This is a genomic window from Pseudomonas sp. GW821-FHT11G12 (assembly GCF_058808055.1).
The window spans coordinates 1-230686 of the sequence record NZ_JBXARH010000004.1 but is presented as its reverse complement, the minus strand read 5'-3'; the positions used below and the strand labels follow the sequence as shown (position 1 = coordinate 230686).

General features: G+C 59.9%; 196 protein-coding genes, 2 tRNA genes and 1 pseudogene. 95 read left to right on the top strand and 104 right to left on the bottom strand.

All coding sequences use genetic code 11. The features are described from left to right. Positions 1-33 precede the first annotated feature (33 nt). Positions 34-951 carry a LysR family transcriptional regulator gene (locus tag AC1RR7_RS15205; protein ID WP_493157901.1) on the bottom strand — a complete coding sequence of 306 codons (918 nt, stop codon included), beginning with the start codon at positions 949-951 and terminating at the stop codon, positions 34-36. A gap of 157 nt (positions 952-1108) precedes the next feature. Here AC1RR7_RS15205 and AC1RR7_RS15200 point away from each other — a divergent pair, with 157 nt between their 5' ends. Together AC1RR7_RS15200 and AC1RR7_RS15195 are read left to right on the top strand one after the other, a co-directional pair. Further along, on the top strand, positions 1109-2140 hold the full coding sequence (locus AC1RR7_RS15200) for an alcohol dehydrogenase catalytic domain-containing protein (RefSeq protein WP_493157900.1): 1032 nt from the start codon (positions 1109-1111) through the stop codon (positions 2138-2140). A 495-nt stretch (positions 2141-2635) separates the two neighbouring features. Then, on the top strand, positions 2636-3322 hold the full coding sequence (locus tag AC1RR7_RS15195) for a hypothetical protein (RefSeq protein ID WP_493157899.1): 687 nt from the start codon (positions 2636-2638) through the stop codon (positions 3320-3322). Positions 3323-3506: 184 nt separating this feature from the next. Here AC1RR7_RS15195 and AC1RR7_RS15190 read toward each other — a convergent pair whose 3' ends face one another. The 3 genes from AC1RR7_RS15190 to AC1RR7_RS15180 form a co-directional block, all read right to left on the bottom strand. Beyond that, entirely contained in the window at positions 3507-5291 is a 1785-nt protein-coding gene (locus tag AC1RR7_RS15190; protein ID WP_493157898.1) for a hypothetical protein, read from the bottom strand. Positions 5292-5622: 331 nt separating this feature from the next. After that, a complete protein-coding gene (locus AC1RR7_RS15185) occupies positions 5623-6186 on the bottom strand; it encodes a restriction endonuclease (protein WP_493157897.1) in 564 nt (187 codons plus the stop codon). Between the two features lie 327 nt (positions 6187-6513). Further along, complete coding sequence (locus tag AC1RR7_RS15180; RefSeq protein WP_493157896.1) at positions 6514-7362, bottom strand: DUF2726 domain-containing protein; 849 nt, start codon at positions 7360-7362, stop codon at positions 6514-6516. 575 nt (positions 7363-7937) lie between these two features. Here AC1RR7_RS15180 and AC1RR7_RS15175 point away from each other — a divergent pair. Beyond that, positions 7938-8300 (top strand): DUF6124 family protein, encoded by a 363-nt coding sequence (locus AC1RR7_RS15175; RefSeq protein ID WP_096820603.1) that lies wholly within the window; start codon positions 7938-7940, stop codon positions 8298-8300. A gap of 232 nt (positions 8301-8532) precedes the next feature. Further along, complete coding sequence (locus AC1RR7_RS15170) at positions 8533-8868, top strand: hypothetical protein (RefSeq protein WP_219737343.1); 336 nt, start codon at positions 8533-8535, stop codon at positions 8866-8868. An 80-nt stretch (positions 8869-8948) separates the two neighbouring features. Here AC1RR7_RS15170 and AC1RR7_RS15165 read toward each other — a convergent pair whose 3' ends face one another. Continuing rightward, entirely contained in the window at positions 8949-9929 is a 981-nt protein-coding gene (locus AC1RR7_RS15165; protein WP_493157992.1) for a GlxA family transcriptional regulator, read from the bottom strand. A gap of 106 nt (positions 9930-10035) precedes the next feature. Here AC1RR7_RS15165 and AC1RR7_RS15160 point away from each other — a divergent pair, with 106 nt between their 5' ends. The 9 genes from AC1RR7_RS15160 (at position 10036) to AC1RR7_RS15120 (ending at position 37492) form a co-directional block, all read left to right on the top strand. Beyond that, entirely contained in the window at positions 10036-10830 is a 795-nt protein-coding gene (locus tag AC1RR7_RS15160; RefSeq protein ID WP_493157895.1) for an SDR family NAD(P)-dependent oxidoreductase, read from the top strand. Positions 10831-11096: 266 nt separating this feature from the next. Beyond that, a complete protein-coding gene (locus AC1RR7_RS15155; protein ID WP_273535883.1) occupies positions 11097-12041 on the top strand; it encodes a lysophospholipid acyltransferase family protein in 945 nt (314 codons plus the stop codon). Positions 12042-12314: 273 nt separating this feature from the next. Further along, positions 12315-12926, top strand: coding sequence for a hypothetical protein (locus tag AC1RR7_RS15150; protein WP_273535881.1), 612 nt, complete (start codon positions 12315-12317; stop codon positions 12924-12926). Positions 12927-13503: 577 nt separating this feature from the next. Beyond that, on the top strand, positions 13504-22512 hold the full coding sequence (locus tag AC1RR7_RS15145; protein WP_493157894.1) for a non-ribosomal peptide synthetase: 9009 nt from the start codon (positions 13504-13506) through the stop codon (positions 22510-22512). Continuing rightward, the gene (locus AC1RR7_RS15140) at positions 22509-26621 is read left to right on the top strand and encodes a non-ribosomal peptide synthetase (protein WP_493157893.1); all 4113 of its coding nucleotides are present in this window, start codon (positions 22509-22511) and stop codon (positions 26619-26621) included. Before AC1RR7_RS15145 ends, AC1RR7_RS15140 begins: the two co-directional genes overlap by 4 nt. After that, positions 26618-35716 carry a hybrid non-ribosomal peptide synthetase/type I polyketide synthase gene (locus AC1RR7_RS15135; RefSeq protein WP_493157892.1) on the top strand — a complete coding sequence of 3033 codons (9099 nt, stop codon included), beginning with the start codon at positions 26618-26620 and terminating at the stop codon, positions 35714-35716. The genes AC1RR7_RS15140 and AC1RR7_RS15135 overlap by 4 nt, the downstream gene beginning before the upstream one ends. Before the next feature lie 14 nt (positions 35717-35730). Next, positions 35731-36399, top strand: a complete 669-nt coding sequence (locus AC1RR7_RS15130) for a hypothetical protein (protein ID WP_493157891.1) — start codon at positions 35731-35733, stop codon at positions 36397-36399. Further along, positions 36392-36607, top strand: coding sequence for an MbtH family protein (locus tag AC1RR7_RS15125; RefSeq protein WP_096820614.1), 216 nt, complete (start codon positions 36392-36394; stop codon positions 36605-36607). Before AC1RR7_RS15130 ends, AC1RR7_RS15125 begins: the two co-directional genes overlap by 8 nt. Positions 36608-36622: 15 nt before the next feature. Then, complete coding sequence (locus AC1RR7_RS15120) at positions 36623-37492, top strand: TauD/TfdA dioxygenase family protein (protein ID WP_102622148.1); 870 nt, start codon at positions 36623-36625, stop codon at positions 37490-37492. 43 nt (positions 37493-37535) lie between these two features. On the opposite strand, the gene AC1RR7_RS15115 is transcribed toward AC1RR7_RS15120, so the two are convergent. The 3 genes from AC1RR7_RS15115 to AC1RR7_RS15105 are packed head-to-tail and all read right to left on the bottom strand — an operon-like array spanning position 37536 to position 39788. Continuing rightward, positions 37536-38225, bottom strand: coding sequence for a hypothetical protein (locus AC1RR7_RS15115; RefSeq protein WP_493157890.1), 690 nt, complete (start codon positions 38223-38225; stop codon positions 37536-37538). Beyond that, on the bottom strand, positions 38194-39234 hold the full coding sequence (locus AC1RR7_RS15110; protein ID WP_493157889.1) for a GSCFA domain-containing protein: 1041 nt from the start codon (positions 39232-39234) through the stop codon (positions 38194-38196). Before AC1RR7_RS15110 ends, AC1RR7_RS15115 begins: the two co-directional genes overlap by 32 nt. Before the next feature lie 38 nt (positions 39235-39272). Further along, complete coding sequence (locus AC1RR7_RS15105; protein WP_493157888.1) at positions 39273-39788, bottom strand: GNAT family N-acetyltransferase; 516 nt, start codon at positions 39786-39788, stop codon at positions 39273-39275. Positions 39789-40225: 437 nt separating this feature from the next. Here AC1RR7_RS15105 and AC1RR7_RS15100 point away from each other — a divergent pair, with 437 nt between their 5' ends. Further along, positions 40226-40489 carry a hypothetical protein gene (locus tag AC1RR7_RS15100; RefSeq protein WP_493157887.1) on the top strand — a complete coding sequence of 88 codons (264 nt, stop codon included), beginning with the start codon at positions 40226-40228 and terminating at the stop codon, positions 40487-40489. Positions 40490-40602: 113 nt separating this feature from the next. On the opposite strand, the gene AC1RR7_RS15095 is transcribed toward AC1RR7_RS15100, so the two are convergent. The 9 genes from AC1RR7_RS15095 to AC1RR7_RS15055 form a co-directional block, all read right to left on the bottom strand. Further along, positions 40603-41652, bottom strand: a complete 1050-nt coding sequence (locus AC1RR7_RS15095) for an NAD(P)-dependent alcohol dehydrogenase (protein WP_493157886.1) — start codon at positions 41650-41652, stop codon at positions 40603-40605. 127 nt (positions 41653-41779) lie between these two features. Then, positions 41780-44335 carry a fimbria/pilus outer membrane usher protein gene (locus AC1RR7_RS15090; RefSeq protein ID WP_096820621.1) on the bottom strand — a complete coding sequence of 852 codons (2556 nt, stop codon included), beginning with the start codon at positions 44333-44335 and terminating at the stop codon, positions 41780-41782. Between the two features lie 89 nt (positions 44336-44424). After that, entirely contained in the window at positions 44425-45171 is a 747-nt protein-coding gene (locus tag AC1RR7_RS15085; RefSeq protein ID WP_493157991.1) for a fimbrial biogenesis chaperone, read from the bottom strand. A 72-nt stretch (positions 45172-45243) separates the two neighbouring features. Then, positions 45244-45834 (bottom strand): fimbrial protein, encoded by a 591-nt coding sequence (locus AC1RR7_RS15080; RefSeq protein WP_096820622.1) that lies wholly within the window; start codon positions 45832-45834, stop codon positions 45244-45246. 134 nt (positions 45835-45968) lie between these two features. Continuing rightward, positions 45969-46616, bottom strand: a complete 648-nt coding sequence (locus AC1RR7_RS15075; protein ID WP_493157885.1) for a response regulator — start codon at positions 46614-46616, stop codon at positions 45969-45971. Between the two features lie 43 nt (positions 46617-46659). Next, entirely contained in the window at positions 46660-49878 is a 3219-nt protein-coding gene (locus AC1RR7_RS15070; protein ID WP_493157884.1) for a hybrid sensor histidine kinase/response regulator, read from the bottom strand. An 85-nt stretch (positions 49879-49963) separates the two neighbouring features. Next, positions 49964-51151: a response regulator cyclic di-GMP phosphodiesterase PvrR gene (pvrR, locus tag AC1RR7_RS15065; RefSeq protein WP_493157883.1), complete on the bottom strand. Its 1188-nt coding sequence runs from the start codon at positions 51149-51151 to the stop codon at positions 49964-49966. Next, positions 51138-53957, bottom strand: coding sequence for an ATP-binding protein (locus AC1RR7_RS15060; RefSeq protein ID WP_493066256.1), 2820 nt, complete (start codon positions 53955-53957; stop codon positions 51138-51140). Before AC1RR7_RS15060 ends, pvrR begins: the two co-directional genes overlap by 14 nt. A gap of 54 nt (positions 53958-54011) precedes the next feature. Continuing rightward, positions 54012-54968 carry a fimbrial protein gene (locus AC1RR7_RS15055; protein ID WP_493157882.1) on the bottom strand — a complete coding sequence of 319 codons (957 nt, stop codon included), beginning with the start codon at positions 54966-54968 and terminating at the stop codon, positions 54012-54014. A gap of 242 nt (positions 54969-55210) precedes the next feature. Here AC1RR7_RS15055 and AC1RR7_RS15050 point away from each other — a divergent pair, with 242 nt between their 5' ends. Together AC1RR7_RS15050 and AC1RR7_RS15045 are read left to right on the top strand one after the other, a co-directional pair. Further along, positions 55211-56266, top strand: a complete 1056-nt coding sequence (locus AC1RR7_RS15050) for an alpha/beta hydrolase (protein WP_493157881.1) — start codon at positions 55211-55213, stop codon at positions 56264-56266. A 17-nt stretch (positions 56267-56283) separates the two neighbouring features. Then, positions 56284-57435 (top strand): (R)-mandelonitrile lyase, encoded by a 1152-nt coding sequence (locus tag AC1RR7_RS15045; RefSeq protein ID WP_493157880.1) that lies wholly within the window; start codon positions 56284-56286, stop codon positions 57433-57435. Between the two features lie 6 nt (positions 57436-57441). Here AC1RR7_RS15045 and AC1RR7_RS15040 read toward each other — a convergent pair whose 3' ends face one another. After that, positions 57442-58335 (bottom strand): LysR family transcriptional regulator, encoded by an 894-nt coding sequence (locus AC1RR7_RS15040; RefSeq protein ID WP_273538315.1) that lies wholly within the window; start codon positions 58333-58335, stop codon positions 57442-57444. A gap of 215 nt (positions 58336-58550) precedes the next feature. Here AC1RR7_RS15040 and AC1RR7_RS15035 point away from each other — a divergent pair, with 215 nt between their 5' ends. Beyond that, positions 58551-60476, top strand: coding sequence for a potassium transporter Kup (locus AC1RR7_RS15035; RefSeq protein ID WP_371858328.1), 1926 nt, complete (start codon positions 58551-58553; stop codon positions 60474-60476). Positions 60477-60490: 14 nt separating this feature from the next. Here the strand turns inward: AC1RR7_RS15035 and AC1RR7_RS15030 are convergent, their stop codons facing one another. The 18 genes from AC1RR7_RS15030 to AC1RR7_RS14945 form a co-directional block, all read right to left on the bottom strand. Further along, positions 60491-61840: an ATP-binding protein gene (locus AC1RR7_RS15030; RefSeq protein ID WP_493157879.1), complete on the bottom strand. Its 1350-nt coding sequence runs from the start codon at positions 61838-61840 to the stop codon at positions 60491-60493. Then, complete coding sequence (locus tag AC1RR7_RS15025) at positions 61816-62481, bottom strand: response regulator (protein WP_096820631.1); 666 nt, start codon at positions 62479-62481, stop codon at positions 61816-61818. The genes AC1RR7_RS15030 and AC1RR7_RS15025 overlap by 25 nt, the downstream gene beginning before the upstream one ends. An 84-nt stretch (positions 62482-62565) precedes the next feature. Next, positions 62566-63003, bottom strand: coding sequence for a hypothetical protein (locus tag AC1RR7_RS15020; RefSeq protein WP_493157878.1), 438 nt, complete (start codon positions 63001-63003; stop codon positions 62566-62568). A gap of 28 nt (positions 63004-63031) precedes the next feature. Continuing rightward, entirely contained in the window at positions 63032-63796 is a 765-nt protein-coding gene (locus tag AC1RR7_RS15015) for a COG4705 family protein (protein ID WP_096820633.1), read from the bottom strand. A 100-nt stretch (positions 63797-63896) separates the two neighbouring features. Beyond that, the gene (locus AC1RR7_RS15010; RefSeq protein ID WP_493157877.1) at positions 63897-64547 is read right to left on the bottom strand and encodes a 4'-phosphopantetheinyl transferase family protein; all 651 of its coding nucleotides are present in this window, start codon (positions 64545-64547) and stop codon (positions 63897-63899) included. Next, positions 64544-70690 carry an amino acid adenylation domain-containing protein gene (locus AC1RR7_RS15005; RefSeq protein WP_493157876.1) on the bottom strand — a complete coding sequence of 2049 codons (6147 nt, stop codon included), beginning with the start codon at positions 70688-70690 and terminating at the stop codon, positions 64544-64546. The genes AC1RR7_RS15010 and AC1RR7_RS15005 overlap by 4 nt, the downstream gene beginning before the upstream one ends. After that, complete coding sequence (locus AC1RR7_RS15000) at positions 70687-71886, bottom strand: ATP-grasp domain-containing protein (protein ID WP_273541345.1); 1200 nt, start codon at positions 71884-71886, stop codon at positions 70687-70689. The genes AC1RR7_RS15005 and AC1RR7_RS15000 overlap by 4 nt, the downstream gene beginning before the upstream one ends. Positions 71887-71975: 89 nt before the next feature. Then, complete coding sequence (locus tag AC1RR7_RS14995) at positions 71976-72959, bottom strand: cysteine peptidase family C39 domain-containing protein (protein WP_493157875.1); 984 nt, start codon at positions 72957-72959, stop codon at positions 71976-71978. Further along, on the bottom strand, positions 72956-74356 hold the full coding sequence (locus tag AC1RR7_RS14990) for an MATE family efflux transporter (RefSeq protein ID WP_493066204.1): 1401 nt from the start codon (positions 74354-74356) through the stop codon (positions 72956-72958). The genes AC1RR7_RS14995 and AC1RR7_RS14990 overlap by 4 nt, the downstream gene beginning before the upstream one ends. After that, on the bottom strand, positions 74340-75245 hold the full coding sequence (locus AC1RR7_RS14985; RefSeq protein WP_493157874.1) for a class-II aminoacyl-tRNA synthetase family protein: 906 nt from the start codon (positions 75243-75245) through the stop codon (positions 74340-74342). Before AC1RR7_RS14985 ends, AC1RR7_RS14990 begins: the two co-directional genes overlap by 17 nt. 5 nt (positions 75246-75250) lie before the next feature. Next, on the bottom strand, positions 75251-75508 hold the full coding sequence (locus tag AC1RR7_RS14980) for a phosphopantetheine-binding protein (RefSeq protein ID WP_096820639.1): 258 nt from the start codon (positions 75506-75508) through the stop codon (positions 75251-75253). Next, the gene (locus AC1RR7_RS14975) at positions 75496-77247 is read right to left on the bottom strand and encodes a carbamoyltransferase family protein (protein ID WP_493157873.1); all 1752 of its coding nucleotides are present in this window, start codon (positions 77245-77247) and stop codon (positions 75496-75498) included. Before AC1RR7_RS14975 ends, AC1RR7_RS14980 begins: the two co-directional genes overlap by 13 nt. Continuing rightward, complete coding sequence (locus AC1RR7_RS14970) at positions 77244-78422, bottom strand: beta-ketoacyl synthase N-terminal-like domain-containing protein (protein ID WP_493066206.1); 1179 nt, start codon at positions 78420-78422, stop codon at positions 77244-77246. The genes AC1RR7_RS14975 and AC1RR7_RS14970 overlap by 4 nt, the downstream gene beginning before the upstream one ends. Continuing rightward, the gene (locus AC1RR7_RS14965) at positions 78419-79153 is read right to left on the bottom strand and encodes a hypothetical protein (protein ID WP_493157872.1); all 735 of its coding nucleotides are present in this window, start codon (positions 79151-79153) and stop codon (positions 78419-78421) included. The genes AC1RR7_RS14970 and AC1RR7_RS14965 overlap by 4 nt, the downstream gene beginning before the upstream one ends. After that, positions 79146-80009, bottom strand: a complete 864-nt coding sequence (locus AC1RR7_RS14960; protein ID WP_493157871.1) for a hypothetical protein — start codon at positions 80007-80009, stop codon at positions 79146-79148. Before AC1RR7_RS14960 ends, AC1RR7_RS14965 begins: the two co-directional genes overlap by 8 nt. Positions 80010-80148: 139 nt before the next feature. Further along, on the bottom strand, positions 80149-80382 hold the full coding sequence (locus AC1RR7_RS14955; protein WP_096820644.1) for an acyl carrier protein: 234 nt from the start codon (positions 80380-80382) through the stop codon (positions 80149-80151). Between the two features lie 52 nt (positions 80383-80434). Further along, entirely contained in the window at positions 80435-81211 is a 777-nt protein-coding gene (locus AC1RR7_RS14950) for a hypothetical protein (RefSeq protein WP_096820645.1), read from the bottom strand. Positions 81212-81264: 53 nt separating this feature from the next. Further along, positions 81265-81948: an SDR family oxidoreductase gene (locus AC1RR7_RS14945; RefSeq protein WP_273538080.1), complete on the bottom strand. Its 684-nt coding sequence runs from the start codon at positions 81946-81948 to the stop codon at positions 81265-81267. 721 nt (positions 81949-82669) lie between these two features. On the opposite strand from AC1RR7_RS14945, the gene AC1RR7_RS14940 reads away from it, so the two are divergent. Together AC1RR7_RS14940 and AC1RR7_RS14935 are read left to right on the top strand one after the other, a co-directional pair. After that, entirely contained in the window at positions 82670-83776 is a 1107-nt protein-coding gene (locus AC1RR7_RS14940; RefSeq protein WP_493157870.1) for an alkene reductase, read from the top strand. Positions 83777-83956: 180 nt separating this feature from the next. Further along, positions 83957-84844, top strand: a complete 888-nt coding sequence (locus AC1RR7_RS14935) for a LysR family transcriptional regulator (RefSeq protein WP_493157990.1) — start codon at positions 83957-83959, stop codon at positions 84842-84844. A gap of 3 nt (positions 84845-84847) precedes the next feature. Here AC1RR7_RS14935 and AC1RR7_RS14930 read toward each other — a convergent pair whose 3' ends face one another. Together AC1RR7_RS14930 and AC1RR7_RS14925 are read right to left on the bottom strand one after the other, a co-directional pair. Then, positions 84848-86068 (bottom strand): MFS transporter, encoded by a 1221-nt coding sequence (locus AC1RR7_RS14930; RefSeq protein WP_493157869.1) that lies wholly within the window; start codon positions 86066-86068, stop codon positions 84848-84850. Positions 86069-86191: 123 nt separating this feature from the next. Further along, positions 86192-88159, bottom strand: a complete 1968-nt coding sequence (locus AC1RR7_RS14925) for an alkyl/aryl-sulfatase (protein WP_493157868.1) — start codon at positions 88157-88159, stop codon at positions 86192-86194. A 103-nt stretch (positions 88160-88262) separates the two neighbouring features. Between AC1RR7_RS14925 and AC1RR7_RS14920 the strand changes: the two genes are divergently transcribed. The 3 genes from AC1RR7_RS14920 (at position 88263) to AC1RR7_RS14910 (ending at position 92015) form a co-directional block, all read left to right on the top strand. After that, positions 88263-89174: a LysR family transcriptional regulator gene (locus tag AC1RR7_RS14920; RefSeq protein ID WP_493157867.1), complete on the top strand. Its 912-nt coding sequence runs from the start codon at positions 88263-88265 to the stop codon at positions 89172-89174. A gap of 104 nt (positions 89175-89278) precedes the next feature. Next, the gene (locus tag AC1RR7_RS14915) at positions 89279-91483 is read left to right on the top strand and encodes an OsmC domain/YcaO domain-containing protein (protein ID WP_493066212.1); all 2205 of its coding nucleotides are present in this window, start codon (positions 89279-89281) and stop codon (positions 91481-91483) included. Positions 91484-91559: 76 nt separating this feature from the next. Then, positions 91560-92015 carry a VOC family protein gene (locus AC1RR7_RS14910; protein ID WP_102622418.1) on the top strand — a complete coding sequence of 152 codons (456 nt, stop codon included), beginning with the start codon at positions 91560-91562 and terminating at the stop codon, positions 92013-92015. Positions 92016-92127: 112 nt separating this feature from the next. Here AC1RR7_RS14910 and AC1RR7_RS14905 read toward each other — a convergent pair whose 3' ends face one another. After that, entirely contained in the window at positions 92128-92592 is a 465-nt protein-coding gene (locus AC1RR7_RS14905; protein ID WP_102622419.1) for a hypothetical protein, read from the bottom strand. Continuing rightward, on the bottom strand, positions 92592-93275 hold the full coding sequence (locus AC1RR7_RS14900) for a hypothetical protein (protein ID WP_493157866.1): 684 nt from the start codon (positions 93273-93275) through the stop codon (positions 92592-92594). Before AC1RR7_RS14900 ends, AC1RR7_RS14905 begins: the two co-directional genes overlap by 1 nt. A 226-nt stretch (positions 93276-93501) precedes the next feature. On the opposite strand from AC1RR7_RS14900, the gene msrA reads away from it, so the two are divergent. The 5 genes from msrA to AC1RR7_RS14875 all read left to right on the top strand — a co-directional run bounded on the left by msrA (position 93502) and on the right by AC1RR7_RS14875 (position 97412). After that, positions 93502-94008, top strand: coding sequence for a peptide-methionine (S)-S-oxide reductase MsrA (msrA, locus tag AC1RR7_RS14895; protein ID WP_273538091.1), 507 nt, complete (start codon positions 93502-93504; stop codon positions 94006-94008). A 154-nt stretch (positions 94009-94162) separates the two neighbouring features. Further along, positions 94163-94681 carry a MarR family winged helix-turn-helix transcriptional regulator gene (locus AC1RR7_RS14890; protein ID WP_493157865.1) on the top strand — a complete coding sequence of 173 codons (519 nt, stop codon included), beginning with the start codon at positions 94163-94165 and terminating at the stop codon, positions 94679-94681. After that, positions 94681-95883, top strand: a complete 1203-nt coding sequence (locus tag AC1RR7_RS14885; RefSeq protein ID WP_493157989.1) for an FAD-dependent monooxygenase — start codon at positions 94681-94683, stop codon at positions 95881-95883. Before AC1RR7_RS14890 ends, AC1RR7_RS14885 begins: the two co-directional genes overlap by 1 nt. Positions 95884-96047: 164 nt before the next feature. Then, positions 96048-96527 (top strand): hypothetical protein, encoded by a 480-nt coding sequence (locus AC1RR7_RS14880; RefSeq protein ID WP_493157864.1) that lies wholly within the window; start codon positions 96048-96050, stop codon positions 96525-96527. A 243-nt stretch (positions 96528-96770) separates the two neighbouring features. Then, positions 96771-97412 (top strand): LysE family translocator, encoded by a 642-nt coding sequence (locus AC1RR7_RS14875; protein WP_102622425.1) that lies wholly within the window; start codon positions 96771-96773, stop codon positions 97410-97412. 22 nt (positions 97413-97434) lie between these two features. Here the strand turns inward: AC1RR7_RS14875 and AC1RR7_RS14870 are convergent, their stop codons facing one another. Together AC1RR7_RS14870 and AC1RR7_RS14865 are read right to left on the bottom strand one after the other, a co-directional pair. Further along, a complete protein-coding gene (locus tag AC1RR7_RS14870) occupies positions 97435-98343 on the bottom strand; it encodes an alpha/beta fold hydrolase (protein WP_102622426.1) in 909 nt (302 codons plus the stop codon). A 58-nt stretch (positions 98344-98401) separates the two neighbouring features. Beyond that, a complete protein-coding gene (locus AC1RR7_RS14865; protein ID WP_493157863.1) occupies positions 98402-98965 on the bottom strand; it encodes a P-loop NTPase family protein in 564 nt (187 codons plus the stop codon). Between the two features lie 164 nt (positions 98966-99129). On the opposite strand from AC1RR7_RS14865, the gene AC1RR7_RS14860 reads away from it, so the two are divergent. Both AC1RR7_RS14860 and AC1RR7_RS14855 read left to right on the top strand, forming a co-directional pair. Continuing rightward, positions 99130-100257 carry a saccharopine dehydrogenase NADP-binding domain-containing protein gene (locus AC1RR7_RS14860; RefSeq protein ID WP_493157862.1) on the top strand — a complete coding sequence of 376 codons (1128 nt, stop codon included), beginning with the start codon at positions 99130-99132 and terminating at the stop codon, positions 100255-100257. A 2-nt stretch (positions 100258-100259) separates the two neighbouring features. Further along, complete coding sequence (locus tag AC1RR7_RS14855; RefSeq protein ID WP_102622429.1) at positions 100260-100751, top strand: DUF2269 family protein; 492 nt, start codon at positions 100260-100262, stop codon at positions 100749-100751. On the opposite strand, the gene AC1RR7_RS14850 is transcribed toward AC1RR7_RS14855, so the two are convergent. Together AC1RR7_RS14850 and AC1RR7_RS14845 are read right to left on the bottom strand one after the other, a co-directional pair. Next, entirely contained in the window at positions 100734-101198 is a 465-nt protein-coding gene (locus AC1RR7_RS14850; protein WP_102622430.1) for a thiol-disulfide oxidoreductase DCC family protein, read from the bottom strand. The genes AC1RR7_RS14855 and AC1RR7_RS14850 overlap by 18 nt on opposite strands. Positions 101199-101239: 41 nt before the next feature. Continuing rightward, positions 101240-102229, bottom strand: a complete 990-nt coding sequence (locus tag AC1RR7_RS14845) for a zinc-dependent alcohol dehydrogenase family protein (protein ID WP_493157861.1) — start codon at positions 102227-102229, stop codon at positions 101240-101242. Between the two features lie 165 nt (positions 102230-102394). Here AC1RR7_RS14845 and AC1RR7_RS14840 point away from each other — a divergent pair, with 165 nt between their 5' ends. Continuing rightward, positions 102395-103285, top strand: a complete 891-nt coding sequence (locus AC1RR7_RS14840) for a LysR family transcriptional regulator (RefSeq protein WP_493157860.1) — start codon at positions 102395-102397, stop codon at positions 103283-103285. 38 nt (positions 103286-103323) lie between these two features. Here AC1RR7_RS14840 and AC1RR7_RS14835 read toward each other — a convergent pair whose 3' ends face one another. Together AC1RR7_RS14835 and AC1RR7_RS14830 are read right to left on the bottom strand one after the other, a co-directional pair. Beyond that, positions 103324-103812, bottom strand: coding sequence for a hypothetical protein (locus tag AC1RR7_RS14835; protein WP_493157859.1), 489 nt, complete (start codon positions 103810-103812; stop codon positions 103324-103326). Further along, positions 103779-104303 (bottom strand): hypothetical protein, encoded by a 525-nt coding sequence (locus AC1RR7_RS14830; protein WP_493157858.1) that lies wholly within the window; start codon positions 104301-104303, stop codon positions 103779-103781. Before AC1RR7_RS14830 ends, AC1RR7_RS14835 begins: the two co-directional genes overlap by 34 nt. A gap of 90 nt (positions 104304-104393) precedes the next feature. Here AC1RR7_RS14830 and AC1RR7_RS14825 point away from each other — a divergent pair, with 90 nt between their 5' ends. Beyond that, positions 104394-104771 carry a Ypar14, super integron cassette gene (locus AC1RR7_RS14825; protein WP_493157857.1) on the top strand — a complete coding sequence of 126 codons (378 nt, stop codon included), beginning with the start codon at positions 104394-104396 and terminating at the stop codon, positions 104769-104771. Between the two features lie 34 nt (positions 104772-104805). On the opposite strand, the gene AC1RR7_RS14820 is transcribed toward AC1RR7_RS14825, so the two are convergent. From AC1RR7_RS14820 to AC1RR7_RS14800, 5 genes are all read right to left on the bottom strand, one after another. Next, a complete protein-coding gene (locus tag AC1RR7_RS14820; RefSeq protein ID WP_493157856.1) occupies positions 104806-105351 on the bottom strand; it encodes a GNAT family N-acetyltransferase in 546 nt (181 codons plus the stop codon). Positions 105352-105469: 118 nt separating this feature from the next. After that, positions 105470-105760: a hypothetical protein gene (locus AC1RR7_RS14815; protein WP_192560580.1), complete on the bottom strand. Its 291-nt coding sequence runs from the start codon at positions 105758-105760 to the stop codon at positions 105470-105472. Between the two features lie 40 nt (positions 105761-105800). Next, positions 105801-106637, bottom strand: a complete 837-nt coding sequence (locus AC1RR7_RS14810) for a suppressor of fused domain protein (RefSeq protein ID WP_493157855.1) — start codon at positions 106635-106637, stop codon at positions 105801-105803. Next, the gene (locus AC1RR7_RS14805; RefSeq protein ID WP_493157854.1) at positions 106634-107527 is read right to left on the bottom strand and encodes a hypothetical protein; all 894 of its coding nucleotides are present in this window, start codon (positions 107525-107527) and stop codon (positions 106634-106636) included. The genes AC1RR7_RS14810 and AC1RR7_RS14805 overlap by 4 nt, the downstream gene beginning before the upstream one ends. Positions 107528-107618: 91 nt before the next feature. Beyond that, a complete protein-coding gene (locus AC1RR7_RS14800) occupies positions 107619-108521 on the bottom strand; it encodes a LysR family transcriptional regulator (protein WP_493157853.1) in 903 nt (300 codons plus the stop codon). Positions 108522-108645: 124 nt separating this feature from the next. Between AC1RR7_RS14800 and AC1RR7_RS14795 the strand changes: the two genes are divergently transcribed. The 3 genes from AC1RR7_RS14795 to AC1RR7_RS14785 all read left to right on the top strand — a co-directional run bounded on the left by AC1RR7_RS14795 (position 108646) and on the right by AC1RR7_RS14785 (position 110945). Then, positions 108646-110076, top strand: coding sequence for an aldehyde dehydrogenase family protein (locus AC1RR7_RS14795; RefSeq protein WP_493157852.1), 1431 nt, complete (start codon positions 108646-108648; stop codon positions 110074-110076). Between the two features lie 91 nt (positions 110077-110167). Further along, positions 110168-110521: a DUF7660 family protein gene (locus AC1RR7_RS14790; RefSeq protein WP_192560584.1), complete on the top strand. Its 354-nt coding sequence runs from the start codon at positions 110168-110170 to the stop codon at positions 110519-110521. Between the two features lie 37 nt (positions 110522-110558). After that, the gene (locus AC1RR7_RS14785; RefSeq protein ID WP_493157851.1) at positions 110559-110945 is read left to right on the top strand and encodes a hypothetical protein; all 387 of its coding nucleotides are present in this window, start codon (positions 110559-110561) and stop codon (positions 110943-110945) included. Positions 110946-111020: 75 nt separating this feature from the next. Here AC1RR7_RS14785 and AC1RR7_RS14780 read toward each other — a convergent pair whose 3' ends face one another. Then, positions 111021-112583 (bottom strand): sensor domain-containing diguanylate cyclase, encoded by a 1563-nt coding sequence (locus AC1RR7_RS14780; protein WP_102622440.1) that lies wholly within the window; start codon positions 112581-112583, stop codon positions 111021-111023. Between the two features lie 225 nt (positions 112584-112808). On the opposite strand from AC1RR7_RS14780, the gene ycaC reads away from it, so the two are divergent. Next, positions 112809-113441: an isochorismate family cysteine hydrolase YcaC gene (ycaC, locus tag AC1RR7_RS14775; RefSeq protein ID WP_085708478.1), complete on the top strand. Its 633-nt coding sequence runs from the start codon at positions 112809-112811 to the stop codon at positions 113439-113441. Positions 113442-113521: 80 nt separating this feature from the next. Here ycaC and AC1RR7_RS14770 read toward each other — a convergent pair whose 3' ends face one another. Together AC1RR7_RS14770 and AC1RR7_RS14765 are read right to left on the bottom strand one after the other, a co-directional pair. Next, a complete protein-coding gene (locus AC1RR7_RS14770) occupies positions 113522-114259 on the bottom strand; it encodes a Fic family protein (RefSeq protein ID WP_273538356.1) in 738 nt (245 codons plus the stop codon). Beyond that, positions 114256-114519, bottom strand: coding sequence for a hypothetical protein (locus tag AC1RR7_RS14765; protein ID WP_273538357.1), 264 nt, complete (start codon positions 114517-114519; stop codon positions 114256-114258). The genes AC1RR7_RS14770 and AC1RR7_RS14765 overlap by 4 nt, the downstream gene beginning before the upstream one ends. Positions 114520-114660: 141 nt before the next feature. On the opposite strand from AC1RR7_RS14765, the gene AC1RR7_RS14760 reads away from it, so the two are divergent. After that, positions 114661-114735 (top strand) — tRNA-Lys (locus AC1RR7_RS14760). Between the two features lie 25 nt (positions 114736-114760). Continuing rightward, entirely contained in the window at positions 114761-117070 is a 2310-nt protein-coding gene (locus AC1RR7_RS14755) for a hypothetical protein (RefSeq protein WP_493157850.1), read from the top strand. A gap of 52 nt (positions 117071-117122) precedes the next feature. Here AC1RR7_RS14755 and AC1RR7_RS14750 read toward each other — a convergent pair whose 3' ends face one another. The 5 genes from AC1RR7_RS14750 to AC1RR7_RS14730 form a co-directional block, all read right to left on the bottom strand. Continuing rightward, positions 117123-118385: an NAD(P)/FAD-dependent oxidoreductase gene (locus AC1RR7_RS14750; protein WP_493157849.1), complete on the bottom strand. Its 1263-nt coding sequence runs from the start codon at positions 118383-118385 to the stop codon at positions 117123-117125. A 4-nt stretch (positions 118386-118389) separates the two neighbouring features. Further along, a complete protein-coding gene (locus AC1RR7_RS14745; protein ID WP_493157848.1) occupies positions 118390-119967 on the bottom strand; it encodes an aldehyde dehydrogenase (NADP(+)) in 1578 nt (525 codons plus the stop codon). A 68-nt stretch (positions 119968-120035) separates the two neighbouring features. After that, the gene (locus AC1RR7_RS14740) at positions 120036-120983 is read right to left on the bottom strand and encodes a dihydrodipicolinate synthase family protein (protein WP_493157847.1); all 948 of its coding nucleotides are present in this window, start codon (positions 120981-120983) and stop codon (positions 120036-120038) included. Between the two features lie 55 nt (positions 120984-121038). Further along, the gene (locus AC1RR7_RS14735) at positions 121039-121965 is read right to left on the bottom strand and encodes a 4-hydroxyproline epimerase (RefSeq protein ID WP_493157846.1); all 927 of its coding nucleotides are present in this window, start codon (positions 121963-121965) and stop codon (positions 121039-121041) included. A gap of 22 nt (positions 121966-121987) precedes the next feature. Further along, positions 121988-123619 carry an APC family permease gene (locus tag AC1RR7_RS14730; RefSeq protein WP_493157845.1) on the bottom strand — a complete coding sequence of 544 codons (1632 nt, stop codon included), beginning with the start codon at positions 123617-123619 and terminating at the stop codon, positions 121988-121990. A gap of 224 nt (positions 123620-123843) precedes the next feature. Here AC1RR7_RS14730 and AC1RR7_RS14725 point away from each other — a divergent pair, with 224 nt between their 5' ends. From AC1RR7_RS14725 to AC1RR7_RS14715, 3 genes are all read left to right on the top strand, one after another. Then, on the top strand, positions 123844-124614 hold the full coding sequence (locus AC1RR7_RS14725) for an AraC family transcriptional regulator (protein ID WP_096820681.1): 771 nt from the start codon (positions 123844-123846) through the stop codon (positions 124612-124614). A gap of 64 nt (positions 124615-124678) precedes the next feature. Then, a complete protein-coding gene (locus AC1RR7_RS14720; protein WP_493157844.1) occupies positions 124679-124951 on the top strand; it encodes a hypothetical protein in 273 nt (90 codons plus the stop codon). 46 nt (positions 124952-124997) lie between these two features. Beyond that, positions 124998-125624 (top strand): DUF3885 domain-containing protein, encoded by a 627-nt coding sequence (locus AC1RR7_RS14715; protein WP_493157843.1) that lies wholly within the window; start codon positions 124998-125000, stop codon positions 125622-125624. A 73-nt stretch (positions 125625-125697) separates the two neighbouring features. On the opposite strand, the gene AC1RR7_RS14710 is transcribed toward AC1RR7_RS14715, so the two are convergent. Further along, positions 125698-126018: a hypothetical protein gene (locus AC1RR7_RS14710; RefSeq protein ID WP_102622474.1), complete on the bottom strand. Its 321-nt coding sequence runs from the start codon at positions 126016-126018 to the stop codon at positions 125698-125700. 144 nt (positions 126019-126162) lie between these two features. Here AC1RR7_RS14710 and AC1RR7_RS14705 point away from each other — a divergent pair, with 144 nt between their 5' ends. Next, positions 126163-128289, top strand: coding sequence for a TonB-dependent receptor family protein (locus tag AC1RR7_RS14705; RefSeq protein WP_493157842.1), 2127 nt, complete (start codon positions 126163-126165; stop codon positions 128287-128289). Between the two features lie 42 nt (positions 128290-128331). After that, on the top strand, positions 128332-128859 hold the full coding sequence (locus tag AC1RR7_RS14700; protein WP_273539236.1) for a hypothetical protein: 528 nt from the start codon (positions 128332-128334) through the stop codon (positions 128857-128859). 40 nt (positions 128860-128899) lie between these two features. On the opposite strand, the gene AC1RR7_RS14695 is transcribed toward AC1RR7_RS14700, so the two are convergent. The 12 genes from AC1RR7_RS14695 to AC1RR7_RS14640 form a co-directional block, all read right to left on the bottom strand. Continuing rightward, complete coding sequence (locus tag AC1RR7_RS14695; protein WP_096820686.1) at positions 128900-129655, bottom strand: ABC transporter ATP-binding protein; 756 nt, start codon at positions 129653-129655, stop codon at positions 128900-128902. Continuing rightward, entirely contained in the window at positions 129649-130710 is a 1062-nt protein-coding gene (locus AC1RR7_RS14690) for a FecCD family ABC transporter permease (RefSeq protein WP_096820687.1), read from the bottom strand. Before AC1RR7_RS14690 ends, AC1RR7_RS14695 begins: the two co-directional genes overlap by 7 nt. Beyond that, the gene (locus AC1RR7_RS14685; protein ID WP_273539237.1) at positions 130707-131894 is read right to left on the bottom strand and encodes an ABC transporter substrate-binding protein; all 1188 of its coding nucleotides are present in this window, start codon (positions 131892-131894) and stop codon (positions 130707-130709) included. The genes AC1RR7_RS14690 and AC1RR7_RS14685 overlap by 4 nt, the downstream gene beginning before the upstream one ends. Positions 131895-131958: 64 nt before the next feature. Then, a complete protein-coding gene (locus AC1RR7_RS14680) occupies positions 131959-134376 on the bottom strand; it encodes a TonB-dependent siderophore receptor (protein WP_493157841.1) in 2418 nt (805 codons plus the stop codon). 93 nt (positions 134377-134469) lie between these two features. After that, positions 134470-135447 (bottom strand): FecR domain-containing protein, encoded by a 978-nt coding sequence (locus tag AC1RR7_RS14675; protein ID WP_102622457.1) that lies wholly within the window; start codon positions 135445-135447, stop codon positions 134470-134472. After that, on the bottom strand, positions 135448-135963 hold the full coding sequence (locus tag AC1RR7_RS14670) for a sigma-70 family RNA polymerase sigma factor (protein WP_096820691.1): 516 nt from the start codon (positions 135961-135963) through the stop codon (positions 135448-135450). 84 nt (positions 135964-136047) lie between these two features. Further along, positions 136048-137232: an aminotransferase class V-fold PLP-dependent enzyme gene (locus AC1RR7_RS14665; protein WP_493157840.1), complete on the bottom strand. Its 1185-nt coding sequence runs from the start codon at positions 137230-137232 to the stop codon at positions 136048-136050. Positions 137233-137246: 14 nt separating this feature from the next. Continuing rightward, positions 137247-138491, bottom strand: coding sequence for an MFS transporter (locus AC1RR7_RS14660; RefSeq protein ID WP_493157839.1), 1245 nt, complete (start codon positions 138489-138491; stop codon positions 137247-137249). A 13-nt stretch (positions 138492-138504) separates the two neighbouring features. Beyond that, positions 138505-140358 (bottom strand): IucA/IucC family protein, encoded by a 1854-nt coding sequence (locus tag AC1RR7_RS14655; RefSeq protein ID WP_493157838.1) that lies wholly within the window; start codon positions 140356-140358, stop codon positions 138505-138507. 45 nt (positions 140359-140403) lie between these two features. Continuing rightward, positions 140404-141552 carry an NAD/NADP octopine/nopaline dehydrogenase family protein gene (locus tag AC1RR7_RS14650; protein ID WP_493157837.1) on the bottom strand — a complete coding sequence of 383 codons (1149 nt, stop codon included), beginning with the start codon at positions 141550-141552 and terminating at the stop codon, positions 140404-140406. Positions 141553-141580: 28 nt separating this feature from the next. Continuing rightward, positions 141581-142624, bottom strand: a complete 1044-nt coding sequence (locus AC1RR7_RS14645) for a PLP-dependent cysteine synthase family protein (RefSeq protein ID WP_096820696.1) — start codon at positions 142622-142624, stop codon at positions 141581-141583. A gap of 14 nt (positions 142625-142638) precedes the next feature. After that, complete coding sequence (locus AC1RR7_RS14640; protein WP_102622462.1) at positions 142639-144033, bottom strand: Y4yA family PLP-dependent enzyme; 1395 nt, start codon at positions 144031-144033, stop codon at positions 142639-142641. Between the two features lie 609 nt (positions 144034-144642). On the opposite strand from AC1RR7_RS14640, the gene AC1RR7_RS14635 reads away from it, so the two are divergent. From AC1RR7_RS14635 to AC1RR7_RS14515, 25 genes are all read left to right on the top strand, one after another. After that, positions 144643-145530 carry an HpcH/HpaI aldolase/citrate lyase family protein gene (locus tag AC1RR7_RS14635; protein ID WP_096820698.1) on the top strand — a complete coding sequence of 296 codons (888 nt, stop codon included), beginning with the start codon at positions 144643-144645 and terminating at the stop codon, positions 145528-145530. Between the two features lie 15 nt (positions 145531-145545). Continuing rightward, entirely contained in the window at positions 145546-145947 is a 402-nt protein-coding gene (locus AC1RR7_RS14630) for a ParB N-terminal domain-containing protein (RefSeq protein WP_085708451.1), read from the top strand. A 160-nt stretch (positions 145948-146107) separates the two neighbouring features. Then, positions 146108-148312 carry a TonB-dependent receptor gene (locus tag AC1RR7_RS14625; protein WP_493157836.1) on the top strand — a complete coding sequence of 735 codons (2205 nt, stop codon included), beginning with the start codon at positions 146108-146110 and terminating at the stop codon, positions 148310-148312. A 77-nt stretch (positions 148313-148389) separates the two neighbouring features. Further along, positions 148390-148767, top strand: a complete 378-nt coding sequence (locus AC1RR7_RS14620; protein WP_273536969.1) for a fe2+ zn2+ uptake regulation protein — start codon at positions 148390-148392, stop codon at positions 148765-148767. Between the two features lie 202 nt (positions 148768-148969). After that, positions 148970-149926 (top strand): AraC family transcriptional regulator, encoded by a 957-nt coding sequence (locus tag AC1RR7_RS14615; protein WP_493073762.1) that lies wholly within the window; start codon positions 148970-148972, stop codon positions 149924-149926. 141 nt (positions 149927-150067) lie between these two features. Beyond that, on the top strand, positions 150068-151426 hold the full coding sequence (benA, locus tag AC1RR7_RS14610; RefSeq protein ID WP_273536966.1) for a benzoate 1,2-dioxygenase large subunit: 1359 nt from the start codon (positions 150068-150070) through the stop codon (positions 151424-151426). Then, positions 151423-151911 carry a benzoate 1,2-dioxygenase small subunit gene (benB, locus tag AC1RR7_RS14605; RefSeq protein ID WP_493157835.1) on the top strand — a complete coding sequence of 163 codons (489 nt, stop codon included), beginning with the start codon at positions 151423-151425 and terminating at the stop codon, positions 151909-151911. Before benA ends, benB begins: the two co-directional genes overlap by 4 nt. Before the next feature lie 46 nt (positions 151912-151957). After that, on the top strand, positions 151958-152965 hold the full coding sequence (gene benC, locus AC1RR7_RS14600; RefSeq protein WP_493157834.1) for a benzoate 1,2-dioxygenase electron transfer component BenC: 1008 nt from the start codon (positions 151958-151960) through the stop codon (positions 152963-152965). Between the two features lie 27 nt (positions 152966-152992). Next, a complete protein-coding gene (locus AC1RR7_RS14595; protein WP_493157833.1) occupies positions 152993-153754 on the top strand; it encodes a 1,6-dihydroxycyclohexa-2,4-diene-1-carboxylate dehydrogenase in 762 nt (253 codons plus the stop codon). Between the two features lie 22 nt (positions 153755-153776). Beyond that, positions 153777-154898, top strand: a complete 1122-nt coding sequence (locus AC1RR7_RS14590; RefSeq protein WP_493066249.1) for a muconate cycloisomerase family protein — start codon at positions 153777-153779, stop codon at positions 154896-154898. Between the two features lie 18 nt (positions 154899-154916). Next, positions 154917-155207 carry a muconolactone Delta-isomerase gene (gene catC, locus AC1RR7_RS14585; RefSeq protein WP_102622470.1) on the top strand — a complete coding sequence of 97 codons (291 nt, stop codon included), beginning with the start codon at positions 154917-154919 and terminating at the stop codon, positions 155205-155207. Positions 155208-155248: 41 nt separating this feature from the next. Further along, positions 155249-156163 carry a catechol 1,2-dioxygenase gene (gene catA / locus AC1RR7_RS14580; protein ID WP_493157832.1) on the top strand — a complete coding sequence of 305 codons (915 nt, stop codon included), beginning with the start codon at positions 155249-155251 and terminating at the stop codon, positions 156161-156163. A gap of 321 nt (positions 156164-156484) precedes the next feature. Next, the gene (locus AC1RR7_RS14575; protein ID WP_007918282.1) at positions 156485-157000 is read left to right on the top strand and encodes an Hcp family type VI secretion system effector; all 516 of its coding nucleotides are present in this window, start codon (positions 156485-156487) and stop codon (positions 156998-157000) included. A gap of 127 nt (positions 157001-157127) precedes the next feature. After that, positions 157128-160034 (top strand): type VI secretion system Vgr family protein, encoded by a 2907-nt coding sequence (locus tag AC1RR7_RS14570; RefSeq protein ID WP_493157831.1) that lies wholly within the window; start codon positions 157128-157130, stop codon positions 160032-160034. Then, entirely contained in the window at positions 160031-164737 is a 4707-nt protein-coding gene (locus AC1RR7_RS14565) for an RHS repeat-associated core domain-containing protein (protein ID WP_096821614.1), read from the top strand. The genes AC1RR7_RS14570 and AC1RR7_RS14565 overlap by 4 nt, the downstream gene beginning before the upstream one ends. A gap of 16 nt (positions 164738-164753) precedes the next feature. Then, entirely contained in the window at positions 164754-165368 is a 615-nt protein-coding gene (locus tag AC1RR7_RS14560; RefSeq protein ID WP_096821615.1) for an Imm43 family immunity protein, read from the top strand. A 187-nt stretch (positions 165369-165555) separates the two neighbouring features. Then, positions 165556-166002: a hypothetical protein gene (locus tag AC1RR7_RS14555; RefSeq protein ID WP_493157830.1), complete on the top strand. Its 447-nt coding sequence runs from the start codon at positions 165556-165558 to the stop codon at positions 166000-166002. Between the two features lie 23 nt (positions 166003-166025). Further along, positions 166026-166511, top strand: a complete 486-nt coding sequence (locus AC1RR7_RS14550) for a DUF4265 domain-containing protein (RefSeq protein WP_208491909.1) — start codon at positions 166026-166028, stop codon at positions 166509-166511. A 52-nt stretch (positions 166512-166563) separates the two neighbouring features. Continuing rightward, positions 166564-166905, top strand: a complete 342-nt coding sequence (locus tag AC1RR7_RS14545; protein WP_255261940.1) for an immunity protein Imm33 domain-containing protein — start codon at positions 166564-166566, stop codon at positions 166903-166905. A gap of 21 nt (positions 166906-166926) precedes the next feature. Next, a complete protein-coding gene (locus AC1RR7_RS14540; protein ID WP_096821618.1) occupies positions 166927-167190 on the top strand; it encodes a PAAR domain-containing protein in 264 nt (87 codons plus the stop codon). A 118-nt stretch (positions 167191-167308) separates the two neighbouring features. Next, positions 167309-167704 (top strand): hypothetical protein, encoded by a 396-nt coding sequence (locus tag AC1RR7_RS14535; protein ID WP_192560619.1) that lies wholly within the window; start codon positions 167309-167311, stop codon positions 167702-167704. A 249-nt stretch (positions 167705-167953) separates the two neighbouring features. Next, positions 167954-169006: an isopenicillin N synthase family dioxygenase gene (locus tag AC1RR7_RS14530; RefSeq protein ID WP_493157829.1), complete on the top strand. Its 1053-nt coding sequence runs from the start codon at positions 167954-167956 to the stop codon at positions 169004-169006. Positions 169007-169033: 27 nt separating this feature from the next. Then, positions 169034-169843 (top strand): MetQ/NlpA family ABC transporter substrate-binding protein, encoded by an 810-nt coding sequence (locus AC1RR7_RS14525; protein ID WP_493157828.1) that lies wholly within the window; start codon positions 169034-169036, stop codon positions 169841-169843. After that, positions 169840-170640 (top strand): methionine ABC transporter ATP-binding protein, encoded by an 801-nt coding sequence (locus tag AC1RR7_RS14520; RefSeq protein ID WP_493157827.1) that lies wholly within the window; start codon positions 169840-169842, stop codon positions 170638-170640. Before AC1RR7_RS14525 ends, AC1RR7_RS14520 begins: the two co-directional genes overlap by 4 nt. Beyond that, positions 170637-171308 carry a methionine ABC transporter permease gene (locus AC1RR7_RS14515; protein WP_493157826.1) on the top strand — a complete coding sequence of 224 codons (672 nt, stop codon included), beginning with the start codon at positions 170637-170639 and terminating at the stop codon, positions 171306-171308. The genes AC1RR7_RS14520 and AC1RR7_RS14515 overlap by 4 nt, the downstream gene beginning before the upstream one ends. Positions 171309-171323: 15 nt before the next feature. Here AC1RR7_RS14515 and AC1RR7_RS14510 read toward each other — a convergent pair whose 3' ends face one another. Both AC1RR7_RS14510 and AC1RR7_RS14505 read right to left on the bottom strand, forming a co-directional pair. Continuing rightward, complete coding sequence (locus AC1RR7_RS14510) at positions 171324-171737, bottom strand: cupin domain-containing protein (protein WP_096821624.1); 414 nt, start codon at positions 171735-171737, stop codon at positions 171324-171326. 43 nt (positions 171738-171780) lie between these two features. After that, a complete protein-coding gene (locus AC1RR7_RS14505) occupies positions 171781-172533 on the bottom strand; it encodes an SDR family oxidoreductase (protein ID WP_102622739.1) in 753 nt (250 codons plus the stop codon). A 244-nt stretch (positions 172534-172777) separates the two neighbouring features. On the opposite strand from AC1RR7_RS14505, the gene AC1RR7_RS14500 reads away from it, so the two are divergent. The 7 genes from AC1RR7_RS14500 (at position 172778) to AC1RR7_RS14470 (ending at position 183109) form a co-directional block, all read left to right on the top strand. Next, complete coding sequence (locus AC1RR7_RS14500) at positions 172778-174346, top strand: winged helix-turn-helix domain-containing tetratricopeptide repeat protein (RefSeq protein ID WP_493157825.1); 1569 nt, start codon at positions 172778-172780, stop codon at positions 174344-174346. Positions 174347-174589: 243 nt separating this feature from the next. Next, entirely contained in the window at positions 174590-176146 is a 1557-nt protein-coding gene (locus tag AC1RR7_RS14495) for a sugar ABC transporter ATP-binding protein (RefSeq protein ID WP_493157824.1), read from the top strand. After that, positions 176139-177164, top strand: a complete 1026-nt coding sequence (locus tag AC1RR7_RS14490) for an ABC transporter permease (protein WP_493157823.1) — start codon at positions 176139-176141, stop codon at positions 177162-177164. The genes AC1RR7_RS14495 and AC1RR7_RS14490 overlap by 8 nt, the downstream gene beginning before the upstream one ends. 31 nt (positions 177165-177195) lie before the next feature. Beyond that, entirely contained in the window at positions 177196-178251 is a 1056-nt protein-coding gene (locus tag AC1RR7_RS14485; RefSeq protein ID WP_493157822.1) for a substrate-binding domain-containing protein, read from the top strand. A 9-nt stretch (positions 178252-178260) separates the two neighbouring features. Continuing rightward, positions 178261-178926: a sulfite oxidase-like oxidoreductase gene (locus tag AC1RR7_RS14480; RefSeq protein WP_493157821.1), complete on the top strand. Its 666-nt coding sequence runs from the start codon at positions 178261-178263 to the stop codon at positions 178924-178926. A 389-nt stretch (positions 178927-179315) separates the two neighbouring features. After that, complete coding sequence (locus tag AC1RR7_RS14475) at positions 179316-181703, top strand: TonB-dependent receptor (RefSeq protein WP_273538617.1); 2388 nt, start codon at positions 179316-179318, stop codon at positions 181701-181703. A gap of 41 nt (positions 181704-181744) precedes the next feature. Then, entirely contained in the window at positions 181745-183109 is a 1365-nt protein-coding gene (locus AC1RR7_RS14470) for an APC family permease (RefSeq protein ID WP_493157820.1), read from the top strand. On the opposite strand, the gene AC1RR7_RS14465 is transcribed toward AC1RR7_RS14470, so the two are convergent. Beyond that, a complete protein-coding gene (locus AC1RR7_RS14465; protein WP_493064632.1) occupies positions 183106-183567 on the bottom strand; it encodes a DUF3574 domain-containing protein in 462 nt (153 codons plus the stop codon). The two genes, AC1RR7_RS14470 and AC1RR7_RS14465, sit on opposite strands and share 4 nt — an antisense overlap. A gap of 390 nt (positions 183568-183957) precedes the next feature. Here AC1RR7_RS14465 and AC1RR7_RS14460 point away from each other — a divergent pair, with 390 nt between their 5' ends. Beyond that, the gene (locus AC1RR7_RS14460) at positions 183958-184467 is read left to right on the top strand and encodes a hypothetical protein (protein ID WP_244142466.1); all 510 of its coding nucleotides are present in this window, start codon (positions 183958-183960) and stop codon (positions 184465-184467) included. An 81-nt stretch (positions 184468-184548) separates the two neighbouring features. Here AC1RR7_RS14460 and AC1RR7_RS14455 read toward each other — a convergent pair whose 3' ends face one another. From AC1RR7_RS14455 to AC1RR7_RS14445, 3 genes are all read right to left on the bottom strand, one after another. Then, positions 184549-185139, bottom strand: coding sequence for a helix-turn-helix domain-containing protein (locus tag AC1RR7_RS14455; protein WP_173861382.1), 591 nt, complete (start codon positions 185137-185139; stop codon positions 184549-184551). A gap of 53 nt (positions 185140-185192) precedes the next feature. After that, complete coding sequence (locus AC1RR7_RS14450; protein WP_170929559.1) at positions 185193-185354, bottom strand: hypothetical protein; 162 nt, start codon at positions 185352-185354, stop codon at positions 185193-185195. 105 nt (positions 185355-185459) lie between these two features. Next, positions 185460-186371 carry a cupin domain-containing protein gene (locus tag AC1RR7_RS14445; RefSeq protein ID WP_493157819.1) on the bottom strand — a complete coding sequence of 304 codons (912 nt, stop codon included), beginning with the start codon at positions 186369-186371 and terminating at the stop codon, positions 185460-185462. Between the two features lie 104 nt (positions 186372-186475). Here AC1RR7_RS14445 and AC1RR7_RS14440 point away from each other — a divergent pair, with 104 nt between their 5' ends. The 5 genes from AC1RR7_RS14440 to AC1RR7_RS14420 all read left to right on the top strand — a co-directional run bounded on the left by AC1RR7_RS14440 (position 186476) and on the right by AC1RR7_RS14420 (position 190922). Further along, positions 186476-187021, top strand: coding sequence for a carboxymuconolactone decarboxylase family protein (locus AC1RR7_RS14440; protein ID WP_096821635.1), 546 nt, complete (start codon positions 186476-186478; stop codon positions 187019-187021). Positions 187022-187083: 62 nt separating this feature from the next. Next, positions 187084-188154: an acyl-CoA dehydrogenase family protein gene (locus AC1RR7_RS14435; protein WP_493157818.1), complete on the top strand. Its 1071-nt coding sequence runs from the start codon at positions 187084-187086 to the stop codon at positions 188152-188154. Beyond that, entirely contained in the window at positions 188151-188993 is an 843-nt protein-coding gene (locus AC1RR7_RS14430; protein WP_493064635.1) for an ABC transporter ATP-binding protein, read from the top strand. Before AC1RR7_RS14435 ends, AC1RR7_RS14430 begins: the two co-directional genes overlap by 4 nt. Next, a complete protein-coding gene (locus AC1RR7_RS14425) occupies positions 188959-190158 on the top strand; it encodes an ABC transporter substrate-binding protein (RefSeq protein ID WP_493157817.1) in 1200 nt (399 codons plus the stop codon). Before AC1RR7_RS14430 ends, AC1RR7_RS14425 begins: the two co-directional genes overlap by 35 nt. Next, entirely contained in the window at positions 190158-190922 is a 765-nt protein-coding gene (locus AC1RR7_RS14420; protein WP_102621680.1) for an ABC transporter permease, read from the top strand. The genes AC1RR7_RS14425 and AC1RR7_RS14420 overlap by 1 nt, the downstream gene beginning before the upstream one ends. 30 nt (positions 190923-190952) lie before the next feature. Here the strand turns inward: AC1RR7_RS14420 and AC1RR7_RS14415 are convergent, their stop codons facing one another. The 3 genes from AC1RR7_RS14415 to AC1RR7_RS14405 all read right to left on the bottom strand — a co-directional run bounded on the left by AC1RR7_RS14415 (position 190953) and on the right by AC1RR7_RS14405 (position 193879). Continuing rightward, positions 190953-192395 carry a hypothetical protein gene (locus tag AC1RR7_RS14415; protein WP_493157816.1) on the bottom strand — a complete coding sequence of 481 codons (1443 nt, stop codon included), beginning with the start codon at positions 192393-192395 and terminating at the stop codon, positions 190953-190955. A gap of 131 nt (positions 192396-192526) precedes the next feature. Beyond that, positions 192527-193558 (bottom strand): NADPH-dependent aldehyde reductase Ahr, encoded by a 1032-nt coding sequence (ahr, locus tag AC1RR7_RS14410; RefSeq protein ID WP_493157815.1) that lies wholly within the window; start codon positions 193556-193558, stop codon positions 192527-192529. Between the two features lie 87 nt (positions 193559-193645). Next, positions 193646-193879, bottom strand: coding sequence for a hypothetical protein (locus AC1RR7_RS14405; RefSeq protein WP_096821642.1), 234 nt, complete (start codon positions 193877-193879; stop codon positions 193646-193648). A gap of 164 nt (positions 193880-194043) precedes the next feature. Here AC1RR7_RS14405 and AC1RR7_RS14400 point away from each other — a divergent pair, with 164 nt between their 5' ends. From AC1RR7_RS14400 to AC1RR7_RS14390, 3 genes are all read left to right on the top strand, one after another. Then, complete coding sequence (locus AC1RR7_RS14400) at positions 194044-194688, top strand: ATPase (RefSeq protein ID WP_192560642.1); 645 nt, start codon at positions 194044-194046, stop codon at positions 194686-194688. Between the two features lie 86 nt (positions 194689-194774). Further along, a complete protein-coding gene (locus AC1RR7_RS14395; RefSeq protein WP_096821644.1) occupies positions 194775-195116 on the top strand; it encodes a hypothetical protein in 342 nt (113 codons plus the stop codon). A gap of 154 nt (positions 195117-195270) precedes the next feature. Continuing rightward, a complete protein-coding gene (locus tag AC1RR7_RS14390) occupies positions 195271-195663 on the top strand; it encodes a DUF1801 domain-containing protein (protein ID WP_273540332.1) in 393 nt (130 codons plus the stop codon). Between the two features lie 50 nt (positions 195664-195713). Here the strand turns inward: AC1RR7_RS14390 and AC1RR7_RS14385 are convergent. The 5 genes from AC1RR7_RS14385 to AC1RR7_RS14365 all read right to left on the bottom strand — a co-directional run bounded on the left by AC1RR7_RS14385 (position 195714) and on the right by AC1RR7_RS14365 (position 199017). Then, positions 195714-195788: transfer RNA gene (locus AC1RR7_RS14385), tRNA-Gln, on the bottom strand. A 201-nt stretch (positions 195789-195989) separates the two neighbouring features. Beyond that, complete coding sequence (locus AC1RR7_RS14380) at positions 195990-197453, bottom strand: GDL motif peptide-associated radical SAM/SPASM maturase (protein WP_493157814.1); 1464 nt, start codon at positions 197451-197453, stop codon at positions 195990-195992. Between the two features lie 103 nt (positions 197454-197556). Beyond that, positions 197557-198126, bottom strand: coding sequence for a DUF1842 domain-containing protein (locus AC1RR7_RS14375; RefSeq protein ID WP_096821647.1), 570 nt, complete (start codon positions 198124-198126; stop codon positions 197557-197559). Between the two features lie 41 nt (positions 198127-198167). Further along, positions 198168-198797, bottom strand: a complete 630-nt coding sequence (locus tag AC1RR7_RS14370; protein WP_096821648.1) for a DUF1842 domain-containing protein — start codon at positions 198795-198797, stop codon at positions 198168-198170. Between the two features lie 34 nt (positions 198798-198831). Further along, on the bottom strand, positions 198832-199017 hold the full coding sequence (locus AC1RR7_RS14365) for a DUF1843 domain-containing protein (RefSeq protein ID WP_085708738.1): 186 nt from the start codon (positions 199015-199017) through the stop codon (positions 198832-198834). 549 nt (positions 199018-199566) lie between these two features. On the opposite strand from AC1RR7_RS14365, the gene AC1RR7_RS14360 reads away from it, so the two are divergent. Further along, positions 199567-200484, top strand: a complete 918-nt coding sequence (locus AC1RR7_RS14360) for a LysR substrate-binding domain-containing protein (protein ID WP_493157813.1) — start codon at positions 199567-199569, stop codon at positions 200482-200484. 37 nt (positions 200485-200521) lie between these two features. On the opposite strand, the gene leuD is transcribed toward AC1RR7_RS14360, so the two are convergent. The 6 genes and pseudogenes from leuD to AC1RR7_RS14330 form a co-directional block, all read right to left on the bottom strand. After that, entirely contained in the window at positions 200522-201130 is a 609-nt protein-coding gene (gene leuD, locus AC1RR7_RS14355; protein WP_493157812.1) for a 3-isopropylmalate dehydratase small subunit, read from the bottom strand. Between the two features lie 3 nt (positions 201131-201133). Beyond that, positions 201134-202555 carry a 3-isopropylmalate dehydratase large subunit gene (leuC, locus tag AC1RR7_RS14350; RefSeq protein ID WP_493157811.1) on the bottom strand — a complete coding sequence of 474 codons (1422 nt, stop codon included), beginning with the start codon at positions 202553-202555 and terminating at the stop codon, positions 201134-201136. Between the two features lie 149 nt (positions 202556-202704). Next, positions 202705-203217 carry a GNAT family N-acetyltransferase gene (locus tag AC1RR7_RS14345; protein WP_493157988.1) on the bottom strand — a complete coding sequence of 171 codons (513 nt, stop codon included), beginning with the start codon at positions 203215-203217 and terminating at the stop codon, positions 202705-202707. Continuing rightward, positions 203215-203772, bottom strand: a pseudogene (locus tag AC1RR7_RS14340) (HD domain-containing protein); the annotation flags it as partial. The gene AC1RR7_RS14345 and the pseudogene AC1RR7_RS14340, both read right to left, overlap by 3 nt. Before the next feature lie 85 nt (positions 203773-203857). Next, positions 203858-204415, bottom strand: coding sequence for a helix-turn-helix domain-containing protein (locus tag AC1RR7_RS14335; RefSeq protein WP_493157810.1), 558 nt, complete (start codon positions 204413-204415; stop codon positions 203858-203860). A 78-nt stretch (positions 204416-204493) separates the two neighbouring features. Next, positions 204494-204898 (bottom strand): RidA family protein, encoded by a 405-nt coding sequence (locus tag AC1RR7_RS14330; protein ID WP_493157808.1) that lies wholly within the window; start codon positions 204896-204898, stop codon positions 204494-204496. Positions 204899-205032: 134 nt separating this feature from the next. On the opposite strand from AC1RR7_RS14330, the gene AC1RR7_RS14325 reads away from it, so the two are divergent. Further along, positions 205033-205974, top strand: a complete 942-nt coding sequence (locus tag AC1RR7_RS14325) for a LysR family transcriptional regulator (protein WP_192560651.1) — start codon at positions 205033-205035, stop codon at positions 205972-205974. On the opposite strand, the gene AC1RR7_RS14320 is transcribed toward AC1RR7_RS14325, so the two are convergent. Next, the gene (locus tag AC1RR7_RS14320; RefSeq protein WP_096821656.1) at positions 205937-206797 is read right to left on the bottom strand and encodes a LysR substrate-binding domain-containing protein; all 861 of its coding nucleotides are present in this window, start codon (positions 206795-206797) and stop codon (positions 205937-205939) included. The genes AC1RR7_RS14325 and AC1RR7_RS14320 overlap by 38 nt on opposite strands. A gap of 137 nt (positions 206798-206934) precedes the next feature. Here AC1RR7_RS14320 and AC1RR7_RS14315 point away from each other — a divergent pair, with 137 nt between their 5' ends. The 4 genes from AC1RR7_RS14315 to AC1RR7_RS14300 are packed head-to-tail and all read left to right on the top strand — an operon-like array spanning position 206935 to position 211171. Beyond that, positions 206935-207987: an agmatine deiminase family protein gene (locus tag AC1RR7_RS14315; RefSeq protein ID WP_493157806.1), complete on the top strand. Its 1053-nt coding sequence runs from the start codon at positions 206935-206937 to the stop codon at positions 207985-207987. 3 nt (positions 207988-207990) lie between these two features. After that, on the top strand, positions 207991-208899 hold the full coding sequence (aguB, locus tag AC1RR7_RS14310) for an N-carbamoylputrescine amidase (RefSeq protein ID WP_096821658.1): 909 nt from the start codon (positions 207991-207993) through the stop codon (positions 208897-208899). Between the two features lies 1 nt (position 208900). Then, on the top strand, positions 208901-210004 hold the full coding sequence (locus AC1RR7_RS14305) for an extracellular solute-binding protein (protein ID WP_102621663.1): 1104 nt from the start codon (positions 208901-208903) through the stop codon (positions 210002-210004). Positions 210005-210052: 48 nt separating this feature from the next. After that, complete coding sequence (locus AC1RR7_RS14300; protein ID WP_096821660.1) at positions 210053-211171, top strand: agmatine deiminase family protein; 1119 nt, start codon at positions 210053-210055, stop codon at positions 211169-211171. Between the two features lie 9 nt (positions 211172-211180). On the opposite strand, the gene AC1RR7_RS14295 is transcribed toward AC1RR7_RS14300, so the two are convergent. The 6 genes from AC1RR7_RS14295 to AC1RR7_RS14270 all read right to left on the bottom strand — a co-directional run bounded on the left by AC1RR7_RS14295 (position 211181) and on the right by AC1RR7_RS14270 (position 217109). Continuing rightward, positions 211181-211843 carry a glutathione S-transferase family protein gene (locus AC1RR7_RS14295; protein ID WP_493157803.1) on the bottom strand — a complete coding sequence of 221 codons (663 nt, stop codon included), beginning with the start codon at positions 211841-211843 and terminating at the stop codon, positions 211181-211183. A gap of 32 nt (positions 211844-211875) precedes the next feature. Beyond that, positions 211876-212283, bottom strand: coding sequence for a RidA family protein (locus tag AC1RR7_RS14290; RefSeq protein WP_493157801.1), 408 nt, complete (start codon positions 212281-212283; stop codon positions 211876-211878). A gap of 53 nt (positions 212284-212336) precedes the next feature. After that, entirely contained in the window at positions 212337-213107 is a 771-nt protein-coding gene (locus AC1RR7_RS14285) for an HNH endonuclease (RefSeq protein WP_493157799.1), read from the bottom strand. Beyond that, positions 213104-215530, bottom strand: coding sequence for an AAA family ATPase (locus AC1RR7_RS14280; protein WP_493157797.1), 2427 nt, complete (start codon positions 215528-215530; stop codon positions 213104-213106). The genes AC1RR7_RS14285 and AC1RR7_RS14280 overlap by 4 nt, the downstream gene beginning before the upstream one ends. 177 nt (positions 215531-215707) lie before the next feature. Next, positions 215708-216202 carry a PaaI family thioesterase gene (locus AC1RR7_RS14275; protein ID WP_493157795.1) on the bottom strand — a complete coding sequence of 165 codons (495 nt, stop codon included), beginning with the start codon at positions 216200-216202 and terminating at the stop codon, positions 215708-215710. Between the two features lie 70 nt (positions 216203-216272). Continuing rightward, positions 216273-217109 (bottom strand): SDR family oxidoreductase, encoded by an 837-nt coding sequence (locus tag AC1RR7_RS14270; protein ID WP_273536491.1) that lies wholly within the window; start codon positions 217107-217109, stop codon positions 216273-216275. 112 nt (positions 217110-217221) lie between these two features. Between AC1RR7_RS14270 and AC1RR7_RS14265 the strand changes: the two genes are divergently transcribed. Then, entirely contained in the window at positions 217222-218127 is a 906-nt protein-coding gene (locus AC1RR7_RS14265) for a LysR family transcriptional regulator (protein ID WP_493157792.1), read from the top strand. Between the two features lie 39 nt (positions 218128-218166). Here the strand turns inward: AC1RR7_RS14265 and AC1RR7_RS14260 are convergent, their stop codons facing one another. Beyond that, positions 218167-218436: a FecR/PupR family sigma factor regulator gene (locus AC1RR7_RS14260; RefSeq protein WP_102621657.1), complete on the bottom strand. Its 270-nt coding sequence runs from the start codon at positions 218434-218436 to the stop codon at positions 218167-218169. A gap of 214 nt (positions 218437-218650) precedes the next feature. Here AC1RR7_RS14260 and AC1RR7_RS14255 point away from each other — a divergent pair, with 214 nt between their 5' ends. Beyond that, positions 218651-220561: a tyrosine-protein phosphatase gene (locus tag AC1RR7_RS14255; protein ID WP_493157790.1), complete on the top strand. Its 1911-nt coding sequence runs from the start codon at positions 218651-218653 to the stop codon at positions 220559-220561. 30 nt (positions 220562-220591) lie between these two features. On the opposite strand, the gene AC1RR7_RS14250 is transcribed toward AC1RR7_RS14255, so the two are convergent. Then, positions 220592-221566 (bottom strand): helix-turn-helix transcriptional regulator, encoded by a 975-nt coding sequence (locus AC1RR7_RS14250; protein ID WP_102621655.1) that lies wholly within the window; start codon positions 221564-221566, stop codon positions 220592-220594. An 82-nt stretch (positions 221567-221648) separates the two neighbouring features. Next, the gene (locus tag AC1RR7_RS14245) at positions 221649-222554 is read right to left on the bottom strand and encodes a LysR family transcriptional regulator (RefSeq protein WP_102621654.1); all 906 of its coding nucleotides are present in this window, start codon (positions 222552-222554) and stop codon (positions 221649-221651) included. 105 nt (positions 222555-222659) lie between these two features. Here AC1RR7_RS14245 and AC1RR7_RS14240 point away from each other — a divergent pair, with 105 nt between their 5' ends. From AC1RR7_RS14240 to AC1RR7_RS14230, 3 genes are read left to right on the top strand one after another with little or no spacing between them, the layout of a single operon-like run. Next, positions 222660-224387: an amidohydrolase gene (locus AC1RR7_RS14240; protein ID WP_493090547.1), complete on the top strand. Its 1728-nt coding sequence runs from the start codon at positions 222660-222662 to the stop codon at positions 224385-224387. A gap of 40 nt (positions 224388-224427) precedes the next feature. Beyond that, complete coding sequence (locus tag AC1RR7_RS14235; protein WP_493157789.1) at positions 224428-225501, top strand: C45 family autoproteolytic acyltransferase/hydrolase; 1074 nt, start codon at positions 224428-224430, stop codon at positions 225499-225501. Between the two features lie 48 nt (positions 225502-225549). Further along, positions 225550-226896, top strand: a complete 1347-nt coding sequence (locus AC1RR7_RS14230; protein WP_493064656.1) for an MFS transporter — start codon at positions 225550-225552, stop codon at positions 226894-226896. Between the two features lie 45 nt (positions 226897-226941). Here the strand turns inward: AC1RR7_RS14230 and AC1RR7_RS14225 are convergent, their stop codons facing one another. Both AC1RR7_RS14225 and AC1RR7_RS14220 read right to left on the bottom strand, forming a co-directional pair. Continuing rightward, positions 226942-228618 carry an MFS transporter gene (locus AC1RR7_RS14225; RefSeq protein WP_102621650.1) on the bottom strand — a complete coding sequence of 559 codons (1677 nt, stop codon included), beginning with the start codon at positions 228616-228618 and terminating at the stop codon, positions 226942-226944. Positions 228619-229138: 520 nt separating this feature from the next. Further along, positions 229139-229834 carry a transposase gene (locus tag AC1RR7_RS14220; protein ID WP_493157787.1) on the bottom strand — a complete coding sequence of 232 codons (696 nt, stop codon included), beginning with the start codon at positions 229832-229834 and terminating at the stop codon, positions 229139-229141. 428 nt (positions 229835-230262) lie between these two features. Between AC1RR7_RS14220 and AC1RR7_RS14215 the strand changes: the two genes are divergently transcribed. Next, on the top strand, positions 230263-230535 hold the full coding sequence (locus AC1RR7_RS14215; protein ID WP_493157785.1) for a hypothetical protein: 273 nt from the start codon (positions 230263-230265) through the stop codon (positions 230533-230535). Positions 230536-230686: the final 151 nt, after the last annotated feature.

Sequence of the window (230686 nt, the reverse complement as noted above, 5' to 3'; positions counted from 1 at the left end):
AACCGGCCCGCCACCTCTTAGCCGCAAGGTCGTCTAATTGCCGGACCGCGTTTCAGTCAGCATATTGATCAACGCTCTCAGGCCGGATGGTACATGGCGATTCGCCGAGTAATAGAGGCACAGCCCCGGACTCGCGGGACACCACTCTTCCAGAACTCGTTTGAGTCGGCCGTCCTTGAGCGCATTGGCTGCAAGATGGTCGGGCACGAAGGCGATGCCTATTCCATCGATTGCTGCCTCCACCATCAGCGGTTGATCAGTCAACGTGAGAGGGCCGGGAGCGTTGATCCTTTCGACAGCGCCATGGCGCTCAAACTCCCATCGGTAGATTGCACCACTTTCAAACCGGAAGCGGATGCAATGATGGTCATGCAGATCTTGCGGCACCATTGGATATCCGCGTTGCTCGAAATACTCGGGCGACGCCACTGCCGCAAAGCGGACCTCTCCCATGACTGGGATGGCCACCATATCTTTGGGTACGGCTTCCGCTAATCGGATACCCGCATCAAAACCATCGGCAACGATATCGCTCAGCTTGCCATCACTGAATATGTCGAGATGGACGCGAGGATACTCGCGCAAAAAACGCGCAAGCACTGGCCACAGTACCAACCGGATGGCGCCCTCACTGGCATTGATTCGCACCGTGCCGCTGGGAGCGTGGTCATTGCCCTCCAGCTCCCGAACGGCTTCTTCGACCGAGGCCATTGCCGGTCTTAGTTTTATGGCCAGGCGCTCTCCCGCCTCGGTCAAGGAGACGCTTCGAGTCGTCCGGTTGAAAAGGCGGACGTTCAACCGTTGTTCGAGAGCCTTGATCGAGTGACTGATCGCCGAGGGCGTCATGTCGAGATCGATTGCGGCGCTGCGGAAACTTCGGTGGGCTGCGACCGCCAAGAATGCGGCAAAGGCCGACAGGTCATTGCCCTTGGATTGGTGAATTACTTTCATCATGGAATCAAATATTGACCAGATTGTTGCGACAGTCAATGAGCCATAGACTCGAATGAAGCTGCAGCGTCGCGGGTCCAAAATGACCGGTGTCGCTCTGAGAGCATCTCGTCCGCAGCCCTGACAGTAATGACCACCTGATCGAAAGGAACATGCGATGAAGATGAAGGCAGTTGTGATGACCGGGGCGAACAAGCCTTGGGAGGTTCATGAGGTTCCCATGCCCAAGGCAGAGCCAGGGTTGGTCTTGGTGAAAGTTCACGCCTCCGGCATGTGCTACACGGACGTGTGGGCAACTCAGGGGGCTGGCGGTGACATTTATCCCCAGACCCCGGGTCACGAAGTGGTCGGCGAAATCGTCGAAGTCGGTGCGGGCGTCCACACCCGCAAGGTTGGAGATCGAGTCGGCACCACCTGGGTACAGTCCTCGTGCGGTCGATGCCCGTACTGCCGCCAGAACCGCCCGTTGACCGGCCAGACGGCCATGAACTGCGTTTCGCCCAGAACGACCGGCTTCGCGTCGCAGGGCGGGCACGCAGAGTACATCGCAATTTCTGCGGAAGGCACCGTACTGTTGCCCGATGGACTGTCCTATACGGACGCCGCGCCCATGATGTGCGCGGGGTATACCACCTGGAGCGGCCTGCGAGACGCGGAGCCGAAACCGGGTGACAGGGTCGCGGTGCTGGGTATCGGCGGGTTGGGCCACGTCGCCTTGCAGTTCTCAAAGGCGTGCGGATTCGAGACCATTGCGATCACGCATTCCCCAGACAAGCACAAGCTTGCGACCGACTTGGGTGCCGATCACGTCGTCACCAATGCCGAGGAGCTCTTGGCAGTCGGTGGCGCCGACGTGCTGCTGATCACCACCAACGACTTCGAAAGCGCCGAAAAAGCGCTCGCGGGAGTCAATCCTGACGGTCGCATCGTCCTTTGCGGGCTCGACTTCAGCAAGCCGTTCTCGATTCCGTCCGACGGCAAGCCATTCCATATGATGCGCCAACGGGTGGTTGGCTCCACGCATGGCGGACAGCACTACCTCGCCGAAATTCTCGACCTGGCCGCGAAGGTTAAGGTCAAGCCGATTGTCGAAACCTTCTCGCTTGACCAAGCAACGGAGGCTTATGAACGCCTGTCCTCCGGGAAGATGCGATTCCGTGGTGTGTTCCTGCCTCACGGCGGAAATTGATACCCAGAGCGGTTCCGGCGACCGCGTGGTCGCCGGAACCGGAAATAAATCAGTCCCCATTTTCCACTTTTTCCAGGGATGACACGCTTGAACTGGCTAAGCGTTGGGGCAGGGCGGCGGAGGTTGAAGTGCATCTGTTGCCGGAAACGGCGCATGGGGTGATTCATTTTTCGCAGGGGTTGGCGGGGAGGGTGCTTGGGTATAGTCGGGAGTGGGTTGCGGGGCGGGTTGAATCCACAGCCACAAGCGGACATTCACGGGCGCGAGCGCTTATTCCAAAGCCAATCATGGACACACTCGCTACGAGTTTGTAACCTTCATGGAGGTGATATCGCTTTTTCTCCTTGCCCCCACATGTATCGATTTCTAGCACGGGAATCACGTGGCTCAAGGGGTTACGCAAGAACAAGGAAGATTTTGTGACACCAGCGGCGTTATTTTTTTCGCCTTCTGTGTCGTCTATTTATAGTTAAGTGCTTTGAGGATGTCCCTCGCATGGCAAGAGTAGTGACAAAAGATGACTGCTTGGCAGAGATAAAAAGATTCTTTAAATACTATATGGCCTACTGTCAAAGCCCAGATCCGGACGCCGTCAGAGAGGTCCTTGCATCAACTTACAGCATCAATGACAAAGTAAGGAAAGCTGGATATCCAAGCTTTTTTGATAGCGACGAGTTCCTGGCTATTAAAGCCATCCGCAATTACGCAATTCACCAAGCTGAAATATATAACAGCGCTAAAGCCTTGCCGCTGATATCCGAGGTTCCTGTAAAGGCTGATCTTTGCATTCTCTGTTTAATACCTGAGGATGTAATTGAGGCGATTTGTGAAAATACTAACCCTGAAGGGAGGGTTGCCATTAAAAAATCATGTGTTTATTACAAAAACCATGTTGATATATATCCATGTATTTTCAATTTTGGAGTTCAGCTTTTCCTATATACCGAGAGAAATAACTTGGATGTTAGCACTGGCGAGTACTTGGATTTCAAAAAATCTATCGAATTTGAGAGGAGGCATAACTATCCACACCATGTGAAAGGTGGTTTTAGATTGCCTCATGGCGGTGATATTAATGAGTTTATTGAGAGCGGACTTCACTCTATAGAAAAAAGAAATGAGTTACAGGGCTTGTTATATTCAGAGAAAGAAGGGATGTTCACTTTCAAGGGCGTCATTTGAGTTTTAATCGCCTCTGATTTTCTATACGTTCACTGGCCTCCTTTGTCCGTTAGCTACGCTCCGCGAAGAGCAGCAATGGGTCGATTACTGCCCGTCGCATAGATGGAAATCGACCCGAAGCAATTGTCAACACTCCGCCCGCGGCTTAGTGGATGAGAGCATTAGTGGCCTGACTCTGCGTAACTTATTCGCTATCTAGGACAGTGCCTCGAAAGACGTTCGCCCAATGATATTTTAAGTAGGACAGTCGATTATTGTTTCCGTTGACATATGAGGTGATTGAACCTTCGACTACAGAATATATCTCATTTAGATCCTGGGTTATGGTTTTCAACCGACTTACCACTACAGTTCCGTCATATTGAATGGTAATTAACCCATTCTCGAATAGAGCGTCACAGGTCACGCATTGCAGCATCGCAATATTATCTATATCTGCTCGCTCTTCGTGGGTGCATTTCGCGCGAGGCTTAACATGTGCAGCAATAAGCATTATTGAGGGTAGGGACTTTCGACATATACCACACACCCCAATCGAATCGTCTCCCCCGGAAATATCTTGACATTGAAGTATCAGATACTCCCTGAGCATGGTTTGCTCCAGACGAACCTTGTTTAGTAGATTTGTCCGCACATCAAAAGAATCAAGCTCGATCATTAACTCAGCAATTTTTCGTTTAATGTGAGCAATTCTTTCTATTCGCGCATCTTTGACTAGACTTGAATTCGAGTGCGCATCAAAAATATCGTCCAACGGTTTGTAGAAGTCATTCCTTCTTCCTCCACCCTCTTTGTAATAAAGGGTGGGGTAGCTGTAAATAAACGGTTTATAAGCTATTGAGACTTTGTCTTTTAACTCTCGACCAAGCTTCATAGAGTCTAACGGGGCGCCGTTTTGTCTGATGACATTGAGAACAAGAAGTTGGTTTTTTATTATGTCGCTGGGTTCATATGACTTAAGCATTGGAGATAGCTTAGCTCCAGGTGACCTAAAGCCAGGGGATGATTCTTCCAGTAGCCCGGTCGCAAGACAAAAATCGTCGATGGCAGTATCCGACTGGTCAAGCAACTCTAGGTAGATATTTTGACGATCATCTGCATTTCGGCGGAAAATATGCTTCAAAGCTCGTTTGATGGAAGGTATCACCCTCTCCGTTTTTAGGGGCTGTTGATAGCAAAAAAATATGGGTTTTAGAATACTACTTATTCGCTCGTCTCGCGAGGTGAGCGCATAAAATTTACCACCACCAATCGTAAGGAAGTCATGCTCGGTCGACAGTAAGTCGACAACATACTCTCGTTTAATTGCACTCGTAATTTGATCTAAAAACGGAGGTGCCGAAGAATTCCATGACGTGTCAATTAGCATATCTATTGAGAAAAAACCGCCAAAATGCGTCGCAATCTTGCCCGCATATTGAATTATCTCTTTGGTCGCAGATGCGGCGTCATGATCATTTCCGAAAATTATGTGGCAACCATTGAATTCAAAAAAATAAAAGTCGGTTGAGATTCCAAATGACTTTGCTAGCTGAACTGCTATCGGAAGAAATACTTTATCGTCAATGACATTGCTCTTGACGAGTAGATCTTGGATTCGTTTGGCAAATACTGGTTTTTCAGCAGTTTTTATTTCACTTATCAATTTTTCTAATAACGTTCTAAGCTCAATGAGATCAGCTTTGCTTTCTAGTGTGATGGGGTCCCCAGCAGCCAGTCCTCGTTCAAGGCGGCGAAGCTCTGCAGGAAAATCTTTCTCAACAAAAAGAGAGATGATTTGACGTGCTCTCTCGCGGCTCACTTCTCGATTGAGTTCGGGTAATTTACCTAACGCTTCAAGAGTCAGTTTTCTACGAGAGGGCTCCTGAGTAAAATGTTTCTTCAGAATAATCCTGGTTGTTTCCGAAACCTTTTTTCGATACACGCGATCAATCAACGCAGTCACAATCTCCTGATACGGCTTGCTCATACATAGAGTCCTTATTTAGTGACCGGGCACTGCCATGGTCGGATTGCTGTGAGTCTAACAGGCCATTTGCTTGATATCTGCTAGCAGTCGCCTGCAGATATTTGGTCGCTTAAGATGTGTTGCCCAGCACTCGAACACTACCGTCGCCGATATATGGGCCGAGTTTTAGTGAAGGCCTGATGAAGAGCGCCTTTTTCTAGTGCTAGCGCTTCACACTCGATCATGATTTCCGAGCCTGACCTAGGAGCGCTCCGCTTGTACTACCAAGGAATGCGGCTTTGGGCCGATTCCTGTTTGTCACGACTGACCGAAATCGGCACGTTGTTGCCTCCTAATGAGCCGGGAATTCACCCAATTGCAGCCCCGCAAAAAGGAATCGTTCAAGAAACTCACCATGATCCTCAGATACGACAGACCTTTGATTGCCGTCAATTAGCCAGCCAGAAACAAGCGGAAGATTTGCCCACGGCGGTGGCTCAACGAGTTCAGCACCCATCGATTTGGTGAAATACGTACACCGACCATCCACGACCTTCACCGTGGCAATCTTGTGCACTACTGCATACTTCAGAGCGCCGGACTGAAAACCGGACGTAGAGAACAGGGCGCATTTCTGAGCGCCCACCGAACGCATCTTGCCGTAAAGCGCTTGGAGCGTCTCCCGCTTCACTGAGTTCTTGTAGTGTTTGCACTCTACAAGAACCAAGAATTCCATCCCTAGGAACTCGAATCGAGCGGATACGTCGATTTCGTATTCGCCATCGACACCTTGGATTACTTCCCGATGCTCCGACCTATATTCGAGAAGCGAGTGACCCATCGCATTGAGCATGGAGCGTACATGACGTTCAAACTCGATAGGGGAAAGCGTTAGTTGAGGGTATCTGTCGTCCATTGACATCCGCTCCAGCGGTTTGCAGGAACAAAAAAGCTTAGAGCTTTCCCCCAGCATCGGCCAGAGGCAGTTTTTGGCCGATTACTGCCTGCTGGGAACGGCTTAAGCGACTCAATATAACCGGTGAGCAACGATGGTAGGCGCCACGAACAGGTGTCAATAGTAGGGAAGTCAACTCTGCCCCCGTTTACTACGATCCGCGCCACCTCTACACGCAGTTTATCTGCGTATGGGATGGGGCACTTCGGCTTTTATGCTTGTTGCTTATAGCTTATAGCTTATAGCTTATAGCTTATAGCTTATAGCTTATAGCTTATAGCTTATAGCTTATAGCTGGCGCATTACTTCACGCACCAGCTTCTCAAACTCTTCGACCGACGAGGCCTTGGCGTTCAGGGGCCGGATGCGAATGAGCTTGGTGTTTGCTGCTCGGAAAATAGAGTCCTTTAGCTGATCATTGGCCTGGGCCTGAGCCTCATCATGGAAGCTACTATCCAGCTCAATGAAGTATCTCGGCTCATACTCACTGCCCACATCAAACACCACACTATCGATGATGGCCCGGAAGAAATATGACCTAGCCTTTTCGGACAACTGATCTTTGATGGCTTGGTAATCCAATACACAACTTAAGGCGACGTTGGGGTAGGGGTGATAGGTCGGAAAAACCCGACGCACCGCCTCATAGAAGTGTTCCTCTTGCTTAGACTTGAACAGGCGAATGGTTTTGGCCTTGCCGGCCACCACTTCTGTTGCGCGGATTGTCAGGTTCTCACGCAGGCTAGCGGCAACCGTTTCTGGATTTGTTTGCAAAAAAGACTGAATGATTTGCTTGGCCAAGGGGCGGTGTTGATACGACTGGGCGTAGTTGAGTAGGGCAGAGTGCTTGGTTTCCTGCATTAGCATCAAACGCTCATCCACAAAACGATCCACAAAGGCTTGGCTAAAGCCGTGCTGACCTAGTTCGATAATCAAGTTAGTGAACTCAAACTGCTTTGCTCGCGCAGCAGGTGGCAATGGTTCTGCGAAGGTAAAAAATTCAGCCTCAAAGAACGTAGTGACCTGGGACAAAAAGGGGTCTTGCGTCCTCGCCTTCTTGTTCTTGTAGATGATTTTACCTATCGCCTCCCAGTCTTTTTGGGCCAGCAATGCGTACAGCTGCTCTCTATCTTCCATGCCCGCGCTCCGCAGCTAATCCTGATCGTGCGCCTAAGATAGGACCGAAGTGGCTTGGTGACAAACTCCACGTCGGGTTGAGTCGTGGCAAGTCGCTTGGATCAGTGCGTAGCAAATGGGGATAGGTCTATTTTCTCCTAGTTAGACGTCCGCTTCTGGCCGAAAGCAGCCGGTCAAAACAGAGAGTGACGTCCGCTCTCGATCTACCCGTTTAACTACCCCAAAAATCCCCGTTTAAAAGACACCATCCGTTACGCCCTCAAGGCTACACAACCTTGCGTCATTGCCTACGACTACGCCAGAATCCGCCGGCTTGTGCGTCCAGGGTGCGGGTCTTATCGTTCCATGGTCACTGAAAAACAGTGATCGGGTTTGGTAGCCCGGTTCCCCATATGACGCATAACGTCACCTAGCGCGGATGCTCTTTCGGCATCCGTCTTATGGTGGCCATGCGCAGGGCGTCCTCGGGCGCGCCGGATTTTCCATATGGGCCGGTCTACCAACCTTCGTATGGCCACCACCCCTCGTTTGGTAGCGAGAGTGATGGCTCCTTAAGTCCCATATGGAGTTTCACCATGATCAAACCAACACCCAACCCACCAGAAACCGACCCGGTTTCCCCCTACCAATTCCCCGATTCCCGAACCCTCAACGAAGCCGCCGAACGCGCCCTCGATCACTACCTCACCCCGCAACAACGCATCATGGGCAGTCACCACAAACACGATCCCATGTTCCTGGCCAACCCCGCCTACAACAGCGAATCCCTCCTGGCCAACGCCAGTGAATCCCTCGGCTCCGTCACCGAAATGCTCAACAACTTCGCTGCCATCCTGGAACCCGCCCACCGCAAAACCGCGCTGGGCATTGCGCAGGTGGTCATGGTTGCGGGGCTGGCGGTGAATCAGGCGCTGGATCATGTCGAGGTGAAGACCTGATCGGCTGATTGCTGTCGCTCAATAGCCGGAAAGAAAATGGCCGAGGTTGTCAGGTGTAGCTGACGACCTCGGCCATATTTTTATTTTTTTCAGCACATCTCAAAACAAAGGCAACAAAACAAAGATGCCTCTCTGACCGCTCTCTGCCCGATGATAGAATCCTGTTTTTGAAAAGGGAGTTTCATCTGTGGTGGCTGGAAAAAAGAATTGCCCCTATTGCGCAGAAGTCATCATGGCTGACGCCATTTTATGCAAGCACTGCCAATCCAACCTTGGGCAGAAAGTACGGATTGCGCCGGAAGCGGCACCACGGTCAGAAGGAAGAGTGCGCCTCCCCAGCAAACTTCTCGTTGGAATCATGACTGCCGTCACCTTGTACTGGGTTTTTGGTGTTTATCTCAGAGACAAGCCGCAAAACAACGAAGAAGCCCAAGTCCAGGATGCCATCGACCGATGCCGCCAGGAGGTAGAGAGCTACTCCGGCCCTGCACTCGGAAAAAGCGTAATCGCAGATGCCTGTCAGAAGCTGGAACACGAACTGCGCAAGAGTTTTAGCCACGCACCCTAGAACAAACCGATTACGAAGCCCGCCGTTGAGCGGGCTTTTTTGTTCTTGGGATCAGACCGGCATCCAGTTCGACAGCCTTGTCAGTCAGCGAGCTCTGAACTTTCCACCCGCTTGGTCACCACTTGGCGAGCATCCCGCCGTACCGCCTGCGGAGGCACGCCGAACCCCCGAATGAACGCTTCACGCATATGGCGCCGATCACGAAAACCGGATTCGCTGGCGACCACATCGAGGGAATGTCGGCTTTGTTCGATCATCAATCGAGCGGCCTCCAGTCGAAGGCCTTCGATGGCTTTGGCGGGGGATTGGCCGGTTTCTGCGCTGAATATGCGGGTGAATTGGCGAGGGCTCAGGTGCGCCACGCCGGCCAGTTCCTCGACACTGAGCGGTCGGCTCAAATGCTGTCGTGCATAGTTCAGCGCGCTTTGGATGCGGTCGGACTTGGGGGCGAGGTCGAGCATTTCCGAATGCTGCGACTGGCCGCCGGACCGGTGCTGATGCATCACCAGTTTGTGCGCCACCGAGCGGGCGACATCGGCGCCCAGATCCTTCTCCACCATGCCGACGGCGAGGTCGAGGCCGGCGGTCATGCCTGCCGAGGTCCAGAAGGGGCCGTCGACGATATAGATGCGGTCAACGTCGACGCTGATTTCGGGGTGACGCTTCTGCAACGCCTGCGCGTAGGCCCAGTGGGTCGTGGCGCGGCGTCCGGTCAACAGGCCGGCTTCGGCGAGGATGAAGCCGCCGGTGCAGATGCCAACCGTGCGCCGCGCCTGATTGCCGGCCTGACGCACGAAATCGAGCACCGCAGAGGCCGTATCGGTTTTTACCGGATCGTTGACCCCGACAACGATCCAGGTATCGGCCAGTCCGGGCGCCTCAAGCGGGCGGGTTTCCATGGCCAGCCCCAGCGAGGAGCGCACCATGCCGCCGTCTGGCGAGAAGTTCTCGACGCTGTAGAAGGGCTCTTCGGTGATCTGATTGGCAAACTCGAAAACGGCTTGAGTCGCCAGGGAGAGCACCTGAAAACCGTCGGTGAGCAAGTAGCCGATGCGGTGCATGGTGATTTCTCGGATGTCTTGAATCACTACCATATACGTCATTTGAGATGTGGCCAAGCCGTCGCATCCTGTTCTCCAGTACTTCCCACAACCCTGGAGACTCGACATGACTCAATCCCGCCTCGGTACTGCCCTGATCACCGGTGCGTCGTCCGGCATCGGTGCCATTTACGCTGAACGCCTGGCCCGTCGTGGCCATGACCTGATTCTGGTCGCGCGAAATCGCGATCGCCTGAATGTTTTGGCTGAGCGCCTGAGTGAAGAAACCGGCCGTCAGGTTGAAGTCCTGGCGGCCGATCTTTCCGACAGGACCGATCTGGCACGGGTCGAAGATCGTCTCAAAACGGACGCCAACATTTCTCTGCTGGTGAACAATGCCGGGGTTGGCGCGACTCATCCCTTGCTGGAGTCGGACGTCGACAAGCTCGAAGACTTGCTCACGCTCAACGTGAACGTGCTGATGCGACTGACTTACGCGGCGGTCCCGGGTTTCGTTGCCCGTGGCGGCGGCACGCTGATCAACATCGCCTCGATCGTGGCCATCGCCCCGGAGGTGTTGAATGGTGTTTACGGCGGCTCCAAGGCTTTCGTCCTGGCGTTCAGCCAATCCTTGCGTCACGAACTGGCGGACAAGCATGTCCGGGTTCAGGTGGTGCTGCCCGGCGCAACGGCCACCGAATTCTGGAGTGTGGCCGGAACACCGCTGGAGCACCTGCCGGAAGCGATTGTGATGCGGGCGGACGATATGGTGGACGCTTCGCTGTCCGGCCTCGACCAAGGCGAGTTCGTCACCATTCCGGCGCTTCCTGAAATCGCCGACTGGAATGCCTACGAGGCGGCGCGCCAGAAGCTGATGCCTGATCTGTCGCGCAGTGAGCCGGCTGCACGCTATCGCGACTGATGGTGTATGCAGGTATCGATGTAGGAAACGTCAGATATTTATTTTGCACGTTTCCTGCGTTTTGATTGCATCTCCAGCCCCAGTAGCCTCTCCCGAGATCATTTGTGCCGTATCGGACGCATCGTAATCGATGCAATTCGGCACAGTTGTCAGCATACTGCTGCCCGAATTTGCTCTACTTCAGGAGCAAAAAAGAGGCTACGGCCACGAATAACCCGGCGCCAAAGGATACTCGGTGCCCAGCCATGCAAAAAAAGGAAACCGTAATGTCGGACCGCTGTGACCGGAAAAATAACCTGAACACCTCCCCGAAACGCCGGGACAAGCTTAATCAGCGTTGGGTTCGGATAGCGTTGGCGATGGCAACCGCATCAATAATTAGCGTACTCGCGATACTGCTGATTGAGTATGTTACAGGGCAGGTCATTCCCTGGAAGTACTACATAGTCACCAGCATTGTGCTCGCAGGGATAATGATTGCGCGGAACCTGGCCGCCAAGGAACTGGTTTTTACTCAAGATTGGCAAATGCTGTCGATGGTTGCCAACAGCAAAGCCCTGATGCTCATCTCTGTGGCTTTGACTGTCGTGCCTCTAGCCCTCTCGGCTTCACAGGCTATTAACAAACAATATTTGTTCCCTTTCGACCTTTACTTGTATTGGGTGAGCGGGCTGTCTTTTTTTGCATTTATCCTGGTGTACAAGGTAACGGCGCCAACAGTCTTCAAGTATGCCTCGTATCGTGATCTTATCGACCGTGAAGGCAGCGTGCGTGTATTGCGTGATTCACTTGCCGAGTTACAACAATTAGTAATTGCACGCAAAGCACCGTTTTCTCCCGCGCGCGAAGTGCTGGTGCCCGAGTCAGATGTTTATGCCATCCGTACGCTAAATACCCAAAATGTGGAGGATCCGGAACACATCTACTTCCTGCTGCGTGAGTACACAAAGTCCTTGAAAGGCTTCTACAGGTTCGTCCTGAATATTCTACTGATTGCTCCCATTTTTTTCGTTCTGACGATGACACTTTCCAAGATGTTTGCAGTGGGTACTCAGGCCGACCAGACGGCGGAATGTTATGACGGCTGGATAAAAGCGACCTACTGGAACTTGTTGAAGACGAATCCGCACATCATCACACCGGAGATGTTTGAGCTCACCCAACAATGCTTGCGTATCCGGGCTACAAACGGGGCGAATGCTGCACACTGACAAAGGGAATCATACGCGCCGCCTCAAAGCCTCGCTAAATCCGTTCCTTTTGGCAGGAATTGGGGCGCTCGTATGAGTTTGTTATCACAAGACATCAGAGGAAGAAATGGAAAACGCGATGTCTTTTATCTGCCAGTGAGCATGGATAAGTTGCCTGCCAGCAAGCCACAATCGGCTTGAAACTTTCAAGCTTCAGCGCAATCCGCCGACAACGATTTACCTTTTGGATTCGGCTGGTGACTCCCGTCGTCAGCGCTCGATGGATTACGCCCGATGCTCAAATACTTACTGCCACTTGCGATGGTCCTGGCCGTGGCCGGCTGTACCAACCATTCACAACGCGACTACACCGATCAGGTTCAGTCCAGTACCACGCCGGTTGCCCACTCTTTCCAGGAAGCCATTCGCCTGGCACCGTCAACGCCATTGCCGATCAATCGTGGATTGTTTCCGGACCGTTGGGAGATCGGAGCAACGGATCCACGCATTGTCCTGGGTGCGCAGCAAGGCAATTATCGACTGTTCAACTTTCGCTTGATCAAGGGGCAGCACTACGTCATCAACATCAACTCGATGTGCAACAACATGTGCATGGGGCTGGCGAAGAGTGCCCTGAAACCTAAAGCTGTGGTGCTCGACGCCCAAGGCAATCTCGTGGCTGATGATCTGGTCGGCCCCAATGCGCTGGCCATTGAATGGGCCGGCGTTGCGCCCGCAGATGGCAGCTATTTCCTGCTGGTCGCCGCAGATAACCGGGCGCCGGGAGAGCAGGTTGCAACCATCAATGCGCCAGTAGCCGGGTATTCGGGGGTGACGTTGCCGTTAGGTATGGCAAGTGCGCCATTCGGCAAGGTTATTGTCTACGTCGAGTTCCCCCGGTCCTGAGCGTCATCCTCCAGATACTCAGCGGCATGGATCAGCCGGATATGGTCTCGGTGTCGTAGGAAACATCGGATATCTATTTCGCATGTTTCCTACATTTTGTTTGCCTCTCCAGCAAAAAACGTGGTTATTATCCGGCGGCGCTTCGGGTCACAAACCCGGCGCCAGAAGATTGCCGTGCGTCTACAGACCCGGCAGTCGCAGCCGATCGGGACCACCCTGGCGCTGTCACCCACCGCGCAGGTTGTTCCTCGTCGTTGACCCTCAAATGGAAGTCGAGGTTTCAATTGATCACGCGGTTTGCAATCGACGATGCATTGGACAGGGCGACGGACGTCGTCAACGATTCTGTCATCTCCCCAGCTGCCTGCGCGGACCGCGCCGCGGTGTTCTTCGCCAGCCTTTCTCCCCCCGGTTTCCTGTGTGTGCCTGCGTGTGACGCGAGTCTGCACGCGCGCGCCGCGCCATCTTCCTGAATTCGAATGACCGAACCGGTACTTGCTGCCGGGGCCTGACTGGCGGGGCGCGTGCTGTCTCTGCCTGATCACAAAAATAATGCAGTCATGGACGGTAGCTTCCGATGCTCGACAACACTTCCTTGCGTGGGACGAATCCCGCGCAGCCCGACGTTTCATCCTCGATTCCGTTCGACACTGATCTGTGCGTGCACGGTCTGTTTGAAGCGCAGGTGCTGCGCAACCCCGAGGCCATTGCCGTACGCTGGCAGGAAGAGGCGCTCAGTTACCGCGATCTCAACACCCGCGCCAATCGCCTGGCCCATCACCTGTGCAGCCTCGGAGTCGGGCCGGATGTGCGGGTCGGGCTTTGTCTTGAGCGCTCGCTGGAGATGCTGGTGGGCGTGCTCGCGGTGCTCAAGGCCGGTGGCGCCTATGTGCCGCTGGATCCGGCGTATCCGACGGCGCGGCTGGCGCACATGCTGGCCGACAGCGCGCCGCCGGTGGTGCTGACCCAGAGCCAGGCGCGGCATGTCTTGTTGGCCGCGCTTGAACAATCGGCCACTGCACCGACGGTGCTCGACCTGGGCGATTCAACACATTGGGCTTCACAGTCACCTGACAATCCCGATCCCTACGCGACAGGCCTGACACCCCGGCACTTGGCCTACGTGATCTACACCTCGGGGTCGACCGGAACCCCGAAAGGCGTGATGGTCGAGCATCGCGGGCTGATCGCCGTGAGCGCTGCCTGGGCGCAACTTTATGCCTTGGGCGAGCCGGTCAATCACCTGCAAATGGCCGGTTTTTCCTTCGACGTGTTCAGCGCCGACCTGATTCGTGCGCTGGGGTTTGGCGGCACACTGGTGCTGTGCCCTCGGGACACCCTGATGGACCCGCCGGCCCTGTATCGCCTGATGCGGGAAGCGCAGATCGGTTTTGCCGACTTCGTGCCGGCGCTGCTCAATCCGCTGCTGGCGTGGGTCGAAGAGACCGGCCAGGACTTGTCATTCCTGCGCACCGTGGTCTGCGGCTCCGACATCTGGACTGCCCACAGCGCCCGGCAATTGCGCAGGCTGTGCGGTGAGCGGGTGCAGATCGTCCAGGCCTATGGCGTGACCGAAGCGAGCATCGACAGCACCTGTTTCGAGTTCACCGACGCCAGTCAGGTCGACACTGTGCTGCCCATCGGCCGGGCACTGCCCAATACCCGGATTTACCTGCTCGACGAACAAGGCTTGCCCGTTACCGAGGGTGTCGCGGGCGAGTTGCACATCGGTGGCGTCGGCGTGGCGCGGGGTTATCTGAACCTGCCGCAACTCACTGCCGAGCGTTTCATCGACAACCCGTTCGTGGCGGGCGAACGCCTGTACCGAACCGGGGATCTGGCGCGTTACCGCACGGACGGCCAACTGGAGTTCCTCGGCCGCAACGACTCCCAGGCCAAGTTGCGCGGCCTGCGCCTGGAGCTGGGAGAAATCGAAACCCGGCTGGCGGACATTGCGGGCGTGCGTGAAAGCGTGGTGCTGCTGCGTCAGGACGGCCTCGGTGAACCTCGACTGGTCGCTTATTACTGCGAAAAACCGGGCACAACGCTGAGCCCGCGCTCCCTGCGTGAACAGCTGCAAATCAGCCTGCCGGATTACATGGTGCCGACGGCATACGTGCGCCTGCATGCGCTGCCGCTGACCGCCAACGGCAAGGTTGATCGCCCCGGTTTGCCTGCGCCAGACGTCGAGGCATTCGATCAACAGAAATACCAGGCGCCACAAGGCTCTTTGGAAACAGCGCTCGCTGCGATCTGGGCCGAGGTGCTCGGCGTTGAGCGAGTGGGGCGTGAAGATCAGTTCTTTGCCCTCGGCGGTCACTCGCTGCTGGTGATGCGCGTGCTGGCGCAGATTCGTCATACGCTGGGGCTGGAAGTCGCGCCTTCGACGTTGTTTGCCGCACCCGTGCTGGCAGCGTTCGCCGAACGGCTGCAAGCCAGTCAGGCTGCGGCTCGTCCAGCCATTGCGGCCCTTTCACGGTCGGGCGCGCAAACGTTGTCGTCTGCTCAGCAGCGCCTGTGGTTTCTGGCACAAATGGAGGGTGGCAACGCGGCGTATCACATGCCGCTGAACCTGCGTTTGCGTGGTTCACTGGACGTGGCGGCACTCGAACGCAGCTTCAATCAACTGGTGGCACGCCATGACGCGCTGCGCACCACCTTCATCGCCGTTGAAGGGGAAGGGCGGCAGCAGGTTTCACCGCCCGCGCACAGCATTCGACTGACCGTAACCGATCTGCAAGGTCCCGATGCTCAGGAGCGTCTCACCCGGTTGATCGACGAGGAGGGCGCCAGACCATTCGACCTGAGCCGCGGACCGCTGATGCGCGTAAGCCTGGTTCGACTGGCAGCGGATGACCATGTGTTGCTGCTGACCCAGCACCACATCATCTCCGATGGCTGGTCGATGGGTGTGCTCACCCGGGAACTGGGGCAACTGTACGAAGCGGCGTTGCAGGATCGCGACGATCCGCTGCCGACATTGCCCGTGCAGTACGTGGATTACGCGGTGTGGCAGAAGCAATGGTTGACCGGCGAAGTGCTGGAACAGCAAAACCGCTATTGGCGCGAAACCCTGACCGGCGCGCCGGTGTTGCTGGAGTTGCCGGCGGATCACAAGCGTCCGCCCGTGCAGGATTATCTTGGTGGTTTTGTGCCGCTGGTCTTCGACGAAGCGTTGACCGCACGCCTGAAAGCCCTGGGCATGCAGCAAGGCACCACGCTGTTCATGAACTTGCTGGCCGGTTTTTCGCTGCTGCTGTCGCGCCTGTCGGGGCAGAGCGATGTGGTGATCGGCGTGCCGTCGGCCAACCGTCCGCAACAGGAGTTGGAGGGGGTGATCGGCTTCTTCGTCAACACCCTGGCCCTGCGCATGACCCGGTCTGGCACACCATCGGTGGCGCAATGGCTGCAACAGGCGCGGCGGGTCGCGCTGGGCGCTCAGGAGCATCAGGATTTGCCGTTCGAGCAAGTGGTGGAGTTGCTCAATCCGCCGCGCAGTCTGGCCCACAGTCCGCTGTTCCAGGTGCTGTTTGCCTGGGAGCAGGATCAGGATTCCGATCTGCTGCTGACCGGGCTTGAAGTCACGCCGGTCGAGAGCAGTCATCACGTGGCCAAGTTCGATCTGCAACTGGCGCTCCATGAGCGAGACGGACAGATTGTCGGCGGTCTGGAATACGCCTCTGGCCTGTTTGAACGCGGCACTGTCGAGCAGTTTGGCGAGTACCTGCGCCGGGTACTGACGCAGATGGTCGAGGACAGCGAGCAGTCGCTGGCGAGGATCAAGCTGTTGAGCGCCGAGCAACTCCAGCAGATTGTTCATGACTGGAACCGCACTGCACGCGATACGTCGTCACTGCCCGATTGCGTGGCGCGATTCGAGACCCAGGCCCGGCAACGTCCCGAAGCCGTGGCGCTGCTCGCCGAGCGCGAGCAACTGAGCTACCGCGAGTTGAATCGGGCGGCCAACCAACTTGCGCATTACCTGATCGAACAAGGTGTCGGCCCCGAGCATTGCGTCGGTTTGTGTCTGGAACGCTCGCCGCAAATGGTCATCGGCCTGTTGGCGATCCTCAAGGCCGGCGCGGCGTACGTGCCATTCGACCCGGCCTACCCGAGCGAGCGTCTGGCGTTCATGTTCAGCGACGCCGCGCCGACCTTGCTGTTGACGCAATCGAGCCTGATGGCCGGGCTGCCGGCCAACGAGACGAAGATCTGCTGCCTGGACACTGACGGATTGCAATGGGCACAACACCCAACTGATGATCCGCAGGTCAATGTGAACCCGGAACACCTGGGCTACGTGCTCTACACCTCCGGCTCCACCGGGCGCCCGAAAGGTGTGGCCCACAACCGTCGCGCGCTGGATAACCTGATCGCCTGGCAACTCGATCAAGCTGTGGCACCGCAGCGCGTGCTGCAATTCGCCTCGCTGAACTTCGACGTCTCTTTCCAGGAAATCTGCAGCACGCTCTGCCAGGGCGGCAGCCTGTTGCTGATGACCGAAGACAGCCGCAAGGACCTTGCCGCGTTGCGCCCGACCCTGGTGGCCGAAGGCGTGCAGCGGGCGTTCCTGCCATTCGCCGTGTTGCAGCAACTTGCCGGCCTGACCGAGGCCGATGCACCGATGCCGGCCGGCGGCTGCGAGATCATCACCGCCGGTGAAGCCCTGCAAATCAATGACGAGCTACGCGGTTTTGTCCGTGGACTGGGCGGCGCGCAGTTGCACAACCAGTACGGGCCGACCGAAACCCATGTGGTCAGCCAGTTCAGTCTCGACTGCAACGAGGTTGAATCCTGGCCGGACGCGCCGCCCATTGGCCGTCCCATCGCCAACGCGCGGCTGTACGTGCTGGACGAACACTTGAATCCGGTGCCGGTCGGCGTGGCGGGCGAGTTGTACATCGCTGGCGCCTGCCTTGCTCGGGGCTACCTCAATCGCCCGGACCTGACCGCCGAACGCTTCCTGCCGGACCCGTTCACTGACGAACCGGGCGCGCGGATGTACCGCAGCGGCGACCTCGCGAAATTCCAGGCCGACGGCAACGTGCAGTACCTGGGACGCATCGACCAACAGGTGAAACTGCGCGGCTTCCGCATCGAGCTCGGCGAGATCGACAGCCTGTTGCACCAGCAACCCGGCGTGCAGGAAGCCGCCGTGCTGTTGCGCGAAGACGTGGCCGGGGACAAGCGTCTGGTGGCCTATGTGGTCGGCTCCGCGACCAGTGAATTCTTGCGTGCCGAACTGCAAGGCCAACTGCCCGAACACATGATCCCGAGTGCCTGGGTCCGGCTTTCGCAATTGCCGCTGACCCGCAACGGCAAGCTCGACCGACAGGCGCTGCCGGCACCGGAGCGCAGTGCCGGAGCGACCTACGAGGCGCCGCGCAACGACATTGAACGGCAAATGGCCGAGATCTGGGCTGAAGTGCTCAAGTGCGAGCGGGTCGGCATCCACGACAACTTCTTCGACCTCGGCGGCCATTCGCTGCTGGCGACGCGGATGATCTACGCGATCAACCAGCGCATGGGCGCGCAGTTGTCCCTGAGCAGACTGTTTCAGACGCCGGTGTTGATGGATCTGGCGGCGCAGGTCTCGCGTGATGACCAGAGCATTGAACCCGCGTTTATCCAGATCGAGCCGGATCGCGGCAATCGACATGAACCATTCCCTCTGACCGATATCCAGCAAGCCTACTGGTTCGGCCGCGAGGCCACGGTCAGCCTCGGCGGCGTCAGCGCCCACGGCTACGAAGAACTGCGCATTCCCGAGTTCGACGTCGAGCGTTTCGAACAAGCACTGAATCGCATGATCCTGCGCCACGACATGCTGCGTGTGATCTTCCTCAGCGACGGCACGCAACAGGTGCTGGCGCAGGTGCCGACCTATCGCATGCCTCGCAGCGACCTGCGCGGTTTACCCGCCGAAGTGGCGCAACGCACCCTTGAAGCAACCCGCGAACGCCAGTCCCATCAGGTGCTGGATGCCAGTCGCTGGCCGCTGTTCGAGTTCAGCCTGTCGCTGCTCGACGACGGCATCACTCATTTGCACATCAGCCTCGACGCGTTGATTGTCGATGCCGCGAGCACGCAGATTCTGGCGCGCGAACTGATGGCGTTCTACGTCGAACCGACGTTGGAACTGGCGGAACCGGGCCTGACTTTCCGCGACTACGTACTGGCCGAACAGCAACTGCGCAACGGCCGCCGCTACGAGCAGGCGCTGGGCTACTGGCGCGAGCGGGTGACTACTCTGGCCCCGGCGCCAGACCTGCCGCTGGTGCGCCAACCCGAAAGCATTGCCAACCCGCACTTCACCCGCCGCGACCGCGACATGTCGGCCGCGCAGTGGAGTCGGCTCAAAGCCGTGGCCAAACAGTTTGCGGTGACGCCGTCAGTGATGCTGCTGACCGCCTTCAGCGAAGTGCTCGCGCTTTGGAGTCGCACCCCGCGTTTCACCCTGAGCCTGCCACTGTTCAACCGTATGCCGTTGCACCCGGATGTCGACGAAATCATCGGCGACTTCACCTCGCTGGTGCTGCTGGAAGTCGGCATCGACGGGACACAAACCTTTACCGACAAGGCCCGCGCCGTGCAGGCGCAGCTGTGGTGCGACATCGATCATTCGGTGGTCAGCGGTGTGCGTGTGCTGCGCGAATTGTCCCAGGCCCGGGGCGTACAGCAGACGGCGATGCCGATCGTGTTCAACAGCACGCTGTCGGAAGCAGCGCCGGAGCTGGCCGAATTCAACCTGGCCGACGCGCTGAATGCCAAACACATGCACAGCATCACCCAGACCCCGCAGGTGTGGCTCGACCACACGTTGCTGGAGCTGGAAGGACGCCTGTTGTTCAACTGGGACAGCATCGACGAACTGTTCCCGGAAGGGATGATCGAGCAGATGTTTGTCGCTTACAACGCGCTGCTCGACAGTCTGTGCGAGCCGGCGGCATGGGGCGCAAACACGCCACAGCTGTTGCCGCAGGTACGGTTGCCGGCACCGGTCGACATTCAGCAAACGCTGCCATTGATGCACGAACTGTTCGAACGTCAGGCCCTCGCCACACCGGATGCACTGGCGGTGATCGGTGCGCGACAGCTGACCTACGCTCAACTGCGCAACGAGGCCCGGCAACTCGGCGCCCGCCTGCAAGCGCAGGGCGTGCTGCCGAACCGGTTGGTCGCGGTGGTGATGGAGCGCGGCTGGGAACAAGTGGTGGCGACCCTGGCGATTCTGTATGCCGGCGGCGCTTACCTGCCCATCGAACCGAGTCAGCCAGCAGAGCGGCTGCGGCATATTCTGGAAAGGGCCGAGGCGAGTCTGGCCCTGACCCAACCGGCGCTGCTCGACAAAATCGAATGGCCGGCGCAAGTCACGACCATTGCGGTGACCGATGCAGTCTCAAACGACGCATTGCCACTGCAACCGGTGCAGGTGAACGAAAGCGACCTCGCTTACGTGATCTACACCTCGGGCTCCACCGGTCAGCCGAAAGGCGTGGTGATCGACCATCGCGGTGCGGTCAACACCTTGCTCGACATCAACCGGCGTTTTGCCGTTGGCCCGAATGATCGCGTGCTGGCGATCTCCTCGCTGAGCTTCGATCTGTCGGTCTATGACTTCTTCGGCACGCTGGCCGTGGGCGCGGCAGTGGTCATCCTCGACCCGCAACTGACCCTTGATCCGGCGCACTGGCTCGAATTGATCAAGCGTCATCAGGTCAGCCTGTGGAACTCGGTGCCGGCACTGCTCGGCATGCTGGTCGAGTACGTGGAGGGCGAGGGCGGCGCGTTGCCTGCCAGCTTGCGGGTGGCGATGCTGTCCGGTGACTGGATTCCCCTGACCTTGCCCGAGCGGGCTTGGACCTTGCAGTCGGATTTGCAACTGATCAGCCTGGGCGGCGCCACCGAAGCGTCGATCTGGTCGATCTGCTATCCGGTGCAACACGTCGACCCGGCGTGGCGCAGCATTCCCTACGGCAAGGCTCTCGATCACCAGCGCTTCTACGTGCTGGATGAAGCATTGCAAGTCCGCCCGACCTGGGTCGCGGGACAGCTGTACATTGGCGGTATCGGTCTGGCCAAGGGTTACTGGCGCGATGAAAAGCTCAGCGCCGGCAGCTTCTTCGAGCATCCACTTACCGGCGAACGGCTGTATCGCACCGGCGACCTGGGGCGCTTGCTACCGGACGGCAACATTGAATTCCTCGGTCGCGAAGACAATCAGGTCAAGGTCCAGGGCTATCGCATCGAGCTGGGCGAGATCGAAGCCGCGCTCAATCGCCATCCCGGCGTGCAGAGCGCGGTGGTGCGGATTCTTGGCAGCACGCTGGGCGAGAAACGTCTGGCGGGTTATGTGCTCAAGGCCGACCCGGCGTTGCAGGCCAGTGACTTCACCGACTACCTGACGGACAAGCTGCCGGCGTACATGATTCCGACGTCGTTCACCTTCGTCGAAGCCTGGCCGTTGTCGTCCAACGGCAAGGTCGACAAGAAGCGTCTGCCGGAACCTGAGCAAATCGAGGAACAAGGGCCGGCGCTGGAAGTCGAGGGCCCGCAGGAACAGCGGTTGGTGGAAATTGTGCAAGGCGTGCTCAAGCGCGAATCCATTGCCGCCAATGCCAACCTGCTGAACCTCGGCGCGACCTCGATCGATATCGTCAGGATCAGCAACGCCTTGTCCGGCGCCCTGCAGTTCCGCCCGCACGTGGCGCAACTGCTGGCCCAGCCGACGTTGCTGCATCTGCTTGGCATGTACCGCCAGAACCGGGCGCGGCAGGATCTGCTCGGCAACGTTCAGCAGGCCCCGGAGCCCGTGCAGGACATCATCGAAGATCCACAACAGCGGGCGCAGTTCAAAGCCGAGCAACGCGGTCGCCGTGACTTCGCTCAAACCTTGCCGGAGGTGGCATTGGACTTGCCGCAAGACCCGGCCTTCGCCCGGCGTTTGAGCGATTACCGCTCGGTGCGCCTGTTCGGCGCGCAGCCGATTGCGACTCAAGCGTTCGCGCATTTGTTGGCGGCACTGGCGCAGGGGCAGCTCGACGGTGAGGTGAAATACCAGTTCCCGTCGGCGGGCGGGTTGTACCCGATTCAGGCCTACCTCTACGTCAAACCGGATCGCGTGCTCGGCGTGCCCGGTGGCGCGTATTACTACGATCCTCGCCAGCATCGCTTGCTGGCGCTCCAGAGCGGATTGCTCGACCCGGACACCTACGACTACTTCGTCAATCGCCCGGTGTACGAGAACGCCGCGTTCTCGCTGTTTTTCATCGCCGACATGGCGGCGATTCGTCCGCTGTATGGCGAGCGCAGCCGCGACTTCTGCCACATCGAAAGCGGTGCGATGGCGCAACTGCTGAGCATGACCGCCGTCGAGCATGGCCTGGGTCTTTGCGGAATAGGCTCGGTCGAGGAGCAGCAACTGACGGCGCTGTTCGACCTCGGGCCAAGTCATGAATTGATCTACTCGATGATCGGCGGCCTGCGCACGGCCGATGAGCAGCACCGCGCGCCGGTCGAGGCATTTGCCATCGAACCTGTGACCGAAAGCCTGGACGACGAAGACATGGAGGAGTTCGAAGTATGAATGCCGATCAATTGCTGGCGCTGTTCGCTCGCCATGGCGTGGTACTCGAGGTGGACGGTGACAGGCTGCGTTGCAAGGCGCCTCGCGGGTTTCTCACCGAAGAGCTGACCCAGGCGCTCAAGCTCCACAAGCAGGAACTGATTACCTTGCTGGGGGGCGGTGATGACGCAGTGATTCCCCGCCGAGCCGCTGCACACGCGTCCTGGCCGTTGTCGTTCTCGCAACGGCAGCTATGGTTTCTCGATCAACTGGAACCCGGAAATCCGTTCTACAACGTGCCCACGGCGGTAACTCTTAAAGGACGGCTGGACGTGGCGCTGCTGGAGCGGGCGCTGAACGAACTGGTTGCCCGCCACGAAGTCCTGCGTACGACGTTTTGCAGTGTGGATGGCGAACCGCGTCAGGTGGTGCACCCATCGATGCCGCTGTCGTTGTTGGTGACGGATCTGCGCCAGTTGTCAGTCAGCGAGCGTGAAGAAAAGGTCCGCATCGCCGTCGATCAGGACGCACGGGCGCCGTTCAACCTGGCCACTGGGCCGTTGCTGCGCGCGTCGTTAGTGCGCGTGGCCGACGACGAATACCTGTGGCTGTACAGCGTGCATCACATCATCGCCGACGGTTGGTCGATGGGGGTGATCCTGCATGAGGTCGCCACGCTGTACGGTGATTATCTGCGTGGCGATACACCGACTCTTGCGCCGTTGCCGGTGCAATACGCCGATTACGCCTGCTGGCAGCAACAGCGCGTGGGCGGTGCCGTGCTGGACGCCCAGCTCGATTACTGGCGTCGTACACTGGACGACGCACCGCTGTTGTCGACCATGCCCGCCGACCGGCCGCGACCGTTGGTGCAGCGTTACGTCGGCGCCACGTTCAGTTCCTCCGTCGATGGCGGCACCTTGCGCGAACTCACGGCGCTGGCCCGGCAAACACAGGGCACGCTGTTCAACGTGCTGCTGGGCGCGTTGGCGGTGTTGCTGTGGCGCCACAGCGGTCAGCAGGATCTGTGCATCGGTACGCCGTTCGCCAACCGCAATCGTCCGGAAATCGAGCCGCTGATCGGCCATTTTGTCAACACGCTGGTGCTGCGTCAGCGCCTCAATCCGCAGCAGACCTTCGCCGAATTGCTGCGCGACGTGCGTGGCCAGATGCTCGATGTTCACGCCCACCAGGACGTGCCGTTCGACCGTGTGGTCGAAGCCGTCAACCCGCCGCGTGATCCCGGTCATTCGCCGTTGTTCCAGGTGATGCTGGTACTGCAGAACACCCCCGGCAGCGGCGTGCAGATGTCCGGCCTGCAACTGGCGCCGTACAGCACCAGCAGCGCCACGGCCAAGTTTGACCTGGCGTTTGAATGGGTCGAGCGGGAAGGGCGGCTGGACTTGTTGGTGGAATACAACACCGACCTCTATGACATCGCGACCATCGAACGCCTGAGCGGGCACTACCGTCATCTGCTCGAACAGATCGCCGCCGACGCCAAGCAACCGATCAACGCCTTGCCGTTGATGAACGAGGCTGAGCGTCAGCAGGTGCTGGTCGACTTCAATCGCACCGCGCCACTGACGCAAGCGGCGCCCTGCGTGCACCAACTGGTCGAAGCGCAGGCCGCGAGTAACCCTCAGGCCTGCGCGGTGGTCTTCGAGGGCGAATCCCTGAGCTACGCCGAGCTCAATGCCCGGGCCAACCAACTGGCGCGGCACTTGCGCACGTTGGGTGTCGGCCCGGATGTGCGCGTGGCGGTGTGCATCGAGCGTTCAATCGAGTTGCCGGTGGCGCTGTTGGCGGTGCTCAAGGCCGGAGGCGCCTATGTGCCGCTGGATCCGGATTATCCGCTGGGGCGCTTGAGTCATATGCTCGGCGACAGCACACCGGCGGTGTTGCTGACACTCGGCTCGGCGCACGGGATATTGCGTAAGGCACTGCAAGGTTCGACCTGGGAAGCGCCGATTCTCGACCTCGAAAAAGATGCCGCGAGCTGGGCGTCCTTGCCTGCCGACAATCTCGATCCGCGCCATGTCGGCGTCACCCCTGATCATCTCGCCTACGTGATCTACACCTCGGGCACCACCGGTTTGCCCAAGGGCGCGATGGTCGCTCACCGTGGCCTGAGCAATCTGCTGCTGTGGTGTTTGCAGGTCTGCGGCGAAGCGGGGGCGATGCTGCACAAGATCCCGTTCGGTTTCGATGCCTCGGCCTGGGAGACGTTCTGGCCGCTGGCAACCGGTGGGCGACTGGTGATTGCACGGCCCGGCGGACATTACGAACCGGCCTATCTGGCCCGCGAGGTGCGAGAGCAGCGGGTCACGGCGTTGGTGTTCGTGCCGGCGATGTTGCAGCTGTTTCTGGAAGTCGAAGAAGTCAGCCTGTGTGCTTCGCTGACCGATGTGTTCAGCGGCGGCGGTGAACTCCCGCCAGCACTGGCCCGGCGTTTTCAGGAGCGCCTGCCCCATGCTCGGTTGCACAACGTCTACGGCCCGACCGAAACCACGGTGATCAACAGCGTCTGGACCCTGGAGCCCGGCGCCGAGGTGCCGGCCCGGCAACTGCCGATCGGCCGGCCGATTTCCAACAACCGTTTTTACGTACTCGATGACCGCGATGAGCCGGTGCCGGTGGGTGTCACGGGGCAGTTGCACATTGGCGGCGTCGGCGTCGCTCGGGGTTATCTGGGGCTGACGCAGCTCAGTGCCGAGCGCTTTATCGACAATCCGTTTGTGGCGGGCGATCGCCTCTATCGCAGCGGCGATCTGGCGCGCTATCGCCCGGACGGCCAACTGGAATTTCTCGGTCGCAACGACTTCCAGGTCAAGTTGCGCGGCGTGCGTCTGGAACTGGGCGAGATCGAAACCCGGCTCGAAGCGTTTCCCGGCATCCGCAGCGCCGTGGTGCTGATGGTCGGCGAAGCGGCGCAGGATCAGCGACTGGTGGCTTGTTGCGTTGTTTCCGAATCGATGGATGAAGCGGCGGTTCAGGCTTATCTGGCGACGACGCTTCCTCGTGCGGTGGTCCCCGGCAGTTATCTGTGGCTCGACGCCTTGCCGCTGACCGCCAATGGCAAGGTCGACCGTGCCGCACTGACTGCGTTGGCGGATGAAGAAATGGTCAATCGTCAGGTCAACCTGAGCAGCCCGCGCGATCACATCGAGCTGACGCTGTACCAGATCTGGAAACGCCTGCTGCTGGTGCCGCAGATCGGCATTCGCGACAACTTCTTCAATGTCGGCGGCACCTCCATCGCCGCGATCAAGATGGCCCATGAAATCAGCCAGGTGTTCGCGGTTGAAATGCCGGTGCGCGTGGTGCTCAGCTACCCGACCATCGAAGCATTGGGCGGTTGGCTGCGGGTCGGGGCCAACCCGGCGGTTGCGCAGGGCAATCTGATCGAGTTCCGTCGAGGCTCGGGTCAGAGCAACGTGGTGTGCATTCACCCAGCGGGCGGTACGGCGTTCTGTTACCTGTCGCTGGCCAAGGTGTTGCCGGATGAGGCCGGCGTATACGGCGTGCAATCGCCGGGGCTGAATCCGGGGGAGAGTACCGAGCCGACAGTCGAAGCAATGGCCGAGGCCTATCTGCGGCTGATCGAACCGCTGACCGCGCAACCGCTGATCCTCACCGGATTGTCGTTCGGTGGTCTGGTGGCCTATGAAATGGCGCGGCTGTTGACGGCGGCGGGGCATCGTCAGGTGACCGTGGTGCTGCTCGATACCCAGGGCAGCGACGATCCGGGTTTCCGCGAGCAGATCGGCACCGTGGACATGGCCGAGTTCCGCGACAAACTGGTGCGCTTCAATGGCATGTACCCCGGCATCGAAGACGCGCAAGTCGAGCGCTATTTCCACATTTACAACCACAACCGTCTGGCCATGGCCGCCTATGAATGTGCGCCGCAAGCCCGGCGTGTGGTGCTGATTCAGGCCCGAGAAGATTTCAGCCGCCATCAGTTGCATGAACTGCGCGGCTTCTGGCGGCGTCGCGCGGGAAGCGGCTATCTGGCGAAACTGGTCAGCGGCGGGCACTGGGACATGCTCGAAAGTGCGGAAATCCATCGGGTCTCGCAAATCATCCGTCGGGAGCTGCAACGCTTCGACGCGCAGGAGGCGAAATGATGAACGCGTCCAATGACCTGACGTTGCTTGCGCGTTTCGCCGAGCAAGTGCGGTGTAATCCGCAAGCTCCGGCGGTGACCGATCAATTGGTCACGCTCACTTACGCCGAACTGGCCAGCGCCAGCGAGCGCATCGCCCGAGGGTTGCTGGCGCGCGGCGTCGAGCCCGGCCAGTCGCTGGCGTTGTGCATGCCGCGTTCATGGCAATGGCTGACGGCGATTATCGGCGCGTTGAAGGTCGGCGCGGTGGTCGTGCCGCTGGATCGAGCCAGTCCGCTCAAACGCCGGGAGTTGATGCTGGCGGATGCGGCGTGTGTCGGCCTGATTACCCAGGATGAGGAATCGCTGTGGTCGCCTTCACTGTGGCAAACCAGCGTCGAGGCCTTGCTCGATCAACCGGACGTCCCGCCGCAAGCGCTGGCTGAAGACTTTGCCGAGGTGATGTTCCTGTTCTACACCTCGGGCACCACCGGCACGCCGAAAGCGGTCGAGGTCGGCGAGCACGGCTTGCTGCGCCTGACGCACACCGACGGCTATATCGAAATTCGTCCGACGGACCGCTTCGCCTGTCTGTCCAACCCGGCGTTCGACGCTTGCAGTTTCGAACTGTGGGCACCGCTGCTTAACGGCGGTTGCTGCGTGATGATCGCCGACGAGGACGTGCTGGATGCACGCCGGCTGGCCGAGGTGCTGGAGCGGACGCGGGTCGACAACCTGTTCATGACGGTGTCGCTGTTCAACACCTTGATCGCCGAGTGGCCGTCGTGTTTTTCCAGCGTGCGGCAGGTGCTGATTGGCGGCGAGCAGATCAGCGCCGCTGCCGTGCGTGCGTGGTACCGCGCCAACCCTGAGAGCCAGTGCCGGATTCACAACGTCTATGGCCCCACCGAATGCACCACGTTTGCCCTGTGCTGGCCGATCAGCCGTGACTTTACCGGCGACTCGGTGCCCATTGGCCGACCACTGCCGGACACCGGCGTGCGGGTGCTGGATGAGCAGCAACGGCCGGTGCCGGCGGGAGAGGTGGGCGAACTGTATTTGAGTGGCAGCGGCGTCGCCCGTGGCTACCGCAATCGCCCTGAAGAAACGGCCCGTCAGTTCGTCCGATTGCCCGACCTCGACGGTGGCGCACACGTCCATTACCGCACTGGCGATCTGGTGCGGTGCAATGCCGAAGGCTTGATCGAGTGTCTGGGACGGGTCGACCGTCAGGTGAAAGTTCGCGGCTTCCGGATCGAACCGGGGGAGGTGGAGCAGCGGATGCTGGAGCATCCGGGCGTGGCGCAGGTGTATGTCTGCACTCGGCGTCAGGCGGCTGAAGATCATCAGATGCTGGCGTTTATCGTGTCGCGCGGGGAGCTGGACTATCACGCCTTCGAAACCCACTTGCGAGCGCAACTGGCGCCGTATATGCGGCCGCATCAGTTGTTCCTGCTGGAGCGCCTGCCGCTGACGGCCAATGGCAAGATCGATCGTGATGGCTTGCTGAGCCAACCGCTGAATCCGTGGCATCCAGTTTTGGCGGCGATGGACAACGACAACGCTTCGCCGGCGTTGGACTGGTTGCTGGGTCAGGCCCGTTCGCTGCTCGGTCAACCGAGCCTGAGCGCACAGGATGACTGGCTGGGCAGTGGCGGCGATTCGCTCAAGGCCATGCGCTTGCGCTCGGCGATTCGTAGCCATTGGCAGCGCGAGCTCACCATCGACACGTTGCTCATCGAGCCTTTTTCGTCATTGGCCGAACGACTGACGGGTGAGCGGAATTACGATTCGATCTACCCACCTGCGCCTCCGATCAGTAGCGCCAAACGCCTGCCGGCCACCGCCGAACAGCGCCGCTTGTGGCTGTTGCAGCAACGTACGCCAACCTCGACCGCTTACAGCGTGCCGCTGATTTTGCATCTGGCGGCAGGTATCGATCTACCAGCGCTGGCCGAGGCCGTGGGACGTCTGGTGCTGCGCCATCCCGGATTGCGCACGGCGTTCGTGCCCGGTGCCGATGGCCTGGATCAGGTGATCGCGGAGCAAGGCCCGGCCTGCCGAACCTTCGCCGTCGGGCATTTCACCGAAGACAACTGGCAAGCCTTTGCGGAACTGGTGTTCGGCACGCCGTTCGACCTGACCACGCCGAACCTGTGTCAGGCGTGGCTGTTGCCGTTTGCCGATGGCAGCTGCCGGCTGTTGCTGAACCTGCATCACATCATCGTCGATGGCTGGTCGGTGAACCTGTTGTTCGACGACCTGACGCAGCTCTACAACGACGCTGTGCAGGGTTGCGAAAGCCCTGAGCCGTCAGCACGTCTGACGACGCTGGAGTTTGGCCAGTGGCAGCGCCAGTGGAGCATCGATCCGCATTATCGCGACCAGCGTCGCGCACTGGCCGAGTTGCATCGTCGGCAGGAAGAACCGTCGCCCGCACTGATGCCTATGCGCGAAATCAGCCCGGACGCCCGGTTGCATCGAGAACCCTTGGGCGCCGTGCGCAGCGCCGCCCTCGAGCGCTTTTGCACGCAACAGCGACTGACCCGTTTCGAAGTGCTGTTCAGTGTCTTCGCCTGGAGCCTGTACGCCTTGACCGGGTGCGAGCGGCCACGGATCGCCAGCCCGGTGTCCAACCGGCCGCTGGCCGAGTTTGAAGACAGCGTCGGCATGTTTGCCAACACCGTGCTGATCCCCACCGCCGTAAACCACGCACTGACCCTGGGCGAGCAGTTGCGCCAGCAGACCGCTAGCGTGCGTGAGGTGCTGGCATTGCAGGACGTGGCGCTGGCAGATCTGGTGGAAGACCTGCGGCTTTCATCGAATACCGCACTGTTCGATTTCATGTTCGTGCTGGAAAACACCGATTACGCCGCATTGGCCGACTCTAACCTGCGCGCCACCCTTGAGTTCAACGAACAACTGCACGCCAAGTGCCCGCTGACCTTGTTGATGGTGGGCAGCGGTTCGCAGCTGGAGTGCTGGTGGGAATATCAGTGCAGCTATTTCGATGCAGAACAGGTGAGCACGCTGAAAGCATTGTTCCGCCGTGGTCTGGACCTGTTGCTGGAAAGCCCGGCGGCCACGCTCGACAGTCTGCTCGGTCCTTATCGACACGGTCTGGCCCCGGCCAGTGAAGGGCCGAAGGGCGAGCTGCCATTCAACACCCTTGCGGACTGGTTCGAGCATCAGGTGCATTGCACGCCGGATGCGGTTGCGTTGGTTAAAGGTCAGCGCCGCCTCACCTATGGCGAGCTGAATGGACTGGCCGACGTTCTGGCTGCTGACTTGGTCGAGCGTCATCCGTTGCCGACCGGGAATGCTCCGTTGCATGTCGTGCTGTTTCTCGACGCGTCGGTGGAGCACATCGTCGCCTTGCTGGCTCTGGCCAAACTCAACCTGACCGCCGTGCCGCTTGATCCAGCTTACCCGGTGGCGATCCAGCGTCAGGTGCTGGAGCAGGCGCAGCCGCATTGTCTGTTGTTCAGCGACGCGACCGAAGCGGCGCTGGATGAGCTGAACGCGGGACGGTTCGCCGTGCACCGGGTCGATCTGCACGCCGATGCCGGATCGTTCGAGCGTCCACGTCATGCCGGTGAACGACCGCTTTACACGCTGTTCACCTCCGGCTCCACCGGCACACCGAAAGGTGTGCAAGTGTCGGAACGCACCCTGTGCAACCTGCTGCAATGGCAGCGCACGGAAGGGCAGTTGCCGGCGAAAGCGGTGATCTTGCAGTTCTCCATGCTGTCGTTCGATGTGTCGTTCCAGGAGATTTTCAGCACCCTGTGCGGGGGCGGCTGCTATCACCTGATCACGCCGCGCTGGCGTCAGGATGCCGAGGCGTTGCTGGGTTACATGGTCGAGGCGCGGATCGAACGGTTGTTCCTGCCTTACGTGGCCTTGCAGCATCTGGCACAAACCGCCGTGGCCCGGGGCATTTATCCGTCGGCGTTGCGTGAGGTGATCACGGCTGGCGAGCAACTGCTCTGCACGGACGCGCTGCGCAATTGGTTCGGCGGCATGCCGCAAGCTTCGTTGTTCAATCACTATGGCCCGACCGAAACCCACGTGGTCAGCGCGTTGCGTTTGCCAGCCGTGGCGCGGGACTGGCCGCTGCGGGCACCGATTGGCCATGCCGTTGGGAATGCCCGGTTGCTGTTGGTCGATGAACACGACCGCCCGGTGCCGAACGGCTGCCGTGGGTACCTGCTGGTGGCGGGGCCGATGGTTGAGCGTTGTTATCTGGCAGATCCTGCGTTGAATGCGGCGCGGTTCGTCGAGTTGGCTGAGGGCTGCTTGTTCTACCGCACCGGCGATCTGGCATGGGCCGACGCTCAGGGCTGCTTACATTATCTCGGACGCGACGATCAGCAGATCAAACTCAGCGGCCATCGTCTGGAGTTGGGGCAGATCGAAGCGGCGCTGATGCAGGTGTCGGACGTGGTCAACGCGGTGGTGGCGGTTCAGACCGATCCACCACGCTTGATCGCGTGGCTGCAACTCGATGGCGAGCCCGCGACGTCTCAACAGCTGGATCGTCAGGTGGCGCACCGACTGCCATCCCATGTGCGAATAGATGAATATCGGCGGATCGACATCTGGCCACGCACCCCCAGCGGCAAGATTGACCGCAAGGCTTTGCCGAATTTAGGTGCGGCTTTGGAGCGGCGCAGCACACCACAACCGGTTGTTCAATTGACCGCACTGGAGCGGCAACTGAGCGAGCTGTTCCAGACAGTCATCGGCCGTGACATCGAACCGGAGCAAACCTTCTTCGAGGCCGGCGCCACCAGCCTCGGCCTGATGCGTCTGCATGCGCGTTACACCCAGGAACTGCCGCACAAGGTGACGATGGCCGACCTGTTCGAACACGTCACGATACGGCGTCTGGCGGCGCATCTGTCGACCGCGCCAGTGGCGGCGGTAGAGCGCGTACGACAAGCCGATGCAAGCCATCAACCGATGGCGATCATCGGCATGTCGGTCAATGTGGCCGGGGCACAGAACCTGTCCGAGTTCTGGGCGATGGTGCAGGGTAACGAGCTGGGCATCGAGCACTTTGCCGCGGAAGAAGGCCTGATCGGCGCCCGCAGCCAACTGGCCGGCATGCTCGATTTCGATCCCGAATATTTCGGCATCAGCCGCCAGGAAGCGCGCCTGATGGACCCGCAACAGCGGCATCTGCTGATGGGCTGTGTGCAGGCTCTGCAACACGCGGCCATCGTTCCGTCGGCGGATGGCCCGCGCATCGGCCTGATCGCCAGTTGCGGCGAAACCACGTACTTCCAGCAGATGCTGCGCGACACCGCGGAAGGCGATCTGCCGGACGGCTTCCAGATGGCGCTGCATCACGACAAGGACTTTCTGGCGACCAAAGCCGCGTATCACCTGGACCTCAACGGCCCGGCCCTGAGCGTGCAGGCGGCGTGCGGCAGCTCGCTGATCGCCGTGCACCTGGCCAGTTCGATGCTGCGCCAGGGCGACAGTGATGTGATGCTGGCGGCCGGGGTGTTGATCGACCCGACCCTGAGCGATGGTTACCGTCATCGCTCGCAGCACATCTTTTCCGCCGATGGCCTGTGCCGACCATTCAGCGACGACGCCAGCGGGACCATCGGCGCCAGTGGTTATGGCGTGGTGGTGCTCAAGCCATTGGCCAGGGCGCGGGCGGATGGCGACCGGATCTACGCGTTGCTCGAAGGCACTGCACTGAACAACGATGGCCGGGCCAAGATGAGTTACACCGCGCCGTCGGTGGCCGGGCAGAGCGCGGTCATCAGCGACGCCTTGAGTCGCGCCGGATTGACCGGTGCCGACATCGGCTACATCGAAGCCCACGGTACCGGCACCTTGCTGGGCGATCCGATCGAAGTCGCGGCGTTGACCAAGGCCTTCGGCGATGCGCCGGCCGGTCAATGCGCGTTGGCCTCGGTGAAGAGCCAGATCGGACATCTGGGGGCGGCGGCGGGGGTGGTCGGTCTGATTCGCGCAAGCCTCGCGGTGTTCCATGGCGTGCTGCCGCCGAATCTCGGGTTCGGCCGGATCAATCCGCAGATCGATCTTGAGCATTCGCCGTTCTACGTGCCGACCGCGTCAAAGCCATGGCCAGAAGGGCGGCGGCGTCTGGCCGGTGTCAGCAGTTTCGGGATCGGTGGCACCAACGCCCATGCGATTGTCGGCGCCGCACCCAAGGCGCAGGAAGTGACCGAAGAAAACTCGCCACTCCTGATGATCTCGGCCCACAGTCGAGCGGAATTGCTGCGCGATATCGCGGCGATCCGCGAGCACATGCAAGCGCATCCGGAGCAGCAGACCGCGTTGCTGCGCCACTTGCAGTCAGGTCGCCGGCAACTGCGCTGGCGCTTTGCGATGGTCTGCCGGCCGGGTGACGAAATTCCTTTGCTGCCGACAACGATCAAGGAAATCACCGCGTCGGGTGTACAGATGATCGCCCGTGATCATTCAGCGCAGGCATTGCTGGAGGCGTGGTACGAAGGCGCAACTATCCAGTGGCCGCAGCGCTCGGCGCCACCGCCGTGGGATTTGCCGCCAGCGTCGTTCGATCTTCAGACTTATCGGTTTCAACCCGCTGCCGAAATCGTTGCCCCTGTTTCGGCAGGCATCGAGCGGCAACCGCTGGCGCAGTGGTTTCATCAGCGGCAGTGGGTTCGTGTACAGCGCCTGAGCGTGAAGGCATCTGATGCCAAACGAGAAACGTTGATCCTTTGCAGCCATGAAGCACCTGGCGCGGCATTGCTGGAACATCTGCGAGCGGTTTATCGACGTGTGATTCAGGTACGTGCCGGCAATGGCTTCAAGCAACTCGGTGCGGATCGCTTTGAGCTGGACCCTCTGGACACCGAAGCCTTGAGCCGTTTGCTCACCGAGGTCACAGAATCTGTAACCGGAGAACTCGACTGGCTGCACACCTTGCCGCTGGCGGTGTCAGGCGCAGTCAACGAGCAATCTCTGGATCTGGCGCAGTGGGCCTGTCTGGACACGGTCAGCGCACTGATGCAGGCCTGGGGGCAAATCGCACGCACGACACGTCTGCGCCTGTGGCTGATGTCGTGGCAGGCGTGTCCGGTGGACGGCGAGGTTCGGCGTCCCGAATTGGCGGCACTGGCCGGGATCACCGAAGTGGTGCCGCAGGAATACCCGGTGCGTTGCCACTGGCTGGACTGGCCGTCGCCGCACCTTGATACGCAGGCCGGGGAATTGGCGGCGTTGCTTGTCGATCCGGCCGCGTTGCCTCGGCGAATGGCGGTGCGTGACGGTTACCTGTGGCAGCCACGATTGATCGCTCATCCATTGCCGAGCCCGGCAACGACCTCCAGTTTATTGCCGAAAGACGGCACGTTTCTGGTGCTGGGGGGAACTGGCGGGATCGGTCGGACCCTGTGTGAACACCTGCTGCAAGCGCCAGGGCGGCGTGTGGTGTTGCTCTCGCGTCAGGGACAGTTGCCTGCAAATCTCGCGACTTATGCGCCGAGAATCGACAGCCTTCAGGCGGACATCGCTGACCTGTCGAGTTGGCCGCAGGTACTCGATCAACTGGCCCGGCGCTACGGCCAACTGTCCGGGGTGATACATGCGGCAGGTGTCGGCGCGGGCAGTCTGATTCGCCACCGTGATGCCCGGCAGATGGCTGAGGCGATGGCCGCCAAGACCCGCGGCATGCTGGCGGTCGAAAGCCTGATCGAACAGCTTTCGCCGGGTTTTGTCCTGTACTGCTCGTCGATGTCGGCATTGTTCGGCGGCGCGGGGCACCTGGACTATTCAGCGGCCAGTGGTGTGCTCGACGGCTTCACTCATTACCGGGCGGATTCGGCCAGTACTTGCCTGCGCCTGGGGATCAACTGGGACATCTGGCGCGACATCGGCATGGCCACGACCAGCAATGGCGGGGACGCTGCGCACCAGGAACATCTGACGGTCGGCTTGTCGGCCGAAGAGGGTTGTCGGGTATTCGATCTGGCGATGGCGGCGCAGTTGCCACAGCTGCTGGTTTCCACCACCGGCATCGACACGGCGCGGCGCTTCTATCCGGTTCGCCACGGCGCCGTTGCCGCGGCGGTTGCAGTGCCGAAAGGCGTGGATCTTTCCGTGCGCTTGCGTGAGTGCCTTTGCAAATGGCTCGGCGTGACGAATCTGGAGGACGATGATTCGCTGTACGACCTGGGCGCGGATTCGCTGACCTTGCTGGACCTGATCGACGAACTGCAAGCGGCCACCGGTGAGGTGTTCCAGCTGTCGCAGTTCAGTCACAAGGTCAGCCTGAGCGAGGTGTTGGGTCTGGTGACAGCCTGCTCGGTCGAGGCACCAACTGCCACGCAGGGCAGTTGGAGCGGCGCGGTGCGGATCGATCAGTGGCATGCCGGCGCCGGGCGCGAGTGGCTGTATCTGATTCACCCGGTGGGCGGTGATGTTCAGGCCTACCGGGAACTGGTTTCGGCGCTGCCTGCGGATCTTGGGGTGTGCGTGATTGCGGACCCTGCGTTGCGTCTGCCGGCGCTACCGAACATCAGCATCGTCGAACGCGCCCGGTTGTATTTGGAGGCAATCAAGGCCCACAGCCCGGCCGGCTGTGCCTGGCGCCTGGCGGGTTGGTCGTTCGGTGCCTGGGTGGCGCAGGCGCTGTGTCAGCAAGCCCAGTCTGACGGCTTCAGGCAACCGCTGCTGTACCTGATCGATCCACCCGCGCCGGATGCCGGTGCGGAACTGGCCGGCATCGACGAGCGGACCATCGAACAGGTGTTCCAGCGTGAGTTCGCCCAGCGCTGGCCTGACGTTGAAGGGCAGGCGATGTCCGAGGAACGTCAGGCTTATCTGCAACGGCTGACAGTGTGCTGTCGCAACAATATGACCAGCATGGTCGACTTCCAGCCACCCGCGTTGGCCGCCACACCGGTTCGGATGTTCATCGCCGGGCACGCCAACCCTTATGGGCTGGGCGACGCCTGGAGCATGGATGACCTGCAACGCAACTGGCAGGCATTGCTGCCGCAATTGCGCAGTTGGCAACGGCTGGACACCGATCACTACGGCATCGTGGCGGGTCGCTGGGCGCGGATGCTGGCCGAGGTGATTGGCACGGAGGGGCCGTCGATATGAATGAGCCGATTTCAATGCCTCGGTGGTTGCCGACCTTGGCGCAGGTGCTGTGCGAAGAGCAGCCCGATGTCTTGCTTCAAAGGATTTACAGGGTCGATGAACCGCAGTCGCTTCGGCGGGTTCATGGTTGGCAAGCCGACGTGGTGCTGCCGATGCTCTGCGAGGCCTTGCCGGAGCATCGGCCAGTGCTGCTCGCCTTGCAAAGCTTGCATCAACGGGCGGCGCTCGGCTTGTCCGGGCGTCAGGGCGAATGGCGGGCCATGCTCAAACCGGTGTTGCTGGCGCTGTATCGACGGGCCTATGCCTACGACGCGGCGTACGCCCAGGCCCATGCCAGTGCGATGACATACGGTCTCGCGCCGAGCAACACCGCCATGATCGCCGAGCACTTCGGCGATGCCGAGGCGTTCGCGGTGTATTACGCGCAACTGAATACCGAAGCCAGTGCCACCGCGTTTGCCCAGGCCCATGCGAGTGCCAATGTGGAAGTTTCGGCCAAAGCATTCGCGACTGACGATGCTGACGCGTACGCACAGGTGTGCGCGGCGTCGGCGCGGGTGTACGTCTGGGCCTGTGCGCAGACCGACGAGCAGCGGCGTGTGCTGTTCAGCCACCTCGCAGAAGGGCTGGTCCGGCACCTGGCCCCGCTTCAATCCCGTTCAACAGGAGAGCGACATGAATGACGCACAGCTGCAATTCGATGTGGTGATCAATGCCCAAGGTCAGTATTCCCTGTGGCCGGCGGGCAAGCCTATGGCCAGCGGCTGGAGTGCAGCCGGGATGCGTGGCGAACGCCAGGTCTGCCTGGATTACATCAATCAACACTGGATCGACATGCGACCACGGTCGCTGCGCGAGACCCTGTCGCCGTCGTCGGCGTCGTTCCAATAAAAAAGGTGAGGGAACATGGATCAGTTGGCACTCAAGGCAATCGAGCGCATCGCGGCAGAAAAGCGCGCACCGTATCAGCGCATCACGGTCGACCGGATCACGCCGATCATCGGTGCCGAAATCGGCGGCGTCGATCTTTCGCAACCGCTGAGCGACGATCAACTCGCGGAAATCCGCCGGGCCTTTCTGGAGAACCACGTGCTGGTGTTCCGCGATCAGCATCTGACGGTCGAGGAACACAAGGCGTTTGGCCGGCTGTTCGGCGAACTGCGGGCCTTGCCGGTGGAAGACATCGACGGCGATGACCCGGAACTGGTGGTGATCCGCGCCAATGCGCAATCGCGCTATGTGGCCGGCGAAACCTGGCACACCGACGGCACGGCCGACCTGGCGCCGTCCATGGGTTCGATGTTGTACGTCAAGGAAACCCCGGCCATCGGCACGGGCGGCGATACGTTGTTCGCCAACATGCACCTGGCGATCGAAATGCTCTCGCCGACGATGCAGCAGTTTCTCGGCGAATTGACCGCGATTCACGACGGCGCAATTCCGTGGAAGGGCTATGAGGCGCCGGCCAACCTGCCAAAAACCGAACACCCGGTGGTGGTTCGTCACCCGGAAACCGGGCGCAAGTCGCTGTTCGTCAATTCCGGTTTCACATCGCACATCGTGCAGTTGTCCGGTGGCGAAAGTCAGGTGCTGTTGAACATGCTGTTCGACCTGGTGGCTCGGGAACCGTCTCTCAGCTGTCGCGTACGCTGGGCGCCGAACACGCTGGTGTTCTGGGACAACCGCTGCACCCAGCACCACGCGATCTGGGATTATTTCCCGCATTCGCGTTATGGCGAGCGGGTGACGATCCTCGGGACGCAGCCCAAGGCTTGATGGTGCTGAAAAAACCTGTGGGAGCCACTTGCTCCCACAGGTGCTAGACGCCGCGACGGATCAGTTGCTTGACGATCAACTCACCGAATGCCAGATTGCCGTGCAGCGGGTCATCCACTTCGCAGAACGCCTCACGCTGAAAACCCTGCTCATCATTCGCCGCCTCGCGCACGTCGATCAGCTCGACGCCAAGCCCTTGCAGGCGTTCGATCAGCAATGACTGTGCGGCCATGAACACGCGCGTGTCGGAGAGCTCCGGCACCCGTTGCGGCGGCAATACGGCGAACACCTTGAGGTTCAGCGCCAGGGCCTGTTCATAGAAAGCCAGCGCAGGGCGGGACAGGGTGTCGATGACCGCCTCGAACAACGGCCCGGCGAGAAAACCGTCGTCGAACTCACCGTGCGCATTCTGGTAGCAGGTCCAGTTCGGCGCGGTGGCGAGGTAGTGCAGGCTCAGGCCTATAGTGCTCACCAGCGGCACGCTGACCTTCGCCAGTTGCGGCACTTTCAGCGTATCGAGAGCCTGGCGATACAGCCGATCCATTTCCCTATCCCGAAAGACCACGTCATTGCGCGCCAGGCTGAAGAAGTCGACGGCGAAGTCCCGACCGGTTCCCAGCGGGCCGCCGCCGAAAGGCAGTTCACGGGCCTGCGCTGCCTTGCCGATGATGCCGGCATGGGAGTCGCCCAGCAGCAGAAACCTAGGCGTAGTAATCGAGTACGGCGTCTTCACAGACAAGATCCTCGCTGGACACGCTGGTGGAGGGGGAGGTGGTCGGCGCCTGCACCGATTGAACCGCGTCGAGCCCGGCAAAGAATTGCTGCATCACGAACGCCACACCTTCTGGTGTGACTTCCCGTTGGTTGGGCTGGTAGAACGCGCCCTTGAACGGCGTGCCGGTGATGATTTCGTAGGACGGGAAATAGTCGACGTCGGGCAGGTCTTCACACAACTGCCCGGCGACGGCGCGCAGCACCGACTTGGAGTAGGTCGTCGAGCTCAGCACATGTTGCCCGGTAGCGGTTGCCGTCAACGGCACCGGTGACACGGTGAGCAACAGGCGCAGTTGCGGGTTGATCGAACGCATCAACTCCAGCGCCCTGACCATGTCGCCGTAAGTGTCCATGAAACCGAAGTTGCAGAACCGGTGGAGCAGCGGATCGAAAGTGCCGCGCACGGTGCCGGGGCACACGGGATACACCAGACCGGTCTCGCGATGTTGCCAGGCTTCGGTCAGGCCGAGGGTGAACACGAACACTTTGGCGCGGCGCAACGCTTCGCGGATGGCGTCGAGGGTGGCCTCACGCGACTCGAACAACGCTTGCTCGCTGGCAAATCCGTCAGGCTCCACGGCGGGGCGGAACGGATCGAAGAAACGCCCGTCATGCACCCAGACCTCATCCGGCGGAGCGCTCACGCCCAGCGCCCATTCGAGCCATTGGCACAACATCGCCGGGGTATACAGATTGCCGGTGCGGAACGAAAACACCCCGTAGTTGTGGGCCTTCCAGTCCGCCTCAGGCAACGCGTCCGGGGCGGGTTCCGCATCCAGCCAGTTCATGCCGCGCGCAACCAGCGCGCGGCCGATGTGCTGGGCAAAACAGGAACCGGCGGTGACGATGGCGTCCTTGTTGCCGATCTCGAATTGCGGTGTCCACAGCTCACCGATGTCCAGCGCGGACTTGTCGGCCACGGCCGTACGCCAGAAGGAGCGGGGTGGCAGGCATTGATAGGGATTCACGACGAGAGGCCTCCTTGGCGAGTCGTTGAGCGTAAGGCTCAGCGGATTTGATAGTGATAGATCAGATCGTCGAACCACCGATCACCGATCTGGTAGGCCTGCGGCACACGACGTGCGAACACAAAGCCGCATTTCTCCAGCACCTTGCAGGACGCGATATTACCGTCGGTCACGGTCGACTCCAACGAGTCCAGCCCGATGGATGCGGCATGGTCGATGATTGCCTGCCGCGACTCGGTACCAAAGCCTTTGCCCTGATGTTCCGGCAACAGCAGGCAACCCACCTCGGCATGCCCGGGCGAGAGAATGCGCAGCCCGGTCACGCCCAACTCCTGGCCGCTGGCCCTGTCGGCCACCACCAGGCACAACCAGTGCTCCGATTGCGGCCCCCACGCCGGGAGCCGATGTTCGAAACCTTTGCGAACCTGCTCCTCGGCAATGTCGCCGAACACGTACTGCATGGTCTGCGGCTCGGAATGCAGCCTGAGGAACAGAGGCCAGTCGGACTCGACCATCGTGCGCAGGTCCAGTCGATCCGTGGATAGCTCGAGCATCCGCTGCTCCTTGCGAGGATGGAAAAGGGAGAGGGTTTTTTACTGGGTGTGGGGGGAAAGATCAATGCAAAAGCAGGCGTTTACGTAATGACGTTGTTCATGGAATTCCTTTCCGCAAAAACTCGGGTCTGACGACCTTCGAAGACGATTGATATCTTTTTGATATCAAAAGGCTACTTCAAATGGAGTGATCTTGGAAAGCCATCCCGGGTTTCGCTGACGGTGTCTTGTGCGCGCTGGGCTAGATGGCGTGCCTTATCCGCCACTACGGCCAGGCCTCGAAGGTGCCACTCGTGCGTGGAAATGGTTCCATGAAATAACCTGAAAGTGGATCTCGTGGAGGGGCCAATCAATCCCTAAGATTCTTCTGCAGCCTATGAAAACAGCAGGTTTTTTCATTACTTCAGGAGGGTCTCCCGGAAGGGGGATTCATTGTCATGACGCCAGCCAGCAGCTATCCACTCGCCTGGAAACTCGCGGCCACCATTCTGTCGGTCGCTACGTTATCCGGCTGTGAGCCACCCACCCGGGCGGACTTCATTAAATATCCGACCTTGAGGCAAAAGTGGGCAATGATCTGCGATGCGCGCAGTCATGCAGCGGAAGTCAACGTCGAGGGATGCAAGCATTGGCGCGACTGGCAAGCTGCCAGTCACCAACCGGTACTGGACAACCTGATGAATCAGAATCTGGGCAAATGAACGGTCGCGAAGCGATCTCGGTAACAGAAGGGGGTTGGGCCAGCGGTCATCCCGGGGCATTGAAGCGCCCGGGATTTTCGTCGTTACATTGAGGCGTTCGTCGAGCCCGGCGCTCAGCCTGCCAACGTCGCGTTATCAATCACAAACCGATACTTCACATCGCCCTTGAGCATCCGCTCATAGGACTCATTGATCTGATCCGCGCGAATCAGTTCGATGTCGGACACGATGCCGTGCTCGGCGCAGAAATCCAGCATCTCCTGGGTCTCGGGAATGCCGCCGATCATCGAGCCGGCGATGGTTCGGCGTTTCATGATCAGGTTGAACATGTTCGGCGATGGATGCGGTGAGGCGGGGGCGCCGACCAGTGTCAGGGCGCCGTCACGCTTGAGCAGCACCAGGAACGCATCGAGATCGTGAGGGGCGGCGACGGTGTTGAGGATGAAGTCGAAGCTCTTGGTGTGCGCAGCCATTTCTTCCGGATTGCGCGACACCACCACTTCATCGGCGCCCAGTGCTTTGGCTGCCTCACGCTTGGATTCGGAGGTGGTGAACGCCACGACGTGCGCACCCATCGCGTGGGCCAGTTTGATGCCCATATGGCCCAGGCCGCCGATGCCGACTACGCCGATCTTCTTGCCCGGCCCGGCGTTCCACTGACGCAGCGGCGAGTAAGTGGTGATGCCCGCGCACAGCAGCGGTGCGACGGCGGCCAGTTGTGCTTCGGGGTGTCGGATGCGCAGCACGTAACGCTCATGCACCACGATGTTTTGCGAGTAGCCGCCGAGCGTCCAGCCGGGGGCGTCCGGGGTCGGGAAGTTGTAGGTGCCGATCATGCTGTCGCAGTAGTTTTCCAGGCCGGTTTCGCAGTCTTCACAGTGTTTGCAGCTGTCGACGATGCAACCGACGCCGACCAGATCGCCGACCTTGTATTCGGAAACATGGGCACCGACCGCCGAAACGCGGCCGACGATTTCGTGTCCCGGTACGCAAGGGAATTGTGTGCCGGCCCACTCGGAGCGCACCTGGTGCAGGTCGGAATGGCAGATGCCGCAGAAAGCGATGTCGATCTGGACGTCATGGGCCGCAGGGGCGCGGCGATTGATCTGGATAGGCTCAAGGGGTTTGTCGCCCGCATGGGCACCGTAGGCTTGAACTAGCATGGGAACGTCCTCGATGGGGTGGTCGAAGGGCCATCTTCCCGTTCTGCCCCGAAGGCACGTTAGTGCATTTCTATCGATTCCTTGCCTGATCCTGCCCGATAGTCGTCGAACGATGAGCCTCGCCCGTTCACGGCTGGCACACCAGACTCACACGCTCGTAGTTCACGGACTTGTCGCGCTCCGGCAACGAATAGGCGGCCGTGCATTGCTGACCATTCCATTTGATCAAGAGCGTGGCTGCATCTTCTTCCACCAGCGCCAGCGCTTTGCCGCCGGGGTCTGAAATCGCAATCTGTTTGCCGGCGCGGTCTTCCAGCGCAGCGCCGAACGGGAGGGGTTTGTGTCGAGCATCGAACAGCTCGAATTGCACGCGTCTGCCGCTGGTGCTGGCGTATCGGGCCAGCACCACGGCGCCGCGCCTTGGCACGACTTGTCGGGTCGCGTTGTCGATCTCGATGTCGGCGCCCAGGTCCCGCGTATCGAGGCTGATCCAGTTCACCCGATAAGGTTGCGCATTGGGCACGACGGCAAAGCCGTTGCGCCCGGTTTCGGCACCGCTGTAGCTGCCGATCTTGACACCGGCGACGCCTGGCACTTCAGCCAGCGCGAAGGTTTCACCCACCGTTTGCCCAAGATTGATCCCGCCTCCGTGGGCCACGACGGCACCGGCAAGGTTGAGGTTCTGCGAGGTGTAGCCACGCCCCTGGCTGTAGCCGGCGCTGACGTTGGCCACGGACGTGCGGGTGCTGAGGTTGGCCGAGGCCGAGTTGCCACCGTTGCTGCTGTTGCCGCCTTGCAGCGAGTAATAGGTGTCGCTGTCTTCCGACAGATAACCGTTGATGCCCACCTGCGTGCTGTCGCTGTCCTTCTGCGTGCTGGCCGAGACGAAGGCACGAGGCGCCCGAGGTCTGGAGCCCAGCGGGAATGACAGGGACAGATTGACCAGAGTGTCGTTGTTCGAAGGACCGAAATCACCGACATCCTTGGTGTAGGTGGCGCCGACGTTGTACGTCATCTCGCCCCAGACGTTGCTGTAGCCGGCCGAGAGGCTCTGGGAGCCCCCGCGATTCCAGTAGCGCTGATCGCTGGCGTTGAGATAGACACTGCCAAATTGCTGTTGACGGCCCAGGCTCTGGTTGACGGTCAGGTCGGTACGGGTTTTCGAGTTGGCGCTGCGTCTTGAGCTGTCGGTGCCGAGTTCTTCGACATGCTGGGTGAGCGTCCGATAGCCCTCGGTGGAGTATCGATAGGCGGCGAGGGTGAAGCTGGTGTCGGTCCCGGTGAACGTTTTTGCATACAACGCCCGCAGGCTGTTGCCCTGGGTGGATTGTCCGGGGGTACGGCTGGCCGAGTGGGTAAGGTCGATCGAAACAGCGCCGATACGGGTGTTGCGCCCGGCACCAAGCGCCAGCGCCTGGAAATTGTCCGAGGCCTGGACACCGACGATCCCGGTCAGGTTGCTGCTGATACCGTAAGCCAGCGTGCTGCTGACAAACTGCGGCGACGTCAGCCCCTCGCTGTTGCTGTTGTACTTGCCCGCCGAGACGCTGTACTTCGCCTGACCTTCACGCACCATGATCGGCAGGCTGGAAAACGCCTGCAGCGTGACTCGGCGACGGCCATCGGCTTCGATGATGGTCACTTCCAGGTCGCCGTTGGAGCCGCTGGGATAGATATCGCTGATCTCGAACGGGCCCGGCGGCACGTTGGCGGTGTAGAGGATGTAGTTGTTCTGACGGATCTCCACCGTGGCGCTGGTTTCCGCCACACCGCGGATGATCGGCGCGTAGCCGCGTTCGCTGTCCGCGCGCATGCCTTCATCGGAGGCCAGTTTCAGGCCGCGATAACGCACGCTGTCGAACAGGTCTGTGTCGGAGAAAATGTCGCCCGCACTGAATTGCCCCTTCAGTGCCGTCACATCATGCTGCACGAAGCTGCGGTTGCTCTTGAAGGTGCTCGGTTGCCCGGTGGTGCTGCTGAAGTTCGACTCGTTACGCAGCCGCCAGCCGCCCAGGTTGATCCCGTTACGCAATCCCAGGTTATTGGAAAGTGTGGTGCTGTGATCGGAGCTGTTGCGGTTGCTGCTCAACTGATAGTTGATAAAGGCTGCCGAAACACCCTGATCCCACAGCGCCGGGTCGACATACCCGCGCATGCCGCGCTGCATGGCGATTTGCGGCACGCTGACCATCAGGCGCAGCCGACTGACGTCGTAGCGCACAGTGGCTTTGTCGATCAGCTCGGGAAGGTCATGACACGCGTGCGGATCTAGGGGGTCAAGCTTGCCGGTCGCTTCGAGTTTTTTCATGTCGATGCCCAGTTGCTGGAGCATGTCCAGGGTCAGACAGGCCTGGACCTTGCCGTTCTTCGCATTGCGCCGAAAATCGATATCACGACGCCCCACCAACACCTCGTTGCTGTAGAGATCTACCCGGTAATTGCCCGGCAGCACGCTGTTGGCCGACAGCAACAGTTGCAGGTCCACGGACGACTGGGCGCCCTGAAGAAACGCGGTGTTGAATTGGTCGAGCGGTTCTTGCTCAGGCTCGGCGGCGGTCGCAGCGATGGGCAGGCAGGACGCAATGATGATGGCCAGCGTTGGGCTCAAGCGTGATAAGGGAATTGCCAGTTGCCAGCTGTGGTTTACGCCACGATCTTGTCTGTCGCGAGTGAGTAAAAACATGCAATTGACCTATATCACCCCCGGTACGCATGACTGAGCGGAGCGAAGTGAAGTACGGTTGATGTACGACTGATAATTAAACAGGCGCGTTAAGGCGATTCTTTGGCCAGGCTGGCTTTCGTTGTTGAACTTCCAGCCAGTGTTGTGGCGTAACGCTCCTGCGCGCCGTAGTCGTTGATGCTGGTGAACGACAAGTGGGCGGTTTTGATGTTTGTCAGTTGTTGGATGGCGAACTCTTTCTGCTCGCCCGGGGCGATCATCAATGAATCAACTACGTTTTCAGCTGATGTTCCTGACTGCAGTTTTATATCCACCATGGACACGTGGTAGAGACCGGGGTTTTTGATGCTCAGGGCTGTTTTTCCTGCCCGTTCCACAAGCGCCCATTGCAGTTCGGTCGGTGCCAGATAAGCGTTGGCGTTCAACCCGGCCGGGCGGAAGAACACTTTGATGCGCTGGCGCACGGCGAGCTGCAGCGTGTTTTGTGCCTTGGCGGCCTGAGGGATCTCCTGGACATTGAGCCAGACCACCGACTCTTTGTCGGACGGCATGCCGGTGCCCTCGTAGATCACCCGCAGCAATTGCTGTTCGTTACCGGTCACCCGGGCCAGCGGCGGGGTCACGGCGAAGGGCACCGAGGCCGTCTCGGACCCGTCGCGGTCGACCCAGGACTGGATAAGTACGTCTTCACCGTTATTGCGCACGGTGATGCCGGCCTCTTTGTGCTTGCCGTCGAACACCAGGCGGGTGGCGCTCAAAGAGATACCGGCGCTGGCCTGGGCAGCCACGAGCAAGCCCAGGAGGCCCAGGCAAAAGGAAAGGGGACGAACCAACATGATCATTACCGATTGATTGCCAAAGAGAGGCGGGGCACCGGGCCCCGCTCCGGGGTCAACGTCTGCGCGGAGTTATTCGTATTGCAGAACGAAAGGCAGGGTGGCATCACCACGACCGGCGACAACGGTGTCCAGCGGGCCGGTGGTGACGTAGGCAGCCGAGAACTTCAGGGTGGTGCCGCCATCCTGCAGGGTGTTCTCGATGTGGGCGGTGGCGTCCGAAGAGAGATCGATCAGCGCGCCGTTGGCGTCGAGCAGGGCGATACCGATGTTCTTCGCCGCGCCCAGTCCGTCGATCAGTTTCAACACCTTGGTGCCTTCGACGAGGCCCGAGCCGGCGCCTTTTTTCGGTTGGAAGATCATCGACACCTTGGTGCCCTTGTTGCAGGTGATCTTCATGTCGAAGTTTTCTGCGCTGAGCTTACCGCTGCCGATCGGTGCGGCTGCGGTGCCCATGTCCTTGATCGACACTTCACCCATCGGCACGGAAATGGTCTTGTTCAAGTCCGAGCTCTGAACCGAGCAGGCGTCGTTGTTGATGATGCCGGAGAAGTTGATGGTGCCGGAGCCGGCCTTGGTTGGAACGACCGGGTCGGCGGCAAATGCATTGCCGGTGGCGCTCAGGATTGACAGGGTCAAAAATGCCAGGGTGAACTTTTTCATTCTGATTTCCGTATGTGTTTGAAGTGCAGCGTTAAAGTGCGCTGCCACGATACGAAAGCTGTTCAGATGAAAAAATCAGACGATCCTTAGATTCACGAAATGCCCATGAATCAACAGTCGCTGATGACGGTTCGTTAGTTGAAAAGTTTGCGCTCGATGCAGTAAGCCAACAAATCCTGATCACTGCTGACTTCAAGTTTGCGCATTGCGGCGATCTTTTGCGTACTGATGGTCTTGGCACTTCTGTTCTGGCCACGGGCAATGTCGCTGACACTTTGGCCTGCAACAAACAGGCGCAGGATTTCATGCTCCTTGGGTGATAGTCGGGCAAAGCGTTCGTCCAGGTCGGCGGTGGACTCGATCACCGAAACCGGCTCTGGGGTCGCACTGCGGAAGGGCCTGCCATTGGCGACAGCCTTGAGCGCGACTTCGATTTCGTTGTGCAACTGATGTTTCTGGATGACCCCGAGGACGCCCAGTTCATGCAGGCGGGTCAGGATCAGCGGATTGGAGATCATGGTCAGCACCAGGATCTGCACATGGGGAAAGTGCCGCTTCAGGTACTCCACCAGTTTGAGACCATCACCATAGGGGGAGTCCGCAGGCATATTGAAGTCGGTGATGACCAGGTCGACAGGCTGGCTTTCGAGCAGCTTGATCAGCCCGTCCGAACTGATGGCTTCGCCCACGACGCTGAAATGCTCGTCCCGTTCGACGAGTTCGCGCACTCCCAGCAACACGATGGGGTGATCATCCGCGATGACAACGTTGAGTTTTTCCATGACCAGGTGTCCGTAAGGTGTCGTTGGGTAAATAAGGGGGAGGTTACTTGAATGTCGCCAGTAACGCGTTCAGGTCTTCAAGAACCTGGTGAACGTCCAGCGTCAGGGCCGGGGTGAGTTTGTGCCCGGTCAGTCGGCATTCCAGCAGGGCGCAGGTCTGGGCGAGGGCGCTGGCCTGAATGACCCCCAGTGAGCCGGCGACGCTGTGGAGTTTTTGTGCCGTGCGGTCAGCCTCTTCCTGGTTCAGCGCTGTGCGGATGTCCTGCATGTCCTGTTGCAGGGTGCGGATAAAGAGCTCCTGCATTTTCGCTGACAATTGCACAGGCGCTTCAGTCGAGGAGGGGGCCTCGACTATCGGAGCGCTGTCGGCATGCGCGGCCACGGGCTTCTTGCAGTGTTTGATCAACTGCGTTCGCAATGTTTGCAGGTTCAGAGGTTTGACCAGCCAGGCGTTCATGCCCACGGCGGCACAACGTTCGCCTTCCTCGCGCAGGGCATTGGCGGTGACACCGATAATGGGCAGGTCCGCGCCGCGTTGGCGCAAGGCTGTGGCCAGTTCATAGCCGTTGATGATCGGCATGTTGACGTCAGTCAGCACCAGGTCGAACAGCCCGGGCAGCCATTGGGCCAGTGCCTGTTCTCCGTTGTCGGCCGCTGTTACCGAACAGCCCAGGGCTTCCAGTTGTTCCTTGATGATCGCCTGATTGATCGGGTTGTCTTCGGCCACCAGGATCCGCAGATTCAGATCGGCCGCTGTTTCGGGCAGTAAAAGTGGCTGGTGAACATCCGCACCGTGCAGCGCACGGTTCACGGCCCGGGCGATCGCGCGGACATCGTGAGCGTCGACTTCCCGATCCTGCGTGGTGCCCGCCGGCGCTTTGCGGGCGCCTGCGGTGGCGATGATCCGTGGGCCGGGCCAGGGGGCTTCATTGCCAATCGGCAGCATATCCACCAACAGCGCCGACGCCGTGGCGGGTTGACTGTCGCCACCCGCGACCCGGGCGTCCGCACCCAGGCGGTTGAGCCAGGCGCAGAGGTGCTGCGCCAGTTCCTGAGCCTGTGCACGGACATAAACCGGTGGAGTTCCCGGCGTGAACTCGGGGCAATCGGCCAGTTCTCCCGGCAGACACTCCAGTGTCAGTTGCAGGGAAAAACTGCTGCCCAGCCCGGGCTCGCTGACCACTTTGAGCTGGCCCGCCATCAGGTCGCACAGCCACCGACAGATCGCCAGGCCCAGCCCCGCACCCGCTTCACTGGAGGCATCGCGGACCTGATAGAACGGATCAAACAACTGCACTTGCTGGGCCTGGGAAATACCGATGCCCGTATCGCTGATCTGCCACTGCAGGCTCACGTCACCGGCGCTGCGCTCCAGCACCCGGACCCGCAGAACGACCCGACCGTTGTCGGTGAACTTGATGGCATTGCTCAACAGATTATTGAGGATTTGCCGAATGCGCAGCGGATCACCGCGAACCCGGTCCGGAAGGCTGGCATCCATGCAGGCGTAGAGTTGCAGCCCCTTGGCTTCGGCGAAGGCACTGTAGGTGCGCAAAGTGTCTTCGGTCAGTTCCAGCGGGCAGAAATCCTGGTCTTCCAGCGTCATTTGCCCGGACTCGATCTTCGACACGTCCAGCACATCACTGATCAACTGGAACAAGGTGGCGGAAGACCGCTGGATGGTATTGAGGTACTGCTGCTGACGCGGTTCCAGCGGGGTCAGCCCCAACAGTTCGAGGGTGCCCAGCACACCGTATAACGGCGTACGGATTTCATGGCTCATCGTCGCCAGAAACCGGGTTTTGGCCGCGTTGGCCGAATCGGCGGCTTTGCGTGCGTCTTCCAGTGCGGCGGCATCTTCGACCAGGCGGGTGACGTCATGGATTGCGCACAGCCAGGCATCCTGTCCCTGATAACGGGTGGAGGTGAAGTCGACATGCAGGTGACGGCCATCGATCTCAAGGTCGGTCTGCCCGGAACGGATGAGATCGTGCTGACGATTGAGTACCGTGATCAGTTTGGTGCTGTCCTGCCATTGCTGGGCGCGGCGATTTTCCAGTAACACGGCATGGTCTCTGCGGCGGATGACGCACAGGCCGGCCGGTGCCGTATCAATGACTGTGCGGCTGAACGCTTCGCTTTCGGCGATGCTTTCGTGGGCCCGGTGGGCAGGCAGCACCACGCGGCGCTTGTACCAGCGATTGAACGCCCGGCCACCGCCAATCCCCGCCAGCAGCAACGCGAACAACGCCAGCAACGGCCACAGGGCGTAGTTGAGGAAGCTTTTCAGGCTGATGACGTAAATCCCCGACCAGTGCCGTTCGCCCGGGCTGGAGACTTTGAACACCAGCCCGTCACGGTTGAAGTTCAGTCCTTCATCAATCTTCAGATCAGGTTTTATCGCACCGATCAGCGCTTCACCGGAGGGGGCGATGAGGGTGAAGTGGTCGTAGATCGACCATTGCATGATGCGTTCGATGTTGTTGACCTGAGCCAGGTTCAACAGTGAAGCGACCACCACCCAGGAGCTGGCGCCCTCGATATGCATCGGGGCCGAAGACAAGTCGATGTTGACGTAACCGAGCACGGACGCCTTGGCGCTGTCACCCTCCGCCGCATTGTATTGCACCCAGTGAACCCGGTTATCCAAGGGCTTTGGGTTGGCATCGTGCAGTCGTTGCAGCAACTGCTTCATTACCCCGACAAACTCCCCGCCCTGTATCTGGCCCTCACCGCGCAGACGCCCGGCGGCGGGCACGGCGATGTCGAAGTTGTCCGGGACGTTGAACAGGACAACTTGCGGTGACTGAAAATGCGAGGCCGACCAGAAGGCGCTGTAGTGATCGGCCAGGTGCGCACCGAGGTTGAAGACTTTCAGGTGCTGACTGGGGGCGATCTTGTGCGGATCGACCTTCACACTGAAGGGCAGGGAAAAGGAATGCTGTTGGCCCCGGTAGATATCAGGCCCCTCGTCAGGCATTGCCTGTTGCAGCGACATGGGGATAACCGTCGAGGTCAACATGCCGCCCTCGGCGCTGTGCGCAGACAGCGTTTCGAGAAAGGCTTCCTGTTCGTGCAGATTCTCCAGCAACCGCGCAAAGTGGAATCGCACCGTGTCGTGCTGCTCTTCGAGCGTGCGCTGCACGCCCCAATAGCTGATTCCGATCAGCAGCATGACGGTTGCGCACAGTACGGTCAGGCCTTTGTTCAGGCGCAGCGAACTGTTGGCCAGTTTGTCGAAAATGGCGTTGGGATGATTCATCGCACGGCCACGCGACCGGTGAGCGCAAAGCGGTTGAGCACTGAGACCTCGAAGCAAGAGACGCTGGAACGCACGTGTCTGAGGGTCAATAGGTGCTAGCCGGACCGTCATGGGTCAACAACTGCTGGAACTGATCCGGGGACACGGCATGGGAGATCAGGAAACCCTGAACCTGAGTGCAGTCGATTTTACGCAACAGAGCAAGCTCTTGCGCGGTTTCCACACCTTCGGCGACCACGGTCAGGCCCAACTGCCGTCCGAGGGCGACAATGCTGGTCAGTGCCTGGGCCAGTTCCTCGTTCTCGTTGCAGCCCTGAACCAGCGCCCGGTCAATCTTCAGCTCGGTAAAAGGCGTCGACACCAGGTTCATGTAGGAGCTGTAACCCTTGCCGAAATCATCCTGAGACAGGCCGAATCCCATGATCCGCAACCGGCAGGCACCGGCGTAGAAGTTGCTGATGTCCTGTGGCACCGAACACTCCATCAGTTCAAAGCAGATTTTTCCCGGTACCCCATGATGGGCGTGCACGAACTCGAGAATCCGGTCGGTCAGGTCATGGCTGTTGAGCAGGTGCGTGGGCAGGTTGATCGACACTGGAATGTCGTACCCCTGATCGCGCCATCGGGCCTGCGCCTCGATCGCCTGACCCAATACGTGCCACAGCAGGTGTTCCTCCAGATTGAAGGCTTTGAGCGCCGGTAGAAACAGGCCCGGCAGCATCAAGCCGTGTTCCGGGTGCATCCATCGCACCAGGGCTTCGGCGGCGACGATGCGCCCGTTGGCGAGGGCTTTCTTGGGTTGAAACCAGGCTTGCAGTTGACCATTGCCCAGGGCGTCAAGAATGGCCTGGCGCTCAATGCCCGGAACGGGCAGTGGCTGAGTGGCCTGGCGCAAACCCATGAGCTGGTCGGTCAGGTCGCGCAGGGCCGTGGATTTCACCGGTTTGGAAATCAGTCCGATGACCTTGACCCCCGAATTGCGCGCCACCAGGCTGGCCCCCATCAACATGCGCCGGGAGGTCGCACTCATGATTGCCAGGGCCGGTCGGGCGTGCAGGGCGGCCAGCCCCTGGATGAACTGCACGCCATCCATGCCGGGCATGAGCAGGTCGGTCAGTACCAGATCGAATTCACGTTGTTGCAGACGGGCGAGCGCTTCTGCGCCATCGCGTGCCGCTTCGAGATGAAAATCACCCAGTTCGCTGAACAGGTGCTGCAAGTACAAATGCTGGAAGGGATGGTCTTCGACAATCAGGATGCTACAGCGCTTCATGGGCAGCTCTTTCATAAGGCACCAGGTAATTGAACAGGGCTTGCAGCGTGAACGGCTTGACCAGGCAGTGGTTCATGCCGGCGGCCAGGCATTGGGCCGCTTCTCCGCGCAAGGCGTTGGCGGTGGCGCCGATGATGGGAAGGGTGCAGCCCAGGCGACGTAGCTCCCGGGCCAGTTCGTAGCCATTGAGGCGCGGCATGTTGACGTCGCTGAGGATGATGTCGAACGGTCCGTCGCGCCACAGCGACAGCGCCTCTTCGCCATCGGCGGCCAGCACCACGGTGCAGCCGAGTTCCTCCAGTTGATCACGCAGGATCAATTGATTGATGACGTTGTCTTCGGCTACCAGAATGTGCAGGTTCAGCCGTTTCAGCTCCTGTGGATCGGCGTGTGTCGCAGGTTTTGCCACCCACAATCCCTGTGCCAGGCTGACCGCCTGGTGAATGGCGTGCAGGTCGTTGAGATTGACCTTCCAGCCACCGGACATGATCTGCGGCTCGTGGCTGCCGTCACCAGTGGCGAGCACCAGCGGGCCGGTCCATTCGGATTCAAGGCGTTGCTCGAACGCACCCGGGTGCAACTCGATCAGGATGCTCTGGGAGGACGAACCCTGACGCGGAGGGTGGCCGATCTGCGGGCGTGCGCCCCAGCGTCTTAGCCAGCCGCTGATGACTTCGGCCAGCTCGCGGATCGGCGACACCACGTAGACGATCTCCTGCAGCAATCCTTTCAGATTCGTTTGTACTGCGCTGCCCGAGGGTTCTTCCAGTGGCAGGTCCAGGGAAAAACTGCTGCCCAGTCCCAACTCGCTGACCATGCGGATGCTGCCATTCATCAAGTGGGTCAGGCGCTGACAGATCGGCAGGCCAAGCCCCGTACCGGCCACCACATTGGTGCTGCCGTCGATCTGATAGAAGGGGTTGAAGATCAGCGCCTGATCGTCCTGGGTGACGCCTTTGCCGGTGTCCGAGACCTGCCATTGCAGGCTGGCACGCTCGCCTTCGCGACAGAGCAGCCTGACCCTCAGGACCACCCGCCCGGAGTCGGTGAATTTGACGGCGTTGTTCAGCAGATTATTGAGGATCTGGCGGATTCTCGTGGCGTCACCGATGACCCGTTCCGGCAGTTGCGGGTCCAGGCAGGCATACAACTGCAAGCCTTTGCCCCGTGCCGCGGCGGCATAACCCTGGATCACCTCTTGCACCAGTTGCAGGGTGGAGAACTCGCTCAGTTCCAGCGCCAGTTGCCCGGCTTCGATTTTCGACACGTCCAGCACATCGCAGATCAATTGCAACAGCGTCGCCGATGAACCCTCGATCGCCCGCAGGTAGTCGCGTTGCTGCACATCCAGGGTGGTGCGCGCCAGCAATTCAAGAGTCCCCAGTACGCCATACAGGGGTGTGCGGATTTCGTGGCTCATGGTCGCCAGAAACAACGTCTTCGCATCATTGGCGGCGTCGGCGAGCTGGCGTGCCTGTTGCAACGCTTCTTCGATCTGGGTGCGCGCGCTGATGTCACTGAAGGTGCAGAGCAACACGTCCTCACCCTTGTAGCGGGTGGGCACGCAGCTCAGATACAGATGGCGGCCATCGGCGGTTTCGAAGTAGTCGGTGAGGGGCGGTGCTTCGCCATTGAAGGCTCTGCGAATCCATTCGGGACACAGTTGCTCGCGTTCATCGCCCTGGCCCAGCCATTGTTGGGACAGGGTGTTTTCCAGCACCACCTGGCCATCGGTGCGGCGCAAAACGCACAAGGCCACCGGGGCTGTCTGAATCACGTCGCGGCTGAACAGTTCGCTTTCGACCACGGCCTGGATGCGGTGGATCGTCGGTTTGATGAAGCGATGCTCCATGCGCCGGATCAGCAGCCATACCAGGCTGATACTCAGCAGGCAGAACAGCAGGGCGCCGATCAGTTGCGATGCCAGCGCAGAGAGCAAGGCCCGCAATTCGATGGAGTACACCAGTTGCCAGTCCGATGACTTGAGTTGCTTGCGAATCACCAGATGGTCGGGCAACCAGCCTTCGCCGACCAGACCAAAGAAGTTTTCACGCTGAAGCTGCAAAAGATTCTGGCTCAAGCGTGTGCTTTGGCTATTGGTGAACAGCAACATGCCCTGGGCGTTGAACATCATGAACTCGCCCGCGCTCTGATCGTTCAGCGCGTTGGAGACTTTGCGGCCGTCCATTTCCAGCCCCAGCCAGCCGGAACTCGTGTCGCGCTCGTCGAGGCGAATGAAAATGTACAGCTGTGAATGCCGGGCCGATTGATGTGTCAGCCACAGTTCTTCAAGTGCGGGGGCGTTCTCGCGCTTGAGTGTCTCCAGGCGATTGAGCATGGCCTGGGGAAAGTTCTTTGGCATCGGTGTTGCGGTGTACAGACGCTTGACGTTTGCATCGGTGCCGCTGCTGACGTAGATGAGATTGACCTGTTTGTCCTCCAGGTAATCGCGCATGCGTTGGGTCAGGCCGATACGCCACTGCTTGCCGGGCGTGTTGCCCAGCAGCAGATGAATCTCTTCATCCGAGGCCGGTGGTGTGGTGGCGGGTTTGCGCGTGGCCGACAGGCTGAGGCTTTCGAGCAACGCCTCGCGAGTGGTGAAAAAGGTATGCGCTTCGGCGATGGCGCTGCTCATGTAGCCGCGCCGCCGGGACAGTTCGTTGGTGAAGGTGAATAACAGAAAGTTATAGACCCCGCCGAGGATGCCGATCAGCAACACCAGCGCGAAAATGCGCAACAAGCGCCGCGCCGCATTCGGGGTGGAAAGGATCGGGTTGATTTGATGCAGGTACGACTTCAATCTCATGCCCGCACTGTAGGCAGGCATGAGTTCGATCGATATAAGACGATCCTTAAATGACTACAGATAACTCATGATGAAGGTCACGGCGGTGTTCGCCGTGCCCGCTTTCAACGTGACTTCGGCGAGGCGGTAGTAGGACGCGGACAAGGGAATCCTGAAGTCGGTGTCGGTGGTGTTGAAGCCGTTGAACGGGTAATTGGTGTCCAGTGCGATAGGTTGCCCCGCATCGTTCATCAACTGCAGGCCGATGCCTTTGGCTGTGGACTCGGCATTCAGCGCCACGATGCCTTTCTTCGAGTCGATGACAGTGGTGGTGGCCTTGAGTTGATAGGTCACTTTCTTGATGCCGCGCTGGCACTGGTTCAAGGCAATGTTGTATTTGATCACGCGCGGTGTCGCGCCGCTCTTTTCGAACTCTTCCAGACGGTAGTCGTCACCCATCGCCACCGGCACGGACGGGGTCTGGCAGGAGGCGGTATTCAAGTGAATCGGGTTGAGCAGGTTGAACTTGATGAACACCAGATCACTGACTTGCAGGTTGCCGAGAAAGCCGGCGGCAATCTCGTTTTTCGGCGACAGTTCGCCGGATTTGAAGATCTCCAGCGTGTAGTTCCCGCCATTGGTGGTGTAAGTGCCTGAGCCGATATTGAACGGCGGAGGCATGTAGGTGATGTTGGGGTTGGGGGTGCCGACACGAAATGAAAGTCCGGTCTTGCCCAGGGGATAGGTCGCGTCGACGGGCGCTCCCAGAGCAGGGTTCACGGCGAATCCGTAGCGTGTGGCCGCCGTGCAGGTAAAGATGTGCTCCGCCGCATTGAGCGATTGCTGGTAGATGATGGTGCCAATGGGCGCGTCCTGGGGGACCGTCAAACTGTCCGCCCCCACGTTGGCGCCGAAATTCAGGGTCACTGTCGTGTTGTGTTTATCCGAATAGGTAAACGCACAGTTCGCGGCCATGGCGCCCGAACCCCAGACGAGCGCCATGACGCAGGCAATGTTTGAAAAAACGCGCATTCGTCGCTGTTTGTCGGGTCGTTCCATATTGACGGCGCCACACGGTGATAGAGGAGCCACGCACTCTAGTGGCCGTGGACAGCGCCGGACATCAGGCGATTCCTAGTTTGCCGGGGCAGGTACGCTGATTTGCTGGACTTATGTGATTTTGATATCAGTGCTATCCAATTAGTGCCGTTTATCAATCAATCGCCGAAGGGTAGTTTGCCTCTCCATACCGTATTGATGGAAAGGAGAGGCAAATGATGCGAACCACGATGAAGGCCGGCGTGCTGGCCGCGATGATCGGGATGTCCGGTGCTGAAGTCGAGGCGGCGGATTACCGGCAGAACCCGTTCACCTTGACTTACGGTGGCGCGATCACCCGCAACGAGCCGGGCAAGGTCAACATTCATCCGGTGACCTACACGCTCAATGGCCTGGCCATTTCCGCCAACGTCTACACCCCCGCGAACTACGACCCGGCCCGGCACTATCCCGCCGTTGTCGTCGCGCACCCCAATGGTGGGGTGAAAGAGCAGGTTGCCGGTCTTTATGCTCAGCGTCTGGCCGATCAGGGCTACATCACGATCACGGCGGACGCGGCCTATCAGGGTGCGAGCGGTGGCGAACCACGCAACATCGACAAACCGGCCAACCGTGTCGAAGACATTCATGGCATGGCCGACTTCATTGCCAGCTACCCCGGCGTCGACAGTGCCCATCTCGGTTTGCTCGGCATCTGCGGCGGTGGCGGTTACTCGTTGAAGGCTGCGCAGACCGACAAACGCTTCCGCTCGATTGCCACGGTGAGCATGTTCAATTCCGGGCTGGTGCGCCGCAACGGTTATCAGGACTCGCAACTCGACACCATCCAGCAACGCTTGCAGCAAGCCTCGGCCGCCCGCGCCCAGGAAGCCGCCGGCGGGGAAATCCAATACGTCGGCGATGCCAAACTGACCGATGAGCAGATCGCCAAATTGCCGTTCGATCTGTACCGCCAGGGCTTCGAGTATTACGGCAAGACCCACGCGCATCCCAACTCGACCTTCCGTTACACCCTCAGCAGCCTGCTGGATCTGATGAGTTTCGACGCGACGGACCAGATCGCGCTGATCGACAAGCCATTGCTGATGATCGCCGGCAGCAAGGCCGACAGCCTGTACATGTCGGAGCAAGCCTTCGCCAAGGCCTCCGGAACTCAGGACAAGACCCTGTTCAAGATCGAGGGCGCCACGCACATCGAAACCTATTGGGTGCCGGCCTACGTCGATGTCGCCATGGAACAGCTGACGGCGTTTTACGCCCGAACCCTCTGATTCGAAGGAAGCCATCCATGAACAAAACCTTGTTGGGCCTCGCCATGTGCGCGGCCACACCTTTTGCCAGCGCTGCTGAAGTCGCGGGCGGCGGCAGTGAGCCGTTGAACGCGCAGCAGATCCGTCGTGCAGGTTCTCAGGCTTCATTCGTGGGGCCTGAAGATTATTTCTCCGGTCGGGTGCGCGTCGATCCACTGTTCAACGACACGGGCGAAATCAATGCGTCCGGCGCTTACGTAACCTTCGAGTCGGGCGCTCGTTCGGCCTGGCACACCCATCCTGCCGGTCAACGATTGGTGGTGATTTCCGGTGTCGGGCAGACCCAGGAGTGGGGCAAGCCTGTGCAGGACATTCACCCGGGCGATGTGATCGTCTGCCCGCCGGGCGTCAAGCATTGGCATGGCGCTGCGCCTGACAGCACCATGACCCATCTGGCGGTGACCGGCTCCGTGAACGGCAAGAATGTGGAGTGGCTGGAGAAAGTCGCCGAAGACCGGCCGGTGCCGCCGGCAGCACCGACAGAAGTCGCGGTCTCCGAAGTGCTCTCCGCGAGGCAGCAGGCGATCGTGCCGATTGGCGCGGCCATGGCCAGCAGCAACATGCCGCGTCTCAACACGGCTTTGAATGAAGGACTGGATGCAGGGCTGACAGTCAGCGAAGCAAAGGAAATCCTTGTGCAGCTGTATGCCTACGCCGGTTTTCCACGCAGCCTCAATGCGCTGGGCGAATTGATGAAAGTGGTCGAGGCGCGCAAGCAACGCGGCCTCCACGATGAGCCTGGGCGCGAACCCGGTCACGCCGTGGTGACAGGCGACGCCTTGCTGGCCGTGGGCAAGGCCAATCAGACCCGTATCGCCGGGGCGCCGGTTCAGGGGCCGTTGTTCGACTTCGCGCCGGTCATCAACCAGTTCCTGCAGACGCACTTGTTCGGCGATATCTTCGAACGCGACAACCTGGACTGGCAAAGCCGTGAACTGGCCACGGTTTCAGCCCTGGCGGCTACGCCCGGCGCCGAATCGCAGTTGCGCTCGCATATCGCGGCCAGCCTGCGGGTGGGCTTGAGCAGCGCGCAATTGCGTCAGTTGACGCAGGTGCTGACCCAACACGGAGAAGTCGAAGCGGCGGGGCGCGCCAGCGAAGCACTGGAAAAACACCTGGCCCAACCCTGAGCAGCATCAGCCTCCGTAGCGCAACGCATCACGCAGCAGGGTGAAGGCGGGTGAGCTCTGGCGTCGGCTGGGGTAGTAGAGGTGATAGCCGGAAAACGGCTCGCACCAGTCGGCAAGTACTCGAATCAGCCGGCCCTGCGCGACATGCTCCTGCACCAGGTCTTCCGGCATGTAGGCCAGCCCCAGTCCCTGGAGCGCGGATTGCAGGCGCATGGCAATGTTGTTGAACACCAGTTGCCCCTCGACTCGCACATTCAGGGCTTGCCCGTCCTTCTCGAATTCCCACAGCAGCAGGCTGCCATGGGTCGGCATGCGCAGGGTGATGCAGTTGTGTTCCATGAGATCGGGTGGAATCAGCGGTTTGCGATGGCGGGCGAAGTACGCCGGGGAGCCGACTACTGCCATGCGCATGTCCGGCCCGATGCGCATCGCGATCATGTCCTTGGCCACCTGTTCGCCCAGCCGCACGCCGGCGTCGAAGCCTTCGGCGACGATGTCGGTCAGGCCGTAATCGACGATGATCTCGACATTCAGGTCGGGGTTGTCAGGCATCAACTGTGTGAGGACGGGTTGCAGGATCGTGATTGCGGAATGCTCGCCAGCGGTGATGCGCAACTTGCCGGCCGGTTTGTCGCGAAACTCGCTGAGCAAGGCCAACTCGTGATCGATCTCCTCGAACCGGGGCGCAATCACTCGCAACAGATGCTCACCCGCTTGGGTCGGCAGGACGCTGCGCGTGGTACGCGCGAGCAAACGCACGCCTAGACGCTCCTCCAGTTGACGCATCGCCCGGCTCAAGGCCGGTTGTGACATGCCCAGTTTCGCCGCCGCACGGGTGAAGCTGCGCTCTTGCGCCACCGCCGAAAAGATTGCGAGCAGGTCGTAGCTTTCAACGGACATTGATGCGCCCCTGTTATGAACTGCTGGCGATTATGCCATCAGCCATAACAATCAGCCGACCTTAAAAGCATGCGGGTTTGTCTGGGGCGGATCGATTTTTTACGCATTCTTTACGGTGGAGGATTTTGTTCGCATCGATACTGGCCGCGTTTTTTTGACCGCACCGCAGCCTTGTATGCCTGAAGGCCCCGGTCAGCGTATTGCCCAAGGATGGCATGCCACTTCTTCCCGCCGTTCGAGAGCCGCGACCCTTGAGTAAAAACAACGAAAATTCCCCGTCCAAATCCTCAGGCGCAGCCATGCTGGTGGCCGCTGTCGGTGTGGTTTACGGGGATATCGGCACCAGCCCCCTCTACACCCTCAAAGAAGTCTTTTCCGGCCACTACGGCGTGCAGCTCAATCACGACGGTGTGCTGGGCATTCTGTCGCTGATTTTCTGGTCGCTGATCTGGGTGGTCTCGATCAAGTACGTGCTGTTCATCCTGCGGGCCAACAACCAGGGTGAGGGCGGCATCATGGCGTTGACGGCATTGGCCCGTCGCGCGTCGGCGCCTTACCCGAACATGAGCAAAGTGCTGGTGCTGCTCGGACTGTTCGGTGCGGCGCTGTTCTACGGCGACAGCATGATCACCCCGGCGATCTCGGTACTCTCGGCGGTCGAAGGGCTGGAGCTGGCGTTCGACGGCATCGAGCACTGGGTGGTGCCGCTGTCGGTGGTGGTGCTGGTGGCGCTGTTTCTGATCCAGAAACACGGCACGGCGCGAATCGGCACGCTGTTCGGCCCGGTCATGGTGCTGTGGTTCGTGGTGCTGGGCGCGCTCGGGGTCTACGGCATTTTGCAGCGCCCCGAGGTGTTGCAGGCGCTGAACCCGATCTGGGCGGTGCGTTTCTTTACGGTCCATCCGGGCATGGGCGTGGCGATTCTGGGCGCAGTCGTCCTGTCGCTGACCGGTGCGGAAGCCTTGTACGCCGACATGGGCCATTTCGGTCGCAAACCGATTGCCCGTGCCTGGTTCATGCTGGTCCTGCCCGGTCTGGTCCTGAATTACTTTGGTCAGGGCGCATTGATCCTCGGCAACCCGGAAGCGGTGCGTAACCCGTTCTATCTGCTGGCCCCGGAATGGGCGCTGCTGCCGATGGTCGCGCTTTCCACGCTGGCGACGATCATTGCTTCGCAAGCGGTGATTTCCGGTGCGTTCTCCCTGACGCGCCAGGCCATCCAGCTGGGCTACGTTCCGCGCATGTTCATCCAGCACACCTCAAGCCAGGAGCAGGGCCAGATCTACATCGGCACCGTCAACTGGGCGTTGATGGTCGGCGTTGTGCTGCTGGTGATCGGTTTCGAATCCTCCAGCGCCCTGGCTGCCGCTTATGGCGTGGCGGTGACGGGCACCATGTTGATCACCACGCTCCTGTCCGCCGCCGTGGTGTTGTTGCTGTGGAAGACGCCGCGCTGGCTGGCGATTCCGATGCTGTTCGGTTTTCTGTTGGTGGATAGCCTGTACTTCGCGGCCAACGCGCCGAAGATCCTGCAGGGCGGTGCGTTCCCGGTGATCGCCGGTATCGGTCTGTTCTTCCTGATGACCACCTGGAAACGCGGGCGCAAGATCATCGTCGAGCGGCTGGATGAAACCGCGTTGCCGCTGCCGTTGTTCATCAGCAGCATTCGTGCGCAACCGCCTCATCGCGTACAGGGCACGGCGGTGTTCCTGACGGCGCGGGCCGACGCGGTTCCCCACGCGCTGCTGCACAACCTGTTGCATAACCAGGTGCTGCACGAGCAGGTGGTGCTGTTGACCGTTGTGTCCGAAGACAGCCCGCGAGTGCCGGTGGATCGTCGTTTCGAAGTCGAGTCCTATGGCGATGGCTTCTTCCGGGTGAACCTGCATTTCGGCTTTACCGAAGAGCCGGATGTGCCGCTGGCGCTGAGCCTTTGTCACTTGGCCGAACTGGATTTCAGCCCGATGCGCACCACCTACTTCCTGAGTCGTGAAACGGTCATTCCGACCAATCGCATCGGCATGGCCAAGTGGCGCGAGTACCTGTTCGCGTTCCTGCTCAAGAATGCCAACAGCAACCTGAAGTACTTCAAGTTACCGTTGAACAGGGTCATCGAGTTGGGGACGCAGGTCGAAATGTAAGGACGGGAAACGGCTCAGGGCTGCTCGATGCTGACGGTGACACACAGACCGCTGCTCTCGATGACGTCGGTAAACCCCAGATCAACCTTGAGCCCCGTGCGATCGGCGATCGCCTTGACGATGGACAAACCCAGCCCCGAGCCCGACTCATCGGTGCCCAGGCTGCGATAGAACGGGTCGAAGACACGCGCCTGTTCTTCCACGGCAATCCCCGGGCCGGTATCGCTGACTTGCAGGATCACCGTCGCTTGCTCCTGTTTGACCGAGAGGTCGATACGCCCGCCGGGCGGGGTGTAGCGGATGGCGTTGTCCACCAGGTTGCGGATCAGGATCAGCAGGTCGGTTTCGTTGATGCTGACCTGCACGTCTTCGCTGCTTTCGACGCCGATATCGATATTCTTGCGGTCCGCCAGCGGCAGCAGGTCTTCCAGAATCCGCCGAAAGATGTGCAGGACTGAAACGGTGCTCGGCGCTGCACTGGAATTTGACTGCGCGGCGGCCAGGCTCAGCAGTTGATCGATCAGGTTCCTGCTGCGCTCTATGCCTCGGGACAACGGCAACAGGCGTTCGCGGGCGGCTGCCGGCATTTCCGTGGCGGCCAGTCGTTCGGCCTGCAGGGACAGGGCGGTCATGGGCGAGCGCAGTTCGTGGGCCGCATCGGCGACGAAACGCCGCTGGTTGTCCACGGACTGGGCGACGCGGGCGAGCAGGCGGTTGATGGCCACCACAAACGGCCGGATCTCGCTCGGCACATGGCTTTCGTCAATCGGGTGCAGGGCTTGTTCGTCACGCTGGTCGATATCGGCCGAGAGCATGGCGATGGGGCGGAACATCTTGCGCACCAGATCGCCGACCACCAGCAACAGCACCGGAAACAGGATCAGAAACGGCAGCAGACTGCGCCAGGCGCTTTCGCGGGCCTCCTTGTCGCGCACGCCGGTTTCCTGGGCGACGACGATGCGCTCGCCTCGGGCCGTGGTTTTGACCAGCACCCGGAAGTCTTCATCGGTCACCTTCAAGGTCGACAGGCCATCGGACAGGGTCGTGGGGAAGGGCAGTGGCAGCAGGGCGTCGTCGTTGCCGACCGCTTGGCTGCCGTCGGCCAGGTATTGCACGATGACCCGGGATTCTTCGTTGTCGTCATCTACCGCCTGAGCGGCGGGGTAGTGCAGGGTCATTTGCTGGCGGTCGAACAGCGCCGCCACCTGGCGCAAGGACTCGTCCTGCATTTCGTGGGCCTCGTCCAGCGCCGAGACGAAGGCGAAAACCGCCGCCAGCAGCGCGACGATCAGGATGGCCAGCGACAGCGTGACCGACAGCCGCAGTTGCACCGAATCCCTCAGGCGCCTTTTGAAACCATCCATCCCATTCCCCTGACGTTCTTGATGACGTGACTGCCGAGTTTGCGTCGCAGGGCGTGAATCAGAAACTCCACCGCGTTGCTTTCCACTTCGTTGCCCCAGCCATAGAGCCGGTCTTCCAGTTCACTGCGCGAGAGGATCGCCCCCGGCCGGATCAACAGGGCCTGCAACAGGGCGAATTCGCGACTGGACAATTGCACCTCCGCGTTTTCCGCAGTGGTGGCTTGTTTGGACACCAGGTCCAGCGACACCACGCCGTTGTCGAGCAACGACAGGGCGCTGCCACCCTTGCGCCGCAACACTGCACGCATCCGCGCCAGCAGTTCGGCCATGTCGAAAGGTTTGAGCAAGTAATCGTCGGCGCCGCCATCGAGGCCACGCAGGCGATCGTCGAGACCGTCCCGGGCGGTGATGATCAGCAACGGCACCGGGTTGTTGCGAGCGCGAATGCTGTCGAGCACGTCCAGTCCGTCCTTGCCGGGCAAGCCGAGGTCCAGCAACACCAGGTCGTAGTGCTGGGTGTCCAGCGTGGCCAGTGCGGTGAGCCCGTTTTTCACCCAGTCAGTGGCGTAACTGGCGTCGTTCAGCGCACCCTGAATGGCATCGCCGATCATCGGATCGTCTTCGACCAGTAATATCCGCATGACCCGCTCCCCAAAAAATAGCGCGACGGGCAGGGCCGTCGCGCTTGTATTGAAGCATCTGTGCAAGGGTTTGTCCGGCCCGGATCAGGCGTTGCCCTTCAGCGAGTCAAAGGCTTTGAGCAACTCGTCCATCCGCGCCTTGCAGTCTTTCTGCTGCGGGGCGCTGGCACGCAAGGTGTCGAGCGAGCGGTCGATAGCCTTGTCCAGCATGTGCCAGTCCCCGGCGGCACGCGGCTTGATCCCGGCTTCGGCCGAGTCCCAGGCAGTTTCCAGATCCTTGATCCGGGTCTTGGCGCCGGGCAGATCGTTTTTGTCGACGAGGGCGGCGACATCGGCCGCAATCGTGCGGAACTCGGACAGATCACCCAGTTTGGAGGAGGCCTGGCCTTGTGTGCTGACTGCTCCCGCAGCGGCGTTTGCAGCAGGCTTGTCTGCCGGTTTCGAGCAGCCGGCAGCAATGCTCAGCAGGCAGATGGACGAGACAATGGCGACGTGACGAATGAGGTTTTGAATCTGGCGCATGACGATTCCTTGATGAACAGTTGAAGGTTTATTCAGTGATTGCTTTGCGATTGCCGGTGCTGATCTGCGCGGCCGTCACCAGCAGGACGATGACGCAGAGGAAGATCGCGCTGGTCCAGGTCGCGCCCATGCCGAGGCCTCCGTAGGTTTTGGCCTGGGTCAGCAAGTCGCCGAGGGACGCGCCGAAAGGGCGGGTCAGGATGTAGGCGATCCAGAACGTCAGCACCGTGTTGCCGCCCAATCGCCAGGCAATGAAGGTCGCGGCGATCAGTGCACCGAAGATGACGGCGCCGACGGTGAAGCCCAGGCCCAGCGCTTCGGTCGCCAGGTCGCCGGCGGCCGTGCCGAGGGCAAAGGTGCAGAGCACCGTGGCCCAATAGAACAGTTCTCGACGCGGGGTGACGATTTCGCGGATCGACAGGCTGCGTTCCGTCCGGTACCAGACCAGGAAATTCACCACCAGCAATACGGAGAACACAGCGGTGCTGGTGTAGAGGCTGACGTCCAGCATGTCGGTCAGGATGTCGGTGATCTGCGTGCCGACGATGCTCACCAGCACCACGGTCAGCCAGTAGATCCAGGGTGTGTAGGCTTTGGTACGCAATTGACCGAACAGCGCAATGGCCAGCAGCGCGGCCATGCCGAGGCTGGTCGGGCCCGCGCCGAAACCGGCATCGACGGCCAGAAAGTCGGCACCGGTTTCACCCACGGTCGTGGACAGGATCTTGATCACCCAGAAGGACAGCGTCACTTCGGGTACTTTGTTGAGCCAGTCGGCTATGGCGGGTTTCATGGGTGGGATGCCTCTCCTGAGCAGCGCTGGAAGTGCGCAGGGGGAGAAGGTATCCAGTGAAACTTAGCTGAGCCTGAGGACGGAACCTTGCGGTCTTGTTTCAGCGCTCGCGCAAGGCGACGGCGCTGTAGAGACGCTGTTCATCAAACGCGTATCGAACATCCACCGTGAAGGGGGCGAGGCAGGATTCCAGATCGGGCGCCAGGCTGTGGATTGCGCAGTGTCCCGGTTCGGCCAACAGTTCCACGATCAGGTCACCGGCGCGCACGTGGCGTTGGCAGAAGGAGAAGATGGCTTTGTAGAACGCCTCCTTGATGCTGAACTGCAATGTGCCTTCGCAGAAACCTTGTGTCGCGAAGTCTTTTGTCGGAGAACGGCCCAGCACCCGTCGATATAACGGCGCCTCCAACGGTCGGTTGCTCTGGGCATCAATGCCCAGGGCTGCGATGTGTCGCTTGAGGACGAGGGCCGCCGCGCAGTAGTTGTCGGTGTGCGAGATGCTTCCGCAGACACCGGGCGGGAACAGCGGTTCGCCCCCGGAGCCCTTGCCGATTGGCAGGCCCGGGAATCCGAGGTGCACGAGCGCTGTGCGGGCGCAGTTGCGCCCGGCAGTGTATTCGCGAAGGCGCTGCCGGTTCATCCCGACCGTCAATCCGCGTTCCGCTTCGAGCAGGCCCGCAGACCACATAGCGCGGTCGCGGGCCTCGACGATGCAACAATCTTCCCCAAGCAAGGTCGTAAAGCCCGTCATGCCCGGTCCAGCTCAACCGGCCGTGTGATCGGCGATGGTTGCAGTTCCTCCTTTATCAACGCACCGAGCGTTTCGACTTGCGGGGTCGTGAGCATGGACATGTGGTCGCCGGGGACATCCTGCAACTCGGGTACCTGGAGCAGGAGTTGCTGGCTGACACGCACAAATCCCGCTCGCAGTTTTTGCCGCAGGTTGGCGTCTTGCGCCAGAAAGACGGCAACCCTTCCACTGAACCTGCCGTCGGGTACATAGCCGGCGAAAATCTGGCAATGCTGCCTGTAGAGCTCATGAGCGGCGGTTCGTAACTGATGTTGCAATGCGTGGCTGCCCGGATCTTCCTCGGTGGATTCCAGCCATTCGGGAAGCGCATCCGGTTGTGCGCACAGTCCTGCCTGCTCTTCCAGTACTCGCGGGTCGATCAATGTGGCATCCAGCAGGATCAGTCGTACGGTTTTTGATTGCTGCTCCAGCAAGCGTGCCGTCTCAAAAGCGATCGTGCCCCCGAAGGAGTGTCCCAACAGCGTGATCGGCTCCTCGCTCCCACGGTTGAGGATCACGTTCGCGTAACGGATGGCGAGTTCCTGGACGCCGAGCAGGTGCTCGCCGTCGCGGTAGGTCTCGAAGGGCTCCAGCGCATGGAAGTTGCACGTTGACGCCAGTGCTCTGGCCAACTGGAAATAGGCAATGCCATGCATCCCGCAGCCCGAGAATCCATAGACGTCGGGCAAGCCCGGTTGCTCGAACCAGCGTGTGATTTTGACCTCACGGGAATCGCTCACGGTGCTCTGCTGATCCAGGAAGCGGCTCAGCGCCTCGACGGTCTGGTGATCGAAGAACGTGCGCAAGGACAGTTGGCGGTCGAATTCGCGGTTGATACGCACCAGACAACGAATCGCCAACATCGAATTCCCGCCCAGTGCGAAAAAGTTGTCGTGCACAGACACCTGTTCGACCTGCAGGACCTGGACCCAGATGGCGGCCAGTCGATGTTGGGTGGCGGTTTGGGTGGCGACGCTGACCGTCTCGCCCGAGGTGGGTGGGGGCAGGCGGCTGCGATCGATCTTGCCGCTGACGTTCAGTGGCAATTGCTCCAGAAACACCCAGGCGCTCGGCACCATGTAGTCCGGCATGACGCGTTGCAACTGCAGTTTCAGGGCATCACGCTGCAGCGTCTGTCCAGGGCGCGGGACGACGTAGGCAACCAGTTTACGGGTGGCGGGATCGTCCCCGTGCGCGGTGACGATCGCCTGCCTTACGCAAGGACAACGTCTCAAGGCGGCCTCGATCTCGCCCAGTTCGATCCGCAACCCACGGATTTTCACTTGGAAATCGATACGGTCGAGGTAGATCAGGCGGCCATCGGGCAATTGGCGCGCCAGATCTCCCGTGCGGTACATGCGACTGTCCGGCGGGCCGAACGGGTCGGGCAGGAACCGTTCTGCGGTGAGGTCAGGACGATTGATGTAGCCCCGCGCCAGGCCATCGCCAGCGATGTGGATTTCCCCTGTGCAGCCCACTGGAACCGGATTCAGATAGCGATCCAGTACATACAGGCGAGTATTTTCCACGGGGCCGCCGAGGGTGGGGGACTGGCCGGCAACGATGTGCGCGCGACTGGAGTAGATGGTGGTTTCGGTGGGTCCATAGAGGTTCCAGACACGGCGGGCGAAGGTACGCATGCCGTCAGCCAGCGCATCGTCCATGGCTTCACCGCCACTCATGGCGGTGTCCAGAGTCAGCTCGACCTGGCTGTCGATCAACATGCGCCACGTGGCGGGTGTCGCCTGCAGGACTGTTACGCCGTATTCGTTGGCCAGTCGCGCCAGGGCCATCGGATCAGAAGTGTCTTGCTTGCTGGCGAGCAGGATCCGGGCCCCGCTGATCAGCGGGAGATAGACCTCAACGGCAAAGATATCGAAGGCGGCCGAGGTCACGCTCAGCCAGACGTCCGAAGCCGTCAGCCCCGGTGCGGCCTGCATGGCCGCAAGCAGATTGCTCAGGGCCCGGTGTTCGATCTGCACGCCTTTGGGACGCCCCGTCGAACCTGAGGTGAACAGGCAGTAAGCCAGCTGTTGCTGACCGACCTCGATCTGTGGATCGGTCGACGGCTGGCCTAGAAGGGTCTCCCGATCCCGGTCCAGGCAGATCGTCGGCAGCGCACTGTCAGGCAAGTGTCCGCGCAGATCGTCACAGGTGAGAATCAACCCGACTCCGGCGTCATCCAGCATGGTTGCGATCCGCTGCGCGGGATACATCGAGTCCAGCGGCAGATAAGCCCCTCCGGCCTTGAGAATGGCCAGCAGACTGCTGATCAACCGGGGGCCGCGTTCAACCAGTAGCGCCACGACGGTTTCCGCTCCCACCCCTTGCGCGCGCAAGTGCCAGGCCAACTGGTTGGCCTGACGGTTGAGGGTCGCGTAGCTCCATGCCTGCCCTTCAAAAATCAGCGCAGTGGCCTCAGGGGTTCGTTGGACCTGTTCTTCAAAACGCTGGAACACCGGCAATTGCTGTGCGGCACTGAGTACCGTGGCATTTCGGGTCAGCGATAGCGAAGGGCAGTCCATCGGGGCCAGAGGCAACGTGTCGATCGGTGCCTCGGGAGTGTGTGCGAGGGCTTTCAGGATGGCCTCGAAGTGCCCCGTCAGGTGCGCCATCGTCTCGACGTCGAATTGATTGGCGTCGTATTCCAGACGGCCTTCGAGCGCTGTCTGAGCTGAATGTGCCAGCAGCTTCAGGTCACAGCCGAGGCTCTGAGGCCGGGGCGAATCGGATTCTCCTCGTTCGAACATGACGGGCAGGTGTTCAACGGTCGGGCGATCACCTTGTCGGGCCAGTTCTGCCAGCACACCTGCAAAATCCGCATCGGGATTCTGCTCGGCGTGTGCATGGGCTTCACTTGTCAGAGACACCACCGCTGCAAGGCTGAGTCCGCTGCGAAGGCGGGTGCGCAGAAGCCGTGTATCGACCAGGTTGCCGACACCGCCTTCTGCTTTGCCAGGGTGGCGACGCATCGGGGTGTAACCGAGGCAGATCTCGTCCTGTTGGCTGTAGCGATACAACAAAGTGTTGAATGCCGCGATCAACGCAATATCGAGTGTCGTGCCATGGTGTGCGGCCAGGCGTTCGATGGGCTCAAGCGTTGAGGGCTCGATACGCCAGGCGGCTACACCACGCTGACGTGGCCGGGAGGAAGGCGAAACACCGGTTCGAGGCAGCTCCAGGGTCCATGAGCGCTGAGGCGCTGGCGGGCGGGTGATCGACGTTTCGGTGGGGGCCGTGGCGGGTTCTTCACGTTGCAGCCAGTCCGGAGGCGGCAATGCCTTGCGGTCGACCTTGCCATTGAGGTTCAGCGGCAGGCGCTGCAGCGCTATCCAGGTGTCGGGCACCATGTAGTCGGGCAAGCCGTGACGCAGCGTGCGGCTCAGTCGTTCGGGGTCGAGCGTGTATTGGTCGGTGCAAACGAGGTACGCCACCAGCCGTTTTTCGCCTGGGGAAATGTCCAGAGCGATGACCACCGCTTCACGGATCCCGTCGCAGGCCAGCAGTTGATTCTCGATTTCCCCCAGTTCGATGCGGTGCCCGCGAATCTTCACCTGGAAATCGATACGGCCGATGAACTCAAGTGTGCCGTCGGCGCGGCGGCGTCCCAGGTCGCCGGTCTTGTACATCCGGCTGCCGACAGGGCCGAAGGGATTCGCGATGAACTTTTGCTCAGTCAGCTCCGGACGTTTGAGGTAACCCTGTCCGACGCCGATCCCGGCGATATGGATTTCGCCAGCCACGCCATCCGGGGCGAGATGCAGTTGTTCGTCCAGCACATACACCTGAACACCAGGAATGGCCTGGCCCAATGGCATTTCTGCAGCGACTGCGGTCGATTGCAGGTCTTGCCTGCACCAAGTCGCAACGTCCGAACACTCGGTCGGCCCGTAAGAGTTGACCAGGGTCAGCGGCCTGCCTCGCAATTGCTCGATCAGCGAGCGGTCGACCGGTTCGCCACCCAGTACCAGCGTGCGCAGGCTGGCGGTTCGGGGCGAGGCGGCAAAAGCCCGGAACGCGGACGGCGCGCAGTTGAGCCAGGTCGGGCGATAGGCCGTGAGGGCCTTCAGGAAACCGCCGGCATTGGCAGGCGAATGGGCTGGAATCATGAGGCATGCACCGGCGCACAAAGGACCCAGAATGTTCTTCTGGGTGAGGTCGAAACCGATCGAACTGGCGAGCATCACCCTGTCGTCGACAGACATCTGCAAACCGTCGCGGACATACCATTGCACCAGGTTGGCAAACCCCCGGTGATAGTTGAGTGCGCCCTTGGGACGTCCCGTGGAACCCGAGGTGTAGATGCAATACGCCAGATCGTCCATCGCCACGTGCCATTGCGGGTCCGTCGAGTCGAACGCAGCGAATTGTTCGGGCTCCTCCACGGCGATCGACTCCACCGATTGACCCTCGAAGCAATCCTGCAAATGACGGGAGGTCAGTACCGTTCGAACAGCCGTGTCTTGCAGGATGAAATGGATTCGCTCATCCGGATTGTCCGGGTCGATGGGCAGATAGGCACCCCCGGCCTTGAGCACCGCCAGAATGGCGACGACCATTTGTGGGCTGCGCTCAATGCAGATGCCCACCAGTGCGTTGCGGCTGACACCGGCAGCACGCAATCGCCTGGCCAACTGATTGGCCTGGACATTGAGTGCCCGGTAGCTCAAACGGGTGTCCTGGAAAACCAGTGCGACAGCGTCCGGAGCACGGCGCACCTGTGCTTCAAACCAGCGGTGTACAGGCAGGCCAGGGGCGAGTGGCATGTCATCCCCGGTGCACGCGAGCTTCACGGGCGCGAGCAAGTCACTGACGGCGGCGCCCGGATCACTCAGGGAGGCGGACAGAAGCCGCTGGTAGTCTTCGGCGAGTGCCGCGACATCGGAGGGGGTGAAAAGCATGTCGTCGAACTCGAACACGGTGTCAAAGCCACTGTCGGTCTCGACGATTGCCAGGTTCATTTCGAAGGCGGCGGTGATGTTGGTGCTGGGTAGCAGCTCGAACGTGCAATCGCCGACCTGCACGGGCAGCCGTTGTACGGAGGCATGGTTGAGAAAGATCCGGAACAGCCCGCCCGAGCCGGCTTCCTGGCCCAGACGCAGGTGGCCGACCAGTTCGTGAAACGCCAGATGGCGATGCATCATGGCGCGCAGCACTCGCGCCCGAACATGCTGCAACAGCCCGGAAAACGACAGGCCGCGCGTCAGGCGCAGCCGCAGCGGAACCACGTTGACGAACAATCCGGTCAGGTCTTTCTGGTCGGCGTTGTCACGGGTGGACAGCGGCATGCCAAAGATCATGTCTTCGGCGCCGGTGTGCCGATGAAGCAGCAGCGCGCAGACGGCCATGTGGACCATGAACGGTGTGAACGTGCCGGGACCGGTCAACGCCCGCAATTGCCCGGTGGTTGTCGGTGTCAGTGTGTTGACCACGTCGCGGGCCTTGCGCGCGCGTTGTCCGCTGGCAGGCCTGGCACAAGGGAAACGCTGGGGGGCAGGGCGATCCGCCAGTTCCGTGAGCCAGTAACCCAGCGAATCCGATGGGGTGGTGGTCTTTTGGCGATTCACGTACTCGCTGTAGGACAGCGGCAGAGGGGACGCTGTATCGGTCCCGCCGGTGATTGCCGTGTAACGGGCCAACAGATCGCGCCACAGAATCTCGATCGAGCTGCCATCGAAAACCAGATGATGGATGACTAACAGCAACACATGTTGCTCGGGCCCGGTTCGCAGCAGCACACAACGCAACAGCGGACCGCGGCTGATATCCATCGGCCTTTTCAGCAACGCATCGATGCGCGCCGCAAGGGTATCGCGCTCGTCGTCGGCGATCACCACGTGCTCGAGGGTGGCGTCGAAGGTGCCGGAAATGATTTGGCGGGGAGTTTCTCCCTCCAGTACAAATCGCGCGCGCAGGTTGTCGTGGCGCTGTACCAGCCAATTGATGGCTTGCTGCAAGGCAGGGATATCGAGTGGGCCATCAATCGATACACGCACCGGAATGTTGTGGGAGGTGGCGGCCTGGTTGACCTGTTCGCTGATCCACAGACCTACCTGAGTGTCGAGCAGCGGCAATGAGCAATCGTTGGGAAGGGTCGGGTTCATGAGGCTTGTGTCTCGACTTCACAGGTTTCCAGCCAATCGAAAATCTGCAGTGCGCGATCCTTGGATTCGCAGGTGAAAAAGGCCGTCAGCACGGTTTCCAGGGCCACCGGAGGCGCCATGACGAACTCGCCGTTGCTGCGGTGCTGGATGATGGTGCCGGCGCCCATTTCGCGGCATTGCGCGACTGTCTTTTCGATGGATTTCAGCACGCCGCTTTTCTTGACGCTGAAGTCGTACTCCAGGCCGATTCGGCGCTGCGGCAGATCCAGTTTCAGTTGCGGCGTATTCAGTTTGAGGTCGACGTCATAGACATCCAGCCCGAGGCAGATGTCCATCAGATAACGGGACGAGATGCCGCCACCGGAAATTCTCGGGGCCAGTTCCAGGATGTAGACCCGTTGGTCGGGCGTGATGCGAAACTCGGCGTGGAAGGGCGACTGATCCAGCCCGACGGCCGCAATGATCCGGCGCAGCGCAACCAGGAAAGGCTCACCCGCCTGCATGTCGAACGGTCTGGAAATCTGGGCGTTTTCGTGGAATGTCGGGCCTTCCAGACGTGGGTATTTATGGTGCAGCAGCAGGGGAGTGATTTCGCCATCCAGCACATAGCCATCCACCGAGAACTCTTCACCGTCTATGTACTCTTCAATCAGGATCTGCGAGCCGCCACGCTGGCTGGTCATCAATGAGCAGACCCGACGGGTCAGCGTCAGCGCCTTGTTGAACGCGGCCTGGTCATCGACCCGGATCACCCCGGCGCTGTAGAAGCCGTTGGAGGGTTTGAGCACGACCGGCAGATTCAGCGACGCCTCGACCTGCTGCCATGCCTGCTGTGCGCTCACATCCTGAGGCAGGCACAGATAGCGTGAAATGAAATCGGCGGTCGCGGGGACCGACTTGAAGGCCGCTTTGTCTGTCAGCGCGAAAATGGCGTCCGGATCGCGCGCGGGCAGCCCGAAGAGGCGCTTGAGGACATCCACCTGAACCTGGAACCCGTCGTTGAATGAGACGACATGGTCGAACCGTTGCCCGGCGCCGACGGCCTCCAGTGCGGCGGACAACTGTTGTTCCCAGGCGCTCTTTTCGTTCTGCAGCAGTGCGGGCGGTACGAAACAGACGACTTCTCTGCCGTGTTCGCGGCAATACGCAACATAATCCTGAAGGTCACTTTCACGGCCAAGGGCCAGAATCTGCATCATCTTTCCATCTCTGAATACAAAGTCATCGGGCGAGACGGCGCCGTTCGACGCGCCGGTCCGGTCGGTTGAAATCGCACCTGTTCCGTTCAGGTGTTGTGGAGCGAGTCATGCAGCGTTTGCCACAGCTCCAGCGTGAGGGACTCGATTACGTCGAAACGATCCTCCAGGCGCACGAGGATCAACGGTGAGTGGGTTGCCTCAAACTTGAGTGCCAGCATCGACAGCGCCCGCCAGTGGTTGATCAGCGTCTGGGTCAAGGTCGTCATCGACCCCTGGCAGTCCGCGCGTTGCAGCGATTGCGCGAGCAAGGTCAGCCCGGGAATCACGTAGAGCACCACAATGTGATCGAACAGTCGGCGTGCGGCCGTTGCGGCGGTTTCCGGCACGTCGCGAAAACGCGACATGCACAGGGCTCGATAAGCCGGGAGGGCACCGCGGTAGGTATCGTTGGTGAGAAATGAACAGGCCTGACGGTACAGACTGGCTCGCACATCGAAGTCGACGGGCCGCCCGGCAGGCTGCATCACGACAAAATGGCCCATGTGGTCGTAGGTTTCGGTGCGTACCCGATCGGTGATTGCCGTCGCGAACGCTTCGATCGGCAGCCAGGCTTCGCAGCCGTGGGGTTCGCGATCGACGATCAGTGAGTCGAAGATCCTTACATGGGTGGCGGCGTCGTTCATGCCGATCACCAGCACCGCGTGCAGATAACCCGGTTTACTGCTGTAGACCGGGGCGTAGTCCAGATACGCGGAATTGACCCACACCACGATTCCGGGGTATTCGCCGAGCAGGGCCTGGAGTTGCGATATCCAGTCTGAAGCAATGGGCACCCGTGTCACCTGGGCACCCAACGCCTTGCAGGCGCGAAGACCGACGTCCTCGACGGCGAACGTGTATTCCGGCATACCCCATTCATCCAGGCCGGCGCGCAGGAGGTAACCGTCACCGGCCTCCAGCAACTGCGCCTCGTGGAGCGCGACACCGCTGCGGCCGGACAACTGCGCCAGGCTTCCGGTGAAGCAATTGATGGCCAGGGGGGCGAAGCGCACGACTTCATTCAGGTTCACAGGGCGCCCTCCGTGGCGGGATGATGATTGACCTGCAGGCGGTTTTCGGCACCTCGTACGGCTTTGGCGATCCGCCAGAAGTAAATGAGCCCGATGGCGAGTTCGAATATCGAACCGATGATCCAGCAGGTCACCAGCGACGAGGGATCATCGCGATTGCCCATGGCGACGTAATAGATCAGCGGGATGCTCATGAACCACATCAGCACCAGCCGCACGATCAGGGAAAACCGGGCCATCCCGATGCTCTCGAGAACAGCGGCGCCGGTCATCGAAAAAGCAAAGGCACCGGAAAACGTCCACAGGACGCGCTGGGTATCGATGGCCAGGTCGATGATTTCCTGGTTATGCCCCAGGTCGCCAAAAGCCTTGAGCAAGACTTGCGGCATCGTCACCTGGACGGTGGACACCAGCAGGACGTAGATCAACTCAATGACCACGGTCACCCGCACAATCGTCGCCAGCTCGGCATATTGCTGTTTTCCTGCCGCCGTGGCGCACAGGATGCTGCAGCCGATGCCCAGCCCGATGATCGGGATGATGCCCAGGTAGTTGATCGTCAAGTTGACGTTGTTGGCCGCCAGCGCACTGGCGCCCAGTACCGCAACGATCCAGATGAACGCCGTGTTGCCGAGTTGATCCACCCCCGCCGACAAACCGCTGGGTACGCCTCGGCGCAGCCGGAAAGCCAGGCGACTCCACAGGTGTTCACTGCGGGCGATGAAGATATTCATCAGCTCGCGCCAGACCTCGCGCGGCAGCATGAGCGCGTAGCAGCCCAGCATGGACAACGTACCGATCAGGGTCCCGATAGCCGCACCGGCCATGCCCATTTCGGGCAGCCCGAACTTTCCGAACACCAGGCCCACGGTAAAGATCGAGTCGACCACCTGACCGACAATGCCGACCATCAGTGTTTCACGGGTGCGTCCCACGCCATTGAAGAAGGATGACAACGCCGTATTGATCGCCATCACGCCACCGAAAATCGCGGCCCAGAGCATGTACTGCGACTCAAGGCTGACGATTTGCGCGGGACGCGAGCTCAACTGCGGAATCAACGCAATCAGCGGGGCGGCCATGAACAGCAGCGCACCGCAGGCCAGTCCGAGGAATAATCCCAGCGCCCCTTCACCCCGGGCTTCTTCGATGCCCGAGCGGCCGTTTGCCTGGGCAACGAACGAGCGTGAAACCCCGACGGTGCTGCAGAAGAACGCGATGATCGCCATGCTGGTAAAGACCGCCGGCCCCGATGCCGCCAGCGTATCCGGTGAGTAATGCGCCAGGCATAACCGGTCGACGAGCATCATCAGCAGGTTGCCGACCATTGTCCCCATCAACGGAAACGAGACGACGGCGATACGTTTGGCCACCGCGGCGTCAAACCAGCGCTGCATGCTCGAACTCCTTTGTCCGTTGGCCGGCAGGCTGATCATCGAGTACCTCGTGCAAGTGAGCAAGCAGGCGGTCGGGGTCGCCGATCTGGGCAAGCAAAGACAGCAGCAGGCGTTCCATGCCGAAGGCTACGCAGGCTGAGTGCATGGCGGGCTCAGGGGCTTGCGGGCCGATTTTGAATGCCTGCGTGAACAGGTCGCGGTGCAGGTTGCGCGATCCGACGCTGACCTGGCGCTGCGGCCAGGGAATCACCGCTTCGAGCTTGACGCCCATCGCCAGTTGAACCTTGCGGGTCACCTGGGCCGACTCGCCATAAAAGACATCGCTGGCCCGCTCCACGAAGGTCGATGGCACCAGGCGTCTGATCAGTTCCACGCCACTGTCGAACAGCACTTGACACATGTGTTCGACTTGCGACTGCTGGCCCAACAGTACGAACTCACGCATGGTGAAACTGGCCAGGCGTGTCGGCTCGTCGAGCACGGGCTCGTATCGGTGGCAATGGCCCAGCGCCGTGAAGCATTTGAGGTCCCAGCGCTCTGTGCTGCCGGCCATGTGGGAGAATGTGTGATAGCAAGTCGAGGGGCTCAATACCCAGTCGCCCTCGTGATCCTTTTCAGAGTGATCACTGCACGCATGCGGGCTGGCGGTCATCGGGATGCAGGGCAGCTTGTTGAAAAAACCGATCTTCTCCAGCGCCTGTCGCTCGATCAGCGTCGTGCACGAGTGTGCCGTGGCGCTGATATGGCGGCTCATGGTGTTGATCAGTGCCCGGTCCAGAGCCTCGTAGGCCTGGTGGAGGGTGTCGCAAAAACGGTAGCCGATCAGGCCATTGCCGGAAGCGACGACCGAGAGCAGGCGACGAGCCTGTAAATCCTGCAGTGCGAACATGTCGATTATCCCGCTTGGTTCATCATGGCGATCACGCTGTCGACCAGCGCCTCGCGGCTGTCCAGACAAAATGGCTGCAACGCGGCATCGTCGAAGACGAATTGCAGGCGGTCTTCGATGGCGACCAGCAGCCGCATCTGATCCAGGGAGTCGAATACGATCATGTCCAGCGGCGATGTCGGGCTGACTTGCTTGGCAGTGGCGAGCGTGTGCAGAACTTCATCGACCACTCGGGTCAGGTCCACGTGAGTCAGGGTTTCCATACGATGAATCCTTCCATGTAAAGCGTGTCCAGGGCGATGGAACGGAACGTCGCGAGTGCGACATCCGGCGACATGATCAAAGGCTGGCCCTTGACGTTGAACGACGTGTTGATGGAGCAGCCATGGCCGCACACCTTGCGAACCTGGGTCAGCAGACGCCAGAAGTTCTCGTTGACGTCCTGGCTGACCACCTGGATCCGCGCACTGCCGTCGGCATGTGCCACACCGCTGACGGCGGCCATGGCGTCTTCCCGAACCCGTGCGGTGCAGAGCATGTAGCGGGTCGGCTGCAGTTTTTTCGACTCGAACAACTGATCGCAATCGATGTCCAGAACCGCCGGCGCGAAAGGGCGGAAGGGCTCTCTGAACTTCACCAGGCCATTGATCCTGGCCTTGATTTCATGCCCGTTGGCCCGTCCCAGAATGGAACGATTGCCCAGCGCCCTCGGGCCGAATTCCATGCGTCCGTGAAACCAGGCAATGATCTTGTCCTCGGCGATGTCCTGGGCAGCCCGGGCGAAGTATTCATCCGTCAGCCCTTCGTAACGCCATTTCAGGCTGCCATCCGCCGCGGCGTCGTCGAGTTGCCGGCGTATGTGTTCGACACTGTATTCAGGGCCCAGGTACGGGGAAAACCCGCTGTCCAGCGGCTCACCCTGTTGCGCCGCCAGATAGAGCGCGGCACCCAGTGCGGTTCCATCATCACCTGACGCCGGTTGCACGAAGGCCCGCTCCACCGATGGCAAGTTGCACAGCCGTTCGTTTGCCTTGCAATTGAGGAATGAACCGCCTGCCAGGCACAGCGATGTTTCACCGGTGCGCTCGAGCCAGAAAGCAACGAGTGACTCCAGAAGTGAGGTGAACACGGTCTGCAAGGCCGCGGCAAAGTCGGCGTGCCGGTCACCGAGTGCCTCGTCGCTGGCTCGAGGTGCCAGGTTGAACAGCGTCGCCAGAAACTCCATCGCCGCGGGATAACCTTCCTCCGCCCGGCTGAGTGCCTGGGCAGGCCAGCGGATGTTGATCGAGCCGGTTTTCGCATCGAATTGTGCAAGCTGATTGAAGGCTTCGAGGTACGCCGTACCGTTGCCATAGGCTGCCAGCCCCATGACTTTGTACTCGTCGCTGTTGAAGGCGAACCCCAGGAATCGGGTGCAGATGGAGTAGAGCAGGCCAAGGGAATTCTTGATGGGTTGACCATGCAGTTTCTTGAGCGTGCGGCCTTGTGCCTGGAACACCGTCAATGATTCGACTTCACCCATACCGTCGGAGACGATGCACAGCGCACGTTCGTAACCGCTGGTGAAATAGGCCGAAGCCGCGTGGGCAATGTGGTGATCCACGGCTTTGAAACGCGGTGCGACATCCTCCCAGCCGGCTTGCTCCAAAGCCTTGATGACGGATTTTGCACTCAGGACTTCATCGAAGGATTCCGCCGACTGGGTGAAAAAGCGCCGGTAGCGGTCATAGTCGAATCCGTGGGCGATCACTTGAACATCACCCGGTTGCAGGTGTGCCGTACGCAGGCAATAGTCAATCGCGTGAAGGGGCAGTTCACCTGTGCCTTTGTCACCGGTGAAACGTTCTTCGGCCGCTGCCGCAATGACCTTCCCATCAATGATCAGGCAGGCGGCACTGTCGAGGCCCTGACAGATGCGCTCGTCGATTTCCAGCGCTTGAGGGTGAGCGGCGCGATGGGCGCGCTGCGAGTTGGGTAATCCGCTGATTCCGAGAATGATCATGGTTCGATGACCTTGAAAATGGAGATGGCGTTATTGCCGCCAAACCCGAAGGAGTTGTTCTGGATATGCCGTAGCGGGCGAGACAGACCACCCGGTTGGGTGACCAGATCGATCTCGTATTCGAGGCTGTCCGGCTCGATGTGAGTGGGCGGTAACAATTGATGCCGCAGGGACAGGCAACTCGCCACCGCTCCGATCGCTCCTGCGGTGGCCATCATGTGGCCAACCGTGCCTTTGATCGCGGTCACGGCCGCCGTGGGGTAGGTGTTGGCGAAGATCGTGCTTTCCGTGAGGTCATTGGCGCGGGTTCCGGTGCCATGGGCATAGATTGCGCTGATGTCCCCGGCTTGCAGACCGGCCTGTTGCAGCACCTTCTGGTGGCAGGCGGACACGCCGGCCAGATCCGGGTTGGTCGGATGCGCCGCATCATTGTTGCTCGCGACTGCCAGCAGTTGGGCATAGGGTGTGGACACGACGTCGCTGGCGCGCTGTAGCACCACGAAAGCGCCGCCTTCGCTGATGGTGATGTAGCGCCGGTCACGGGAGAAAGGTTTGCATTGCTGTTCGCCCAGTGCGTTCAGGGTGTAGAACCCTGACCAGACTTTCTTTGAAAAGGCATCTCCACCGCCCACCACGGCGGTGTCGACCGCACCACTGCGCAGCATGCGCAGTGCGAACTCCAGTGCCACGTTCGCTGAGGCACAGGTGTTGTGGAAGCACAGCGCCGGGCCTTGCGAACCGATGGCTCGCGCAACATTGCGGGCAATCGCGTGGCTGGAATAGGTGTTTTGGCGCCAGCCTTCGTCATCGTCTTCCAGATGTCGGTCGAGGATGTCGGCTTCGGCCTCGTTGTTGCCGACGCACACCAGCGCATGGCGCAGCGCAGCGGATCCGGCAACCAGGCCGGCGTCCGCGATCGCCTGCATTGCCGCGTCCACCGCGTACAGCGAAGAGTCGGGCACGTTCGGCCCGGTGACCTCAGGCGCGCGCTGTTTGAGCAGGGCTTTTTGCGCCGCGTCGATACGGCCGGCCATGAAGTTCGGCTTCATCCCTGGATAGACCGCCGCCTGGGCGCTGAAATTGGCCTGGCGGTCGATCAGCGCGGTCCAGAACTGTTCGACATCGAGACCAATGGGGGTCACCGCTCCGAGTCCGGAAACGTAGATTGTGTTCAAGGGGTTTTCCTCTTGACGGAAATAGCGTTGTGAATCACCAGCCTCATGCCCTGTTCATCCCAGGCACAGGCATCCCAGGCGAGGAACGAGCCAAAGTGCCGAACGCGTGTTTTCAGATTCAGGGGGGAGGCGGCAACCTCGCGATTCAGATCGATCTGCAGTGCATCAAACCGGGCAAACACGTAGCTGGCCGCCGCGCCACCTGCACGACGCTGCTGCAGCACCAGGGCGAGATTGCCCAGCGCTTCGGTCAGGACCAGCAACGCCGGATCGGCCATCTGCGCCAGGTAGGGGTGCCGTGCAATGACCTGCTGCAGGTCGATGACAGTCTGGGCATGGGTGCCCTCGTCATTCAGTTCGATCTGCTCCGGCAGAAACCAGTACAGCGGTTCACGCGCAGGGCTGACGGGTTGTGTCGATCGACACACCTCATCCATGAACGCCGGTGTCTCGATGAGATCGCCGGCGAGCGTCGAAAACGAACAGCAAAGGCCGGCGTCACCATTGATCTGCGTGTGCGGCCCCTCGTTCACGTAAGTGACGGCTTGCCCCGGGCGCACGAACGATTTGAACAACAGCCGTTCGACAACCGTGGAGGAGGGCGCGGGCCGAGTCGGTTGCTGCAGTTCTCTGAGCAGCAACATCAGGCCCGGCACGATCGGGTCGTTTTCGAAGTGCACCTTGAACACGTCAAGGCCTGGGTCAAAGATTTCGGCTCGGGTGCTATTCATGATGGCGCGAAATCACGATGCTGGCGGCGTTGTCCGGCTGGGCCAGCAGCAGAGCGGCATGCTGGCCGGGCTTCAAGACCTGTACGCCCTCCAGGAAGGCCGCGAATACAAATGCCCGGTTGTACTCATTCGCCGTGGTGTCGTCCGCGTTGTCGTCCGGCGGACACTGAGCGGCCAGCAGCGCCCGGCTGCCGCTGTCGAGAAACAGCCGCGCATCGCCGGGTAACGCCTTGAGCGACTGTTGCACGTCCTTTTCAAAGCGGATAACCGCGCTGAATTGATTGCCTTGCTTCAGGGCCAGGTAGCTGACTCCTGAGGACACCCGGGTTGCAGAGGGGGCCTGCCGGGCGATGTCATCGAGTGCTTCGGGGCAATAGGTGTCCCCGACAAACACATGACTTTTTGCCTGATCGTGATCTTGCAGGTGAAGCAGGCCGTGAAGCATGGCCAGCGCCGGTGTGAGTACCCCGGCATTCAGGGTCGCATTGCCACCGCCGATGTGCTGGCTGATGTTGATGAAGGTCGAGGCCGAGCTGGTCGTGGCATAGGGAAACTGCTGAGCCGACAGTGCCTTGTGATCGATTTTGGCCTGGCGCTGAAAGCGCAGCATGGCTTCCAGGTTGCCGTACTCGGTGCCCACGATGACGGTTTCATTGTGGGTCGCGTCCGTCGGGATCATGTAACGCGCGGCGAGGTAGAAGCAGATTCGACTGAAGGTGTCGCGGAACCGATCGCCTTTGGCATCGACCCATTCATTGAAGTCTTCGGGCAGCAGTTCAGCGTCGCCAGACGCCGACGGTGCAGGCGGATACAGCGCGTATCGCTCGATCGAAAATTCGAGAGTCGCTGGGTTCATGGGATGCTCCGAGCGGAAATGCGCAAACGCATTTCGATAGAGGCGGAGGCATCGCGAATCCGGCCATGGGCCGAGCGCGATGCCGCCGAGGGTCCAGGGTTGAGCCGGCGGACGCTTTGCAGGACCGCCGATTGACGCGTCAGGCCTTGGCGCCCTCGATTTCACGCCACAGCTCGCCAACCGTGCGCGCGCGAACCAGTGCATCCTCATCCAGCTCTGTGCCGAACTCGCGTTCGACTGACATCACGACATCGATCAGTTTCAGCGAATCGATGCCCAGCGCCTGCAACTCTTGGGACTCATCGATGGGATGGGTGGCATCAAGTTCGGCAACAGTTCTCAGGATTTCTACAAAACGGCTATCAACAGGCATGGTCTGGCTCTCTGGTTTTTGTATGAGTCAAATGCGGGGAACGCTGAAGGTGTCAGGACGCAAGCGCGGCATGGATGTCGCAGACGAATTCCCGTGTATCGAGGATGGCGGCGTTGAACCCTTCCGCGACCTGGTTCGCTTCGATGGAACCGTCGGCGATCAATTGTTCGATGGATTCGCACGTTGCCTTGGCGTGGGCTTCTTCGCCGCTTTCATCCATGTGGATGGTGAAAAACTCGTCGCGGGCGATAACGTTCGGAAATTGCCGGATCAGGGCGTTGTGGATCACGGCGATCTGGAAGTCGGCCTCGGTCTCGACGCCCAGGGCGTAACCCAGCGCAAAGCCCAGGTCTGCGCTGTACCCGGCGATCAGTCGGTCGACGAAGCGTTGCGCGGTGTCGGGTCTTTCACCGACGTCGTAACCCAGGCTGCGAACAAAGTTGCTGAACATCGTGGAGTGGCAACTGGGGGTGTTTTCTTCGCGAATGATGCTCTTGATGTAGGCGCGCCAGTTCTCGTTTGTATGAGCCTTCAACGCTGCCGGCAGCACCTTTTTGTTGAAGCCCTGACTTGAACCCCAGTAATACGGTTGCAGGAACGACTCGAACGCACGGGATGACATCTTTCCGTCCAGCAGCGTCAGGTACATCGGATTTTCGATGTGTTCCAGATCCATGATGCCGTGCTTGAGCAACCGGTTCAGCCAGGGCAGGGTCGAAGGATCGTCTCGCGAGGAAATTCGTTCGTGATAGAGCTGATTGGCCGCTGACCGAGCGGTGCCGGGCGCAATACCCTGCGCTGCGGCCAAGGTTGTTTCCATGGTCGTCATTGCGTTTTACCTTCCTTGCGTCAGTGTTTTCCTGGGTGTGGGGTTGCCCGGTTTCAGCTGGCCAACCCACCGTCGAGCGTCAGTGCCGTGCCGGTCAGGTAAGGGGAGTCGAGCGTGGCAATGCAGAAGTGCGCGACGTCAGCGGGCGTGGCCAAGCGCTTGAGCGAAGGCTCTCTGGCCAACAGCGCTTTTTTCTCCTCCGGCAGATGGGCCAGCATTCCACCGTCGACGTAACCTGGCATGACGGTGTAGGCGCGAATGTTGAAACGGCCATAGTCGTGGGCAATGTTCAGGGCCAGGGCATTCAATGCAGCCTTGGAGCAGGAGTAAGGCGCTGCACCAGTTGCTCCACGTACGGCTGCCGTGGAGGAAATGAACTGAAAAATGCCCTTGCGTGCCTTGATGAAGTGGGGGAGCAGGTGGCGGGCTACGCGAGCCGCGCCAAAGACGTTGACATCGAATGCAGCCTGCCAGGCGTCATCATTGAGCGTATGAATCAATCCGTCGCTGGACAGGGCAGGCGCATAGATAACCGCGTCGATCGTCCCGAAATCCGCGATGACCTGCTGGACAGCCGACCGGACGCTTTCATCGGACGTGACGTCCATGAACAGCCCGCTGGTGTCTGCCGAGCGCTTGGTACTGATGACTTGATAGTTGTTGTTTTCCGCCTCGCGGACAATGGCCGCGCCTATTTCACTGGAACCGCCAACTACCAGAAGATTCTTGTTTTGCATATATAAAGCCATAAATTCAGAGGATTAAAAGGCAACCCTTGCACTGCTGAAACCTAAGTTTCAGGACCTCTTCATCAATATCCGGTTTGATGATTTTCTTGCTGTTCTGTCGAGTGGCTTTTGTCGGCAGTACTTGCACTTTCAACAGTGCAATGAGTTGTAACAATTGGTGTGGCGGAGGGACTATGCAGCAAGCTTAAACGGGCTGTCAAGGATCTTGGATCCAAAAAAATCAGCCCATAATGCAAAATAAAAAAATCATATAATGCTAATAAATCCATATAAAACAACGTCTTAATAAATATGTGCATGAATGGCATGCATAAATGAGTTCTATCGATAGAAAAAATAATTCGACTCTTTGAAAGTAGTAAATGAGGGCAGAGCGCCACTATTCGGCTGTTGTTGCACTTTATTAGTGCATTGATAAGGGCGCACAAGATCAAGGATTGAAAACTTCGGGTTCTTCAACTTTCGTGCGGAGTCATCCGGCCTTTGAGCAGGATTTAATAATTAAATTGAGGTTTTGTTTAAAGTCGGTTAGGTCGTTGTCTTTCAGTCATCTGACGGGACAGCACAAGGTGCGTTGTGACAGGTGATCGACAGGCCTGTCCTGCAGAGGATTGCGGAGCAATCAGTCCAGAGAGACTGGATCGTCGGCCCGTTTTTCTCCCGAGACGCCTGGCCTAAGGTGGCCTCCAGATATTTATTGGAGGTCACCATGAATCACCCAACCCTGTTTTCTTCGATCCAGATCGGCCCGCATGCCTTGTCCCACCGCGTGGTCATGGCGCCGTTGACACGCATGCGTTCCGAGCCGGGCGATCTGCCCGGTGCGTTGATGGCTGAATACTATTCGCAGCGTGCCACCGCCGGCGGCCTGATCATTTCCGAAGCCACTGTGGTCTCGACCACCGGCAATGGCTATCTCGGTTCGCCGGGCCTGTACAACGACGCGCAAATTGCTGGCTGGAAAGCCATCACCGATGCGGTTCACGCCAAGGGCGGGCGGATTTTCCTGCAACTGTTTCATGCCGGGCGCCAATCCCACAGCGACATGCAGCCTGACGGCGCACAACCCGTGGCGCCTTCGGCGGTCGAGTACGACGGCGTGGCCTACACCGCCAGCGGCTGGGTCCCGAGCACACCGCATCGTGCCTTGAGCGAGCCGGAAGTCGTGGCGCTGGTGGAGGATTTCCGCCGCGCCTCGGCGCGAGGCCTGGAAGCCGGATTTGATGGCGTGGAAATCCACGGCGCCAACGGTTACCTGATCGACCAGTTTCTGCAGGACGGCAGCAACCGTCGCACCGATGCCTACGGCGGCACGATCGCCAGGCGTGCGCGGTTCCTGATGGACATCACCCGGGCGGTGATTTCGGTCTGGGGTCATGAGCGCGTGGCGGTACGTCTGGGCCCGAGCGGCAATTTCGGCGACATGAAGGACAGCGATCCTGAAGCGCTGTTTGTGTATGTCGCCGAGCAACTGGCCGAGCTGAAACTGGCGTATCTGCACTTGATCGAACCGCGCGTGCTGGGCAATTCGATCGATGAAAGCAAGGATCAGAACCCGGTGGCGGCGCAGTTGATCCGCCAGCATTACGACGGCGTGATCATCGCGGCGGGCGGTTTCAATGCCGCGTCGGCCGAGCAGATTCTGCAAGCGGGGGATGCCGACCTGGTGGCGTTCGGTCGCGACTTCATCGCCAACCCGGATCTGCCGGAACGCATCCGTCATGACCTGCCGCTCAATGCCTACGACCGTGAGACCTTCTACGGTGGCAGTGCGGTCGGGTTTACCGATTATCCGTTTTATCAGCAGAGTGCCTGATCGGTTTCAACTGCTGCGTTGAAGGTAATACCGCCATCGCGGGCAGGCCCGCTTCCACAGACGATTGTGGGAGTGGGCCTGCCCGCGATGGCGTTTCTGTTGGCAAGACTTCTCTTTGCAAATCCCCCGCCCGCATCTACTCTGCCTGAACTCTCCCCACCCCCGAGCACCCCCGCCATGATGGACAGCCTCAGCGGTATCACGGCCTTCATTCAGGTGGCCGAAACCCGCAGCTTCACCGAAGCCGGGCGTCTGCTGGAGATCTCATCGTCCGCCGTCGGCAAGAGTGTGGCACGCATGGAGGAACGCCTCGGTGTGCGGCTGTTTCACCGCAGCACCCGCAGCGTCACCCTGACCACCGAAGGCGAGCTGTTTCTGGACCGCTGCAAACGCATCCTCAGTGAAGTGGAAGCCGCGCAAATGGAGCTGCTGGAGTTGTCCGCCACGCCACGGGGCAAGGTGCGCATCAGCGTGCCGATCCAGAACGTGCTGATCATGCCGGTGCTGGCCGGGTTCATGCGCGCCTACCCGGACATCGAGCTGGATGTGGACATGTCCGACCGCATGGTCGACGTGATCGAGGAGGGTTTCGACGCGGTGATCCGTACCGGCGCACCACAGGATTCGCGGCTGATGGCGCGCAAGCTCGGTGGCTATCAATTGCAGTTGGTGGCGTCGCCGGCGTACCTGGAGCGCAACGGCGCGCCAATGCATCCGGATGATCTGAGCAAGCATGTGTGCCTGCTGCACAAGTTCCCTGCCACGGGGATGATCGAGCGCTGGCCGCTGCGGGTGGGCGACACGCACATCGAGCCGAGCCTTTCGCGTGCATTGACCTGCACCACGATGGACCCGCTGACGTACCTGGCGCTGGATGGGGTAGGGATTGCGTGTCTGCCGGACTTTTCAATCCGTGAGCCGTTGGCCGATGGCCGGCTGAAGGTGGTGCTGGAGGACTACACCGACCACACCGGCAACCTGTGGATGCTCTGGCCTGCGTCGAAGCAGACTGCACCGAGGTTGCGGGTGTTGATCGACTTTTTCAAAGACAACATTCTGAAGGTCTGACACTCAGCGTTGCAGGGTCTCGGCAATCGGCGACTTGCTCAGACCGAAACTGAGCATCACGGCCAGCCCGAGCAGACCGACCCCGGCGCCCAGCCACAGCGGTGAAGCGATGCCGGCATGGTCGACCATCAAGCCACCGAACAACGAACCCGAGGCGATCGCTACTTGAAATGTGGTGACCAGCATCGCCGAACTCGCTTCCGGCAGTGTCGGCGACGTTAGTTGCATCCAGCTGCTGACACCCAGCGGAATCGCCCCGTATGCCACGCCCCACAGCAACACCGCCAGCGTCACGCCCAGCCCCTGCAAGTGCGGCAAGGCCAACTGCACGATCACCATCAGCAACACCACCGCGCCCAGGGAAGCACGCAAGTGCGAAGTAATGGTGCCGGCCATGGCAAAGTTCGCCAGCATGCCGACCAGACCGAAGCCCAGCAGGATCGCAGTAATCGCACTCGGCGAGAAACCGGCTTCATGGCCAAGGAACGGCGCGATGTAGGTGTACGCCGCGAAATGCGCCGCCACCACCGTGCCCAGCAACAGCATGCTGCGACGTGCATTGCCGCGCGACACATAAGCCAGCAGCGCGCGTACTTTCAGACCGTCGCGGGAAGGCAGCGAAGGCAAGGTCAGGGCTTGGGCTGCGAGCGCGAGCAGTGCAAGCCCCGCCGTCAGCGCGAGCGACATGCGCCATGAAAACAGGCTGCTGATGAACGTCCCGAACGGCACGCCGAACACGGTCGTCAGGGTGATTCCGGCGAAGATCAGCGCCGTGGCCTTCGCCGCGTTAGAGGTGTTGACCAGTCGCCCGGCCACTGCAATCGCCACAGCCCAGAATCCGCCCAGTGCTATGCCAACCAATGCGCGTCCAGCCAGCATGATCGCCAGTGACGGCGCCAGCGCCGAGATCAGATTGGCGGCCACCAGCAACAGCGTCAGCAACAGCAACAGATGCCGTCGGTTCATGCGTCCCGCGCCCAGCATGATCGCGGGCGCCGACACCGCCGCGACAACACCCGGCACGGTGACCATCAGCCCCGCAACACCCACGGTGACGTTCAGGCTATCGGCGATCTGCGGCAGGATGCCGACCGGCAGGTATTCCGTGGTGACAAAAGCAAAGGCGCCGAGGGCTACGGAGTACACCGAGAGCCAGTCGCGCCAGGAGGAAGGGACCTCTTGTGTGGCCGTCGCCGTAGTGGGTAATGCCTGTAGATCGTGCATGGGAGAGCTCCACAATAATGAGTGGAGCCATGCTAGGCAGCGCGTGCCTGCGGAAAAACGGGGCACAGCTCCAATCACTGCGGAGCGATTGCTCCACAATCGAATGGCGCTGGCCCCGGTCGATCAATTGCGATCCTGAGCGACGATTGCAAAGTTGCCCGGCGCTTTTTCCAGCAACCCCAGGAATCTCACTAGATCGACTGTGCTGCCGTCGACTTTCAAGTCATTTGAGGTCAGCGTTTCCTTCAGCCCCGCAGTGCCGCCCAGCAGTTGCACGAACAGGTCTTTGGTGACGGTCAGCGTTGCGTTGGCATTCGCTGCCGACGGGCCTTTTCGGTAGTGCAGCACGGCGTTCTCGATCCACAGCACGAAGGATTCGCGGGTATCGGTCAGCAGCAGATTGAAGGTCCAGTTCTTGCCGTCGGCGGCCGGCCCGTCGAGGCTCGCGGCCATGGCTTCGAGGAAGCGCTCGGTGGGTGTCTGCTTCATCAGTTCTATCAAGTCCGAACGTCTGACGCCTTTGGTGGGCGGGCCGTTGCGCAGTTCCTGAGCGGCGGTCAGGTAGCTGTTGCGCCAGGTCGCGGACTCCGATTGGTAGCCCAGCTGTTCATAGGTCTGGGCCAGCAGTTCCTTGGCGGCCTTGTCGTCGGGTGCGTCGAGAACGGCCTGATCCAGCAGTTCGGCCACCCAGCGGTATTCGCCTTTGTCATAGGCCACGCGTGCGGCCTCGACCACTTTGGCGTGGCCGCCCATCAATTCGACATAGCGTTTGGCGGATTCCTTGGGCACCAGCGGATTCAAGTGCGCCGGGTTGCCGTCGTAGGCGCCGAGGTACATCTGGTAGATCGCTTTGACGTTGTGTCGCACATCGCCGTAATAACCACGGGTGCCGAAGTACGACGCCAGTGAGTCGGGCAATTGGATTTTGTCGGCGATCTCGTTGGGCGTGTAGCCCGCGTTCATCAGTCGCACGGTCTGATCGTGCATGTATTTATAGACGTCGCGGTGTTTGGTGATGAATTCGCGGATACGGTCGTTACCCCAGATCGGCCAGTTGTGCTGGCCGAAATAGACCTCGGTGTCGCCGAGTTCGTCGAGGGCGATCTGCGTGTAGTCGGACCAGCGCAGCGCATCGCGAACCTTGGCGCCGCGAATCGGCAGCAGGTTGTGCATGGTCTGCGCCAGCAATTCCGCACCGCCGTAGGCCTTGCGTTCGGGGATCGAGAAGGTCAGCTCGGCCGGGGCTTCCGCGCCCGGCATGTTGTGAAAGACGAAGCTGACGCCGTCGAGTACGAGTTCCTGCATCGGCTGATCGATGATTTGCGTCGGCGCCAGAATGCCGATGCTGCCGTAGGCGACGTTTTTGCCCAGCCCGGTATCCACCATGCCGGTTGCGCCCGGTGTCAGGTTCTTGCCGAACTGATACATCGAACGGCGCGACATTGCCGGCCCGGCCAACACGTTTTCGCTGGTGGCTTCCTCCATGAAACCCACCGGTGCCACTACAGGGATCTTGCGCTCGGCGACTTCCGCGACCGAAGTAATGCCCAGCACTCCGCCGAAATGGTCAGCGTGGTCATGGGTGAAGATGATGGCGGTCACGGGCTTGTCGCCCAATTGTGCGCGGGCGAATGCCAAGGCTGCGGCGGCGGTTTCCTTCGAGGTCAGCGGGTCGACCACGATCCACCCGGTTTGCCCTTCGATCAACGTCATGTTGGCGATGTCGAAACCGCGCAACTGGTAGATGCCGTCGGTGACTTTGAACAAACCGATCTGGGCGTTGAGCATCGCGTGGCGCCACAGGCTCGGGTTGACCGTGGCGGGGGCCTTGCCTTCGACGAATCTGAACGCATCGAAATCGATCAGCACGGTGCCGTCGGAACCGAGGATCTGCCCGGTCGGCCGGGCGATGAGGCCGCGTTGGGCATCTTCCATATCCCGGGTGTCATTGAGGTCCAGGCCCTTGGCCGAGGCTTCGATCACCGCTGCGGTGGCGAGTGTTGCTTCGCCGCTAGCAACACTCGGTGGTTTGTTGCAGCCGGCGAGGGACACCAGCGCCAGGGCGATGAGGGTGTGGCAGGTCGATCTCATTCTTGTTGTTCTCCGATGATCAATCAGCAGAGAGTAGGGAGAGGAGGGTGATGTATCCAATGCATTGTTTACATCCAGTCAATGCGTGGCTAGCATCGGCGACATGGATCTCAAACGACTGACACATCTTCTGGCGCTGGCCGATGAACGCCATTTCGGCCGCGCCGCCGAACGCGTGCACCTCAGCCAACCGGCCCTGAGCCGCAGCATTCAAGCGCTGGAGAGCGAAACCGGCCAGCGCCTGTTCGATCGGGACACCGGCGACGTTCGCCCGACGCCGGCCGGGGAGTTCCTGATCGAGCGGGCGCGGCGGCTGCTGTTCGATGCACGCTCGCTGGAACGTGATCTGGCGCTTTACGGTAATGGCCGGCTCGGCAACCTTGCGTTCGGCGTCGGGCCGTTTCCGGCGGCGATGTTGATGCATCAGGTGGTGCCTCGGTTGCGTCGGGAGTATCCGGAAGTCACCCTGCGGGTAGAGATCAACAACTGGCAGATTCTTGAAGCCCGTTTGCGGGATGAAGCGATCGAGTTTTTCGTCGCGGACATTCGCAATTTCTCGGCCGACACCGATCTGCTGATCCGTTCGCTGGGCCAGGCTTCGGCGGGGTTCTTTGTCCGGCCGCAACACCCGCTGGCCGGGCGCGCGGTGACGATGAGAGACCTGGAAAAGTACGGCATCGCAACGACGCGCCTGCCGGCCGTGGTGAAGGAAGAGACTGCGCATACCCTGGGCATTTCCACTCGCCAGGCCTTGCCGCTTGCGCTTGAGTGCGACGATGTGGCGTTGCTCAGAACGGTGGCCTGTTCGACCGATACCATCCTCGGCGTAATCCACGGCGCAGTGGCTGAAGACCTGCGCATCGGTAACCTGATCGAACTGCAGGTCGTGGACAGACCCGGGCTGCATTCCGAAATCGGCGTCGTCAGCCTGCCCAACAGAAGCCTGTCACCGACCGCCCGCTGTGTGATCGACGCCATCGTCGACGAGATGGCGCAACGCAATATCTCGACCTGAGCGGGAGTCCGGTCGGCGGCCAAAACGCCAAAGCACAAGACTTCCCGCTCAAAAACCGGATAATGGCGGCCATTCTGTTCAGCTCGCTATTCTGGTAGTCCCCCATGGAAATCAAGGTCAACTTTCTCGACAACCTTCGACTTGAAGCCAAGTTCGACGACTTCACGGTGGTGGCCGACCAACCGATCCGCTACAAGGGTGACGGCTCGGCACCGGGTCCGTTCGACTACTTCCTGGCCTCGTCGGCGCTGTGCGCGGCGTACTTCGTGAAGCTGTATTGCGAAACCCGCAATATCCCGACCGATAACATCCGCCTGTCGCAGAACAACATCGTTGACCCGGAGAACCGCTACAACCAGATCTTCAAGATTCAGGTCGAGCTGCCGGCGGACATCTCCGACAAGGACCGCCAGGGCATCCTGCGCTCCATCGACCGCTGCACGGTCAAGAAAGTCGTGCAGGCCGGCCCTGAGTTCGTGATCGAGGAAGTGGAAAACCTCGACGCCGACGCCCAGGCACTGCTGATGCCGGGCGCGAACTCCAGCGTGAGCACTTACATTCCGGGCAAGGATCTGCCGCTGGAGCAGACCATCGCCAACATGTCGGGCATCCTCGCCGACCTCGGCATGAAGATCGAAATCGCCTCGTGGCGCAACATCGTGCCCAACGTGTGGTCGCTGCACATCCGCGACGCGCACTCGCCGATGTGCTTCACCAACGGCAAGGGCTCGACCAAAGAGGGGGCGCTGGCGTCGGCACTGGGCGAGTTCATCGAGCGCCTGAACTGCAACTTCTTCTACAACGATCAGTTCTGGGGCGAAGACATCGCCAACGCGCCGTTCGTGCATTACCCGGACGAGCGCTGGTTCAAGCCGGGCAGCAATGACGAGCTGCCGACCGAGATCCTCGATCCGTACTGCCTGAAGATTTACAACCGCGACGGCGAGCTGCGTGGCTCGCACCTGATCGACACCAACTCCGGCAATGAACAGCGCGGCATCGTTTCGCTGCCGTTCGTTCGCCAGTCGGACGGCGAGGTGGTGTATTTCCCGTCGAACCTGATCGAAAACCTGTACCTGAGCAACGGCATGAGCGCCGGCAACACCCTGGCCGAAGCCCAGGTGCAGTGCCTGTCGGAAATCTTCGAGCGCGCCGTGAAGCGCGAAATCATCGAAGGTGAATTTGCATTGCCGGACGTGCCGCAAGAAGTGTTGGCGAAGTACCCGGCGATCATGGCCGGTATTCAAGGCCTGGAAGCACAAGGCTTCCCGGTGCTGGTGAAGGATGCATCGCTGGGCGGCGAATTCCCGGTGATGTGCGTCACGCTGATGAACCCGCGTACCGGCGGCGTGTTCGCCTCGTTCGGCGCGCATCCGAGCTTCGAAGTCGCGCTGGAACGCAGCCTGACCGAACTGCTGCAGGGCCGCAGCTTCGAAGGCCTGAACGATCTGCCGCAGCCGACCTTCGAAGGTCAGGCGGTCACCGAACCGAACAACTTCGTCGAGCACTTCATCGACTCCAGCGGTGTGGTGTCGTGGCGCTTCTTCAGCGCGCAGGCGGAATACGAGTTTGTAGAGTGGGACTTCACCGGCCAAGGTGAAAACTCCAACGTCGAAGAGGCCGAAACCCTGTTCGGCATCCTCAAGGGCATGGGCAAGGAATCGTACATGGCGGTCTACGAGCACATCGGCGCAACCGCCTGCCGCATCCTGGTGCCGGACTACTCGGAAATCTACCCGGTGGACGACCTGATCTGGGACAACACCAACAAGGCGCTGTTCTTCCGCGAAGACATCCTCAATCTGCATCGCCTGAACGAAGAGGAACTCCAGTCGCTGGTCGAGCGTCTGGTCGAAAGCGAGCTGGATGACTACACCGACATCACCACGCTGATCGGCATCGAGTTCGACGACAACACCGTTTGGGGTCAACTGACAATCCTGGAACTGAAACTGCTGATCTGGCTCGCCCTGGGACAAATCGAGGAGGCTAAGGAAGCGGTAGAGATGTTCCTCCAGTACAACGACAACACCGTCGAGCGGGGTCTGTTCTATCAGGCCGTCAACGGGGTGCTGGAGATGCAACTGGACGAAGACCTGGAGCTGGCCGACTACGAAGCCAACTTCCGCCGCATGTTCGGCAACGAACGGATGGACGCCGCGATCGGCTCGGTGGACGGCAGCGTACGCTTCTACGGTTTGACGCCGACCAGCATGAAACTTGAAGGCCTCGATCGCCATCTGCGACTGATCGACAGCTACAAGAAACTGCACGCGGCCCGGGCCAATGTGACGGCTTCGGTTCGCTGACAGCGATGACAACAAAAAAGCACCTTCGGGTGCTTTTTTGTTTTTAAGATGGACGCCTGTCAGAAGGAGCGATGCAATGGATCTGAAGTTCAGTCACGTCGATGTGCTGGTCAACAACCTCGAAGAGGCCTGCGCCTACTATGCGCAGATCCTGAAAGCGAGAATCTCCCGGACCCTCGTCTGGGAGCGGGGTGGCCTGCATGTTCGCTACGCAGTAGCGCTGATCGGTCAGGAGCGTTTCATGCTGGTCCAGCCGTTGGCGGGCAACCTAAAGGAGCTGCTGGATTCATCGGGGGAGGGGATGATCTACCGTCACTGCTATTCGACCCCGGACATCGAGAAGGCCTACGACGAACTGGTGATCGCCGGCGTGCAGCCCGAAGACGAAAACGGACAGCCACTGGAACGCGCCAACCTGCAATCACCGTCCGGGACACGCATCATCTGGCTGCCCAAGCGCTTCGGGCATTTCTCTATCGAGATTCTCGAGGAGCAGACGCTGGAGGCGTTCATCGAGTCTGCGTTTGCCTGAGTTTTTTAATGGGGACAGATTTATTTTTAAAATAGATCTGTCCCCTTTAACTTTCAGTCCCCTTTAACTTTCCTTAACTCAGACGTGGCTCGTTTGAAGTCTAGTTGGCAGCCTATCCGCGGTGATGGTTTTGTTTTGTTAATGAAACGAACTGATTCGGCCCCCGATAGAGCAAGTCTATGTCGCGAAAATTGATATCGCCGCGATAAATGATTTCCCTGACCCAACTGTACTGGCTGATCGGAAAATCTTCGACCACGACGGCATCGCGAAACGCAAATATGAAACAGTGCGTCGCACTCTGGGCGTAACGCGGCTCGTCAAAAAACAACAGTGTATGTGCTTCCTCAGGGCTGAATGGTTGGGTCGACGGATTCAGGTATATCCCCTGTTTCGCGGCTTGCCCGCGTCGAGCCGTGTTGGGGGCGCACGAAATCTGGCTGGCATTGTTTATCGCCGTATAGCCCAACAGCGAAGTCATGTGAATGTAGATTGGCCGCCCGTTGAATATCCCTGTATTCAACCGTACGTCCACCAAAGTGTCCCGGCCGCCGGTAGGTTTCCATTCGCCTGGCATCAATTCATCCCACTGCTGTACGAAATCAATTGTGCCTTGACCGAGGTCACGACCGATTGATGGGCAAAGGCTGCGGAGTACGCCTTATTGAGTGCAAGCACGTCAGCTGCCATATCGGTGTGATTGTTATACATCCCTTGTCCGATATTGGGATCAAACATGGCGCAGGGATAACTCCAGTTCAGGTACCCGCCGGTTGAACTTTGATTGAGTTTCAAGACCACCGCGTGCGCCCATTGGGCCCCGCCCTTGAGTGTCAGCATCAAGAAGTTCGCGTGGTTTGTTGCGTAGCCGTTCAGGCACGTCAGGATAGAGTCGGCGCTCGTCAACAGACCTGGAACATCTTCGTAGATACTCTGCTGTCCAGCCAATGCCAAAAGCAGCGCGTTGTTGGTGTCAGAGGTAGCGTGACGGCCCATCATGTCCCGTTGCAATGTTGATGCCGAAACATTGTCGAGGGTTTTTACCAGATAGCGTTTGTTGGCCTTGATGTTCCGCACCCACAGGCAGCAATACGCCCAACACATGCCTTCAGACACGGGCGTCACTGTTTCGGAGTGGGCAATACCTCCCTGACTTCCCATCGTCAGCACGACAACGTCGTTGCCTCTGCCCAGATAGTTGCCTTGGTCGAAGTTCGCAAACTCTTTTGCGTGAGAGAAGCACGTTCTATCCAGTGGCATTTTTATATCCTTATAGTCGCTCTCACTGCTGTGGGCTTTCCTTGCTTTTCATTCAAAAGATTAGGTTAGTACTGGATCAGTCGTTCAACCAGTTAGAGTGAATAGAGCGGTAATCATTTTCAAAGGGTGGTCATGCTGCTTGATTTGCGCAGCTCAACCTTGGAATTGGCCAACGCGCCCTCATAACGATGGTTACCTCCAATATCCCTGAAGGGAAGGACAGACCATGACCAGCCAAACCGAAACTGCCATCCTCGCCGGCGGCTGCTTCTGGGGCATGCAGGATCTGCTGCGGCGCTATCCCGGCGTCCTGCAGACGCGCGTCGGTTACACCGGTGGCGATGTGCCGAATGCGACCTACCGCAATCACGGCAATCACGCCGAAGCCATCGAAATCGTCTTCGATCCTGCCGTTATCAGCTATCGGCAAATCCTGGAGTTCTTCTTTCAGATACACGATCCGACCACGCCCAACCGTCAGGGCAATGATCTTGGCCCCAGCTATCGTTCGGCGATCTATTACCTCAACGAACAGCAACGCGACGTCGCCGAAGACACCGCCGCCGATGTCGACGCCTCACGGCTGTGGCCTGGACGAGTGGTGACCGAAATCGAACCGGCCGGGCCGTTCTGGGAGGCGGAGCCGGAGCACCAGGATTACCTGGAACGTATTCCGAATGGCTACACCTGCCACTTCATCCGCCCGAACTGGAAGCTGCCGAAGCGCGCCTGAGGTTCTTTAGTGTCAGTGTGAAAGAGGGGAACCGGTCTGTTTTCTGAAAAATGGACCGGTTCTTTTTTGTCCTTGAGTTTGAAAGGTAGCTAAGCAAGTTAGCTATATGCTAGTTTCGCGTCCTCATCACGACCAGCCCGGACCGATCCTGCACATGACGTTACCTTCATCACCGCCAAATCCGACTGAAGATCCCCGTAGCCTGCAGATCGCCAGTGATGTCGTCGGCCAGCAGTTGCAACAGATCGCCATCCTGACGCGCAAGGCTGCCAGCCATCTGGGCACGGCGCTGGGCATCAATCAGACAGATGTGGCGGCGCTGGAGCACCTGATCACCGACGGGCCTCTGCCGCCGACCGAACTTGCGGCGCGCCTTTCAGTGACCACCGCTGGTATCACGCAGGTTATCGATCGACTGGAACGGGCCGGGCATGTGGTCCGCGAGCGGCAGCTCAATGACAAGCGCCGGGTGCTGGTGTGTCCGGTTCCGGAGTCGGTGGCGCAGGCCTATCGGCATATCGCGCCAATGCTTAATGGTCTGAGCGCCGTCCTCGGAGCACTCGACGGCAAGGATCGCACCGTGGTTGAAGCATTCCTGGGCCAGGTGATCGAGGTTTACAGCACCACGCTGCCGGGCAGCCCTGTGGCCACGTCTGAAAACCAGGACGCGTGATGAAACCAAAAAAAGTACTTGTGACCGGCGCAAGCATCGCCGGGCCGGCTTTGGCCTATTGGCTGTCCCGACAGGGTATGGACGTTACGGTGGTCGAGAGGGCGCCTGCGTTTCGCGATGGGGGGCAAACGATCGACGTGCGGGGCGCCGGGCGTGTGGTGATTCAGCGCATGGGTCTGGAAGATTTGATTCGGGCGAACACGACTCAGGAACAGGGCATCGCCTTCGTTGACCAGGATAACCGGACCCAGGCGTTTCTGGGTGTCGATGCGTTCGACGGGGAGGGGCCGATTGCCGAACTGGAGATCCTGCGGGGCGAGCTCGCCAGGCTATTGATCCAGCACAGCCAGGATCGAGTGACCTATCGATTCGGCGACAGCGTTGCAGCCATGGAAGACGACGGTGAGCAGGTTCATGTGCGTTTCGAGCAGGGTAGTGCGCAGGTTTACGATTTGGTGATCGTGGCTGAAGGGATCGGTTCGACGACGCGTAATCAGGTGTTTGGCAACGAAGTCCAGCGCCGTCCGCTCAATCTGTATACGGCCTATTTCACTGTTCCTCGACAGCCGAACGATGGCCAGGTCATGCGCTGGCACAACATTCCAGGTGGTCGCTGTGTCTGTCTGCGGCCTGACAATCTGGGCACCACCCGCGCGTTTTTGTCTTTTCAGCAGGCGCCGTGCGGGTACGAAAAACTCGCGCAGGACGAACAGAAATCCTTGCTCAGGCAAATATTCGCCGACGCCGGTTGGGAGACACCCCGCGTGCTGGCTGCGCTGGAAGATGCCACCGACCTTTATCTGGACGCGGTGGGTCAGGTCAAAATGCCTCGTTGGTTCAAGGGGCGCATCGCGCTGGTCGGGGACGCGGCTTATTGCGCATCGCCCATCAGTGGCATGGGCACCAGCCTGGGTCTGTGCGGCGCCTACGTGCTGGCCGGTGAACTGGGGCGCCATGCCGACCACATCCAGGCGTTTTCGGCCTATGAAAAACGGATGCGGCCCTTTGTCGCCCAGGCGCAAAGCGTGCCCGGATTCGCCCCCAGACTGGCCTCACCACATTCGCGCCTTGGCATCGCCCTTGGTCACGCGGTGTTGAGGCTGGCGAGTGCGCCGGGGTTCAAGCGCCTGTTCGGGAAGATTCTTTCGCCGAAGGCTGATGCTATCGAATTGCCGGAGTATGACGAGCAGCCGTGGGTTTAGAGCGAGAGCATTCAATGGGGACAGATTTATTATCAAAAAATAAATCTGTCCCCATTTTGTTTAGAATTGCGCCCCCTGCAGTTCTGCAGGTTTGCCATGGAACGCAGCCGTCCGCACCTGCGCCAGGCAATTGGTTTCTACAAATTGAACAAGGATAAAGGCTCATGGGAATGAGAACGGCAGCGTTGGTTTTGTTGCTTGCAACGTCACTGACCGCCTGTGGAGGAAGCAAGGACAAGGCCAGGGAACTGGTCGATATCAGTGGCGCCTTCAAGGAACATTACGATGAGGTGGTGGAAACCGTAATGCGAGATTACTCGCCACGTTACATGGCGGTGATGGATGAAGAAATCCGAGAGGTTGTGGAAGACAAAGTTCCCTTCGATGAGATCAGAAACCTGCGGATCGATACCTTGGCGGCTCACTTGCAGCCGGACGAACTCAATGCGGCGATTCGTGCCCACGATAACCCCGCGCAGAGCAAAGACATTTTGAACAACACGCCTGAGGGCCGCAGCTTTCTGGACAAGATCTTCGACGCTGAAGACTCCGTCGAGAATACCTTCCAGGCCCTATTGAAGGAGCGTGAACCCGCCATCCTTAAAGCGCTGGATAAAATCAATAACAAGAGGCTGGATGGCTAGGCGTCCCTGACGCACGCTCAATCCACCTTCACCGCCGCTGGCGGAGTCCACTGCCCGTCGAGCGCCGCCGCCATGAAGCATCCTTACTTCATGGCCGCCACCCGATGGCGGCGTGTCGCTGAAACCATAGCTCATGTTTGATCGAGTCAAATGGCGGTGACGGTCATTGCTGCCAGTTCAACCGGTCGATGCGCCACACCGGTTCCTGTACCCTGCAGCCTTTCACTCCCACGAGCATGGAAAATGGATTCTCACTCGATTCTGGCTTTTACCCTGGTGGCCGCAATTGCCATCGCCAGCCCAGGCCCCGCGACGCTGATGGCGATCAACAACAGCCTGGCCCATGGTCAGCGCAGCGCGATCTGGTCGTCGCTCGGCAATGCCAGTGGTCTGTTCTGTCTTTCAGCCGCTGCGATGCTCGGGCTCGGGGCATTGCTTGCCAGTTCCGAAATGCTGTTCAACGCGGTGAAGATCATCGGCGCCGGTTATCTGTTCTATCTCGGGATCAAGCAACTGTTCAAAAAGGACGCGATGCTTCAGGACAGTCCTCAGGATGATTCGAAGAAAGCCCGGCCCACGCGCCTGAAACTCTACAAGTCGGCATTCCTGACGGCCGTGACCAATCCCAAGGCGACGATGTTTTTCACCGCGCTGTTCCCGCAGTTCATCGACCAGGGCGCGACGCTGCTGCCGCAGTTCCTGATCCTGACGTCGATTTTCATGGCGCTGTCGGTGACGTCCCTGACGCTCTACGCCGCGCTCGCATCCCGGGCCAAAGGCGTGTTGACCCGTCCGGCGTTTTCCCGTTGGGTCAGCCGGGTGGTGGGATCGACGTTCATCGGCTTCGGCGCCGCCATTCTGACCATGCGCCGGCAGGCTGCCTGAGAAGCAGCGTCCATCTTCAACGTCAGCGGGTCATAAAGCTGCGAATCGCCTGCGTGGTTTCCACCGGCGCTTCTTCCATCAGCCAATGGCCCGCTCCGGCGATCACCACTTCGGTGACGTTGTCGGCGGCGTTGCGCATCACGATGGCTTCGTTATTACCGAAGGACTTTTCACCGCCGACGGCCAGGACCGGCATCGTCAGTTTGTTCTTTGACGACGCTTCGTTGTCTACCGCGTCCTGGCGAATCGCACGGAACTGAGCGAAGGCCGCGTGCATCGCGCCGGGGCGGGCGTAGAGTTTGGCGTAATGCTGGCGGGTGGCTTCGTCGACTTTTTTCGGGTTACCGGCGAACTCGTTCCAGAACCGATCCAGGTAAATGCGCTCACGGCCGGCGACCAGTCGCTCCATGTCCGGGCCTCCAAAATCGAAGTGCCAGAGCATCGGCGAACGCACGATGTCGTTCCACGGCGCAATGCCCGGAACAGGCGCATCCATCACCACCAGGCGATCGGTCTGTTGCGGATACCGCGAGGCATAGGCGAACGCGACCATGGTGCCGATGTCGTGACCGATGACGACCGAATGCTCGATGCCCAGCGAGGCGAGTACGGCGCGGATGTCTCCCGCCTGGGTCTTCTTGTCGTAGCCACCGTCGGGAATCGACGACAGCCCCATGCCGCGCAGATCAGGGATCACCACGGTGTGATCCTTCGCCAGATCGGTCGCCAATGGCACCCACATGTCCCCGGTATCACCAAAACCATGCAACAGCACCACGGCCGGGCCTTTGCCGCCGATGCGCGTGTGGATCTTCGCGCCGTCCACGGCAATGTCTTGCGTGCGGAAGGAAGCGGGGAACGGTTTTACGTCAGCATGGGCCGGAACACTCAGGGTCACCAGCAAGGAAGCGGTCAGCAAGGCGCGGATCATCACGGTGACTCCAGAGGTGTAGGTGGGTGGAGCGTAGACCGCTTTTAGAACGCTGCCTTTACCGTTGAGTGTTTTGCGCGGGAGTCGGCCTCTGGCTGACTTGAGGTGTGGTGCAAAGCCTGTCGAGAAAGGTCGAAACCTGCCGTTTGCCACGCAGATGCACCACCGGGACGTCTGGCCCGATTGACTGGCGCACGTTGTCGATACCCGGGCGGTAACCCCGGTCAAAGGTCCATACGAACTTCAGAAACGTCAGGAATTTCCGGTCGATTTTTTCTCTGCAGCCTGCCGCGAGATCCGGGCGCGGGCGGTTCATGATGCTGCGCCGGATCACGCGGGCGAAGCAGGTGAGTCGTCGCGTATCGAGCCAGATAATCAGGTCGGCGCGGGGCAGGCGAAGGTCGAAGGTTCGCCGGGCATAGTTGCCTTCACACACCCATGAATCCGCGTTGATTGCCTCGCGGACCCGTGTGCGGAATTGTTCTGCGTCGGGTTCGACCCAGTCTGGTTCCCAGAACAAGGTATCCAGATGAACCACGGGCAGGTTCAGGCGGTGGCCGAGGGCGCGGGCGAGGGTGGATTTGCCACTGCCGGCGTTACCCAGAATCACAATCCGTTGCATAGGGACGTCCTGTCGAAAAAAGCCGGCAATTGTGCAGGTTCCGGATGTTCAATCAAAGCGGATTCAATCGTATTTCTTGCCTGACCCGCCGATATCAGGGAAGCTCCCGCGAATCCTGTCTCGGGCAAGTTGGCTGTACGATCGAATCGTTAGGGAAGCGTTGAATGGCGTTCAAGGTGTTGGTGGTCGGTGGGTATGGAAACTTCGGCAGCATCGTCTGCCGGCATCTGGCGTCGATGCCCGATGTTGATCTGGCGATCTCGGGTCGCGATCCGCACAAGTTGCTGCGCAAGGTCGAGGCGTTGCAAGCCGCTTCAGGAAAAGCCTGCGCCAGTTGGTGCGGTGATGCCATGGGGCCCGGGTTTCAATCTGCGTTGGGCTCGATGGGAATTGAGCTGGTCGTCCACACCGGCGGCCCGTTTCAGGGGCAGTCCTATGCGGTTGCCGAAAGCTGCATCGAGGCCGGGGTGAACTATTGCGACCTGTCCGACTGCCGAACCTTCGTCAACGGTATCGCTGTACTCGATGTGCGCGCGAAAGAGGCGGGCGTGGCGATTCTCAGTGGTTGCAGTTCGGTACCGACCCTGTCTTCGGCCATCATCGATCAGCAGCGCTATCGCTTTCAACGCATCGACTCGATCGAACATGGCATTTCCTCTTCCGCCAAGATGCCGGGGCTGTCTACCGTTGAAGGTGTGCTTGCCTACGCGGGCAAGCCGATCAAACAGCTCAAGGATGGCCGGGTTCACGAGGTGCCGGGCTGGCAGGATCTGACGTTGCGCAAGATGCCGCATCTGGGCACTCGCTTGCTGGCCAATGTCGACGTTCCGGACATGGACATTTTCGCCGGTCGTTATGGCGCCCGTACCTTGAGCTTCAAGGCTGGAGCGGGGTTGAAACTCGGCGGTGTCGCCAATGCTCTGTTCGCCCAGGCCCAGAAGATGGGGCTGATTCGGGACCCTGCGCCCTGGGCCGCGCGACTGCATCGTTTGGGCACCTGGTTCGAGCGACTCGGCGATGGCAAAAGTGCGATGTACATTGACGTGCAAGGTATCGGGGTTGAAGGGCAACCGCTGTCCATGACCGCTCAGCTGACGGCGTGGAATGACAAGGGCCCGGAAATCCCGAGCTGCGCCGCTGTTGCCCTGGCCGCCAAAATGGCCCAAGGGTATGTGCCTGAACCCGGCGCCCGGCCTTGCGTCGGCGAAATCACCGTCGACGAATACATGGCCGCGATCAACGACCCTGAAAACCTGAGCCTGTCGGTGCATTTCTCTGACGGGCAGCGCTGACCATGCTTTACCTGTGCCTCAAGTACATCCATGTGATTGCTGCTGTGTTCCTGTTCGGCTTCGGCATGGGCTCCTACCTTTACCTGATCGCCGCCAGCCGCACCGCCAACCCTCAGGTGATCGCTCATGTGGCGAAAATGGTCGTGCGTTTCGACGCTTGGATCACCACCCCGGCAGGCTTCATTCAGATCGCATCGGGCTATGGGCTGATCAAACTGGCCGGCCTTCCGCTGACCACGGAATGGGTGCTGACGTCGTTGATCATCTTTCTTTGCGTAGGATCACTTTGGCTCCCGGTGTTGGTGCTTCAGAAGCGCCTGTATGTGATGGCTTCGAGTGCAATCGAGACCGGAGGAGGGCTCGCGGACGAGTACGGGTCGGTGTACCGCCAATGGTTCTGGATGGGGGTGGCCGGTTTTCTGGGGATGTTCGTGATCGTCTTGATGATGGTGACGAAGATGACGCCCGTGCAGGTGTTAGGGCTGTTGCTGTAGCGAAGCCTTCAGAAAGCGTTGCTCATGATCGGGATCAGGCAGAAGACAGGTGTCATATTGTCCAAACAGCCGATAACGATTCAGTGCAATACGATCGTAGGCCCAGTTCCGAAGCCCGCGCGGGAAAATGCGCAAGCATTGCAATGGACGCCAGCGGGCGGGCAGTAGGGCAACGACTTCGAAAAAGGCATCGGAGCGCTCCCAATAGTGTCGGTCGCGGATGACCGCCATGGTGTCGAACTGATCGAGGGGTAAATCTGCCCAGGCGAGCAGCGCCTGCCCTTCGGGAGATTGCACCGCCGCCAGCCGGACTCGCTGCTGGCGGTCATGGCGAATCAGGAATTTCGCCCAGCCATTGCACAACTTGCAGACGCCATCGAACAACACCACTGTCTCGCCGGGTTTCAGCAGGGGAGCCGGTGACGGGCGAATCCGGGAAACGGGCATAGACATCGGTCCATAGAGGCCTGGTTTCCCGGATCATATCCTTAAACAGTCACGACAATCTTTCCGACCTGCTGGTTGGCTTCAAGAAAGCGATGCGCCTCCTGAATGTCTTCAAGGGTGAACGTCTTCGCGATGATCGGCTTCAGCGCGCCCGAAGCGAGGCCGTCGCTGATGAACGTCTTGGCTCGGGCCAGAGCCGCAGGGTTCGCGACGACCTCTGCGTAAAGGTAGCCCTTGAGCGTCAGGCATTTGCCCAGCACGGTGAACAGCGGGAACGGCGTGGGCTCCGGGCTCAAGGCGCCGTACTCAAGCAGAATGCCGCCCCTGGCCATGCTCTGGGTGAGCTGTTCGAAAGCAGGGCCGCCGATGGGATCGAACACCACGCGCGCGCCCTGACCATCGGTCAGCGCCATGACGGCGGCGACGATATCCTCTTCATCGCTGACGATGACGTGCGCGGCGCCGGCGTCCAGCAAGGCCTGTTTCTTGGCCCGGGTGCGGGTCACGGCAATCGAAGTCGCGCCCACCATTCGGGCAATCTGGAAGGCCGCCAGACCGACGCTGCTGGAGGCGGCAGTGATCAGCACAAAATCATTCTTCGTCAGTTTGGCTTGTTCGACCAACGCGCCCCACGCGGTGACGTATTGCATCCAGGAAGCGGCGGCCTGTTCAAAGGACAGGTTCGACGGGTGTTTTACCGTCAGCTCGGCGGGCACGTTGGCCAGCTCGCCGTAGGTGCCCCATTTGGCGATGTCCAGCGGCGGAATCAGGCTGACCGCATCACCGACCTTGAACTCGCTGACACCGGCACCGACGGCAACCACCACGCCAGCCGCTTCATAACCGAGGCGGCTGGGAAACTGCGCTTCCTGCAGATAGGCGTGATTGCGGAACATCACCTCGGCCCGATTCAACCCGAAGGCCTTGACCTCGATTTGCACCTCGCCGGATGCCGGAGCCGGCACATCGACCGATTCCAGTTTCAAAACGCTTGCGTCGCCGTATTCATGAATCCTGACAATGCGTGCCATGGTTACCTCTTCTGTGATCAATGAGGCCGGTGTGAGCGGCCTGAATTCGTGTTAAATCGCACCTGTTGCAGCCGTGCGCGTCGTTGCCATGGCCGCCAATTTAGGCTTTGGCCTGCGCCAGATAAAGACCTACGATAGCGCAACACTAGAAACGCAGGGTTTCCAATGGATCGCCTCACCTTGATGGCCGTCTTCGTCAAAGCGGTGGAGCTTGGCTCCTTCAGCGCGGTGGCGGATGAGCTCAATCTGTCCCCGCAACTGGTCGGCAAACAGGTCAAGATGCTCGAGCAGCATCTGGGTGTCTCGCTGCTCAATCGCACGACCCGCAAACAGAGCCTCACCGACTTCGGCCGTACGTTCTATCAACGGGCGAAGCTGATCCTGGCCGATATGGACGCCGCGGAAGAAATGGCCGCGATGACCCGAGGCGTGCCCAGTGGCCGGCTCAGAATCAACGCGCCGGTCACCTTTGGCGTCAGCACGCTGTCGCCTCGACTGTTGGAGTACATGGTCAGGTATCCGCAGGTGTCCGTGGATCTGACCTTGTCCAACGAACTCGTTGACCTGGTGGAGGGCGGATATGACGGGGTGTTTCGAATCGGTGAGCTGTCCGACAGCGGTCTGAAGGCTTTGCCTTTGAAGCCTTATCAAATGGTGCTGTGCGCAGCGCCTGCCTATCTGGCCCGACGTCCACCCATCTCGACGCCGCTGGATCTTCAGGAACATGAATGTCTGGCGTTCGCCTATTCGGACGGTCGCTCACACATTCGCCTCGAAGGGCCGGACGGTTGCATCGACGTGCCGATTAAAAGCAGATTGACGATCAATCAGGCCGACCCGTTGCTGTCGGCCGCGGTGGCAGGGCTGGGGGTCGTGCTGTTGCCGTTGGAGCTGGTCAAGGATGCACTGAGAAGTGGAACGCTGGTGAACCTTCTGCCGGACTACAACGTCCCGGTTTCCCCGATGAATCTTCTGTATGCACCGGACCCTAGGCTGACGCCCAAGCTGCGAAGCTTCGTGGATTTTGCCAGGGCTGCGTTTGGGGCTGATGCGTGAAAGGGGAGCCTGGCTGTCATCAGGCTCCATCGTTCAACTCATTTCGAGGCTGTCAGAAACCCCGGATCGAATGACGTATTGGCGATCCTCGCGACGTCCGATTCAGCTTCCCATTCCACGGTGTCACCTGCAATTTCGCGCACGATCCACTGCTGTGGCGCCGTCCACGAGAGTTCGATGTAAGGGCCGTTGAGCGCCTTGTTTGCAATCAGCAGCGCAACCTCATCGGCCGGGCCCGGGCACATGCCACCGACGGCCATGGGCACGCGTTCGCGTATCAGACGAGTGAGCAGGGACAGTCGCTCGGCGTGGGAACTGAAGGGAACTCGATGCGCTGCGCCTGCGTTATCCGTCAGTTGCAGATAGCCCGATTCGTCCGCGGCACAATGGATCAGAGCAAGATGCAACGGTGCCTGCCCCTGACCTTTTGCATAACGTGATTTGATGATTGCGATTTCCTGAGGTGACGGGATGGAAGGTGTCGGGTCGCTGGTCAATTCGTTTTTGATTTGTCTGCCGCACTGCATCTTGTCATCCAGTCCCAACTCAGAAAACCTTCGGTGAAATCCAGCAGTTCCTGATCGATCTGATCGACTGTTGCATTTATCCCGGCTTGGGCCAGATCGTAGGCATCATCGAAGTAGCCGAACAGGCCAAGTACCTCCGCAAAGCCGCCACTTTCCCTTGCCCAGACTTGATACATGCCTTCAGCCAGCACTCTGCCGAAGCCTGGGTTGTCGTAGAGCATTTTGTGCGCATCGGCCAGGACGTACGGCAATATCTCTGCTGTGGTCATGGACGGACGCGCGATCCGCAGTAATTGACTCGCGGTGTCGAAGCGATTTGATTCGCCCATCAATGCAAGCTCTATCAGCTCATAGGCAGGGTTCGTCTGGCCTCGGATCTGCGCATCCGCCCACTGCACGATGTTCGGGACGTCAAGTGTACGGAGTTCCAACGCGAGCTTCAGGTAGGCGACTTGTTCGCTTAAGGACACATTGGATGCAGAGACTGTCATGTGGTTCTCAAATGTTCAGGCGTAGGGGCAGAGTGTTTAACAGGCAAATGATGGGTACGATGCAGCTCAAAGTCAGGCCAAGGAAACAATATGCCGCTGCTCGTATGGGACCCGTTTGATCTGACTGGCGTACTCGGTGTCCTTCCGTCCCAGGATGAGTTTGAAACGTCGCATCGATACTCGATTCAACAAGGTTCTCTCAGACTGGAGCTGACGGTATGGCAGTACGATTCCGATGTCGAGATTCAGCTATGGGAAGCATCGCTGCCCAACCCCATCATCAAATACACTCTGCTGGGCTGCCCGGGGATCCGGGTTGTAGAGGACAAGCGCGGAAAATTCCTCGAATTTGCCGCGTCGAACACGTTCACCGGGCGATATGACGGATATTCAGTGATTCCCTACGGGCTCAGGCTCTGGGTCGATCCTCAGATTTTCCTGGAGCCATTCAGCTACACGACAGCCTGATGACTCCACTGTCGCAAACGTCGCATTCCGCACTTCAAGCGTGTTGTTGCGATGCAGTCCATTGTGACCTGGTCAGTCCGTAGCACTTGCACCAGGCCGGCGTAGTGGACAGCGTCAGTTCGGCATCATACAAGTGCACCGCACCGATTTTCATGGCGGCTTTTTGCGAGCGGATGTTCGACGGGGCGATGTGGAGATAGACAGTGTCGTACGCCTTGAAGGCGTGTTCCACCATCAGCTGTTTCAGCTCGCGATTGGTCTCGCCACCCCATTTCGCCCGCACCAGAAAGGTATACCCGATAGCGATACTGTCCGGCAGGTCGGGCGGGGTGTAATAGCTCGACATGCCCACGATCAGCCCCGAGTCGATATCAATGACGGCCAGCGTTTTGCCGGTGGCTAGCCGCGCGGCGAAGTACGCTTCGAATACCGGCCGCTCATAGCGGTCACTGGCGGGATGGCCTGCCCAGATGTGCGGGTCTGAGGCCGCCAGAAACAGGCCTTCAAAATCGCTTTCGGAAAGAGGTTTGAGCCTAAGCGTTTTCCCGCATAAAACGGGTTGGCAGTCGAAGTCGTGCACTAGAATGGTTTCCTTTCCAGGTGAGTCGTGGGGAGGGAACCAGTCTAGAGCCACGGATCTTCAAGAAAAGAGCCAATGCGACTGATATTGATGGAGCCATCGCGCTCAAGCTTGATATCTACGGTTTCGACGCTTGAATCGCCCTGTCAAGCAAAGGCCCCGTGATCAGCCGTGCCTTGTAATCGCTGACGAAATAATTGATTCGATTGGCCAGGTACTGAATGAACAGCCAGCCCAGGCCGTGGTGATCGCGCAACTCCTCGTCGTTGAGCTTGATCAGAGCGTCGTAACTCACAAAAGACGCTTCGCAATTGACGAGCAGATACAGCGATCCGTCCTCAGCACCTAGAAGGTCCCAAAAACTGTCGTTCAGGTGATAGGTCGCAGGGGCGAGTTGAAGCCGCTTCATGTTTGATTCCCGAGAGTTTCCTTCCCCCTGAGTGCCGCCGTCATACAACGCTGTCACGTTGCAGGCTGCTCATATGCCCGATGCCCGCAGCCTTCAAACGGTTCACCAGATCATCGCGCGCTGAGCGCCCACCCGAACGAATGTATTCAAGCTCCGACGCTGTGATCAATACCACGGAAACCATTCTGACCGGGGATAGAGGCATGTCATCCAGTCGGGTAGGGAAGTCCGGTTCAGGGGCGCCCAGCAGGACGCCGGTTGAGTCGTCCTCGGTCACGAAATGTGCGGGCAGTTGATCACTCATGTGACTGGACAGGCTGAAGCCGGGAATTTCGATTGATAGCGCACCGTACTGGTCGAGTCGGTGAGTTATTCCTCCAGCGTCTGCCACCGTTTTGGCAATGTGCTCCACTAGCTCGAATGCCCAGCTGCGCTGGAAAGGGTCGACATCACCCAAAAGGCCACGGGCGTGCTCGGGTATATCGGCGGTTTCCAGGAACAACTCCATCTCGAAACCGTTGCCTGTCCCTTCAGCATCATCATCGAAAGGGTCCGACAGGCCTTCAGTGGCGATAATTATGTTGTCGCCACGGCGAATGACTCGGTAGGCCTGGCGCGTCGAGGGCCAGTAAGGGCCGCCGGAAAAGCTCGGGCTGATCATGTAGGCAAGGACATCCCGCTCCACGGTGCCGATAGATCCCCAGTAGCGATCCAGGCAGGCTTCACCGGCCATTCGGGCTGCCATGTTTGCTGCTTCAGCCTCATTCAGGTTGCCGGCAGTCACCAGTTCTTGCAGATGAAGGGCTTGTGGTGAGGCTTGGGTGTCTTGGTTAAAAGGACGTTTCAATGAGTCGAGAAGCTTCTTGAACAAACTCATATGCGTTCCTTGCGGGTGTTGACCGGGGTGACCCCTTTCTTATCGGTAGCTGCAGCTTTTTCCTGATGTTTCCCCACGTGGTTTTTCCACGGAAAGTACTTAACAAAAACCGAGCGATTGATTACTCCAGACTCACCCACCTGAAATCCTGGCATCCGTTGCAGATCAAGCTGTAAGCACTGAGCCGCGAGTGCCTTTTGTAACGCGGGATCCGGATGAAACGACGCTGGACGGAAATTGCTTTTTTCAAGCGTCACATCGCAGCGTGTGATTTGGCCTTTAGCGTTAGCCGTGAAATCAAAATGGGCGCTGCCGAACGCGGTGATTGAGTGCCTGGCCAACACGTTGTCCCAGAAAAACCGGCTTTCCAGCCCGGCCTTCTGGTGTGTCAGGTCGTAATCGGAAATGGACGAAGTATCGCCCTTGGCTATCAACGGCGCGATGATCTCAAGGGAGCCATCGACTGGACTCTGGAGACCTTCCGGGATTTCCGTCCAGATGCTGCTCCAGCAAACATCGGTGACCAGATTGGCGAAGTCGGGTGGAGCGCCCGGGTCAGTTGGCTGCGCTTCGCAGAACAATACGTCACCTTGCTGGCTGAGCTTCATGCGCAACTTCACGCTGCCTTGCATGCTTTCGCCATTTGCCAGGAACACACTCTCGGCCAAGGTACTGCGTAGAACCGCGATATAGCGCCTAGCCTCCATTGCCTTGATTTCTTCTGATGTCATGTACGTTGGAGCGGACTTGCCTCCACTGTCCATATAGGCATTTATTCGCTGGTCGGTGGTCAGTTGGTGACAGCCAGAAAGCGTCACCAGGCCTGTCAGTAAAAGCAGCGGCGAGATCAGCCGACAATCGATCCATGATTTCAATGTATTGCTGATCACTCATCTGTTCCTTGAAAAAAACTAGGCGCCATTTTGCCTTGAAGCCAGACCGCCGTACATTTGCAACGCACATCTCGATTGATCGCAAGAATCAAACCAGACTCGGCCGCAACTCGTGCACCAGATCAATCAGCGCACGCAATCGCGCCGGCACGAAGCGATGGCCCGAGTAATAAAGCCTCAGCCCGCCAAACGACGGACACCACGGCATCAGCACCGGCACCAGTGCGCCGCTTGCCAGTTCTTCCTGGATGAACCACTCGGAAATGAAACCGATGCCCAGGCCCAGCACCACGGCCTGTTTGATCGCCAGCAACTCGTTGAACACGAAGCGCGTCGGCAGATCCATCTGCAATTTCTCGCCATCGCGTTCCAGCTCCCAATGGTAGATACCTCCGTGGGCCATGCGCATGCCGATGCTCTGGTGGGTGAGCAGATCCCGCGGGTGTTCGGGCACGCCGTGGCGTTCGAGGTACTCCGGCGTTGCCACCATGAGCATACGGATGTCGCCTGACAGCGCCACCGCAATCATGTCTTGCGGTACCGACTCGGCCAGGCGAATCCCGGCGTCGAAGCCCCCGGCGACGATGTCGACCATGCTTGCCTCGCTGACGACGTCGATGCGCACCTCGGGATAGCGCCGAGCGTACTGATCGAGCAGCGGCTCCAGCAGCAGGTAGGCCGCGCCGTGCGGTGCATTGATGCGCAGTGTGCCGCTGGGTTCGTCGAGACCGACGCTGGCTTCTTCGTCGGCACTCTTGATTTGCGCCAGGGCCGGGGCGATGCGCTCCACATAGCGCTGCCCGATGTCGGTGAGGGCAACGCTGCGAGTGGAGCGATTGAACAGGCGCACCTTCAGGCGCGCTTCGAGGCCGGCCACCGCGCTGCTCACAGCCGTGGTGGACATACCCAGTTCCTGGGCCGCGCCGCGAAAACTGTTGCGTCGGGCAACGGCCAGCACCACTTCCAGCTCGGTCATTCCTGTTCTGTGCATGGATTGTCCTGAAAATAGGGATGCTTCATAAGCCAAAGGATAGCTTATCGGAACAATCAACCGTTCTTAGACTTCGCGTCATACAGGCTCGATTCAGGTGAGTCATTTTCAGCGAGGAGTTGCCATGCAGCGCATTGAACACATCTACATCAACGGCGAGTACGTCCTCCCACACGGTCAGGAATGGTTCGACCTCCATAACCCGAGCACCGAGCAAGTCATCGGTCAGGTTCGACTGGGCGATGCACTCGACGCCCAGCGCGCCATCGCCGCCGCCAAGGCTGCGTTCCCGGCCTGGTCTCGTACCACGCGCGAGGAGCGCATTGCCGCCCTGCAACGCATGCATAAGGCCGTGGCGGCCAGAGAGGAAGAACTGCTGGAAGCCATCCTTGAAGAGTACGGCTCGCCTGCGGTTCGCGGGCGCTGGATGGCGACGTATCCGGCGGATGTGATTGCACAAGCGATCGAGGCGCTGGAGGCGTTCGACTTCGAAGAGCAGGCCGGTATGGCCAAAGTCATTCTGACGCCCGTGGGCGTGACCGGTCTGATCACGCCGTGGAACAGCAATGCCGGCTTCATCTGCAACAAACTGGCTACCGCACTGGCGGCAGGCTGCACCGCCGTCATCAAGCCCAGCGAGATGAGCGCGTTGCAGACGCAGGTCGTGATCCGGGCGTTGCACGAAGCGGGACTGCCACCGGGTGTCTTCAATATCGTCAACGGACGGGGGGATGTGGTGGGCGAGGAGATCGCCCGCCATCCCGACGTTGCCAAGATCTCATTCACGGGGTCGTCCGCAGTCGGTCAGCATCTGGTCAGAACCGGCGCCGACACCTTGAAACGCGTGACCCTGGAACTGGGCGGCAAGTCGCCCACCGTGGTACTCGATGACGCGGATTTCCAGGCGGTCATGCCGTTGGCACTGCACGCCGGATTCCTCAACAGCGGCCAGGCCTGCATCGCGGGCACGCGCATTCTTGTCCCGCGTTCACGGCTCGCAGAGTTCGAGCAGGCTGCGAAGGCGGGCGTCGCACAGTTTCAATCGGGCGACCCACGCAACGCCGACACCGATATCGGCCCGATGGTCAGCCAGAAACAATGGGAGCGGGTGCAGCGCTACATCCGTATCGGCCAGGAAGAGGGCGCAAGGTTGCTGGCGGGTGGCGAAGGTCGTCCGGAAGGCCTGCATGCCGGATGGTTCGTCAAGCCCACGATCTTCACGGACGCCAACAACCAGATGCGTATCGCGCGTGAGGAAATCTTCGGCCCGGTGCTGACGATCATCCCTTACGAGGACGACGCCGATGCGATAAGAATCGCCAACGATACGGATTATGGACTGAGCGCTCTGGTGCTGGGCCAGAACCCCGAACGTTGTGTGAATATCGCCCGTCAGATCGATTCGGGACGCGTGCTCATCAACACCCTGGCCCATGAACCGCGCGCCCCTTTTGGTGGCTTCAAACATTCGGGCCTGGGGCGCGAAATGGGCAAGTGGGGGATGAGCGCGTATCTGGAACCAAAGACATTGATCACCCATGACGCGGTGAAGTGAACGCTGTGTGTGGCATCGGAAACCGGGCGGAATTCATTCCTGGTTTCCAGCAGCGTTACGAATGAGTGCCCGGGTTTGAAGTTGACCGTCCATGCTGCTGTATCGCAGCATGGCGCCTCCCGAACACCAAGCCTGGAAACTCATGTCTGACCCTTTGGATCTTGATGAATTGTTGGTACATGTCAGCGATGAAGCCTCGTTCATTCGCTTCATCCAGGCGCTGGGTGCTGATTTTGCCCACGAGCGATCACTGGAAGAGCTGTCACCTTCAACGCTCGATCGGGCCGGCGCTTCAGAGTGGGAAAACGGATCCGTTGACTCGTTTCTCGATGCCGCGGCCGCGTGGGCTGATTCAAGCAGCCGGTCCATCTCAAACGAAAGAGCGGTATCGAACGTGTGGCAGCGTTGCGCAGCCATTCTGCTGGCCGGAAAGTTTTATGAGTGATCCGGGCGCTACCTTCGCGTCTGGCCGGAAGAGCCCCATGCCCAGAATGCTACCGGACAACGAACTCAAGGCGCTTTCGGTGGAAGCCGAGGTCAATGGATTAACGCTGAGTGATCTTGCCGTCACGTGCGCGAAGTTCGGAATGACACCGCGAGATCTACTGAACGAGCTCTCCGTAGCGATTGCGGAAAGCTATCTGGAGAGATCGCTGGACTATGAATTTTGCGATGGTGTGATGAACGGAATCATCAATGCCGTGGTTGAGGTCGGCATGACTGACGATATGCCTGAGCCCGCCTTCTCGCTCTATCAGGCGTTTGATCTGGGTGAATGGATCCGCAGCGAGGATCCGCCGGGGACTGATCCCAGTGAGAAATACGCGAGGCCGGTGGTTGAAGAAATAATGCGTGCGTTCAGGGGCTGAGGTTCAGTTTCGATTCTGACGGGCAACTGACGTGGAATCGAGCTTGTACCACCGGCCGTCACCCGCTGCCATCGATCACACCGACTCGTCTGCCGAACACCAACGATTGCGCCCCAGCCGCTTCGCCTGATACAGGCAGGTATCCGCCGACTGCAGCAGCATGGCCGGCGTCACTGTGTCGTCAACCGGATGGCGGGTCGCAATGCCGGCGCTGGCCGTGACGTACCCGAGGGGATGCCCGGAGTGTTCCAGTTCCAGCGAGCGGATGGCTTGCAGGATGTCCTCGGCGACTTGAATGGCGCCGGCGTTCTCGGTGTTGGGCAGCAGCACGGTGAACTCTTCGCCACCGTAGCGGACGGCGAGGTCGCCGGGGCGTTTGACCGCTTGCTGGATCGCGCGTCCGACGGCGTTGAGGCAGTCGTCGCCGGCGGCGTGGCCATAGCGGTCGTTGTAGCGTTTGAAGTGGTCGACATCGAGCATGATCAACGACAGCGATGAGCCCTGGCGCCGGGCCAGACGAATCTCGTCCGCCAGCGCGTTGTCCAGGCGCCGGCGGTTGCCGAGCCCGGTGAGGCTGTCGGTCAGTGCCATGTCGCGCATGGCCTGGTGGGCGGAACGGATCTCCCGCTCCATCGCGATCCGCTGGCGCAACTGGCTCAGCACGATCAGTCCGAAACCGGCGAGGACCAGGATCAGAAAAATCAGCACGAAGCCGTTTTTCAGCAAGTCCCGACGCCATGGCGCGGTGATGGAATCTTTCGACAGGCCCGCCTCAACCACTAGCGGATAGGTGGTCAAGGCGCGATAGCCATAAAGCCGTTCAGTGTCATCGACCACCGCTCGGATCTGGGCGATGCCTTCGTTGGAGGCGGGCAGGTAAGTCTTGAAGATCTCGCTGTTCGCCAGGCTTTTGCCCACCACGGAGGCGATGAAAGGACGGCGGACCAGAATCGTGCCGTCACGCATGGCCAGCACCAGTGCGCCTTTGTCATCGATCCGGAAATCGCCGTAATAGTCGACGAAATAACTGACCTTGACCGTCCCCAGCAGCACGCCTGCGAACGAGCCATCAGGGTTGTTCAAGCGACGGGAGATGGGAATGATCAGGTCATGGGTGGAGCGGCTCTCGACCACCTGGCCGATGCGCACTTGCCGATCCTCATGGGTGCGGTGGTACTGGAAATAATCGCGGTCGGCGTTGTTGGCTGTTTCGGGGGTGACCTCTTTGTCGGTCACGATCCAATGGCCGTCCGGGCCGTAGATGAACAGGCCATGCAACTGCGGCATGATTTTCGATTGCTGCACCAGCAGCTTGTGAATGCGCGGGACATCGAGGTTCTGCAGTCCGTCACCTTCGACACGCTCGGCCAGCCCGGCGGTGACCACATCGACCTGGCGAATCGTGTCTTCGGCGTGCTGGGCCGTGGCGCGGGCCAGGTTGGTCACCGAATCGCGCGCAGACGCAAAGACCGAACGATAGTCACGCCACGTCCGCCAGCTCTCGACCGCCAGAAACGCCACGACCACAACCAGCATGAAGCTGACCGTCAGCCGGAAGGTCGAGCCGGCCTTCACGGCTTTGCTGGCGGGGTGCTGCGCCTTGTTTGCAGTTGGCTCTTGCGTGTTGCGTCCGAGCATCAACTTTTCCTTGAATGTCGTTCTGAACGTAATGCTGGCGGACATTATGACAAGGATCGGCAGGAAGTTCGGGACCGCAGCGTGATTGAGCCTCGGTTTGCGCTGATTGTCTCTTCTGAGTTGACGGTTAAACGCTTTGCAGGTGATTTATCGCTTTCAGGCGAGTCATTAATCTGTGCCCATCTTGAACGCAAGCGAACTTCCACAACTAAAAAGGGATTCAACATGAGCACTGCAACCTACAACCGCCTGAACAAAGACGACGCCGTGGTTCTGCTGGTCGATCACCAGACCGGTCTGATTTCGCTGGTCCAGGACTTCTCGCCGAACGAGTTCAAGAACAACGTGCTGGCATTGGCCGACCTGGCCAAATTCTTTGAGTTGCCGACCATCCTCACCACCAGTTTCGAGCAAGGCCCGAACGGCCCGCTGGTGCCGGAACTCAAGGAAATGTTCCCGGATGCGCCCTACATTGCCCGCCCGGGCCAGATCAACGCCTGGGACAACGAAGACTTCGTCAAGGCAATCAAGGCCACCGGCCGCAAGCAGATCATCATTGCCGGTGTGGTGACCGACGTGTGCGTGGCGTTCCCGACCTTGTCGGCGCTGGCGGAAGGGTTTGACGTGTTCGTGGTGACCGATGCCTCCGGCACCTTCAACACCACCGTGCAACAAGCCGCATGGAACCGCATGACCCAGGCCGGCGCACAGATGATGAACTGGTTCTCGGTGGCCTGTGAGCTGCACCGCGACTGGCGCAACGACATTGAAGGGCTGGGCAACCTGCTGTCGCAACGGATTCCTAACTACCGCAATTTGATGAATGGCTACGCGGCGCTGACGGCTCGTCAGGGTTGATCGAATACTGCAAAAAATGTGAAAGGCCTGCTCTCAAAAGCAGGCCTTTTGTTTCTACTGCGGTCCTCTAAACGTGAAGGTCATTCGATGGGCGGTGTTCTATACGTTTTATAGAGCCGCTGCACTTCTGGACTGTCGAGGTTCTCGTAGGTAATGCCTTCTTTATCCAGCCCATCCAGACCCTTTATTCCACCGATCATTTCCGGCCATTCGTCACGGCTGGAGATATCGAGAACGTAGGGCTTCAGATAGTCGTCGAGATGGCCTTTGAATGGGTTTTGGATCTCATCACTGAGTGCTCGCAGGTAGTCGTCTTTGTTCGTATTTGACCAATCAATGGCGAATCTCGTGCGGTAGCACAGTTCCATGTAAATGAGCAGGATCGTGCGCCCATTGCCATCCAGAAAAGGGTGAGCAGATGCGAGCTGGCCCATTACTTCTCCCGGACGTTCTCTGAAACGCTCTTTGTTTGCAGCAAGTTCAAGGGCGTATTCCACAGACCTTCTGATGAGGTCGGGACGTTCAAAAACCGTGTGGCGAGGATCGTCTTTTGATCCCTTGAAAACGGCGAGGTGGGGTACGAGTTCGTTCCTGTCCTTTCCGGCCCATGGATAGAAACCGGAAAACAGGATTTCGTGCGTTTTGAGGACAGATTTGTAATCGATGGGTTTTCTCTTGGCCAGATAGGCAAGAGCGTCTTCGAGACTCGCTTCGAAAGCGAGATGTTCAGATTCTTTTACCTCGAGGGGATCTTTCAGCTTCAGTGAATTTTGAAGATAGCCGTTAGTGTCAAAATCGCCGAAAGGGTCGAACATCATGCGCTCAGCTTCTTTTTGGACCGCCTCTTTTCCTCAAGATAACGCCCTTGAAATGTCATGATTTCCGATTTGTTCAGAACACCTTTCCTTTTGAGATTGACGAGTAATTGCTCAACGCCATCCAGCTCAACGACATCACCCGCCAGGCGCGTAATGGTCATCGCCATGCAGCTCATGCTGTCACGGTCGGCGGTGACGTGATGTTCCTTGGCAAGCTTGCGAACCTCGGTTGCAACACTGTCAGCGGCTGGTTTAGTCATTTGGAAAACCCTTGTCTACGTGTTCTGAGCATAGCATGACGCCGGTTCATCAAAAGATGAAGGATCAGAACCAAACTGCAACAAAATCCCCAAGATTGAGCTTCACATCTTTTCATTGCCAGTCGACAATGCGCGCTCTGTTCCGGGGTAGTTCAGCGGTAGAACACTCGGCTCTTAACCGGGTGGGCGCTGGTTCGAATCCAGCCCCCGGACCCATTACAACGCAGGGTCGCAAGGAAGTATGTCCAGGCACGATAGTGAATCGGATGCGTTTGTCGGGATAAATGACGGTTATGCGCACTTTCAACTATCTCGAGCGCTGACCGCGGCACGAGAAAACGACGCTGACCCACAAATGCTTGATCGGATCGAGCGTTGGCGACAGGTTGTCGAGCATCTCGTGCAGGGCAGCGCGCTGTACGGTTCACGCACACCGTTTGCGGATTTGCCCGAATGGGTCACGTTGGAGGTGGCCACTGGCGGCTTTGCCACTGGCAAGTTTCTGGCCGGCGGCGAGTTAACGCTTTATGAGCGCCGGTTGGCTGCATTGATCCCCGGCATTCGCGTCGGGTTTGAACGACTCGATTTAAATACCTGGCATCTTTCAGATGAAGGCGTTGGATCGCTTCAAGAGTGTCTGGCGAAAGGGAATTATCAAATCGATGTGCCGGAAGAGGCTGCACTGCTGACAATTGCCTGGTTTCTGAAGCACCAGCGCATCGAGGAAGCACGAACGCTGATTGAGCAGATTGCGCCTTTTTTCGAACGACTACGTTTCTTTCCGACAGTCACTGACAAGCAAGCATTCTCGGTGGCTGAAGTTGAGGTTTTTAATGTCGGTTATATCAGCCAGCGTTTGGCCACTCTTGCACCTCAACCGCGTGTGGCTGTTCAAAAACACGTTGTCGAAAACAGCTTGCCTCTCTACGACGCAGCCATCTCGCTTTTCCTTCTGACCTATCAGGAAAGCTGGCCTTGCAGGTATTACCCTGAGGGTTGGTTCGAACGTGCAATTGCGCTTGGCGCACAGTTTGAAAAGACATTGGAGTCTGATCCCCGCAGTGCAGGCTCCTCCATGAACCGGGTGGTGGAGTTGCATGCATTGCTCAAACAGTGCTCCTTTGATCCGGCATCGCTGACGGGGCGTCAAGTGGGACGCATCCGGAAGATTGTCGATGACTTTCTGGCCAAGCATGGCCATCCAGAATCCGAAGCACACTCCAATAAGCGAGCAAAGCAACGCCATCACGTGAACGCGTCGGCACATCATCTGATTGCCAAGGCTGTCTCCGCGCGTCTGACGAGTTATCCAGACTCTGAAGGTATTTCTGACTTTTCCCCTCTGTTGGAACCCATCACCAATGAGGAGGCGAACCTACATGCATTAATGGTTGGAGACGCCGTTCCCCCCTCGGTTCGTCGACGCCTCGAACGCTGTCGCAAGGGAACCGTCGCGGAGTTGATTGACCAGGGTGTGATTACATCCGGAGATACGGTGGCGCGAGTACTGCCGACCATGACGGCGGAAATCTGTAGTGCGGGATATCGAGATGCAACGCTGAAGACATTGTCTGTCGCTACGTATCGAGCTTTCAGGCGTCGACGCTCTTTGTTGCTATTGGATATGCAACGTCAGGTGAAAATCGGAGATATTCCGTGGGTGTCTGCGCTTGAAAGTGAGTATGAAGCGAACGTATCTGCGGTCGAAGGCGCCAAACAGGCCCTGATCGAAGCGTCAGCACTGACTCTCTCGGCGTTTCCACAAGCGATTATTCCGAACAAATTGCTTCAGGAATTTTCGTCCCTGGTTGAAACGGCGAAGCTGGATCTTCCAATCGTGGAGGAGGTCGCGGCAGACATCTTCATGGGCGCTTTCTCGAATAAATTCGTGAAGGCCGCCAGGCAATCAGCCCGTATGTTGACTGGATCGCTTTACGCCCGATATTACGATATCGATACGGATCAGTTGGCAGGCCTTCCCGACCCGCCGAAATCGAGGCGCACCAAAACGTATTGGCAACGTTCGACAAACAACAACGATGCGCTGGCCCGACTGTGCGCTCAGCGTGCAAATGTCGATATCGGTACCCGGCATCCTGCAACCAACGGCACCATTATCGAGCAGCAACAGATCGTGACAACACAGAATCTGGCAACGCTGTTTGGTGTTCTGGGACTGAGAGAGGTGTTGCATGATCGCCTGAGTGCAATGGCTCAGTCGTGCTTCGAATGGGTTTGCCGTCGCCAACAAATTCAGATCCGGCTTTACCACGCACGCTTGGTCATGTTGAAAAATACGGCCTATGCCTGGCGTCAGATGTTGTTTTATTTGTCGATGCTGGATCCGGTTCAGTTGCAGGGTGCACTCAAGACCATTGAAATGCATTTTGCGGCTCAATCCAGTGAGTTTCAGGAAAAGTTTTTACCGGCCATGATCGGGTTGCGTATAGCAGCATCCGGGCATCCGTTGACTGAGAGTCGCCAGAAGCACGAAGGCGGGAAGGTGTTTCTCGGATGGACCACTGAACGACACTGGCTAATGCCTTCCTGAAAATTTATCGCCAAGCGAAAGGCCTGCCCTCAAAAGCAGGCCTTTCGCGTTTTCAGAAACGATCCAGCCTGTAAGGCTCGACACTCGGCAGTTCCTCACCCCGAGTCGCTACCAGCGGCGAAACCATCCGCAACACGAGCTCCGCCGTCACCGCCGCCTGGGTCAACCCCAGATGCTGATGACCGAACGCGAGCAGTACCTTGCCGTCGTCTGTCTGATCGATGATCGGTAGCGAGTCCGGCAGCGAGGGCCTGAACCCCATCCACGGAGTGGCCGCCTCGGCACTCAACGCCTCACGGAACAACCCCTTGCTCAACCGATGCAACTGCCAGGCGCGTGCCATGGTCGGCGGCGCTTCAAGCCCGGCGAATTCGACGGTGCCCGCCAGGCGCAAGCCTTCGGACATCGGCGTCATGATGAACTTGCGTTCCAGTGACGTAACGGGGAAGGGCAGCCGGTTGTGTTCCTGAGGCAGCATCAGGTGATAACCGCGCTCGGTGTCCAGCGGCACTTTCTTGCCCGTCAGCGCTGTCGTCAGCCTGGCCGAGTGAGCACCGCAGGCGATCAGTACTCGACGGGCGTTCAAGTTGCCGGTTCCGGTATTGAGCGAAACGCCCTGTGCATCCAGTTGTCCGCCCTCGACCCGTTGCTTCACAAACTGCACGCCGCTGGCCTTCGCGGCGCTGACCAGTTCACACACCACTCGGTACGGGTCGATGAAGTGCCCGGTGCTCGGGAAAAACAGCCCGCCCTGAAGGTGTTCGCTCAGTTGCGGTGCGCTGTCACGCACCGCAGCCGCCTGCCATAAATCGACCGGCACCTGTTGCTGACGCAAGCGTGCCTGCAACGCTTCAATGGCCGGGCGCGAGTCGGGACGTTCGAACACCAGCAGCGAACCTTCCACTTTCAGCAGATCGGGCCGCTGGATGTCACCGAGCAACCGGTGCCAGGCCTCCAGCGAGCTTTCGTTGAGTGCTCGCAGACCCGCCACGGTGCGCTGGAACGGCGCCGACCGCAGATTCAGCAACAGCCGAGTGAACCAGGGCAGGGCGCAGGGCAGGTATTTCCAGTCCAGGCGCAGCGGCCCCATCGGGTCCATGAGCATGGCCGGCAAGCGCTTGAGGATCGACAGATCGGCAATCGGAAAAACCTGCTCGGTCGCCAGGTGCCCGGCGTTACCGAACGATGCGCCGTGACCGGGTTCCTGCGGGTCGATCACGACCACCTGCAAACCCTGTCGCGCCAGACGCAGGGCGCAGGCAACGCCGATGATGCCGGCGCCGACCACGGCGATGTCATGGGTGATGTTCGGCATGGTTTCAGGCTTCCCTTTGGCCATCGAGCAGGCGTCGCAGTGCCAGTGGATTGGCCTGTTTGAGTGCGGAGGGCAGCAAGGCGTCGGGGAAGTCCTGATAGCAGACCGGGCGCAGGAATCGCAGGATCGCCGCCGTGCCGACCGACGTGGTGCGTGGGTCGGACGTGGCCGGGAACGGTCCGCCATGCACCATCGCATCGCACACTTCCACACCGGTCGGCCAGCCGTTGACCAGCAAGCGTCCGGCCTTGCGTTCCAGTGTCGGCAGCAATGAGCGGGCCTGATCCAGATCCTCGTCATTCAGATGCAGCGTGGCGGTCAGTTGACCTTCCAGCTGTTCGAGCACCTGACGGACCTCATCGTGGCCAGCGCATTGCACGACCAGAGACGCCGCGCCAAACGCTTCGGCTTGCAGTGCGTGATCGGCAAGAAAATCCGCAGCATCGGTGACGAAGACATGGGCCTGCCCCTGGTTCGGACCTGTTCCTCTCTGGCCGACCACTGCAAGACGTGCGCGCGGATTTTCCGCCAGTGCATTCACGCTGCACTCGTAAGCATTGAAAATGCCGGGCGTGAGCATGGTCTGTGCCGGGCTGCGCTGGATGAGTTCGGCGGCGGCGCCAATGAAGGTGTCCAGCGCCGGCCCCTTGAGGGCGATGACCAGGCCGGGATTGGTGCAGAACTGCCCGGCGCCCAACGTGAGCGAGGCGACAAAACCTTCGGCCAGCGCTTGCGGGCGATTGTGCAACGCGGCGGGAAACAGCAGAACCGGGTTGATCGAACTCATTTCCGCATACACCGGAATCGGTTCGGGGCGAGCCTGAGCCGCTTTGATCAGCGCGAGTCCGCCACTGCGCGAACCGGTGAACCCCACCGCTTTGATGCGTGGATCGCTGACCAGCGCAATGCCGACTTCACGCCCGGAACCGTACAACAACGAGAACACGCCCTCAGGCAGACCACACGCTTTGACGGCCCGGGCCACCGCGCGGCCAACAAGTTCGCTGGTGCCGGGGTGGGCGCTGTGGGCCTTGACGATCACCGGGCAACCGGCGGCCAGTGCCGAAGCGGTATCGCCGCCAGCGACGGAGAACGCCAGTGGAAAATTGCTCGCGCCGAACACTGCCACCGGCCCCAGCGCAATCTGACGCTGACGCAGATCCGAACGTGGCATTGGCTGACGCTGTGGTTGGGCGCTGTCGATGCGCACATCCAGCCATTCGCCGGCTCGTACAGTACGAGCGAACAGCCGCAATTGCTGGCAGGTACGCCCGCGTTCGCCCAACAGGCGAGGGCGCGGCAGGCCGGTTTCGGCCATGGCGCGTTCAATCAACTCATCGCCGAGGGCTTCGATTTCGTTGGCAATGGATTCGATGAATTCAGCGCGTGCGTCCAGCGCTGTCTCGCGATAGCGGTCGAACGCGGCCCAGGCGAGTGCGCAGGCTTGCTCGACGTGCTCGGCGGAGCCGCCGGAGTAAGCGGGTTCCAGCGGCGAGTCGGTGGCCGGGTTGATTCCCTGAATGATCTCGCGATCACCCGAGATAGTTTGCTGACCGATCAGCAGTTTGCCCGTAAGAGACATGGCAGGTTCCTGGAAAAGAATGAAGGCCCGCCGCGGATGTGGGCAGCGGGCTGAAGCGAAGCGGCCGGTCAGGCGAATTTCTGTTCCGCCGACCAGTTTTCGTACCAGTGACGGAACAGCGCGTACTGGGCTTCCGCGTAGCGACGCTGCGAGTCGCTCAGGGCATCGGTCTCGTTGAAATGCAGGGTGTATTCCTTGTCGCCGTTGAGCACCATCAGGTGTTTGTAATACAGCACCAGATCCGTGCCCTCGTCGAAGGACGACAGCACCGCCAGCGCCGATTCCAGCTCCCGGGCCTGACGTCGTGCCTTGGCGTCACCCTTGGCCGCCTGTTTGCTCAGCGTCACCAGTTGCAGCACTTCGTGGGGCAGGGCGTTGCCGATGCCGGTGATCGCACCGGTGGCGTTGCAGTTGACGAAGCCGTGCACCACTTGAGTATCGACACCCACCATCAGGGTCACGTCATCGTCCTTGGAGGTGATGTGCTCGGCGGCGTAGCGCAGGTCGGCGGCACCGCCGAATTCCTTGAAGCCGATCAGGTTCGGGTACTCGCGGCGCAGTTCGAAGAACAGGTCGGCGCGGGTCGCGAAGCCGTAGTAAGGGCTGTTGTAGATCACCGACGGCAAGTTCGGCGCGGCCTGCAGAATCGCGGCAAAGTGGGCTTTTTGCGCGGCGAGCGAAGCACCACGGGACAGCACACGTGGAATCACCATCAAACCCTGAGCACCGACTTTTGCGGCATGGGCAGCATGGGAGACTGCTTCACGGGTGTTGATGGCGCCCGTACCGACAATGGTCGGAATCCCGGCGGCCACCAGGCGCGCCACGCCTTCCTGACGCTCGGCCTCGGTGAGCAGCGGCCAGTCACCCATGGAACCGCAATAGACCACGGCGCTCATGCCGGTATCGATCAGCTCGCGACCCTTGGCCACCAAGGCGTCGAAATCCGGTTTGCGTGCGGCGGTGCATGGGGTCATCAGGGCGGGCATGCAGCCGGTGAAGATGTTGTCGCTCATTATTGTTCTCCTTGGAACGGTCATTCGGATTGGATTGGAAAAGCAGCGCAGCGGCTCAGATGCCCCACGCGAATGGATCTGTTTCGTCGATCAGCAGCGTGCTGTCGGCGGTCATATAGGCGCGGCCAGTGATGAACGGGCGCACGCGTTCACCTTCCCATTCGAAGCGACCTTCGAACTGGCTGCCGGTGATGCTTGCCTGTACCCAGCGCTCGCCGGGCGCCAGTTTTTCGTCGGCGGCCAGGCAAGCGAGTTTGGCGCTGGTGCCGGTGCCGCACGGTGAACGGTCGTAGGCTTTGCCGGGGCACATGACGAAGTTGCGGCTGTCGGCGTGGTCGTCATCGGCGAACAGTTCGACGTGGTCGATCACCGCGCCGTCCTCGCCATGAATGCCTTGGTCCTCGAGGGCCTTGAGCATTTTCCAGGTCAAGTCGGTCAGGGTTTCGACGTTGTCCATCGTCAGCGTCTGTCCGTGCTCCGACACCAGGAAAAACCAGTTGCCGCCATAGGCGATATCGCCGAGGAAACGGCCGTACCCCGGCACCTCAACCGCCACTTGTTTGCGCAATCGATAAGCCGGCACGTTGCCCAGCGTCACGGCGCCGTCTTCATGCAACGTCGCGCTGACCGGACCGACCGGCGTGTCGATCTTGTGCACGCCCGGCGCGATCAGCCCCAGGTGCTGCAAGGAGGCGACCAGGCCGATGGTGCCGTGGCCGCACATGCCCAGATAACCGGCGTTGTTGAAGAAGATCACGCCGCAGGTGGCGTCCGGCGATACCGGTTCGCAATACAGCGCACCCACCAGCACATCGTTGCCGCGCGGTTCCAGCAGGCAGGCCCGGCGCCAGCAGTCGTGCTGGTTGCGCAGGGCGTCGCGTTTTTCGGCCATGGTGTTGCCAGGTAGATCGGGGAAACCCTTCATCACCAGGCGCGTGGGTTCGCCGCCGGTGTGCGAATCAATGACGTGTACTCGTTTCATGGACGTGTCCCTTCAAGAGATTTCAATAAGCGCCGGCAGCGCGCGGGTTGGAAGCGGAGGCCGGGGACGTCGAAGTGACTTCGCTTTCATCCTCTTCGGACTCCAGGCGCAGCAGATGCGCCGGTACACCGGTGGCGGCGCCCCAGTAATAAATGCCGGTGGCGAAAGCGGCGACGACCAGCGTGTCGAAAGGGTGGGCGAGGATGCCCAGACCACCGAAGGTGCCGAGTTTCGACAGGACGATGGTCACGGCGTAGAAGGCGATCAGCCACGCGGATGAGCGCACTTGATGGGCAAGGCTCAGATGCTGGGTCGGTACGAAACGACCACACAGCAGGTACACGACAAACATCAGGATCTGCAGGCCGAGCAGCCAGGACACGGTGTCCCAGCCCGACCAGTAGACGATCAGCGCGGCGATGATGAACGACACCGGCCCCAGCACGCCCATGCACTTGACCCGGAACGGGCGCGGCATGTCGGGTGCATTGCGACGCAGCGCGGCGACGGTGACCGGGGCCACGGCGTAGCTCAATACCAGTGCGGCGGACACCACGTTGATCAGCGCTTCCCAGGACGGGAACGGCAGGGTCCAGAACACCGACAGGGCGAAGGTCAGCCACAGCGCCGGGCGCGGAATGCCGGACTTCTCATCGATGCGGGTGAAAACTTTGAAGAAGGTGCCGGTCTGCGCCCAGCCGTAGATCACTCGTGGCGTGGCGTTCATGTAGATGTTGCCGCAGCCGCTGGGCGAGATCACCGCGTCGGCCACCACCAGATAGGCCAGCCAGCCCACACCGAGCGCCAGGGCGATGTCGCGATACGGCAGGGCGAATTCCTTGGAAACCCCGGCCCAGCCATTGGCGAGCAATTCGGTAGGGATGCCGCCGAGGAAGGCCGTTTGCAGCAACACGTAGATCGCGGTGGACAGCAGCACTGAAAGAATCAGCGCAATCGGGATAGTGCGCTGTGGGTTTTTCACTTCACTGGCCACCGAGATGATCGGGGTCAGGCCGAGGTAGGCGAAGATGACGCCGCCGGCGGAAACGGCCATCTCGATGCCCGAGAGCCCGAAGGGGGCGAAGCCTTGAACCTGGAAATTCTCGGGTTTGAAGAAGGTGAACAGCACACCAATCACCAGCAGCGGCACGATGAACTTGAACACGCTGACCAGATTGTTGGCCTTGGCGAAGGTTTTCACGCTGCGGTAATTGAGCAGGAAGAACACGCAGAGCAGACCGAACTGCACCAGCCAGCCCAGCACTGTCGGATCACCGCTGCCGGTCTTGGTCAGGCCGGGAAACCACGCCGCCGCATATTGGCGCGAGGCAACCACTTCGATCGCCACCAGACTGGAAAACGCGATCAGCGTGATGAAGCCCATCAGGTAACCCAGCAGCGGCCCGTGGCTGTAGACCGGATAGCGCACTACACCGCCGGCGCGGGGCAACGCCGCGCCCAGTTCGCAGTAGACGATGCCCAGCAGCAACACGGCGAAACCGCCCAGCAGCCAGGAGAAAATCCCGGCCGGCCCGGCAATCGCGGAGACGTGACTGGCCGCGAATAACCAGCCCGAACCGAAGATCGCCCCGAGCCCGATAAAGGTGAGGTCGATCAATGAAAGTTGTTTTTTGAACTTGCCTTGGCCTGACATGGCATCGCCTTCTTGTGAGTTATTGGATAGGCAGGTGTGAAGTCACTGGAACGGCTAAACAGTGAACTCATCAGGCGTCGGGCGATTGATGTTTTGCGCAGGTCTGGATGACGAAATCAGCACAATTGCACTGAGCGACAGCAGGCCTCGACAGTCTGCGGACGTTGCTGCAATCTGCACGCGAACGCCGTACAGCCGATCCATCCGCGAAGGAAAAACTGACGATGCAGAACGCATTTGCGATCCTGTGCGAGGGTGATGAGCGCAATCGCCCCCAGACCCTAGAAGCCTTGGTGGCGGGCGTGGCTGCGTTGTTGCCGATGCTGGATGTGATTCCGAATGCAGCGATTTTCATCAAGGATGTCGAGGCGCGTTATGTCATGGCCAACCGCACGCTGGTGCAGCGATGCGGGTTGAAAGACCTGAAACCGTTGCTCGGTAAAACCAGCGCGCAGGTATTCCCCGCGCAACTGGGGCCGGGCTACACCGAGCAGGATCGTCGGGTGCTGGAAGAAGGGTGGGTGCTGGAGGATCAGCTGGAATTGCACCTGTACGGCAGTCGCGAACCGGGCTGGTGCCTGACTCATAAACGACCGCTGTACAACCGCGACGGCGCGATCATCGGCCTGGCGGGGATTTCGGTGGACCTGCAATCGGCCAGCGAAACCCACCCGGCCTTCGAGCGTCTGGCCGCTGTCGACGAACACATCCGCGCGCATTTCAATCGCCGGGTGACGCTGGGTGAACTGACCCGGATCGCCGGTATCTCGGTGGCGCAGCTGGAGCGCTACTGCAAACGGGTGTTCCACCTGACGCCACGGCAGATGATCCAGAAAGTACGACTGGAACATGCCCATCGCTTGCTTCACACCGACATGCCGATCACCGAGGTTGCACTGCAATGCGGCTATACCGATCACAGCGCTTTTACCCGACAGTTCAAGGCCTCGACCGGATTCACGCCGCGTCAGTATCGACAGGCGACGGAACAATGAGCGGCTTGCGAGTCATCGCGGCTAGACTGAACACGTCAGCCCCCTTTGCTGCAGGTGAAACGAGATGAGCGAAATCTGGGTACGCCGATGCTCGTATGGCCTGTGCGCGATCATGTTGACGCTCACAGCGTCCTGCTCAAGCAAGGCTCACTACGCGACTACCGGTGATCGCTGCTATGCCAAAGCGGTGCCGACGGCGGGCGAGGGTGGCCTGGCCTGGGGATCGACCCTGGGCCAGGCACAGAAAAAATCCATGGATAACTGCATGCGCTACGCCGGCCGCTCCGGCGGTACGCCCGGTACCTGTCAGGTGGTGGTGGCCAAGTGCAAGAATTGATAAGGCGCGATAGCCGCCCGAGCCACATTGACCGGAAAGGACTTCAGTGAATCTTCATCTTGAAATCGAGCGGATTTTTACCGACCAGGCCTTCGCAAGGCCGCTGTTTTATTCCTGCCCGGGAGGACTGCGTTTCGAACTCTCCGAAACGGGAGGGATGATCGAACAGTTCCTGTTGGCCTTGCGAAAGTCGACCGAGATCTGCACCGACATTTTCAGTGGCGAGCCCACGCTGGTGACCTGTCTGCGCTTTCACTCCGGCGGTCAGCGATTTGCCCATCGAGCGTTGCTTCAGTCCCTTCGGTCGGCTGGCATCGAGATACCTGCAGAACGTTCGATCTGGAGTGAACGCACTGATCCGGATGACTGGTTCTGCGAAAGCGAACCCGAGTACTGGATCAACCTCGCATTCGAAGCGCCCGTAAGGTCGCTTCAAGCATTGCTCTGGTGCGCACTGGCCACGGATTTTGGCGCCATTGCGCCGAATCCACGCTGCGCGGTCTACCTGTTCAATTTGAAGGCCGAAGTGATGGTTTTCCCTTACGACGACCGAGGAATGGACGTGGTCGGGCCCAACAAGGATCTGCTTTCAAGGCTGTATCACCGGCATCAAGCGTATCTCCTCGATTACGACCGGCCCGCGATGGACGCTGACTTCGCGGGCGCTGCCTGAGATTGGCCCCGAGCCCTTGATGCCGATCAGAGAGGTCCGAGGGCTCAAGGGCATTTGAATCAAGTCCCGTTCACTAGGTGCGTTGCAAGGCCCGCGACACGTACATTTTGGTAATCATTGACACCATCTCTTTCGCCCCGAAACAACGGAAGTAAAAGTAGCCGTAGTCGGTTTCCAGACACACAATCTTGGTCATGAACCCCCATTCCAGGCTGACCTTTCGAATCGATGCCATGGGGATTTCAATATCCAGAACCCCGTCCTGAACCATACGGTTCATGGCATTGGCGTTCATGAAAATCGTGGAGTGGGTCACCGTCACCTTCCCGCCAACCCAGAGTCCGCTGGGGGCCAGAAAATTGACCAGTTTCGTCTTCAATACTGCTTCGGCCATCCCTGCATCTCCCTCGTTCAAATCACAATCCAGCATTTCAGCCGCCTGTTTACCTGACAAAAAACAAAATCACCATGTGTTTACTTCGTTCATTCATACGTCGCAGTTCTCACTGCCCGTTTCTGTCTGTCTGGAGTTCTCTCGATGCCCTCGCTCAAAACACTGCCCGCTGCATTGCTGGGGCTGGCCCTTGCTTGTCCGGTGGAAGCCGAGTCTCAGGGCATGGAGTTGGGGCAGGTGCTGATCGGGGCTGAAGACCAGAGCGGCGAAGACCTTTCGCTGGAGGAGGCCAAGGCCCGCTTGGCACAGGTGCCCGGTGGCACCAACGTGGTCGATATGCGCCGCCCGATGCAGGGGCGGGTGGCGAGCAATCAGGATGTGCTGGCGTATCAGCCGGGGGTGTATGCCCAGTCGGCGGGCAACGAGGGGGTGAAAATCTCGATTCGTGGTTCGGGCATCAATCGGGCTCCTGGTGCTCACGCGTCGGGGCTGTACACGATGCTCGACGGTCTGCCGCTGACCGGCCCCGGCGGTACGCCCTATGAGTTGCTGGAACCGCTGTGGCTCGACCATGTGGAAGTGCTGCGCGGTGCCAACGGTTTCGATCGTGGGGCCCTGGCACTGGGCGGTGCAGTCGATTACGTCAGCCACACCGGCTACGACGCACCTCGGTTGAATGTGCGCTACGTCATGGGCAGCCACGGTTATGCCCAGCGGCAAGTCAGCTCGGGCCAGGTGCTGGGCGACTTCGATTACTACCTGTCGATGACCGATGCACACTCCGACGGTTATCAGGATCACACCGCGAGCAAGAGCCAGGGCGTGATTGCCAACTTCGGTTATCGCTTCAATCCGAATCTGGAAACCCGCTTCTACATTCGTCACCGCGAGACCGACAACGACCTCGCCGGGCGGGTGACCAAGCACGCCATCGAGCACGATCCACGGGCGGCCAACCCGGCCTACGTGACGCGCAACGACAGCCGCGATCAGCCCGGCAGCACCTTCATCGGCAACAAGACCACGTATTACATCGACGACGATTCGAGCATCCAGACCGGTCTGGTCTATCACGATTACCCGATGGACCTGCGCGAAGGCCCCAACCGCCTGAAGGTCGCTTACACCGATGTCAGCGGCACGTTCGACTACAAGCGCCGCGACACGCTCTGGGGGATGGAGAGCAACAGCACCGTGGGCCTACGAGTGACCAAGCACCTGCCCAACGACGGCGCCAGCGAACTGGTGCGGATTCCGACCGGCAACACCGCCGGTTACGCGCCGGGTACTCACATGCGCAACTTCACTTATCAGGGTTCGGATTCTGTCCTGCATGTGGGCAACGACCTGGAAATCGCCGACGACCTGTGGCTGACCACCGGCCTCGCCGCGATCTACACCCGCCGCGAAAGCGCCGTGACCTACCCGGAGGGTGGCGGCAAGACCAGCCTCGGTGACTGGGACTACGCGCCACGCCTGGGTCTGCGCTATCAGGTGACGCCAGACCTGCAACTGTTCGGCAACCTCAGCCGCTCGGTTGAAGCGCCGCATCCGTGGTCGCTGATCTACAGCTCCAACGTACGGTTCCCGGCCGGCAGCGGCGCCGCCACCGGTACCCAGCGTGATCCGGTCAAACTGCAGAACCAGACCGCGACCACCCTGGAACTCGGCGGCCGTGGCGACAGCGCACTCGGCGAATGGAGCCTGGCGTGGTACTACGCCCAGGTGCGCCACGAATTGCTCTCGGTATTGCCGGATGCTAACGCCACCACGCCTTATGAACTCAATGCCAGTCCTACGGTGCACCAAGGTGTGGAGGCGAGCCTCAACAGCAATCTGTGGTCAGCGAACGACGGCGGCAAGCTGAGCCTGCGCCAGGCCTATACCTTCAGCGATTTCCATTACCGCGACGACGATCGCTTCGGCGACAACCGCTTGCCGGGCTTGCCGATGCATTACTACCAGGGCGAACTGCGCTACGACTTCCCGCAGGGCTTCTTCGCCGCCGTCAACACGCAACTGGTGTCGAAAGTGGCGGTGGATTACGCCAACAGCTACTACGCCGACCCTTACGCCACCTTCGGCGCGACCCTCGGTTACAACGCACCCAAGGGCGACTGGCAGACCTGGCTGGACATGCGCAACCTGACCGACAAGCACTACGCCGCTACAGTTACGCCGGGCTATGACGATAAAGGACTGGATGCCGCACGCTCAACGCCGGGCGAGGGCATGGCGATGTATGTCGGGGTGTCGTGGAGCTTGCTCTGAGGGGCAGGCAGTTCCCTATTCAAACGTCTCAAGGAATGGTTGATGTTCGGTAAATACAAGTCTGGTTGGTGTGCACTGCTGGCAGGATCGATTGCGCTCAGCGGTTGCACGTCACTGTTCATGGGCAAGCAGTACGAGTTTCCCCGCCCGGATGAGCCATCTGCGACCGTTCGCCTTAAATATGATCGTGGCACAACGCTGGACGCGATGACGTTCAACGAAAAAAGTTGTTATGCCGGCTTTACACCGCTTTCCTATAACGGCGATTTCATCGAGTCCAAAGTCGCCGTCGGTAAAGAACTGGTGCTGACTTACCGCGATGTAGTGGGCAGTACTCAGTGCCAGATACCCTTTTCCTTCACGCCACAGGAAGGCGCTATCTACACCATAAAGACCGGTTTCTGGAGCGAGACCAAGCCCGGCATTATTCCGGTGTTCAAGTACGACCAGTATCACTGCGGGATCGGCGTAGTGAAAAAGGTTGGCGATCAGGAGAGTGTCCAGCCCATCCAGCAACTGCGTATCAAGACCGGTTTCGGCTGCCTGAAGTTTTTACCCGTCACAAAATAACTTTCGGTATCCCTGCCTTTGCAGTCTGACGGGGTAACCCTCAAACAATATCGTCGATCAGAATATGGTGCTGCCCGCGGCTGCATTGCTCGATCCGTGCCTCGACCTTGTAAACCGTGCGCAGCATCGGCTCGGTGATGACTTCATGGCTGGGCCCGCTGCCATGGGCCGTGCCGCCGGCAATTACCAGCACCTGATCGGCAAAGCGCAGCGCCTGATTCAGGTCGTGAATGGCGATGAACACGATCACTTCGCGCCGGCGCGCCAGGGCTTTCATGAAGTTCAGCACCTGAACCTGCCGGTGCATGTCGAGTGCGCTGGTGGGTTCGTCCATCAACAGGACTTCCGGCTCGCGCACCAGGGTCTGGGCGATTGACACCAACTGTTGCTGGCCGCCGCTCAGTTCGCCGAGGTTGCGGAACGACAGCTCGGTGATCCCGAGCGCATCGAGAATCTCGTCCACCAGTTGCAACTCATCGTCGTGAACCGACCAGTTGGGCGTCAGTTGCTTACGCGCCAGCAGCACCGATTCGTACACCGTCAACCGCGCGCTGGCATTCAGGCCTTGGGGCATGTAGCTGATGCCTTGAGTGCCTTTTTTCGAGCCTTCGAGAATCACTTCGCCCGGGCCATCGATCAGCCCGGCCATGCGTTTGAACAACGTCGATTTGCCCGCCGCATTGGGCCCGACCACCGCCACGACCTGGCCGCCGGTAAACGTCGCGGTGCTGACACCGGAAATGATCTCGCGCTGCCCATAGCGGGCGCCGAGGTTGTCGAGCCGGATCTTCACCATGAGTTTTTCTTTCCGTTGAGAATCAGAGAAATGAAGAACGGCACGCCGATCAGTGACGTGACCACGCCGATGGGGAATATCGCCCCCGGGATCAGCGTCTTGCTGACCACCGAACTGGCGGACAGGATCAGCGCACCGGTCAGCAACGAGGCCGGCAGGAAAAACCGCTGATCCTCGCCAATCAGCATCCGCGCGATGTGCGGCCCGACCAGCCCGATAAAGCCGATCGTGCCGACGAACGCCACCGGAAACGAAGCGAGCAGGCTGACCATGATCAGCGTCTGAAAACGCAGGCTGCGCACGTTGATACCGAAACTGGCAGCCTTGTCATCGCCCAGGCGCAATGCGGTCATCGCCCACGCGCGTTTGGCGAAGATCGGCAGGGTGATGAGGATCACCACGCAGATCACCCCGAGTTTCGGCCACGTGGCTTTGGTCAGGCTGCCCATGGTCCAGAACACCACGGCCGCCACGGCTTGTTCGGTGGCAAAGAACTGCACCAGCGCCAGCAGCGCATTGAAGGTAAACACCAGCGCGATGCCGAGTAGCACGATGGTCTCGGCCGTCACCCCGCGACGCATGCTCATGAAGTGGATCAGCAGCGCCGAAAGCATCGCCATGATGAACGCGTTGAGCGGCACCATGTATTGCGCCGCCAGCGGAAACAGCGCCACGCCAAAGGCCAGCCCCAGCGCCGCACCGAAACCGGCCGCCGCAGAAATGCCGAGGGTGAAGGGGCTGGCGAGCGGGTTGTTGAGGATGGTCTGCATCTGCGCACCGGCCAGCGACAGCGCCGCGCCGACAGCGACCGCCATCAACGCCACCGGCAGACGGATGTCCCACATCACCACGCGCACTTGTGCCGACGCAGTATCCGGTGAAATCAGCGCGCCAAGCACTTCGCTGAGGCTGTAACGGGCCGGGCCGAGCGCCAGGTCGAGCAGCACGCTGAAGATCAGCAGCACGGACAGCCCAAGCAGAATCAGCCGTTTACGCAGCACCAGTCGACGGTAAGTGACACTCTGCACAATCGGTGCTTCGCCCAGCGAACTCATGGTTTGGCCTCGGTTTTTTGCAGGCTGACGAAATAGCCCGGTTCGTAAGGCACTGGCAGAAACCGCTCATGCAACTCGCGAAACGCGGCATCCGGATCAAGATCGGCGAACAGTTCCGGGTGGAACCACTTGGCCAATTGCTGAATGGCCACGAACTGGTAAGGGCTGTTGTAGAACTGGTGCCAGATCGCATGAAACGCCTGAGTGTTCTGCGCCTTGATGCCGGCATAGGCCGGGCGCTGGGTGTACCAGGTCAGTTTGCGCCGGGCGTCGGCCAGGTCCGCGCCCGGGCCGACGCCGACCCAGTGACCGCCCGGCGCAAAGGCTTCCCAGTCGGCGCTGGTGACCACGACATGGTCGGGGTTGGCGACGATCACTTGCTCAGGATTCAGTTGCCCGAAGGTGCTCGGAATGATCCGACGGGCGATGTTGTTGCCGCCGGCCATGTCGACGAAAAGACCGAAGTTCTCGTTGCCGAAACTCAGGCAGCAGTCATCGGTGTAGCCGCCTATGCGCTCGATGAACACGCTGGGACGGGCAGGGTGGCGCTTTTCGATGACGTCGGTGACGCGATGGATCTGCTGGTTACGAAAATCGATGAAGGCCTCCGCGCGTTGTTCCTTGCCGAACAACTTGCCGAACAGGCGCATGGTCGGCTCGGTGTTCTGCATGGGGTTGTTGCGAAAGTCGACGTACACCACCGGAATGCCCAGGGCGTCGAGTTTCTCGATGTAGCGTGCATCCTCGGTCGCGTGTTGGGCTTCGATGTTGAGGATGATCACGTCAGGCTTCTGGGAAATCGCCTGTTCGATGTCGAAGGTGCCGCTCTCGAAACCGCCGAAGGTCGGGATCTTGGCAATGTCGGGGAATTTGCGCAGGTAGGCGTTATAAGTGTCCGGGTCCGACTGGATCAGGTCCTTGCGCCAGCCGACGATGCGTTCGATGGGGTTCTGCGTATCCAGCGCGGCCACCAGATACAACTGCCGACCTTCGCCCAGGATCACCCGGCGCACCGGCAGGTGAACCTTGACCGTGCGGCCCTGCAAATCAGTCACGGTGCCCAGAGCCGGATCCGGCTCGGCAGCCTGCGCGCTGCTCGGCATCAAGGAAGACAAGGACAGGCCCAGCAGCCCCGCAAACAGCAGGGCGGCGAAGGTCTGGCGGCGGCGAAAAACGTTAACCATGGTGTATGCCTTTGCAAAAGCCGGATCGGACCACGACGCCAGGCGCCGCACCGGGCCGGACGTTTCAGAAATCGACAGTGGCCGAGAGCAACAGGGTCCGAGGTGCGCCTTGAGAGAACGCGCCGTAAGAGGCGACGCCTGACCAATATTCTCGGTCGAACACGTTCTGCACGGTGGCCCGGAAAGTGGTCGGTCGTTCGGCGATGCGCGTGGCGTAGCGGGCGCCGACATCGAAGCGGGTCCAGGCGTCCAGTTGTTGGGTGTTGGCCTGATCGACGTATTGGCTGCCGGTGTAAATGGCGCCGCTGGTCAATGTCAGGCCTTCGACTTTCGGGACGTCCCATTCGGCCCAGAGGTTGGCTTGCACCTCGGGAACACCGACCGGTTTATTGCCGCGATTGGCGGCAACGCCGGTGCGGGTCAGTTCGCCGTCGAGCAGTGTCACGCCACCGAGCAGGCGCGTGCCTGATGCGATCTCGCCGGCCATGTTCAGTTCGACGCCACGGTTGCGTTGCTCGCCATTGACCGCGAACACCCCGGATGCCAATTCGCCGCTGGGCTTTTCAAGTTGAAACAGGGCGATGGTGGACATGAAACGGCCGTAATCGAGCTTGACCCCGACTTCCTGCTGGCGGGACACATAAGGTGAAAAGATCTCGCCCGCGTTGGAGGCGGCGGACGGCGCGATGTCACCCTTGCTCAGGCCTTCGACGTAGTTGTAGTAGAACGCGACATGGTCCCAGGGCTTGACGACGACCCCGAACAGCGGCGTGGATTTGCTCTTGTCGTAATGTGTGGTGACGAAGCCGGCCGCGTTGTAGTTATCCGATTTGATGTTTTGCTGGCGCACGCCGAGCGTGACTTGAAGGCGTTCGTCGAGCACCGACAGGGTGTCGGCGAGGGCCACGCCCGACAGTTCGCTTTCGGAGACCTTTGGCGTATCCGGTTTGGCGATCGCGGGTTTCGGACGGTCGATCGGGTGGTAGATGTTCGACAGGATCGCCGGCCCGGAAATAATGCCCCGGGACAAGTTATCGCGGTAACGGGTGACTTGCAGGGCAGCGCTGTGACTGATCGGCCCGGTGTCGAAACGCAGGCGTGCACCCGCGTCGACGGTGTAGCGCTGGACTTCGAATTTGTAATAGCCGGGGATCGACGAGGTGTCGCCCGCTTCGTTGATGATGGTCGGTGTCTGGTCGGACATGCGCGCGACATCCGATCGGCCTCCGCCAGCATGGGCGAACAGCGTCAGGTTGTCGTTGAGGTCGTATTCGCCACCCAATAACGCCGATTTATCGCGGGTTTCCGACCAGCCCCATTCCTGGCTGACGCTGGTGCGCCCGTTGGCTGCTGAAGGAATCTCCACGCCGGGGGCGATCAGGAACGGTCGGGACGCGGCGTCGAAGCTCTCTTTCTGGTTGATCAGATCCAGGGTGGTGCGCAGGCGTTCACCCTGATAGTCGAGGGAAATCGCGCCGATGCCGACTTCCCGCGATTGTTTGTCGATGGCCGTTTCACCTTGCTGGACGCTGCCATTGATTCGCACCCCGAACCGGCGTTCTTCGCCAAAGCGCCGACTGACATCGACGTGACCGCCGACCTGGGTATTCAAGGCGTAACTGGTGGTAAAGCGGGTCAGGTCTTCGTCCAGCGAACGCTTGGGCACCACGTTGATCACGCCGCCGACACCGCTGTTGGGTGACATGCCGTAGAGCAGGGCGCCGGGGCCTTTGACCAGTTCGATGCGTTCGGCGTATTCGGTGAACACCCGGTAATTGGAGGCCACGCCGTACACGCCGTCGAACGCCAGTTCACCGAGGTTGCCTTCGCCGACCGGAAAGCCACGGATGAAGAACGAGTCGACAATCCCTCCGGCCTGGCCCGTGGAACGTACCGAAGAGTCACGCTCCAGCAAGTCGCCGACGGTGACAGCCTGCTGGTCCTTGATCAGCGTCGAGGTGTAGCTGCTGACGCTGAACGGGGTGTCCATCGCGTCGCGGTTGCCCAACATGCCGAGGCGTCCACCGCGAGCGACCTGACCGCCCGGGAGCACCGATGGCAAGCTGTCGCCGCGCCTGTCGGTGCCTTCGATTGTGGTGTCCGACAACGTGACCCGGCGTACCACCAGCGTCCAGGTGCCGTCGCTGCGGGCGACCATTTCCAGGCCGCTGCCCTCCAGCAGGCGGGTTACCGCTTCCTGTACCGAGTAGCTGCCGGACAATCCCGGGCTGACGAGGCCTTCGGTGATCGACGGCTGAAACGACAGGGCAATCCCGGCGTCCACGGCAAAACTCGACAGGGTTACGCCAAGCGGTCCAGGCGCGATGTTGTAGGCTCGTACGGTGACCGCGTCCAGTTGCGTCGGTCCGGCGGCCAGAGCGAACGTGCCACCGGCCAGGCCCAGCACAACGCTGAGCAACACACTGCGTAGAACGGGCTTTAGTAGCAGACGATCCGGAGGCAAGGGTCGTGCAACGAGCATGAAGGAGTGACCCTATGGACGAGGTGGAATGGTTGTTCCTTTCATTGCCAGCCGAGATCAAAAAAAGTATCACCTGCGAGGTGATTTTTTTGCTCAGGCGGGTGAGAGCGTCACCCAGTAACCGCTCAAGTGCCCGGAGACGTGCACGGGATAGGTCTGCGCCAGCATGTTCAGCGAGCGCTGGGTATCGCTGATGGGAAAGGCCCCGGAAATGCGCAAGTCGGCAATGGCCGGGTCGCAGCGCACGAAACCCCGGCGATAGCGCGCCAGTTCGACGACGAAATCCGCCAGGCGCATCTTGTCGGCCATCAGCATGCCTTGGGTCCAGGCGCCGACGTTGCGGTCGGTCGGGTTCAGTGAGCCAAAAGCCTGCGATGAAAAGTCGGTACGTTGCCCGGCGTTGACGATGATCGGCGCGCTCTGGGGGCTGTCGGCCAACTCGACTTGCACGGCGCCTTCGAGGACCGCGAGTTGGGTGCGCGGCTGCCATTCACGAACGGTGAAGCGCGTGCCCAGCGCCTGCATTCGGCCCTGACGGGTGCTGACCAGAAAGGGCCGAGGCTGCGCGGCGTTGTCCGGCGCGGTCTGCACGAGGATTTCGCCTTCGCGCAGATTGATGAGGCGCTGCCGGGTGTCGAAAAGGACGTCGATGGCCGTGTCGGTGTTCAGGGTGATTTGCGAGCCATCGGCCAGGGTCAGTTCGCGGCGCTGGCCCACGGCAGTGTGGTAATCGGCGGACCATTGTTGCGATTGCGCCAGTTTCCAGCTGCCCCAACCGGCGGGCACCGCCGCCAACAGCAAGGCCAGTTTGCCGAGGGCTGCGCGGCGTTCCGGGTTGCTCGGGCGATCCAGTGCCGACATCGCCAGCGACGGTGGCAGGCCGCCAAACTTGCTTTGCAGCAACTGCGCGCGTGCCCACGCCCGATTGCGCTCGGGACTGCTGACTTTCCAGTATTCCCATTCCGCGCGCTCGGTTTCGCTGAGGTCGTTTTCACTCAGGCGCATCAGCCACTCGGCGGCTTCTTCGAGGATCTTCGGATCAAGCGGCGGTTCACTGCGACGCGTGAGCATTCATTCCACCAGCATCAGGCACTGCACGAAAGCCTGTTTCATGTAGCGCTTGACGGTGATCAGCGAGACGTCCAGCTGCTCGGCGATGTCGGCGTATTTCAAACCGCCGATCTGCGACAGCAGGAATGCGCGTTTGACCAGCGGCGGCAGGGTGTCGAGCATTGCGTCGATTTCGTGCAGGGTTTCCAGCACCACGAAACGCAACTCGGGTGAGGGCACTTCCGGCGCAGGCAAATGAGCGAGGGCATCAAGGTAGGCGCGCTCCAGTGCCTTGCGCTGATACCAGTTGATGAGGATGCCCTTCGCCACGCAACTCAGGTATGCCCGGGGCTGCTCGATGGTCGTGACCTGGGAGGCGAGGATCCGGGTGAAGGTATCCTGCGCCAGATCCGCCGCATCCATGGCGTTCCCCAGTTTTTTCTTCAGCGTGTTGTACAGCCAGCCGTGATGACCGCTGTACAGCGCTTCGATCACGCGCAGGTGGTTGTCGTTGTTCGCGGGAAGGGTTTCGCTCATGGCTGCAGTGTTTTGCAATTGAGAAGTATTCCCAATGCTAGTGTACAAAGAGCCCGCGACGCAAGCGTGAATCAGCATCCGTTTTCAGGTGCGGGGCATTCTCAACAACGCGTTTACCATGGCATCAATTTCAGCCTCGGTGTTGTAGGCGTGCAGGGATGCGCGGCTGACTTCCAGCAGGTCCCGTTGCTGCATGTCGAGCAGGGTCGAGCGGAAGGTCGAGGTGGTGACGTTGATGCGTTTTTCCTGCCCCGCCAGCCATGTCTGGACTTGCGCCGCGCTGGCGTCCTTGCAGGTGAAGGTGACGATGCCAGACTTGACCGCGCCCCGATCCTGCGGCGTGACGCCGGGTACGTCGTTCAGGCGATTGCGCAGGTGAGCTGACAATCCTTGAATGCGCTGCCACATCGGCTCGATGCCTTGCATCAGGGCATACCGGGCCGCCGCACCCATGCCCAGTTTCGCGGCAACGTTGCATTCCCAGTTTTCGAAACGCCTGGCATCACCACGAATCCTGAAGGTGTCCGGGGTCAGCAATAAGGCCGCGTGCAGGTCGAGAAAGGCCGGTTCGAGGCTTTCGCACAAGGTCTTTTCGACGTAGAGAAACCCCATGCCCCGAGGGCCGCGAAGGTATTTGCGGCTGGTGGCAGCGAGCATATGACAGCCGATTTTCTGCACATCGATCGGCATCTGCCCGACGCCCTGACAGGCATCCAGCAGAAACAGAACCCCGGCCGCGCGGGCGAGGGCGCCGATCTGTTCGATGGGCTGCACCGGGCCGCCGTTGGTGGCGATCACCGGCAGCGACACCAGGGCAACCCGGTCATCGCCGAGCATGTCCCGCAGCGCCGGCAATGACACCTGGCCCTGTTCATCGTTGGGAATGACCCTGATCTCGATCCCGCGCTGCTGCTTGAGTTGCAAATAGGGAATGTAGTTGCCGGCGTATTCGGTGGTCGACGTCAGCACCACATCGCCGGGCCGCAGCGGCAATGAATAGAAGGCCATGTCCCAGGCGCGGGTCGCGTTTTCGATGACCGCGATTTCTTCGGGACGGGCGTTGATCAGTTGGCCGATGTCTTCATAGACATTTTCCACTTCAACGGATTGTTGCCCGGCGGCTTCGTATCCGCCGATCCGGGCTTCAAGTTTCAGATGACGGGTCATCACCTCGATCACCGGATCGGGCATCAGCGCTGCGCCGGCATTGTTGAAGTGAATGAGTTGCTCGACACCCGGGGTGTCGGCGCGCAGTTGTTCAATGTTCAAAGCAAACTCCTTGATCAGTCGCCCGGCGGGATCTGGCTCGGTTGCATGACCATGGGCCGGTAGCGCAACGCAACGATGGGAATCAGCGCGAGGATGTAGGCGAGGCAGACAAATAGGTAGGTGTACTGCAAACCGTAGACCTGGCTGAGCAGCCCACCGGCCGAGATGCCGGCGATGGACGCAAACTGTGCGGTGCTCTGGGCAATGCCCAGCACATAGCCCTGGCGTGAGCTGTCGGCGGTTTTGGAGATCAGCGCCATCAGTACCGGCGTCGTGGCGCCCAGCAATACGCCCCAGATGAAGTAGGCGCCGATGAATACGATCGGGTTGCGGGTGACGCCGGCGAGTGCTGTCAGCGCAATGCAGCCGAGGACGACATAAGTGATGCGTTGCAAGGTGTCCTGTTGGGTACGGTGTTCGAAGTAACGCGACCACGCGGTTGCCGACAGAATGAAACCCAGCGCCAACAAGCCATAACAAAGCCCGACCACCGAATTGCTGACCTCGAACACCGAGCTGACATACAGCGAAAAAGACGTCTGCGGCAGCATCCGCGCCAGCAGCAAAATGCCCATGACACCCAGCAGCGACAGCAGGGGCGTGCCCTGCCAGACGCTAGTGTTGTGGCTGACCGGAGCTTCTTTATCGGCAACCGGTGCTTTCTTCACTGGCGGCACGTCCGGCAATGTCACGGCCGCAACCACGGTGCAGATGGCGCACAGCACCGCCGCGATCATGTTGATCCAGAAGAACGTCGCGTAATCGAGGATCAGGCCGCCGACCACCGCACCGAGCAACGAGCCGACGTTGGTGGAAATCTGCAGGATCGCGAACAGTCGCGCCCGGCGTGAAGGGGCCTCGATACTCACGCCATACGCCTGGGCCGGAGCGATGTAACCGGCGAAGGCGCCTTGCAGGAAGCGCAGGATCAGGATCACCCAGATGTCACTGCACAGGGCCAGCCCAAGCTGGGTCAATGACAGGCCGGCGAGGGCGCGGATCATCATCAACTTGTGGCCGTAGCGGTCGCCGATACGGCCCCAGAATGCACTGGTCAGAATAATGCCCAGCATCGGCCCGACGTACACGGCGATGCTGGCGAAGCTGAAGAGCGAGTCCGAAGATGTCAGCCCTCGCAGGTGGACGGGCCAGAACGGCCCGCTCATTTCCATCGCACCCATCGAAATGAGCTGGATCGCGAACAGAAGATAAATCAGGACTCTTACGCGCGAACCCGCGATGGCACCTGCATGGGTCATGAGTCAGCCTCGGTTATTGAACGACATTGAGCGGGTTGGTCAGCGTGTGCTGAATCCGGTAGTTGGAGTACTGCATCATGTGCATGCGCAACAACGAACGGGTCGGCCACGGATCATTGAGGAAGGCCTTGCGTTCGACTTCCCACAGATCCGGCGCGACACGCTCGCGCACTGCGGCGAAGGCCTGCTCGGTCTCTTCACGCAGAATGTCCCACATCCGGTTGTCGTCCAGCGTGTACTCCTTGGTCAGCCACAGGGCCATTTCATGCAGGTGCGTGAGGAACGCCGCGTCCAGCACGAACATGCGCACCGGCTCGATATCGCCTTCGAACACCGTTGGCAGAATGCCTGGCTGCACGTGCGGTTGCAGGGTGTAGCCGCGTCCTTCCAGCAATGGAGCGTAGGTCCTGCCATCGCCGAAATCGCGGATCAGCAGACTACGTGCTTTGCCATCCGGGGAAAACAGCACCATCGTGTTCTGCTGGTGCGCCTCAAGCCCGATGCCGTACATCAAGTAGATTGCAATCACCGGATGGGTGACCACTTTGGCGTACTGACGGAACCAGTCTTCGACCTGGGCGGCATTGGCCCGAACGCCATCGCGCTCGATCAACTCGGTGAACAATGGCCGGCCGCTGCCCGGCAAGCGAGTGAACAGAGAAGCCACGGTGATCGGCAGACACTCATCGCTGCGCTCGAACGCTTGCTGGCTGGCGCGGAACACGACTGACAGATGCCGGCCGGGGTGGTCGTCCTGAGTGATCGCGTTCTTGTAGCGCACGCCGATTTCTTCCGGGAAGATTTCCAGTCGCTGCTCGAAACCATCCTCGACCTCGAGGATTTTCGTGATGACGGTGCTGATGCGCGGGCCCATGTGGATCGACTTGGCCTGCAGGCTGCGCAGCTCGCTGGTCATCCACACGGCAATCGGCAACTTGATCAGCGGCGCGCTCTCCTTGAACACCGGCATCATCGTGCGGTACGACATGGTCGGCAGGGTCTGGATGTCCGGGCCGTCGATGATGAGGATGCCTTCTGCGATTTCCGCCGCGAAATTTTTCAGCACGTAAGCCTGCAGATGCCATGAGTGAATCGGCAGTGGCAGCCACTGGGATTCGTCCAGGCCCTTGTCGTTCAGCGACGCTTTCCATTGCTCCCATTGCGTCGGGAAATTGCTGGCGAACCAGGTGTGGTAATCGGTCACGTGGGGCATGCTTTCGCTTTTCGCCATGTCGGCGCGCAACGCGGCAATGCGCAGCGGCACCTGGGCGTTGAACTCCGGCGACAGTTGCTCGACTTCTTCGTCGCTCAGGCCCGGTCGGGCTTTCCACGTCGGATAATACGGGTGACCTTCCAGCGAGCCCCACTGGTCGAGGAGGATCGCGGCGTCCTTGGTGCTGGCGTGCTGGCGCAGGTAATCGGTCAGGCTGTCGAGGCCCTGTTCCCGGGCGGCGGCAGCCAGTCGTGCGTTCCATTGCTGGCGATACTGACGAGCATGGGCATCGTTCATCAGGCTGTTTTCCATGTCCGACTTGAGCCCGGCGATGCCTTCATCGGTCGGCTCGAAATCGAAGCTGTCGCGCAGCACATCCAGCAAATCCTGATGGGTGTAGATCACCTGGCGTACGCCTTCATCGGTCATCAGGATCACGTCGCCGTCGTTGACCACGGTGTCCGCCGGGCCCTTGGCGATGTTGGAAAAGAACACTTGGGAACGGCCGTCTTTCAGCGCGTACGTGGCCTCGTTGCCGGCTGCGGAGAAGCGCAGGCCCGAGCGATCCAGAATGTTTTCGGCAAACAGGCAACGGATCATCCGTCGCAGGGCGTTCTTGCGGGAGTAGGCGATGAGTGTCTTGAAGTCATCCATATCAGCTATCTGCTCGTCGAGAAATTAATGAAAAGTTGAACCCGCTCACGCCGTGCGCGGCCATTGGCTGGGGAAGTAGTCGAGCGCCGAGTCGCGCAGGCCCTGCATGTAGGAAACGCTCCATTGCAGGACTTCTTCGATGTAGGGGACTTTCAGTTCGAAGCGCCGGGCCATTTCCACCAGCAGCACCAGGCCGTAGGCGACGTCTTCATTGAAGGCACGGCTTTCGCGTTCGATCACGTAGCCGGCGCGGTTGTCATCGGCTGGAATCATCGGGGCGAGGATGTCGTTGTAGGCCTGGTTGGTGCGCAGGATCGACAGCATGCTGCTCTGATCGCGGATCTGTTCGCCGTAGGCCTCGACGATTTCCTGCTTGAGGGATTTGACCGAAGACAGGTCGATGCCCATGCGCTGGCTGATCACGCTGCACAGTTCCTGACTTTCCTGATCCATGCGTTCGAGGAAATAGGCGCCCAGCTCGGGGCACTCGGTCCACCAGCACATGCGCTGCGGGAAGATCTTGCGATGCCACTGGCCGTAGGGACCGATCAACCCGTAAATCACCGAGCTGTGCATGATCGGATTGCCCGGTGTCAGTGTGATTTCCAGGTAGTGGTCGAGCATCGTCACGCAGGGGCCATAGAGCGTCGTGAGGATTTCTTCCAGGTGCTGCCGTGATTGCGCTGATTCCCGGTCGTGCAGCGCGACATACAACTGGCTCTTGCCGCCGCCCATCTTCACCGACACGCCCGGCTTCAGATCGAACGCGGTGTGCGGCACATCCTTCATGCCCCAGATCACCACGTTCGAACGTTCGCCCAACGTGGCTTCCGCCAGCCAGTCGAAGCCGCAGAAACCCGGAATGGCGCCGACGTACACCGGTTTGCCCGAACTCAAATGCGGCGCGATGGCTTGCAGGGTTTGTGGTCGGGCATGGGCCGGAACCGTGATGATCACGATGTCGGCGTCGGCCACCACGACACTGGCATCGGTGCTGACCTGATCCGGCCGCGCGCTCAGTGTCGAGCCGTCCGGCATCAGCGCCAGCATCGGCAGGTTGGCGAGGTGCTGGTCGACCACCTCCTTATTGTTGGTGAGCATCGAGACCTGAACATTGGGCAGCTGTTTAAACAGGATGGCATTCAGATGCCCGGTCCGGCCTGCGCCGCAGATGGCGACTTTCAGCGGTTTCATACAGAGACTTTCCTGTGTGGGAGACGCGTCAGGCGACGCTCAATTGCAGGGGAGTGGCGTCGGATTCCAGCCAGCGGGTCTTGCCCAGCCAGCGATCCAGTTGCGGTGCGACGCCGGGGTCCAGCAGGTCTCGTTCTTCCAGCCAGTTGTCGTCGAATACGGTGTGCAGGTATTTCTCGCCGCCGTCGGCAATCGGCACCACGACATTGCCGGTCAGCGTGCCTTTGTGAATCAGCTCCAGCGCCTTGAAGATCGCGCCACCAGTCGAGCCGCCGACCAGCAGGGCCAGATTGCGCGCGATGTAGCGGGCGGTTTCGAAGGCCTGGGAATCGGTGACTTGCAAGCCCAGGTCGATGCAGCTGTAGTCGAGCACCAGGCCCACGGTGTCGCCGGCCGGGGTGCCGGTTCCCGACTGGTAATACGGATAGCCGGGATGACCGAAGACGATGGAACCGGCCGGCTCGACGGCGACGGTGACGATGTCCGGGTTGTGCAGTTTCAAGCCCCGTGCGATGCCGGTCATCGAGCCGCCGGTGCCGACGCAACCAACGTACGCGCCGATGTGGCCACCGGCCTGGGCAATGGTTTCACGGACGAAATCGCTGTAGCCGCCGGCGTTGGCAGCGTTGTCGGACTGGTTCATGAACACCGCGCCGGGGATCTGCGAGGCGAGTTCGGCGGCCAGCCGTTGACGCTCGACCACGGCCACTTCGTCTTCCCGGTAAGTGCCAGCAACAAAACGGATTTCCGCCCCCAGTGCCTTCATCACCGCGATCTTGTCTTGCGCCGCATGGTGATCGACCACGGCAATGAAATGCAGGTCGAACTCAACGGCTGCCATGGCCAGGCCGATACCGGTATTGCCGGAAGACGATTCCACAACCACGCCACCGGGTTTCAACTTTCCGGACTTGAGTGCCGCCAGCACCATGTTTCGCGCCATGCGGTCTTTAATACTGCCACCGGGGTTGTTCTTCTCTATCTTCAATAAAAGCCGGGCGTTGGTATCCGGAACATCGATGCCCAACATTGGTGTATTGCCAATAAGATCCGAAACTTTATTCAGTATCATCTGGACGTCTTCCCTTAATAGTCAGGTGTGAATGCGTAGTTACCTTCCGTACAACACGTCGCCCTCAGTCGTTGTGGCAACGGGTGGCGATGAAATTCGTTTTCCAGCAAGTCCATCTGATAACCGGCAGTGTTGGCGTAGATCAATAAGTCGCCGGTTTGTGGTGGTGTATCGAAGTTGATCAGGCGATGAGTGATCACGTCGTCATCAAGGCAACTATGCCCGGCAATGTAGGCTTGCATTGGAGCAAGTTTCGACTCTTTCGAAGTGATCAGGATTGGATCGACAAGGTATTCAGACGAGAACCAGGTTTCGCATGCGCTGAAACTGCTGCCTTCGGCGAAAATCACAACTTTGTTGTCGGTCAGTTGTTTTGTGCGGGTGACGCGAAAGATGGTGATGGCGGCCTGGTCAACCAGACTTCGGCCAGGCTCCAGTGCCAGTTTTATATTCTGACTCTTCAAGTAACTCGTGATGGTTTTTCCCGGGGAGTGATCGGACTCCAGGAATAACTCCAGCCACTGGCAAGCCGTCAGACTGCTGCCATAAGGGTAATAAGCGTTGGGCACTCGACCATTCTGATAATGACCAGGATTGTTGTCGTTCTGCAAAAAGCTGTTGTAGTCCTGTGGGTCTACATATCGCATCGGCAGGCCTCCACCGATGTCGATCATGACCGGGTCGAGGCCCATTTCCCTGGCTGCATCGAAGAACCCGGAAACTTCACGGAAAGCCTGTACCCGGGTTTCGTAACCGTAACCGCCGAGGTGGAAATGGAAGCCTTCGAAGTGGAACGACTCACGTTGTTCGATCAGGTATTGCAGGCACTGAAACAAATCATCCGCACCCATTCCGAATCGGCTCGCCGGGCAACTTGTCGGCCTGTAACGCAGCAGGATCCGGGCTTTGGCCGGTGGTTGCGAAGTGTCGAGCAACGCTTTGAGATGGCCGAACTCTTCCAGTGAGTCCACACAAATTAGCGATCCGCCTTGCACCAGTGCGCTATGAAACGCTGCCGTTTTGGCCGGCCCGGTCGCACACAGATGTTCCGCCGGGGTTCCGGCGCGCAGTGCCGCTTGCAGCTCGAAGAGACTCGATACATCGGTGCCGATGCCCGACGCCGATGCCGCAGCCAGCAGGCATTGTGACTTGTTGGCTTTGGCACCGTAGAAAATCGCGTAGTCGACGTCGTGTCGTTTCAACACCGATTGCAGCGCTTGAGCATTGGCTTCAAACGCATGCGGCCACACCAGGTTCAGTGGGGATCCGTGTTGTTTAACAAGTTCGGCAAGTGCTTTCGGAGAATGTTTAAGAAAGTTATCGATAACAGGATCAAGTAACGGTTTCAGCACTTTTTGGTATTGGGTTTCGATTGTTTCTTTAACTGTCGGCGCAATTAATTCAGGCATAGAAAACCTCTGGCGTCGATAATCGCCATGTGCAGGTCGACAACTAATGCTTGTCGAGTCGTGTGTTCTTGCTGCTCGTCAGATACGAGTGTTTAAAGAGGTGGCGGCGGGTGACAGATCCGCTCAGCAAATAAACTCGGGGTATTTTCTTTCATAAAATTTTCACAAAACTGTTTCATGAGAACCCCACTCCTTAAGGCTCAGGCAGGCAAGGAGAAGGCCAATAACTGATGGCCTTGTCTCTTTTGAAGTGCCATTACCTGACATGTAAATGACATCATTGCGCCGAACTTTTCGTGAGCAAAATTTCAGGTCTTGATTTGAGTCTTGACCCTGTCAGCGGCTCGAACAATATTGCGAACAGGAATGATTATCAAGTAAGGTTTTCAAATATTTTTGAATGAACACACACAACAGAGGAGTGCGAAGCCGCTTATTCGCATGCTCAAGTAAGCGCTCGCGTGTTGATTTTAAAAACCGTCAACGCCTTGTTATTCAAGGTGTTGGCGGTTGATTCAAGACACCCGGATGCAACCTGGTTTTCCCCCTGTAACAGGTGTTCGAATTTTTTTGAAAACCCACGACTGAAGCACGCTCAGGAGAGTCCCGATGACTGTTCGTCACAGCACCAACGCCACGCTTCCCATCAGCTACCTGTTCGTTCCCGGTAACCGGCCGGAACGCTTTTCCAAAGCGGTCGAAGCCGGGCCGGATGCGATCATTCTCGACCTCGAAGATGCCGTTCATCCGAACAGCAAAGCCGTGGCCCGGGCATCGATCTGGGCCTGGCAGCAGAGCACGCCCGAAACCGCCTGCCAGCGTTACATCCGGCTGAACAGCGTCGGCAGTTCGCTGTTTCGCCAGGACATGACCTGGCTGGGTGACATGCGCTATCCCGAGCGCTGCGCCGGGATTTTCCTGCCCAAGGCCGAATGTCCAGAGAGCCTGTCCCGTGTGGTCGAGCGCCTGCTGGCGTGGAACCCCGACCTGCAAATCGTCGCCATCATCGAGACCGCCAAAGGCTTGCATCAGGTCGAGGCAATTGCGGCGATTCCCGGCTTGGCGCGGCTGGCATTCGGCTCGCTGGATTTTTCCCTGGACATCGATTGCAGCCAGATTCCCGAGGCGTTTCTGTTCGCTCGAAATCGCATCGTGCTGGCGTCGCGCGTAGCCGGTCTGCCGGCACCGATCGATGGCGTGACCCCGGCCATCAGCGACATGGCAGTGGTCGAGCGCGACTCGCGTTACGCCCGGTCGCTGGGGTTCGGCGCCAAGTTGTGTATCCATCCTTCGCAAATCGCCACGGTGCAGAAAGCCTACCTGCCCAACGCCCGCCAACTGGCGTGGGCGGATCGGGTCCTGAACGCCGTGGCCGGGGGCAGCCACGCGGTGCAAGTCGACGGTGAAATGGTCGATCTGCCGCTGATCGAGCAGGCGCAACGCCTGCGGGACATGGCCAGCCAGTACGCGCTGGTTGCCAACGCGGATGCCTGCTGAAACGGGGGACGAATCATGGGACATGGTTACCAGATTGCCCTGCGGCCACTGTGCGACGTGCGGCAATCCGAGCAGGTCGATCCGCTCAACGTGCAGCGGCTGCGCGAGGCGATCATCCAGGCCGGGCACTGGCTGGAACCGATCATCGTCGAGCGCTCCCGGGGCATCGTGATGGACGGCAATCACCGGTTCAACGCGGCGCGGGCGCTGGGGTTGAAACGGGTGCCGTGCATCCAGCTCGACTACGCCGATCCGCGAGTCTGTGTACGGCACTGGCAAACCGGGCAGGCGTTCGAAGTGGCGCGGATTTTCACCACCATCGAGCGCGGCGAACTGTTCCCGTACAAGACCACCCGGCACGCGTTCGACCCCGCGCTGCCGGTGATCTCCATTCCGCTGCAATGCCTGTACGACTGACCGGCGTCGGAGGGTGGGTTTCGCAGCCCATCCTCCGGACGTTCTCTTCCGAGCCATCCGCTCGCAAAAAAATAATCAACGACGCTGATACTTTTTCGATTGTCGACTGGCAAATAGGAGTCATTACCATTTTCAGCCATTCGAGAAGGACCCCATCGTCATGTCTGTTGCACGTCGACCTTGCAGTGAACGCGCGTTAACGCTGGCTATTCGCACCGCCATGCTGAGTTCTATTCTGGCCGCAGGAAGCGCCACTGTCTGGGCAGCAGACCCCAAGCAATCCGAGCAACAGGACGTCGCCGCCACGGAAGGGCTGACGCTGGATACCACCAACGTTTCGGGCAGCTACAACGGCGCGACTGCCTTGCCGGAAGTGCTCGCCGGAGGCCAGGTCGCCCGAGGCGCAAGGCTGGGGATGATGGGCAACAAGGACGTGATGGACACGCCGTTCAGTGTGACCAGCTACACCGCCAAGACCCTCGCGGATCTGCAAACGGTGACCGTGGCCGATGCGCTGGAACGCGACCCTTCGGTACGCTCCACCGGGCAGACCGGCGGCATCGTCGATTCGTTTTTCATCCGTGGATTTGCGATAGGCGAGGGCAACCTCGGCGAGCTGGCCTACGACGGTGTGTACGGCGTCGCGCCCAACTATCGGGTGTTCACCGAATACGCCGAACGCGTTGAAGTGCTCAAAGGGCCGGGTGCGCTGATGTACGGCATTTCCCCCAACAGCGGCGTTGGCGGTGTGATCAACATCGTGCCCAAACGACCACTGGACGAAGACCTGACCCGCTTCACCGGCACTTACGCGTCCGACTCGCAAGTGGGCGGGCATCTGGACGTCAGTCGGCGTTTCGGCAGCGAGAACCAGTTTGGCATCCGTTTCAACGGCAGCACCCAGGGCGGCGACACCGCGATCAACGATCAGGAACGCGCGCTGAACATCGGCGCCATCGCACTCGATTACAAGGGCGAGCGGTTGCGCCTGAACCTGGATTACATCAGCCAGAAAGAGAGCTTCGACGCGGCCTCGCGACCGTTCACCATTGCACCGGGTGTGAAGGTTCCATCGGCGCCGAACGGCCGCACCAACCTGCCGCAGGACTGGGGCTGGTCGGACACCAAGGAACAGTCGGCATTGCTCGGCGGCGAGTATGACCTCAACGATAACCTGACCGTGTTCGCCCACGCCGGCGGCGGTCGCTCCGACGTCAAGCGCATGTCCGACCAGGTACCGCGAATCCTCAACGACGCCGGCGACACCAGCAACATCCCCGGTTACTACAAATTCAACGTCGACCGTTCGACGGCTGACGTGGGGATGCGTGCACTGTTCGCCACCGGCCCGGTCACCCACACGACCACGGTCATGGCGACCCGTTATCAGGACGAATTGTCCCGTGGCATCAACAACGGCACGGAAATCCGCTCGAACATCTATCACCCGGTAGACGTGCCCAAGCAGTACATCAGCTCGCCGAAAGTGCTGCGCATTTCCGAATCGGAACTGTCTGGCGTCGCACTGACCGATACCCTCGGTTTTCTGGATGACCGGATTCAGTTGACCCTCGGCGTACGCCGACAGGACATCGAATCGCGTAACTACAACGCCTCGGGCTCGGTCAGTTCTCGTTATGACGACAGCGCGACCACACCACTGGCGGGCGTAGTGGTCAAACCATGGGAAGACGTTTCGCTGTACTACAACTACGTCGAAGGCCTGAGCAAAGGTGATATCGCTCCAGGCACCGCAGCCAACTCCGGCGAAACGTTCGCCCCTTACAAGTCCAAGCAACATGAAATCGGTGTGAAGTACGAACACGGTACGTTCATGACCACCCTGGCCCTGTTCCAGATCGAGAAACCCAGCGGCGAAATCGGCGCCGGCAATGTGTTCTCGGTGCAGGCCGAACAACGTAACCGTGGCGTCGAGTTGAGCATGTTCGGTGAAGTCGCGCCGGGCACTCGCCTGATGGCCGGCGTGACCTTGCTGGACGGCGAACTGACGGACTCGGCCACCGCCGCCAACCGTGGCAACAAACCGGTGGGCGTGCCGGATGTCCAGGCCAGCCTTTGGGCCGAGTGGGACACACCGTGGGTCGAAGGTTTCACCCTGACCGGCGGCGCGATCTACACCGACAGCCAATACGTCAATCAGGCCAACACCCAAGAGCTGCCATCCTGGACCCGCATCGACGCCGGCGCCCGTTACGCCACCAAGATCGAAGGTCGGCCGACGACATTCCGGGCCACGGTGCAGAACGTGTTTGATCGTGAGTACTGGTCAGGTGTGGCGTCCTACGGCGCGTTCTCCCCGGGCTATCCACGCACGTTGCAGTTGTCGGCGACCGTCGACTTCTGATCGGGGGCGCACTGCTGAGTGCGCCTTCTTCTATATAGAGCTACGCACAGCGGCTGATCATAAAAAGGAGTATTCGCATGTTAACCAGCCCGGCATCGACGTCCTCTGGTAAGCAATTGCAGTTCCCGTTGTCGAAGGGGCAGCGGGCCTTCGATTTCGAGCGCAGCACCAATGAGCATATCCGTGAGCTGCTGCATTATTACGGGCTGCGCACCAGTCTGATCCGGATCAAAGTGATCGATGCCTTGCTGGTTGCAGCACGCGAAGGCCGCGCCGTTGGCGGGCGCGGGGTGCATGGGTATCTGCAGGCGTTTGTCAGCGGCATTCAGTTCATCAGCGTCAGGGAAGTGCTCAAGCGTTTGTGCGAGGAGGGCGTCATCGTGTTTCAGCCTGACAAGAGCTACCGGTTTACCGGCGAAGCCTACGCCTTGCTGGAGCAGCATGCCGACCGCTGAATAACTGCGTTTGCTGTCCTGATCAAAACCACCTGCTCGCGGGTGGTTTTTTCGTTTGGGGCCGTCAATCCCGATTCGATGAAAGCGTTCGATCACCGGACAGCCAAACCTTCGTCCAATTGCCCACCCCGACACTCCGGCGTACTGTGACCGGTGAACCACCCGTGATCACACAATAAATAGAAGATCGAGTGCCTTGCCCATGGACAACCGTCTGCTGAGCGACCGCAGCAGCGTGTTTCGCCACGCTGACCCGTATGCCGTCTCCGACTATGTGAACCAGCACGTCGGCCAGCATTTCATCGGCCTGTCCCGGACTACCCATCCCCAAGCCAGCCTCAACCACCGCAAACTCGCCGACCTCGATCTGTGTCGTATCAGCTATGGCGGCAGCGTTCGCGTCACTTCGGTGGCGCTGGAAACGGTCTATCACCTGCAAGTCCTGCTGCAAGGCAACTGTCTGTGGCGCGGGCCCAAGCGCGAGCATCATCTGGTGCCGGGCGAATTGTTGTTGATCAACCCGGACGATCCGGTCGATCTGACCTATTCCGACGATTGCGAGAAATTCATCCTCAAGGTGCCGGTCAGCGTGCTGGAGTCGGTGTGCGACGAGCAGCGCTGGTTGCATCCTGCCGGTGGCATCCGGTTTCTGCGCAATCATTACCGGCTCGACGAACTGGAAGGTTTTACCAACCTGCTCGGCATGATCTGCCAGGAAGCCGAAGCCAGCGATCCGTTGCTGCGGGTGCAGGAGCATTACGCGCAGATCGTCGGCAGCAAACTGATCTCGCTGATGAACACCAACGTCAGCCGTGAATGCCTGAGTTCACCGAGCGTCAGTTTCGAGCGAATCCTCGACTATATAGAGCGCAACCTGAAACAGGATCTGCCTGCCGAACACCTGGCCACACAGGCGAACATGAGCCCGCGTTCCCTGTACGCCCTGTTCGAACGCCAGCTCGGCGTGACCCCGATGCAATACATCCGCCAGCGCAAGCTGGAACGTATTCATGCCTGCCTCAGCGATCCGAGTTGCCCGGTGCGCAACCTCACCGAACTGGCGCTGGACTACGGCTTCCTGCACCTCGGGCGTTTCTCCGAAAGCTATCGCCAGCAGTTCGGCGAACTGCCGTCCGTGACCTTCAAACGCCGCCACTGAATTCCCGCCCCGAAACAACCTGAAGCACCTGCCGCGCCGTCCTGCACAAAACGGATAACGCTCTGCAGGATTCGGATATTGCCTCCCGCGTTGCCTCCCTAATCTGACCTGGCCTGAACAATAACAATGGAGGCCCCGGCCATGTCCCTGGGAATCGACTACCTCAATGCCATGCTTGAAGAGGACCCCAAGAAGGGTGCCTACCGCTGCAAGCGGGAGATGTTCACCGATCCGCGGCTGTTCGAACTGGAGATGACGCACATCTTCGAAGGCAACTGGATCTACCTCGCCCATGAAAGCCAGATCCCCAACGTCAATGACTTTCTGACCACCACCATGGGCCGCCAACCCGTCTTCATCGCCCGCAACAAGGCTGGTGAACTCAATGCCTTTCTCAATGCGTGCAGCCATCGCGGCGCCATGCTGTGCCGGCACAAGTCCGGCAACCGTTCCAGCTACACCTGTCCGTTCCACGGCTGGACGTTCAACAACAGCGGCAAACTGCTCAAGGTCAAGGACCCGAGCGAGGCCGGCTACCCCGAAGGCTTTAACTGTGAAGGCTCCCACGACCTGACCAAAGTCGCGCGTTTCGAATCCTATCGCGGCTTCCTGTTCGGCAGCCTGAACGCCGACGTGAAATCCCTTGCCGAGCATCTGGGCGAGTCGGCCAGGATCATTGACATGATCGTCGATCAGTCCCCCGAAGGGCTGGAAGTGCTGCGCGGTTCCAGCTCCTACATCTATGAAGGCAACTGGAAACTCACCGCCGAAAATGGCGCCGACGGCTATCACGTCAGCTCCGTGCACTGGAACTACGCCGCCACTCAGAACCAGCGTCAGCAGCGCGACGCCGGTGAAGAAATCAAGACCATGAGCGCCGGCAGTTGGGCGAAGAAGGGGGGTGGTTTCTACTCGTTCGAGCACGGCCATCTGCTGCTCTGGACCCGCTGGGCCAACCCCGAGGACCGTCCGGCGTACGAGCGTCGCGGTGAACTGGTCCGGGACTTTGGCCAGGCTCGCGCCGACTGGATGATCGAGAACTCGCGCAACCTGTGCCTGTACCCCAACGTGTACCTGATGGATCAGTTCAGTTCGCAGATCCGCATCGCCCGACCGATCTCCGTCGACAAGACCGAGATCACCATTTATTGCATCGCCCCCAAAGGCGAGAGCGCCGAGGCTCGGGCCAAACGCATTCGCCAATACGAAGACTTCTTCAACGTCAGCGGCATGGCCACCCCGGATGACCTCGAAGAATTCCGCTCGTGCCAGACCGGCTACGGCGCCGGGCGCGGCTGGAACGACATGTCCCGTGGCGCGACCCATTGGGTCGAAGGCGCGGACGCGGCGGCCGAGGAAATCGACCTCAAGCCATTGCTGTCCGGCATGCGTACCGAAGACGAAGGCCTGTTCGTGCTGCAACACAAGTACTGGCTGGAAACCATGCTCAAGGCCGCCGCCAGCGATAAAAACCTGATCCCCGTGGAGGCCGTGCAATGAGCAACCTCTACGACACCGTGCGCGACTTTCTCTACCGCGAAGCACGCTATCTCGACGATGGCCAGTGGGATCAGTGGCTGGAGCTCTACGCTGCCGACGCCAGTTTCTGGATGCCGGCCTGGGACGACCACAACACCCTGACCGAAGACCCGCAAAGCGAAATCTCGCTGATCTGGTACGGCAACCGTGGCGGCCTCGAAGACCGGGTATTCCGGATCAAGACCGAGCGCTCCAGCGCGACCATCCCCGATACGCGCACCTCGCACAACCTGAGCAACATCGAGATCGTCGAGCAGGGCGAAGGGCAATGCCAGGTGCGCTTCAACTGGCACACCCTGAGCTTTCGCTATCAGGTCACCGACAGCTACTTCGGCAGCAGTTTCTACACCCTCGACCTGCGCGGCGAACAGCCGCTGATCAAGGCCAAGAAAGTCGTGCTGAAGAACGATTACGTCCGTCAGGTCATCGACATCTACCACATCTGATCGAGACGGCGGCGAGCCGGGCTCGACGCTGTGAGCGAGGTGCACCATGAGTTTCCAGATCGCACTGAATTTCGAAGACGGGGTCACCCGTTTCATCGAGGCCTCGGGCCACGAAACCGTTGCCGACGCGGCGTATCGCCAGGGCATCAACATCCCGCTGGACTGCCGCGACGGCGCCTGCGGTACCTGCAAATGTTTCGCCGAGGCCGGGCGATACGACATGGGCGACAACTTCATCGAAGACGCCCTGAGTGAAGACGAACTGGCCCAGGGTTATGTGCTGACCTGCCAGATGCGCGCCGAAAGCGATTGCGTGGTGCGGGTGCCGGTCGGCTCGCAGGTGTGCAAGACCGAACAGGCGAGTTTCCAGGCGTCGATCAGCGATGTTCGTCAGCTCTCCGAGAGCACCATCGCGCTGTCGATCAAGGGTGAGTCCCTGAGCAAACTGACGTTCCTGCCGGGACAATACGTCAACCTGCAAGTGCCGGGCAGCGATCAGTTACGTGCCTATTCCTTCAGCTCGTTGCAGAAGAACGGCGAGGTCAGTTTCCTGATCCGCAATGTCCCCGGCGGCTTGATGAGCAGCTTCCTGACCGGGCTGGCCAAGGCCGGCGACAGCCTGAATCTCGCCGGGCCGCTGGGCAGTTTTTACCTGCGGGAAATCAAGCGGCCGTTGCTGCTGTTGGCGGGCGGCACCGGGCTCGCCCCGTTCACGGCGATGCTGGAGAAAATCGCCGAGCAGGGCAGCGAACATCCGGTTCACTTGATCTACGGCGTGACCAACGATTTCGATCTGGTTGAACTTGACCGCCTGGAAGCCTTCGCCGCGCGCATCCCGAATTTCAGCTTCGGCGCCTGTGTGGCCAATCCGCAGAGCCAGCACCCGCTCAAGGGCTATGTCACCCAGCACATCGAGCCGCGCCATCTTAATGAAGGCGATGTCGACGTGTACCTGTGCGGCCCGCCGCCGATGGTCGAGGCGGTCAGCCAGTACATCCGCGAGCAGGGCATCACGCCGGCGAATTTCTACTACGAGAAGTTCGCGGCGGCCTGAGTCTTTTTTCTGAATGTCGAGGTTGTCATGAACAACAGATTCGCCAACAAGGTCGCGCTGGTCACCGGCGCGGCGCAGGGCATCGGTCGCCGGGTGTGCGAGCGATTGCTGGAAGAGGGCGCACACGTCGTCGCCGTCGACCGCTCCGCACTGGTTCACGAACTGCAAGGCGAGGGCGTTTTGTCGCTGACCGCCGACCTTGAGCAATACGCCGATTGCGCCCGGGTGATGAGCGCCGCCATCGATGCTTTCGGGCGCCTGGATGTGCTGGTCAACAACGTCGGAGGCACCATTTGGGCCAAACCGTTTGAGCACTACGACGTCAAGCAAATCGAGGCCGAAGTGCGCCGCTCGCTGTTCCCGACGTTGTGGTGCTGCCACGCCGCATTGCCGTACATGCTCAAGCAGGGGCGCGGCGCGATCGTCAACGTGTCGTCGATTGCAACCCGCAGCCTGAACCGTGTTCCGTACGGCGCAGCCAAGGGCGGCATCAACGCACTGACCGCGTGCCTGGCTTTTGAGAATGCCGAGCGCGGGATCCGGGTCAACGCCACCGCGCCCGGCGGCACTGAAGCACCTCCCCGACGCATCCCGCGCAACACCGCCGAACAGTCCGCGCAGGAGCAAGCCTGGTATCAGGAAATCGTCGCGCAAACCCTCGATAGCAGCTTGATGAAACGCTACGGAACCCTCGACGAACAGGTCGGCGCGATCCTGTTTCTGGCCTCGGACGACGCCTCCTACATCACCGGTGTAACCCTGCCGGTCGGTGGCGGCGATCTCGGCTGACACCTATTGAATGGACACCTCAATGAACCGAACCCTGATTGAAAGCCTGTCGACGATCGTCGTCGACTTGCCGACCCTCCGCCCGCACAAACTGGCGATGCACACGATGCAGAACCAGACGCTGGTGATCCTGCGCCTGCGCTGCAGCGATGGCATCGAAGGCATCGGCGAAGCCACCACCATCGGCGGCCTGGCCTATGGCTACGAAAGTCCGGAAAGCATCAAGGCCAACATCGACGCGCACCTGGCGCCGGCGCTGATTGGCATGGACGCGAGCAACATCAACGTCGCCATGCAGAAGCTCGACAAAATCGCCAAGGGCAACACCTTCGCCAAGTCCGGGATCGAGAGCGCATTGCTCGACGCCCAAGGCAAACGCCTTGGCCTGCCCGTGAGCGAACTGCTCGGCGGACGGGTCCGCGACAGCCTCGAAGTCGCCTGGACACTGGCCAGTGGCGACACCGCCCGCGACATCGCCGAGGCCGAGCAGATGCTTGATCTGCGACGGCATCGGATCTTCAAACTGAAGATCGGCGCCAACCCGCTGGAGCAGGATCTCAAGCATGTGGTGGCGATCAAGAAAGCCTTGGGTGATCGCGCCAGTGTGCGGGTCGACGTCAACCAGTACTGGGACGAATCCCAGGCGATTCGTGGCTGCCAGGTGTTGGGCGATAACGGTATCGACCTGATCGAGCAGCCGATCTCGCGAGTCAATCGTTCCGGGCAGATTCGTCTGAACCAGCGCAGCCCGGCGCCGATCATGGCCGACGAATCCATCGAAAGCGTGGAAGACGCGTTCAGCCTCGCCGCCGACGGCGCCGCCAGCGTCTTCGCCTTGAAAATCGCCAAGAACGGCGGTCCGCGCGCCGTGTTACGCACCGCGCAAATTGCCGAAGCCGCCGGCATCGCCCTGTACGGCGGCACCATGCTCGAAGGCTCCATCGGCACGCTGGCCTCGGCCCACGCGTTCCTCACACTCAGGCAACTGACGTGGGACACCGAGCTGTTCGGCCCGTTGCTGCTGACCGAAGACATCGTCACCGAGCGCCCGCAGTACCGCGACTTTCACCTGCACATTCCACGCACCCCGGGCCTGGGCCTGACGCTGGATGAAGAGCGTCTGGCGCGTTTTCGCCGGCACTGATTCCTTAAGGAGAACGCCATGTTGTTCCACGTAAAAATGACCGTGAAATTGCCCGCCGACCTGGACCCGGCCGTTGCCACAAAGCTCAAGGCCGACGAGAAGGAACTCGCCCAGCGCCTGCAACGCGAAGGCCAGTGGCGCCACCTCTGGCGCATCGCCGGGCACTACGCCAATTACAGCGTGTTCGACGTGCCCAGCGTCGAAGCGCTGCACGACACCCTGATGCTGTTGCCGCTGTTTCCCTACATGCAGATCGAGATCGACGGCCTCTGCCGCCACCCCTCGTCGATCCACACCGACGACCGCTGAGCCCGGACTCGACCCCACAACAACAAGATGAGGTGAACACCATGACCGTGAAGATTGTCCACACTGCCGAACTGCAAACGTTCTTCGAAGAAGCCGCCGGTTTTGCCAACGATGGCGGCAGCTCGCGTCTGAAAACCATCGTCCTGCGAGTGTTGCAGGACACCGCCCGGATCATCGAAGACCTTGAGATCAGCGAAGACGAATTCTGGAAAGCCGTCGATTACCTCAACCGTCTGGGCGACCGCTCGGAAGCCGGACTGCTGGTGGCCGGCCTCGGCCTCGAGCATTTTCTCGACCTGTTGCAGGACGCCAAGGATGCGCAGATCGGCTTGACCGGCGGCACGCCGCGCACCATCGAAGGCCCGTTGTACGTAGCCGGGGCGCCGCTGTCCGAAGGTGAATGCCGGATGGACGACGGCAGCGAAGAGGGTGTCGCCACGGTGATGTTTATCGAAGGCCAGGTGTTCGATCCGCAGGGCCAGCCGCTGGCCGGCGCCACGGTCGACCTGTGGCACGCCAACACCAAAGGCACCTATTCGTTCTTCGATCAGAGCCAGTCCGACTACAACCTTCGCCGCCGGATCATCACCGACGCCGAAGGCCGCTATCGCGCCCGCAGCATCGTGCCTTCCGGTTATGGCTGCGATCCTCAGGGCCCGACTCAGGAATGCCTGAACCTGCTTGGCCGCCACGGCCAGCGCCCGGCTCATATTCACTTCTTCATTTCCGCGCCTGGGCATCGACACCTGACGACGCAGATCAATCTGTCGGGGGACAAATACCTGTGGGATGACTTCGCCTATGCGACCCGTGAAGGGTTGGTCGGGGAAGTCGAGTTTCGTGAGGATGCCGCGGGGCGTCGTGCCGAATTGAAGTTCGACTTCCAGTTGCAACAGGCGCCGGATTCGGCAGCCGAACAGCGCAGTCAACGGCCACGGGCGTTGCAGGAATCCTGATCCCAGAGCTCTGACCGGACTGGTTGAACTGCGCAAAAAGTTGCGCAGTTGTCCGTAATAAAACCCCACTCAAAACCGCTGCAGGCCTTGCCGATAAAGGCCTGCAGCCAAGTGCGCAAGAAGTTGCGCAGTACTGCGCAACTTCTTGCGCACTTTTTAGCTTTTTCCTACAAAAAAAAACGAAAAACCCCCACGCGAGCTTCGTAAACCCTTGATAGGCAATGGCCATATGATGGCTGGCACGACTTTTGATTACTCCTTTGCCACCTGGACAGGCAATCACGCCGTCCGGTCCTGTCTTTTGAGCAAGGAGCACACCCCATGGCAACACCAGCGTACATGTCGGTTACCGGCGAAAAACAAGGCCTGATCACTGCCGGCGCCTTCACCGCCGACTCCGTTGGCAACACCTATCAGGAAGGCCACGAAGACCAGGTCATGGTTCAGGCTTTCACCCACGACGTGATCATCCCGCGTGACCCGCAATCCGGTCAGCCAACCGGTCAGCGCGTTCACAAGCCAGTCGTGATCACCAAGGTCTACGACAAGGCTTCGCCTCTGCTGCAAGCAGCACTGACCTCCGGCGAGCGCATGAGCGAAATCGTTATCCAGTGGTACCGCACTTCGGCGCAAGGCACCCAAGAGCACTACTACACCACCAAACTGGAAGACGCGATCATCGTCGCCATCAACAACAAAATGCACAACTGCCAGGATCCAGGCAATTCGCACTTCACCCACCTGGAAGAAGTGCAGTTCACCTATCGCAAAATCACCTGGACCCACGAAGTCTCCGGTACCTCGGGTTCCGATGACTGGCGTGCTCCAGTCGTTTAATCGCGACTGATGGTTGTACGGCCTCGACCGGTTTTGCCGGTCGAGGCACCTTCATTACTTAAAGAATTTTCGTTGCCAGCTCCTTTAAGCGCTGGCGACTGTCGCAGCACTGCGCGAGGAACAAGGGATGTTCTCACCGGCCAACCAGGCTCATTTCAACCTGACCATCGATGGCGCGGACAGCGATTTCCAGGTGCTGTCGTTCACCGGTCGGGAGGCCCTCAACACGCCCTTCGAATTCGAGCTGGAACTGGTCAGCGAAAAGGCCTCGATCAACCTCGAAAGCCTGCTGCACAAACTGGCGTTTCTTCAGCTGTCGCCGAGCGGCAGCGGGATTCACGGGCTGATCTACAGCATCGCCCAAGGCGAGGCGGGCAAACGACTGACCCGCTACAAGATCTCGCTGCGCCCGCAGCTTTCGTACCTCGCGCACCGTTTCAACCAGCGCATCTTCCAGCAGATGACCGTGCAACAGATCATCAGCCAGGTGCTGGAAGAGCACGGCATCCTCGCCAGCGACTATCACTTCCAGCTGAGCGCGATCTATCCCGAACGCATCTACTGCACGCAGTACGATGAAAGTGACCTGCATTTTGTCCAGCGCCTGTGTGAGGAGGAGGGGATTCACTACCACTTCCAGCACACGTCCAGCGGCCACAAACTGACTTTCGGCGATGACCAGACGGTGTTCCCGAAACTGGCGCCGGTGGCCTATCAGCAGGACTCCGGGTTGGTGGCGGACAAGCCGGTGGTCAAGCGTTTCGGCCTGCGCCTGGCGACCCGTACCAGCCGCACTACGCGGCGCGATTACGACTTCGTCAAACCGAAGATCGAGCTGGAAAGTGATGCCAAGAGCAGCGCTCAGCCGGATCTGGAAGACTACGATTATCCGGGGCGTTTCGTTGATCGCGACCGTGGCCGGCATCTGGCCAATCGTGCGCTGGAGCGTCATCGCAGCGACTATCGTCTGGCCGAAGGTAACAGCGATCAGCCGATCCTGGTCACCGGTCATTTTCTCGCCCTGACCGACCACGCCAACCCGACTTGGAATGACTTGTGGCTGCTCACCGAGATCTTCCACGAAGGCAAGCAGCCGCAAGTGCTGGAAGAGTCGGTGACCAGCGACACCACCGACAACAAAGACGATTTCCATCAGGGCTACCGCAACCGCTTCAACGCGATCCCGTGGGACGTGCCGTACCGTCCGCCGCTGGACCACCCGAAACCCAAGGTCCTCGGTTCGCAAAGCGCTGTGGTCACCGGGCCGGAAGGCGAAGAGATCTTCTGCGACCAGTACGGCCGGGTGAAGGTGCAGTTCTTCTGGGACCGCGAAGGTCAGCACGACGACAAGACCACCTGCTGGATGCGCGTGGCCTCCAGCTGGGCGGCTGAAACCTTTGGCTCGATCAACATTCCGCGGGTCGGCATGGAAGTGCTGATCACCTTCCTCGAAGGCGATCCCGACCAGCCGCTGATCACCGGTTGCCTGTACCACGGCGCCAACCTGCCACCGTACAAACTGCCGGACTTCAAGACCCTGGCCACGGTCAAGAGCAAGGAATACAAGGGCAGCCGCGCCAACGAACTGCGCATCGACGACACCACCAGCGAGATCAGCATCGCGCTGCGCAGTGACCATGGTGCGAGTGCGATCAACTTGGGTTACCTGACTCATCCGCGCCCGAGCGGTGGTCAGCCGCGCGGCGAAGGTTTCGAACTGCGCACTGACCGCCACGGTGCGGTGCGTGCCGGCGCCGGTCTGCTGATCACCACCGAACCGCGCCCGAACGAATCTAAGCACCACAAGGATCTGCCGGAAACCGCCGAGCGCCTCGCCACCGCCAGCGATCAACAGGACGGTTTCGCCACGCAGGCCAAAGAGCTGCAAGCCCAGGAAGCGGGCGACCAGGACGACGTGGCCAAGGCCTTGCACGCGCAGCACCAAGGCGTGCTCGGCTCGGGTCCGGCAAACCTCACCGCCAACGAATTCCCCGAGTTCACCGAGCCGCATCTGGTGCTCGCCAGTCCGGCCGGTATCGCCCTGACCACACCGCGCTCCAGCCACATCGCCACCGGCGAACACCTGGCGCTGAGCAGCACCGGGCACACCAGTTTTTCCGTCGGCAAACGCCTGCTGGCCAGCGCCAGTCGCGGCATGCGCCTGTTCGTGCAGAGCATGGGCTGGCGGCTGGTGGCGGCGTCCGGCGACATCGACGTCAAGGCACTGAAGGACAGCATCAACCTGCTGGCCAAACTCAACATCACCGCCAACGCCGACCGCATCACCATCACCGCCAAGACCGAACTGGTGATCCAGGGCGGCGGCAGCGCCACCACCTACAACGCCGGCGGCATCACCCACGCCACCAGCGGCCCGTACACCGCCCACGCGGCGAACTTCGCCTACACCGGGGCGAAATCCTTGGCGGGCGTGTTCCCGGAACCGCCGAAACCGGGCAAGGGCAATCTCGAATTGTTCAACCAGTACGCCGGGCGCCAAGGCATCAAGGAAGGCGATTACGAAGTCATCGATGCGCTGGGTAAAAGCATCAAAGGCAAGCTCGACGGCAAGGGTTTCGCCAGCGTCGCCGGCGCGGCACCGGGGCCGGCGCGCGTGCTGTTCGGCAAGGATCCGGCGGATACCTGGAGTGAAGGCAGCTACATCGGCAAACCGGAATGGCCGTTGAATCCGCCGGGTGCCGAAGACGTGCCGAGTCAGGTGCAGGCCATGGTGGCGCAGGCGCTGCCGAGCAAGAACTGGGATCTGTTGGAGAAGGGCAAGGAATTGGCACAGACAGGGATGGGCGCGATGCAGACCGCACAAGGCGCGATGCAAACAGCGCAGCAGGTGAAAGGCGCCGTGCAGGGCGGAGCGGCGGGGCTGCCGAAACTAGCGAGTGCGGCGATGCCGAGTGCTTCCGGGCTGCTCGGGGCGGCGAGCAAGGCGGGCAAGTTGCCGAGTCTGCCAGCACCCGCGCTACCGAAATCCTCGCTTAAAACCCCTGGGCTGATTGCAAGTGAGATGCTGTCATGACTACCGCAAGCGCAACACAAAGCCGAGAGTCTCAAGTTGCTGTCGTGCCACTGAATCAGATTCAAGTAGCGGATGTCGGACGCGATGCTGCCAAGTTCGATGCATGGCTGCAGGAAGTCAGTGGCGGTTACGTCACCCTCGAGCGAATCAAATATGTCGCCGGAGCCCTGCCGGTAGTTGGCAACATCATGGCGTTGGTCGATGTCTTGAATGACATTGCCGTTTTATCTCGAAGTGAAAAGCGCGATCCGCTGGATTGGGTCAGCCTGGGCATCGACCTTATCGGTGTAATACCTGTCCCTGCGAATATGGCTGCCGCACGCATGAGCCTTCGACCGACGCTTTACCTGGTTCGGCAGGAAATGAAGGTGGCTGGCAAGGCGCTTTTGGGCGACGCGTTGATCAACGTGATTGCCGGTCACTTGAACGCAACGATTGTTGGCGAGATTGATCACTTCGTTAAGACCGCCCAATCTGCCTTGCCTGATCTGCTGGATAAAGCCGGGCAAAAGGGTGAAGAGTTCCTCAAGCAGATTGCCACGGGATTGAACGCTGTTGTCGATGCTGAACTTGATGCCGGTGCTGACCTCAAGCGAGCAGGGAAAAAAATGGACGGTGTGGGGGGGCAACTCCTGCACGATCCCGGCAAGGCCATCAGCAATATTTTTGACGCAGCCTTCGATGTCTATAAGGCCGCGGGAAAGGGCGTAGTCAATAGCGCTGCAAAGCATCTGTTGCCTCGGGAAGCCAAGAAGCTCGTTCACGATCAAACCAAGATACTGGTTGCCATGGGGCCGGAGCTAAAGGCTCAACTGAAAAAGCTCAGTAATCCGAACATGCCGTTTTCCATCGGCGCGCTGCTGATCGTACTGACAAAGGCTGTCGAGGCCTGGAATCTGCGTAACAGGCGTGGTGTCGCCGGTCACGTGAAAGTCGGCGGAACGAGCCAGGCCAAACACAGGGCAGGTGAGGGCAGAACTGAAGTCAGGAAAACGGAAGTCCCGGCGAAGAAGAAACCCAATGCTGAAAAAAACGGTACCTGCCCGGGTACCTGCGACAGCATCAGCTTTGCAGTGGGCTCCGAAAGCATTGCTCACACGGATTTCAATTTGACCGGCCCGTTCCCGATCGAGTGGACGCGTATTTACAGCTCGGATCTGGATACCTATGACCAAGGCGATTTGGGTGCACGATGGATCACTTCGTTCACCACACGATTCGACCTCGTTGACGGTGCCTTGCAGTTCCATGATGCGGATGGCCGCAGCCATGACTATCCGCTGCCCAAAGTTGACCTGTTCCATTACGACGCGATCGAAAACCTCACGGTTGTCCGCGTTAGTGACGACAAGCTGTTGCTCTGCCGTGGTTTCGAACGCAAGGAAACCTATGTCCGTCGTGGCCAGCAGTTTCTGCTGGTCGGTGTGGAGTTGCGCAGCGGCGCCGGCATCATGCTGCATTACGAGCATCGCTACGGTGACCGGACAGTACTGTCCGACCTGATTACGTACGAGGGGGATCCGGGCAAGGTGCATCTGCACCTCGGCACGATGATTGATGGACAAGGGCGCTTGACCGGGCTCTGGGAGATCCGTGACGGTGAGCCTCTGCGTCAGCTTTGTTCCTATGTTTACGATTCGGCGGGCGATCTGGTTCAGGCACAGGATGAAAACGGTGCTGCATGGCGTTATCAGTACCAGCATCACCTGATCACCCGTTACACCGATCGCACCGGGCGCGGCATGAACCTGCAATGGCTGGGTCATGGTGCAGACGCCAAGGCAGTTCGTGAGTGGGCGGATGACGGCAGTTTCGATACCCGTCTGGAATGGGATGAAAACATTCGACTGGTGTACGTCACGGATGCGCTCGGTCATGAGACCTGGCATTACTTTGACAGTCTGGGTTACACCTACCGTATTCGGCACGCCGACGATCGTTCTGACTGGTTCTTCCGCGATAGCGCAAAAAACGTGATCCGCCACGTCCGTGCCGATGGGCGCTCGGATCGCTACAGCTATGATGAACGAAGCAATCTTCTCGAACACATTCGCACCGATGACACGGTGGTCCACTTCGCCTACGACGATCTCGACCAACTGATCAAGATCAGCGATGCCGAGGGCGGGCAATGGACAAGGGCCTATGACGACGCTGGCAACCTTGTCGAGAGCGTCGATCCACTGGGCAACAAGACCGAATACGCTTACAACCCGGCCGGGATGCCAACCTCGGTCAAAGATGCCAACGGCAATGAAAAGAAACTGGCCTACAACGCTTCCGGGCAATTGGTGGAGTACGTCGATTGTTCAGGCAAGACCAGTGCCTGGGAGTACAGCGAACGCGGCCAGATGATTTGCTTCACGGACGCTGCCGGCCACAGTACCGAATACCGATACAGTGCCGGGCAATTGACGTTGATCATGCACCCGGACAAGACCGAGGAGCGCTTCGAGCGTGATGCCGAGGGCCGATTGCTGGCCCATGTCGATGGTCTGGATCGTTGCACAACTTGGAAGTACAGCGCGGCGGGGCTGATCGCCGAGCGGGTGGATGCGCTGGAGCATGCCGTTCGTTATCGCTGGGACAAGCTCGGTCGACTGATTGCACTGGAGAACGAGAACGAACGTCGTGCTCACTTCAACTACGACCCGGTCGGTCGTTTACTTGAAGAAACAGCTTTTGACGGGCGTTCAACCCGTTATTCGTACGAGCCCGAAACCGGGCGGCTTGCGAAAATCTACAACGGTGAACATTGCGTCGAGATACGTTTTGACTCAATGAATCGTTTGATCGAACGCAGAGCGATTCTGGGTGATCAGCAGCAAAGCGAAACCTTCGATTACGACGGTAACAGCAAACTGATCATGGCTTGCAACGCCGATAGCCGCTTGCAGTGGTTCCATGATCTGGCGGGTAACATCCTGCGTGAGCATCAACACTATCTGGGCCTCGAGAGCCCGATGGTCGCCATATGGCAGCATGAGTACGATGCACTCAATCAACGCGTTGCAACCCTGCGCCCCGATGGCCACCGAGTCAGTTGGCTGACCTACGGCAGCGGCCACCTGCTGGGATTGCGTCTGGATGACCATGAACTGGCCGGATTCGAGCGTGACGATTTGCACCGTGAAGTCGCTCGCCATCAAGGAAATCATCTGTTGCAAACGCAGAAATGGGACCCGGCCGGGCGCTTGCAAGCTCAGGTGCTGGAGCGCAGTGCCGACAAATCGGTGCTGCTCAAGCGTGACTACCAATACGATGCCGCTGGTCAACTGACGGATATCAATGACAGTCGTCGGGGCCCGCTTTCCTATCGTTATGACCCTGTCGGTCGTTTGATCAATGCCGTTACGCGTATAGGGGTCGAAACCTTTGCGTTCGATCCTGCCGGGAATCTCCTGGATGAACGAGCCTTTGAAATCCGCCGGCCTCTGGACCAAGAGCCTGCGCGAAGCAAACTGCTGGATAACGTGTTGCGTGAATACGCGGGCACGAATTATGAGTACGACGAGCGCGGCAATCAGATCAAGCGCTGGAGTAACGGCAGCGTCTGCGAAATGCGATGGGACCTGTTCGATCGCCTGGTGCATTTCGAAGATGATCGTCTGTCGGTGGATTATGCATACGACCCGTTAGGTCGCCGCCTGCACAAGAACTCTCGAGCGCACTACAAGCATCGTCCAGAGGCAGGCTCTCTGTGGAACAGCAATGAACATGCACGTAAACAACGTGAGCATGACTGTGGCTTCACGATGTTCGGTTGGGATGGTGACAATCTGGCGTGGGAGAGCAGTCCCCCGCAGCTGGATGGTGATACCGGACGCACGGTTCATTACATTTACGAACCTGGTACCTACAACCCCGTGGCACAGGCGCTGAGTCAGCAGCCTGTTCGTCTGGTGCCTCAACCCGAATACGGTGACGTTTACGCGGCGGACGAGGATCCACTTTGGAATCACGCTCCGGTTCCGCCCCCGTTTGATGCGATTGCCTGGTATCAGTGTGATCACCTCGGTACACCCCAGGAAATGACCGATCAGCAAGGGAATGTGGCTTGGAGCGCTCATTACAAAGTGTGGGGGCGGGCGATTGAACAGCGCTCATCATCAGCGCTGCAGCAAGGGTTGAAAAACCCATTTCGCTTCCAGGGTCAGTATCACGACCATGAGACCGGCCTGCATTACAACCGTCACCGGTACTACGATCCAGACGTCGGTCGCTTCGTTTCTCGTGATCCGATCGGGTACGCGGGTGGTATCAACTTCTATCAATATGCAATCAGTCCGACCCAGTGGGTCGATCCGAACGGTCTTTGCAGCACTGCACTCAATCGGGCACTGGGCGGAAAAACCCATGACAAGATGCAGGCCCATCACCTGATTCCCGAGGAAGTATGGGGACGGCAGGCCAGCTTCTTCTCGGATATCGGGATGGGTGGAGAACGCGATAAAAAGGAAAACGGATTGTTGATGCCCGACAGTGCCGATCAGGCCAAGAAAACCAAGCGTGTTTTTTACCACTGTGGGTCGCATGGTAAGGTCTACAGCCCGATGGTTAACAACATGGTAACGACCGTCAGAAGCAAATATGAAGCTGGTGTGATTGACGAAGCGCAGGCGCGAACTCAGATATCCGCGATTCAGACAAGACTGAGAGCCAGTCTTTCCGTACCTGGCACAACACAGCGCAGACTTAGATAAGCAGGGAGAAGGGATTATGGAATACTTTGTGCTTTCTCAAAAAGAAGAGTCCGGTTGCCCGGTCGGATTCTTGCAGGCGGATCTATACGATAAGTTCTATTCAGATACCAAGGACGTTGAGCATGGTTTTTTTTCGTGGTACGCGGAGAAAATTCATTACAAAACGCACACGCCTTATCCAGAAGGCATGGTGCTTATTTCAAAAGACAAGCTCTATGACTTTGATATACGTAGCATTGCCCGCTTTTATATAGTCAGTGACGAATTCATGTCTGTTTGCAGCGAGATGGATGTTGCTGTTACTGATTCGGTGCCAATCAAGGTGGTTTCCAAAGCTGGAGAAAGTATTTCATCCAGAAACTACAATGCTGTTCTTTTTGAGGAACTGGATGCGCGCTCGCAAACTGACCCGGCATCGACTTTTATAGAGGAGGATGGGTTGATTTTCAGATTCAAAAAGCTTGTATTGCCAGCAGGCTTTAATCGGAATCTGTTCAAGTTCAAGGGGCTGATTTCAGGTAGTAATACGCTTATCTGTTCCAGTGAGTTCAAGAAGCTCGCGGAGGGGATCAAAGGGGTGAACTTCACTCCTCTGAAGGATGTGATCTGGTCGGGCGTGAGACCTATTTGACTGCGAGCACAGAGTTTATGAATTTTTATGTGCTTTCACAGAAAGAGGAGCAAGGCTGTCCGCCGGGATTTTACGTGCTGATCTTTTCGACAGATATTATTCCTGCACAAGAGATGTTGAATTTGGTTTTTTTCCCTGGTACGCGGAAAGGGGGAAGCCCGGGCCGCGTACCCCCTTTCCGGAGGGCATGGTTTTAATTTCCAAAGATGAAAACTATGAATTCGATATTCGAAGCGTTTCGAAATTTTTTTATGTGGTGAGTGACGAATTTTTAGCCGCCTGCAATAGCTTCAACGTGAATGTGGTTGATAGGGTCAGGATTGACGTGCTTTCGGAGGGCGGAAAACGCACTTCCTCAAAACATTACAATGCTGTGTTGTTCGATGAGTTGGATGTACGGACAAACTGCGATCCAGCCTCTACGTTTGTAGAGGAAAAGGGCAGGCCAATCAGGTTCAAAAAATTAATTCTCGGTGATGATTGGAAATTCGATCTTTTCAAGTACGGGAGACAGGTGTCAGGAAGTGATAGTCTGATCTGTTCTCAGGCGTTCAGGGATGCGGCAATCGATTTCAAGGGTATTGATTTTACCTCGTTGGAAACAGTTGTGTGGTCCGGGGTTAGGCGAATATGAACGATACAAAGCTGAGTTTTCGCATAGCCGACAAAACCAACCCTGTTCATATTAAGGTATTTGCAGGCAGCCACTCTGATGGTCCGGTATACGAGGAGCTCCCGGCTCGTCATGTAGGCGCGACAGCCTATGAACTGCTGTCCTCACCCGGGCTGGCGCTGAATATGGCTCGCGGAGACGTCATATCGATCAAAAATAAAAACACCCATGCGGTGGTGCTTGAACGAGGTGGTAACTTTTGCATTCACATCTACGCCGATTCCATTCGTGCTGCGGATATCGCTGAGCTGGAAGTCGATGTGCTGCGTGAACTGGGTGGAACGCTGGACGGCGTGTTTGAGGGCAATCTTTCGTTGGCTGTTCCAGCGAGCAACGGGATGAACAAGATCAACGAGGTTTTTGACCGATTTCGCGATAGAACCGGGATTCAATGGTATTACGCCAACATCTATCAGAACCTGGATGACGATGATGACGAGACGCTGTTGAACTGGTGGCTCGAAGGCTGACGACCCTGAACCCACAATCGAATGGAATCGGATCAACAAACAAGGAGTGGCTGTGAGCGAACATGAGCGGGTTTATCCCAGTGCTGCGCAGAACGCGATCTGTGAAAAATACGGGATGTCTGTGCTTCCTCCCGAGGAAATGGTCGCTATCGCCATCGAGTCGCTAGGGAATACACCCATTTATGGCACACGCGTTTGTTTGCCGGATGGGGGGAATGTCAGCTGGTTCATCCACGGCGGCACGCATTCAGCGGCGATTGATTTTTACCAGCCGGTTTGTATTGAACACTTACCCGAAATGCTTCCGCTGGTGATGAAATATCTGTGTTTACCCACGGGCGCCAAATTCATCATCGATACCCAAGGGTACGAAGACGTCTGGATGGCTGAGTAACCTGGTCAAAGGAGTGACAACATGAAAGACGCAATCCGCCTCGGCGACTCCACCACCCACGGTGGCAAGGTGCTCGAAGCCTTCTCCCGGACCGACCTCAACGGCAAGCCGATTGCCGGGGTCGGCCACAAGGTCAGTTGCCCGTTGTGCAAAGGGATTTTTCCGATTGCCGAGGGCAGCAGCACCTACACCGTCGATGGTGTGCCCATCGCGCTCGACGGCATGAAAACAGCCTGTGGGGCGGCGCTGATTGCCAGCGGGCCCAAAGGTGCCGTTGTCAGCTAAAACCATACTTGTACATTGATTGCCATCTTCATGACGCGGCCTTTTCGGCGCGTTTTTTGATAAGAAATGCTTCAACCAAAGCAGAGTTCAAAACCCTCCAACATTTAAAGGAATAAATATGAAGACCGCTTCTTTGATTCTCGCCATGGCAGCCGCTTTTGGCACCAGCATGCTCGCCCACGCCGAAGGGCAAGACGCCGCCACCCTGAAAGGGATATACGACAACGGCCGCAACATGTCAGGCCTGATCAAAAGCTGCGTCGACAAGGGGTTCCTGAAAGCAGATAGCACCGAGAACGCCAACAAGATGGTTGCATTCGTTGGCAACATGCCTGGCGATTTCGACAAGCGTGACGGCGACAAAAACGAACAGTTTGGCCGTAAAGGCGAAGTGTTCACGGATGGGGAATACAAGAGCCTGGAAAGCAACCTGCCGCCGAACCTCACCCTCAAACAATGGTGCGAACAGGCCGATCAAGGCATGCGCGAAGGGTTGAAGCGCGTCGGTCTGTAGCAGTCAGCCGATTCAGGACCGACGGTAACGGCAAGTCGATTGCCGCGGTCGGTCCTGAGGTCAGTGGAGCCCCCTCGATAGACAGACCTAAGCTAATGCAAAAAAGATATTTGTTCGGAGTTTTATATATCGTTTAGTTTTGATTCACAGACGAATCAAAGCATCAAACCGACAGACCCCCGATTGCCATGACGGCACACGCTGAATCGATCACAGGCTCTTCAGGTTTGATTCACACGGGAGTGAATCATGCCGCACACCTCAGACATCACCGCATTACCCATCCTCGACCTGTCCCTGCTCGACGGTACGCCGCAGCAGCGCCAGACCTTTCTCGATGACTTGCGCCACGCCGCGCGCGACGTCGGGTTTTTCTACCTGACCGGCCATGGCATCGACGCTGGCTTGCTCCAGCAAGTGCAAGACCACGCCCGCCAATTCTTTGCCTTGCCCGACAACGAGAAAACCGCCGTCGGCATGGTCAATTCCCCGCACTTTCGCGGTTACAACCGCGCCGCTTCGGAGATCACTCGCGGCCAGCCCGATCAGCGTGAACAGTTCGATCTGGGCGCCGAGCGTGACGTCTTGCCGTTGACGGCCGACAGTCCGCTGTGGGCGCGCCTGCAAGGCCCCAATCAATGGCCGGAAACGCTGCCACAACTCAAGCCGTTGCTGCTCGATTGGCAGCAAGCAATGACCCAAATGTCTTTGCGCCTGCTGCGTGCGTTTGCCCAGGCGCTCGCGCTTCCGGAAGACGCCTTCGACCAGTTGTATGGCGATAAACCCAACGAACATATCAAGTTGATTCGCTATCCCGGGCAGCCCTCGAAGGCGAGCAATCAGGGCGTCGGCGCGCACAAGGATTCGGGCTTCCTCAGCTTCCTGCTGCAAGACCAGCAGGCCGGTCTGCAAGTGGAAATCGAAGAAGGTCGCTGGATCGATGCGTTGCCTCGCGACAACACCCTGGTGGTCAACATCGGCGAGCTGCTGGAACTGGCCACCAACGGTTATCTGCGCGCCACGGTGCATCGCGTGGTTTCGCCGCCAGCGGGTAGCGAGCGCTTGTCCATCGCGTTTTTCCTCGGCGCGCAACTCGACGCGGTCGTGCCGCTGTACCCGCTGCCAGCTGTGCTGCTGCGCGAAGCGCGGGGACCGGCGAGCGATCCGCTCAATCCTTTGTTCCGTGACGTCGGCTGGAATTATTTGAAGGGCCGACTGCGCTCCCATCCCGATGTCGCGCAGCGCTTCTATGCCGATGCGTCGAATACTCAGACACCGCTTCGCAAGACCGCCAACGCCTGATTCATCACTCGCAAAAGGACTCTTCGCATGTTGAAAAAAACAGGTTTGACCCTGGCCGTCCTCGGCGCGCTGGTGACTTCATTCAGTGCTCAAGCGCTAGAGCCATTGCGCGTTGCCGCCGACCCGGTGCCACACGCACAGATCCTGGCCTACATCCAGAAAATCGATCCGCAACTGAACCTCAAGGTGATAGAAATCCCTCAGGGTGTGAACTCCAACGAGCTGTTGGTGCACGGCGATGTGGACGCCAATTACTTCCAGCATCTGCCGTATCTGCAATCCCAGGAAAAGGCCCTCGGCGAGAAACTTGCGGTGGCCGCGACGGTGCATATCGAGCCGCTGGGGATTTACTCCCATCGCCACAAAACCTTCGCCCAAGTGCCGGACAAAGGCACCGTCGCCGTACCGAACAACGTCACCAACCTGAGCCGTGCGCTGTACCTGTTGCAGGACAACGGCCTGATCAAGCTCAAGCCCGGTTTCAACGACCCGGCGGCGGATCAGGCAACGCCCAAGGACATCGCCGAAAACCCGAAACACCTGAAGATCCTCGAAATCGAATCGCCGCAACTGCCCCGCGCATTGGATGACGTGGACCTGGCAGTGATCAACGGCAACTACGCGCTGGAGGCCGGTCTGGTGCCGGCCAAGGATGCGCTGGGTCTGGAGAAGGCCGAGCACAACCCTTACGCCAACATTCTGGTGACCACGCCGAAACTGGAAAACGATCCGCGCATCCAGCAACTGGCCAAGGACCTGACTTCGCCGCAAGTCGCCAAATACATCACCGAGAACTTCAAGGGCTCGGTGATCCCGGTGGCGGACGCCAAGCCATGATCCTCGTCGAGCGGTTGAGCAAGACTTACCCGTCAGCGCCGACACCGGCGTTGGATCAGGTATCGCTGAGCATTCCCGATGGTGCGATCTACGGGATTCTCGGGCGCAGCGGCGCGGGCAAGTCGACGCTGTTGCGCTGTCTCAATCTGCTCGAACGCCCGGACTCCGGGCGGATTCTGCTGGACGGCGAAGACCTCACGGCGCTGTCCGACGGTGAGCTGCGCCGGCAACGTCAGCGCATCGGCATGATTTTTCAGGGCTTCAATCTGCTGCATTCGCGCAACGTGTTCGACAACGTCGCAGTGCCGCTGGAAATCGCCAAGGTCGCTAAACCACAGCGCCATGAACGGGTGTGGGAACTGCTGGATCTGGTGGGGTTGAGCGACAAGGCCGAAGCCTTTCCTTCGCAACTGTCCGGCGGGCAGAAGCAGCGGGTGGGGATCGCCCGGGCCCTGGCGGCACGGCCGGCGTATCTGCTGTCGGACGAAGCCACCAGCGCCCTCGACCCGGAAACCACCGCTTCGATTCTGGAGCTGTTGCGCGATATCAACCGGCAGTTGGGTTTGACCATTGTGCTGATCACCCACGAGCTGGACGTGGTCAAGTCGATCTGCGATCACGCTGCGTCCATGGCCAACGGAAGATTGGTGGAGGCGGGGCCGGTCGCCCGATTGCTGGCGACTCCGGATTCCGCGCTCGGTGCCTCGCTGCGGCCCAGTTGCGGTTTACCGCTGGGGCACGACGCGCCGGGGCTCAGTTTTCTCCGACAATACGGCGTACGGGCGGCCCACTCATGAACCGTACCGTCGACTGGAATGAAATCCTGCAACTGGTGCTCAACGCCACCGGCGAAACCCTGTACATGGTGCTGCTTGCCGGGCTGTTCACGCTGTTGATCGGCCTGCCGCTGGGCGTTTTGCTGTTCATCAGTCGCCGTCAGGGTTTGTACCCGTTGCCCCGGATCAATCGGGTACTGGGCGCAGTGATCAACCTCGGTCGGTCGCTGCCGTTCGTGGTGATGCTGATTGCCCTGATCCCGCTGACCCGGCTGGTGGTCGGCACCACGTTGGGCAGCACGGCCGCCGTGGTACCGATCACTATTGGAGCCTTTCCGTTTTTTGCGCGGATCGTCGAGAACGCCCTGGACGAAGTTGAAAAGGGCCGGATCGAAGCGATCCTCGCCATGGGGGGCGACATCCGTCATGTGATTTTCAAAGTGCTGTTGCCCGAAGCGCTACCGGCGTTGCTGGCGGGCGTCACCCTGACGCTGGTGATGCTGATTGGTTTTTCCTCCATGGCCGGCGTGATCGGTGGCGGCGGACTGGGCGATCTGGCGATCCGCTACGGCTATCAACGGTTCAACAACGAAGTGATGGTCGCCACCGTCGTGGTGCTGGTCATCCTCGTCCAGGGCGTGCAGAGCCTGGGCGATCGGCTGGTGCGATCGCTGGCTCATCGACGTTGAAGGTCGGTTGCAGGCTTACTTTTTGAGGGGCGTGACGAGCGCCGTTTCGTCGGTGTCGAGGACGAACACCGCCAGCAGGCGCGCAGGCTGGGTGTCGCTGGCGTTGGCACTCACCAGGTGCACGGAACCCGGTTCCTCGACGAAGTTTTCGCCGACGTGGTAGATCTTTTCCGGCTCGCCTTTGACTTTGATGCGGAACGAGCCTTCCAGAACCGTGGCGTAGATAAAGGCAGTTTTCGGATGAGTATGGGACGGCGATGCCGCTCCCGGCCCATATTCGACGACCACACCCCTCATGCTTTTGCCGGGGATGTTGGGAATCGGCCGATCAAAGACCACCGAGACCTTGCCGGCGGGTGGCTCGGCGGCCGATGCGGCGCTGATCGACAACGCTGCGAAAACGGCGCTCAACAAAAATCGAATAACCATGATTTTTCTCCTTGGCAAAAAGGGAAGGGAATGGCGCGAATGACTATCGCGCGGTCGACCGAGCGATCCAGTCTTCAAAACGGATGGCACCCAGGCGCGAGTGCTTGCCGGTGACCAGCGATTGATCGTCGAGCAACGTCCCGTAGTAGCGTGCATGCACGTCCGGTACGACCTTGCGGTTGTCCTGGCTCGCCTGCAGGAAGCGTCGGACCAATTCGTCCAGCGGCAGTGCTTCAGGCCCGCCGACATCCACTGAGCCGTTGAGCGGGGCGGCCAGGACGACGTCTGCCAGCGCCGCCACCACGTCGTCAGAAGCAATCGGTTGAATCAGCGCTGGTGGCACGCGAAGTTCATCGGCGACGGCAAAGGATTCAGCGATGCCACCGACAAATTCGAAAAACTGCGTGGCCCGCAGGATCGAGTAAGGCATGCCGGATGCCTTGATCAGGTTTTCCTGGGCCACCTTGGCGCGCATATAGCCGGCCTCGGGCAAGCGTTCACAACCGACAATCGACAGTGCAACGTGATGACGCACCCCGGCAGCTGCCTCGGCCGCCAGCAGGTTACGGCTCGAGGTTTCGAAGAAGTCGAGGACGGCCTGATCCTCCCACGACGGAGCATTGGCCACGTCGACCACAACATCGGTGCCGTCCATGGCGGCCGCCAGACCTTCGCGGGTGATGCTGTTGACGCCCGTGCTGGGGCTGGCGGCGAGCACGTCATGGCCGCGCTCGCGAAGAAGGTTCACCAGTTTCGAGCCGATGAGGCCGGAGCCTCCGATAACGACGATCTTCATGGGGTCTCTCCATTCCAACGACGCCAACCATTGGCGTCGTTGGAATGGAGAGTGCCGGTGCAGGGGAGAGAAGTCCTTGTGGCGACCTTGGGTTTGCCTTGTCGAACCCTTGCATTTTTGTCCAGCCAGCGCCCCGGAGTGGACGCAGTGGCGTGTTCAAGTCAGGCGTATTATCGTTCTCGACCTCTCACCATCTGTCGCCCGGGACACGGAGTTGAAGGCGCGTCGCAAAAGGACGTTCGCTGTGCCATTCACGTTTGAAGACTATGTACTGGATCAGGAACGTCGCGAGCTGACCTTGCGCGGGCAGGTCGTGGCCGTCGGCCCGCAGGTCTTCGATCTGTTGCTGCTGTTCGTCAACAACCCCGAACGCGTGCTGAGCAAGGACGAATTGCTCGGCACGGTATGGAGCGGGCGCATCGTTTCCGAATCGACGATCACCAGCCACATCAACGCCGTGCGCAAGGCTATCGGTGATACCGGCGAGGAGCAGCGTCTGCTGCGCACGGTCGCCCGCAAGGGCTATCGTTTCATTGGCCAAGTCAGTTCCGATATGACCGAGCCGGTGCCTGACACCGACGAGGGCTCAACTGCATCTCCCCGCGTATTGGCGCTGCCGGACAAACCCTCGATCACCGTCCTGCCTTTCTACAATCTGAGCGGCGATCCCGAACAGGACTACTTTGCCGACGGCGTCGTGGAGGACATCATCGCGGCCTTGTCGCGTCTGCGCTGGCTGTTCGTCATCGCACGCAATTCGAGCTTCACGTTCAAGGGGCGCACGGTCGATGCCCAAGGGGTCGGGCAGGAACTGGGCGTGCGCTATGTGCTGGAAGGCAGTGTGCGCAAATGCGGAAACCGGGTGCGCATCACCGGGCAACTGATCGACGCCATGAGCGGGGCACATATCTGGGCCGAGCGTTTCGAAGGCACCCTCGACGACATCTTCAAGCTGCAGGATCAAATCACCGAAAGTGTCGTCGGGGCCATCGCGCCACAACTGGAGCGCGCGGAGATCGAGCGCGCCAAACGCAAACCGACGGAAAGCCTGGACGCCTACGATTACTACTTGCGCGCCATGGCAAAGCTGCACAGCGGCACCCAGGAGGCCATCGAGCAGGCGCTGCCGATGTTCTACAAGACCCTCGAACTCGATCCGGAATTCGCATCGGCCTATGGCATGGCCGCCTGGTGTCACTTCTGGCGCAAGCTCAATGGCTGGATGACAGATCGGCCGGCCGAGATCGCCGAGGGCATACGCCTGGCGCGTCTGGCGGTCACGCTGGGGCGCGATGACGCTGTGGCGTTGACGCGCGGCGGACATGCGCTTGCGCACCTGGCGGGGGATGTGGACGCCGGCATCGCATTGCTCGACCGCGCGCGGCTGCTCAATCCCAATCTCGCACCCGCGTGGTTTCTTGGCGGAATCCTGCGTGCACTTCGCGGTGAAACCGCGCCGGCCATCAAGGACTTGAACCATGCTGCGCGCTTGAGCCCGCTGGACCCGGAAATGTTCAGAATGCACGTCGGCATGGCTCTGGCGCATTACTTCGCCGGGGACTTCGAGGCCTCGGCAGATTTCGCCGAAAAAGCCTTGGGCAACCTGCCCACGCTGCTGGTAGCTGCGGCGCTGGTGGCGGCCAGTCATGCGCTGGGCGGGCGTCCGGATAAAGCCCGCTGGGCGATGCAGCGTTTGCAGACGCTGAATCCGGCGTTGCGCCTTGGCCACCTCAAGGACTGGCTGCCGATTCAACGGCCCGAGGATTTTGCCCGGTTCATTGAAGGGCTTCGACTCGCGGGGTTGCCGGAGTGATGGCTTGAGTGTACCTGCTCCGATCTCGCGGACATGCACGGCGGTACCGGGCCTAAGCTAATACCAAAACGGTATTTGTTTGTTGTTTTTAAGATCGTTTAGCTTTTACTGACTCACCAATCAGACTTTCAAATAATAGAACCCTCGATTGCCATGACGGCACGCGCTGAATCGATCAAAGGCTCTGCAGAATTTTCTTGCTGATGGGCGCCACACACTGGCCCATCGACTTTAAGGATTTGTATGAGTGCGCCTGTCGCCGTGGCCTCCGAGCCGCTGATTCGTGTACGTGAACTGAGCAAGACCTTCGGCTCGAACCGCGCGCTGGATCGGGTCAGCCTGGAGATATTTCCCGCCGAAGTGGTTGCGTTGCTCGGTGCCAACGGCGCGGGCAAGTCGACGCTGGTGAAGATCCTCGCCGGCAGCCAATCGGCCGACAGTGGCGAGATTCAGGTCGACGGTCAGCCCCGGCAATTCAACTCGCCGCTATCCGCTCGGCGGGTCGGCATCGTTGCGGTTCATCAACAGATCAACGAGGGCATCGCGCCGGGATTGAGCGTGGCGGAAAACCTGTTGCTCGATGAACTGTGCCGGCCGGACGGTGACTTCTGGCTCAACCGCAAACGACTGCTGGAACGCGCCGCGAACATTGCTGCCGGGCTCGGTCTGGTGCTGCCGCTGGAACAACCGATCGAACACCTCGGCCAGGCTGAGCGGCAACTGGTGGTGCTGGCCCGCGCCTTCGCTCTGCAGCCACGGTTGCTGATTCTCGACGAACCGACAGCAGCGCTCTCGGATGCCGAAGCGCAACGCCTGTTCGGCCTGATCGACACGCTGCGCAGCCGGGGCGTGGCGATCGTTTATATCTCCCATCGCCTGTCGGATCTGCAACGGGTGGCCGACCGCGCCATCGTCCTGCGTGACGGGCAACTGGCCGGTGAATTCAGTGCCCGGCAACTGCCTCAGGCGCTGGAAGCCATGCTCGGTCAGGCGCTGGAGGCGCATGTCTATACGCCGCGAGCGGCGGGGCGCGAAGTGCTGAAGCTGCACGACGTGAAACTGCTGCCGCGCACCCGAGCCTTTGACCTGACCCTGCACGAAGGCGAAGTCGTGGTGTTGACCGGATTGCTCGGTGCCGGCAAAAGCGAGATCGCCGAAGTGCTGTTCGGTCTGCGCAAACCCTTGTCCGGATCATTGCAACTGGATGGCGCCGACTGGCAGCCGGGCTCGCCTCGGGAGGCGATCCAGAGTGGCGTGTTCTTCGCCGCCGAGGATCGCGCGAGCCAATCGCTGGTGCCGGATTTTTCATTGCGCCGAACCCTGACCCTGCCGTTCCTCGAACGCTTCACCCGTGGCGGTTTCATCCGCAACCGTGCCGAAGCGGCGGCGGTCGAGGCGCAAGTCGCAGCGCTGGGAATCAAGACCGCCGGCATCGATGTGCCGATGAGCGCGTTGTCCGGAGGCAATCAACAGAAAGTCGTGCTCGGTCGCTGGCTGCTTGGCGAGGGCAGGGTGTTGATCCTCGACGAGCCGTTTCAGGGTGTCGATGTGCGTGCCCGACGCGAGATCGGTCAGCTGCTGCGTGATAGCGCCGACGGTCGTGCCACGCTGGTGATCTGTGCGGATGTCGATGAAGCCCTGGAAATCGCCGACCGGATCCTGCTGGTACGCGATCACGCCGTGGTGGCCGAGTACCCGCGTGCCGGGCTGGATCGCGCCACCCTGGTCGCCGCGCTGGCCGGCACTGATCCAGAAAATTCTTTTGTTCAAGCCGCGCCAAGGAGTAGAGCGAGTGCCTGATTCGAGTTCCCTGTTGTCATCCTCCCCGGCAACGTCCGAGCGCTTTGTACAAGCGTTGATTCGCTACGGCCTGCTGTGGGTGCTGGCGTTGATCGTGGTGTTTTTCAGTGTCGCGGAACCAGCGTTCCTGCGGGTCGGCAACCTATTCAGCATCTTGCAGTCGGTGTCGATTGTCGCGCTGCTGGCGTTGGGCGTGACCCTCACCATGGCTGTCGGCGGGCTGGATCTGTCCATCGGTGCGGTGGCGGCCATGAGCCTGATGATCGCCAGTTACGTGATGGTGGTGCTCGGTTGGGGCGCGGTGCCGGCGGTGCTGATCAGCCTGGCTGGTGGCGCGCTGGTCGGGCTGCTCAACGGCTGGCTGATCGTGAAGATGCGCGTGCCGGACATTCTCGCAACGCTCGGCAGCATGTTCTTGGTGATCGGCGTGCAACTGATTCCCACCGGCGGACGCTCGATTGCGGTGGGCATGACCCTGCCCAATGGCGATGAAGCCGAAGGCGCGTTCAGTGCGCTGTTTCTTGCGCTTGGGCGCGGGCGGCTGTGGGACGTCGTGCCGATTCCGGTGTTGATCACGGCGGTTGTCGCGGTGGCGGTGTGGCTGTTTCTCGAACGCACGCGCATCGGCCGGTTGTTCTATGCGATTGGCGGCAACGAGCAGGCGGCGCGTCTGGCCGGTGCGCCGGTGCAGCGCTTCAAGCTGCTCGCTTATGTGCTCTCGGCGCTGCTGGCGTCGCTCGGCGGATTGTTGTTGGCGTCGCGCCTGGGGCGCGGCGATGTCAGCTCCGGCAACGGTCTGGTGCTGGACGCACTCGGCGCCGCGCTGATCGGTTTTGCCGTACTCGGCGCGAAGAAGCCCAACGCGTTCGGCACGCTGGTCGGTGCGCTGCTGGTGGCTTCGTTGCTCAACGGCCTGACCATGCTCAACGCGCCGTATTACGCGCAGGATTTCGTCAAGGGACTGGTGCTGGTGCTGGCCCTGATGTTCACCTTCGGCCTCGCGCATCGGGCGCGCTGAGCCGGTTCATTGAAGCTTCAAGGAAAGATCCATGCACGGTTCAATCAAGCAGTTCGCACGCCATTGTCTCGCTGGTGCCTTGCTCTCGGCACTGGCACTCAACGCCCAGGCCAAAGCCTTGCCGGGGGCGCCGGCACCGTTCGACAAAGGTCAGGTACAGATCGCGCTGGTGGGTTATCTGTTCTCCGGGGATTTCCCTGAAGCCTACCTGCGCGGCGTCGAGAAACAGACCGAAGCGCTGGGCGCCAACCTGCGGGTGTTCGACGCCCGGCAACAGGCGGCCAGCCAGGGCGAAATGATCGATCAGGCCGCCGACCTTGGCGTCGACGGGATCATCGTGCAACTGGGTCTGGCGGAAACTCTCAAGGGGCCGATCGACCGGGCGCTTGCCAAAGGCATCAAGGTGGTTGCGTTCGACGTCGACCTGAACACGCCACAAGTGACTCAGGTTGAGCAGGATCACCACGCGCTGGCGCGTCTGGCACTCGATCAAGCAGTCAAGGACAACGGCACCCGTTTCGACGCCGGGTACGTCTACATCAGCGGTTTCACACCGATGGAACGCCGCGACGAGATCTGGAGCCAGGTCAAGGCGAGCAATCCGGGGATCATCGAAAAGGCTCGATTTGGCACGCTCAATCCACCGATTGCCAACTCGGTGGCCGATCAGGCCAGCGCCGTGTTGCGGGCCAATCCGGGAATCAGCGTGATCTTCGCGCCGTTCGACGAGTTCGCCAAAGGCGCGAAAATCGCCGTGGACGAGGCGGGTCTGAGCAGCAAAGTGAAGATCTACAGCGCCGATATTTCCACCGCCGATATCCAGATCATGAAAGAGCCGAACAGTGCCTGGGCCGCGACGGCAGCGGTCAATCCGCAAGTGGCCGGCGCGATCAGCGTGCGCAGTCTGGCGATGTTGATCGCCGGGGAAAATCCGGGGCACAAGGTGCTGGTTCCTCCGACCCTGATCACCCGCCAGCAACTGCTGGATCTGGACGTGAAGAACGTGCGCGACCTGGGGCAGAAACTGCCGTCCTTCGGCGATACCGCCAATGTGGCGCGAGAGTCGTGGATTCCCGTGGCGAACTGAGGAACCGACATGCACGACAAGGCTGCGCGTCTGCGCAAAAGCCGTTCGCCGCAAGCCGATGTGGCGCTGGGCGAACGGCTGCCACCGGGGCAGGTGCTGACGGAGCGTTTCCCGATCCTGCACGAGGGCGAGGTGCCGGCGTATGACCTGGCGACGTGGTCGCTGCGCCTGTTCGGCACCTTGGCTAACCCGGTCGAGCTGACCTACGCCGATCTGCAAGCGCTGCCGCAACGCCAGTTGCAATGCGACATTCATTGCGTGACACGCTGGTCGAAGTTCGACACCCGCTGGAGCGGGGTGCACCTGCAGGACCTGTTGCAGGCCCTGGACATTCAACCGATATCGTCCTTCGTCATGGCCTACGCCGATCACGATTACCAGACCAACCTGCGTCTCGAAGATCTGTTGCACCCGGACAGTCTGCTGGCCACTCATTACGACGGTCAGCCGCTGACTGCGCAACATGGCTGGCCGCTACGTCTGGTGGTGGCAGGTAGGTACTTCTGGAAGAGCGCGAAATGGCTGCGCGGGCTCGAGTTCACCGATCAGGAGCAACCGGGCTTCTGGGAGCGCAACGGCTTTCATTTGCACGCTGATCCGTTCATTGAACAGCGCTTCAGCGGTGATGCGCTGGACATAGCCGAAGATGCCTGGCGGGAAAAGGATTTCGACTGACGGCATTTAACTTCGCGCCGAAAAAAAACACAGATTAAAAACGTGCTCTACAACAGCGTGGCGTGAGTTTTTGTGCGTGATTAGTTGTTCGTTAGTTGGTTGTTCATGTTGTTGCGTAAACACAAGTGTTGCTCAGGCAACACTCCGTTCGTTGGGCATAACCTAAGCGTTATTGGTTCTTTTGCGGCGGGCGACCGCTCATCTAGGATCAGTAAACAGGGGGTTCTACTAACTTTGGGGTTCTTGCACTCTAACAGTCGATAGTTGTTCGACACACTTCGCTGCCTTTCTGAACATCAAAACTACAGCAGAAATTACCGTGCACTGATTGCCGACGCTTAATGATTCGGCAGCGGCCGGTTATTAACTGCGATTCAAGGAGCTGTCACATGATTCACCGTTCCCGTTCATTACTGGCCGTCGCTGTTGTCAGTGCGATCTGGCAACTTCCCGCACAAGCCGAAGACTCTTCTGCCCGCGCTGACGATGACACACGGTTGGGTACCGTGCTGGTCACCGGCACCCGTGGCACCGCCCGGACGGTGCTGGATTCACCGGTACCGGTGGACGTGCTGACTGCCGAAGACCTGAAGACCGCCGGCGCCAGTGACGGCGAGTTGGGTCAGGCGTTGCAGACGCTGTTGCCGTCGTTCAGTTTTCCGCGTCAATCCAACTCCGGCGGTGCCGACCATGTACGTGCCGCGCAGTTGCGCGGCATGAGCCCGGATCAGGTGCTGGTGCTGGTCAACGGCAAGCGTCGGCACACCTCGGCGGTGGTCAACGACTCGTCGAAAATCGGTCGCGGCACGGCGCCGGTGGATTTCAACTCGATCCCGATCAGCGCCATCAAACGCATCGAAGTGCTGCGTGACGGCGCCGGTGCGCAGTACGGCTCCGACGCGATTGCCGGGGTGATCAACATCATCCTCGACGACGCCCCCGAGGGCGGTGAAGTGTCCACCAGCTACGGCGCCTATCACACCCATCAGGACGCCATCGGCAAAACCACCACCGACGGCCAGAACAGCGTCACCACTGCCAAGATCGGCACGCGGCTGGGCGAAGAGGGCGGCTTCATTCGTGGCGGTACCGAGTACAAGAATCGCAACCCGACCAACCGTGCCGGTTACGACGGTTTTGCCGACACACCGAACCAGCGCAACTACGTGATGGGCGATGGCATCGCACGGGACGTCAACCTCTGGTTCAACAGCGAATTGCCGCTGGCTGGCGGCAAGGCTTATTCGTTTGGTACCTACAACCAGCGGCACACTACAGGTGCCGAGTTTTATCGCTATCCGTCCGAGCAGCCGCAGTTCTACCCCAACGGTTATTTGCCGCAGTCGATCGGCGACAACAAGGACATCTCCGCCACGGCCGGTTTCAAAGGCCTGATCGGCGACGACTGGGACTTCGACAGCAGCGTCACCCACGGTCGCAACCGTTTCGATGGAGCCACCCGGCGCACCCTCAACGTCAGCCTGGGCGAAGACTCGCCGACCCGATTCGACACCGGCGATTACGAGTTGCGCCAGACCACCGCCAACCTCGATTTCAGCCGTGAACTGCGGCTGGGCGGACGCTCCTTCGTCCTCGCGCTCGGCAGCGAATACCGCTACGAAAACTACCTGACCTACGCCGGTGACGAGGCCTCTTACATCGGCTCCGGTGCAGACGGCGCCAACGGTTTGCGCCCGAGTGAAGAGTCGGACCTGGACCGCAACGTGTTCGGTACCTACGCCGAATTGTCCGGTGATCTCACCGACCGTTTCTTCGTCGATGCCGCCACGCGTTGGGAGCATTACGACGACGCCGGCAGCAAACTCACCGGCAAGCTCAGTGGTCGCTACAAGTTGACCGAGCAGTGGGCGTTGCGCGGTGCGATATCGAACAACTTCCGTGCGCCATCGCTGGCGCAAAGTGGCTTCCAGAGCACCACCAGCAACTTCGGCGACGGCGGCACGCTCACCGACATTCGCGTGCTCTCGGTCAACGACCCGATCGCCCGTGCCCTCGGTGCGCAGAAGCTCGATCCGGAAACTTCGAAGAACTACAGCCTCGGCCTGACGTTCCAGTTGAACGAACGTTTCGACGCGTCGCTCGACGTGTTCCGCATCGACGTCAAGGATCGCATCACGCTCTCGCAACGCATCGGCAGCGACGCGCTGGAAAGCTACATCAATGACAACTTCGGCGTGGCGGGCGTCCACGATGTGAACTTCTTCACCAACGCCGCCGACACCAGCACCCACGGCGCCGAACTGGTGCTCAACTATCACCAGCCGTTCTACGAAGGGCAACTGGGCCTGACCACCGCGTACACCTACAACCACACCAAAGTCACCAGCACCAAGGGCACTCCGTCGCAACTGACCGCGTTGGGAATCGGCAACGATGCACTGGTCGGCGTCGAGGAAACCAACACCCTCACCGATGCGGCACCGAAGGATCGCTTCGTGTTTTCTGCCAACTGGGCCAGCGAACATTGGGGTTTGCTCGGCCGTCTGACTCGTCAGGGCGAGACCACCCGGGTGTTCGATTTCGGCGATTCGCAGCCTGAGCAAACCTATGGCGCGGTGTGGCAACTGGATGCCGAGGTGACCTACAAATTCACCCCGAAATTCAGCATCGCCCTGGGCGGCAACAACCTGACCGACAACTACCCGGAACGCTCCGGCTCGGCCATCAACTACGGCGGCAACCTGCCGTACGACGTGCTGTCGCCGATCGGCACCAACGGCGCTTACTACTACGCCACCGCCACCTACGGCTTCTGAGTCTTGCCGCCAAGGATGGCGGATCATCAGCGGGAACCTTCATGACTCAAACCAATGGCCCCAAGCGGCATCTGCCGGTATTCCAGGCATTGCTGATCACGCTGGGCATGGTCATCACCACCGACATCCTCAAAACCGCGCCGACCGTTGCCTTGAACGTCGGGCCGGAACATTTCTATTGGGTCTGGGTCCTCGGCGGATTGGCGTCGATGGCCGGGGCCTTGTGCTTCGCCGAGATGGCCACCGCATTTCCGCACCCGGGCGGTGACTATCATTTCCTGCGCACCGCGTATGGCGAGCGCATGGGTTTCCTGTTCGCCTGGTCGCGCTTCTCGGTGATGCACACCGGGTGGATCGCGTTGTCGGCGTTCATGTTCGCCGATTACTTCAACGCGGTTTTTCCGCTGGGACAGTACGGATCGGGACTGTTTGCCGGTGCGATCATTGCCGCACTGGTGCTGCTGAATCTGACGGGCAAACACATCGGTTTCATCACCCAGACCGTGCTGGTGGGGCTGCTTGCCGTGGGCTTTCTGAGCATTGCCAGCGCCGGTGTGTGGCTGGTGTGGCAGGGCGTCGAACCGCTGGCGCCGAGTGCGCCGGTCACGCCTGAGCATACCGGCGCTGCGGGGTTTTCTGCGGCGATGATCTTCGTGTTTCTGGCCTTCGGCGGCTGGAGTGATGCGGCGACGCTGTCCGCCGAAGTGCGCGATGGCCGGCGCGGAATCTTCATCGCCATGCTCGGTGCGCTGACGGTGTTGATGGCGATCTACCTGGCGCTGAACTGGGCGTTCGTCCAAGGCCTGGGGTTCGAAGGCCTGGCCGCGAGCAACGCGCCGGCGGTGGAATTGTTGAACCGCGCATTCGGTGCGCCGGGGGTGATGCTGATTCTGTTGATGGTCGGTATCGCGGCCATCGCCACCATCAATTCAACGCTGTTGGTCGGTGCCCGCACAACGTACGCCGCCGCCCGCGACGTGCCGCAACTGCGTCGCTTCGGTGAATGGGACGAACGCGATGGCGTGCCGCGCAAGGCCTTGCTGGCCGAGGGCGCGGTGGCGTTGTTGCTGGTGTTGTTCGGCAGTTTTACCCAGAGCGGTTTCAACACCATGGTCGAGTACCTGACGCCGGTGTACTGGTTGTTCCTGAGTTTGAGCAGCCTGGCGTTGATCATCCTGCGCAAGCGCTTTCCCGAAGTGCCACGGCCGATCAGGGTGCCGCTTTATCCGATTTTGCCGCTGCTGTTTTTCGGGTTGTGCGTGTACATGTTGTATTCCAGCGTGACGGTGGTGGGGTTGGGGGCGTTTCTGGGGATTGGGGTGTTGCTGGTGGGCGCGCTGTTGCTGGCGGTGTTGAGCCGCCTGGTGTCGACACCTCGGCAAGCTCTGCAGCGCACCAGCGATTAGAACGATACCTGCGCCGGTTGTGACAAACGCAGTACCGACAGATCCCCTGTAATCCGTTTGTAAGCCAGACGAATCGCCTCGATGTCGCTCTCACGCTTCGGGCTGCCTTCGTGCAGGATCACAATCACCTTGGTCGCCAGCCGCTCAGGCGTTTTCGCATCGTGGTCCTTCCACTGCCCATAGGCATCGAACACGCTGAAACCGTCCGGGAACCGCGTCGTCACTTCCTGATCGAGAAACTCGCGCCAGCGCGCCGGGCTCACCACTCCTTTCTTGCCATCAATCGGCCCCACCGAGAAGTACAACTCGGTGCGCACCCACTGCGCCTGCGCCGGGCGTGTGGCATCGCCTTGCAGGGTTGAGCTGGCGGGGTCTTTGGTATGTACGGAAACAGGAGGAGGGCTGGCACAACCGGCGACCGCCAGGAACAGTGCTGCCATCAGGAAACGTTGCGGCATGGAACTTCCTTATTGTTAAGAACTGTCCCGAATTATAGGAGGAGGTGGTAATAGCAATAAAAGATTAAAAAGTGTATCGATCGTTAACTAATGGAATAAGCAGATGGTGTGAAAATAATTCCCGCTGGTTAGAACGATTATTTCTTTAAGTTATTTACTTGGTTTTGGATCGCATATCCAAAACGTTCAAAAACCTGTTCTTGCATTTGATAGATCTGTCATTGCGTCTACTCTGCTGCTGCAACGGTTCAACGCGCACGGAATGCTGCACTTGAAGCGTTTGAACAGCACTTTTTGCTGCTCGATGGGCAGCTTGTTCCGGTTTGGCCAATCCTTAGAATCCGCTCCATCAACTTCTCATCCAGTTCTTAATCCTCAGGGAGCTTCACCATGATGAACGCCATGCAGATGCAAATGCCGATGAACGCCAACATGCCGATGATGCCGATGACAGGCATGCCGATGATGATGGCAACCATGTCCTGTGAAATGATGGACGACGGCATGATGTGCAAGATGATGCCGGCCGCCGGCATGGACATGGCGATGTTCAAGAACAGCTGCGAAATGATGCAGATGATGATGGACTGCGGCATGCCGATGATGATGCATTGCGGCAACATGAGCATGATGTGCATGTCCCAGGCGGCCATGGCCATGCCGATGATGAACATGATGATGCCGATGCCGATGATGGGCATGCCGATGCCTTCGATGAAGTGCGTGATGGAATGCACCATGATGGCCGACTGCATGATGTGCAAAATCATGCCGATGCCGGGCATGAACATGGACATGATGAAAAACTGCTGCGCCCTGATGATGAAGATGATGAACGACTGCAGCATGCCGATGATGATGAGCTGCAACGGCATGCCGATGATGTGCTGCACCTGCTGATTTCTGATCGCGCATGAAAAAGCCCCTGCAGCTTGATGCTGCCGGGGCTTTTGCATTTCTGGAATTCGGTGAAGGCGTTTGTCAGTCCAGACGTTCCGGGTAGGTCACCACGAGATACGCCACCGCCTCACTGTCAGCCGGATTGCGATAGCGGTGCGGCTGGTCGGCGTAGAACAGGATCGAGTCACCGGTCGACAGCAGATAACGCTCGTCGTTGACGCTGATCTCCAGCACGCCCTGTGACACCACCAGATTTTCCTGCACACCGGGGCCGTGGCCCTCGGAGTGATCCTCACCCAGGGGGCTCAGGCGTAATTCGTAGAATTCCGATTGGCGCGCCACATCGAACGGAAACAGCGCCCGACTGACAAATGCACCGCTGGCACTCACCAGCCGTTTGCTCTGACTCGCCGACAACACGGCCACACCTTCGAACGCACGGTGCTCCAGAAACGCCGCCACCGACACTTTCAAACCCTTGGCAATTTTGCACAGCACCTTGATCGACGGCACGCTGCGGCCGGACTCGATCTGCGCCAGCATCGCCCGGCTCACGCCGCACTGGCGGGCGAGGGCATCCAGCGACAGATGCCGCTTGCCACGCAGGCGTTGCAGGTTCTGCGCGACGCGCTCGCAGATCGGGTCTTCTTCCAGTGATTCGAGGTTGTTCAGATCCAGCACGGGTTCGTCGGCGCTCGCCAGAAAGCGCGAAGGTTCACGTGCGTTCACGCTTGACGCGGCTCGTCGGAACGAGCGGCCTGCACCCACTGAAAAGCCTGGTAGCCGGCGTTGCGCGCATACATTTCCCACATGGCCCGGGCCCGTTGCTGAGCTTGGCGGCGTTTGCGGTAGGCGGCGAAGTCGATCAGGTTGTCGGTTGGATTCATGGCGCACTTCACTGTGATCAATGACGGGATGAGCTGAGAGTACGCCGATATTTTTATAACGATAAATACTGATTTTGTATTTATTAATTCTTTTAGGTTATTTAATCAGCGCCCCTCATGCTGCTTGCGATAAGCCCCCGGTTGCACCCCCACCGACTTGGCAAACGCCCGTGTGAACGCGGCAATCGACTGATAGCCCACGGCGGCGCAAACCTGCTCGACCGTGTGATTGTTCTTCAGTAACTGGCAGGCATGGCGGATGCGCAGCGCCAGCAGTACCTGCCCTGGCGACTGCCCTGCGAGTTCGTTGAAGCGCTTGAAGAACGCCGAGCGCGAGAGTCCGATGCAGGCCGCCATGCTTTCCAGTGACCACGGCAGTTGGGGTTGCTCGATCAGTCGGTCCAGCAGCGGCGCGAATTGCGGATTGCGCGCCAGCGCTACCAGACCGCCGAGTGACGGGTTGTCGGCCATCTGTTGGCGCAGTACATACAGAAACAGCAGGTGACTCAGCCGCTCCAGCAGCGCCGAAGAGGGCGTCGGCTGGCGTTCGCATTCTTCCAGGATCAACTCGAACAAGGCCCGCGCCGCACTCGAGGAAGGATCCCCCGCTCGCAGGACGATCCAGTGCGGCAAGCCTTCGATGATCAGCGACGACAGCCCTGACTTGAAGTGGAAGAACCCGCAGACCAGCCCGACGCCATCCTCTGCCTGGCTGTCCAGAGCCGTCATGGTCATGCGCGGCAAGGTCTGCGCGATGCCTGAATCCTCAGCGCTGGACAGCCGATAGTTGAGGTCGCGCAGCAGGAACACCGCATCGCCGGCATTCAGGCGTAAGGCCTGAGTCTCGCCCTCGATGTGCAGCCAGCAATGGCCCTGAACGACGAGGTGAAAACTGGCCCGCGCCAGGCCATGCGTGCTGGCGTGCCAGCCGCCGCAATAGCGGCCGACATGGAACAGGCTGGCGTCGAGTTCGAGGCTCTCTAATAACCAATCAACCAGTGGGCTGGACGAAATCATCTAATGGAAACACTCAGGAGCAAGTAATCGCTACTTTAGAATATGGATCTGAATTCTTATAACCAACAGACTGGCCAGACACCCCGACTACAGGAGTCCAGCCCATGTCACGCGTCACACTACACACCTTGCAAAGCGCGCCCGAAGCGGCCCGGCCGTTTCTTGAGAATGCACAGAAGAATTCCGGTTTCATTCCGAACCTGCTGGCCGTTCTGGCCAACGCGCCGGCCGCGCTGGAAACCTACGTTACGGTATCGGCGCTCAATGGCAAAGCCGAGTTGAGCCTGGCCGAGCGCGAAGTGGTGCAGTTGATCGCAGCGACTAACCATGGATGCGATTTCTGTGTCGCAGGTCATACCGCCGTCGCGCTGAACAAGGCAAAACTGCCGCAGGAAGTGGTCAGCGCATTGCGTGAGCGGGCGACCGTTCCCGAGCAAAAGCTTGAGACGCTGGCGGCGTTCACCCGTGAAGTGATCGCCACCCGTGGCAACGTCAGTGAGCAGACCTACAACCAGTTCAAGGCCGCCGGTTACACCGAAGGCAACGCGCTGGAAGTGATTCTCGGCGTTAGCCTGGCGACCCTGTGCAACTTCGCCAACGTGTTCGCCGATACGCCGCTCAACCCGGAGCTGGCGCCGTACCGCGCGTGACCGGCGGATCGATTCAGGCAGCGTGGTCTATGGTTGACGCTGCGTACAAGGAGAGAAACGACATGCTCGATCCGGCATTGAGTCAATGGCTGGACACCCACGCCCAGGCCCTGGACCTGGGCGACAGCGATCCGCAGCAAGTGCTGACGCAACTGGCGGCGGCCGATGTCCTGCGGGTCGGTATCAGCCCGTCATTGGGCGGCAGCGGCGGCGACATCAGCGACGCCGTGGAAGTGTTGGCCGAGGTGGCCAGTCATTCGCTGGCAGCGGCTTTTGTGTTCTGGGGCCAGCGGGCGTTTATCGAATACCTGCTGCAGAGCCCGAACGGGGCACTGCGCGAGCGGCTGTTGCCCTCGTTGATCAGCGGCGAACTGGCTGGCGCGACCGGGCTGTCGAACGCGATGAAATTCCTCTCGGGCATCGAAGCCCTGCAAGTGCGCGCCCGCACCGAAGGCAACGGCTGGAGCCTCGGAGGCCGGTTGCATTGGGTGACCAATCTGCGCAAAAGCGGCTTCGTCGTCGCCGCTGCGATTGAGCACGAGGAGGGCGGCTCACCGTTTGTGCTGGCGATTCCCGGTGAGGTCACAGGCGTGTTGCGTTCGGCGGATCTGCAACTGATGGGCTTGCAGTCGAGCAACACGGCAGCCATCGATTTTGCCCAGGTGCAGGTCGGTCGCGAGTGGTTGTTGCATGACGATGCGCGGGCGTTTTTGCCGGCGGTGCGTCCGGCGTTCCTCGGCTTGCAATGTGGTCTGGCCATCGGTCTGGCGCGGCGCGCCTTGAGCGAAGTGCAAAGCCATTTGCAGGACGGTCGCTCGATCCTGCTGGAGCCGCTGCACGAACAGCGCGAACAGTTGCAACAAACGGTGGAACAACTCAAACAGGGCCTGCTCGATGGCCGCTTCCTGGCAAGGCCCGCTACGTTGTTCCAGCTGCGCATCGCCCTTGCCGAATCGGCGGCCAGCGCGGTGCAACTGGAGTTGCAGGCCAGTGGCGGCAAAGCCTATCTGACCGAACATGGCAGCGGGTTCGCCCGGCGCTGGCGCGAGTCGGCGTTCGTGCCGATCGTCACGCCGAGCCTGGTGCAATTGCGCGCCGAACTGCAACGGCAGAAGCGGGAAGCGGCGGTATGACTCAGCCGTTGCTGCATGCCCGCGACATCAGTCTCGGCTATCCGCGCGCCGAAGGCTGGCACACCGTGCTGGAGGCGTTTGACTTGCAGTTGCAGCCGGGTGAAGTGGTGTCGATCCTCGGCCCCAGCGGCGTCGGCAAATCCAGTCTGTTGCGGGTGCTGGCGGGGTTGCAACCGGCGCAGCGCGGCAGCGTCAGCCTGCTCGGTGAACCGCTGAGCGGTCCTCATCCACGGGTGGCGGTGGCGTTTCAGGACCCGAGCCTGTTGCCCTGGCTGACGCTGGAAAAGAACGTGGCGTTCGGCCTCGACTTCGCCCGTCAACCGCACCTGAGTGCCGAGCAACGCAAGGCACGGGTCGACCACGCCATCGCCGCTGTCGGCCTGGAACACGCCCGGCAGTTTCATCCGGCGCAGTTGTCCGGCGGAATGGCCCAGCGCACCGCACTGGCCCGGTGCCTGGCACGGCAGCCGCAAGTTCTGTTGCTCGACGAACCGTTCGGTGCGCTGGATGAAATCACCCGCGCCGACATGCAACAGCTGTTGCTGCAACTGATCGCCGAACACAACACCGCAGCGCTGCTGATCACTCACGACATTGACGAAGCCCTGCTGCTTTCCGAGCGGATTCTGCTACTGGGTAACAGCCCGGCGCGGATCCTCGGCGAATGGCGCGTCGACCTGCCTCAGCCCCGCGCCGAGCTGGTGGACGAACTGGGTGCGCTGCGTATCGATATCCTCAAAACCCTTCGGCGGGCGAGCCGCAATCCACTTACCCCACCTTTGCCCGAACCGTCGGAGATTGATCATGTGCCTGGACGACTTCACTCACACACGTCGTGATTTCCTTAAGCTCAGCGCCTTGCTGACCGCAGGTGGCGCACTGCCGCTGCTCAACAGCCTCAATGCCCGCGCTGCGTCGGAGCCGAACGCGCCGGTGCGCATCGGCTACCTGCCGATCACCGACGCCACGCCATTGCTGGTGGCGCACAACAACGGGCTGTTCGAAGCCGAAGGCATCCAGGCCGAGCGCCCGGTGCTGTTGCGCAGTTGGGCGCAGGTGATCGAGGCGTTCCTGTCGGGGCAGGTCAACGTGATTCACCTGCTGTCGCCAATGACCGTCTGGGCCCGCTACGGCAGTAAGGTGCCGGCCAAGATCGTGGCCTGGAACCATGTCGGCGGCTCCGGCCTGACGGTGGCCCCGGGGATCACCGAGGTCAAACAGTTGGCCGGGCAAACGGTGGCGATTCCGTTCTGGTATTCGATCCACAACGTGGTGGTACAGCAGTTGTTTCGCGATCACGGACTGCTGCCGGTGAGCAAACCGGCAAGTGCCGCGCTGGCCGCCAACGAGGTCAACCTGGTGGTATTGCCGCCCTCGGACATGCCGCCGGCACTGGCCGGCAAACGCATCGCCGGTTACATCGTCGCCGAGCCGTTCAATGCGTTGGCCGAAGAACTCAAGGTCGGGCGGGTGCAGCGTTTTACCGGCGACGTCTGGCGCAATCACGCCTGCTGCGTAGTGTTCATGCACGAGCAGGATCTGAACAACCGCCCCGAGTGGTCGCAGAAAGTGGTCAATGCCATCGTCAAGGCGCAACTCTGGACCCGCGACAACCGCGCCGAGGCCGCGAAGCTGTTATCCCGGGACGGCGACAACCGCTACACGCCCCATGCCCAGACCGTGTTGAACCGCGTACTGGCGCCGGCCGCCGCAGATCGCGAGCAATACCTGGCCAGCGGCGCGATCCAGCACAGCCATTGGGACGAGCAGCGCATCGACTTCCAGCCGTACCCGTTCCCCAGCTACACCGAAGAACTGGTCAAGCGCCTCAAGGACACGTTGATCGAAGGCGACAAGGGCCTCCTCGCCAGCCTCGACCCGCAGCACACGGCCAGGGATCTGGTGGACGACCGCTTCGTGCGCAACGCCATTGCAACGGTCGGCGGGATGAAGGCGTTCGGCTTGCCCGAAGGCTTTGAGCGCAGCGAGGAGTTCAGTCTCTGATGAGCAAGTCGAGTTCACCCATCGTCCACGGGTTGTTGGGCGCGGCAGGATTGCTGGGGTTGTTACTGCTGTGGTGGCTGGGGGTACATCTGGCCGGTGGAGGCGATGGTCTGGCGGCGCGGTTTTCGCCGCAGGCGACTCTGGCCAGCCTTGTTGAGTTATTAGGGCGGGCCGAGCTCTACGAACATGTGCTGGTCAGCCTGAAACGGATCGTGGTCGGCTTGCTGCTGGCCTTGCTGATTGGCGTGCCGCTGGGGCTGATGATCGGCAGCTACCGGCATCTCGAATCGGCGACCACACCTGCCTTTCAGTTCTTGCGAATGATCTCGCCGCTGTCGTGGATGCCGGTGGTGGTCATGCTGATGGGCGTGGGCGATCAGCCGATCTATTTCCTGCTGACCTTCGCCGCGATCTGGCCGATCCTGCTGAACACCGCCGCCGGGGTACGCCAGCTCGACCCACGCTGGCTGCAATTGAGCCGCAGCCTCAGTGCCACACGCTGGGAAACCTTGCGCAAAGTCATCCTGCCCGGCGTGCTCGGTCACGTGTTGACCGGGGTTCGGCTGTCGATCGGGATTCTCTGGATCGTGCTGGTGCCGTGCGAAATGCTCGGTGTCAGCGCAGGGCTGGGCTACTTCATCCTCGACACACGGGATCGGCTGGCGTACTCGGAATTGATGGCGATGGTGCTGTTGATCGGTGTACTCGGATTTGCCCTTGATGCGCTGGCTCGAGGACTGCACCGGCGCTGGGCACCGGCCTGAACATCGAATGGCTGCTCAGGCCGGGACCGATCACTCAAAGACCTTGAGGGACCATTTTTTCTCCCAGCCTTTTCCGGAGAAGTGAAGGGGTACAAACAGTCCGTAAGTCTGCAGATACGCGTAGGTGATCGTGCCGTCACCGATGATGTCGTTTGCGCCAGTGCAACCGATGATTTTGGCAGTACCGGTCCAGGACGGATAAAGCTCGTTGGCAGCCTTTTGTTCCTTTACGTCGCAGTTGAACTGTTTTTCGATCAGCGGCTTGGGCTCCTCGTACCACTTGTGAGGCCTTTGAATCGTGTAACTCAGATGCGCGCCGAGCGGCATGGTCGCCCAGTCGCCGGTGAACCTGAGATCGGTGAGTCCTTCTTCCTCTGTTTCCAGAGGTCTTTTATAAGCAAACGTGGATTTGGCGAGGGGGATCAATCCGCGAAAACTCAATTCGACCGACTGATGCAGATCGAAGCCTGAACGTTCGGTCAGTTGGCTGCCCGCCCTGGCCGGAAGGAATTTATTCATCGGCCCCATGCGTGGCGGCTCGCTTGGCTGGCCTTGGGAAGTAATGACCGTTGACTGTCGCAGACGAGCGACGCTTTTTTCCGGCTCGGGCATCTTCAAGGCTTCGATGGCCTGCTTGACGGTTGGCGCCAGCTCGGGCTCCGGCAACACAAAGGGCTTCAGCTCACGGCCGGTGAAAAGTCTGAGCTGATCCAGCGCCAGCGGCCTGGTGCAGACTTGCTGAAAGATCCGGCGCTGATCATCGTCGAGATTTTTCAGGTCAACCGGTTCGATCGTGGTTTTCAACTCCCCACCCAGCACTTGGCCATATCTGTTGAGCTGGAACATGCTGAGTGGAGTCAGTCGCTGCGAGACGCAGTCGGCTGTCCAGCGTTGCCGGACCTGTGAATACAAGGAAGACGAGCCTGGCGTCCGTATCTCGGCAGGTAGCACCCGGGCTGACCAGAACGTCACGGAATTACCGTCTGCTTTCAGGTTGGCCTGGTCGATCATTTGCCAGACTTGATCTTCGGCTGTCGAAAACACTCGCCATTGTGGTGTTGCGGTCTGGGCGCATGCGTCTTTGAATTGGTTGCTGTGCAGGTATTGGCTCTTTTGCTTGTCTGGCAATTGTCTACGATCGCTGGCGCCCCGGCGTTCAGTCGTGAGTACCACGAGCCCGGATTTGGTCGCGTAGCCCATTTGTGCATCCGGTCGATGGCAGTCCGCATCAAATCGCGCGATGTAATTCAGCTTTCCGTTCGCGGGAGATGTCACAAAATAAGTGACGATGTCGGCCTCGCGCACGATCGAGTTGGGGGTGGGGAGCCCCTTCAGGGCGTCATCAAAGATCTCGAATGCAATCGGAGGCGGCTTGGGGGTTGTGTCTATGCCATAGAGCGACTGGCAACCGGACAGTGCTACAACCAGAAAAATCGGGGATAAACGTTTGAGATGATAAATCGTGGCGCCCATGCGGAGTCTGCTGAGGATTAAAATGGTGGCATATTAGCATTATCCCTTGCCATCACTGATGCCTGCCAGCGATCACCTGTTCCAGTCAGCAGGTCTGGAACAGGTGAGAGGGCAAGTTTGCTGCCTGTCTCTTACTGGCTGGCGTTCAACACAATCCGATACCGCGCCTTGCCACTGCGCAAATGATCGATGGCTTCGTTGACCCGGCTCATCGGAAATTCCTCAACCTGCGGCAGGATCTGATGCCGCGCGCAGAACTCCAGCATGGTCGCCGCCGTGGCAGGCGAGCCCACCGGTGAGGCGGACAAGGATTTTTGCTGGGGAATCAGATTGAACACGTGCACCGGAATCGCGTCGGGCACGATACCGACGAAGTGCAGCCGGCCTTTGCCGCGCAGGGTGGCGAGCATTGCCGTCCAGTCGAGGTTGGCGTTGGCGGTGATCAGCAGGAAATCCAGAGTACCGGCAATCGCTTTCAAGGCATTGCTGTCGGTGGAGGCGACGACCTTGTGGGCGCCGAGGCGCTTGGCTTCGTCCTGTTTGCTCAGTGACGAGGTGAATGCCGTGACGTCGCAGCCCCAGGCATTGAGGAAACGCAGCGCCAGGTGACCGAGACCGCCGATCCCGACGACACCGACCCGGTCAGTGGGTTTGATGCCAAATTCCACCAGTGGGTTGAACACCGTGGAGCCTGCGCAGAACAGCGGCCCGGCCAACGCCGGATCAAGGTCTTTGGGCAGCGGCAGGGCCCAGGCCCAGTGAGTGCGCAGCCGATCGGCGAAACCGCCGTGGCTGCCGATGATCGTGGGTTTGGCGGTCGCGCAAAGGTGATGAGAGCCGCCGATGCAGGACGAGCAATGCATGCAGCTGCTCTTGTACCAGCCGATGCCGACCCGTTGGCCGACTTCGAGGCCGCGGACCTGCGGGCCTGCACGCACGATGCGGCCAACCACTTCGTGACCGGGAATGAACGGGTACTGGCTGATGCCCCAGTCGTTGTCGATCAGCGACTGGTCGGAGTGACAGACGCCGCAATATTCCACGGCGACTTCGACTTCTTCATCCCCGAGCGGACCGGGATCGTAACTGTAGCGCTCCAGTGGTGCGCCGGCCGATGTGGCGGCCCAACCGGTAAACGTCGTCGGTTCGGTGTTATTGCTCATTGGACACCTCCAGGTCTGGCGACAGGGCCATGGCGGCCCGGTGCTGCGGGCGCAGCCTGAAGAGTCTAGCGGGTCATCGGGCGATCGCTAGAGCCAGGTGTCCAGCACGCGTCGGTCCAGTTCTTCCCAGTCCGCCATGCCCAGCACTCGCGTGGTATTGAGCCCGCGCAGATAGCCGCGCAATTGATTGGCGACGGCCCGCACCGACTCCGAATCGTCCGCTGACTGGCCCAGCACGGTTTCGTATTCGACGAGGTATTCGGCCACCCGGTCGCGGAATTCGGGCAGCACGGCATCGCGGATCAAATCAAAGGTTCGCACGGATAATCCTCATTTGTTTTCGTTGTGATCGAGTGTGCAGCAGTCTGCACGCTGCGCAACTATTGGTTCAAGTAATAGTGACCATCAAGAAACGCAAGTTCTGCTTTGCGGCCGACAGGCGGAAAATCGCCTCCATCGAAGACGCTGCTGAAGGAATTTGCGCGATGAAGACATTGACCCGACTGGCTGTAGTCGCCCTGCTGATGGGCGGGGTGGCCGTGACCGCACCGACTTACGCAAGCGACGCCGGTACGTGCCATTTTCTGCCCATCGCCGGTGCCAGCAGCGGGCTGCAGCATTCGCAAACCGTGGGTGTGCTGTACAGCGAAAACACGCTGGAGAACCAGCAATACCTGGAGCGTTATCACGACGTGGCGGTGAATGGTGCCAAGGATGCGCTCGATGCGCGGATCCGCGACGCCTTCGTCAACAGCTCCGATCCGGAACTGGCCATCGACTGGTTGATGAGTTCGCTGCAGCAGCAATTTCTCTCGGTGACCGTCTACGACAACCTCGATTCATTGGTGCAAGCCCATCCGGATGTGGTGGTGATGCTCGACACCCACAACCGTTTGCTGACGCAACGCAACAGCCAGGTCGAAGCACGGTTCGCCGCACGCTTCTACGACGCCAACCTGCAATACATCGGCAAGGCGGAAGGCGCAGTGCAAAAGCAGATGCCTTCGGTGTGGGTCCACAACAAGGCAGCGCCCGAGATTGCAGCGCAGATTGAACAGCAACGCGACCTGCAATTCAGCGCCCTGAAGCAGTTCGATGACTCGCTCAAGGCCCTGGTGAGTGCTGGCTGAACACCCAAATCAAAAATCGCAACGGCAGCGCCCGTGACGCTGAACGTTGCTTGAGAACCGAACCGTTTATTTTCAGGATTTTATCCATGCGTGCCTTTTTTATCCCTGCCATGGCGTCTGCCACTTTGTTGTTGACTGCTTGCGCCTCCGCACCGAACGACCCGACGCTGACCTTGCAGACCCACAAGACGCCCGCCCAGTACGCCGAATGCGTTGTGCCGAAATTGCAGCACGGTGCGATGAACCCGACGGTCTCGCAGACCCAGCGCAGCTACCGGATCGTGGTGCCGAGCAAAGTGTCGGCAGACAACGTGCTGGAAGCCTACAAGGCACAGGACGGCGGCAAGGTGTTTTTGTACGAGCGCCACTTGCTGGCTTCAAGTTTCACACCGTCGAGTTTTGAACGGGCTGCCCAGGAGTGCCTGTAACGCCTGACGGTTAACGCTTTTGACGATGCTCCTTTGGTTGGCCGCAACCAACCAATTCCTTTGCCCCGCACTTTGCGGGGCTTTTTTTGCCCGGCGTTTGGCGCAGTCGGCGCTACGCTGGAGAGCGGATAAGGTTTTTCGGGAGAGTAAGGAGATGAAGAAAGACAGCAGCGACTCGGCGGCTGAACAGCCTTCTGCACTGATCGACGCAAGAATCCAGGAACTGAACGACTGGCGTGGCCAGAAACTGGCCGAGATCCGCGCGATCATTCACGAGGCGGACCCGCAGGTCGTCGAGGAGTGGAAGTGGCGGGGCGTTCCGGTCTGGTCACACAACGGCATCATTTGCACCGGGGAAACCTACAAGGCCGTGGTGAAAATGACGTTTGCCAAAGGCGCGGCGCTGGAGGATCCGTCGGGACTGTTCAATGCCAGTCTGGAGGGCAATACCCGGCGGGCGATTGATGTTCACGAGGACGATAAAATAGATGCAAAGGCACTGAAAGCGCTGGTGCGTTCGGCGATTACGTTGAATACAAGGAAATGATTTGCCGTTGAGGCAGAGGTGAAGCGGGGGAGGGTGAAACGAGGAAAAAATGGCAGGGGCGGCTGGATTCGAACCAACGCATGGCAGGATCAAAACCTGCTGCCTTACCGCTTGGCGACGCCCCTGTAGCTATTGGTTTCAGTCCCGAGAGGACCTCTGCAACAGTGGGCGGCACTTTACCAGCGCTCTTGCGTTCTGGGAACCCCTGAAGCAAATAAATTTCATGGAAAACAGCTACTTATTTCCCGGAGCGGTTGAAACGGCCGGATTTTCAAGACGCCTGAGGGGGCCAAGCGCCCGAATCCTGCGGGCGCTTGAACCCGATTTCATACCAAAGTACTCGGCGCCACCCCCAGCAACCCCGTCAATGTGTTCATGATCGCCTGCTGACGGGCGCGGTCCGTCTGGTGCCTGGCTTCGGCGGCGGCGACGTCGGCGTGGCAATGCGGGCAGATCGATTCATGGGGGTGGATGTATTGCAGGCAGCTGCGGCACAGCGCCAGTTGCACGGGGATGCGTCCTTCCTCAGGGGATTTCTGGCCCTGATTGATCCAGGCGAGTTTGATCACCTGGCCGCTGTCACTGACGCTGCTGACGTGCTCGCCGGTGTCGATGCGTTCGGTGATCAGGTCAAAGCGTCCGACGGCGAAGGAACGCTGCGCCGCATCTTCAATCTTGACGATACGCTCGCGCAGTCCGCGTTTTTGCAGTTCCAGGGTACGGTAATGGCAGTACGGGTTGTTGCCGGGTTTGCCCAGCAATGAGTGCGAAGTCCAGGTGCAGCCGCCCCGGCAGACATCGTTGTAATAGCAACTGCGGCAGTAGCCCCACAGGTCGTCGACCGAGCGCAGGCGACCGAAGTGGATGCCTTCGCTGTAATGCCAGATATCGTGTAGGCTCATGTTGCGCACGTTGCCGCCGGAGAAACCGACGGTCGCCAGTGACGGGCAGCCTTTCACCGTGCCGTCGGCTTCGAGCGCCAGTACGGTCTGACCCGCTGCGCAGCCGCTCCAGTGCACGCGTTCGTCACCGAAGCCACGCCACAAATGTTCGTAAGGACCGTAATAGCCGATGTTGTTGCCGACGTTCATCAGCAGGCCGCGATCCACGCCTTCGCGGTACAACCGCGCGAGCAGCGGCATCACTTCAAGCAACTGGTAGGGTTGCAGCAACAGTTCCGGGTGATCCACCGCATTGCCCATGGCCACGGTGATCTGGATCTGCCAGTGGGTGGCGCCGAGTTCAATGATCGTGTTCATCAGCTCCGGCAAATCAGGCAACGTAGCCGCGCCGATCTGGGTGTTGACGCTGACGGCCAGCCCGGACGCCTTGGCCCGGCGCAGGGTGTCGACAGCCTTGTCGAACGAACCGGGCACGTTGCGCACTTTGTCGTGCAACGGCGCGAGCCCATCCAGAGAAATCCCGACCCCGTTGAGGCCCGCATCGACCGCTGCCTGCATCTTCGCCGGCGTCAGGTTGCGTCCGCCGGTCTGAATCGCGCAGTACATGCCGTGGTCGTGGATGGCCTGGATCAGTTGCGTCCAGTCCTTGCGCAAATAGGCTTCGCCGCCGATCAGAGTGATCTCGCGGGTGCCGAGTGCGGCGAGGGAATCGATCACATCGAGGCATTCGCGGGTATTGAGTTCATCGGGGCGTCGATGCCCCGCGCGTGAGCCGCAATGCAGGCATTTGAGGTCGCAGGCCAGGGTGATCTCCCAGACCACGTGCACCGGCACGTAGCGTTTGAGATCGGTGTCATTGAGGTAGCGGGCAGGGCGGATGTCTGTCATGGGAGATCCTTGCGCACGGTCCTGTGCGCGGCACGATTGGACTGATCTCGATTCGCCGCAAGACCGGGCGAGGCCAGCAGTGACCTCGCCCGGGGCGTGCGGTTTAGCGTGCTTCCAGACGCGCGATTTCTGCGTTCAGATGCTCAAGGGCACTGCGTAACGCGCCTTGGTGGGCCAGTTGCTGCTCACCCTGTTGCACCACGGTTTTCAGCTGCGCCAGATCGCCACTGGTTTGCGCTTGCTGCACGGCCACGGCATACAGCGGCTGGAAGTGACGCTCGTGCGGTTGCGGCTCGATGGTCGGCGCCTGATGCACGGCGACGTGTTTCACCTGATGCCCGTCGTAGCTGTAATCGACAAATCCGCTTTCCCAGGTGCCATCAAGGATGCCTTTGAGATGAAAAGTCTCGGCGATCTGGCTGTACGGGCCGCTCGGGCTGCCGTCGAGGACGAGGACGATGTGATTCTCGACCGCCGAGGTCAGTTTGGCCTCGCTGTAGTCGCCCCAGACTCGCGCCCGGAAATTGACCGGCGGCCAGGTGCTTTGGAAGACACTGGCAACTCCGCTGACCTTTTTGCTGACGGTATTGACCAGCAGGTCGAGGGTCAGAACCGGCGCGCCGAGCAATGAATTGCTGGCGATGAGGCGGGTATGGAAAAGTCCGATCGACATGGTGTTACTCCCTAAAGTGAATGATGGATTCAGTGGTCGGCTCAGCGTGCCTGCAACCGGCTGATTTCCTTCTTCGCGGCTTCCAGTGCGCTCTGCAATTGCGGTTGCTGGTCCAGTTGCTGCTTGGCCAGCTTCGCCAGATTCTTCATCTGGGCCAGGTCGCCGCTGGCGATGGCGCTCTGGATAGGAGCGGCATACAGGGGCAGAATCGGCGGGTAATGCTGAATGATGACCGGGCCTGGCTCAAACGGTGGGAAGACCTTCGACTGCACTTCCGCCAGGTGCACAGGGACGTTGTTGACCTCGACCCAGTGCGTGCCATTGAGGTATTGGTAATTGGCGATACCTTCTTTCCAGTCAGTACCGACCACCAGACGAATCTTGAAGTTGATGATGGAGTTGGAGCCGTGGCCGCCATGATTGCCTTCGGCGGTTATCAGGATTTTGCTGACGCCGGGCTTCATGACGGTCAGGTAGGTGTACTCGCCCCACACATCAGAGTGGATATCGAGCGGCGGGTTGGTCGCTTGAGTGACGGTGGCGCCGCCGCTGACCTCATGCTGCGGCGTGGACACCAACAGGTTGAGCAACAGACTTTGCGCGCCGGGCAGCCCCGTACCAATGCGGTAACTCAACGGGAACAAGCCGACATTTTGCTGAGTAGCTGACATAGTGATTGCCTCCATTGCAATGTGGGAAATGGCCTTAGTGTTTTTCCAGACGGGAAACTTCTTTGGCCAGTTTTTCGTACGCGGTTTGCAGCTCTTTCGCTTCCGGCTTCGTCGAATCGCGCTGTTTCAACAAAGTCTTCATCTGTTGCAGATCGCCTCCCGTGATAGCGCTCTGGATGGCGACGCCGTAAGGCGGCATGTTGTGTTTTGAGCCAGTCATATCGAGGGTTTCCTCGTGGTGGTTGCCAAACGTCCCCTTCAGACGAGGGGAGCCTTCCCTGACAGGCAGGCGACAGCCAACGGCAAGAACGACTGGCGACAGTGGTTCCCGGCTACGTGAACGCCTGATCCGTCTGGATCCGGTGGAGCGGGTCAGTTGATTCGCGCGGGTTCGAGGTCTTTGTCTCGACTCACGCGCAGGCGTCGTCAGCCAAAACCGTCAGGCCTCGCGGCGGGCGTCAATAATGAGGTTTGCCGGAACGGCAAAGGGGGGGAGCTCACCTGTACGTTGGTCATCTTTCTGTCCTTGATAGAAAGCAACGAAACACAGGGATAGGTCGTAATAACCCGCAACCACAAAAACCATCCCTGATTTTTCTTCCAGTGCGGCTGATGGCGCCCATCGAGAGATGTTTGCCAAATGGCCAGCATATCGCCAGCCACGCAACCCTAGCCCCGTTTGTACGGGGCTGCCAGAAAAAGCGCCGAACGGTCATGGCCGCTGCTATCCTGCGCAGATTGCGAGATAGAGCGTGGAAAAACTCGGCCTATGAACACGAATCGTGACCAATTTCCCTTGCCCGAAGACCTCAAGGTCTTCCTCACCGTCATCCGCAAGAACAGCTTCGCCAGCGCCGCCGATGAGTTGGGTTATTCGCCGGCCTACGTCAGCAAACGCATCGCGGTGCTCGAAACCACGCTCTCGACAAAGCTGCTGCACCGCACGACCCGGCGCATTGCGCTGACCGACGATGGCGAGCGGGTGCGGGTCTGGGCGGAAAAACTGCTGGGTGATTTCGATGACTTTCTCGGCGAGATTGCCCAGGCCCGGCACCAGCCGGCGGGTTCGCTGCACATTTGCAGCAGCTTCGGGTTCGGCCGCAATCACGTCGCGCCAGCGATCAGTGAGCTGTCCCGAACGTGCCCGAAGCTCGACATTCGCTTGGACGTATTTGATCGCGTGGTCGATCTGGTGGGCGAGGGCTTCGATCTGGAAATCCTTGTCGGCGATGATCTGCCGGGCCAGCACCTGGCGCGCAAACTGGTCAGCAATCGGCGAGTGCTGTGCGCCACGCCGGAGTACCTCGAACGCCGGGGTACGCCGCAATCGCTCGAGGACCTGAAGGATCACGATTGCCTGGTGCTCAAGGAGCGCAACAATTCATTCGGCATCTGGAACCTGACCCGCGACGGGCAAGAAGAATCGGTGCGGGTCAGCGGCCCGTTGTCCTCCAACAGTGGCGAAATCGTGATGGAGTGGGCCTTGAGCGGCGGCGGGATTCTGTTGCGCTCGATGTGGGACGTCAAACCGATGCTCGAACAAGGGCGGCTGGTACAGGTGCTGGAGGATTACACCCAGAGCGCCAACGTCTGGGCGGTGTACCCGACACGGCTCAGCGAGTCGGCCAAATTGCGGGTGTGTGTGGAATTTCTCGAAGAGTATTTTCGCGACTTGTCGGTTGAATGAAGCCGGGTGGTTCAGTGAACCGCCCGGTTTTTTGTTCTCAGCCCAACCAGGGATTTCCCGCGAGATGCCGCGCTTCAAAAGCGCGAATCTGCTCGGTGCGTTGCAGCGTCGTGCCGATGGCATCCAGCCCCAGCAACAGTGACTGTTTGCGCAGTTCATCAATCTCGAAAGCGATCAATGTGCCGTCCGCCAACTCGATGGTTTGCTCGGGCAGGTTCACGCGGATGTGCGCGGTCGCCGGAACGCTGATGACGTCGGCGACCTGTTTGAACTGCTCTGCATCGAGTTGAATCGCCAGCACGCCGTTGCGCTGACAGTTGTCATAGAAAATCCCGGCAAACGTGGTGCCGATCAGCGCCCGGATCCCGACCTGCTTCAAGCCCCACACCGCGTGTTCCCGGCTGGAACCGCAGCCGAAATTGGGGCCCGTCACCAGAAACGCGGCTTCCTGCCAGGCTGGTTGATTGAGCACGAAGTCAGGGTTGGGTTCACAGGAGGCGAGAAAGCGCAGATCGAAAAACAGCCCTCGATCCAGCCCCTGACGATCAATGCCCTTGAGGAACTGCTTGGGCATGATCACATCAGTGTCGATGTTGGCAGCCAGGAACGGCGCGGCACTGCCGCTGATAGTGATGAAAGGTTGCATGGCTCAAACTCCCGGCGCGAAGGCGCGAACGTCAGTCAAATGTCCGGTGATGGCGGCTGCGGCGACCATCGCGGGGCTCATCAGGTGCGTGCGTGCACCGGCGCCCTGGCGGCCTTCGAAGTTGCGGTTGGTGCTCGATGCGCAGCGATCACCGGTTGCCAGTACGTCGTCGTTCATCGCCAGGCACATCGAGCAGCCTGATTGCCGCCACTCGAAACCGGCATCGAGAAAGATCTGCGCCAGCCCTTCGTCTTCGGCCTGATCGCGTACCAGAGTCGAGCCGGGCACGATCATCGCCCGCACGTGAGCCGCGACTCGCTTGCCGCGCACCACGCGGGCCACGTCACGCAAATCTTCGATCCGCGCATTGGTGCAGGAGCCGATGAAGGCGTGGCTGATCACCACTTCGTTCAGCGGCGTGCCGGGTGTCAGGCCCATGTAATCGAGGGCGCGTTGCAGGCCCTGACGCAGAATCGGGTCGGGCTGGCCGGCCGGGTCCGGCACTCGTCCACCGATCGGGGCGGCCTGATCCGGGCTGGTGCCCCAGGTGACCATCGGTTCCAGCGCGGCGACATCGAGGCTGACTTCACGATCGAACACCGCGCCATGATCGCTGTGCAGGGTTTTCCAGCGCTCGACGGCCTGTTCCCAGATTTCCCCTTTGGGCGTGCGCGGCTTGAGTTGCAGGTAGGCGAAGACCTTGTCGTCCGGCGCCATGAACGCACCACGGGCGCCAGCCTCCACGGCCATGTTGCAGATGGTCATGCGCGCTTCGACACTGAGGTCGCTGATCGCCGGGCCAGTGAATTCGATCGCATAACCGGTGGCCCCCGAAGCGCCGATCTTTTCGATCAGGGCCATGATGATGTCTTTCGACGTGACGCCCGCACCGAGCTCGCCATTGACCGTTACGCGCAAGGTTTTCAGGCGTTTGTAGACCAGGGTTTGTGTCGCCAGCAGGTGCTCGATTTCCGAGGTGCCGATGCCAAAACCGAACGCACCCAGTGCGCCGTAAGTGGTGGTGTGGCTGTCACCGGCCGCGACCACCATGCCCGGCAGAATGAAACCCTGTTCCGGCGCCACGACGTGTTCGATGCCCTGGCGCTTGTCCAGCACGTCGAACAGCTCGATGCCGAAGTCACGGCAGTTCTCTTCGAAATACGACACCTGCCGCGCACCGCCCGCGTCGGGCATGGTCGCAGTGCGGGTCGGCGCTGTAGGGTTCACATGATCGACCACCGCCAGCGTGGCAGCCGGGCGCCAGACCTTGCGTCCTGCGTCGCGCAAGCCGCTGAAAGCTTGCGGGCTGGTGTATTCGTTGGCGACCTGGCGGTCGATGTAAAGCAGCACGTGGCCCTGATCGTCGAGGGTGCAGACCGTGTGACTGTCGATGTGTTTCTGGTACAGGGTTCTCGGGCTGGGCATGGCGTGGGCTCTTTTCTGTCAGGTGCAAAAACGGCTACTGACAGAATATTGATCGCCGAAACGGCATCAAGAGCGCTTTGGTGAAGCCGTTGAACACGGATTGTGAGCAATTCGAGTTGCTCGCTGCCGCTTTGAGCGGCAGCGAACCGTTACGCGGTCGCGTCGAAAGCCTCGTGATACTTCACGACACCGACCGGCAACTCACCGCCAAACGCCAGCGCCTGAAAATACTCTGCCGGAATCCCCGGCAACTCCAGACCTGCATGGGCCTTGAAGCCGAAGCGGCCGTAGTAGCCCGGATCGCCAAGCACCACGCAACCCACTGCGCCGATGCGCTGCAACTCCGCCAGCGAGGCTTTCATCAGCGCCGAGCCGATGCCTTGCTGCTGGCGGGTCGGGCACACAGAGATCGGGCCCAGGCCGTACCAGTCCTGTGTTCCGGAGGAAATCGTCACAGGTGAAATGGCGACATGGCCGACCACCGTGTCGTTTTCAACGGCCACCAGCGAAACGCTGAGCTGACCGGCGCGGCGCAAGGCGTTGACGATGAATTGTTCGGTGTGGCTGGAGTGTTCTTCGTGCTGGAACGCGGCCTCGGTGATTCGGGCGATGGCGTCGATGTCTTCGGGGCGTTCGTTGCGGATTGTGATGTTTGTATTCATGCGTTCTCGGGTATCCCGGTCGATCAGGGTTCGAAGGGTTTCGAACAGCGGATCGGCGTTGGTGTATTGCTTGCCGTAGGCCAGGTTGAAGCCATAGTCGAAGTCTGGCGGATTCTTGCCTTGAGTGTGTTGTAAAAGTGTTTCCAGCTTGTCCAGCGCCTTCACCGCTTTGGCTTCGGGAGAACGGGCGTTTTCGTAGTCGTCCCAGAGCGCGAGGATTTCGTTTCTCAGCGCGTCGTCCAGGGAACGGGTGAGCAGCAGCAAGTCGTTGCGCTCCTGTTCACCTTTGTCGGGGAAGTCGGCTTTGTTGACCGCCGGGATATCACCATTGATGGCTTCGCCGAGGTCGTGGATGACGCACATTTTCAGGACTTTCAGCAGGTCGAGCCCGGACAGGTCGTCGGCGAACACGATCACCATCAGGCACAGGCGCCAGCTGTGTTCGGCGGTGCTTTCGTTGCGACCGGAGGAGGTGTGAGCGCTTCTGAGGACGTCCTTGAGCCGTTCTGCTTCGCGCAGAAAGTCGAGGCGTCCCTTGATTTTTTCGAGGTTCATACGGTGGCCGGGATAAAGAGAGCAGGGCTCAAAGCCTAGGCCCGGCCTCGATCATCGTCCACGCATAAAATATGCGGCACTCGGCCTACAGCGTTTCTACCAGTCGTGCGGCGGTGCCGTCTGAAAGCGCAATTCGCGTCCAGCGGCAAAGACTTTCGCGGATGGGAACGAGGGTTGAATCATTGTGGCCGGTGACGAATTCCAGTGCCGGTGGCGCCTGGACTTCTCGCCAGCCAGCGTCATCCAGCAAGGACTCCTTGTGCTGGATTTGCGCCGTCGCAAAGCGCCACAGCGATTGCCCCAGCAGATCGCTCAGCGGACTGCTGAACTGCGCGGCGCGGGCCGGGGAACAGGCCAGCAGGCGATGGGTCAGATCGCAGACCAGGTGAACCGGGCGCGCACTGTCCGTAACCAGTCGTGCGAGGGCCTGATCGGCCGCGCTGTCGAGTCGCGCCGCGAGCAAAGTCTCGAGTTGTCTGTGCGCCTCCGGGTCCATTGCCTGCATGCCGCTTTCCCAACGGGAAATCGTCGACTGGGTGACCCTGAACAACTCCGCTGCATGGCTCTGCTTGACGCGGTGCAGCACGCGCCAGCGGCGCAGGGCGATGCCGGGCAGACTGGGCTTCAACAAGGTGTCGGGCATGGCGATGGATCGCAAAAGGAAGGCGGGCCGACAGTCTGAAGACTGTCGGCCCGTGCTGCAAATCGACGCGATATCAGGTCATTCCGGGAGCTTGGCGATTACCTTGATCTCGAACTGAAAGCCATACAGCCACGTCACACCGACCGCCGTGATGGTCGGATGCGGCGCTTCGCCCCAGAACTCGGGCACCACTTCCCAGATGGTTTCGAAGGTCGATTGCGGATCGACCATGAACACGGTCACGTCCACCACGTCATCAAAGCTGCCGCCGGCCGCGCCGAGAATCGCATTCAGGTTGGTGAAGGCCAGGCGCACCTGTTGTTTCAGATCTGGCTCGGGCGAGCCGTCCTCAAGACTGCCGACCTGGCCCGAGACAAACAGAAAACCGTTGGAGCGTACGGCCGGCGAATAGCGATTGCGCTCGTAGAGGGCATGGCGTCCGGGCGGGAAAACCACGTCACGTTTTGGCTGAGCGTTGGTCATGGAGTGTCTCCTTCAATGGGTTGAAAACCTGCGATGGAGAAACTCTAGGGACTTGCCTCGGCGCGATAAACGCGCAACCTTGGCGATCACTGTTTGTAAATCCCAAACAATCGAGCCGCTATTAGAGGTGGGTGATGGACCGTTTTGACGCGATGCAAGCCTTCGCCCGGGTGGTGGAGGCGGGGAGTTTCACCAAAGCCGCCGAGACCCTGCACATGAGCAAGACCACCGTGACCCATCTGGTGCAGCAGCTGGAGGCACGCCTGCGGGTCAAGTTGCTCAACCGCACCACGCGCAAGGTCAACGCCACGGCGGACGGCGCGGCTTATTACGAGCGGGTGATCAAGTTGCTGGCCGATATGGACGATGCCGAAACCAGCCTTCCCGGCGCGGCGGCCCAGCCCAAGGGACGCTTGCGGGTCGATGTGCCGAGCCCCTTGGCCAATCTGATTCTGGTGCCGGCGCTGCCGGAGTTCTGCGCGCGTTACCCGGAGATTCAGATCGACATGGGCGTCAGCGACCGAATCGTCGACATCATCGATGAGAACGTCGATTGCGTGGTGCGCGGGGGCGAGCTGCGGGATCAGTCACTGATGGCCCGGAAGGTTGCGGATCTTCAACTTGGCGTGTATGCCGCGCCGAGCTATCTGGCCCGTGCCGGCACCCCGGCGCATCCCCGAGAGCTGGAAGACAGCCATCACCGGGTGGTCGGTTTCCTCTGGGCGCGCACCGGCAAACCCGTGCCTTACGCCCTGCACAACGAACACGAAGATCTGCAGATCAAGGGGCGCCATGTGCTGGCCGTCGATGACGGCAATGCCTACCTGTCGGCGGGCCTCGCGGGGCTGGGCGTGTTGTGGTTGCCCAAGTACATGTCCAAGGCTCACGAGGCGAGCGGTAATCTGGTGCCGCTGTTCGAAGACTGGCGCCTCGATCCGATGCCGCTCTATGTCGCCTACCCGCCGAACCGCCACATCAGCCGCAAGCTGCGGGTGTTCATCGATTGGATCGCCGAGGTAATGGCCCGCCACGCACCGGTCATGGATCGCTCAGGTTCGCCAGCAACCACTCGGTAAAACTGCGCGCCATCGGATCGCTCTCGCTGTCGCGGTGGGTCAGCAGCGCCCAGTTCGGGCCGCGAATGGTGTCGTCCACCAAGGGCTGCAACAACCCGTCGGCCCGGGCCTTGCGGCTGAGCAACTGGCTGACCAGCGCGATACCGAGCCCGCCGCACGCCGCGTCCAGTAGCAACCCCGGATCGGAGAAGTTCAGGCCCTGATCCTGCTGGCCGACGTCGATCCCGGATTCCACCGCCCAATGGCTCCAGTCCATTTCCCGCTCGCCGTGCAGGGTGGTGCGCTGTGCAGGCGGAACCGCCAGCAGACTTGGATGACACGCCGGATACAGTCGATCAGCGTGCAGCACTTTGAAGCTGCATTCGGCCTGGGAGCTGATGTCGTCGCGCACTGCCAGATCGATGGTCTGGGTCGCCATCTCCGGCACTTCGTCGGTGCTGAAAATCCACAGGTCCACATTCGGGTGCTGGCGGCGGAAATCCCCCAGTCGTGGCAACAACCAGTGCCGCGCGAACGCCGGCGTGGTGTTGAGCACCAGTTGATTGGGTTTCTGGTATTGCCCCAGCCGCCGAATCCCTACCGACAGTTGCTGCAGCATCGCCTGAGTGGTGCTGAGCAGATCGTGGCCGGCGTCGGTCAGGCTGACGCTGCGTCCGCTGCGGAAAAACAGCGGCTGCTCCAGATAGGCCTCAAGGCTGCGGATCTGCTGGCTGATGGCCGACTGCGTGAGGCTCAGTTCCTCGGCGGCCTTGTGGAAGCTGCCCAGCCTTGCGGCGGCTTCGAAGCCGCGCAACGAGCTGAGGGGTGGCCAGTGTTTCAGCATGATTGATAAGTTCCTCTAATCAGTTTTCCGCTAAATCCATCGTTTGTTTGCCCGTGAGGCCGCCATTAGCATGCACGTCAACGCCGCCAAGGCTGTTTTCATTGAACACAATGGCTTAACTCAAAGGGCTTTTTACCATGCAGCAGAACAAAAACAACAACAGCGGTTGGATGATGCCGGCAGAGTGGGTAACGCACGCCGCGACCTGGATGGTCTGGCCACACAATCAGGCCCTGTGGGAGTCGGGCTGGCGCGTCACCTTGCCGTTGGTGCAGGAAGATTTCGCCCGGGTCGCCAATGCCATCGCCCGGTTCGAGCCAGTGAAAATGGTCGTCGATCCGTCGGCCATCGCCAGCGCCAAAGCCTTGTGTGGGCCGAACATCGAACTGATCCCGCTGGCAGTCAACGACAGCTGGTGCCGCGACTCCGGCCCAAGCTTCGTGGTTCATCCGGAGCAAGGTCTGGCCGGGGTGAGCTGGCGCTTCAACGCGTGGGGCGGCAAGTCGGCTCACGACCTGGACGAAAGCCTGGCCCGTCGCGTGCTCAATCACCTGGGCGGCGAGTGCTTTGGCACGGCGCTGAGCAACGAGGGGGGCGCGATCCACGTGGACGGCGAGGGCACGCTGATCACCACCGAATCGGTGCTGCTCAACCCCAACCGCAACCCTGGCGTGAGCAAGGCCGAGATGGAAGAGATCTTCAGCCGTCTGCTCGGCGTGAAGAAAACCATCTGGTTGCCGGGCGATCCGGATTACGTCACCGGCGACATGACCGACGGCCACGTCGATGGCGTCTGTGCCTTCGCTCGCCCTGGTGTGTTGCTGGTGGACGCCACCCATGATCGCAGCTCGGTGTACGCCGAAGTGGTGCGGGAAAACCGCCGCGCACTGGAACTGGCCACCGACGCCCAGGGCCGAAAATTCGAGCTGATCGAACTGTATGAAGCCACCGATGCGGTGGACACCGAAGCCGAAGTGTTCTGCGCCTCGTACACCAACTGCTACATCGCCAACGGCGCGATCATCATGCCGGCGTACGGCATCGAGGCCGACCATGTCGCGGCAGAAACGCTGGCCAAGGCGTTCCCGGGACGTGAAGTGGTGCCGGTGCAGATCAATCATCTGGCCCACGGTGGCGGCGGTGTGCATTGCATCACCCAGCAACAGCCAGCCTGGCCGGTGGAGGGTTGATCGATGACGATGCTGAAAGTCGCTACTACCCAGATGCCGTGCACCTGGGATCTGAAAAGTAACCTCGATCGCGCCGAGCAGTTGGTGCGTGAAGCGGCCGCACAGGGCGCACAAGTGATCCTGTTGCAGGAGTTGTTCGCCACGCCGTATTTCTGCATCGAACAGAGCCACCATCACATGGCGCTGGCCGAGGAGTTTCGCGACAGTCAGGTGCTGTCGCGTTTCGCCGCGCTGGCCCGTGAACTCGGTGTGGTGCTGCCGCTGAGCTGGTACGAAAAGGCCGGCAATGCCTACTTCAACTCCCTGAGCGTGGCGGATGCCGACGGGCGTTTGCTGGGTGTGTACCGCAAGACCCACATTCCCAACGCCATCGGCTATCAGGAGAAGGAATATTTCAGTCCCGGCGACACCGGTTTCAAAGTCTGGGACACCGCGTTCGGCCGCCTCGGCGTGGGCATCTGCTGGGATCAGTGGTTCCCGGAGACCGCTCGCTGCCTGGCCTTGATGGGCGCCGAAGTGCTGCTGTTTCCGACCGCCATCGGTTCTGAGCCGGGCTGCGCGGATCTCGATTCGCGGGACCACTGGCAGATGACCATGCGTGGCCACGCCGCTGCCAACCTGCTGCCGGTGATCGCGTCCAACCGGGTTGGCCGTGAAGTGGCGGGCACCGATGCGGCGCTGCAAATGAATTTCTACGGCTCGTCGTTCATCTGCAACCACAAGGGAAAAATGCTCGCCGAAGCCGACCGCGCCAGCACTGGTGTGCTGGTGCAAAGCCTCGATCTGGCAGCCATGCGTGAAGATCGCTTGAGCTGGGGCATCTACCGCGACCGTCGCCCGGAAATGTACGGCGCCTTGTTGAGCCAGGACGGCCGTCACCTTCACGCCCGCTGGAATCCTCAAGGAGTCTGATATGCCTACTTCACACAAGTGGTTGCTTGGCGCTCTGGGCCTGGCGCTGGCCGGTTTGATGCCGGCCGTGCACGCCGAAGACAAGACCCTGCGGCTGTACAACTGGGCGGATTATTTCGCCGAAGACACGCTGACAAAGTTCACCGCCGAAACCGGGATCAAGGTGATCTACGACGTGATGGACGGCAGCGAAACCCTGGAAGCGAAGATGCTCTCCGGTGGCAGCGGCTATGACTTGATCTTCCCCGGCGACACCGTGGCCGAGCGGCTGATGCGTGCCGGCAGCCTGTTGCCGCTGGATCCTTCGAAGGTCACAGCGATGAACGACATCGAGCCGGGCCTGCAAAAGCTGCGCAGCCATTACGAGCATTCGAACAAGGCCACAGTGCCGTACACCTGGGGCACCATCGGTCTGACCTACAACGCCGAGCAGATCAAGCAGCGCATGGCCGACGCCCCGGTCAACAGCCTCGACATGCTGTTCAAACCGGAACTGGCCGCCAAGTTTGCCGATTGCGGGATTTCGATGATCGACTCGCCGGACGAGGTGCTGGCGGTGGTGCTCAATTACCTGGGCCGCGACCCGCGCAGCGCCAAGCCTGCGGATCTGGCGGCGGCCAGTGACTTGCTGATGAAGCTGCGGCCGCACATCCGCAAGTTCCAGTCGCAACCGGTCACCGATCTGGTCAACGGCAACCTGTGCCTGTCCCTCGGCTACAGCGGCGACATGACCCAGGCCCAGCGCACCTCGGACAGTGCCGGCAAACAGACCCGCTTCCAGTACCGCGTTCCCCGCGAGGGCACCACGGTGTGGATGGACACCATGGCCATTCCGGTCGATGCCAAACACCCGGAGTACGCCTACGCGTTCATCAACTTCGTGATGCGTCCGGAGAACATGGCCGCGATCAGCAATTTCACCGGTTACCCGACCTCCAACGCCAAGGCCCGGCCAAACGTGGATGAGGCGATGCGCAATAACCCGGACATCTACCTCGACGAAGCGACCTATGCTCGTCTGATACCGGGCAAGGACATTCCCCAGGCCGACATGCGCGCCCGCATGCGCACCTGGACCAAGTTCAAGACCGCCACTGCAAAGTGATTTTTCCGGGCTGCTTCGGCAGCCCCTTTACACATCAGGAACGTACACATGCCGACTCGTCGCGAGTTCATCAAACAGGTTTCAGTCGCCGCCGGCGTAGGCGCTGCCGTCATGGGCCTCGGCCTGTCCCCGGCGCGGGTGCTGGCGGCCAGCGAAGGTCGCTGGTTCATGCCCGACGAGGGCGACAAGCACGAACGCGCCTACATGGCCTTTGGTGCGCAGGACGCGATCTGGGAAGATTTCACCGAAGACGTCCAGGAAGCGCTGGGCCGGATCGCCCGCGCCATCGCCCGCTACGAACCGCTGACCATCTACTGCCGCAGCGGCGAACGCAGCCTGGCCGAAGAGATTTGCGGCACCTCCAACATCACTTACCAGATCGCCAATCTCGACGACATCTGGATGCGTGACATCAGCGCCAACTTCGTCATCGATGACAAAAGCGGCCTCGGCGCGGTGGACTTCAATTTCAGCGGCTGGGGCAACAAGCAGCAGCACTCCAAAGACGCGAAAATCGCCCAACGAGTGGCGCAAGACGCACAAGCGACCTACATCCGCAGCGAACTGGTGGGCGAGGGCGGCGGCATTGAGGTCGATGGCCACGGCACCGGGATCATGACCGAAAGCTGCTGGGTCAACAGCAACCGCAACCCCGGCTGGAGCAAGGCTGATGTCGAGGCGGAACTGAAGGCACGCCTGGGCCTGCGCAAAATCATCTGGCTGCCGGGCATCAAGGACAAGGACATCACTGACGCTCACGTCGATTTCTACGCACGCTTCGTCAAGCCTGGCGTGGTCATCGCCAACCTCGACACCGACCCGAAATCCTACGACAACAAGGTCACGCTGGCGCACCTGGAAATCCTGAAAAAGGCCACCGACGCCGACGGTCGCCCGTTGCAGATCCACACCGTGTCGCCACCGCTGAAACCGCGCAAGACCAAGTTCAACAAGAACAATGACGACTTCGCGGCCGGCTACATCAACTACTTCGTCATCAACGGCGCGGTCATCGCCCCGGAGTTTGGCGACAAGGACGCCGACAAAAAGGCCTTCGACCTGCTCAAACAGCTTTACCCGAACCGCGACGTGGTGCAGATCAACATCGACGCCATCGCGGCGGGTGGTGGCGGGATTCACTGCGTGACCAGTCACCAGCCGGCTTAAGGGCCGCGTTCAGCGAAACCGTGGGGGAATCGCCTCGGCAAAGGGATAGAAGTCAAACCACGGTTTGGCTTCTTCGAGCACCTGTTTGAAGGCGGAGCGCTGAACCAGCCGCTCGAAATAGGCATTCAAGTGGCCATGGTCACCGGGGAACGACACCAGCGTGCTGGCGTAAAACAGGGCTGGGCTCGCGGAGCAATCGGCCATGCTGAAGTCCGGGCTGGCGATCCACTGACGGGTCGCCAACTGACGTTCGAGCATGCCGTACGCGGTGTTCAGCAGGGTGCGCTGGCTGGTCAGGTCGCCGTGTCGGTCGTGGATGCGGTCGGCGACAATCTGCGACATCGGCGTCATCACGTAGTTGTCGAAAAACCGGTCCCAGAGGCGCACTTGCAGGGCGGTGTCCCAATCGTCGGGGATCAGCCGGCCAGCGCCGGCATGGTAGTGATCCAGATACTCGATGATCACGCTCGACTCCGGCACGCTGCGCTGGCGGGCACGATCATGCAGCACCGGGAATTTGACCAGCGGCCACAGAGCCCGCAGCTCGGCTCGTTCGGCTTCGCTGGACAGGTCGATGACGCGCTTGTCGAATGTGGTGCCGTGTTCGTAAAGGGCGATCAGTACCTTGTGGCAGTAGGACGACAACGGGTGGTAATAGAGGGTCAAGTCCATGGTTCAACGCCTCGCGTTGGTGGTGAAAAGCACTACACAGGTATAGCGCGCCTGCGCACGGCCATGCATTTGATTTCCACCAGCAGCCCCGGATGAGCCAGTTCGCAGACGCCAATGCACGTCCAGGCGCAGAAGCCTTTGGGGAATACGCGGTTCTTCACTTCACGAAACACCGGCATGTGCCGGCTCATGTCGATGTGATAAGTAGTCATCTCCACCACGTCTTCGAAGGTGCAACCGCCGGCCTTCAGCACTTCGTCGAGGTTTTCCCAGGCACGGATGAATTGCTGCTCGGGGTCTTCGATGACTTTCAAATCTGCTGTCCTGCCCACCTGACCGGCGCAGTAAAGCGTGTCGCCGACCAGAACCGCCGGGGCGTAACCGGCGCGTTCGATGATGGGTTTCATGGATTCGGGAATGATGATTTCGCGATCGGGCATTGTTTGGGCTTCGGGCAAAGGGTTCGCAGATTTTAGCAGTTGGATCAGGCGTATCAGCCATCAATCATGCGGGCAACCGAAGCGTTCAACTCGTCCTGGAATTCACGCAGTTTCTGCGCCTTTGCACCGTCGAAACGATCACCGCATTCGTTGACGCTTGCGACGAAAGAACTCAGGGTCGGGTTGTTTGCAATCAGCATTTCCTTGGCCGCGATATGGCGTAGTAACGAGTTGCAGACGGCCTTTCCTTGCTCGGATTTTGGACGATAGACAATGACCGTCGTTTCGTTCGACTCCAGACGAACATAACGTATGTGCTGATCGTAATCGTGGAATCGAGGGTGGAACCAGTCATCAATATGGTGTGGCAGGGGATAATTCAACCGGTTCAGATCAATCCGTCCCCATACCTTGTCGCTCTTGAGAGCGTTGCAGTCGGTGCAGGCGACTGCCAGATTCCAGAAATGCAGCGAAAACTGGGGGTAGGAGGCTCTTGGCAGAATGTGCTCGACAGGCCTGGCATACGCGGTATTCACCAGCCACCGCCGGCAATAGCAGCAGCGGTTTCCTTGTTGTTTCACCAACTGATCGCGAAGTGCTCCCTTGAGTTGCGATGGCGTAGCGATGGCTTCTTTGTCGTCAGCCAGTGCCTCAAGAAGCTTCCAACCATCCTCTTTGTTCTTTCTTGACTGTTGAAAAAGCGAATGCACCAAATTTCGTGCTTTGGGCCGGTGCTTTTTGGTTCTGTGAGGGCGATCCATATACGCCGCCAGTTCATCGCGCAGGCGTTTGCGTACTGCGCTGAAGTCGTTGAAATCGCTCATGAGGTCAGGATCTCGCGTACTGCAATGATGGCCTTGTCGACCAGTATCCGGTCATTGGCCGCCCCTGATACCCCGGTTTCACCCAAGTGGTCTTTGAGTGATAGCAGTTGATCAAGGAATGCGTTGTCATCATTGGACACCAGCCCCTGGTCGTCGGATTCACCGATGACACCGGAAATTATCGCCGCGCAACGTTCCTGAACATGGTGGGTGTATGGCGTGTAGGTCTGGAAACCCTCGAACAGGCTGGCTTCGACAGAGCGGCGTTGTGTGGGCGACAGCTCAAACAGGCGACGCTTGCGCATCACGAAGCAGTGATCGTTGGCATCGTTGGTCGATGCGATGAGGATAGGGGAGTGGGTGGCAACTACAAATGAACACCCAAGTGCATGTGAAAATTCGCGCAGCACTTGCGGAAGCTTGCGCTGCCATCCCACATGCAGGCTGATTTCAGGTTCATCCAGCAGAACGGTGGCGTTGGGTTGAACATTGGCGACGATTTTGATCACCATTGTCAGGATCTGTTGCTCGCCTGAGCTCAACGCGTCGAAGGTTACGATTTCGGGGGAGTCATTCCGAATTACCGCAATTTTGTAAGCACCCTTGGGTAGGGCGCGGCGCGTTTCTAGCTCCTTGCGCTGTCTTTCTGTTTCGTCGAGCGCCGACAAGGGATGAATGTCGGCCAGCGCCCTCTGCCTGGGGTCCGATGTGGAGCTCATACCGATGGGTACTAAGTATTGCCTCGGCTTGAAACCCAAACAGTCGAGTGCTGTTTCAAAGCAACTGAGACGATCGGGATCATCGAAGATCCGGTTGGCCATGTCGCCCAGTTCACCAAGCGCCCTGCGCAAATTTGGCCCGCTTTGGAAGGTTCGCGCACCGGCATAGGTGAAGTTCGATTTCATCGGTTCAGAGAGTGGTGCCTTGTCGAACCGGTCCGTGGTTCCGAACGCGATGCCGTAGCTCTGGCGTTGTTCACGGGCAAGTGCAATCGCTACGTCGCGCAAGGCAAGGCTTTTGCCGGAGCCATTGTCGCCAATTAGATATACCGACTGATTTGGACTGCTGGCTCGAAGACTAAACAAGATTTGACCAATCTCGACATCTGAATGCCAGCCACGATCCTCCTTCTGCTCGACATAGTCATCGGCGCGTAATGAGTATTTCTTTTCCCCCATCTGACTAGCAGTGACAAAGCGGACGAAGCCGGGAACCTGAGGATATGCGCGAGGAAGTCCGTCTTCAATGAAGTCAATAACGCGGCGCGGAGCGTCAGACTCCTCCAGAATCTCTCTGGACAAATGCTGCCCTTGCGTCCAGGTACGCAGCAGAATCCCCACCAGCGCAGCGCATTTTATTGCTTCGTCGGTATGGAGGTCAGGGTGCAGTTGCCTGGCATCTATCTGGGCGATTTGATCAGGATATTCGGGAAACGGCGGACCAAAATACAAAAGACTAAAATCAGACGTGGTTTTTTTAGGTGAGTAGCTACTGAAGTCGACCACTGCCCGCAAATGGTGATGTATCACCAGTTCGCGGCGCAACTTCAGATGGGCGATACCTTGGCGCCGGTCTCTGCCTCGCAGAACGACTATAGTTGGAGGATGGCCAGCCCGGCGAAACTCTACGATTTTCTGAATCTTGTTTGTCCTGAAGAAGATGACAGGTGCCTCGCCGTAGGCTTCTCGAGGAATATCGAAGCTGTGGTCAACCAGCCATAAATTCCGGGTTTTTTCCTTCGCGTCCCTTCCTTCGAAGTCAAGATCATATGCCGCCAGGCGAAGGTTACGAAGAAAGCGCAATCGTTCATTCAGGCGGTGAGGGATTTCCTCGGGATACTGGTTGAAGTGAGTATCCTGTCCTTCCTGCAACCCTGAAAAAGTGAAGACTTCACCGGGACCGGGCTGCAGTTCTGCAACGCCCCCGAACATTTGAGCCAGAGGGCGGGTGTAGGCGGCAACAAGTTGGTAATGCTTTTGCGAAATGGGAACACGCCGTGCATACAGTTTGTAGAAAAGAACGCTGAGTACATGCCTTTGCACGCTCGAGTCCATTTCGCTCAATTCATGCATGAGCATGCCTGCAAGGTAATAGATCGCATATGCCAGCGAGCCGGCACTACGTTCTACTCCCCACCACTCGCAATACATTGCTCTAGAGAGGATCAGCCTTAGTTGATGAAGCTGTGGTTCGGCAGTGTCCGGATCACTGACATGAAGGATGTCGCGAAGTATGGCCACGAATCGAGAGGCCTCCGCTTCTGGAAGGTAGTTGTAGATGCGCGATTCCCGGAGAAGAATCATGCCTCCCAGAATGATAAAAGCGGTCTCTTCAAGCTCTTCCAGACTGACGCCCTTGTCCCTCGAATGCTTCTCCAGCTCGCGACAAATCCGTTGCGCGCGAAGCGCCCCCTCCGACAGCATGCCTTTCTCCTTGGACAGAACCTGAATCAAATGCGGGCGCGGGGATGATGGCGCCTGGTCATCATTGCGATGTTAACCGACGCCTGTGCACGGGCTCAATTTGCTGAAGGCAAAGCATATTGAGGTTTCGACGAAAAAACTCAGGGTGAACAGGGCTGTTGAAAAAAGCGTTTTGGGTCAGCGACCATGCGCGGCCGCCGCCAGTTGTTCGGTATCCACCCGAACAAACACCGAATCACCCACCGCCGTCAGCACCTCCCCGGCGTAGACCTCGCAGATCACCCGGCTCTTGCGTCCGACTTCACCTTCGACTCTGGCCTTCAACGTCAGCGGCACGCCCATCGGTGTCGGTTTGATGAACTTGATGCCGAGGTTGCCGGTGACGCAGTTGATGCGCGGCAGGCTTTCCGCTTCGCGGTTTTCCGCGCGGTAGTGGTAGGCCATTGCGGTCCAGTTGGAATGGCAGTCCACCAGCATCGCGATCAGGCCGCCGTAGACCAGCTCCGGCCAGCCGCAGTATTTGGCTTCCGGGATGTGTTCGGCCATGACGTGCACGCCGTCCTCGTGCCAGAAACTCTTGATGTGCAAGCCGTGCGGGTTGCTGCTGCCGCAGCCGAAGCAGACGCCGTCGGGGGCGGCGGTGTCTTGCAGGGAAGTGTCGAGGGTGGACATGCCGGGGTCATCCTTAAACTGTTAGCCGAACCGGGCGGATTCTAACCCCGAATAAAGGATGAAGCGTGATTTAGTCCGGCGCCAGATCCCCATACCAGTAGGCCGCCGTGACACCACCATCCATGAGGAAGTCGCTGCCGGTGATGAATGTGCCCTCGGGTCCCATGAGCAATGCGCCGACGGCCGCCACTTCGTCCGGTGTGCCGCCACGACCGGCGGCGCTGCGTTCGATCATGCGCCGGTAGCCTTCACCGCGCGGGCCGCTCAACTCATCCCGGGCCAGTGGCGTGAAGATGATGCCCGGGCTGATCGTATTGACCCGTGCACCCCGTTTACCCCAACGCACGGCCTCTGCCATGACCCGCAGCGAGTTGCCGCGTTTGGAGACCTGATAAGCGTGCAACGGATCGCTGATGCGTTCGGCGGAAAGCATTGGCAACGCCAGCAGTTCCTCGGTCGGTGTCGTGGCCAGCGCCTTGTTCTGTTCAGCGCTCAGTGCCGGCAAGCGGTGACCGGATTGCGAGGCAATCACGATGGCCGAACCGCCGGCAGCGATGACCTGGCCGAATTCCTCCAGTACGACGGCCGTGCCGTACAGGTCGACGCGCAAAATGGTTGCGGCTGACGCTTGCGAGGGCGAAACCCCGGCCGCGTGGATCACCCCGTTGATGTCACCGAGGGCGGTAGCGGTCTGGACCAGCGCTTGCACCGAGGCGCGAGAGGCGACGTCCACCACGGTGGTGGTCACGTCGAAACCTGCATCGAGCAAGACCTTTGCTGCTGCATCGGCGTTTTCCTGCTTGAGATCGGCCAGCACCACATGCTTGCCGGCACTGACGCGCCGGGCAATCGCCTGGCCGATGGCGCCCGCACCGATCACCACGATTACTTTCGCTGAATTGTTCATGGGTTCATCTCACGTGAGAGCCGGATTCCCGACGAGGTGAACGACTCTATATTGCTGCTGATTGCTCAACAATATAGGGTTGGCTGCATGCCTTAGTGAGGGATTTTCATCAATGTTGCGCGCAGATCTGCCGGGCCTTACCGCCTTCATCGCCATTGCCGAACAGCGCAGTTTCAGTGGCGCCGCGCGGGTGTTGGGAGTGTCTTCGTCGGCGCTCAGCCATTCGATGCGCAATCTGGAGGCGCGCCTGGAAATGCGCCTGTTCAACCGCACGACGCGCTCGGTGTCGCTGACCGAGGCGGGGGAGCAGTTGCTCAACGGGGTTCGACCGTTGATGAATGACCTGGCGAACGTGGTCAACGAGGTCACATCCGCCCGGATCAGCCCTTCAGGGTCGATCCGCATCAGCGCCTCAGAGTCATCGATCCGGCCGCTGATTCGCCACGTGGTTCCCGAGTTCATTGCCCGCTATCCGAACATCCACATCGAGTTCGTGGCCGACGCTGCGCTGCAAGACATTGTCGGCGACGGTTTTGATGCCGGCATCCGGCTGATCGATGACGTGCCACGCGACATGATCGCCATCCGCTTCGGGCCGGACGTGTGTTTCGCTGCCGTGGCTTCGCCGGACTACCTTCAACAGCATCCGGCGCCACAAGCGCCGCAGGATCTCAAGGCCCATCGCTGCATTCGCTTTCGCTTCACCGGTGGTGGTCTGTTTCGCTGGGAATTCAAACAGGGCGAACAAAGCGTCAGCCTGGATGTGGAAGGTCAGTTGACGATGGACAACCTCAACCTGATGGTCGAGGCCGCGCTGGCCGGTGCGGGAATCGCCTGGGTGCCGCAGTCACTGGTGGCGGAGGCTCTGCAGGCCGGACGGTTGGTCCGTTTGCTGGAACAATGGAGCCCGAATTATTCCGGGCTATGTCTGTATTACCCGTCTAACCGTCATCCGCCCACCGCGCTGCGGTTGTTCGCTCAGGCCGTGCGGGACTGGGCGAGCCAGGGTGTGTCGTAGCTTTGCGTCAGATCAACAGCCCCGGCGTATCGCGGCGCATCAGTTGCGCTGCGCCAGGTTGCGTTGAAACTCTTCGAAGCTGCACGGCAGCGTCGTGGCCTTGCGCTTTTTCGACTTGTCGCGCTCGTCCGGCAGTTGATCGCTGAGCTCCCAGACCTCGAGCATCTTCGCGTATTCGAAGGCGTGGCGCGGGTCGGTCTGAATCCATTGCTGGAATTCCAGGCGCTCGTCAGGCGTGCAGGTATCGTCTTGCAAACGCAGGCACCAGTGCGCCGCTTGCGTCAGGATTTCTTCGTCTGCGTCGTTCATTGACGGTTCCCAGGATGGCCGAAGCGAGCAATTTACGTGGCGTCTTGCAAAAAAAACGTCAAAGCACGGTGAGGATTTAGTCCGCGTCGCGGACAGAACGCGCACCCGCCGGACAGATCGCGCCGCCATTTACGCTTTTCGAAGATTTGCCATATTCAGTCATATTGCGGTGTAGATAGTGGGCAGCCCAACCGGTTTCCAATGAGGCTGCATCGTGTTTCCACGTCTTCTGTGTTCGCTGTCCGTGTTGAGTCTGTCCATCGCCGCCGCCCACGCGGCCGACCTTGATACCCCGCGCCTGAAGGGCATCGACAACTTCCGCGATATCGCCGGTATCACCACGGCCTACTCAACGACCCACGACGGCACGATGCGCGCCGGTGTGTTCTACCGCTCCAACGCGCTGACGCCGACGGCGTCGGACCTGGCGACCCTCAACGGTCTGGGCATCAAGGCCGTTTATGACTTGCGTACGCCCAGCGAAATCGCTGGCACGCCGGACACGATGATCAGCGGCGCGACCTACCAGAACATCGACATCATCGGCGCCACCACGTCGGATGCGAACATCACCACCGTCTCGTTCAAAAGCGCGGCCGATGCGGTTGCGATGATGCAGGAGACCAACCGTGCGTTTGTCAGCGACGCCGGCATGCGCGGTCAGCTCAATGTGCTGTTCAACGAACTGGCCGGCGTCGACGGTGCCGCGCTGTTCCATTGCACCGCCGGCAAGGACCGCACCGGCTGGACGGCCGCTGTGCTGCAAAGCATCGCCGGGGTCGACAACGCCACGATCATGAGCAACTACCTGGCGACCAACGATTACACCGCCGCCCGCGTGGCGAAAACCCTGGCGATGATGCCGCCGAGCATGGCCGCGATCTACGCGCCGCTGCTGGGCGTGGAGGCGAGTTACCTGCAAGCCGGCCTGGATCAGGTGACCGCGCAATACGGCAGCATGGACAACTACCTCAAACAGGGGTTGGGTCTGTCTCAGGAAACCATTTACGTGCTGCGCGGCAAAATGGTCGAGTACAACAGTCTGCCCGGTCAGGCAGGGCTGATCGGCAACGCCGCGGCTGGCGCGCAACTGTTGCAGGAGTTGCAGAACAGCAAACTGTCGGGCACCTACAGCGCCTACAACTACTACCTGCAATCGGCCATCGAGGCCGGCACCCTTGGCGGCGTCGAATCCACCGTCGGCGGTCAAGTACACGCCGATGCGGCGAGTTACCTGCTGCGTCAAAACGCGATGATCGAGCAAGCCGCCGCGCCATTCGCCAGCGGTTCCGATCTCAAAGTCGGCCAGTACCGGTTGTGGAGCACCGCGCTCGCCGGCTACCTGGGCACCGACGGTTCGGCCCATGCGCAAAGCAGCAATGAACACAGTCAGGGCCTGATGGTCGGCGTCACCCAACGCTTCTCCGAGCAACTCAGCGCGCGCGGCGGCATCGGTTACAGCAAAGGCACTGTCGGCGGGGCGGGTGGCGAGGTCGATACCGATTTCACCTTCTTCGACCTTGGCGCGCGTTATGGCTTCGCCAGCCTTGAACGTGGCCTGTTTGTCGATGCCAACATCAGCGCCGGTTACGTCGACTACGACAGCAAGCGCGACCTCGGCGGTGGCCTCGGTTCGGCGAAGGGCGACACCCATGGCAACCTCAGCGGCGCGACGCTGGCGCTGGGTTATCGCATGCCAGTGAACAGTGTGATTCTGGAGCCAAGCCTCGGCCTGCGCGTCAGTCGTCTGGATCTGTCGGGCTTCCAGGAGAAGGGCAGCGAACTGGCCCTCGACGTCGACGACATCCAGCAAACCCGGCGCAGCGCCGTGGCCAATCTCGACGTCTCGTTTGCCCCGATGCCCATGGGCGCGTGGCAACTGGTGCCGGGCGTGCGGGTCGGTTATGAGCGTGTGCTCGGCGATCATCAGGTCGACAGCGAAGGGCACCTGCTGGGGCTGGATATCGAACAACGCGCGGCGTTCGACAACCGCGATCAGTTCAGCGGCGGCGTCAACCTGATGGCCAACCTCGGCGCACTGAGCCTGGGGGCCGAAGTCGGTGCCAGCGGTGGGGGCGACAGCCACGGCTTCAGCGGCGGGCTCAAGGCCAGTTATCAGTTCTGATCAATCTGAAGGTGAAGAAAAAGGACTGCCTCAGCGCAGTCCTTTTCGCATTTCTGCGGGGCTCACGCCGTAGGCATCCTGAAAATACTGGCAGAACCGGCCGACGTTGCTGAATCCGTATTGCAGGGCCACATCGGTCACCGAAGACGATTGGCCGTGCTTCAGCGCTTCGCAGGCCCGCTCCAGCCTGACCTGGCGCTGATACGCGACAATCGACGTCCCGACGAACCGCCGGAAGCCTTCCTGCAAGGCCCGCAGGCTGACGTTCACCAGTCCTGCCAGATCCGTCCCGCTGACCAATTGCTCGGGATGCGCCTGAATGTATTCGATGGCCTGCTTCACATGTCGAGGTGCAATCGATGCCTCGGGGCGGCGCAAGGCTTCGCTGAAGTTGTGCGGCCAGGCTTCCAGCACCGCGTCCACCAGCATTTCCCGCAGGCGCGACGGCATCAGGGAACCGGCGTTCAACAACAGATCGAACTCGGTGCCGGTGGCCAGATCGATCAGCGCGCGAATGCCCTGAAACGCCGGGCTGTTCAGATCCACCCTCGGCTCGAAATGCAGCTTGTGCACGATCGGTCGTCCCAGCAGCGAGGACAGGCGTTCGGTGAGCGCCGCGCGGCTGATCGACATGCCGTGCTGGGCGTGATTGTCGACGAAACGCATCGAGCGCAGGTCCGCCTTGTCGATCGCCAGCCCGATATGGGGCAAACCCAGGGATTCGGCGGAGTCGTTGAAGATGATCCTGCCAGCGGTGGGAATCACAAAGGTGATTTCATCGTAGGGCTCGGGGAACGCTACGGTGAAATCACCCCGATAATGCATGCGCCGGAAACTGACCCCGTCGTGCCGCCCGTAGACGCCGCCGATGATGATGTCCTTGGGCGGTGGCGGTGTGTCGCCATAACGATTGCCGAACATGCGGGAAAACAACGCGCCGAAGTCGTCGCAGGACATATCGGCGGATCTGAGGATGATGGTCTGGCGCGTCGGGCTTGAGTACACCGGGAGGGTCACCTTGGCAGTCGGGGCAAAGAGGCGCGAGGACGTTAGCAACCGAGAATGACAGCGACATGACACAAACGGATTACGGCGTTTGCCAGTGCGCCTTCAGGAAGTCGATAAACACCTTCACCTTGCGCGTATTGCGCCGATGGGCCTGATACAGCACGTAGATCCACGGGCCGAAAGCGCTGGGTTCACGCCAGTATTCAGGCATCAATTCCACCAGTTCGCCCCGGGCGAGATACGGCGCGGCGCTCCACTGCGGGAGAAATTGCAGGCCCTGGCCGTCGAGCAGGCAGGCCAGCAGGAAATCGTAATTGTCGCTGGCGATGCGCGGCGTCGGCTGGGTCATGCGCAGGCGTCGCTCGCCCTGTTTGACCCACCAGAAATGCCGGTTGAGCAACGGATGACGGAAGATCAGCCAGTCGTGCTGGTGATAGTTGTCCAGTGACACATCGCTGCCCTTGCGCGCCAGATAGGCCGGGCTGGCGCAGAGCTGTACGCGGTTTTCCACCAGCGGTTGAGCGATCACCCCCGGCAGGTCGATCGGCCCGTCACGCAGCGCCAGGTCGTAGCTGCCATCGACCGGGTCGTCGTAGTTGTCGCTCAGATCCACTTCGAGATTCACCTGCGGGTGCTCGTTCAGGAAGCGACAGCACACCTGATTGAGAAAGGCCGGGGCGAAGGAGGGCGGGGCGATGATGCGCAACTCGCCGCGCAATTCGTGCTTGAGCTGTTCGACGCCTTCGCTGGCCAGTTGCAGTTGCAACAGCGCCTGACGCGCCCCTTCCAGATAGATCCGCCCGGCCTCGGTCAGCGCCATGCGTCGTGTCGTGCGGTCGAACAAGCGGCTGCCGAGTTCCTCTTCCAGTTGCGCCACGGCCTTGGTCAGGGCCGACGGCGTGTTGCCGAGCACCTCGGCGGCACGGCTGAAATTACCGTGTTCGGCGGTGGCGACGAACATGGTCAGGGCGCTCATTTTGTCCATTGATCTATTCCTGGCGGGCACAGAAGTTGTGCGTGAGACGGCATTCAGTTATCCGGTGGGCTTGGCTAATCTGGCCTCAGCCTAACAAAAATAACGAGAACGCTCATGAAGCAGCTTCTGACCCTGATGGTGTCGTCCGCACTGGCTTGTGCCTCGCTGGAAAGTCTGGCGGCCACCGACCTGATCCTGCACAACGCGAAGATCTACACCGCCGAACCCGGCCAGCCGTTGCAGCAGGCTGTTGCCATCGAGGGCGACAAGGTCGTGGCGGTCGGTTCGGATGCGCAGGTGCTGCGCCTCAAGACCGCCGACACCCGCCTGATCGATCTGGGTGGCAAAGTGGTGATGCCCGGTTTCATCGACTCCCACTCCCACACGATCAAGGGCGGTTTGCAGCTGCTTCAGGCCAATCTCGATGGGCAGATGCTGCCGCTCGATGAGCTGGAATCGCGGTTGCGCCAATGGCGCGAGGACGGCAAGGCCCGGCGTGGCGAGTTCCTTAGTGTCGGCGGATTGCCTTCGACCTACTGGAGCCAGACCGACGCGCTGGAACAGCGTTTCAATCAGGGCGAGTGGGCTGATCAGCCGCTGTTGCTGCTGGGCTGGGACCTGCACACCGGTTGGGCGAATCGGGCGATGCTCAAACGTGCCGGCATCGATGCGGCGCGCATTCAGGCGCTCAAGCCCGAAGAGAAAGACACCCTCGGTCATCACCCAAACGGACAGCCGAACGGTTTTATGGTGGATGCCGGGCTCTACCCGGTGCAGGCCCTGTTGCCGCCGCCGACCGATGAAGCGCTGCTGGCGGGCGGTCGCGCCGCGCTGGATTACTACAAGAGTCTGGGCATTACCGGATGGATGGACCCGCTGGCCAACGAACTGCCCGGCGCCGACGTGAAAAACGACTCGCTGGGCGTCTTGCCAACCTATAAGACGCTTTCGGAAAACGGCGAACTCACCGCCCACGTTGCCGCGTTGCTGATGGCCGATTCGAAGGCCACACCTGCCGACCTCGATGAGCTGGACAAGGTCCGCCAGCAGTTCCTCGGCGTGCACAACCTGACGCTGCCGGGCATCAAGGTGTTCGCCGACGGAGTGGCTGAATCCCCCGCGCAAAGCGCAGCCATGCTGGAGCCTTACAAGAACTCGAAAAAGTCCGGCGAGTTGCTGATCGACCCGGCGCACTTTGGCGAGCTGGTCAGCGCCGCCGACGCCCGTGGCTGGCTGGTGCACATCCACGCCATCGGCGACCGCGCGGTGCGCGAATCACTCAACGGCATCGAGCAGGCGCGCAAGGATCGTCAGAGCGGCATCGCTCATTCGATCACCCATTTGCAGATGGTCAACCCGAAAGAATTCGCCCGGTTCAAGGCGCTGAACGTCATCGCCTCGATGCAGATGTACTGGGCCAGCGCCGATGAATCGAGCATGGATCTGGTCAAGCCATACGTCAGCGCCATGGCCTTCATGTACACCTATCCGGCGCGCTCGCTGCTCAAGCAGGGCGCCACCATTGCCGGTGCCAGCGACTGGCCGATCACCACGCCCGAACCGTGGAAAGCCATTTACCAGGCCGTCAGCCGCAAGGGCCCGAAAGGCGTGCTCAACGCCGCCGAAGACATCGACCGCCAGACCATGTTCCAGGCCTACACCCTGAATGCGGCCAAGGTTCTGCGCCTTGAAGACAGCATCGGCTCGCTCAAACCCGGCAAGCAGGCCGACCTGATCGTGCTCGACCGCGATGTGTTCACCGTCGCCCCCGAAGCCCTGCGCGACACCCAGGTGCTCAACACTTTCTTCGCCGGCCGCGAAATCTATCGCCGCCAGCCGTAAGCCGTACTCCGATTACAACACTAAAAAAGGAAACCCTTTCGTGAACCTTCATTGCTTCGTCACAGACACCCATAACCCGCAAACCCGTGGGCACCAGATCGGTGACGCCTTCAGCGCGCAGATTCGCCAGACTGTTGCGCTGTATCTCGACTTTTTCGATCAACTCGATATTCCGTCGCAGCAAGTACGCGACATCGGCGACGCCAGCCTGAAAGCCCTGGAAGACTGGAGCCCGGCACTGGCCGAGGAAATCGTCGCCATGGCCGAAGGCGCGGATCTGCCGCTGTGGCAGCTTGCGGCCCTCAATGCTCGCACCGAAATCCTTGCCGTTATGCCATCGACTGAAGGCGAATGCTCGACGGCGGTCTTCGCCCCCCATGGCTCGGCGGCACCAAAAACGATTCAGACCTGGGACTGGCACGACACGCTGGTGCCCAACGGTTTGATCCTGCAACTCACCACCGACGCCGGGATGACCGTCAAGCTATTCACCGAATTCGGCATGCTCGGCAAGATCGGCGTGAACAGTGCCGGGCTCGGGCTGCACTTCAACATTCTTCACCATGCCAGCGACAACGGCGCCGCCGGTGTACCGGTGCATGCGATTGCGCGACGGATTCTGGAACAGGCCCGCAGCGTGGAAGAGGCCATCGAGTTGGCGCGCTCGGCGCGGGTCAGCGCGTCCACGGTGTTGACGGTGTTCTCCCGCGCCGACTCGACCCTTCGTGCCGCCAGCATCGAGCTGTCGCCAGCCGCCACAGCCGTGGTGTTGCCGAACGCCGAAGGCTGGATCACCCACACCAACCATTTCCTCGATCCGAGCCTGAGCGCTGGCGAACGCACGCCGGACGCCTCGACCACCTACGCCCGCATCGACCATGTGAACGCCTTGCTGAGCGGCATGACCGAGGGCGACCTGATACTTCGGGCCGATGCCATGTGCGGCGCGGCCGGGGAGGAAGCACCGATCTGCTTCCGCCCCGATCTGAGCATGCCGGCCACCGAGCGTTGGGAAACCTTGCTGACCATTGGCATCGACACCGAACTGGGCGTCCTCGAATACGCCGCCGGCAACCCGAAACAGTTGGCCAGAAACGGTTACCAGCGTTTCTGAAACCCTGAAGCAACGCCCCGAAAAACAACAACAAGAGGAGCACCCCATATGGCCAGTCACCCTGAACGCACGGCGGGTTCACCGTCGGCGCTGAGAACCTTCTTTGTCTCCGGCATGGGCACCGCCCTGGAGTTCTATGACTTCGTGATCTACGGAACCGCCGCCGCGCTGGTGTTCCCGAAGGTGTTTTTCCCGCAGATGGACCCGCTCACGGCGACGCTCGTTGCCTTTGGCGCGTTCGGCGCGGGGTTCTTCGCCCGGCCGTTGGGCGGCATGGTGTTCGGGCACTACGGTGACAAACTCGGGCGGCAGAAAATGCTGGTCATCACCTTGTTGTTGATGGGGCTCAGCACGTTTCTGATCGGGTGCCTGCCGGGCTACGCGTCGATCGGTTTGGGCGCGCCGGCGTTGCTGGTGCTGCTGCGACTGGTGCAGGGCTTTGCGGCGGGAGGCGAGTGGGGCGGGGCGGCGCTATTCGGCATCGAGTCGGCACCCGTGGGGCGTCGAGGGCTGTGGGGCAGTTTCACCAGCATGGGCATCGGCATTGGCGGGATTCTCGGCTCGGCGGTGTTCGCCGTGGTCAGCGTCGCGGCCAACGATGACCTCGCCGGTTTTGCCTGGCGCATTCCATTCTGGTTGGGCGGTGTGCTGGTGCTGGTCGGGCTGTATGCGCGGTTACAGAAACCGGCGCAGTCACTCAACGAACCGAACGTCCACGGGCGCATGCCGTTGATTGAAGCGTTGCGTGCGCGACCTCGGGCCATGTTGCTGTGCACCGGCATCGCGTTTGGCTACGTGACCATCGCGTATATCGGCAGCACGTTCTTCCTGTCCTACGCCACGCAGTTGGGCTATGGCAGCACCGACGCACTGATTTTCGACATCGCGCTGTCGGTCGCCATTGTCATCACCGCGCCGCTGTTTGCCTTGCTTTCCGACCGAATCGGCCGACGCAAGGTGATGATCCTGGGGGCATTCATCATGGCGGCCGGGTTCTTCATGTTCTTCCCGTTGGTGGGTTTGAAAAGCCTGTTGATCTCCACGCTCGCCTACATCGTGATCGGTGCCTTCATGGGCGCAACGCAAGGGCCGATCCCGGCGTTTCTGGCCGAGCAATTTCCACGGGACATGCGTTATTCAGGGATGTCGGCGGCGTACCAGATCGGTGCCGCGCTGGGAGGCGGGACGGCATCGAGTGTGGCCACGGCCATTCTGATCGCCAACAACCACGACGCGTTTGGCGTAGCAGTTTACGGCGCGGTGGCGTTGGGGATCGTGGCGGTCTGCTCGTTCTTCCTCAAGGAAACCGCGCACTTGAGCCTGGAAGAAATCGATGCGTCAGTGACGGCTGCTTCGACAATCCCGCCTGCCGTGCAACGCTGGGAAACACGGTGAGGCTGGCGCCGCCCCTTCTTTGCAGAAGCGGGCGGCGCTCTATCCTCAGGTGTGATGGATGTCCCGATCCTTGGTTTCCGGCATGAAGAAAATGCCGAGAATCGCCGTCATCACTGCGATGACAATCGGGTACCACAGGCCGTAATAGATATCCCCGGTGGCCGCGACCATGGCGAACGCCACGGTCGGCAGGAACCCGCCGAACCAACCGTTGCCGATGTGATAGGGCAGCGACATCGAGGTGTAGCGGATGCGCGCCGGGAACAGCTCAACCAGCCACGCCGCAATCGGGCCGTAAACCATGGTCACGTAGATCACCAGCACGGTCAGCAGGAGCAGCACCATCGGGTAATTGGTCTTGGCCGGGTCGGCTTTTTCCGGGTAACCGGCTTCTTTCAACGCGGTACCGAGGCTGGCGGTGAAGGCGTCGTTGCGGGTCTTGAAGTCGGCGGCTGGCATGGCGGTGCCTTCGAAACTTTCGATGACCTTGTCGCCGATGCGCACCTGGGCCACGGTGCCCGGTTCCGCCACCACGTTTTCGTAGGGGATCGCCCGTTTGGCCAGAATGGTTTTCGCCAGGTCGCAGGAACTGGTGAATTTGGCCTTGCCCACCGGATCGAACTGGAACGAGCACTGGTCAGGGTTGGCGACCACTTTGACCGGGTTCTTCTCTTGGGCGATGAACACGTCGGGGTTACCGTACTGGGTCAGCGCGTGGAAGATCGGGAAGTAGGTCACCGCCGCCAGAATGCACCCGGCCATGATGATGCCTTTGCGCCCGATTCGGTCGGACAGGCTGCCGAAAATCACGAAGAACGGCGTGCCGATCAGCAGCGAACCGGCAATCAGCAGGTTGGCGGTCTGCGGGTCGATCTTCAGGGTTTGCAGCAGGAAAAACAGCGCGTAGAACTGCCCGGTGTACCAGACCACCGCTTGACCAGCGGTGCCGCCGAGCAGGGCCATGATCACGATTTTCAGGTTGTCCCAACGGGCGAAGGATTCGGTCAGCGGCGCTTTCGAGGATTTGCCTTCGGCCTTCATCTTCATGAACACCGGTGACTCGTTCAGTTGCAGACGGATGTACACCGACACGGCCAGCAAGAAGATCGACAGCAGGAATGGAATCCGCCAGCCCCAGGCCTCGAACGCCTCGGTGCCCAGAGCGGTGCGGCAGGCCAGAATCACCAGCAGCGACAGAAACAGCCCCAGCGTCGCCGTCGTCTGAATCCAAGACGTGAAATACCCGCGCTTGCCCTTCGGCGCATGCTCTGCGACATAGGTCGCCGCGCCGCCGTACTCACCGCCCAGCGCCAAGCCTTGCAGCAATCGCAGGGTAATCAGAATGATCGGCGCCGCGACCCCGATGGTCGCGTAACCGGGCAGGAAACCGACAATCGCCGTCGACACCCCCATGATCACAATCGTGATCAGAAACGTGTGCTTGCGCCCGATCATGTCACCCAACCGCCCGAACACCACCGCCCCAAACGGCCGCACCGCAAAACCGGCGGCGAAGGCGAGCAGGGCGAAAATGAAGGCCGTGGTCTCGTTGACCCCGGCGAAGAAGTGCTTGGCGATGATCGCGGCGAGCGAGCCGTAGAGGTAGAAGTCGTACCACTCGAACACCGTGCCGAGGGAGGAGGCGAAGATGACCTTGCGCTCTTCTCGGCTGACGCTGTGGTGCGGGGCACTGCCGGTGGACATGCTGTCGAGTACTGCCATGGGTGTTCTCCGTCGTGCTTGTTGTTGTAGGCCGGAGCACTTCATCAACGTCGCGTACCCGAGGCCTTTGGTTGGTGCTGGAGCAGGTGTTTCTTGGAGCGTGCACAGAATCAGGACCTCGCGCGGGAGGGCGGGGTTTCATTGAGCATAATTGGGATTGGGGGGATATCCAGTTGGAGGAGGGGGGCGGGCTGCCAGCGAAAAGAAGAAACAGTGATGGCTGCAATTTCAAATGAATATAAAAAACTGGCATTTCTGACAGTGGATTTGCAGAAGTGGAAGCGCAAGTATGATTTTGGCTCAAGTTGTTAAGAGCTAAGAACAGAGTGCAAAGGGCACGGATCTATTAATGGAATTCAAGGAGGCGCGGCAATGGCTACTAAAACGCTTTTGGTCACGGACTTGCCTGAGGGGGCGACGCCTGACAGTGTCAAGGCTGTAATTCAACGCAAATATAAAGTGCAGGTGTTAGAGATGTAATCAAAAGGGGACAGATTTATTTAATCGTCCCCTTTTGACGTTAAGCACTTTTCTCTGGCCGTCCTCGGTCTCTGAATTGAATGCGTTTTCCGGTGATTTTTTCGATTTCGTCGACGAATCTCATGTTGCCAGTCAGTTGGCCCCGCTGAAGTGCACCCCTTATGAGTTGTAATTCATTTGAGGGGGGCGCCACCTCGACAAACGACTTGTAGCGTTCACATCGTATGGCGTCGGTAGGACCTAGCTCCAGGAAGCAAGGATCCCTATCCAGCCATGTGGTTTTCGAGAAGTCGTTCAGGCGTAGCGTAAAACTCGACCAGCGATAGTCTTCTGCACGCGCCACCATGCGGGCCCGCACTGGGTTTAGCTCTATGTAGCGACTGCAAGCCAATAGATAGGTGTCGGATTGAACAACGCTGGATTTGTAGCGACTTTCCCACAGCGTGCCAGTCCTCCCCTCAACCTTGTTGCGATACCGCGTCATCCGCCCGGCGAGGGCTTTCATGAGCTGTCCAAGGCTGGATGTTGATTCCCCTGGGGCGAGTAGCAAGTGCACATGATTGGTCATCAGGCAGTAGGCATAAACTTTTATACCTAATGCTTCCTTGAGCTCGCGCAGGTCAGAGAGGTAGCGCTCGAAGTCCGCTGGCTCGGCGAAAACAACCTGCCTATTGTGGCCGCGCTGCACGATATGGTGCGGGTAGTGCGGTAGCACGATGCGTCCCGTTCTGGGCATGAGTCTTCCTACGTCCTTGTTTTGACGGATGAAGCTTAGAAGGTGGCGAGGCTGAAGTTGGCGGGATGTGTCAGAAAATGTATCCGCTTGAGCTGAGGGGACTCATTAAATAAGTCTGTGTTATTTGCTTCTTATAGTTGTTCGGAATTTTGGTTGTTCTGAATAAGTATTAAAAACTGTCATTTCTGTCAGGTGCGGCCGCGGATGGTTACGTTGATACTTTTGGTAAGTGGGGTTGGAAAATAAATCTGTCCCCTTTAATGCTTTTAATGCTTTGTTTTTGTTTTGTTTGGCTTTGAGGAGGTGAGCGCGCAATTATAGGTTGGGCTTCAGTTGTTAAAATTTGGATCGGGTAAGAATTGGGCCTTCCCCTCTTTGTTGTAGGCTCTTGTTGTCTCCTTCGTTTTATATGATCGCGAGATACTGCTATGAAATCTATTTCTGTAACTGGTCTGCCTGCGGAAAAAAGTAATGAGGAAATTCTCAGTGTGCTTAAGGCGGGTTGCGCCGACACTATTTTGGAGCTTAGGCGAGAAGCGCGCGCAACAATTGGATTGATTCTCTATGAGCCCGCTGCTCCTATTGTGTTGAGGTCGGCGAAATATAACCAGCTTCTTCGGATCGAAGAGGAGCTGGGAAATAGAGCTTCTTTTGCTAACTTTGCTAACTTTAGGCCACATTTCATAAAAGGGGACACATAAAAGCACATAAAAGGGGACCACATAAAAGGGGACAGATTTATTTCCAAAAAGGGGACAGATTTATTTAATCGTCCTGTCCCGTCCTGAATAAGGTTTACACCTTCTGATCTATTTTCAGGAGGACGTAATGGAGGCGGCTAAAAGGCGTAGT

Excerpts from the sequence above, each read along its gene's own strand:
- AC1RR7_RS15205 (WP_493157901.1), bottom strand. The coding sequence starts at position 951 with ATGAAAGTAATTCACCAATCCAAGGGCAATGACCTGTCGGCCTTTGCC.
- AC1RR7_RS15200 (WP_493157900.1), top strand. The coding sequence starts at position 1,109 with ATGAAGATGAAGGCAGTTGTGATGACCGGGGCGAACAAGCCTTGGGAG.
- AC1RR7_RS15195 (WP_493157899.1), top strand. The coding sequence starts at position 2,636 with ATGGCAAGAGTAGTGACAAAAGATGACTGCTTGGCAGAGATAAAAAGA.
- AC1RR7_RS15190 (WP_493157898.1), bottom strand. The coding sequence starts at position 5,291 with ATGAGCAAGCCGTATCAGGAGATTGTGACTGCGTTGATTGATCGCGTG.
- AC1RR7_RS15185 (WP_493157897.1), bottom strand. The coding sequence starts at position 6,186 with ATGGACGACAGATACCCTCAACTAACGCTTTCCCCTATCGAGTTTGAA.
- AC1RR7_RS15180 (WP_493157896.1), bottom strand. The coding sequence starts at position 7,362 with ATGGAAGATAGAGAGCAGCTGTACGCATTGCTGGCCCAAAAAGACTGG.
- AC1RR7_RS15175 (WP_096820603.1), top strand. The coding sequence starts at position 7,938 with ATGATCAAACCAACACCCAACCCACCAGAAACCGACCCGGTTTCCCCC.
- AC1RR7_RS15170 (WP_219737343.1), top strand. The coding sequence starts at position 8,533 with ATGGCTGACGCCATTTTATGCAAGCACTGCCAATCCAACCTTGGGCAG.
- AC1RR7_RS15165 (WP_493157992.1), bottom strand. The coding sequence starts at position 9,929 with ATGCACCGCATCGGCTACTTGCTCACCGACGGTTTTCAGGTGCTCTCC.
- AC1RR7_RS15160 (WP_493157895.1), top strand. The coding sequence starts at position 10,036 with ATGACTCAATCCCGCCTCGGTACTGCCCTGATCACCGGTGCGTCGTCC.
- AC1RR7_RS15155 (WP_273535883.1), top strand. The coding sequence starts at position 11,097 with ATGTCGGACCGCTGTGACCGGAAAAATAACCTGAACACCTCCCCGAAA.
- AC1RR7_RS15150 (WP_273535881.1), top strand. The coding sequence starts at position 12,315 with ATGCTCAAATACTTACTGCCACTTGCGATGGTCCTGGCCGTGGCCGGC.
- AC1RR7_RS15145 (WP_493157894.1), top strand. The coding sequence starts at position 13,504 with ATGCTCGACAACACTTCCTTGCGTGGGACGAATCCCGCGCAGCCCGAC.
- AC1RR7_RS15140 (WP_493157893.1), top strand. The coding sequence starts at position 22,509 with ATGAATGCCGATCAATTGCTGGCGCTGTTCGCTCGCCATGGCGTGGTA.
- AC1RR7_RS15135 (WP_493157892.1), top strand. The coding sequence starts at position 26,618 with ATGATGAACGCGTCCAATGACCTGACGTTGCTTGCGCGTTTCGCCGAG.
- AC1RR7_RS15130 (WP_493157891.1), top strand. The coding sequence starts at position 35,731 with ATGCCTCGGTGGTTGCCGACCTTGGCGCAGGTGCTGTGCGAAGAGCAG.
- AC1RR7_RS15125 (WP_096820614.1), top strand. The coding sequence starts at position 36,392 with ATGAATGACGCACAGCTGCAATTCGATGTGGTGATCAATGCCCAAGGT.
- AC1RR7_RS15120 (WP_102622148.1), top strand. The coding sequence starts at position 36,623 with ATGGATCAGTTGGCACTCAAGGCAATCGAGCGCATCGCGGCAGAAAAG.
- AC1RR7_RS15105 (WP_493157888.1), bottom strand. The coding sequence starts at position 39,788 with ATGCTCGAGCTATCCACGGATCGACTGGACCTGCGCACGATGGTCGAG.
- AC1RR7_RS15100 (WP_493157887.1), top strand. The coding sequence starts at position 40,226 with ATGACGCCAGCCAGCAGCTATCCACTCGCCTGGAAACTCGCGGCCACC.
- AC1RR7_RS15095 (WP_493157886.1), bottom strand. The coding sequence starts at position 41,652 with ATGCTAGTTCAAGCCTACGGTGCCCATGCGGGCGACAAACCCCTTGAG.
- AC1RR7_RS15090 (WP_096820621.1), bottom strand. The coding sequence starts at position 44,335 with ATGTTTTTACTCACTCGCGACAGACAAGATCGTGGCGTAAACCACAGC.
- AC1RR7_RS15085 (WP_493157991.1), bottom strand. The coding sequence starts at position 45,171 with ATGTTGGTTCGTCCCCTTTCCTTTTGCCTGGGCCTCCTGGGCTTGCTC.
- AC1RR7_RS15080 (WP_096820622.1), bottom strand. The coding sequence starts at position 45,834 with ATGAAAAAGTTCACCCTGGCATTTTTGACCCTGTCAATCCTGAGCGCC.
- AC1RR7_RS15075 (WP_493157885.1), bottom strand. The coding sequence starts at position 46,616 with ATGGAAAAACTCAACGTTGTCATCGCGGATGATCACCCCATCGTGTTG.
- AC1RR7_RS15070 (WP_493157884.1), bottom strand. The coding sequence starts at position 49,878 with ATGAATCATCCCAACGCCATTTTCGACAAACTGGCCAACAGTTCGCTG.
- pvrR (WP_493157883.1), bottom strand. The coding sequence starts at position 51,151 with ATGAAGCGCTGTAGCATCCTGATTGTCGAAGACCATCCCTTCCAGCAT.
- AC1RR7_RS15060 (WP_493066256.1), bottom strand. The coding sequence starts at position 53,957 with ATGAGATTGAAGTCGTACCTGCATCAAATCAACCCGATCCTTTCCACC.
- AC1RR7_RS15055 (WP_493157882.1), bottom strand. The coding sequence starts at position 54,968 with ATGCGCGTTTTTTCAAACATTGCCTGCGTCATGGCGCTCGTCTGGGGT.
- AC1RR7_RS15050 (WP_493157881.1), top strand. The coding sequence starts at position 55,211 with ATGATGCGAACCACGATGAAGGCCGGCGTGCTGGCCGCGATGATCGGG.
- AC1RR7_RS15045 (WP_493157880.1), top strand. The coding sequence starts at position 56,284 with ATGAACAAAACCTTGTTGGGCCTCGCCATGTGCGCGGCCACACCTTTT.
- AC1RR7_RS15040 (WP_273538315.1), bottom strand. The coding sequence starts at position 58,335 with ATGTCCGTTGAAAGCTACGACCTGCTCGCAATCTTTTCGGCGGTGGCG.
- AC1RR7_RS15035 (WP_371858328.1), top strand. The coding sequence starts at position 58,551 with ATGCCACTTCTTCCCGCCGTTCGAGAGCCGCGACCCTTGAGTAAAAAC.
- AC1RR7_RS15030 (WP_493157879.1), bottom strand. The coding sequence starts at position 61,840 with ATGGATGGTTTCAAAAGGCGCCTGAGGGATTCGGTGCAACTGCGGCTG.
- AC1RR7_RS15025 (WP_096820631.1), bottom strand. The coding sequence starts at position 62,481 with ATGCGGATATTACTGGTCGAAGACGATCCGATGATCGGCGATGCCATT.
- AC1RR7_RS15020 (WP_493157878.1), bottom strand. The coding sequence starts at position 63,003 with ATGCGCCAGATTCAAAACCTCATTCGTCACGTCGCCATTGTCTCGTCC.
- AC1RR7_RS15015 (WP_096820633.1), bottom strand. The coding sequence starts at position 63,796 with ATGAAACCCGCCATAGCCGACTGGCTCAACAAAGTACCCGAAGTGACG.
- AC1RR7_RS15010 (WP_493157877.1), bottom strand. The coding sequence starts at position 64,547 with ATGACGGGCTTTACGACCTTGCTTGGGGAAGATTGTTGCATCGTCGAG.
- AC1RR7_RS15005 (WP_493157876.1), bottom strand. The coding sequence starts at position 70,690 with ATGAACCCGACCCTTCCCAACGATTGCTCATTGCCGCTGCTCGACACT.
- AC1RR7_RS15000 (WP_273541345.1), bottom strand. The coding sequence starts at position 71,886 with ATGCAGATTCTGGCCCTTGGCCGTGAAAGTGACCTTCAGGATTATGTT.
- AC1RR7_RS14990 (WP_493066204.1), bottom strand. The coding sequence starts at position 74,356 with ATGCAGCGCTGGTTTGACGCCGCGGTGGCCAAACGTATCGCCGTCGTC.
- AC1RR7_RS14985 (WP_493157874.1), bottom strand. The coding sequence starts at position 75,245 with ATGTTCGCACTGCAGGATTTACAGGCTCGTCGCCTGCTCTCGGTCGTC.
- AC1RR7_RS14980 (WP_096820639.1), bottom strand. The coding sequence starts at position 75,508 with ATGGAAACCCTGACTCACGTGGACCTGACCCGAGTGGTCGATGAAGTT.
- AC1RR7_RS14975 (WP_493157873.1), bottom strand. The coding sequence starts at position 77,247 with ATGATCATTCTCGGAATCAGCGGATTACCCAACTCGCAGCGCGCCCAT.
- AC1RR7_RS14965 (WP_493157872.1), bottom strand. The coding sequence starts at position 79,153 with ATGAATAGCACCCGAGCCGAAATCTTTGACCCAGGCCTTGACGTGTTC.
- AC1RR7_RS14960 (WP_493157871.1), bottom strand. The coding sequence starts at position 80,009 with ATGAACCCAGCGACTCTCGAATTTTCGATCGAGCGATACGCGCTGTAT.
- AC1RR7_RS14955 (WP_096820644.1), bottom strand. The coding sequence starts at position 80,382 with ATGCCTGTTGATAGCCGTTTTGTAGAAATCCTGAGAACTGTTGCCGAA.
- AC1RR7_RS14950 (WP_096820645.1), bottom strand. The coding sequence starts at position 81,211 with ATGACGACCATGGAAACAACCTTGGCCGCAGCGCAGGGTATTGCGCCC.
- AC1RR7_RS14945 (WP_273538080.1), bottom strand. The coding sequence starts at position 81,948 with ATGCAAAACAAGAATCTTCTGGTAGTTGGCGGTTCCAGTGAAATAGGC.
- AC1RR7_RS14940 (WP_493157870.1), top strand. The coding sequence starts at position 82,670 with ATGAATCACCCAACCCTGTTTTCTTCGATCCAGATCGGCCCGCATGCC.
- AC1RR7_RS14935 (WP_493157990.1), top strand. The coding sequence starts at position 83,957 with ATGGACAGCCTCAGCGGTATCACGGCCTTCATTCAGGTGGCCGAAACC.
- AC1RR7_RS14930 (WP_493157869.1), bottom strand. The coding sequence starts at position 86,068 with ATGCACGATCTACAGGCATTACCCACTACGGCGACGGCCACACAAGAG.
- AC1RR7_RS14925 (WP_493157868.1), bottom strand. The coding sequence starts at position 88,159 with ATGAGATCGACCTGCCACACCCTCATCGCCCTGGCGCTGGTGTCCCTC.
- AC1RR7_RS14920 (WP_493157867.1), top strand. The coding sequence starts at position 88,263 with ATGGATCTCAAACGACTGACACATCTTCTGGCGCTGGCCGATGAACGC.
- AC1RR7_RS14915 (WP_493066212.1), top strand. The coding sequence starts at position 89,279 with ATGGAAATCAAGGTCAACTTTCTCGACAACCTTCGACTTGAAGCCAAG.
- AC1RR7_RS14910 (WP_102622418.1), top strand. The coding sequence starts at position 91,560 with ATGGATCTGAAGTTCAGTCACGTCGATGTGCTGGTCAACAACCTCGAA.
- AC1RR7_RS14905 (WP_102622419.1), bottom strand. The coding sequence starts at position 92,592 with ATGCCAGGCGAATGGAAACCTACCGGCGGCCGGGACACTTTGGTGGAC.
- AC1RR7_RS14900 (WP_493157866.1), bottom strand. The coding sequence starts at position 93,275 with ATGCCACTGGATAGAACGTGCTTCTCTCACGCAAAAGAGTTTGCGAAC.
- msrA (WP_273538091.1), top strand. The coding sequence starts at position 93,502 with ATGACCAGCCAAACCGAAACTGCCATCCTCGCCGGCGGCTGCTTCTGG.
- AC1RR7_RS14890 (WP_493157865.1), top strand. The coding sequence starts at position 94,163 with ATGACGTTACCTTCATCACCGCCAAATCCGACTGAAGATCCCCGTAGC.
- AC1RR7_RS14885 (WP_493157989.1), top strand. The coding sequence starts at position 94,681 with ATGAAACCAAAAAAAGTACTTGTGACCGGCGCAAGCATCGCCGGGCCG.
- AC1RR7_RS14880 (WP_493157864.1), top strand. The coding sequence starts at position 96,048 with ATGGGAATGAGAACGGCAGCGTTGGTTTTGTTGCTTGCAACGTCACTG.
- AC1RR7_RS14875 (WP_102622425.1), top strand. The coding sequence starts at position 96,771 with ATGGATTCTCACTCGATTCTGGCTTTTACCCTGGTGGCCGCAATTGCC.
- AC1RR7_RS14870 (WP_102622426.1), bottom strand. The coding sequence starts at position 98,343 with ATGATCCGCGCCTTGCTGACCGCTTCCTTGCTGGTGACCCTGAGTGTT.
- AC1RR7_RS14865 (WP_493157863.1), bottom strand. The coding sequence starts at position 98,965 with ATGCAACGGATTGTGATTCTGGGTAACGCCGGCAGTGGCAAATCCACC.
- AC1RR7_RS14860 (WP_493157862.1), top strand. The coding sequence starts at position 99,130 with ATGGCGTTCAAGGTGTTGGTGGTCGGTGGGTATGGAAACTTCGGCAGC.
- AC1RR7_RS14855 (WP_102622429.1), top strand. The coding sequence starts at position 100,260 with ATGCTTTACCTGTGCCTCAAGTACATCCATGTGATTGCTGCTGTGTTC.
- AC1RR7_RS14850 (WP_102622430.1), bottom strand. The coding sequence starts at position 101,198 with ATGCCCGTTTCCCGGATTCGCCCGTCACCGGCTCCCCTGCTGAAACCC.
- AC1RR7_RS14845 (WP_493157861.1), bottom strand. The coding sequence starts at position 102,229 with ATGGCACGCATTGTCAGGATTCATGAATACGGCGACGCAAGCGTTTTG.
- AC1RR7_RS14840 (WP_493157860.1), top strand. The coding sequence starts at position 102,395 with ATGGATCGCCTCACCTTGATGGCCGTCTTCGTCAAAGCGGTGGAGCTT.
- AC1RR7_RS14835 (WP_493157859.1), bottom strand. The coding sequence starts at position 103,812 with ATGCAGTGCGGCAGACAAATCAAAAACGAATTGACCAGCGACCCGACA.
- AC1RR7_RS14830 (WP_493157858.1), bottom strand. The coding sequence starts at position 104,303 with ATGACAGTCTCTGCATCCAATGTGTCCTTAAGCGAACAAGTCGCCTAC.
- AC1RR7_RS14825 (WP_493157857.1), top strand. The coding sequence starts at position 104,394 with ATGCCGCTGCTCGTATGGGACCCGTTTGATCTGACTGGCGTACTCGGT.
- AC1RR7_RS14815 (WP_192560580.1), bottom strand. The coding sequence starts at position 105,760 with ATGAAGCGGCTTCAACTCGCCCCTGCGACCTATCACCTGAACGACAGT.
- AC1RR7_RS14810 (WP_493157855.1), bottom strand. The coding sequence starts at position 106,637 with ATGAGTTTGTTCAAGAAGCTTCTCGACTCATTGAAACGTCCTTTTAAC.
- AC1RR7_RS14800 (WP_493157853.1), bottom strand. The coding sequence starts at position 108,521 with ATGCACAGAACAGGAATGACCGAGCTGGAAGTGGTGCTGGCCGTTGCC.
- AC1RR7_RS14795 (WP_493157852.1), top strand. The coding sequence starts at position 108,646 with ATGCAGCGCATTGAACACATCTACATCAACGGCGAGTACGTCCTCCCA.
- AC1RR7_RS14790 (WP_192560584.1), top strand. The coding sequence starts at position 110,168 with ATGCTGCTGTATCGCAGCATGGCGCCTCCCGAACACCAAGCCTGGAAA.
- AC1RR7_RS14785 (WP_493157851.1), top strand. The coding sequence starts at position 110,559 with ATGCCCAGAATGCTACCGGACAACGAACTCAAGGCGCTTTCGGTGGAA.
- AC1RR7_RS14780 (WP_102622440.1), bottom strand. The coding sequence starts at position 112,583 with ATGCTCGGACGCAACACGCAAGAGCCAACTGCAAACAAGGCGCAGCAC.
- ycaC (WP_085708478.1), top strand. The coding sequence starts at position 112,809 with ATGAGCACTGCAACCTACAACCGCCTGAACAAAGACGACGCCGTGGTT.
- AC1RR7_RS14770 (WP_273538356.1), bottom strand. The coding sequence starts at position 114,259 with ATGATGTTCGACCCTTTCGGCGATTTTGACACTAACGGCTATCTTCAA.
- AC1RR7_RS14765 (WP_273538357.1), bottom strand. The coding sequence starts at position 114,519 with ATGACTAAACCAGCCGCTGACAGTGTTGCAACCGAGGTTCGCAAGCTT.
- AC1RR7_RS14755 (WP_493157850.1), top strand. The coding sequence starts at position 114,761 with ATGTCCAGGCACGATAGTGAATCGGATGCGTTTGTCGGGATAAATGAC.
- AC1RR7_RS14750 (WP_493157849.1), bottom strand. The coding sequence starts at position 118,385 with ATGCCGAACATCACCCATGACATCGCCGTGGTCGGCGCCGGCATCATC.
- AC1RR7_RS14745 (WP_493157848.1), bottom strand. The coding sequence starts at position 119,967 with ATGTCTCTTACGGGCAAACTGCTGATCGGTCAGCAAACTATCTCGGGT.
- AC1RR7_RS14740 (WP_493157847.1), bottom strand. The coding sequence starts at position 120,983 with ATGAGCGACAACATCTTCACCGGCTGCATGCCCGCCCTGATGACCCCA.
- AC1RR7_RS14735 (WP_493157846.1), bottom strand. The coding sequence starts at position 121,965 with ATGAAACGAGTACACGTCATTGATTCGCACACCGGCGGCGAACCCACG.
- AC1RR7_RS14730 (WP_493157845.1), bottom strand. The coding sequence starts at position 123,619 with ATGTCAGGCCAAGGCAAGTTCAAAAAACAACTTTCATTGATCGACCTC.
- AC1RR7_RS14725 (WP_096820681.1), top strand. The coding sequence starts at position 123,844 with ATGCAGAACGCATTTGCGATCCTGTGCGAGGGTGATGAGCGCAATCGC.
- AC1RR7_RS14720 (WP_493157844.1), top strand. The coding sequence starts at position 124,679 with ATGAGCGAAATCTGGGTACGCCGATGCTCGTATGGCCTGTGCGCGATC.
- AC1RR7_RS14710 (WP_102622474.1), bottom strand. The coding sequence starts at position 126,018 with ATGGCCGAAGCAGTATTGAAGACGAAACTGGTCAATTTTCTGGCCCCC.
- AC1RR7_RS14705 (WP_493157842.1), top strand. The coding sequence starts at position 126,163 with ATGCCCTCGCTCAAAACACTGCCCGCTGCATTGCTGGGGCTGGCCCTT.
- AC1RR7_RS14700 (WP_273539236.1), top strand. The coding sequence starts at position 128,332 with ATGTTCGGTAAATACAAGTCTGGTTGGTGTGCACTGCTGGCAGGATCG.
- AC1RR7_RS14695 (WP_096820686.1), bottom strand. The coding sequence starts at position 129,655 with ATGGTGAAGATCCGGCTCGACAACCTCGGCGCCCGCTATGGGCAGCGC.
- AC1RR7_RS14690 (WP_096820687.1), bottom strand. The coding sequence starts at position 130,710 with ATGAGTTCGCTGGGCGAAGCACCGATTGTGCAGAGTGTCACTTACCGT.
- AC1RR7_RS14685 (WP_273539237.1), bottom strand. The coding sequence starts at position 131,894 with ATGGTTAACGTTTTTCGCCGCCGCCAGACCTTCGCCGCCCTGCTGTTT.
- AC1RR7_RS14680 (WP_493157841.1), bottom strand. The coding sequence starts at position 134,376 with ATGCTCGTTGCACGACCCTTGCCTCCGGATCGTCTGCTACTAAAGCCC.
- AC1RR7_RS14675 (WP_102622457.1), bottom strand. The coding sequence starts at position 135,447 with ATGCTCACGCGTCGCAGTGAACCGCCGCTTGATCCGAAGATCCTCGAA.
- AC1RR7_RS14670 (WP_096820691.1), bottom strand. The coding sequence starts at position 135,963 with ATGAGCGAAACCCTTCCCGCGAACAACGACAACCACCTGCGCGTGATC.
- AC1RR7_RS14660 (WP_493157839.1), bottom strand. The coding sequence starts at position 138,491 with ATGACCCATGCAGGTGCCATCGCGGGTTCGCGCGTAAGAGTCCTGATT.
- AC1RR7_RS14655 (WP_493157838.1), bottom strand. The coding sequence starts at position 140,358 with ATGGATGACTTCAAGACACTCATCGCCTACTCCCGCAAGAACGCCCTG.
- AC1RR7_RS14650 (WP_493157837.1), bottom strand. The coding sequence starts at position 141,552 with ATGAAACCGCTGAAAGTCGCCATCTGCGGCGCAGGCCGGACCGGGCAT.
- AC1RR7_RS14645 (WP_096820696.1), bottom strand. The coding sequence starts at position 142,624 with ATGATACTGAATAAAGTTTCGGATCTTATTGGCAATACACCAATGTTG.
- AC1RR7_RS14640 (WP_102622462.1), bottom strand. The coding sequence starts at position 144,033 with ATGCCTGAATTAATTGCGCCGACAGTTAAAGAAACAATCGAAACCCAA.
- AC1RR7_RS14635 (WP_096820698.1), top strand. The coding sequence starts at position 144,643 with ATGACTGTTCGTCACAGCACCAACGCCACGCTTCCCATCAGCTACCTG.
- AC1RR7_RS14630 (WP_085708451.1), top strand. The coding sequence starts at position 145,546 with ATGGGACATGGTTACCAGATTGCCCTGCGGCCACTGTGCGACGTGCGG.
- AC1RR7_RS14625 (WP_493157836.1), top strand. The coding sequence starts at position 146,108 with ATGTCTGTTGCACGTCGACCTTGCAGTGAACGCGCGTTAACGCTGGCT.
- AC1RR7_RS14620 (WP_273536969.1), top strand. The coding sequence starts at position 148,390 with ATGTTAACCAGCCCGGCATCGACGTCCTCTGGTAAGCAATTGCAGTTC.
- AC1RR7_RS14615 (WP_493073762.1), top strand. The coding sequence starts at position 148,970 with ATGGACAACCGTCTGCTGAGCGACCGCAGCAGCGTGTTTCGCCACGCT.
- benA (WP_273536966.1), top strand. The coding sequence starts at position 150,068 with ATGTCCCTGGGAATCGACTACCTCAATGCCATGCTTGAAGAGGACCCC.
- benB (WP_493157835.1), top strand. The coding sequence starts at position 151,423 with ATGAGCAACCTCTACGACACCGTGCGCGACTTTCTCTACCGCGAAGCA.
- benC (WP_493157834.1), top strand. The coding sequence starts at position 151,958 with ATGAGTTTCCAGATCGCACTGAATTTCGAAGACGGGGTCACCCGTTTC.
- AC1RR7_RS14595 (WP_493157833.1), top strand. The coding sequence starts at position 152,993 with ATGAACAACAGATTCGCCAACAAGGTCGCGCTGGTCACCGGCGCGGCG.
- AC1RR7_RS14590 (WP_493066249.1), top strand. The coding sequence starts at position 153,777 with ATGAACCGAACCCTGATTGAAAGCCTGTCGACGATCGTCGTCGACTTG.
- catC (WP_102622470.1), top strand. The coding sequence starts at position 154,917 with ATGTTGTTCCACGTAAAAATGACCGTGAAATTGCCCGCCGACCTGGAC.
- catA (WP_493157832.1), top strand. The coding sequence starts at position 155,249 with ATGACCGTGAAGATTGTCCACACTGCCGAACTGCAAACGTTCTTCGAA.
- AC1RR7_RS14575 (WP_007918282.1), top strand. The coding sequence starts at position 156,485 with ATGGCAACACCAGCGTACATGTCGGTTACCGGCGAAAAACAAGGCCTG.
- AC1RR7_RS14570 (WP_493157831.1), top strand. The coding sequence starts at position 157,128 with ATGTTCTCACCGGCCAACCAGGCTCATTTCAACCTGACCATCGATGGC.
- AC1RR7_RS14565 (WP_096821614.1), top strand. The coding sequence starts at position 160,031 with ATGACTACCGCAAGCGCAACACAAAGCCGAGAGTCTCAAGTTGCTGTC.
- AC1RR7_RS14560 (WP_096821615.1), top strand. The coding sequence starts at position 164,754 with ATGGAATACTTTGTGCTTTCTCAAAAAGAAGAGTCCGGTTGCCCGGTC.
- AC1RR7_RS14555 (WP_493157830.1), top strand. The coding sequence starts at position 165,556 with ATGGTTTTAATTTCCAAAGATGAAAACTATGAATTCGATATTCGAAGC.
- AC1RR7_RS14540 (WP_096821618.1), top strand. The coding sequence starts at position 166,927 with ATGAAAGACGCAATCCGCCTCGGCGACTCCACCACCCACGGTGGCAAG.
- AC1RR7_RS14535 (WP_192560619.1), top strand. The coding sequence starts at position 167,309 with ATGAAGACCGCTTCTTTGATTCTCGCCATGGCAGCCGCTTTTGGCACC.
- AC1RR7_RS14530 (WP_493157829.1), top strand. The coding sequence starts at position 167,954 with ATGCCGCACACCTCAGACATCACCGCATTACCCATCCTCGACCTGTCC.
- AC1RR7_RS14525 (WP_493157828.1), top strand. The coding sequence starts at position 169,034 with ATGTTGAAAAAAACAGGTTTGACCCTGGCCGTCCTCGGCGCGCTGGTG.
- AC1RR7_RS14520 (WP_493157827.1), top strand. The coding sequence starts at position 169,840 with ATGATCCTCGTCGAGCGGTTGAGCAAGACTTACCCGTCAGCGCCGACA.
- AC1RR7_RS14515 (WP_493157826.1), top strand. The coding sequence starts at position 170,637 with ATGAACCGTACCGTCGACTGGAATGAAATCCTGCAACTGGTGCTCAAC.
- AC1RR7_RS14510 (WP_096821624.1), bottom strand. The coding sequence starts at position 171,737 with ATGGTTATTCGATTTTTGTTGAGCGCCGTTTTCGCAGCGTTGTCGATC.
- AC1RR7_RS14505 (WP_102622739.1), bottom strand. The coding sequence starts at position 172,533 with ATGAAGATCGTCGTTATCGGAGGCTCCGGCCTCATCGGCTCGAAACTG.
- AC1RR7_RS14495 (WP_493157824.1), top strand. The coding sequence starts at position 174,590 with ATGAGTGCGCCTGTCGCCGTGGCCTCCGAGCCGCTGATTCGTGTACGT.
- AC1RR7_RS14485 (WP_493157822.1), top strand. The coding sequence starts at position 177,196 with ATGCACGGTTCAATCAAGCAGTTCGCACGCCATTGTCTCGCTGGTGCC.
- AC1RR7_RS14480 (WP_493157821.1), top strand. The coding sequence starts at position 178,261 with ATGCACGACAAGGCTGCGCGTCTGCGCAAAAGCCGTTCGCCGCAAGCC.
- AC1RR7_RS14475 (WP_273538617.1), top strand. The coding sequence starts at position 179,316 with ATGATTCACCGTTCCCGTTCATTACTGGCCGTCGCTGTTGTCAGTGCG.
- AC1RR7_RS14470 (WP_493157820.1), top strand. The coding sequence starts at position 181,745 with ATGACTCAAACCAATGGCCCCAAGCGGCATCTGCCGGTATTCCAGGCA.
- AC1RR7_RS14465 (WP_493064632.1), bottom strand. The coding sequence starts at position 183,567 with ATGCCGCAACGTTTCCTGATGGCAGCACTGTTCCTGGCGGTCGCCGGT.
- AC1RR7_RS14460 (WP_244142466.1), top strand. The coding sequence starts at position 183,958 with ATGATGAACGCCATGCAGATGCAAATGCCGATGAACGCCAACATGCCG.
- AC1RR7_RS14450 (WP_170929559.1), bottom strand. The coding sequence starts at position 185,354 with ATGAATCCAACCGACAACCTGATCGACTTCGCCGCCTACCGCAAACGC.
- AC1RR7_RS14445 (WP_493157819.1), bottom strand. The coding sequence starts at position 186,371 with ATGATTTCGTCCAGCCCACTGGTTGATTGGTTATTAGAGAGCCTCGAA.
- AC1RR7_RS14440 (WP_096821635.1), top strand. The coding sequence starts at position 186,476 with ATGTCACGCGTCACACTACACACCTTGCAAAGCGCGCCCGAAGCGGCC.
- AC1RR7_RS14435 (WP_493157818.1), top strand. The coding sequence starts at position 187,084 with ATGCTCGATCCGGCATTGAGTCAATGGCTGGACACCCACGCCCAGGCC.
- AC1RR7_RS14430 (WP_493064635.1), top strand. The coding sequence starts at position 188,151 with ATGACTCAGCCGTTGCTGCATGCCCGCGACATCAGTCTCGGCTATCCG.
- AC1RR7_RS14425 (WP_493157817.1), top strand. The coding sequence starts at position 188,959 with ATGTGCCTGGACGACTTCACTCACACACGTCGTGATTTCCTTAAGCTC.
- AC1RR7_RS14420 (WP_102621680.1), top strand. The coding sequence starts at position 190,158 with ATGAGCAAGTCGAGTTCACCCATCGTCCACGGGTTGTTGGGCGCGGCA.
- AC1RR7_RS14415 (WP_493157816.1), bottom strand. The coding sequence starts at position 192,395 with ATGGGCGCCACGATTTATCATCTCAAACGTTTATCCCCGATTTTTCTG.
- ahr (WP_493157815.1), bottom strand. The coding sequence starts at position 193,558 with ATGAGCAATAACACCGAACCGACGACGTTTACCGGTTGGGCCGCCACA.
- AC1RR7_RS14400 (WP_192560642.1), top strand. The coding sequence starts at position 194,044 with ATGAAGACATTGACCCGACTGGCTGTAGTCGCCCTGCTGATGGGCGGG.
- AC1RR7_RS14395 (WP_096821644.1), top strand. The coding sequence starts at position 194,775 with ATGCGTGCCTTTTTTATCCCTGCCATGGCGTCTGCCACTTTGTTGTTG.
- AC1RR7_RS14390 (WP_273540332.1), top strand. The coding sequence starts at position 195,271 with ATGAAGAAAGACAGCAGCGACTCGGCGGCTGAACAGCCTTCTGCACTG.
- AC1RR7_RS14380 (WP_493157814.1), bottom strand. The coding sequence starts at position 197,453 with ATGACAGACATCCGCCCTGCCCGCTACCTCAATGACACCGATCTCAAA.
- AC1RR7_RS14375 (WP_096821647.1), bottom strand. The coding sequence starts at position 198,126 with ATGTCGATCGGACTTTTCCATACCCGCCTCATCGCCAGCAATTCATTG.
- AC1RR7_RS14370 (WP_096821648.1), bottom strand. The coding sequence starts at position 198,797 with ATGTCAGCTACTCAGCAAAATGTCGGCTTGTTCCCGTTGAGTTACCGC.
- AC1RR7_RS14365 (WP_085708738.1), bottom strand. The coding sequence starts at position 199,017 with ATGACTGGCTCAAAACACAACATGCCGCCTTACGGCGTCGCCATCCAG.
- AC1RR7_RS14360 (WP_493157813.1), top strand. The coding sequence starts at position 199,567 with ATGAACACGAATCGTGACCAATTTCCCTTGCCCGAAGACCTCAAGGTC.
- leuD (WP_493157812.1), bottom strand. The coding sequence starts at position 201,130 with ATGCAACCTTTCATCACTATCAGCGGCAGTGCCGCGCCGTTCCTGGCT.
- leuC (WP_493157811.1), bottom strand. The coding sequence starts at position 202,555 with ATGCCCAGCCCGAGAACCCTGTACCAGAAACACATCGACAGTCACACG.
- AC1RR7_RS14345 (WP_493157988.1), bottom strand. The coding sequence starts at position 203,217 with ATGAATACAAACATCACAATCCGCAACGAACGCCCCGAAGACATCGAC.
- AC1RR7_RS14335 (WP_493157810.1), bottom strand. The coding sequence starts at position 204,415 with ATGCCCGACACCTTGTTGAAGCCCAGTCTGCCCGGCATCGCCCTGCGC.
- AC1RR7_RS14330 (WP_493157808.1), bottom strand. The coding sequence starts at position 204,898 with ATGACCAACGCTCAGCCAAAACGTGACGTGGTTTTCCCGCCCGGACGC.
- AC1RR7_RS14325 (WP_192560651.1), top strand. The coding sequence starts at position 205,033 with ATGGACCGTTTTGACGCGATGCAAGCCTTCGCCCGGGTGGTGGAGGCG.
- AC1RR7_RS14320 (WP_096821656.1), bottom strand. The coding sequence starts at position 206,797 with ATGCTGAAACACTGGCCACCCCTCAGCTCGTTGCGCGGCTTCGAAGCC.
- AC1RR7_RS14315 (WP_493157806.1), top strand. The coding sequence starts at position 206,935 with ATGCAGCAGAACAAAAACAACAACAGCGGTTGGATGATGCCGGCAGAG.
- aguB (WP_096821658.1), top strand. The coding sequence starts at position 207,991 with ATGACGATGCTGAAAGTCGCTACTACCCAGATGCCGTGCACCTGGGAT.
- AC1RR7_RS14305 (WP_102621663.1), top strand. The coding sequence starts at position 208,901 with ATGCCTACTTCACACAAGTGGTTGCTTGGCGCTCTGGGCCTGGCGCTG.
- AC1RR7_RS14300 (WP_096821660.1), top strand. The coding sequence starts at position 210,053 with ATGCCGACTCGTCGCGAGTTCATCAAACAGGTTTCAGTCGCCGCCGGC.
- AC1RR7_RS14295 (WP_493157803.1), bottom strand. The coding sequence starts at position 211,843 with ATGGACTTGACCCTCTATTACCACCCGTTGTCGTCCTACTGCCACAAG.
- AC1RR7_RS14290 (WP_493157801.1), bottom strand. The coding sequence starts at position 212,283 with ATGCCCGATCGCGAAATCATCATTCCCGAATCCATGAAACCCATCATC.
- AC1RR7_RS14285 (WP_493157799.1), bottom strand. The coding sequence starts at position 213,107 with ATGAGCGATTTCAACGACTTCAGCGCAGTACGCAAACGCCTGCGCGAT.
- AC1RR7_RS14280 (WP_493157797.1), bottom strand. The coding sequence starts at position 215,530 with ATGCTGTCGGAGGGGGCGCTTCGCGCGCAACGGATTTGTCGCGAGCTG.
- AC1RR7_RS14275 (WP_493157795.1), bottom strand. The coding sequence starts at position 216,202 with ATGTCCACCCTCGACACTTCCCTGCAAGACACCGCCGCCCCCGACGGC.
- AC1RR7_RS14270 (WP_273536491.1), bottom strand. The coding sequence starts at position 217,109 with ATGAACAATTCAGCGAAAGTAATCGTGGTGATCGGTGCGGGCGCCATC.
- AC1RR7_RS14265 (WP_493157792.1), top strand. The coding sequence starts at position 217,222 with ATGTTGCGCGCAGATCTGCCGGGCCTTACCGCCTTCATCGCCATTGCC.
- AC1RR7_RS14260 (WP_102621657.1), bottom strand. The coding sequence starts at position 218,436 with ATGAACGACGCAGACGAAGAAATCCTGACGCAAGCGGCGCACTGGTGC.
- AC1RR7_RS14245 (WP_102621654.1), bottom strand. The coding sequence starts at position 222,554 with ATGGACAAAATGAGCGCCCTGACCATGTTCGTCGCCACCGCCGAACAC.
- AC1RR7_RS14240 (WP_493090547.1), top strand. The coding sequence starts at position 222,660 with ATGAAGCAGCTTCTGACCCTGATGGTGTCGTCCGCACTGGCTTGTGCC.
- AC1RR7_RS14230 (WP_493064656.1), top strand. The coding sequence starts at position 225,550 with ATGGCCAGTCACCCTGAACGCACGGCGGGTTCACCGTCGGCGCTGAGA.
- AC1RR7_RS14225 (WP_102621650.1), bottom strand. The coding sequence starts at position 228,618 with ATGGCAGTACTCGACAGCATGTCCACCGGCAGTGCCCCGCACCACAGC.
- AC1RR7_RS14220 (WP_493157787.1), bottom strand. The coding sequence starts at position 229,834 with ATGCCCAGAACGGGACGCATCGTGCTACCGCACTACCCGCACCATATC.
- AC1RR7_RS14215 (WP_493157785.1), top strand. The coding sequence starts at position 230,263 with ATGAAATCTATTTCTGTAACTGGTCTGCCTGCGGAAAAAAGTAATGAG.